The 229,841-nt window shown below is 71.1% G+C and carries 205 protein-coding genes, 1 tRNA gene and 4 pseudogenes (2 of these 210 running past the window's edge); 113 read left to right on the forward strand and 97 right to left on the reverse strand.

What is annotated here, in order from left to right:
• Positions 1–783 carry the 3' portion of a tryptophan synthase subunit beta gene (gene trpB / locus BLV39_RS13135; protein WP_090790616.1) on the forward strand. It extends 423 nt beyond the left edge of the window, so the window shows 783 of its 1,206 coding nt (coding positions 424–1,206); its start codon lies off the left edge, out of view; it ends in the stop codon at positions 781–783.
• A 75-nt stretch (positions 784–858) separates the two neighbouring features.
• Positions 859–1,662 (forward strand): tryptophan synthase subunit alpha, encoded by an 804-nt coding sequence (gene trpA / locus BLV39_RS13140; protein ID WP_090790617.1) that lies wholly within the window; start codon positions 859–861, stop codon positions 1,660–1,662.
• Here the strand turns inward: trpA and BLV39_RS13145 are convergent, their stop codons facing one another.
• The gene (locus BLV39_RS13145) at positions 1,663–2,160 is read right to left on the reverse strand and encodes an NUDIX hydrolase (RefSeq protein ID WP_090790619.1); all 498 of its coding nucleotides are present in this window, start codon (positions 2,158–2,160) and stop codon (positions 1,663–1,665) included.
• Positions 2,161–2,298: 138 nt separating this feature from the next.
• On the opposite strand from BLV39_RS13145, the gene lgt reads away from it, so the two are divergent.
• The 3 genes from lgt to BLV39_RS13160 all read left to right on the forward strand — a co-directional run bounded on the left by lgt (position 2,299) and on the right by BLV39_RS13160 (position 7,916).
• Positions 2,299–3,432, forward strand: a complete 1,134-nt coding sequence (lgt, locus tag BLV39_RS13150) for a prolipoprotein diacylglyceryl transferase (RefSeq protein WP_239083912.1) — start codon at positions 2,299–2,301, stop codon at positions 3,430–3,432.
• Positions 3,433–3,462: 30 nt separating this feature from the next.
• Positions 3,463–4,659, forward strand: a complete 1,197-nt coding sequence (locus BLV39_RS13155) for an FAD-dependent monooxygenase (RefSeq protein ID WP_090790621.1) — start codon at positions 3,463–3,465, stop codon at positions 4,657–4,659.
• A 104-nt stretch (positions 4,660–4,763) separates the two neighbouring features.
• Complete coding sequence (locus tag BLV39_RS13160) at positions 4,764–7,916, forward strand: AfsR/SARP family transcriptional regulator (protein ID WP_090790623.1); 3,153 nt, start codon at positions 4,764–4,766, stop codon at positions 7,914–7,916.
• Here the strand turns inward: BLV39_RS13160 and BLV39_RS13165 are convergent.
• Together BLV39_RS13165 and BLV39_RS13170 are read right to left on the reverse strand one after the other, a co-directional pair.
• Positions 7,885–10,233 (reverse strand): hypothetical protein, encoded by a 2,349-nt coding sequence (locus BLV39_RS13165; protein WP_090790625.1) that lies wholly within the window; start codon positions 10,231–10,233, stop codon positions 7,885–7,887. The two genes, BLV39_RS13160 and BLV39_RS13165, sit on opposite strands and share 32 nt — an antisense overlap.
• A 33-nt stretch (positions 10,234–10,266) precedes the next feature.
• The gene (locus BLV39_RS13170) at positions 10,267–11,106 is read right to left on the reverse strand and encodes a GNAT family N-acetyltransferase (protein ID WP_090790627.1); all 840 of its coding nucleotides are present in this window, start codon (positions 11,104–11,106) and stop codon (positions 10,267–10,269) included.
• Positions 11,107–11,255: 149 nt separating this feature from the next.
• Between BLV39_RS13170 and gltB the strand changes: the two genes are divergently transcribed.
• The 5 genes from gltB (at position 11,256) to BLV39_RS13195 (ending at position 20,370) form a co-directional block, all read left to right on the forward strand.
• Positions 11,256–15,812: a glutamate synthase large subunit gene (gene gltB / locus BLV39_RS13175; protein ID WP_090790629.1), complete on the forward strand. Its 4,557-nt coding sequence runs from the start codon at positions 11,256–11,258 to the stop codon at positions 15,810–15,812.
• A complete protein-coding gene (locus BLV39_RS13180) occupies positions 15,805–17,280 on the forward strand; it encodes a glutamate synthase subunit beta (protein WP_090790631.1) in 1,476 nt (491 codons plus the stop codon). Before gltB ends, BLV39_RS13180 begins: the two co-directional genes overlap by 8 nt.
• 253 nt (positions 17,281–17,533) lie before the next feature.
• Entirely contained in the window at positions 17,534–18,985 is a 1,452-nt protein-coding gene (pyk, locus tag BLV39_RS13185; protein ID WP_090790633.1) for a pyruvate kinase, read from the forward strand.
• Between the two features lie 8 nt (positions 18,986–18,993).
• On the forward strand, positions 18,994–19,866 hold the full coding sequence (locus BLV39_RS13190) for an acyl-CoA thioesterase (RefSeq protein WP_090791477.1): 873 nt from the start codon (positions 18,994–18,996) through the stop codon (positions 19,864–19,866).
• 36 nt (positions 19,867–19,902) lie between these two features.
• Positions 19,903–20,370: an RrF2 family transcriptional regulator gene (locus BLV39_RS13195; RefSeq protein WP_090790635.1), complete on the forward strand. Its 468-nt coding sequence runs from the start codon at positions 19,903–19,905 to the stop codon at positions 20,368–20,370.
• Between the two features lie 272 nt (positions 20,371–20,642).
• Here BLV39_RS13195 and BLV39_RS13200 read toward each other — a convergent pair whose 3' ends face one another.
• Both BLV39_RS13200 and BLV39_RS13205 read right to left on the reverse strand, forming a co-directional pair.
• Positions 20,643–22,076, reverse strand: coding sequence for a pyridoxal-dependent decarboxylase (locus BLV39_RS13200; RefSeq protein WP_239083911.1), 1,434 nt, complete (start codon positions 22,074–22,076; stop codon positions 20,643–20,645).
• Between the two features lie 12 nt (positions 22,077–22,088).
• Complete coding sequence (locus tag BLV39_RS13205) at positions 22,089–23,255, reverse strand: epoxide hydrolase family protein (protein ID WP_090790638.1); 1,167 nt, start codon at positions 23,253–23,255, stop codon at positions 22,089–22,091.
• Between the two features lie 29 nt (positions 23,256–23,284).
• Between BLV39_RS13205 and BLV39_RS13210 the strand changes: the two genes are divergently transcribed.
• The 7 genes from BLV39_RS13210 to BLV39_RS13240 all read left to right on the forward strand — a co-directional run bounded on the left by BLV39_RS13210 (position 23,285) and on the right by BLV39_RS13240 (position 33,499).
• Positions 23,285–23,767 carry a GNAT family N-acetyltransferase gene (locus BLV39_RS13210; protein ID WP_373315405.1) on the forward strand — a complete coding sequence of 161 codons (483 nt, stop codon included), beginning with the start codon at positions 23,285–23,287 and terminating at the stop codon, positions 23,765–23,767.
• Positions 23,764–24,495: an SDR family oxidoreductase gene (locus tag BLV39_RS13215; protein WP_204082904.1), complete on the forward strand. Its 732-nt coding sequence runs from the start codon at positions 23,764–23,766 to the stop codon at positions 24,493–24,495. The genes BLV39_RS13210 and BLV39_RS13215 overlap by 4 nt, the downstream gene beginning before the upstream one ends.
• Positions 24,496–24,720: 225 nt before the next feature.
• Positions 24,721–30,462 (forward strand): ThuA domain-containing protein, encoded by a 5,742-nt coding sequence (locus BLV39_RS13220; protein WP_239083910.1) that lies wholly within the window; start codon positions 24,721–24,723, stop codon positions 30,460–30,462.
• Positions 30,463–30,475: 13 nt separating this feature from the next.
• On the forward strand, positions 30,476–31,003 hold the full coding sequence (locus BLV39_RS13225; RefSeq protein ID WP_143049741.1) for a hypothetical protein: 528 nt from the start codon (positions 30,476–30,478) through the stop codon (positions 31,001–31,003).
• Positions 31,004–31,092: 89 nt separating this feature from the next.
• The gene (locus tag BLV39_RS13230; protein ID WP_090790646.1) at positions 31,093–31,437 is read left to right on the forward strand and encodes a hypothetical protein; all 345 of its coding nucleotides are present in this window, start codon (positions 31,093–31,095) and stop codon (positions 31,435–31,437) included.
• Positions 31,438–31,717: 280 nt separating this feature from the next.
• Positions 31,718–33,205 carry a vWA domain-containing protein gene (locus BLV39_RS13235; RefSeq protein WP_176984881.1) on the forward strand — a complete coding sequence of 496 codons (1,488 nt, stop codon included), beginning with the start codon at positions 31,718–31,720 and terminating at the stop codon, positions 33,203–33,205.
• Between the two features lie 69 nt (positions 33,206–33,274).
• Entirely contained in the window at positions 33,275–33,499 is a 225-nt protein-coding gene (locus BLV39_RS13240; protein ID WP_090790650.1) for a PaaI family thioesterase, read from the forward strand.
• A 19-nt stretch (positions 33,500–33,518) separates the two neighbouring features.
• Here BLV39_RS13240 and BLV39_RS13245 read toward each other — a convergent pair whose 3' ends face one another.
• Together BLV39_RS13245 and BLV39_RS13250 are read right to left on the reverse strand one after the other, a co-directional pair.
• Positions 33,519–34,673: a hypothetical protein gene (locus BLV39_RS13245; RefSeq protein WP_143049742.1), complete on the reverse strand. Its 1,155-nt coding sequence runs from the start codon at positions 34,671–34,673 to the stop codon at positions 33,519–33,521.
• 90 nt (positions 34,674–34,763) lie between these two features.
• Positions 34,764–35,576 (reverse strand): SDR family NAD(P)-dependent oxidoreductase, encoded by an 813-nt coding sequence (locus BLV39_RS13250; RefSeq protein ID WP_090790654.1) that lies wholly within the window; start codon positions 35,574–35,576, stop codon positions 34,764–34,766.
• A 320-nt stretch (positions 35,577–35,896) separates the two neighbouring features.
• On the opposite strand from BLV39_RS13250, the gene BLV39_RS13255 reads away from it, so the two are divergent.
• Positions 35,897–37,837 carry a S8 family serine peptidase gene (locus BLV39_RS13255; protein ID WP_090790656.1) on the forward strand — a complete coding sequence of 647 codons (1,941 nt, stop codon included), beginning with the start codon at positions 35,897–35,899 and terminating at the stop codon, positions 37,835–37,837.
• A 21-nt stretch (positions 37,838–37,858) separates the two neighbouring features.
• On the opposite strand, the gene BLV39_RS13260 is transcribed toward BLV39_RS13255, so the two are convergent.
• The 5 genes from BLV39_RS13260 to BLV39_RS13275 form a co-directional block, all read right to left on the reverse strand.
• Positions 37,859–38,797, reverse strand: a complete 939-nt coding sequence (locus tag BLV39_RS13260) for a hypothetical protein (RefSeq protein WP_090790658.1) — start codon at positions 38,795–38,797, stop codon at positions 37,859–37,861.
• A 76-nt stretch (positions 38,798–38,873) separates the two neighbouring features.
• Positions 38,874–39,887 carry an alpha,alpha-trehalose-phosphate synthase (UDP-forming) gene (locus BLV39_RS13265; RefSeq protein WP_244895841.1) on the reverse strand — a complete coding sequence of 338 codons (1,014 nt, stop codon included), beginning with the start codon at positions 39,885–39,887 and terminating at the stop codon, positions 38,874–38,876.
• A complete protein-coding gene (locus tag BLV39_RS42310) occupies positions 39,880–40,659 on the reverse strand; it encodes a trehalose-6-phosphate synthase (protein ID WP_143049743.1) in 780 nt (259 codons plus the stop codon). The genes BLV39_RS13265 and BLV39_RS42310 overlap by 8 nt, the downstream gene beginning before the upstream one ends.
• 895 nt (positions 40,660–41,554) lie before the next feature.
• A complete protein-coding gene (paaI, locus tag BLV39_RS13270) occupies positions 41,555–41,941 on the reverse strand; it encodes a hydroxyphenylacetyl-CoA thioesterase PaaI (protein WP_090790661.1) in 387 nt (128 codons plus the stop codon).
• Between the two features lie 408 nt (positions 41,942–42,349).
• On the reverse strand, positions 42,350–43,372 hold the full coding sequence (locus BLV39_RS13275; protein ID WP_239083909.1) for a LacI family DNA-binding transcriptional regulator: 1,023 nt from the start codon (positions 43,370–43,372) through the stop codon (positions 42,350–42,352).
• A 143-nt stretch (positions 43,373–43,515) separates the two neighbouring features.
• Between BLV39_RS13275 and BLV39_RS13280 the strand changes: the two genes are divergently transcribed.
• Genes BLV39_RS13280 through BLV39_RS13300 form a run of 5 tightly spaced genes read left to right on the forward strand, consistent with a single transcriptional unit; the run spans position 43,516 to position 51,977 of the window.
• Positions 43,516–44,793 carry an ABC transporter substrate-binding protein gene (locus tag BLV39_RS13280; protein ID WP_090790663.1) on the forward strand — a complete coding sequence of 426 codons (1,278 nt, stop codon included), beginning with the start codon at positions 43,516–43,518 and terminating at the stop codon, positions 44,791–44,793.
• Positions 44,790–45,671: a carbohydrate ABC transporter permease gene (locus tag BLV39_RS13285; protein WP_239083908.1), complete on the forward strand. Its 882-nt coding sequence runs from the start codon at positions 44,790–44,792 to the stop codon at positions 45,669–45,671. Before BLV39_RS13280 ends, BLV39_RS13285 begins: the two co-directional genes overlap by 4 nt.
• Positions 45,668–46,579, forward strand: a complete 912-nt coding sequence (locus BLV39_RS13290) for a carbohydrate ABC transporter permease (RefSeq protein ID WP_090790666.1) — start codon at positions 45,668–45,670, stop codon at positions 46,577–46,579. The genes BLV39_RS13285 and BLV39_RS13290 overlap by 4 nt, the downstream gene beginning before the upstream one ends.
• Entirely contained in the window at positions 46,576–49,191 is a 2,616-nt protein-coding gene (locus BLV39_RS13295; RefSeq protein ID WP_090790668.1) for a laminin G domain-containing protein, read from the forward strand. Before BLV39_RS13290 ends, BLV39_RS13295 begins: the two co-directional genes overlap by 4 nt.
• Before the next feature lie 11 nt (positions 49,192–49,202).
• Positions 49,203–51,977, forward strand: a complete 2,775-nt coding sequence (locus tag BLV39_RS13300) for a discoidin domain-containing protein (protein ID WP_090790670.1) — start codon at positions 49,203–49,205, stop codon at positions 51,975–51,977.
• Between the two features lie 16 nt (positions 51,978–51,993).
• Here the strand turns inward: BLV39_RS13300 and BLV39_RS13305 are convergent, their stop codons facing one another.
• From BLV39_RS13305 to BLV39_RS13320, 4 genes are all read right to left on the reverse strand, one after another.
• Positions 51,994–52,941 (reverse strand): NAD(+)/NADH kinase, encoded by a 948-nt coding sequence (locus BLV39_RS13305; protein WP_090790671.1) that lies wholly within the window; start codon positions 52,939–52,941, stop codon positions 51,994–51,996.
• Between the two features lie 9 nt (positions 52,942–52,950).
• Complete coding sequence (locus BLV39_RS13310) at positions 52,951–53,337, reverse strand: nuclear transport factor 2 family protein (RefSeq protein ID WP_090790674.1); 387 nt, start codon at positions 53,335–53,337, stop codon at positions 52,951–52,953.
• Positions 53,334–56,297: a glycine--tRNA ligase gene (locus tag BLV39_RS13315; RefSeq protein WP_090790675.1), complete on the reverse strand. Its 2,964-nt coding sequence runs from the start codon at positions 56,295–56,297 to the stop codon at positions 53,334–53,336. Before BLV39_RS13315 ends, BLV39_RS13310 begins: the two co-directional genes overlap by 4 nt.
• A gap of 93 nt (positions 56,298–56,390) precedes the next feature.
• Positions 56,391–56,466: transfer RNA gene (locus tag BLV39_RS13320), tRNA-Leu, on the reverse strand.
• A 109-nt stretch (positions 56,467–56,575) separates the two neighbouring features.
• Here BLV39_RS13320 and BLV39_RS13325 point away from each other — a divergent pair.
• From BLV39_RS13325 to BLV39_RS13360, 8 genes are all read left to right on the forward strand, one after another.
• On the forward strand, positions 56,576–57,208 hold the full coding sequence (locus BLV39_RS13325; RefSeq protein WP_090790678.1) for an ANTAR domain-containing response regulator: 633 nt from the start codon (positions 56,576–56,578) through the stop codon (positions 57,206–57,208).
• A gap of 92 nt (positions 57,209–57,300) precedes the next feature.
• Complete coding sequence (locus BLV39_RS13330) at positions 57,301–58,407, forward strand: hypothetical protein (RefSeq protein ID WP_143049744.1); 1,107 nt, start codon at positions 57,301–57,303, stop codon at positions 58,405–58,407.
• Between the two features lie 206 nt (positions 58,408–58,613).
• Positions 58,614–59,783: a branched-chain amino acid ABC transporter substrate-binding protein gene (locus tag BLV39_RS13335; RefSeq protein WP_090790681.1), complete on the forward strand. Its 1,170-nt coding sequence runs from the start codon at positions 58,614–58,616 to the stop codon at positions 59,781–59,783.
• Positions 59,784–59,925: 142 nt separating this feature from the next.
• A complete protein-coding gene (locus BLV39_RS13340; protein WP_090790683.1) occupies positions 59,926–60,876 on the forward strand; it encodes a branched-chain amino acid ABC transporter permease in 951 nt (316 codons plus the stop codon).
• On the forward strand, positions 60,873–62,066 hold the full coding sequence (locus BLV39_RS13345) for a branched-chain amino acid ABC transporter permease (protein WP_090790685.1): 1,194 nt from the start codon (positions 60,873–60,875) through the stop codon (positions 62,064–62,066). The genes BLV39_RS13340 and BLV39_RS13345 overlap by 4 nt, the downstream gene beginning before the upstream one ends.
• 112 nt (positions 62,067–62,178) lie before the next feature.
• Complete coding sequence (locus BLV39_RS13350; RefSeq protein WP_090791483.1) at positions 62,179–62,982, forward strand: ABC transporter ATP-binding protein; 804 nt, start codon at positions 62,179–62,181, stop codon at positions 62,980–62,982.
• The gene (locus BLV39_RS13355; protein WP_090790687.1) at positions 62,972–63,685 is read left to right on the forward strand and encodes an ABC transporter ATP-binding protein; all 714 of its coding nucleotides are present in this window, start codon (positions 62,972–62,974) and stop codon (positions 63,683–63,685) included. Before BLV39_RS13350 ends, BLV39_RS13355 begins: the two co-directional genes overlap by 11 nt.
• A gap of 283 nt (positions 63,686–63,968) precedes the next feature.
• Entirely contained in the window at positions 63,969–64,154 is a 186-nt protein-coding gene (locus BLV39_RS13360) for a DUF1737 domain-containing protein (protein ID WP_090790688.1), read from the forward strand.
• A gap of 460 nt (positions 64,155–64,614) precedes the next feature.
• Here the strand turns inward: BLV39_RS13360 and BLV39_RS13370 are convergent, their stop codons facing one another.
• Together BLV39_RS13370 and BLV39_RS13375 are read right to left on the reverse strand one after the other, a co-directional pair.
• Positions 64,615–66,996, reverse strand: a complete 2,382-nt coding sequence (locus BLV39_RS13370) for an ATP-binding cassette domain-containing protein (RefSeq protein WP_090790692.1) — start codon at positions 66,994–66,996, stop codon at positions 64,615–64,617.
• Between the two features lie 91 nt (positions 66,997–67,087).
• Complete coding sequence (locus BLV39_RS13375; protein WP_090790693.1) at positions 67,088–67,429, reverse strand: VOC family protein; 342 nt, start codon at positions 67,427–67,429, stop codon at positions 67,088–67,090.
• Between the two features lie 343 nt (positions 67,430–67,772).
• Between BLV39_RS13375 and polA the strand changes: the two genes are divergently transcribed.
• Positions 67,773–70,460: a DNA polymerase I gene (gene polA, locus BLV39_RS13380; protein ID WP_204082891.1), complete on the forward strand. Its 2,688-nt coding sequence runs from the start codon at positions 67,773–67,775 to the stop codon at positions 70,458–70,460.
• Between the two features lie 118 nt (positions 70,461–70,578).
• Complete coding sequence (locus BLV39_RS13385; RefSeq protein ID WP_204082890.1) at positions 70,579–70,980, forward strand: hypothetical protein; 402 nt, start codon at positions 70,579–70,581, stop codon at positions 70,978–70,980.
• Positions 70,981–71,017: 37 nt separating this feature from the next.
• Here the strand turns inward: BLV39_RS13385 and BLV39_RS13390 are convergent, their stop codons facing one another.
• The 5 genes from BLV39_RS13390 to BLV39_RS13405 all read right to left on the reverse strand — a co-directional run bounded on the left by BLV39_RS13390 (position 71,018) and on the right by BLV39_RS13405 (position 74,466).
• A complete protein-coding gene (locus BLV39_RS13390) occupies positions 71,018–71,659 on the reverse strand; it encodes a hypothetical protein (protein WP_090790699.1) in 642 nt (213 codons plus the stop codon).
• A 79-nt stretch (positions 71,660–71,738) separates the two neighbouring features.
• Positions 71,739–71,891, reverse strand: coding sequence for a DUF3140 domain-containing protein (locus BLV39_RS42320; RefSeq protein WP_204082889.1), 153 nt, complete (start codon positions 71,889–71,891; stop codon positions 71,739–71,741).
• Positions 71,884–72,087, reverse strand: coding sequence for a hypervirulence associated TUDOR domain-containing protein (locus BLV39_RS13395; protein ID WP_089253723.1), 204 nt, complete (start codon positions 72,085–72,087; stop codon positions 71,884–71,886). Before BLV39_RS13395 ends, BLV39_RS42320 begins: the two co-directional genes overlap by 8 nt.
• 35 nt (positions 72,088–72,122) lie before the next feature.
• Positions 72,123–73,619, reverse strand: a complete 1,497-nt coding sequence (locus tag BLV39_RS13400; protein ID WP_090790700.1) for an amino acid permease — start codon at positions 73,617–73,619, stop codon at positions 72,123–72,125.
• 43 nt (positions 73,620–73,662) lie between these two features.
• A complete protein-coding gene (locus tag BLV39_RS13405) occupies positions 73,663–74,466 on the reverse strand; it encodes a class I SAM-dependent methyltransferase (protein ID WP_239083900.1) in 804 nt (267 codons plus the stop codon).
• Positions 74,467–74,727: 261 nt separating this feature from the next.
• Here BLV39_RS13405 and rpsA point away from each other — a divergent pair, with 261 nt between their 5' ends.
• Together rpsA and coaE are read left to right on the forward strand one after the other, a co-directional pair.
• Positions 74,728–76,227 (forward strand): 30S ribosomal protein S1, encoded by a 1,500-nt coding sequence (gene rpsA / locus BLV39_RS13410; RefSeq protein ID WP_090790704.1) that lies wholly within the window; start codon positions 74,728–74,730, stop codon positions 76,225–76,227.
• Positions 76,228–76,411: 184 nt separating this feature from the next.
• Positions 76,412–77,584, forward strand: a complete 1,173-nt coding sequence (gene coaE / locus BLV39_RS13415; protein WP_090790706.1) for a dephospho-CoA kinase — start codon at positions 76,412–76,414, stop codon at positions 77,582–77,584.
• 3 nt (positions 77,585–77,587) lie between these two features.
• Here the strand turns inward: coaE and BLV39_RS13420 are convergent, their stop codons facing one another.
• On the reverse strand, positions 77,588–79,189 hold the full coding sequence (locus tag BLV39_RS13420) for a hypothetical protein (protein WP_090790708.1): 1,602 nt from the start codon (positions 79,187–79,189) through the stop codon (positions 77,588–77,590).
• A gap of 323 nt (positions 79,190–79,512) precedes the next feature.
• Here BLV39_RS13420 and uvrB point away from each other — a divergent pair, with 323 nt between their 5' ends.
• Together uvrB and BLV39_RS13430 are read left to right on the forward strand one after the other, a co-directional pair.
• A complete protein-coding gene (gene uvrB, locus BLV39_RS13425; RefSeq protein ID WP_090790710.1) occupies positions 79,513–81,648 on the forward strand; it encodes an excinuclease ABC subunit UvrB in 2,136 nt (711 codons plus the stop codon).
• Complete coding sequence (locus BLV39_RS13430; RefSeq protein ID WP_090790712.1) at positions 81,645–82,481, forward strand: helix-turn-helix domain-containing protein; 837 nt, start codon at positions 81,645–81,647, stop codon at positions 82,479–82,481. The genes uvrB and BLV39_RS13430 overlap by 4 nt, the downstream gene beginning before the upstream one ends.
• 312 nt (positions 82,482–82,793) lie before the next feature.
• On the opposite strand, the gene BLV39_RS13435 is transcribed toward BLV39_RS13430, so the two are convergent.
• Positions 82,794–83,555 carry an SDR family oxidoreductase gene (locus BLV39_RS13435; RefSeq protein ID WP_090790713.1) on the reverse strand — a complete coding sequence of 254 codons (762 nt, stop codon included), beginning with the start codon at positions 83,553–83,555 and terminating at the stop codon, positions 82,794–82,796.
• A 51-nt stretch (positions 83,556–83,606) separates the two neighbouring features.
• Here BLV39_RS13435 and BLV39_RS13440 point away from each other — a divergent pair, with 51 nt between their 5' ends.
• Positions 83,607–84,089 (forward strand): GNAT family N-acetyltransferase, encoded by a 483-nt coding sequence (locus BLV39_RS13440; protein WP_090790715.1) that lies wholly within the window; start codon positions 83,607–83,609, stop codon positions 84,087–84,089.
• Between the two features lie 371 nt (positions 84,090–84,460).
• On the opposite strand, the gene BLV39_RS13445 is transcribed toward BLV39_RS13440, so the two are convergent.
• The gene (locus BLV39_RS13445; protein ID WP_090790716.1) at positions 84,461–84,760 is read right to left on the reverse strand and encodes an antibiotic biosynthesis monooxygenase family protein; all 300 of its coding nucleotides are present in this window, start codon (positions 84,758–84,760) and stop codon (positions 84,461–84,463) included.
• Between the two features lie 251 nt (positions 84,761–85,011).
• On the opposite strand from BLV39_RS13445, the gene BLV39_RS13450 reads away from it, so the two are divergent.
• Complete coding sequence (locus BLV39_RS13450; protein WP_090790718.1) at positions 85,012–86,109, forward strand: TerC family protein; 1,098 nt, start codon at positions 85,012–85,014, stop codon at positions 86,107–86,109.
• A gap of 261 nt (positions 86,110–86,370) precedes the next feature.
• Here the strand turns inward: BLV39_RS13450 and BLV39_RS13455 are convergent, their stop codons facing one another.
• Both BLV39_RS13455 and BLV39_RS13460 read right to left on the reverse strand, forming a co-directional pair.
• Positions 86,371–87,261 carry a C40 family peptidase gene (locus BLV39_RS13455; protein ID WP_239083899.1) on the reverse strand — a complete coding sequence of 297 codons (891 nt, stop codon included), beginning with the start codon at positions 87,259–87,261 and terminating at the stop codon, positions 86,371–86,373.
• 235 nt (positions 87,262–87,496) lie between these two features.
• Positions 87,497–88,567 (reverse strand): mandelate racemase/muconate lactonizing enzyme family protein, encoded by a 1,071-nt coding sequence (locus BLV39_RS13460; RefSeq protein WP_090791485.1) that lies wholly within the window; start codon positions 88,565–88,567, stop codon positions 87,497–87,499.
• A 47-nt stretch (positions 88,568–88,614) separates the two neighbouring features.
• On the opposite strand from BLV39_RS13460, the gene BLV39_RS13465 reads away from it, so the two are divergent.
• On the forward strand, positions 88,615–89,409 hold the full coding sequence (locus BLV39_RS13465; protein ID WP_090790722.1) for a tyrosine-protein phosphatase: 795 nt from the start codon (positions 88,615–88,617) through the stop codon (positions 89,407–89,409).
• Here the strand turns inward: BLV39_RS13465 and BLV39_RS13470 are convergent.
• Positions 89,406–90,206, reverse strand: coding sequence for a serine hydrolase (locus BLV39_RS13470; RefSeq protein ID WP_090790724.1), 801 nt, complete (start codon positions 90,204–90,206; stop codon positions 89,406–89,408). The two genes, BLV39_RS13465 and BLV39_RS13470, sit on opposite strands and share 4 nt — an antisense overlap.
• A 72-nt stretch (positions 90,207–90,278) precedes the next feature.
• Between BLV39_RS13470 and BLV39_RS13475 the strand changes: the two genes are divergently transcribed.
• Positions 90,279–90,947, forward strand: coding sequence for a class I SAM-dependent methyltransferase (locus tag BLV39_RS13475; RefSeq protein WP_090790726.1), 669 nt, complete (start codon positions 90,279–90,281; stop codon positions 90,945–90,947).
• On the opposite strand, the gene BLV39_RS13480 is transcribed toward BLV39_RS13475, so the two are convergent.
• Positions 90,937–91,809: a lytic transglycosylase domain-containing protein gene (locus BLV39_RS13480; protein ID WP_090790728.1), complete on the reverse strand. Its 873-nt coding sequence runs from the start codon at positions 91,807–91,809 to the stop codon at positions 90,937–90,939. The genes BLV39_RS13475 and BLV39_RS13480 overlap by 11 nt on opposite strands.
• Positions 91,810–91,854: 45 nt before the next feature.
• On the reverse strand, positions 91,855–93,321 hold the full coding sequence (locus tag BLV39_RS13485) for a VTT domain-containing protein (RefSeq protein WP_090790730.1): 1,467 nt from the start codon (positions 93,319–93,321) through the stop codon (positions 91,855–91,857).
• Between the two features lie 129 nt (positions 93,322–93,450).
• Between BLV39_RS13485 and typA the strand changes: the two genes are divergently transcribed.
• Both typA and BLV39_RS13495 read left to right on the forward strand, forming a co-directional pair.
• On the forward strand, positions 93,451–95,319 hold the full coding sequence (gene typA, locus BLV39_RS13490; protein ID WP_090790732.1) for a translational GTPase TypA: 1,869 nt from the start codon (positions 93,451–93,453) through the stop codon (positions 95,317–95,319).
• A 105-nt stretch (positions 95,320–95,424) separates the two neighbouring features.
• Positions 95,425–96,633, forward strand: a complete 1,209-nt coding sequence (locus BLV39_RS13495) for an NAD(P)/FAD-dependent oxidoreductase (RefSeq protein ID WP_090790734.1) — start codon at positions 95,425–95,427, stop codon at positions 96,631–96,633.
• On the opposite strand, the gene BLV39_RS13500 is transcribed toward BLV39_RS13495, so the two are convergent.
• Both BLV39_RS13500 and BLV39_RS13505 read right to left on the reverse strand, forming a co-directional pair.
• Entirely contained in the window at positions 96,630–99,182 is a 2,553-nt protein-coding gene (locus tag BLV39_RS13500; protein WP_090790736.1) for a DUF4062 domain-containing protein, read from the reverse strand. The genes BLV39_RS13495 and BLV39_RS13500 overlap by 4 nt on opposite strands.
• The gene (locus tag BLV39_RS13505) at positions 99,179–99,403 is read right to left on the reverse strand and encodes a hypothetical protein (RefSeq protein WP_090790737.1); all 225 of its coding nucleotides are present in this window, start codon (positions 99,401–99,403) and stop codon (positions 99,179–99,181) included. The genes BLV39_RS13500 and BLV39_RS13505 overlap by 4 nt, the downstream gene beginning before the upstream one ends.
• A 186-nt stretch (positions 99,404–99,589) precedes the next feature.
• On the opposite strand from BLV39_RS13505, the gene BLV39_RS13510 reads away from it, so the two are divergent.
• Both BLV39_RS13510 and BLV39_RS13515 read left to right on the forward strand, forming a co-directional pair.
• Positions 99,590–100,366 carry a class I SAM-dependent methyltransferase gene (locus tag BLV39_RS13510; RefSeq protein WP_090790739.1) on the forward strand — a complete coding sequence of 259 codons (777 nt, stop codon included), beginning with the start codon at positions 99,590–99,592 and terminating at the stop codon, positions 100,364–100,366.
• Positions 100,363–101,172: an SAM-dependent methyltransferase gene (locus tag BLV39_RS13515; RefSeq protein ID WP_090790740.1), complete on the forward strand. Its 810-nt coding sequence runs from the start codon at positions 100,363–100,365 to the stop codon at positions 101,170–101,172. The genes BLV39_RS13510 and BLV39_RS13515 overlap by 4 nt, the downstream gene beginning before the upstream one ends.
• A 7-nt stretch (positions 101,173–101,179) precedes the next feature.
• Here BLV39_RS13515 and BLV39_RS13520 read toward each other — a convergent pair whose 3' ends face one another.
• The 7 genes from BLV39_RS13520 to BLV39_RS13550 all read right to left on the reverse strand — a co-directional run bounded on the left by BLV39_RS13520 (position 101,180) and on the right by BLV39_RS13550 (position 107,808).
• Entirely contained in the window at positions 101,180–102,097 is a 918-nt protein-coding gene (locus tag BLV39_RS13520; RefSeq protein ID WP_090790742.1) for a phosphatase PAP2 family protein, read from the reverse strand.
• 26 nt (positions 102,098–102,123) lie between these two features.
• Positions 102,124–103,755 carry a sodium:solute symporter family protein gene (locus tag BLV39_RS13525; RefSeq protein ID WP_090790743.1) on the reverse strand — a complete coding sequence of 544 codons (1,632 nt, stop codon included), beginning with the start codon at positions 103,753–103,755 and terminating at the stop codon, positions 102,124–102,126.
• On the reverse strand, positions 103,746–103,961 hold the full coding sequence (locus tag BLV39_RS13530) for a DUF3311 domain-containing protein (protein WP_090791487.1): 216 nt from the start codon (positions 103,959–103,961) through the stop codon (positions 103,746–103,748). The genes BLV39_RS13525 and BLV39_RS13530 overlap by 10 nt, the downstream gene beginning before the upstream one ends.
• Before the next feature lie 106 nt (positions 103,962–104,067).
• A complete protein-coding gene (locus tag BLV39_RS13535; protein ID WP_090790745.1) occupies positions 104,068–104,946 on the reverse strand; it encodes a LysR family transcriptional regulator in 879 nt (292 codons plus the stop codon).
• The gene (locus BLV39_RS13540) at positions 104,943–105,815 is read right to left on the reverse strand and encodes a LysR family transcriptional regulator (protein WP_090790747.1); all 873 of its coding nucleotides are present in this window, start codon (positions 105,813–105,815) and stop codon (positions 104,943–104,945) included. Before BLV39_RS13540 ends, BLV39_RS13535 begins: the two co-directional genes overlap by 4 nt.
• A gap of 92 nt (positions 105,816–105,907) precedes the next feature.
• Positions 105,908–107,137, reverse strand: coding sequence for a poly(ethylene terephthalate) hydrolase family protein (locus BLV39_RS13545; protein WP_143049745.1), 1,230 nt, complete (start codon positions 107,135–107,137; stop codon positions 105,908–105,910).
• Between the two features lie 266 nt (positions 107,138–107,403).
• Positions 107,404–107,808: a YccF domain-containing protein gene (locus BLV39_RS13550; protein WP_090790750.1), complete on the reverse strand. Its 405-nt coding sequence runs from the start codon at positions 107,806–107,808 to the stop codon at positions 107,404–107,406.
• Between the two features lie 83 nt (positions 107,809–107,891).
• Here BLV39_RS13550 and BLV39_RS13555 point away from each other — a divergent pair, with 83 nt between their 5' ends.
• The 4 genes from BLV39_RS13555 to BLV39_RS13570 all read left to right on the forward strand — a co-directional run bounded on the left by BLV39_RS13555 (position 107,892) and on the right by BLV39_RS13570 (position 111,610).
• Positions 107,892–108,272: a hypothetical protein gene (locus BLV39_RS13555; RefSeq protein WP_090791490.1), complete on the forward strand. Its 381-nt coding sequence runs from the start codon at positions 107,892–107,894 to the stop codon at positions 108,270–108,272.
• Positions 108,269–108,760: a DUF2716 domain-containing protein gene (locus BLV39_RS13560; protein WP_090790752.1), complete on the forward strand. Its 492-nt coding sequence runs from the start codon at positions 108,269–108,271 to the stop codon at positions 108,758–108,760. The genes BLV39_RS13555 and BLV39_RS13560 overlap by 4 nt, the downstream gene beginning before the upstream one ends.
• Before the next feature lie 109 nt (positions 108,761–108,869).
• Positions 108,870–111,095 (forward strand): hypothetical protein, encoded by a 2,226-nt coding sequence (locus tag BLV39_RS13565; RefSeq protein ID WP_143049746.1) that lies wholly within the window; start codon positions 108,870–108,872, stop codon positions 111,093–111,095.
• On the forward strand, positions 111,089–111,610 hold the full coding sequence (locus BLV39_RS13570; protein ID WP_143049747.1) for a hypothetical protein: 522 nt from the start codon (positions 111,089–111,091) through the stop codon (positions 111,608–111,610). Before BLV39_RS13565 ends, BLV39_RS13570 begins: the two co-directional genes overlap by 7 nt.
• On the opposite strand, the gene BLV39_RS13575 is transcribed toward BLV39_RS13570, so the two are convergent.
• Positions 111,603–112,343, reverse strand: coding sequence for a helix-turn-helix transcriptional regulator (locus BLV39_RS13575; RefSeq protein ID WP_143049748.1), 741 nt, complete (start codon positions 112,341–112,343; stop codon positions 111,603–111,605). The two genes, BLV39_RS13570 and BLV39_RS13575, sit on opposite strands and share 8 nt — an antisense overlap.
• A 272-nt stretch (positions 112,344–112,615) precedes the next feature.
• Here BLV39_RS13575 and BLV39_RS13580 point away from each other — a divergent pair, with 272 nt between their 5' ends.
• On the forward strand, positions 112,616–113,545 hold the full coding sequence (locus BLV39_RS13580) for a GNAT family N-acetyltransferase (RefSeq protein WP_090790759.1): 930 nt from the start codon (positions 112,616–112,618) through the stop codon (positions 113,543–113,545).
• Between the two features lie 91 nt (positions 113,546–113,636).
• On the opposite strand, the gene BLV39_RS13585 is transcribed toward BLV39_RS13580, so the two are convergent.
• From BLV39_RS13585 to BLV39_RS13595, 3 genes are read right to left on the reverse strand one after another with little or no spacing between them, the layout of a single operon-like run.
• Positions 113,637–113,969 carry a YnfA family protein gene (locus BLV39_RS13585; protein WP_090791493.1) on the reverse strand — a complete coding sequence of 111 codons (333 nt, stop codon included), beginning with the start codon at positions 113,967–113,969 and terminating at the stop codon, positions 113,637–113,639.
• Entirely contained in the window at positions 113,966–114,772 is an 807-nt protein-coding gene (locus tag BLV39_RS13590) for a siderophore-interacting protein (RefSeq protein ID WP_090790761.1), read from the reverse strand. Before BLV39_RS13590 ends, BLV39_RS13585 begins: the two co-directional genes overlap by 4 nt.
• A gap of 32 nt (positions 114,773–114,804) precedes the next feature.
• Positions 114,805–115,401, reverse strand: coding sequence for a CGNR zinc finger domain-containing protein (locus tag BLV39_RS13595; protein WP_090790763.1), 597 nt, complete (start codon positions 115,399–115,401; stop codon positions 114,805–114,807).
• Between the two features lie 80 nt (positions 115,402–115,481).
• On the opposite strand from BLV39_RS13595, the gene BLV39_RS13600 reads away from it, so the two are divergent.
• The 3 genes from BLV39_RS13600 to BLV39_RS13610 all read left to right on the forward strand — a co-directional run bounded on the left by BLV39_RS13600 (position 115,482) and on the right by BLV39_RS13610 (position 117,925).
• Positions 115,482–116,699, forward strand: coding sequence for an MFS transporter (locus BLV39_RS13600; RefSeq protein ID WP_090790764.1), 1,218 nt, complete (start codon positions 115,482–115,484; stop codon positions 116,697–116,699).
• Positions 116,700–116,709: 10 nt separating this feature from the next.
• Complete coding sequence (locus BLV39_RS13605) at positions 116,710–117,096, forward strand: DoxX family protein (protein ID WP_090790766.1); 387 nt, start codon at positions 116,710–116,712, stop codon at positions 117,094–117,096.
• Positions 117,097–117,178: 82 nt separating this feature from the next.
• Positions 117,179–117,925: an SDR family NAD(P)-dependent oxidoreductase gene (locus BLV39_RS13610; protein WP_176984883.1), complete on the forward strand. Its 747-nt coding sequence runs from the start codon at positions 117,179–117,181 to the stop codon at positions 117,923–117,925.
• Here BLV39_RS13610 and BLV39_RS13615 read toward each other — a convergent pair.
• The gene (locus tag BLV39_RS13615) at positions 117,922–118,464 is read right to left on the reverse strand and encodes a YciI family protein (RefSeq protein WP_090790768.1); all 543 of its coding nucleotides are present in this window, start codon (positions 118,462–118,464) and stop codon (positions 117,922–117,924) included. The genes BLV39_RS13610 and BLV39_RS13615 overlap by 4 nt on opposite strands.
• A gap of 97 nt (positions 118,465–118,561) precedes the next feature.
• On the opposite strand from BLV39_RS13615, the gene BLV39_RS13620 reads away from it, so the two are divergent.
• Both BLV39_RS13620 and BLV39_RS13625 read left to right on the forward strand, forming a co-directional pair.
• Complete coding sequence (locus tag BLV39_RS13620) at positions 118,562–119,014, forward strand: hypothetical protein (RefSeq protein WP_090790769.1); 453 nt, start codon at positions 118,562–118,564, stop codon at positions 119,012–119,014.
• A gap of 94 nt (positions 119,015–119,108) precedes the next feature.
• Positions 119,109–119,618, forward strand: a complete 510-nt coding sequence (locus BLV39_RS13625; RefSeq protein ID WP_143049749.1) for a hypothetical protein — start codon at positions 119,109–119,111, stop codon at positions 119,616–119,618.
• A gap of 31 nt (positions 119,619–119,649) precedes the next feature.
• Here the strand turns inward: BLV39_RS13625 and BLV39_RS13630 are convergent, their stop codons facing one another.
• Complete coding sequence (locus BLV39_RS13630; protein ID WP_090790772.1) at positions 119,650–120,306, reverse strand: MBL fold metallo-hydrolase; 657 nt, start codon at positions 120,304–120,306, stop codon at positions 119,650–119,652.
• A 10-nt stretch (positions 120,307–120,316) separates the two neighbouring features.
• Positions 120,317–121,015 (reverse strand): maleylpyruvate isomerase family mycothiol-dependent enzyme, encoded by a 699-nt coding sequence (locus tag BLV39_RS13635; protein ID WP_090790774.1) that lies wholly within the window; start codon positions 121,013–121,015, stop codon positions 120,317–120,319.
• Positions 121,016–121,124: 109 nt separating this feature from the next.
• Between BLV39_RS13635 and rsgA the strand changes: the two genes are divergently transcribed.
• Complete coding sequence (gene rsgA / locus BLV39_RS13640; RefSeq protein WP_090790776.1) at positions 121,125–122,186, forward strand: ribosome small subunit-dependent GTPase A; 1,062 nt, start codon at positions 121,125–121,127, stop codon at positions 122,184–122,186.
• Here the strand turns inward: rsgA and gsmA are convergent.
• The 3 genes from gsmA to BLV39_RS13655 form a co-directional block, all read right to left on the reverse strand.
• A complete protein-coding gene (gene gsmA / locus BLV39_RS13645; protein WP_090790778.1) occupies positions 122,177–123,277 on the reverse strand; it encodes a sporangiospore maturation cell wall hydrolase GsmA in 1,101 nt (366 codons plus the stop codon). The two genes, rsgA and gsmA, sit on opposite strands and share 10 nt — an antisense overlap.
• A gap of 144 nt (positions 123,278–123,421) precedes the next feature.
• Positions 123,422–125,083: a CocE/NonD family hydrolase gene (locus tag BLV39_RS13650; protein WP_090790780.1), complete on the reverse strand. Its 1,662-nt coding sequence runs from the start codon at positions 125,081–125,083 to the stop codon at positions 123,422–123,424.
• A 37-nt stretch (positions 125,084–125,120) separates the two neighbouring features.
• Positions 125,121–126,596: a PhoX family protein gene (locus tag BLV39_RS13655; protein WP_090790781.1), complete on the reverse strand. Its 1,476-nt coding sequence runs from the start codon at positions 126,594–126,596 to the stop codon at positions 125,121–125,123.
• 141 nt (positions 126,597–126,737) lie between these two features.
• Between BLV39_RS13655 and BLV39_RS13660 the strand changes: the two genes are divergently transcribed.
• The 3 genes from BLV39_RS13660 (at position 126,738) to BLV39_RS13670 (ending at position 128,266) form a co-directional block, all read left to right on the forward strand.
• Positions 126,738–126,947, forward strand: a complete 210-nt coding sequence (locus BLV39_RS13660; RefSeq protein ID WP_090790783.1) for a type II toxin-antitoxin system VapB family antitoxin — start codon at positions 126,738–126,740, stop codon at positions 126,945–126,947.
• Positions 126,944–127,369, forward strand: coding sequence for a PIN domain nuclease (locus tag BLV39_RS13665; protein WP_090790785.1), 426 nt, complete (start codon positions 126,944–126,946; stop codon positions 127,367–127,369). The genes BLV39_RS13660 and BLV39_RS13665 overlap by 4 nt, the downstream gene beginning before the upstream one ends.
• 312 nt (positions 127,370–127,681) lie before the next feature.
• Positions 127,682–128,266 (forward strand): excalibur calcium-binding domain-containing protein, encoded by a 585-nt coding sequence (locus BLV39_RS13670; protein WP_090790786.1) that lies wholly within the window; start codon positions 127,682–127,684, stop codon positions 128,264–128,266.
• Positions 128,267–128,283: 17 nt separating this feature from the next.
• Here BLV39_RS13670 and BLV39_RS13675 read toward each other — a convergent pair whose 3' ends face one another.
• Together BLV39_RS13675 and BLV39_RS13680 are read right to left on the reverse strand one after the other, a co-directional pair.
• On the reverse strand, positions 128,284–129,363 hold the full coding sequence (locus tag BLV39_RS13675) for an epoxide hydrolase family protein (RefSeq protein WP_090790788.1): 1,080 nt from the start codon (positions 129,361–129,363) through the stop codon (positions 128,284–128,286).
• The gene (locus BLV39_RS13680; RefSeq protein ID WP_090790790.1) at positions 129,364–130,155 is read right to left on the reverse strand and encodes a maleylpyruvate isomerase family mycothiol-dependent enzyme; all 792 of its coding nucleotides are present in this window, start codon (positions 130,153–130,155) and stop codon (positions 129,364–129,366) included. It lies immediately after the preceding gene.
• 117 nt (positions 130,156–130,272) lie between these two features.
• Between BLV39_RS13680 and BLV39_RS13685 the strand changes: the two genes are divergently transcribed.
• Positions 130,273–130,671: a VOC family protein gene (locus tag BLV39_RS13685; protein WP_090790792.1), complete on the forward strand. Its 399-nt coding sequence runs from the start codon at positions 130,273–130,275 to the stop codon at positions 130,669–130,671.
• Positions 130,672–130,684: 13 nt separating this feature from the next.
• Here BLV39_RS13685 and BLV39_RS13690 read toward each other — a convergent pair whose 3' ends face one another.
• Positions 130,685–131,782, reverse strand: a complete 1,098-nt coding sequence (locus BLV39_RS13690; RefSeq protein ID WP_090790794.1) for a glycosyltransferase — start codon at positions 131,780–131,782, stop codon at positions 130,685–130,687.
• A gap of 274 nt (positions 131,783–132,056) precedes the next feature.
• Between BLV39_RS13690 and BLV39_RS13695 the strand changes: the two genes are divergently transcribed.
• The 5 genes from BLV39_RS13695 to BLV39_RS13715 all read left to right on the forward strand — a co-directional run bounded on the left by BLV39_RS13695 (position 132,057) and on the right by BLV39_RS13715 (position 135,411).
• Complete coding sequence (locus BLV39_RS13695) at positions 132,057–132,614, forward strand: dihydrofolate reductase family protein (protein ID WP_090791498.1); 558 nt, start codon at positions 132,057–132,059, stop codon at positions 132,612–132,614.
• Positions 132,611–133,339, forward strand: coding sequence for a tyrosine-protein phosphatase (locus tag BLV39_RS13700; protein WP_090790795.1), 729 nt, complete (start codon positions 132,611–132,613; stop codon positions 133,337–133,339). The genes BLV39_RS13695 and BLV39_RS13700 overlap by 4 nt, the downstream gene beginning before the upstream one ends.
• Before the next feature lie 10 nt (positions 133,340–133,349).
• Complete coding sequence (locus BLV39_RS13705) at positions 133,350–133,772, forward strand: RpiB/LacA/LacB family sugar-phosphate isomerase (RefSeq protein ID WP_090791501.1); 423 nt, start codon at positions 133,350–133,352, stop codon at positions 133,770–133,772.
• Complete coding sequence (locus tag BLV39_RS13710) at positions 133,765–134,196, forward strand: GNAT family N-acetyltransferase (protein WP_090790797.1); 432 nt, start codon at positions 133,765–133,767, stop codon at positions 134,194–134,196. Before BLV39_RS13705 ends, BLV39_RS13710 begins: the two co-directional genes overlap by 8 nt.
• A 468-nt stretch (positions 134,197–134,664) precedes the next feature.
• Positions 134,665–135,411, forward strand: a complete 747-nt coding sequence (locus BLV39_RS13715) for a phosphotransferase family protein (RefSeq protein ID WP_090790799.1) — start codon at positions 134,665–134,667, stop codon at positions 135,409–135,411.
• A 4-nt stretch (positions 135,412–135,415) separates the two neighbouring features.
• Here the strand turns inward: BLV39_RS13715 and ptsP are convergent, their stop codons facing one another.
• From ptsP to BLV39_RS13765, 10 genes and pseudogenes are all read right to left on the reverse strand, one after another.
• On the reverse strand, positions 135,416–137,047 hold the full coding sequence (ptsP, locus tag BLV39_RS13720) for a phosphoenolpyruvate--protein phosphotransferase (RefSeq protein WP_090790800.1): 1,632 nt from the start codon (positions 137,045–137,047) through the stop codon (positions 135,416–135,418).
• On the reverse strand, positions 137,040–137,327 hold the full coding sequence (locus BLV39_RS13725) for an HPr family phosphocarrier protein (RefSeq protein WP_090790802.1): 288 nt from the start codon (positions 137,325–137,327) through the stop codon (positions 137,040–137,042). The genes ptsP and BLV39_RS13725 overlap by 8 nt, the downstream gene beginning before the upstream one ends.
• 14 nt (positions 137,328–137,341) lie before the next feature.
• Complete coding sequence (locus tag BLV39_RS13730; RefSeq protein WP_090790804.1) at positions 137,342–138,376, reverse strand: zinc-dependent dehydrogenase; 1,035 nt, start codon at positions 138,374–138,376, stop codon at positions 137,342–137,344.
• The gene (locus BLV39_RS13735) at positions 138,373–138,825 is read right to left on the reverse strand and encodes a PTS mannitol transporter subunit IIA (protein WP_090790806.1); all 453 of its coding nucleotides are present in this window, start codon (positions 138,823–138,825) and stop codon (positions 138,373–138,375) included. The genes BLV39_RS13730 and BLV39_RS13735 overlap by 4 nt, the downstream gene beginning before the upstream one ends.
• Positions 138,818–139,126, reverse strand: coding sequence for a PTS lactose transporter subunit IIB (locus BLV39_RS13740; RefSeq protein ID WP_090790808.1), 309 nt, complete (start codon positions 139,124–139,126; stop codon positions 138,818–138,820). Before BLV39_RS13740 ends, BLV39_RS13735 begins: the two co-directional genes overlap by 8 nt.
• Before the next feature lie 76 nt (positions 139,127–139,202).
• Positions 139,203–140,429, reverse strand: a complete 1,227-nt coding sequence (locus tag BLV39_RS13745) for a PTS transporter subunit EIIC (protein WP_090790810.1) — start codon at positions 140,427–140,429, stop codon at positions 139,203–139,205.
• A 483-nt stretch (positions 140,430–140,912) separates the two neighbouring features.
• Positions 140,913–141,705, reverse strand: a pseudogene (locus tag BLV39_RS45320) (1-phosphofructokinase family hexose kinase); the annotation flags it as partial.
• A complete protein-coding gene (locus tag BLV39_RS13755) occupies positions 141,702–142,463 on the reverse strand; it encodes a DeoR/GlpR family DNA-binding transcription regulator (protein WP_090790814.1) in 762 nt (253 codons plus the stop codon). The pseudogene BLV39_RS45320 and the gene BLV39_RS13755, both read right to left, overlap by 4 nt.
• Before the next feature lie 113 nt (positions 142,464–142,576).
• Entirely contained in the window at positions 142,577–143,395 is an 819-nt protein-coding gene (locus tag BLV39_RS13760; protein ID WP_090790815.1) for a helix-turn-helix transcriptional regulator, read from the reverse strand.
• A gap of 64 nt (positions 143,396–143,459) precedes the next feature.
• Positions 143,460–144,734 (reverse strand): GGDEF domain-containing phosphodiesterase, encoded by a 1,275-nt coding sequence (locus BLV39_RS13765; protein ID WP_176984884.1) that lies wholly within the window; start codon positions 144,732–144,734, stop codon positions 143,460–143,462.
• A 242-nt stretch (positions 144,735–144,976) separates the two neighbouring features.
• Here BLV39_RS13765 and uvrA point away from each other — a divergent pair.
• Positions 144,977–147,934 (forward strand): annotated as a pseudogene (uvrA, locus tag BLV39_RS13770) (excinuclease ABC subunit UvrA); the annotation flags it as partial.
• An 869-nt stretch (positions 147,935–148,803) separates the two neighbouring features.
• Here uvrA and BLV39_RS13775 read toward each other — a convergent pair.
• A complete protein-coding gene (locus tag BLV39_RS13775) occupies positions 148,804–149,724 on the reverse strand; it encodes an aminoglycoside phosphotransferase family protein (RefSeq protein ID WP_090790822.1) in 921 nt (306 codons plus the stop codon).
• A gap of 202 nt (positions 149,725–149,926) precedes the next feature.
• On the opposite strand from BLV39_RS13775, the gene BLV39_RS13780 reads away from it, so the two are divergent.
• From BLV39_RS13780 to BLV39_RS13825, 10 genes are all read left to right on the forward strand, one after another.
• Complete coding sequence (locus tag BLV39_RS13780) at positions 149,927–150,397, forward strand: Rieske (2Fe-2S) protein (RefSeq protein WP_090790824.1); 471 nt, start codon at positions 149,927–149,929, stop codon at positions 150,395–150,397.
• 80 nt (positions 150,398–150,477) lie between these two features.
• Complete coding sequence (gene uvrC, locus BLV39_RS13785; protein ID WP_090790826.1) at positions 150,478–152,502, forward strand: excinuclease ABC subunit UvrC; 2,025 nt, start codon at positions 150,478–150,480, stop codon at positions 152,500–152,502.
• A gap of 11 nt (positions 152,503–152,513) precedes the next feature.
• Positions 152,514–153,407: an RNase adapter RapZ gene (gene rapZ / locus BLV39_RS13790; RefSeq protein WP_176984885.1), complete on the forward strand. Its 894-nt coding sequence runs from the start codon at positions 152,514–152,516 to the stop codon at positions 153,405–153,407.
• Positions 153,407–154,360 (forward strand): gluconeogenesis factor YvcK family protein, encoded by a 954-nt coding sequence (locus BLV39_RS13795; protein ID WP_090790828.1) that lies wholly within the window; start codon positions 153,407–153,409, stop codon positions 154,358–154,360. The genes rapZ and BLV39_RS13795 overlap by 1 nt, the downstream gene beginning before the upstream one ends.
• Before the next feature lie 59 nt (positions 154,361–154,419).
• The gene (gene whiA, locus BLV39_RS13800; protein ID WP_090790830.1) at positions 154,420–155,400 is read left to right on the forward strand and encodes a DNA-binding protein WhiA; all 981 of its coding nucleotides are present in this window, start codon (positions 154,420–154,422) and stop codon (positions 155,398–155,400) included.
• A gap of 142 nt (positions 155,401–155,542) precedes the next feature.
• Complete coding sequence (gap, locus tag BLV39_RS13805; RefSeq protein WP_090791508.1) at positions 155,543–156,547, forward strand: type I glyceraldehyde-3-phosphate dehydrogenase; 1,005 nt, start codon at positions 155,543–155,545, stop codon at positions 156,545–156,547.
• A 5-nt stretch (positions 156,548–156,552) separates the two neighbouring features.
• Positions 156,553–157,749, forward strand: a complete 1,197-nt coding sequence (locus tag BLV39_RS13810) for a phosphoglycerate kinase (protein WP_090790831.1) — start codon at positions 156,553–156,555, stop codon at positions 157,747–157,749.
• Positions 157,749–158,540, forward strand: a complete 792-nt coding sequence (gene tpiA / locus BLV39_RS13815) for a triose-phosphate isomerase (RefSeq protein ID WP_090790832.1) — start codon at positions 157,749–157,751, stop codon at positions 158,538–158,540. Before BLV39_RS13810 ends, tpiA begins: the two co-directional genes overlap by 1 nt.
• A gap of 83 nt (positions 158,541–158,623) precedes the next feature.
• A complete protein-coding gene (gene secG, locus BLV39_RS13820) occupies positions 158,624–158,878 on the forward strand; it encodes a preprotein translocase subunit SecG (RefSeq protein ID WP_090790834.1) in 255 nt (84 codons plus the stop codon).
• Between the two features lie 159 nt (positions 158,879–159,037).
• Positions 159,038–159,382: an RNA polymerase-binding protein RbpA gene (locus BLV39_RS13825; protein ID WP_090790835.1), complete on the forward strand. Its 345-nt coding sequence runs from the start codon at positions 159,038–159,040 to the stop codon at positions 159,380–159,382.
• A gap of 4 nt (positions 159,383–159,386) precedes the next feature.
• Here BLV39_RS13825 and pgl read toward each other — a convergent pair whose 3' ends face one another.
• The 6 genes and pseudogenes from pgl to tkt form a co-directional block, all read right to left on the reverse strand.
• A complete protein-coding gene (gene pgl / locus BLV39_RS13830) occupies positions 159,387–160,160 on the reverse strand; it encodes a 6-phosphogluconolactonase (protein ID WP_090790837.1) in 774 nt (257 codons plus the stop codon).
• A gap of 164 nt (positions 160,161–160,324) precedes the next feature.
• A pseudogene (locus BLV39_RS13835) lies at positions 160,325–161,296 on the reverse strand (glucose-6-phosphate dehydrogenase assembly protein OpcA); the annotation flags it as partial.
• The gene (gene zwf, locus BLV39_RS13840; protein ID WP_090790841.1) at positions 161,293–162,807 is read right to left on the reverse strand and encodes a glucose-6-phosphate dehydrogenase; all 1,515 of its coding nucleotides are present in this window, start codon (positions 162,805–162,807) and stop codon (positions 161,293–161,295) included. The gene zwf and the pseudogene BLV39_RS13835, both read right to left, overlap by 4 nt.
• A gap of 60 nt (positions 162,808–162,867) precedes the next feature.
• Entirely contained in the window at positions 162,868–164,517 is a 1,650-nt protein-coding gene (locus BLV39_RS13845) for a glucose-6-phosphate isomerase (protein WP_090791511.1), read from the reverse strand.
• 130 nt (positions 164,518–164,647) lie between these two features.
• Positions 164,648–165,790, reverse strand: a complete 1,143-nt coding sequence (tal, locus tag BLV39_RS13850; RefSeq protein WP_090790843.1) for a transaldolase — start codon at positions 165,788–165,790, stop codon at positions 164,648–164,650.
• A 14-nt stretch (positions 165,791–165,804) separates the two neighbouring features.
• Positions 165,805–167,847 (reverse strand): transketolase, encoded by a 2,043-nt coding sequence (tkt, locus tag BLV39_RS13855; protein ID WP_239083906.1) that lies wholly within the window; start codon positions 167,845–167,847, stop codon positions 165,805–165,807.
• Positions 167,848–168,182: 335 nt separating this feature from the next.
• On the opposite strand from tkt, the gene BLV39_RS13860 reads away from it, so the two are divergent.
• Together BLV39_RS13860 and BLV39_RS13865 are read left to right on the forward strand one after the other, a co-directional pair.
• Positions 168,183–169,121, forward strand: a complete 939-nt coding sequence (locus tag BLV39_RS13860) for a heme o synthase (protein ID WP_373315403.1) — start codon at positions 168,183–168,185, stop codon at positions 169,119–169,121.
• A gap of 237 nt (positions 169,122–169,358) precedes the next feature.
• Positions 169,359–169,691: a hypothetical protein gene (locus tag BLV39_RS13865; RefSeq protein WP_090790846.1), complete on the forward strand. Its 333-nt coding sequence runs from the start codon at positions 169,359–169,361 to the stop codon at positions 169,689–169,691.
• Between the two features lie 786 nt (positions 169,692–170,477).
• Here BLV39_RS13865 and BLV39_RS13870 read toward each other — a convergent pair.
• Positions 170,478–171,515, reverse strand: a complete 1,038-nt coding sequence (locus BLV39_RS13870; protein WP_308442723.1) for a COX15/CtaA family protein — start codon at positions 171,513–171,515, stop codon at positions 170,478–170,480.
• 142 nt (positions 171,516–171,657) lie between these two features.
• Here BLV39_RS13870 and BLV39_RS13875 point away from each other — a divergent pair.
• The 8 genes and pseudogenes from BLV39_RS13875 to BLV39_RS13910 all read left to right on the forward strand — a co-directional run bounded on the left by BLV39_RS13875 (position 171,658) and on the right by BLV39_RS13910 (position 178,195).
• A pseudogene (locus tag BLV39_RS13875) lies at positions 171,658–172,388 on the forward strand (helix-turn-helix transcriptional regulator).
• Complete coding sequence (gene sufB / locus BLV39_RS13880) at positions 172,385–173,818, forward strand: Fe-S cluster assembly protein SufB (RefSeq protein ID WP_090790851.1); 1,434 nt, start codon at positions 172,385–172,387, stop codon at positions 173,816–173,818. Before BLV39_RS13875 ends, sufB begins: the two are co-directional and overlap by 4 nt.
• Positions 173,819–174,985, forward strand: a complete 1,167-nt coding sequence (gene sufD, locus BLV39_RS13885; protein ID WP_090790853.1) for a Fe-S cluster assembly protein SufD — start codon at positions 173,819–173,821, stop codon at positions 174,983–174,985.
• A 5-nt stretch (positions 174,986–174,990) separates the two neighbouring features.
• A complete protein-coding gene (locus BLV39_RS13890) occupies positions 174,991–175,317 on the forward strand; it encodes a non-heme iron oxygenase ferredoxin subunit (RefSeq protein WP_090791520.1) in 327 nt (108 codons plus the stop codon).
• The gene (sufC, locus tag BLV39_RS13895) at positions 175,314–176,087 is read left to right on the forward strand and encodes a Fe-S cluster assembly ATPase SufC (protein WP_090790854.1); all 774 of its coding nucleotides are present in this window, start codon (positions 175,314–175,316) and stop codon (positions 176,085–176,087) included. The genes BLV39_RS13890 and sufC overlap by 4 nt, the downstream gene beginning before the upstream one ends.
• 25 nt (positions 176,088–176,112) lie before the next feature.
• Positions 176,113–177,390 carry a cysteine desulfurase gene (locus BLV39_RS13900; protein WP_090790856.1) on the forward strand — a complete coding sequence of 426 codons (1,278 nt, stop codon included), beginning with the start codon at positions 176,113–176,115 and terminating at the stop codon, positions 177,388–177,390.
• Positions 177,390–177,848, forward strand: coding sequence for a Fe-S cluster assembly sulfur transfer protein SufU (gene sufU / locus BLV39_RS13905; RefSeq protein WP_090790858.1), 459 nt, complete (start codon positions 177,390–177,392; stop codon positions 177,846–177,848). Before BLV39_RS13900 ends, sufU begins: the two co-directional genes overlap by 1 nt.
• A complete protein-coding gene (locus BLV39_RS13910; RefSeq protein WP_090790859.1) occupies positions 177,845–178,195 on the forward strand; it encodes a metal-sulfur cluster assembly factor in 351 nt (116 codons plus the stop codon). Before sufU ends, BLV39_RS13910 begins: the two co-directional genes overlap by 4 nt.
• Position 178,196: 1 nt before the next feature.
• Here BLV39_RS13910 and BLV39_RS13915 read toward each other — a convergent pair whose 3' ends face one another.
• Genes BLV39_RS13915 through BLV39_RS13930 form a run of 4 tightly spaced genes read right to left on the reverse strand, consistent with a single transcriptional unit; the run spans position 178,197 to position 182,978 of the window.
• Positions 178,197–178,919 carry a hypothetical protein gene (locus tag BLV39_RS13915; RefSeq protein WP_090790861.1) on the reverse strand — a complete coding sequence of 241 codons (723 nt, stop codon included), beginning with the start codon at positions 178,917–178,919 and terminating at the stop codon, positions 178,197–178,199.
• A complete protein-coding gene (locus BLV39_RS13920) occupies positions 178,916–180,991 on the reverse strand; it encodes a transglutaminase TgpA family protein (protein WP_176984886.1) in 2,076 nt (691 codons plus the stop codon). The genes BLV39_RS13915 and BLV39_RS13920 overlap by 4 nt, the downstream gene beginning before the upstream one ends.
• Positions 180,988–182,037 (reverse strand): DUF58 domain-containing protein, encoded by a 1,050-nt coding sequence (locus BLV39_RS13925; protein WP_090790864.1) that lies wholly within the window; start codon positions 182,035–182,037, stop codon positions 180,988–180,990. The genes BLV39_RS13920 and BLV39_RS13925 overlap by 4 nt, the downstream gene beginning before the upstream one ends.
• Complete coding sequence (locus BLV39_RS13930; RefSeq protein ID WP_090790866.1) at positions 182,031–182,978, reverse strand: AAA family ATPase; 948 nt, start codon at positions 182,976–182,978, stop codon at positions 182,031–182,033. Before BLV39_RS13930 ends, BLV39_RS13925 begins: the two co-directional genes overlap by 7 nt.
• A gap of 186 nt (positions 182,979–183,164) precedes the next feature.
• On the opposite strand from BLV39_RS13930, the gene BLV39_RS13935 reads away from it, so the two are divergent.
• Entirely contained in the window at positions 183,165–185,225 is a 2,061-nt protein-coding gene (locus BLV39_RS13935; RefSeq protein ID WP_090790868.1) for a right-handed parallel beta-helix repeat-containing protein, read from the forward strand.
• Positions 185,216–187,966, forward strand: coding sequence for a toll/interleukin-1 receptor domain-containing protein (locus tag BLV39_RS13940; protein WP_090790870.1), 2,751 nt, complete (start codon positions 185,216–185,218; stop codon positions 187,964–187,966). The genes BLV39_RS13935 and BLV39_RS13940 overlap by 10 nt, the downstream gene beginning before the upstream one ends.
• Here the strand turns inward: BLV39_RS13940 and BLV39_RS13945 are convergent.
• Positions 187,963–188,688, reverse strand: a complete 726-nt coding sequence (locus BLV39_RS13945) for a TetR/AcrR family transcriptional regulator C-terminal domain-containing protein (RefSeq protein WP_090790871.1) — start codon at positions 188,686–188,688, stop codon at positions 187,963–187,965. The genes BLV39_RS13940 and BLV39_RS13945 overlap by 4 nt on opposite strands.
• Positions 188,689–188,766: 78 nt before the next feature.
• Here BLV39_RS13945 and BLV39_RS13950 point away from each other — a divergent pair, with 78 nt between their 5' ends.
• Positions 188,767–190,212, forward strand: coding sequence for an MFS transporter (locus tag BLV39_RS13950; protein WP_090790873.1), 1,446 nt, complete (start codon positions 188,767–188,769; stop codon positions 190,210–190,212).
• Between the two features lie 14 nt (positions 190,213–190,226).
• Here BLV39_RS13950 and BLV39_RS13955 read toward each other — a convergent pair whose 3' ends face one another.
• Together BLV39_RS13955 and BLV39_RS13960 are read right to left on the reverse strand one after the other, a co-directional pair.
• Positions 190,227–191,117, reverse strand: a complete 891-nt coding sequence (locus BLV39_RS13955) for a TIGR03086 family metal-binding protein (RefSeq protein WP_090790875.1) — start codon at positions 191,115–191,117, stop codon at positions 190,227–190,229.
• Positions 191,114–191,473 (reverse strand): cupin domain-containing protein, encoded by a 360-nt coding sequence (locus tag BLV39_RS13960; RefSeq protein ID WP_090790877.1) that lies wholly within the window; start codon positions 191,471–191,473, stop codon positions 191,114–191,116. Before BLV39_RS13960 ends, BLV39_RS13955 begins: the two co-directional genes overlap by 4 nt.
• A gap of 99 nt (positions 191,474–191,572) precedes the next feature.
• Here BLV39_RS13960 and BLV39_RS13965 point away from each other — a divergent pair, with 99 nt between their 5' ends.
• A complete protein-coding gene (locus tag BLV39_RS13965; RefSeq protein ID WP_090790879.1) occupies positions 191,573–194,680 on the forward strand; it encodes an ATP-binding protein in 3,108 nt (1,035 codons plus the stop codon).
• Positions 194,681–194,832: 152 nt separating this feature from the next.
• Positions 194,833–195,459: a LysE/ArgO family amino acid transporter gene (locus BLV39_RS13970; RefSeq protein WP_090790881.1), complete on the forward strand. Its 627-nt coding sequence runs from the start codon at positions 194,833–194,835 to the stop codon at positions 195,457–195,459.
• Here BLV39_RS13970 and BLV39_RS13975 read toward each other — a convergent pair.
• Positions 195,456–196,556 carry an NAD(P)/FAD-dependent oxidoreductase gene (locus BLV39_RS13975; RefSeq protein WP_090790882.1) on the reverse strand — a complete coding sequence of 367 codons (1,101 nt, stop codon included), beginning with the start codon at positions 196,554–196,556 and terminating at the stop codon, positions 195,456–195,458. The two genes, BLV39_RS13970 and BLV39_RS13975, sit on opposite strands and share 4 nt — an antisense overlap.
• 89 nt (positions 196,557–196,645) lie before the next feature.
• On the opposite strand from BLV39_RS13975, the gene BLV39_RS13980 reads away from it, so the two are divergent.
• On the forward strand, positions 196,646–197,008 hold the full coding sequence (locus BLV39_RS13980) for a winged helix-turn-helix transcriptional regulator (protein WP_090790884.1): 363 nt from the start codon (positions 196,646–196,648) through the stop codon (positions 197,006–197,008).
• On the opposite strand, the gene BLV39_RS13985 is transcribed toward BLV39_RS13980, so the two are convergent.
• Positions 197,005–197,661 carry a DNA alkylation repair protein gene (locus BLV39_RS13985; protein ID WP_090790887.1) on the reverse strand — a complete coding sequence of 219 codons (657 nt, stop codon included), beginning with the start codon at positions 197,659–197,661 and terminating at the stop codon, positions 197,005–197,007. The genes BLV39_RS13980 and BLV39_RS13985 overlap by 4 nt on opposite strands.
• A 32-nt stretch (positions 197,662–197,693) precedes the next feature.
• Between BLV39_RS13985 and BLV39_RS13990 the strand changes: the two genes are divergently transcribed.
• Positions 197,694–198,347, forward strand: a complete 654-nt coding sequence (locus BLV39_RS13990; RefSeq protein WP_090790889.1) for an acVLRF1 family peptidyl-tRNA hydrolase — start codon at positions 197,694–197,696, stop codon at positions 198,345–198,347.
• A 16-nt stretch (positions 198,348–198,363) separates the two neighbouring features.
• Positions 198,364–198,783, forward strand: a complete 420-nt coding sequence (locus tag BLV39_RS13995) for an Rv0361 family membrane protein (RefSeq protein WP_090790890.1) — start codon at positions 198,364–198,366, stop codon at positions 198,781–198,783.
• A gap of 6 nt (positions 198,784–198,789) precedes the next feature.
• On the opposite strand, the gene ypfJ is transcribed toward BLV39_RS13995, so the two are convergent.
• Entirely contained in the window at positions 198,790–199,701 is a 912-nt protein-coding gene (gene ypfJ, locus BLV39_RS14000) for a KPN_02809 family neutral zinc metallopeptidase (protein WP_090790892.1), read from the reverse strand.
• A 207-nt stretch (positions 199,702–199,908) separates the two neighbouring features.
• Here ypfJ and BLV39_RS14005 point away from each other — a divergent pair, with 207 nt between their 5' ends.
• Positions 199,909–201,513, forward strand: a complete 1,605-nt coding sequence (locus BLV39_RS14005) for an ABC-F family ATP-binding cassette domain-containing protein (protein ID WP_090790893.1) — start codon at positions 199,909–199,911, stop codon at positions 201,511–201,513.
• Positions 201,514–201,519: 6 nt separating this feature from the next.
• Here the strand turns inward: BLV39_RS14005 and BLV39_RS14010 are convergent, their stop codons facing one another.
• Complete coding sequence (locus tag BLV39_RS14010) at positions 201,520–202,833, reverse strand: hypothetical protein (protein WP_090790895.1); 1,314 nt, start codon at positions 202,831–202,833, stop codon at positions 201,520–201,522.
• Positions 202,834–202,972: 139 nt separating this feature from the next.
• Here BLV39_RS14010 and BLV39_RS14015 point away from each other — a divergent pair, with 139 nt between their 5' ends.
• The 3 genes from BLV39_RS14015 to BLV39_RS14025 all read left to right on the forward strand — a co-directional run bounded on the left by BLV39_RS14015 (position 202,973) and on the right by BLV39_RS14025 (position 206,041).
• The gene (locus tag BLV39_RS14015; RefSeq protein WP_085066491.1) at positions 202,973–203,200 is read left to right on the forward strand and encodes a helix-turn-helix domain-containing protein; all 228 of its coding nucleotides are present in this window, start codon (positions 202,973–202,975) and stop codon (positions 203,198–203,200) included.
• A gap of 46 nt (positions 203,201–203,246) precedes the next feature.
• The gene (locus BLV39_RS14020; RefSeq protein WP_090790897.1) at positions 203,247–203,999 is read left to right on the forward strand and encodes an enoyl-CoA hydratase/isomerase family protein; all 753 of its coding nucleotides are present in this window, start codon (positions 203,247–203,249) and stop codon (positions 203,997–203,999) included.
• Between the two features lie 107 nt (positions 204,000–204,106).
• Positions 204,107–206,041 (forward strand): ABC transporter ATP-binding protein, encoded by a 1,935-nt coding sequence (locus BLV39_RS14025; protein ID WP_090790899.1) that lies wholly within the window; start codon positions 204,107–204,109, stop codon positions 206,039–206,041.
• A gap of 1,238 nt (positions 206,042–207,279) precedes the next feature.
• Here the strand turns inward: BLV39_RS14025 and BLV39_RS14035 are convergent.
• The 3 genes from BLV39_RS14035 to BLV39_RS14050 form a co-directional block, all read right to left on the reverse strand.
• A complete protein-coding gene (locus BLV39_RS14035) occupies positions 207,280–207,750 on the reverse strand; it encodes a hemerythrin domain-containing protein (protein ID WP_090790902.1) in 471 nt (156 codons plus the stop codon).
• Positions 207,751–208,378: 628 nt separating this feature from the next.
• The gene (locus tag BLV39_RS14045) at positions 208,379–209,668 is read right to left on the reverse strand and encodes an MFS transporter (RefSeq protein ID WP_090790904.1); all 1,290 of its coding nucleotides are present in this window, start codon (positions 209,666–209,668) and stop codon (positions 208,379–208,381) included.
• Between the two features lie 5 nt (positions 209,669–209,673).
• Positions 209,674–210,894 (reverse strand): aminotransferase class V-fold PLP-dependent enzyme, encoded by a 1,221-nt coding sequence (locus BLV39_RS14050; RefSeq protein WP_239083897.1) that lies wholly within the window; start codon positions 210,892–210,894, stop codon positions 209,674–209,676.
• Between the two features lie 22 nt (positions 210,895–210,916).
• Between BLV39_RS14050 and BLV39_RS14055 the strand changes: the two genes are divergently transcribed.
• From BLV39_RS14055 to BLV39_RS14065, 3 genes are all read left to right on the forward strand, one after another.
• Positions 210,917–212,323 carry an aminotransferase-like domain-containing protein gene (locus BLV39_RS14055; RefSeq protein WP_090790908.1) on the forward strand — a complete coding sequence of 469 codons (1,407 nt, stop codon included), beginning with the start codon at positions 210,917–210,919 and terminating at the stop codon, positions 212,321–212,323.
• A gap of 169 nt (positions 212,324–212,492) precedes the next feature.
• Entirely contained in the window at positions 212,493–212,933 is a 441-nt protein-coding gene (locus BLV39_RS14060) for an HD domain-containing protein (protein ID WP_090791525.1), read from the forward strand.
• A gap of 128 nt (positions 212,934–213,061) precedes the next feature.
• The gene (locus BLV39_RS14065; RefSeq protein WP_090790910.1) at positions 213,062–213,757 is read left to right on the forward strand and encodes a DNA alkylation repair protein; all 696 of its coding nucleotides are present in this window, start codon (positions 213,062–213,064) and stop codon (positions 213,755–213,757) included.
• Here BLV39_RS14065 and BLV39_RS14070 read toward each other — a convergent pair.
• The gene (locus tag BLV39_RS14070; RefSeq protein WP_090790912.1) at positions 213,711–214,082 is read right to left on the reverse strand and encodes a nuclear transport factor 2 family protein; all 372 of its coding nucleotides are present in this window, start codon (positions 214,080–214,082) and stop codon (positions 213,711–213,713) included. The genes BLV39_RS14065 and BLV39_RS14070 overlap by 47 nt on opposite strands.
• Before the next feature lie 127 nt (positions 214,083–214,209).
• Between BLV39_RS14070 and BLV39_RS14075 the strand changes: the two genes are divergently transcribed.
• The gene (locus BLV39_RS14075; protein WP_090791529.1) at positions 214,210–214,995 is read left to right on the forward strand and encodes a helix-turn-helix domain-containing protein; all 786 of its coding nucleotides are present in this window, start codon (positions 214,210–214,212) and stop codon (positions 214,993–214,995) included.
• Here the strand turns inward: BLV39_RS14075 and BLV39_RS42975 are convergent.
• Together BLV39_RS42975 and BLV39_RS14085 are read right to left on the reverse strand one after the other, a co-directional pair.
• The gene (locus BLV39_RS42975) at positions 214,992–215,390 is read right to left on the reverse strand and encodes an alpha/beta fold hydrolase (protein WP_090790914.1); all 399 of its coding nucleotides are present in this window, start codon (positions 215,388–215,390) and stop codon (positions 214,992–214,994) included. The genes BLV39_RS14075 and BLV39_RS42975 overlap by 4 nt on opposite strands.
• Positions 215,321–215,824 (reverse strand): alpha/beta fold hydrolase, encoded by a 504-nt coding sequence (locus BLV39_RS14085; protein ID WP_090790915.1) that lies wholly within the window; start codon positions 215,822–215,824, stop codon positions 215,321–215,323. The genes BLV39_RS42975 and BLV39_RS14085 overlap by 70 nt, the downstream gene beginning before the upstream one ends.
• 52 nt (positions 215,825–215,876) lie before the next feature.
• On the opposite strand from BLV39_RS14085, the gene BLV39_RS14090 reads away from it, so the two are divergent.
• From BLV39_RS14090 to BLV39_RS14110, 5 genes are all read left to right on the forward strand, one after another.
• Entirely contained in the window at positions 215,877–216,407 is a 531-nt protein-coding gene (locus tag BLV39_RS14090) for a helix-turn-helix domain-containing protein (protein ID WP_090790917.1), read from the forward strand.
• Positions 216,408–216,448: 41 nt separating this feature from the next.
• Positions 216,449–217,210 (forward strand): SDR family oxidoreductase, encoded by a 762-nt coding sequence (locus BLV39_RS14095; protein WP_090790919.1) that lies wholly within the window; start codon positions 216,449–216,451, stop codon positions 217,208–217,210.
• Entirely contained in the window at positions 217,207–217,764 is a 558-nt protein-coding gene (gene mug / locus BLV39_RS14100; protein ID WP_090790921.1) for a G/U mismatch-specific DNA glycosylase, read from the forward strand. The genes BLV39_RS14095 and mug overlap by 4 nt, the downstream gene beginning before the upstream one ends.
• A gap of 67 nt (positions 217,765–217,831) precedes the next feature.
• Positions 217,832–218,062: an antitoxin gene (locus tag BLV39_RS14105; RefSeq protein ID WP_090791531.1), complete on the forward strand. Its 231-nt coding sequence runs from the start codon at positions 217,832–217,834 to the stop codon at positions 218,060–218,062.
• Positions 218,059–218,466, forward strand: coding sequence for a TA system VapC family ribonuclease toxin (locus BLV39_RS14110; protein ID WP_090790923.1), 408 nt, complete (start codon positions 218,059–218,061; stop codon positions 218,464–218,466). Before BLV39_RS14105 ends, BLV39_RS14110 begins: the two co-directional genes overlap by 4 nt.
• 31 nt (positions 218,467–218,497) lie before the next feature.
• Here BLV39_RS14110 and BLV39_RS14115 read toward each other — a convergent pair whose 3' ends face one another.
• The 9 genes from BLV39_RS14115 to BLV39_RS14155 all read right to left on the reverse strand — a co-directional run bounded on the left by BLV39_RS14115 (position 218,498) and on the right by BLV39_RS14155 (position 225,377).
• The gene (locus BLV39_RS14115) at positions 218,498–218,788 is read right to left on the reverse strand and encodes a hypothetical protein (RefSeq protein ID WP_090790925.1); all 291 of its coding nucleotides are present in this window, start codon (positions 218,786–218,788) and stop codon (positions 218,498–218,500) included.
• A 3-nt stretch (positions 218,789–218,791) separates the two neighbouring features.
• Positions 218,792–220,195, reverse strand: coding sequence for a DUF6297 family protein (locus BLV39_RS14120; RefSeq protein WP_090790927.1), 1,404 nt, complete (start codon positions 220,193–220,195; stop codon positions 218,792–218,794).
• Complete coding sequence (locus tag BLV39_RS14125; RefSeq protein ID WP_090790929.1) at positions 220,192–220,809, reverse strand: ABC transporter ATP-binding protein; 618 nt, start codon at positions 220,807–220,809, stop codon at positions 220,192–220,194. Before BLV39_RS14125 ends, BLV39_RS14120 begins: the two co-directional genes overlap by 4 nt.
• Positions 220,782–221,222 (reverse strand): SCO6045 C-terminal-like domain-containing protein, encoded by a 441-nt coding sequence (locus BLV39_RS14130; RefSeq protein WP_090790931.1) that lies wholly within the window; start codon positions 221,220–221,222, stop codon positions 220,782–220,784. The genes BLV39_RS14125 and BLV39_RS14130 overlap by 28 nt, the downstream gene beginning before the upstream one ends.
• Positions 221,219–222,034: an MbnB/TglH/ChrH family RiPP precursor modification enzyme gene (locus tag BLV39_RS14135; RefSeq protein ID WP_090790932.1), complete on the reverse strand. Its 816-nt coding sequence runs from the start codon at positions 222,032–222,034 to the stop codon at positions 221,219–221,221. Before BLV39_RS14135 ends, BLV39_RS14130 begins: the two co-directional genes overlap by 4 nt.
• Positions 222,031–222,912: a TIGR04222 domain-containing membrane protein gene (locus tag BLV39_RS14140; protein ID WP_143049751.1), complete on the reverse strand. Its 882-nt coding sequence runs from the start codon at positions 222,910–222,912 to the stop codon at positions 222,031–222,033. The genes BLV39_RS14135 and BLV39_RS14140 overlap by 4 nt, the downstream gene beginning before the upstream one ends.
• A complete protein-coding gene (locus BLV39_RS14145; protein WP_090790936.1) occupies positions 222,909–223,832 on the reverse strand; it encodes a TIGR04222 domain-containing membrane protein in 924 nt (307 codons plus the stop codon). The genes BLV39_RS14140 and BLV39_RS14145 overlap by 4 nt, the downstream gene beginning before the upstream one ends.
• A gap of 106 nt (positions 223,833–223,938) precedes the next feature.
• Positions 223,939–224,526, reverse strand: a complete 588-nt coding sequence (locus BLV39_RS14150) for a TetR/AcrR family transcriptional regulator (RefSeq protein WP_090790937.1) — start codon at positions 224,524–224,526, stop codon at positions 223,939–223,941.
• A 56-nt stretch (positions 224,527–224,582) separates the two neighbouring features.
• Entirely contained in the window at positions 224,583–225,377 is a 795-nt protein-coding gene (locus BLV39_RS14155; RefSeq protein WP_090790939.1) for a thioesterase family protein, read from the reverse strand.
• 29 nt (positions 225,378–225,406) lie between these two features.
• Here BLV39_RS14155 and BLV39_RS14160 point away from each other — a divergent pair, with 29 nt between their 5' ends.
• From BLV39_RS14160 to BLV39_RS14185, 6 genes are all read left to right on the forward strand, one after another.
• Positions 225,407–226,258: a carbon-nitrogen hydrolase family protein gene (locus BLV39_RS14160; RefSeq protein ID WP_090790941.1), complete on the forward strand. Its 852-nt coding sequence runs from the start codon at positions 225,407–225,409 to the stop codon at positions 226,256–226,258.
• 95 nt (positions 226,259–226,353) lie between these two features.
• Positions 226,354–226,770, forward strand: coding sequence for a GntR family transcriptional regulator (locus BLV39_RS14165; protein ID WP_239083896.1), 417 nt, complete (start codon positions 226,354–226,356; stop codon positions 226,768–226,770).
• Positions 226,767–227,645 (forward strand): ABC transporter ATP-binding protein, encoded by an 879-nt coding sequence (locus BLV39_RS14170; protein ID WP_090790942.1) that lies wholly within the window; start codon positions 226,767–226,769, stop codon positions 227,643–227,645. Before BLV39_RS14165 ends, BLV39_RS14170 begins: the two co-directional genes overlap by 4 nt.
• Positions 227,642–228,337 (forward strand): ABC transporter permease, encoded by a 696-nt coding sequence (locus tag BLV39_RS14175; protein WP_090790944.1) that lies wholly within the window; start codon positions 227,642–227,644, stop codon positions 228,335–228,337. Before BLV39_RS14170 ends, BLV39_RS14175 begins: the two co-directional genes overlap by 4 nt.
• A 122-nt stretch (positions 228,338–228,459) precedes the next feature.
• A complete protein-coding gene (locus tag BLV39_RS14180) occupies positions 228,460–229,104 on the forward strand; it encodes an HAD family hydrolase (protein ID WP_090790946.1) in 645 nt (214 codons plus the stop codon).
• Between the two features lie 176 nt (positions 229,105–229,280).
• Positions 229,281–229,841, forward strand: the 5' portion of a protein-coding gene (locus BLV39_RS14185; RefSeq protein WP_090790948.1) for a serine protein kinase RIO. The gene runs 369 nt beyond the window's last position; 561 of the gene's 930 nt are visible here — the first part of the coding sequence; its start codon is at positions 229,281–229,283; the stop codon falls past the right edge of the window.

Here is a 229,841-nt window from a genome sequence, read left to right on the forward strand (position 1 = left end):
GACACCGAGCGCCAGGCGCTCAACGTCGCCCGCATGCGGATGCTGGGCGCCACGGTCATCCCGGTGACCAACGGCTCCCGGACGCTGAAGGACGCGCTCAACGAGGCCCTGCGGGACTGGGTCGCCTCCGTCGACGAGACCCACTATCTGCTGGGTACGGCGGCCGGCCCGCACCCGTTCCCGGAGCTGGTCCGCGACTTCGTGGGCGGCATCGGCCGGGAGGCCCGCGCCCAGTCGCTGGAGCGGCTCGGCGGGCTGCCCGACGCGGTGGCCGCCTGCGTCGGCGGTGGGTCCAACGCGATCGGCATCTTCCACGCGTTCGTACCCGACGAGGGTGTCCGCCTGTACGGGTTCGAGGCGGGCGGCGACGGCGTGAAGACCGGCCGGACGGCCGCGTCGATCACCGCCGGCTCGAAGGGTGTGCTGCACGGCGCCCGCACGTACGTGCTCCAGGACGCCGACGGGCAGACGCTGGAGTCGCACTCGATCTCGGCCGGCCTGGACTACCCGGCCGTCGGGCCCGAGCACGCCTGGCTGCACGACACGGGCCGGGCGATCTACGAGCCGGTCGACGACTCCGAGGCGATGGCCGCCTTCCAGGTGCTCTGCCGCACCGAGGGGATCATCCCGGCGATCGAGAGCGCACACGCGCTGGCCGGTGCGCTGCGGATCATCCCCAAGCTGCGCGAGGAGCTCGGCCGGGAGCCGGTCGTCGTGGTCAACCTGTCCGGACGGGGCGACAAGGACGCGCACACCGCCGGCCAATACTTCGGGATCCTCTGATATGAGCGAGCGAAGCGAGCGCGGTCGGCTCAGCATCCTGTGGTCAGGCTCCGCCGAGCGAAGCGAGGTGGCGGCATGAGCATCGCGGTTGCATTTGAGAAGGCCCGGGCCGAGGGGCGGGCGGTGCTGGTCGGGTGCATGCCGGCCGGGTTCCCGACCGTCGACGGCAGCATCGCGGCGATGAAGGCGATGGTCGAGTCCGGCGTCGACGTCATCGAGCTGGAGATTCCTTACAGCGACCCGGTGATGGACGGCCCGGTGATCCAGAAGGCCAGCGACATCGCGCTGGCCAACGGGGTCCGGGTGGCCGACACGATGAAGATCGTCGAGGCCGTCGCCGCCACGGGCGCCCCGGTGGTCACGATGACCTATTGGAACCCCATCGAGCAGTACGGGGTCGACAGGTTCGCCCGCGACTACGCGGCGGCCGGCGGCACCGGGCTGATCACGCCGGACCTGATCCCGGACGAGGCGCACGACTGGCTGGCGGCATCCGACGCGCACGGGCTGGACCGCACGTTCCTGGTCTCGCCCTCGTCGACGGACGCCCGGCTGGCGATGACCCTGGCGCACTGCCGCGGCTTCGTCTACGCCACCGCGCTGATGGGCGTCACCGGCGCCCGCGAGCAGACCTCGACGGCGGCGCCGACCCTGGTCGCGCGGATCCGCGCGGTCAACCCGGACCTGCCGGTCGGGGTGGGTCTCGGCGTACGCGACGGCGCCCAGGCCGCCGAGGTCGGCTCCTTCGCCGACGGGGTGATCGTCGGCAGCGCGTTGATCCGTTGCGTGCTGGAAGCTCCCGACGAGGCGTCGGGCCTCGCGGCCCTGCGCTCGCTGTCGGCGGAGTTGGCAGCGGGTGTGCGGGCGGTGAAGCGCTAGCTAGCCGGCTAGGCCGACCACTACGTCCTGGCCGCGCACGTCGACCGTGTCGGCGGCGTCCGGATAGTCGGGCTCCGTGTCGCGGTCGACCCGGCACACCACGCCGGAGCGGCCGGCCACCGCGTCGGCGATCGCCATGCGGGTGGTCGGTGTCATCGGCTGTGGCAGGTCCTGCGGGTCGTGCCAACTGAGGCGACAGATCCGGCCGGGCGCGTTGACCAGCGCCTCGCCGTTCGCGTGGCACCGGAACACGTGCACCACGAGATCGGGCAGGCCCTGGCCGCACAGCTCGTACAGGCCGACCAGATCGATCATCTTGACATCCATGCCGGTCTCTTCGCGGATGTCGCGGACGGCTGCGTGGATCGGACTCTCGTTCTCACGGACCTTCCCGCCGGGCAGCCCCCACCGGCGGTGTCCCTGGCTCTGCTGGCAGAGCAGCACGCGGCCGGCGTCGTCGGTGACGATCGCTCCGACCGCGGATGTGAGGGAGTTCATACCCCATCAAGCTACGCCGCTGGCGGGTTAACGTCAGCCATCGTGCGGTCGTCGAGCGGGATGCGTGCGGTGTCCGGATAGATCCGAGACGAACCCGGGGTGCCGTCAGCACCATGCGCGACGGTACCGTGTTGTCCCGTGACCCTCGCCGCGATTCCGAGCCCCACTCACGCCGTGTGGCAGATCGGCCCGGTTCCGATCCGGGCATACGCCCTCTGCATCATCCTGGGCATCATCCTCGCCGCCGTCGTGACCGAGCACCGGCTCCGGGCTCGCGGCGCGCACAAGTGGGCGGTCCTCGACGTCGCGGTCTGGGCGGTGCCGTTCGGCATCATCGGTGCCCGGATCTACCACGTGATCACCTCGCCCGGCGCCTACTTCGGTGAGGGCGGTGACCCGCTCGAGGCGTTCATGGTCTGGAAGGGCGGCCTGGGCATCTGGGGCGCGGTGGCCGGCGGTGCCGTCGGTGCGCTGTTCGCCGCCCGGCAGCTAGGCATGCCGCTGACCGTGGTCGCCGACACGCTGGCGCCCGGCCTGCCGCTGGCGCAGGCCGTCGGCCGGCTCGGCAACTGGTTCAACAACGAGCTCTACGGCCGGCAGACGACGCTGCCGTGGGGCCTGCAGGTGCACGAGATGGACTCGGCCGGCCAGCCCACCCTGGTCGACGGCGAGCCGGTGCTGCGACCCGGCCTCTACCAGCCGACCTTCCTCTACGAGCTGGTCTGGAACGTGCTGGTCGCCGGCGTCGTGCTGTGGCTGGACCGCAAGTTCAAGTTCGGCAAGGGCCGGGCCTTCGCGGTGTACGTGATGGGCTACACGCTCGGCCGGTTCTTCGTCGAGATGCTCCGCGACGACACCGCCACGCACATCCTCGGCGTGCGGATCAACGTGTTCGTCGCCGCGCTCGTCTTCATCGGCGCGCTCGTCTACTTCCTGCGGGTCAGCGGCCCCCGCGAATACCTGGTCCCGATCGGCCTCGACGCGCCGGTCCCGGCGCAGCGCGACGGCGACATCTCCACCGTCGACGTCTCCGCGAAGCCGGCCGAGGCCGCCATCCCCAGCGCCTACCGGGTGGTCACCGAGGAGCAGTTCAAGGCCTACCAGGAGACCGGCGCCGTCCCCGACACGGACGAATCCGTCACCACCCCGGAGGGGGTCGACGCGGAGACGGACGACGAGTCCGACGCCGTCGGCACCGACCGCGCGGATGATGCTGGACACGACAGCGACACCACGGCCGCCGGCGCGGGCGGCCGCGCCGACGACCGCTGATCCGACCGACCACCCGGAGAGGCGGTACCGATGCGTACGGCCGTTGTGGTGGGCGCCGGAATCGGCGGCCTGGCGGCGGCCGGCGCGCTGGCCCGCGCCGGCTGGCAGGTCACCCTGTTGGAGCGGGCGGACCGGGTGCGGCCCGGCCGCACCGCCCTCGTGCTGTGGCCCAACGGCATCCGCGCGCTGCGGGCCCTGGGCCTCGGTGACGGCCTCGACGCGATCGGCACCCCGCTCGGCGAGACCGGTGTCCGCCGCCCCGACGGCCACTGGCTGGTGCAGCCGCGCCCGATGGCGGCCCACCGCGGGCCGGTCGTCGTGCACCGCGAGGACCTCCACGACGCGCTGATCGCCGGGCTCGGCGACCAGGTCGACATCCGCACGGGCATCCGGGTCGACGACGTGCGCACCGGCGGCACCGAGCGCCCCGCCGTGACCGCCGGCCGGCAGTCGTTCGCCGGCGATCTGGTGGTCGCGGCCGACGGCACCGACAGCGCCGTCCGCGCCCGGCTGGCGCCGGAGTCGGCCGTGGTCAGCTCCGGCTGCACCGCCTGGCGCGCGGTCATCCCGTGGTACCGCGCGCCGCAGGACATCGCCGGCCGGGTCGGCGGCGAGACCCTCGGCGCCGGCTACCGGTTCGTGGCCGCCTCACTCGGCGAGCGCGGCTCGTCCGGCGGGTCCACCCGGGGCGGCGTCTACTGGGTCGCCACCGCGGCCGGCGCGCCGCGACCAGAACCCCCGGCCACCCAGCTCGGCCTGCTCCGCCGGTGGTACGCGGGCTGGCCCGCGCCGATCGCCGACCTGCTCGACGCCACCGAGCCCGACGACCTCGTCCAGCAGGAGGTCCGCGAGCTGCGGCCGCTGCCCAAGGCATACGCGTACGCGTCCGGGCCGGGCGGCGTCGTGCTGCTCGGCGACGCCGCGCACGCCATGCCGCACCACCTCGGCCAGGGCGCCTGCCTCGCGTTCGAGGACGCCGCCACGCTCGCCGGCGCCGTCCGCGACGCGTCGACCGGCCTGCCGCTGCGCCGCGCCATCGAGGGCTACGACCGGGAGCGCCGGCCGCGCGCCGCGACGATGGTCCGGCAGACCCGGCGGATGTCCGCCGTCCTCCAGACCCGCGGCCGGCTCGCCCTGCGCGCCCGCGACGCGGCCCTCGGCCAGATCACGCCGCGGCTGCTCGGCAGCGCCGCGAGCACCGCCGCACAGTGGCGACCCCCCGCGTGACCGAGTGGTAAGCGGCCGAGCAACCCGATCGAGGGGGCCGAACGTGCCATGACCATCGGGCGGATTGGCGGGCAGACTACCGGCTACCGGACAGGGGGTCTTGCGTGGGCGACGACGGGTCAACGGCGGTCGACGGGCAGCGCCCGGTACGCGCCGAGGCCTGCCTGCTCGGTCCCGTGCGGCTGCTCGCCGACGGTGTCGAGGTGCCGTTGCGGCCGTCCGCCCGCGACCTGCTCGGCCTGCTCGCGCTCCGTCCAGGTGAGACGGTGCCGACCGACCAGATCGGCACAGCACTGTGGACGGTTCCCCGGCAGCGCGGTGCGGGCGCCGGCGACCGACTCACGGAGGCCACCGACGCGCTCGCCGCGGCGCTGACCGGCGCGGGCTGCCCACAGACGCTCGGCCGGATGCCGGACGGCCTGGTGCTCCGACTACCCGGCCGGGCCGTCGACGCCAGCCGGTTCGGCCACCTGTTGCGCCGGGCCCGCGAGCTGATGACCGACGGCGACCTGGCCGGCGCGTCCGCCCGGTTCGCCACCGGGCTCCGGCTCTGGCAGGTCGACTTCGACGGCGACCCGCTGGCGGGCAGCACCGTCAACCCGCTGGGCTGGGTCCAGGCCGAGCGCACCCGACTGGTCCAGATGCGGGCCGCCGCGACCGAGGACCGCTGGGAGTGCCTGCTGCGCCGGGTCGCCGCGGCGCTGACCGCGGCCGGTGCGCCGGCCGCCGACCCGGACGCGGTCGCCGCGGGCACGGCCGCCCTCGCCGCCGCGGGGGAGGCGGTCACCGAGCTCGAACGCGCCGTGGGCCGCCACCCGCTCCGTGAGCGCCTCTGGGAACTGCTGCTCACGGCCACCGCGTTCGCCGGCGGCCGGAGCGCGGCGGTGCGGGTCTACGACCGGGCGGTGCTGGCCATCGCCGACAACCTCGGCGTCGAGCCCGGCCGGCGGCTCGGCGAGATCGCCGCCCTGGTCCGCTCCGGTGGCCTGGCCACCTGGTGGGAGCAGCCCGAACCGTGCCCGCATCCGCCGCCGGCGACCACGCCGGCGCGCACCGGACTGCCCGTGCCCCTGACGCCGCTGATCGGCCGCGACCGGCTGGCCGCCCGGGTCGTCGGGCAGCTCGCCGACCACCGGCTGGTGACGCTGACCGGGCCGGGCGGCAGCGGCAAGACCCGGCTCGCCGTCGCGGTGGCCGCCGGCCACGCCCCGGTCTGGTTCGTCGACCTGAGCGTCGTCGAGGACCCGGCGCGGGTGGCGGTGGCCGTTGCCGGCGCGCTCGGTGTCCGCGACGAGCCGGGGCGGGCGATCGCGGACACCCTGGCCGACGCCCTCGGCGCCGGCGACGGGCTGCTGCTGCTCGACAACTGCGAACACGTCCTCGGCGGTGCCGCCGAGCTGGTCACCGTGCTCCTCGACCGCTGCCCGATGGTGCGCGTCCTGACCACGAGCCGGGTCGCGCTGCGGCTGCCCGCCGAGGTGACCGTGCCGGTGCCGCCGCTGCCCGGTCCGGCGCTCGACGGCGAGCACACGATCGCCGGGTTGGCCGCCCATCCGGCCAGCCGGCTGTTCCTGGAGCGCGCACGGGCCAGGTCCGGCCGCCCGGTGCCGGAGTCCGACGCCGGCGCGGTGGCCCAGCTCTGCGCCGAGCTCGACGGGCTGCCGCTGGCCATCGAGCTCGCCGCCGCGCGTACCCCCGTGTTGTCCGTGCCGGAGATCGTGGCCCGCCTGCGTGCCGACCACAGCGTGCTGCGCAGCCCGGACCCGACCGCACCGGCCCGGCACCGCACGGTCGCGGCCGCCGTCGAGTCCAGTGTGGACCAGCTCGACCCGGCCGCCCGGCGGCTGTTCGACCGGCTCGCCGTGTTCGCCGGCGGGTTCGACGCCGAGGCGGCCACCGCCGTCGCCGGCCCGACCGCCCCCGACGGCCTGGCCGCGTTGGTCGAAGCCTCGCTGGTCGAGCGGCAGCGGCCGGGCGGCGACGCCCGCTACCGGATGCTGGTGCCGATCCACCGGCACGCGCTGGCCCGGTTGCGCGGCGCGGGTGGCGAGAACGACGCCCGGCTGGCGCATGCCCGGCATTTCCTGACGCTGGCCGAGCGTGCCGACGGCGGGCTGCGGGGCTCGGCGCAGGGCTGGTGGCTGGGTCGCCTCCGGCGCGAGGCGGCCAACCTGCGCGCCGCGATGAGCTGGCTGGCCGGGCCGGGTGCGGCCGACGACCCGCACGGCGACCTGCGGCTGGCCGGCGCGCTGGCCAACTACTGCCGGCTGGAGGGCTACTACCGCGACGGCCGGAGGTGGCTGGTCGACGCGCTCGCCCGGCACCCGGACGCGCCCGCGGTGCTGCGCGCCCGCGCGCTGGCCGGCGCCGCGATGCTGGCCATGCTGCTCTGCGACTACCCGGCCGCGGCCGGCGACGCGGCGGCGGCCCGCAGCGCCTGCCGGGCCTCCGGCGACCCGCTCGGCGAGGCCAGGGTCGAGCTGACGCTGGGCTCGGTGGCACGGGAGCGAGCGGAATACAAGGCATCCGCGGCGCACCTCGACGCCGCCGCCCGGCTGTACGACGTGCACGGCGACACCTGGGGCATCGCCCAGTCGGCCATGCTGCGCGGCTTCACCGCCTGGCTGGCGACCGACCTCGACCGCGCGGAGGCGAAGCTGCGCGTGGCCCTCGACGGCTTCGAGCGGCTCGGCGACCCCGAGGCGGCGGCCACCGCGCTGATGAACCTCGGCGCGGTCGCCCTCTACCGGGGTGACGGCGACCGGGCGGCCTCGCTGCTCGACACCGCCCTCGACCGGTTCACCGCGCTGGGCTTCCCGGAAGGACTGGGCTGGGCGCACAACCTGCGTGGCCTCGTCGAGCTGCGTGCCGGCCGGACCGGCCTGGCCGTGTCCCACCTGATCCGCAGCCTGGCGACCCACCGCCAGGTCGGCGACCGCTGGCGCACGGCCAGCGTGCTGGAGGCGTTGGCCGAGGCGGCCCGGGTCGTCGGCGCGGCCGAGCGCGGCGCCGCGTTGCTCGGCGCCGCGGCGACGATCCGTACCGAGCTCGGCACCCCGGTGCCGGCCTGCGAGCTCTACGACCTGGCCGCGACGGCCGCCGGCCTGCGCACCCTGCTCGGCGCGGAGGCGTACGCGCAGGCGCACGGCGAGGGGCAGACGGCGAGCCTGGACACCCTGGTCAGCACGCCCGTGGAGGCGGCGGTGCCGGCGCTGCCCAGCGCCGCTACGGCAGGCCCGGCGGCAGAGCCCAGCTGAGCGCCGGGTCCGGGGTCAGGACCAGCCTGGCCGGCACCTCGGCGCGGGTGCCACAGGCCGGGCAGGTGCCGGCGAGCGTGCCCGCGAACCACTGCTCGATCGGCCCGTAGGAGTCGTCGTCGACGTGGCTCCAGCCGACGGCTCCCTCGACCGGGACGTCGCCGCCGCACGCGCCACACCGCGCGGCGCGCCCGGCCCGTTCCGGCCAGGCGCGGCCGGACACCGGGGTCGGGCGACCGGGCATGAGCGCGACGACTTGCCCGTCCGACATCCGGGCCACGAGCCCGGACGGCCATGGCCGATCGAGCGGGCGGCCGGGGTCGCGCAGGTCCGGGCCGAGCGGGTCGGTCCGGGCCGGTGGGTCGCCGGCCAGGACGGCCCGGGCGAGGTCGCGATGCCAGTCCGCCGCCCGGGTCGCGGCTATCAGCCCGAACAACTGCTCGAGGTCGGTGGCCTGACCGTACGGGAGGGCGGCCAAGCGGCGCAGGAGATCGTCGGCCGGGCCGCGGCGGACCGGGCCGGTCGGGCGGCCGTCGCGCAACCAGACCACCGCGCGGTCCAGGGCGTAGGGCCACGCGCGGCCGGGCACGAAACGGGGCCGGGGACCGTCGGGCCCCGGCGCGAACGACAACGGTGCCCGGTCGTCGTCGGTGAGCGCGCGCAGCCACGCCCGTGCGGCCCGGCGGGCGCGGTCGACGATGCGCCGTTCGACGGTCTCCGGCAGGTCGGGGTCCTCGGGTAGGGCATTGCCGGGCACCGCCGCCGCCAGTGCCGCGCGGTAGGCGGCCTCCTCGGCCGGACGCATCGCCAACCGCAGCAGCCTGGGCCAGGCGTCCGGGGGCAGCGTCTCCCGGACCTCCTCGACCAGGTCCTCGCCCGCGCGGACCAACTGGAGCAGCGGGCCTGGCGGGGGTGCGTCGACACCGGCCCGCACCAGGTCCGCGAGCAGGCGGTGGACGACCCCGGTGAGCGAGACGGCCCGCCGCGCCGCGACGATCGGCCCGCGTTCCGGGTCGATGGCGACCGCCGCCGGGTCGCGCCGGCCCTGCTCGGCCGCGGCGGCGAGACCGACCCGACGCGCCCAGTCGAGGTCGCGGGCCAGCGCGGCGCCGGCACAGTCCCAGGCGGCCCCGATCTTGATGGCGTGCGGGTCGGTGTGCCAGAGGTTCTCCTCGCCGTCGAGGGCCCTCCGGAGCAGGTCGTCGTGTCCTCCGGCGAGCCAGTGGCGGACCAGGTCGAGCGCGTCCGACTCGCCGTTGTCGTAGGCCGCGGCGACCACCGGCTCGAGGGCGGCCACCGCCCAGCGCAGCACCTCGCGGAGCAGCCGGTCGGTGTCGGCCGGGTCGGGGCCGGCGGGCGGGACGGGGCTCTCCGGTGCGGCCAGCGCCCGGTCCAGCGACCACCGCTCGCCGTCATTGAGGGGGTGGCGCCGCCAGCGGAGCAGCGGCTCGCGCAGCTCCGGGACGTGGGCGAGCAGCTTCTTGTGTGCCAGCAGGCCCGACAGCGCGGCGTCGTCAGGCTCGACCAGCATCCGCAGGCCGATCGCCGCGGCCACCTCGGGATCGTCCACGTCGGTCAGCGCCTGGGCGGCGTCCCGGCGCAGGTAGCCGGCGGGCTCGCCCAGGAAACCGACGAGGGCGACCCGGTTGTCCCGGTCGTGCCGGCGCCGTGCCAGGCAGGACAACAGCATCGCCCGGGCGGCCGGGTCCCGTTCGACGTCGGCCGCCGCGATGAAGGGCCCGCTGCCGACGTGTGGTGCGAACCGCAGCGCCCGCGCCGCCACGAGCCGGACCTCCGGCGCCGGGTCGTCGCGGAGGAGACGCAGGCACAGGTCCCGGTCGGGGCGTGGCCCGCGCAACCCCTCGACCCGAACCGCCGGATCCGGATCGACCAGGAGCGCGGACGTCAGCTCTTCCGGCCGATGGCCGGACAGCACCGCCCGGGCCGCGCGCAGCCTCAGCCGGCCCTCGGTGCTCGCGGCCAGCTCCCGGCGCAACGGCTCGTACGGGCCGCCGAGGTAGTAGAGCAGCGTGGCGACCCGGTCGTCGTCGTTGGCGAGGTCGGTGACGGCGGCCCGGACGCGCGGGTCGAGCTCGCTGCGGCGGCGCAGGATCCGGCCCAGCGCCTCGGCCGCCGCGTCGCCGACGTGCTCGTACACCTCGGCCATCCCGCCCTCGGTGCGCACCTCGCTGCTGTCGTGCAGCGCGAGGTCGAGCAGGTCCTCGAACAGCCCGACCTCGCCCGAGGTCGAGGCCCGCCGGACGGCGGCGAGCCGGGCCGCGTCGTCCGGGTCGTTCAGGCGCTCACGCAGCGACATGCCGCCACGATAGGCAGCGCTGTCGATGGCGCTCTAGAGCGCTGGGACCGCGGCGGGCTCGGCGATGCAGGCGGTGGCGATCCGGCGGAAGCCGACGCTCAGGTAGACCCGGGCCACGTCGTTGTCGCTGGCCGACAGGAACACCAGCCCGGCGCCCGAGTCGAGCGCGTGCCGGGCCAGCGTCAGGGTCAGCGCCGCGCCGAGGCCGCGACGGCGGAACGTGGGCAGGGTCGCCACGCCGGCGATCTCCACCACGTCGCCCGCGCGCATGCCGATGCCGCTGGCCACCGGCCCGGCGTCGGCGAGCTCGGCGACGGCGGTGAACCGGCGACCCTCGCGGATCGCCTGGCGCTCGCCCTCGACCGAGCCAGGGTCGGCCTCGACCCGGACGGCGTCGCGCTCGGCGGGGCCGCCCGCGCCCCGGTCCGTGCCCGGTGTGCCGAAGCCCACCTGCGCGACCGCGCGGGACAGCTCCAGGTCGGCCGCGAAGGCGTCCGACGCCGGGTCGAGCAGCCGCACCCCGGCCGCCGGCTGCGCGGGCAGCGCGGCGGGGTCGAGCACCATCAGCGGTGCCTCCAGCACGGCCAGCCCGGCCGAGCGCGCGACCGCGAGCAGATCGGGGGTCGTCTCGTGGACCCACTCGAACGCCTCGGGAAGGCCCAGGTCACGCTGCCGCTCGCGGGCGGCCATGATGTCGGCCGCCGACGGGGGGTCGCCGCCGTCGAGGCGGGGACGGGCGTAGAACGGCCAACCCGCACCCTCGCGGACGAACAGGACAAGACCGCCGAAGTCTTCAGCTCGCGCCGTGAACCGGGGCAACGCGTCGTAGAACGTCTCTAGGCGGTTCAGGAGGGCAGGATCGGGGGTGGTCATCGCGCGAGAGTACACATCTCAAATCCTGGGCGTGTGATCAATACGTCCTGGCGGATGAGGGCCGCTATTCACGTAAACTCGGAAGACCCAGCAGGGCCGACGTCGTCCCGAACCTGAAACAAGTGTGACTAGACGACCGTGGAGGCCCAGTGGCGTTCCCGCATCCCCAGGGTTTGTACGACCCGGAGAACGAGCGCGACTCCTGTGGTGTCGCGTTCGTAGCCGACCTCGCCGGCCGCCGTTCCCACGATGTCGTGGCGAAGGGGCTATCGGCGCTGGTCCGGCTCGACCACCGGGGCGCGCGGGGCGCGGAGCCCAACACCGGTGACGGCGCCGGCATCATGATCCAGGTGCCCGACGAGTTCCTCCGGGCAGACGTCGACTTCACCCTTCCGCCGGCCGGCTCGTACGCCACCGGCCTGGTGTTCCTGCCCACCGAGGACGCCGAGGCCGCCCAGGCGGTCACGGTGATCGAGAAGTACGCCATCGTCGAGGGCGCCGAGGTGCTCGGGTGGCGGGACGTGCCCGTCGAGCCCGACGGCCTGGGCGCGACCGCGGAGCTGGTCCGGCCGAGGATCCGCCAGGTGTTCCTGGCCGCGCACCGGCTGCACGACGGCCCCGACGGCCCCGCCGGCACCCCGGTCAGCGATCTCGACCTCGACCGGGTCGCCTTCTGCGTCCGCAAGCAGGCCGAGCGGGAGACCGCCGAGCGGGGCATACCGGCCTACTTCCCGAGCCTGTCCGCCCGCACCATGGTCTACAAGGGCATGCTCACGCCCGACCAGTTGCCCGCGTTCTTCCCGGACCTGACCAACCGCCGGGTACGCAGCGCGATCGCACTGGTCCACTCCCGGTTCTCGACGAACACGTTCCCGTCGTGGCCGCTGGCCCACCCGTACCGCTTCATCGCCCACAACGGCGAGATCAACACCATCCGGGGCAACAAGAACTGGATGAACGCCCGCGAGGCGCTGCTGTCCTCGCCGAAGCTGCCGGGCAACATCCGCCGGCTGTTCCCGGTCTGCACGCCGGCCGCCTCCGACTCGGCCAACTTCGACGAGGTGCTGGAGCTGCTGCACCTGGCCGGCCGGGACCTGCCGCACGCCGTGCTGATGATGATCCCGGAGGCGTGGGAGAACGACACCGCGATGGACCCGGCCCGCCGGGCGTTCTACCGCTTCCACGCCAGCCTGCTCGAGCCCTGGGACGGCCCCGCCAGCGTCGCGTTCACCGACGGCACGCTGGTCGGCGCCGTGCTCGACCGCAACGGCCTGCGCCCGGGCCGCTGGTGGCGCACCGAGGACGGGCTGGTCGTGCTCGGCAGCGAGGCCGGCGTCCTCGACCTCGACCCGACCACGGTGGTCGCCAAGGGCCGGCTCCAGCCGGGCCGGATGTTCCTGGTCGACACCGCCGAGGGCCGGATCGTCGAGGACGACGAGATCAAGGCCGAGCTCGCCGCCGCGCACCCGTACGACGACTGGCTGCACGCCGGCCTGATCGACCTGCAGGACCTGCCCGTCCGCGAGCACATCGTCTACACGCACGACTCGGTGCAGCGCCGGCAGCAGACCTTCGGCTACACCGAGGAAGAGCTCAAGATCCTGGTCGGGCCGATGGCCCGCAGCGGCGCCGAGCCGCTGGGCTCGATGGGCACCGACACCCCGATCGCGCCGTTGTCGACGCGGCCGAGGCTGCTCTACGACTACTTCCACCAGCTCTTCGCCCAGGTGACCAACCCGCCGCTGGACGCGATCCGCGAGGAGCTGGTCACCAGCCTCTCCTCGACCATCGGGCCCGAGGGCAACCTGCTCGAGCCGAACGCGGCGAGCTGCCGGCAGATCGTGCTGCCCCGGCCGGTGATCGACAACGACGAGCTGGCCAAGCTGCTGTCCGTCGACGACGACGGCGACCTGCCCGGCTTCAAGGCGGTCCGGGTCTCCGGCCTCTACCCGCTGCGCAACGGCGCCGCCGGCATCAAGGCCCGGCTGACCGAGATCTGCCGGCACGTCTCCGAGGCGATCGAAGACGGCGTGCGGATCCTGGTGCTCTCCGACCGGGACTCGACGGCCGGCCTGGCGCCGATCCCGTCGCTGCTGCTCACCGCCGCCGTGCACCAGCACCTGGTGCGCGAGCAGACCCGCACTCAGGTCGCGCTGGTGGTCGAGTCGGGCGACTGCCGCGAGGTGCACCACGCGGCACTGCTGATCGGCTACGGCGCCGCGGCGGTCAACCCTTATCTGGCCTTCGAGTCCGCCGAGGACCTGATCGCGACCGGTGCGCTGACCGGCGTGGCCCCGGCCGACGCGATCCGCAACTACGTCAAGGCGCTCAGCAAGGGCGTCCTGAAGATCATGTCCAAGATGGGCATCTCCACCGTCTCGTCGTACTGCGGAGCCCAGGTCTTCGAAGCGGTCGGCCTGGACGCCCGGGTGGTGCAGCGCTACTTCGCCGGCACGCCGGCCAAGATCGGTGGTGCTCGGCTGGCCGACATCCACACGGAGGTCGCCGCCCGGCACGCCCGCGCCTACCCGGCCAACGAGGCCGAGCGCAGCCACCGCAAGCTCGACGTGGGTGGCGAATACCAGTGGCGCCGCGAGGGCGAGCTGCACCTGTTCAACCCCGAGACGGTGTTCCTGCTCCAGCACGCGACCCGCAGCCGGCGGGAGGACATCTTCGCCCGCTACACGTCCACCGTGGACAAGCTGGCCGCCGAGGCGGGCTCGCTGCGCGGGCTGTTCCAACTCCGCACCGGCGACCGCCCGGCCGTGCCGATCGACGAGGTCGAGCCGGTCAGCGCGATCGTCCGGCGGTTCGCCACCGGCGCGATGTCCTACGGCTCGATCTCCGCCGAGGCGCACGAGACCCTGGCGATCGCGATGAACCGGCTGGGCGGCAAGTCCAACACCGGTGAGGGCGGCGAGGACGTCGAGCGGCTCTACGACCCGGAGCGCCGGTCGGCCGTCAAGCAGGTGGCCAGCGGACGGTTCGGGGTCACCAGCGAATACCTCGTCAACGCCGACGACATCCAGATCAAGATGGCGCAGGGTGCCAAGCCCGGCGAGGGTGGCCAGCTACCCGGCAACAAGGTGTGGCCGTGGATCGCGAAGACCCGGCACGCCACGCCGGGCGTCGGGCTGATCTCGCCGCCGCCGCACCACGACATCTACTCGATCGAAGACCTGGCGCAGCTCGTACACGACCTCAAGATGGTCAATCCCGCCGCCCGGGTGCACGTCAAGCTGGTCTCCGAGGTGGGCGTCGGCACGGTCGCGGCCGGCGTCGCGAAGCTCAAGGCCGACGTCATCCTGATCTCGGGACACGACGGGGGTACGGGCGCCAGCCCGCTCAACTCGCTCAAGCACGCGGGCACCCCGTGGGAGCTGGGGCTGGCCGAGACGCAGCAGACGCTGCTGCTCAACGGTCTCCGCGACCGGGTCACCGTGCAGGTCGACGGCCAGCTCAAGACCGGCCGGGACGTCATCGTCGCGGCGCTGCTCGGCGCCGAGGAGTTCGGCTTCGCCACCGCGCCGCTGATCGTCTCGGGTTGCGTGATGATGCGGGTCTGCCACCTCGACACCTGCCCGGTCGGCATCGCCACCCAGAACCCGAAGCTGCGCGAGAAGTTCACCGGCAAGCCGGAGTTCGTCCAGACGTTCTTCGAGTTCCTCGCCGAGGAGGTCCGCGGCTACCTGGCCGAGCTGGGCTTCCGCACCATCGACGAGGCGATCGGCCACGCCGAGCTGCTCGACCTGGTGCCGGCGATCGACCACTGGAAGGCCAACGGGCTCGACCTCTCGCCCGTGCTGCACGTGCCGGACCTCCCGGACGGCGCCGCCCGGCGCAAGATCCAGGAGCAGGACCACGGCCTGGCCAAGGCGCTCGACAACGAGCTGCTGAAGCTGGCCGAGCCGGCCCTGCACGACGGCACTCCGGTGCGCGCCACCGTCGCGGCCCGCAACGACCAGCGCAGCGTGGGCGCGATGCTGGGCGGTGCGGTCACCCGGCGGTTCGGCGGCGAAGGGCTGCCCGACGACACCATCGAGCTCGACCTGGTCGGCACCGGTGGCCAGTCGTTCGGCGCGTTCCTGCCGCGCGGCGTGACCATCCGCCTGCACGGCGACGCCAACGACTACGTCGCCAAGGGGCTCTCCGGCGGCCGGGTCGTCGTGCGCCCGCACCTCGACGCGCCGTTCGTGGCGGAGCAGCAGATCATCGCCGGCAACACGATCCTCTACGGCGCGACCGGCGGCGAGCTGTTCCTGCGCGGCCGGGTCGGCGAGCGGTTCGCGGTCCGCAACTCCGGCGCGACCACAGTGGTGGAGGGCGTCGGCGACCACGGCTGCGAGTACATGACCGGCGGCACCGTCGTGGTGCTCGGTTCGACCGGCCGCAACTTCGCCGCCGGCATGTCCGGTGGCACGGCCTACCTCTGGAAGGCCGACCCCGCTCGCGTCAACTCCGAGCTGGTCGAGCTGACCCCGCTCACCGACGACGAGCAGGTCACCGTGCAGGCCCTGGTGCAGCGGCACTTCGCGGAGACCGACTCGGCCGTCGCCGAAGACCTGCTCAAGCGCTGGCCGGAAGCGGCCCGCGAGTTCACCGCCGTCGTGCCGCGCGATTACAAGCGCGTCATGGCGGCGATCAGGGCCGCCGAGGCTGCCGGCCATGACGTCGACGAGGCGGTCATGGAGGTCGCACGTGCCTGATCCACAGGGTTTCCTGCACCACGAGCGGCGGCTCCCGGAGCGGCGGCCCGTGCCGGTGCGCATCCAGGACTGGCGCGAGGTCTACCCGTCCGCCGACGACGGGCTGATCCGCGAGCAGGCCAGCCGCTGCATGGACTGCGGCATCCCGTTCTGCCACCAGGGCTGCCCACTCGGCAACCGGATCCCGGACTGGAACGACCTGGTCCGCACCGGTCAGTGGGCCTCGGCCGCGGAGTCGTTGCACGCGACCAACAACTTCCCGGAGTTCACCGGGCGGCTGTGCCCCGCGCCGTGTGAGGCCTCCTGCGTGCTCAGCATCGCCGGCGGCGCGTCCGTGACCATCAAGCAGGTCGAGGTGGAGATCGCCAACCGGGCGTTCGACCTCGGCCTGGTCACGCCGCAGCCGGCCGGGCACGCGTCCGGCAAGCGGGTCGCGGTGGTCGGCTCCGGCCCCGCCGGCCTGGCCGCGGCGCAGCAGCTCGCCCGGGCCGGGCACGCGGTCACCGTGTTCGAGCGCGACGACCAGGTCGGCGGTCTGATGCGCTTCGGCATCCCCGACTTCAAGCTCGAGAAGTCCCACATCGACCGGCGGCTCGCGCAGCTCGAGGCCGAGGGCGTGGTCTTCGAGACCGGCGTCAACGTCGGCGTCGACGTGACCGCCGACCAGCTCCGCGCCGAGTTCGACGCGGTGCTGCTGGCCTGTGGCGCCCTGCTGAGCCGGGACACCCCGGCGACTCCGGGGCGCGGGCTGCGCGGCGTACACCTGGCCATGGAGCACCTCGTGCCCGCCAACCGGGTGGCCGCCGGGCTGCAGTCTCAGTCCCCTGTGGACGCCGCCGGCAAGCACGTCGTGATCATCGGTGGCGGCGACACCGCGGCCGACAGCCTCGGCGTCGCGCACCGGCAGGGCGCGGCGGCGGTCTACCAGCTCGACCTCTACCCCGAGCCACCCGCGATCCGTGACGAGGCGCGCGACCCGTGGCCCACGTGGCCCTGGATCCTGCGCAACTACCCGGCGCACGAGGAGGGCGGCGACCGCGACTTCGCCGTCGGCGTGCAGGAGTTCGTCCACGACGGCACCGGAGCCGTGCGCGCCGTGCGGATCGCCGAGGTCGAGGTGACCAAGGTGGACGGGCACCGGCGGATCCACGTGAAGCCGGGCAGCGAGCGGGAGCTGCCGGCCGACCTGGTGCTGCTGGCGATCGGCTTCGACGGCACCGAGCCGCAGCCGGTGCTGGACCAGCTCGGCGTCGAGCGCAACGGCCGTGGCGCCATCGACGCCCGCCCGGACTGGCAGACCGGCACCGACGGCGTGTTCGTGGCCGGCGACATGCACCGCGGCGCATCGCTGATCGTGTGGGCGATCGCCGAGGGCCGGGCGGCCGCGGCCGCGATCCACTCGTACCTCGGCGGCGAGGGCGAACTGCCCACCCCCGTCGATCCCGCGGCAGTCCCACTCGCGGCCTGACGAAGCAAGGGACCCTTGTTATCGCTTTCCGGATAGCAAGGGTCCCGTATTAACGGTGGTCAACGGACAGGTGTTAACAAGGGGCCCTTCCTATGCGAAATCCGTTAACAAGGGGCCCTTGCTTCGGGTTCCGGGCGGGCGCGAGTAGGCTCGCTCACGGCTCACTGGCGGGTGACAAGGCTGGTGGGCGGCAACTGTTCGGATTCCCGACAGAAGCCGGTTACGAGGACGATCCGGGAAAGAGACTAGCCTCATGGGCGTGACACGCCGCGCGAAGATTGTCTGCACTTTGGGCCCAGCCACCTCCTCGCCGGAGCGCATCCGTGGCCTTGTGGACGCCGGGATGGACGTGGCACGGCTCAACTTCAGCCACGGTGACCACGCCGACCACGAGGCGGTCTACAAGCTGGTCCGCGAGGCCGCCGACGCGGCCGGCCGGGCCGTCGCGATCCTGGCCGACCTGCAGGGCCCCAAGATCCGGCTCGGCCGGTTCGCGGACGGCCCGCACGACTGGCGCACCGGCGACTCCGTGGTGATCACCAGTGACGACATCATCGGCACGGCCGACCGCGTCTCCTGCACCTACAAGAAGCTGCCGCAGGAGGTCATGCCCGGTGACCGGCTGCTGATCGACGACGGCAAGGTCGCGGTCGAGGTCACCGAGGTCACCGGCAACGACATCCGCGTCCTGGTCATCGAGGGCGGCCCGGTCTCCAACAACAAGGGCGTCTCGCTGCCCAACGTCGCGGTGAGCGTGCCGGCCATGTCCGAGAAGGACACCGAAGACCTGCGCTTCGCGCTGCGCCTCGGCTGCGACCTGGTGGCGCTGTCGTTCGTCCGCTCGCCCGACGACGTCAAGCTGGTCCACGCGATCATGGACGAGGTCGGCGTGCGCCGCCCGGTGCTGGCCAAGGTGGAGAAGCCCGAGGCCGTCGAGCGGCTCGAAGAGATCGTGGACGCGTTCGACGGCATCATGGTCGCCCGCGGCGACCTGGGCGTGGAGCTTCCGCTCGACCAGGTTCCGCTGTGGCAGAAGCGGGCCGTGCAGATGTGCCGCGAAGACGCCAAGCCGGTCATCGTCGCCACCCAGATGCTCGACTCGATGATCGAGAACGCGCGCCCGACCCGCGCCGAGGCCTCCGACGTGGCCAACGCGGTGCTCGACGGCGCCGACGCCCTCATGCTCTCCGGCGAGACCAGCGTGGGTAAGTACCCCGTGCTCACGGTCAGCACGATGGCGAAGATCATCTCGACGACCGAGGCCGGCGGCCTGGCGATCCCGCGGCTGCAGCACGACCCGCGCACCCACGGCGGCGCGCTCACCATCGCGGCGTCCAACGTCGCGCGGGCCGTCGGCGCCAAGGCGCTGGTCGCGTTCTCGCAGACCGGCGACACCGTCCGCCGGCTCGCCCGCCTGCACTGCGAGCTCCCGCTGCTGGCCTTCACCCCGGTCTCCGAGGTGCGCGCCCAGCTCGCGCTGAGCTGGGGTGTGGAGACCTTCCACATGCCGTTCGTGCAGCACACCGACGACATGTTCCGCCAGGTCGACCAGGCGCTGCTCGGCCTCGGCCGCGCCGAGCCCGGCGACTACGTGGTCGTCGTCGCGGGCAGCCCGCCCGGCACGCCGGGCTCGACCAACACGCTGCGGGTGCACCTGATCGGTTCGCTGGTCGACCCGGCCAGCGTGCCGCGCCAGACCCCGTGACCTCAGCCATGCCCGAGGGAGGGCAGTCGGCGGTCGACTATCTCGTCCAGATGCTCGACCTCGAGCGGCGTGACGAGAGCACGTTCGTCGGCACCACGCCGGTGATCGGCCTGCAGCGCGTCTACGGCGGCCATGTCGCCGCCCAGGCGCTGGTGGCCGCCGGCCGCACCGTCGACCCGTCGCGCACGGTGCATTCGCTGCACGGCTACTTCGTGCGGCCGGGGGAGTCCGGCGCGCCGATCGAGTACCACGTCGAGAACATCCGCGACGGTCGGTCCTTCTCGGTGCGCCGCTCGGTCGCCGTGCAGAACGGGAAGACGATCTTCTTCATGTCGGCGTCGTTCCACCGGCAGGAGGAAGGCCTCGACCACCAGGCGCCGCTGCCCCTCGACGTGCCCGGCCCCGACGAGGTGCCGACCATGCGGGAGCGGCTGTCCGCGTACCCGGAGCGGCTCGGTATCTGGAAGTCCGTCCCGTGGTCGCTCGACGTCCGCTACGTCGGCGAGCCCGGCTGGGTCCCGCCCGGCGACCGGCGCGCGGACCCGCACCAGCGGGTGTGGATGCGGATCGACGGCAAGCTGCCGGACGACCCGCTGCTGCACGCCTGCGCGCTGACCTACGCGTCGGACATGACGCTGCTCGACTCCGTGCTGTCCGTGCACGGTGAGGTCTGGGGGCCGGGCGGGGTGATCGGGGCCAGCCTCGACCACGCGCTGTGGTTCCACCGCCCGTTCCGGGCCGACGAGTGGTTCCTCTACGACTGCTGGAGCCCGACCGCCTCCGGCGGCCGTGGCCTGGCCACCGGCCGGATGTTCACGGTCGACGGCGCCAACATCGCCACCGCGGTCCAGGAGGGTCTCCTCCGCCGCGTGGGTGCATGATCCTTTCGCGTCTACGTACCCGATAGGCTTAGTGGCATGCGACTGTCCGCACGGGTCGACTACGCACTACGCGCGATGGCTGAACTGGCCGCGGCCGCCGACCAGCACAGCGACGGACCGGTGCCGATGACCGCCGAGCAGGTGGCCAAGGCACAGGACATTCCGCCGAAGTTCCTGGAGAGCATCCTGCTCCAGACCCGCCGGGCCGGCCTGGTCCACGCCCAGCGTGGCCCTGAGGGTGGCTACTGGCTGGCCCGCCCGGCCCGGGAGATCACGCTGGGGCAGGTGATAAGGGCGATCGACGGTCCGCTGGCCAACGTCCGCGGCCAGCGCCCGGAGGATCTGGGCTACCAGGGCGCGGCGGCGGCACTCCAGGACGTGTGGATCGCGCTGCGGGCCAGCGAGCGCGAGATCCTCGACCTGGTGTCGATCTACGACGTGGCCACGGGCAAGCTTCCCGACCGCGTGCGTGACCTCACCGCGGATCCGGCCGCCTGGGCCTGAGCGCCCTTCGTGGTAAGGCCCACGACGGTCCGGAGGTCGCATCTCGGACCGCCGCGGGTACGGACATCGAACCATCTTCAGCCGCGCTCCGATCCGGAACGGACGCCTGCGACTGATCGACCCAGTTGCGCCGGACGTCCCCGGCGTCCCGTTTGCTCCGCACCCGGATACCCACCACCCCTGGTCGGGGGCGGTGCGTACAGGGGTGCAGAGCAAAGGCGCGCGGAACTGTCGCCTTTCGGCGCGGCTCTCGCGCGCGACGGCTTTCGCGTTCAGCGGACCAGGTCGTCGGCCGTCGTCGAGATGAGCGACCAGGCGTCGTCCAGGTGGAGTTCGGTGGTCTGCGGGGAGCCGACCGCGAGCCGCAGGACGTAGTCGCCGTTGACCCGCGTGTGGGTCAGATAGAAGCGGCCGGTCGCGTTGACCCGTGCCAGCAGCGCCTCCGAGGCGGCGTCGCCGGCCTTCAGGCGGAAGCAGACCAGCGAGAACGGGTGCGGTGCGGCGATCTCGAAGCGGTCGTCGGCGGCCACGTTGGCCGCGAAGCGCTGGGCCAGCGCGACTCCGGACCGGATGTGGTCGCGGAGTCCGGCGGCCCCGTACCAGCGCAGCACGAACCAGAGCTTGAGCGACCGGAAGCGGCGACCGAGCGGCACGCCCCAGTCGCGGTAGTCGATCACCGCGCCCGACTCGGTGGCCACGTTGCGCAGGTATTCCGGCATGACCGTCAGGGCGGCGACGAGGGCCTCGCGGTCGGCGACCCAGAACGCGTCGCAGTCGAAGCCGGTCAGCAGCCACTTGTGCGGGTCGAAGCAGTAGGAGTCCGCGTATTCCAGCCCCGCGTGGCTCCAGCGCAGCTCCGGGCAGACCGCCGCCGCGCCCGCGTAGGCCGCGTCGACGTGCAGCCACACCCCGAACTCCTGGCAGATCCGCCCGATCTCCGCCAGCGGGTCGACCGCTGTGGTCGAGGTGGTGCCGATCGTGGCCACGACGACCGCCGGCCGGGCACCGGCCGCCACGTCGGCGGCCAACGCGGCCCGCAGCGCCTCCGGCCGCATCGCCAGACTGGCGGGGTCGACCTCGATCTGCCGGACCCCCGCGTCGCCGATGCCGGCGATGCGGGCCGCCTTCTCGATCGACGAGTGACCCTGGGTCGAGGTGTAGACCGTGTAGCGGGTGTCACCGATCCCGGACGTGCGCCAGGCTCCGCCGCCGGCCCGGTGCAGGCCGGCCAATGTGGCGACCAGCGCCGCCGAGGAGGCCGAGTCCTGGATCACGCCGCCACCGGTCGAGGTGGACCGGAACCGCGCCGGCAGGTCGAGCAGCTCCGCCAGCCAGTCGAGCATGACCGTCTCGACCTCGGTCGCGGCCGGCCCGGTGGCCCAGAGCATCCCCTGCACACCGAGCCCGGCACCGACCAGGTCGCCGAGCACGCTCGGGCCCGAGGTGTTGGCCGGGAAGTACGCGAAGAAGCCCGGGTGCTGCCAGTGCGTCATGCCGGGCAGCACGACCTCGTCGAGGTCGGCCCGCAGGCCGGCGAAGCCGTCACCCTCGTCCGGCGGACCCGCCGGGAGGCGCGCGGCCACCGCACCGGGTGGGTCCGTCGGCCGCACCGGGAGCGAACCGACCGACTCCCAGTAGTCGGCCACCCAGTCGACCAGATCGTGCCCGTGCCGGCGGAACTCGTCGGCGGTCATGTGCCCTGCCATGCGTCGAGTCGATCAATCAGCACCCCCTTCGCGCAACACGGTCCCGAAGAACTCCGCTATGTCTCGCGCCACCAGGTCGGGCTCCTCGACCGCGGCGAAGTGCCCGCCGCGCGGGAACACCGTGCGCCGCCGCACGTCGTAGAGCCGCTCCGCCCAGGAAGGCGGCGGCACCCCCTCGGGCACGAACTCGTTGGCGAACACCGCCGTCGCGGTCGGCACGGTGACCCGGTCCGCGGGGCCAGGAGCGGACCCGTGCCAGCGGTTGTCGTAGTAGTCGCGGATCGACGTCGTGATCGAGCCCGTCGCCCAGTAGACGGTCAGCAGGGTGAGCAGGAAGTCGCGGCCGAGCCGGCCGTCGACGTCGCCGCCGGTGTCGCCCCAGGCCCGCCACTTCTCCACGATCCAGGCGGCCAGCCCGGCGGGGGAGTCGGTCAGCCCGTAGCCCAGCGTCTGCGGCCGGGTGCTCTGGATCGCCGTGTAGCCGCGCTCCGTGCTGTCCCAGGCCGCCAGATGGTCGACGTAGGCCTGCTCCGTGGGCGTCAGCGGCGCCGAACCGGGCCCGAGGTAGGGCCAGACCTCCGGAGTGGTCAGGTGGACGCCGGTGACCCGCTCCGTGGCCGTCAGCGCCATCCAGGTGGCGACCCCGGCGCCGAAGTCACCGCCCTGCGCGCCGTAGCGGGGATAGCCCAGCGCGGCCATCAGCCCGTGCCAGAGGCCCGCGACGTAGCGCGTGGTGACGCCGGTGTGCGCGGGACGCGCGGTGAAGCCGTAGCCGGGGAGGGAGGGCGCCACCACGTCGAACGCCGGGCCGTCGATGCCGTGCGCCGCCGGATCGGTCAGCCGGGACACGAGCGGCAGGAGCTCGACCCAGGCGCTCGGCCACCCGTGCGTCAGCACCAGCGGCAGGCCACCGCCCCCGGCCGCCCGCTGGTGCACGAAGTGAATCGGAACCCCGTCGACCACCTCGACGAACTGGGGATAGCTGTTGAGCCGGCGCTCCGCGGCCCGCCAGTCGAACCCGTCGGCCCAGAACGCGACCAGCTCGCGCAGGTAGGACAGGTCGGTGCCCTGCTCCCACGCCGCACCGGGCGCGGGGGACGGCCACCGGGTGGCCCGGAGCCGGGCACGCAGGTCGTCGAGCACCTCGTCGGGGACATCGACGAGAAAAGGCCGAGTCATGCCCGGGACGCTACTTCTAGGGTGTGACAATGCCGGTCGTCCTCACCCCGCTCGACGACGCGCTCATCGAGCGCCTCCTCGCCGTGGCCGTCGCGGACGCCACGCCGGAGGAGGTCATGCCCCCGGTCGACGGTCCGGCCGGCTGGACGCCGGCCCGGCAGGAGTTCTTCCGCGCGTTCCACCGCGAGCGGAGCCCCGGCCTCGCCGGCCCGCTGCGCACCGTGATGTACGCCGTCCACGCGGACGACGACCTGGTCGGCATGATCCGCCTGACCCTGGAGCACGACGAGGCCGAGACCGGCATGTGGCTGGCCCGCGCGGCCCGCGGCCGGGGGCTGGCCGCACCAGCCCTACTGGCACTCCTGGAGCAGGCCCAGCGAGCCGGCGCGCGTACCGTCAGCGCCGAAACGACGCCCGGCAACCGGGCTGCCCAGGCGACGCTGAGCCGCTGTGGCGCGGTGCTGGACCACCAGGGCGACAAGGTCTACGCACGGTTGGAGCTCGACGCGTGAAGGTCACCATCGTCACCGGCGGATCTCGCGGCATCGGTGCCGCCACCTGCCTGCGCCTCGCCGCGGCGGGGCATGCCGTCGCGGTCGGCTACCGCAGCGACGCCGACGCGGCCGCAGCGGTGGTCGACGAGATCGCCGCGAGCAGCGGGACCGCACGGGCGATCGCCGTCGAGACCGCCGACGCCGCCCAGGTCTCGAAGCTGTTCGCGGAGGCGGCCGAGGTGCTCGGCCCCGTCACCGGCCTGGTCAACAACGCCGGCGTCGGCAGCCGGATCGGCCGCTTCGTCGACCTCGACGACGAGGACCTGCGCCGCGTGGTCGAGGTCAACGTGGTCGGCGCCATCTTCTGCGCCCGTGAGGCCGCCCGGCGGATGACCTCCGGCGGCGCGATCGTCAACGTCTCCTCGGCGGCCGCGACGCTGGGCAGCCCGTTCGAGTACCCCCATTACGCGGCGAGCAAGGCCGCTCTGGACGCGTTGACGCTGGGATTGTCGAAAGAGCTCGGGCCTTCCGGAATTCGTGTCAACACGGTCCAGCCCGGCATTATCTACACGGATTTCCACGGCACTCAGAGCGGCGAGGCCGGCCGCCCGGACCGGCTCGGGCCGGGCTCTCCGCTGGGGCGGGCGGGCCAGCCCGACGAGGTCGCCGCGGCCATCGCGTGGCTGCTCAGCGACGACGCGTCCTATGTCACCGGTGCCACGATCAGAGTCGCGGGTGGACGGTAGTTACTAAAACGTTATATGCAAATACATCGCGCAAGACTTGTCTTTGCCTTGATCCACAAGAGTTAATCGTCTGGCAGCGATCATCCAACCTGGCTGCTCAGTCTTCGGCGAGCTGAGCGACCGGGCCAATTCCGCTTGCGGAGGAGTGCCTTCGTGTCCGTCCATCGCCGTTTGCTCAAAAACAGGTTCAGACCCCTGATCACCCTCGCATCCAGCCTCGCCCTCGTGCTCGGCGTGCTCGTGGCCGGCCCCGCGCCCGCCAACGCCGCCGCGGCAGCACCCGGCGACCCGTACAACGTCCTGGTCTTCTCCAAGACCGCCGGGTTCCGGCACGACGCGATCCCGGCGGGCATCGCCGCGATCCAGCAGCTGGGCGAGGACCACAACTTCTCGGTGACCGCCACCGAGGACGCGGCCGCGTTCACCGACGCCAACCTGGCCAACTTCGCCACCGTGGTCTGGCTCTCGACCACCGGCGACGTCCTCAACACCGACCAGCAGGCGGCCTTCGAGCGGTACGTCAGGGCCGGCGGCGGATACGTGGGTGTGCACGCGGCCTCCGACACCGAGTACGACTGGGCCTGGTACGGCCAGCTCGTCGGCGCGTACTTCTCGGCGCACCCGAGCAACCAGAACGCGACGATCAAGGTCGAGGACCCGGCGCACCCGTCCACCGCGGGCCTGCCGGCGGAGTGGAACCGCTTCGACGAGTGGTACAACTTCCGCACCAACCCGCGCGGCACCGTGCACGTGCTGGCCAGTCTCGACGAGACCAGCTACGCACCGGGCTCCGGCGCGATGGGTGCGGACCACCCGACCGCGTGGTGCCAGGACTTCGACGGCGGCCGCTCCTGGTACACCGGTAGCGGGCACACCCAGGAGTCGTACGTCGAGCCGAACTTCCTCAACCACCTGCTTGGCGGCATCGAGACCACTGCGGGCGTGGTCGACGCCGACTGCTCGGCCAGCAAGACGAGCAGCTTCGAGAAGGTCACGCTCGACAGCAACACGCAGAACCCGATGGAGCTCGACATCGCGCCCGACGGCCGGGTGTTCTACGCGGAGCGCGACGGGCGGCTGCAGGTCATCTCGCCGACGACGGGCCTGACCACGACGGCGGCGACGCTGGACGTGTTCACCGGCAACGAGGACGGCCTGATCGGCGTACGTCTGGACCCGGACTTCGCCACCAACAACTGGATCTACCTGTACTACGCGCCGGACGGCGGGGCGCCGCGCAACTACCTGTCGCGGTTCACGGTCTCCGGCAACACCGTCGACCTGGCCACCGAAGAGGTGATCCTGCAGGTCGACACCCAGCGCAACACGTGCTGCCACGCGGGCGGCAGCATGGTCTTCGACAGCGCCGGCAACATCTACCTGGCGACCGGAGACAACACCAACCCGTTCGAGTCCAACTCGTTCAACCCGATCGACGAGCGCGCGGGCCGGCAGGACTTCGACGCCCAGCGGTCGAGCGGCAACACCAACGACCTGCGCGGCAAGATCCTGCGGGTCCACCCCGAGGACGACGGCTCGTACACGATCCCCTCGGGCAACCTTTTCCCGGCCGGCACCGCGCTGACCCGGCCCGAGATCTTCGCGATGGGCTTCCGCAACCCGTTCCGGATCGGCATCGACCCGAAGACCGACACGCTGGTCGTCGGCGACTACGGTCCGGACGCCGGTGCCGCCGACCCCAACCGGGGTCCGGAGGGGACGGTCGAGTGGAACATCGTGAACCAGCCCGGCTTCTACGGCTGGCCCTACTGCCACGGCAACAACTACGCGTACAACGACTACACGTTCCCGAGCGGGCCGAGCGGGGCGAAGTTCAACTGCGCCGCGATCGTCAACAACTCGCCGAACAACACCGGTCTGCAGAACCTGCCGCCGGCGATCGCGCCCACCATCGACTACGACTACAGCGGCAACCCGCTGTTCCCGGAGATCGGTGGCGGCGGTGCGCCGATGGGCGGCCCGGTCTACCGGTACGACGCGGCCAGCACCTCTGACCGCAAGTGGCCCGCCTACTACGACGGCAAGGCCATCTTCGGTGAGTGGAACCAGAACAAGATGTACGCGTTCCAGCTCGCAGCGGACGCGCACAGCCTGGTCGACATCAACCAGTTGCTCACCGGGATGAGCTTCCTGCGTCCGATGGACTTCGAGTTCGGCACCGACGGCGCGCTCTACCTCATCGAGTGGGGTAGCGGCTTCGGCGGCAACAACGACAACTCGGGGATCTACCGGATCGACTACGTGGCGGGCGACCGTGCCCCGATCGCGGTCGCGTCGGGCACGCCGACCTCGGGTCCGTCACCGCTGACCGTCCAGTTCTCCAGCGCCGGGTCGCGTGACCCGGACGAGGAGGAGATCACCTACGCCTGGGCGTTCGGCGACGGCGCCACCTCGACCGAGGCCAACCCGAGTCACACGTACGCTGCCGCGGGCAACTACACCGCCCAGCTCACCGTGTCCGACCCGGGTGGACGCACCGCGGTGGCCAACGTGCCGATCACCGTGGGCAACACCGAGCCGACCGTGTCGATCTCGTTCCCGCCGGACGGTGGCTTCTTCAACTGGGGCGACCAGGTCGAGTACACGGTCACCGTGACCGACCCGGAGGACGGCGACATCGACTGTTCCCGGGTCAAGCTCCAGTACTACCTGGGTCACGACGAGCACGCCCACCCGCTGCAGAGCCAGCAGGGCTGCACGGGCAGCATCCAGACGTCGCTCGCCTCCGGGCACGGCGCTGACGCCAACGTGTTCGGCGTGTTCGAGGCGACCTACACCGACGACGGCGGTGCCGGCGGGTCCAACCCGCTGACCGGTCGCGACATCGAGCAGCTCCAGCCCAAGCGCAAGCAGGCGGAGTACTTCTCGGCGACCGGGCGGGCACCCGACGGCGTCGGCGGCGGCGACCCGGGCGTGCAGCGGGAGACCACCGGTGACACGCAGGGCGGCTTCCAGAACATCGGCTTCATCGAGGACGGTGACTACTGGACGTTCGACCCGGCCAACCTGACCGGCATCACCAGCCTGCGGTTCCGGGCTGCCTCGGCGGTCAACGGCGGCCGGATCGAGGTCCGGTCCGGTGCGGTCGACGGCGCCGTGGTCGGCACGGTCGACGTGCCCGGCACGGGTGGCTGGCAGTCCTACGTGGACGTCACCCTGGCGTTGGACAACCCACCGACCGCCAGCGGGCCGCTGTTCTTCATCGCCCGGAACCCGGCCGGCACCACCGGCCAGGGCTCGGTGTTCAACGTCAACTGGGTCGACTTCCTCGGCCGCGGCGTGACCGACAACGCGCCTCCGGTGGTCACCGCGTCCGCCAACCCGACGACCGGCACCACGCCGTTGGTCGTCGAGTTCAGCGGCAACGGGACCGACGAAGAGGGCGACAACCCGCTGACGTACGCCTGGGACTTCGGTGACGGCACGACGGCCGACACGGCCAACGCGTCGCACACCTACACCACGCCCGGCACGTTCACGGCGACCCTGACCGTGACCGACTCCCGCGGCGCGGCGGCGTACGCCACCGTCCCGATCCGGGTCGAGGCGCCGAACACGTCCTGCTTCGGGGCGCGCTCGGACAACTTCGACGGCACGGCGCTCGACCGTGACCGGTGGAGCACGATCGTCCGGGAGAACCAGACGTACTCGGTGGCCGGTGGGGCTCTGCGCCTGCCGACCCAGGCGGCTGACCTCTACGGCACCCGTGCCGACGCCGGCAACATCGTGCTCCAGCCGACACCGGCCGGTGCCTGGCAGGCCACCACCAAGGTGACCCTGCCGCTGACCGGCAACTACCAGCAGGCCGGCCTGATCCTCTACGGCGACGACGCCAACTGGGCCAAGCTCGACCTGCTGTTCGCCGACTACAAGCGGGTGGAGTTCATCCGCCAGACGGCCAGCGTGCCGCGCAACGAGGCGGCCGACAGCGTCCGGGCGGACACCGACTCGGCGTTCCTGCGGCTCACCTCCGACGGCACGAACCTCACCGCCGCCTTCTCCACTGACGGTGTGACGTTCACGCCGGCCGGTCGCTCGGCCGCGCTGGCCGGGATCAACAACCCGAAGATCGGCCTGTACGCGGTCAACGGTGGCCAGGCGTCCCCGGTGGTCAACGCCGAGTTCGACTGGTTCCAGATCACGCCGGACGAGGCCGGTGGCGAGGTCACGCCGTCCGACGAGTTCGACGGCGCGGCGCTCGACAAGTGCCGGTGGGACGCGGTCGTCCGCGAGGACGCCACGGCCTACCAGGTCGCCGGTGGCTCGTTGACCATCGACGTGCCGAACGGTGACATCTACACCGGCAACAACACCGGACCGACGAACTTCATCCTGCAGAACGCTCCGGCGGGCGACTGGACGATCGAGACCAAGGTCGACGGCAGCCAGCTCAACGAGCAGTACCAGCAGGGCGGACTGATCGTGTACGCCGATGACGACAACTATCTGAAGTTGGACTTCATCGCCGACAACACGGCGGGCCAGCCGGTCTCGCGACGGATCGAGTTCCGCAGCGAGATCGCCAGCGTGGTGCAGAACCCGCAGCCACAGGTCACCAACCTCACCACTGCGGTGTGGTTCCTGCGGCTGGCCAAGGTGGGCGACACCTACACGGCGTCGTACTCCGCGGACGGGACCACCTGGACCACGTTCCCGGAGGCGCTGACCAACGCGGCGGTCGCCGCGGACACCAAGGTCGGCGTGTTCAGCCTCGGCGCGGCACAGCAGGCGTCGAAGCCGGTGTCGTTCGACTACTTCCACCTGTCCTCCGGTCCCTCGGAGCCGGACGACACCACGGCGCCGGTGACCACCGCCGCTGTTTCGGGCACCGCGGTCGGTGGCTGGTACACCGGCCCGGCGACGGTCACGCTGACGGCGGCGGACGAGGCCGGCGGCAGCGGGGTGGCGAGCACCGAGTACCAGCTCGACGGTGCGACCACGTGGTCGCCGTACACGGCGCCGGTTGTCGTCTCTGGTGACGGGTCGCACGAGGTGCGGTTCCGCTCCACCGACACGGCGGGCAACGTGGAGGCGGGCAAGTCGGTCGCAGTGAAGATCGACTCCACGGCGCCGGTCACGGCGGCGACGTTCGCACCGGCGACCGACGACGGCTGGCACAACGGCGCCGTCCCGGTCACGCTGGCGGCGACCGATGCGGGTTCGGGGGTGTCCAAGGTCGAGTACGCGCTCGACGGCGGCGCCTGGACGCCGTACACGGCGCCGGTCGACGTCACCGGCAACGGCCAGCACGAGCTGCTCTACCGCGCGACCGACACGGCCGGCAACGTGGAGACGCTCAAGTCGGCGATCATCAAGATCGACGGCACGAAGCCGACGGTGATCATCGGCGGGCTGGCCGACGGCCAGCTCTACGGTGACAGCCAGGACGTCCGCGTGACGTACCAGGCGGTCGACCCCACCTCCGGCCTCAAGAGCGTCGTCGGCACCCTGGACGGCGCGGCGTACCCGGCCAACAAGCTGCAGGCCATGTTCGAGCTCTCGCTCGGCCTGCACGAGCTGACCGTGACCGCGACGGACAAGGCCGGCAACGTCACCGCGACGTCGGTCCGGTTCTACGTGGCCACGTCGTTCCGCGACATGCAGTTCCTGCTGGACCGCTTCAAGGCGACCAGTTGGCTGACGCAGAAGGCACACAAGCAGCTCGGAGCCAAGCTCCAGGCGGCGCGTGACGCCGAGGCGAAGGGCAACGACACCAAGGCGATCAAGCAGTTGCGCGAGCTCATCACCCTGGCCAACGACACCAAGCTGGTGCCGAACGCCGAGGTGCGCGACGTCGTGATCCGCGACGCCAACGCGATGATCGTCCGCCTCGGCGGCGAAGCCAGCGCGGCGGCGAAGGCGGCCAACGGAGGCAAGCCGCTGAAGGGCACCGGCCGAGTGCCGGGCGACCCGGCGCGGCAGGTCGCCGGCGGACCGCTGAAGTAAAGGGAGTACCGGGATGAGCGTCATTCGGTTTGTGGCGGCCTTGTTCGCCGCAGCACTGCTGGCGCTCGTCCCGGGCCTACCCGCCTACGCACACGACGGACCCGTCACGCTCGACGTCGCCAGCGACGGCGCGGGGGGCGTGACGGTCCGGGCGATCTACACGAAGGACAAGCACCCGGTCGAGCAGGCGGTGGGACTGGTGCTGAACGCGACCGGCGAAGGCGGCCGGTCGGTGGGACCGATCCAGCTCAACCCGTCAGCCGAAGGGCGCGGCTTCTACACCTCCGGACCGGTGCTGACGCCGGGTGAGTGGGCGGTCTCGGTGACGGCGCCGGACCCGCACCCGGGCAAAGCCCAGGTCAAGATCGAGGCCAAGGTCGCACAACAGATGCCCCCGGCGGCTGCGGCCGACCTCGACGCCGGGACGAGCCTGGCGGACCGCCTCAGCTGGCTCTGGTGGCTCGGCGGCGCTGTCCTGGTGATTTTCGTGCTGGGCGCCATCGCCCAGAACCGCACCACCCGCTCGAAGAACCCCACCTGAACGATCCCGTTCATCCGCCTGACGGTGGACTTTGCCGGCAGAGGGCGACATGGCATTCTGCCCACTGTGGTGGGATCGGTGCGCCGAGCATGACTCTGTGGTGGGTTGCCGCGATCCTCGGTGGGCTGGGCGGCGCCGTGGCGGACGGCTCACGACTCGCCTCCACCATGCTCTCGTCTCGGAAGTGGCCGTGGTCCCGCCGCGAGCAACGGATGCCGATCGTGGTCGCCCTCGTCGTGCGGACCGGCATCGCCGCGATCCTCGCCGGTGTGGTCTCCGCCCAGCAGGCGGTCGGCTGGTCCGACCAGCCGCTGATCCTGTTCCTGCTCGGCCTGGCCGCCCCGACGGTCGTGCAGGGCGGAGCAAAGATCGGGCGGGTCGCGTTCAAGGCCATCGCCGGCGAGGTCGTCGGAGGTGGCGGTGGCGTCGCCTGAGGCCGGGTTCGGGCGACGCCTTCTCGATGCTCTCGCCGGCGACTGGGGTGAAGACTGTTCGCGACTCGCGACAACCGCGCGTCCCGCATTCTGGCGGCGCCTCGTGGACGCGCTCGCAGGCGACTGGTCCGGCGTCGCTCCCGCACCGGTGGCGGCGACGCACAGGCAGGCCGCCGCCATGACCGTTGTCGGAGATCCGACGGTTGAGGGAGAACGGCCGATCCCATGGCGACCCGTACGTCCGAGGCCACTGCTGGTCGTCCTGCGATTCGCGTCGGTCGTGGTCGCTGTCGCTCTGCTGATCCTCGCTGTGGACGCGGGCGCGGGGTTGGTTCGCCGGGACACCGGTCGGAACGACGCGCTTCCCGGCCTGACGGTCGACGAAGGCGCCTCGGTGCCGGCGTCGCCGGGTGAGGTGTTCACCGGCCTGAGCGGCAGGGTCGCCGCTCGCTACGTCATTCTCGTCGACACCTCGCAGTCGATGGCTGAGTCCGGCCGCTACGACGCCGCGCTGGACGCACTTCGAAAGCTCGTGTCCGGGCTCGCCGCGACGGACGACATAGCGTTGATCGCCTTTGGTGAGGCCGCAAGGGTCGTCTACAGCGGACCGGCGGGCCGTACCCCGGCAGAGGTCGTCGACCTGTTGCCGGCCAACCCAGGGGACTCTCGCACCGACATCGGCCAGGCACTCGACAGGGCAGTGTCCGCGTTGGCGTCGCCGCCGGTAGCCGCCGTCAACGCCGTGGTCCTGCTGACCGACGGTGGGCACGAACCGGCGGCGGGCAGCCCGTACCCGTTTTCCGCGGGGACGGCGTGGACCAGGTTGCGTGACCGGGCTGCCGCCATTCCCGACGTCGTGGCCATGGGCCTGCCACTGGCTCCCGGCGCGGTGGCCGGCGCGAATCTGCTCGAAACCGTCTTCCCAGGCGCGGTCATCGCGGCGCCCGAATCGACCACCACCCTCACGGACCGCATCGAGGCCGAGGCCGTCGCCGTGCTGGCCCGCAAGGCCGGCATGATCGCGGCCTCGGTGACCGTCGTGTGGCCCGACAAGCTGCGTCTGCGGCCGGGTGCGCAAACCGTCGAGGTGACGGTCGACGCCAGCGCCTCGCAGGTGCCCGTGACGTTGTCGAACCTCGCCCTACGCACCGACTGTCCCGACGTCACGGCTGCGCTGCCGACCGCCGCGCTCACGCTCGACCCCGGGCAGGCGCGGCCGCTCGCCGTCGAGGTGCGGTGGAATCCATCGATGGACGATCGCTTGACACCGGTGCGGCTTCGCTGTGGTGTGGCCCTTGACGGCACGGTCGGGTCGCCGTGGTCGGCCGTCCTCGCCCAGAGCCTGGACAGCCCGCTCAAGCTCGACGTCCGCGGCGCCCGCACCGAGGTGACCGTGGCCGGTGTGCTCGGGGCGCCGTCGGTAATTGGCTCGGCCGTGACGCTCGCTCTGCTCGCGCTGGTCGGTTGGTGGTGGTGGCGTCGCTTGCCGGTGCTCCGCGGCACCCTTGTGGTCTCCACCGACGGCCAGCACAACCGCGCCGCGGTGCCGCTGCGTGGGCGGCGCACCCGCGTCACCCTGAACGACGGACCGACATCGCGGCAGATCCTCGCCCGGCCTGCGGCGGACGGGCGGCGGCTGGTGCTGTCGATCGACCGGACGACCAGAATCTTGGATCGCCATGTGCCAACTCGGGTGAGCGGCGTCAGCGTCGAATGGGACGCCACCGAGGGGCCGGCGACGGAAGATGCGCCGGATACGAGGCCGTAGCCCATCTGCGCCGAAGCGGGCTAGCATCGAGTTCCGGGTCCCGGGCTTGGCTGGCGCGCGGGCGCTCTCGTGGTGTTACTCAGCAATGGAGTGAGATCGATCCGAGTCCGTCGGCCCGTCGCGGCGTCGGCCGAGATCGCGTTCGTCTCGGCCGCCAGGGAAGGCGAGCGCCTGACCGCGACCGCCGTCGAGCGGCACCGCGCGGGCAAGTCCGGAATCTACGACGTCACAGTCCGCTGCGGCGACCGCCTGCTGGCCGAGTTCCGCGGCCTGAGCCGCACGCTCTCAGGTTGATTCTCACGGAGACGACGGTTCACAGGTAACCCGGAACTGACGTTCTCCGATGGATCGACCACGTCTCCCCTTCCAGCCCCGTACACGTCATGTCCAGATCGAATAGATTCGCCTTCAGTCCCATCCATGCCCCTAGATGCAGCCGCAACTTGAGCGTGTCGCCGGGGTTGGTTCGGCCGCGGCGGACCGTCCCACCCAGTCGACCGTCGCGGCCCACAAATGCCACCGTGCCGTGCAGGTTGGAGACATGCGCCTCGATCGAGGCCAAGGGCCAGAGTGAGTCAAGACGCAGGACGAGTACGTGCCCGGCACCCTCCCGCTCCAAGCTGACTGAGAAGTCAGGGTGTCCAGCGGTCAGGAGGTCATCCGGAATCGCGACGTGCGCCTGAAGATCCCATCTCTCGCCGTTCCGCCCGCGACTCTTGATCGCCACCAGGATCTCGTCGGAATGTGCACTCACCACCTTCACCGGCCAGCGCGCCATCGACCCGGGCGACAGGTCATGCCATCTGGCGATGGATCCGTCGGCCGACGTCGAACCGCCTGCCGCCAGAAACCGCACGCCGTGTCCACGCTGGATCGACAACTCGACGAAGGCCAGCGCTTCCAGCGACTTGAGCTTGAGCGTCAGATGGTGCGGGAGCGGGTACGAAGGCTCCAGCTCGACCACCACCACGGGCTTCCGGCGGGCGAGCTCAGGGAAGACGGGCACGTCGAGCACGAGGACCCACTGGTCCTGCCCGGCCTCGCCCTCGCACACCACTTCGAGTTTGACGTCGGTCGGCGGCGGATCGCCTACCGCGACCCAGCGCTGGATTGACTCGCCGGGCCGCAGCGCACGAGCCGTGACCTCACCCTCGGGAAGATCCAACAGCTCGACACCGACGTTGCCGACCAATCGCTCTCTGACAACGGATACGGGCTTCTGCGAGTGCAGATGCAGCCGGAGCGCGTGTCCGGACGCACTGACGAACTCGACGACACCGGTGATCGTCGGGGTTCGCTCGGTCACCCACCGCCGACGCTCGATCTCGAGGGCGCTGGTCGCAGCCCCGGCCTGTTCGACGGCGGCGTCGGCCTGGAGTTTCGCCGCTTTGACCTGACGGTAGGCGAAGACCCCGGTGACCACCGACACCGCAAGCGCGGACGACGAAACGATCGTTGAACCGTCCATCACCAAATGGTGCATTCCCTGCGGGCAGGTGGCCATAGTCCGGCGAGTCGCTCCGGTTGTCGGCCCCGGGCTGCGCGACGCAGGCGGCTCCTACTCGGCCCAGTTGCCGAGGCTCAGTGGGCCGGTGAGCGCGCCACCGTCGACCGGCAGCACCACTCCGGTGATCCAGGACGCGTCGTCCGACGCGAGGAACGCGACGGCCGCCGCGATGTCCTCCGGCTCGCCGACCCGACCCGCCGGGTAGCGGCCGGCCAATCTGTCCAGTGTCGCCAACCCGTCCGGCCCGGACCTGGTCCAGGCCGCCGTGCGGACGGTGCCCGGCGCGACCAGGTTGAACCGGACCCCCCGCGAGGACGAGCCTTGGCGCTGGAGCTCCCGACGCGAATACAGGGTGGCCAGGTTCTGGTTGAGGCTGACCAGTCCGGCCTTGGCCGAGGAGTAGACGACGTCTCCGAAGGCGGCCAGCCCGTTCACCGAGCCGATGCTGACCACGCAGCCGCCCGCGGGTGAGGCGAGCAGGTGGGGCAGCGCTGCCTGGATGCAGCTGACCGCGCCGTGCAGGGTCGGCCCGACCTGGTCCTGCCACGCCGCTTCGTCGATGTCCTCGAACGGTGTGGCCGCAGAGACGCCGACATTGTTGACGAGTACGTCCAACCGTCCGTGACGAGCGACGACGGCGGCGACCGTAGCAGCCACGGCCACGCGATCGGTCACGTCGCACACCATCGGCAGCGCCTCGCCGCCCGCGGCCGCCAACTCACTCGCGGACGCGACGACCGCGTCCGCGTCGAGGTCGGCGAGGGCCACCGCGGCACCCTCGTCGACGAGCCGGGCGGCGATCGCCCGGCCGATGCCCCGCGCCGCTCCGGTCACCAACGCCACGCGCCCATCGAACCGTCGCATGCCCGTGATCCTCGATGGTGATCGCCGTCGGCGCCACCCGGGTCCCGATGGCAGCCGGCCGATCCCGGCCCACACGCGGGACAGGCACGGGTCGTCGGCGGAGTCGGTGGGCCGACCACCTTCGCGGCGGCCTGTAGGTCGGGCGAGGCTGTGCACACCGTGGCCCGTCCCATAAACAGTTTTGACGTTACGAGTCGTCGACGGCTGTTAACGGCACTGCCGGTGCGGGGCCGCCGCTTCTAGGTTCGGCGGCACCCCTTCGTGGTCGGTGTCGTCCGGACCCGGCCGCGAAATGGGTATCTCTTGGGAGGAGAGAAGCCTTGCGCCACAAACTGACCCCCCTCGGCGTCGCCGGCCTCGTCGTGGCCGCCGCCGTGCTGGGTTTCGGCGGCCCGGCCAGCGCCGATCCCAGCTCACCCCTCCGGTACGCCGACAGCCCGAACGCTGTTGCCGGCCGCTACATCGTCGTCCTCAAGGACACCGCGGCCGACGTCGGTGGCAGGGCCCGTGACCTCAGCGCCCGCTTCGGCGGGCAGACAAGGCACCTCTACACGGCCGGCTTCCGCGGCTTCGCCACGGCGATGTCCGAGCAGCAGGCGCTCAAGCTGGCCGCCGACCCGGCCGTCGCGTCGGTCGAGGCGGTGCAGCGCATCGGTGTGCTGGACACGCAGAACAACCCGCCCAACTGGGGTGACGACCGGATCGACCAGGCGAGCCTGCCGCTGAACCAGGCGTACACCTATCCGGCCAACCCGGGTCAGGGTGCGACGGTCTACGTGCTGGACACCGGTCTCAACGCCAGCCACGTCGACTTCACCGGGCGCGTCAAGCAGGGCACCGACATGGTCGACAGCGACAGCAACCCCGCTGACTGCCATGGCCACGGTACGCACGTGGCCGGCACCGCTGTCGGCACCAGCTACGGTGTGGCCAAGAAGGCGAGCGTGGTGGCCGTACGCGTGCTGAACTGCCAGGGCAGCGGCACCAACGACGACCTGATCGCCGGTATCAACTGGGTGCGCACCAACGCGCAGAAGCCGGCGGTCGTCAACTACAGCATCGGGTGCCAGAGCCGGTGCAGCAGCCAGGCGATGGACAGCGCGGTGTCGAGCCTGATCTCGTCCGGCGTGCAGTTCGTCCAGGCGGCGGGCAACTCCTCCGACGACGCCTGCTACTACAGCCCGCAGGCGGTCGCGGCGGCGGTCACGGTCGGCAACACCGCGAGCTCCGACGCCCGCAACAGCAGCAGCAACTACGGCACGTGCCTGGACATCTTCGCGCCGGGTACGAGCATCGTGTCGGCCTCGTACTCCAGCAACACCGGCAGCGCGACGATGACCGGCACCTCGATGGCCTCGCCGCACACGGCCGGCGCGGCGGCCGTCTACCTTGGACTCAACCCCAGTGCGACACCCGCTCAGGTACGGGACGCGCTCGTCAACAACGCCACCACCGGCAAGGTGACGAGCCCCGGGACCGGGTCGCCGAACCGGCTGCTCTACACGGGCTTCATGAACGGTGGGACCAACCCGAACAACCCGTCGGTCACGAACCCGGGCAACCAGAGTACGGCCGTCGGTGCGTCCGTGAACCTCCAGTTGCAGGCGTCCGGCGGCACCACGCCGTACACGTGGAGCGCTTCTGGTCTGCCCGCGGGTCTGTCCATCGGCTCCTCGACGGGGCTGATCACGGGTAGCCCGACCACGGCCGGCACGTCCAACGTGACCGTGACGGTGCGGGACAACGCGGCGCGGACCGCGACGGCCACGTTCACCTGGACGGTGACCTCCGGTGGTGGCGGTTGCACGCCGGCGCAGGTGGTCGGCAACTCCAGCCTGGAGAGCGGCACGACGCCGTGGTCGTCCAACTCGGGCGTGATCGGTGCTTGGTCTTCTTATGGGTACCCGGGTCGCACCGGCACCCGTAGCGCCTGGCTCGGCGGTCAGGGTCAGAGTCACACGGACTACATCTCGCAGTCGGTGACGATCCCGGCGTCCTGCACGAGCGCCGTGCTGCGGTACTGGACGCGGATCACGACGGCCGAGAACGACGGTCAGGTCTGGGACCGGCTGACGGTGACGCTGGGCAGCACGACGGTCGCCTCCGCGACCAACCTGAACGCCTACTCGTCCTATGTGGAGAAGGTGGTCGACGTCAGCCAGTTCCGCGGGCAGACGGTGACCCTGCGATTCAACGGGGTCGAGGACCAGTCGCTGCAGACAAGCTTCGTCATCGACGACGTGACGCTCAGCGTGTCCTGAGGGTGTGTGCTGGGAGTGGGATCACTCCCACTCCCAGCGCATGCCGACGATGCCGGGCGGGACGTCCGCGGCCACGAGATGAGCGCCGTGCGTCGACCCGATCCAGACTTCGCGTACGCCCTGGTCGGGCGCGTGCAGCCCACGACGCTCGAAGCGATGGCAACGAGCCGGCACGGCGTCGTGGTCGAACTGCACCTGGAGCACGTACTCGCCGACGGGCGTGGAGAAACCGTGGTAGTAGTTGTCGGTGGCGACGGTGGAGTTGCTCCCGAACTCGTACTCGATGAACGCGGTGTCGCCCTGAGCCAGCATCCGGTCAAAGATTATTTCGGTCGCCAGGAGCCCGGTCCCGGGGTCGGACCGCACCCGCCCGATGCGACAGTTCCGCCGCGGATGCACGCTGACGGGCGCGCCCGGGTCGTCGGTGTGAAAGATCCCGACGGTCCGGGAGACGCGGTCGATGTTGGCCCGGAGCACCTGCCGGCAAACAAGCCCACGCTCCTGCCTGTCAGGCCCGACCAGGTAGAGGTCGTGCATGCTGACGCGGCTGAGCTCGTGGTACATCCAACGATCGAGCTCACTCATGATTTTGGAGACGCTGGCCCCGTTCTCGAAGAGCCGGTCGATGTCGATGGTGCCTGGGGCTTGGTTGAGCCAACGGCCTCTGGGGCGGCGGGGACCGAGTTGGGCGATCAGTGACTCGGCGGGCAGGTTCAGGATCTCTTCCATGAGCCGCACGGCCCGCATGGACTCGGGCCGCTCGGGCCGGCTGCGACCCCGTCGCCAGTAGCTGAGGGTCGCGAGGCTGACGCTGACGCCGGCGGCGGACAGTCGCGTCTGGATCTCCTCGGGCCGAATACCCCGATCCTCGATGGCCAGATGCAGAGCAGCGGAGAACGGCCCGGTCCGCAGCGCATGCGCCAGGTCCCGGCCGACGGTCTGGGATCGAGCCTTTTCCATGGCTGAGTATCACCAGCACCAGGGTGTGGCCGCTAGTCATGCGCAGAGGCCAGCGCCGGCGACTCACGCGGGGAGGTCACAGCGTGGGTCCCAGGCCCCGGCCCGTGGTGGCGTCCGACCGCTGGATCCGCTGAGGGGGCACGTCGGCTCTATGGAGGAGTTTCAAGAACGAGTTGGCCCACGTCGGCAGGTCGTGACTTCGTAAATGCGATCGCATCGCATCCATGCGGCGTCGTTGTTCGGCCGCGCTCATGGAAAGCGCAACCAGCACGGCCTGTTTCAGTTCGTCGGCGTCGTTTGGATTGACGATAAGAGCCTCAGCCAGTTCCGCCGCTGAGCCAGCGAACTCACTCAAGATCAGCACTCCGCTGTTATCGAGCCGGCTGGCTACGTACTCCTTGGCGACCAGATTCATTCCGTCCCGCAGCGGTGTTACGAGCATGATGTCTGCTGCGGCGTACAGGGCGACTAGTTCCTCCACCCCTGGCAGCTGATTCGTATAGTGCACGACAGGGCTGCCCGCACGTCCGTACACGCCATTGAGGTGGCCTGCCAGGCGTTCCACCCGTTGGCGCAGCCTCGCGTACTGGCCGACCTGCTCGCGGGTCACCGTTCCAACTTGGATGAATATCGCGTCCTCTGGTCGGATCTTGCCCTCCTCCAGGAGCTCGCCGTATGCACTCAAGCGTTGCTCGATGCCTTTCGTGTAGTCCAAGCGATCGACACTGAGCAGGATTTTGCGGCGTCCGCCAAGCTCCCCGCGGATCTGTTCTGTCCGGCGACGGACGCCTTCGCGACGTACCAGCCGCTCCACGTCGTCGACGTCGACTGATATCGGGAAACTGTCCGCGACTACTTGGCGACCGTCTACGAGTACGACGTTCCCACTCCTTTGAAGCCGGAGCCGCTGCCGCACCAGTTGTAAGAAGTTCTGTGTCGACAGACTTTGTTGGAATCCCACGACATCCGCCCCGAGTATTCCTCGGAGGATGTCATCTCTGCATGGAAGTTGCGCGAACACCTCGGGCGCTGGTAGTGGGATGTGGAGGAAGAAGCCGATCCGCAGATCGGGACGACGGTGTCTAACCATCTCGGGGAGCAACTGAAGGTGATAGTCGTGTATCCAGACCGTCGCATTGGGGCGCGGCGAGATCAACAACCTTGTCGGCAAACTTCTGGTTCAATCTTCGATTGAGATCACGCCATTCCGTGCGGAACTCCGGTTGCTCGATCGAGTAGTGGTACAGCGGCCAGATGCTTGAGCTGCAGTAACCCTCGTAATGTCGGGTGACGTCCGACGGGGCGGCCTGGACGGTTTCGACAGCCAAACCCTGAGGAAAGGGCGGCGAAGGGTCAGCGGTCTCGTCCGGTGTTAGGCCAAGCCATGCGCCGTTCAGGTTCATAACCAGTCTGCTGAGGATCGGTGCGGATCCGAATATCTTCCACTCGGGCTGGCTGGCAACACCAACCGTCGTCGTCCGTGTCGCGAGAGGCAATCGGTAGCTCACCATCAGGAACGGATATGACGGTGGCGTCGTTGTTGGCGACGAACTCGCCTGTGTCGCGCCGTTCTGTTGACGGTCGTGCGGGCCCGATTCGGCCGAGCGGGCGGCCGTCCAGAGCGTATGGAAGCGCCCGACATCGCCTCCCAGTTGTAACACGATCAGCCTGAGCGTCGGCCACTTCGGCACCTGGGGTCCCTTGAAGACATTGTGGACGGTCGTGTAGCTCGGGCCGTGTACCCCAGTCCCACGCGCGATCTGCCGTAGACCCGGCTCACCGGCCTGGAGGTGCAGCTCGTGTAACTGGTCGAACAGCTCGCGGACCGGTCCGGACGCCGTCGGTTCTCGCTTCAATGCCAACTGTTGCCTCCACGTGCCAGCCGTGGCGTTCAATTTTGTCAAGAGTCAACGCGTGATCACCAGTGGTTGCGCTCGGCAAGATCCGCTTGTGTCCGATGTGGTTCATCTTTGGGGTGCCTCGTCATGCGAACCGACTTTGAACGCTTGGAGGTCAACAATTAGCGCAAGCATTCAACTAGGGAGGCCCGGATGACTAACATGACGCCGTGGTGGATATGGTTGGTTCCTGCTGCCAAGCCGCTCGCAAGCTTCGTGCTGTGTCTTCTGTTTTCGCGCTTGCACCAGCACACGCGGCGTTGTTGGCCAACGCCCGACGATTACTTTGCGCCTCGCGGCGGGCCACGACGTCCGTCAGTCGCATTAGTCCGCGCGGCGGCCTCGGCTCGTTCTATGCGAAGAGCAACACCGCACGGCCTTGCATCCAGCGCAGACACACCGAGAGCAAAGTCGAGTCGAAGGCGTCGTGTCATCAGGAAGTCTTGGGCAGCAACGGGCTGCCCACAGCGGCCTGAATGTCCCGGGGGCCGCGGCGCCACGAGGTAATGCCTGGTCTACGGGGCATCGGCAGGGCGGCTCGGGTGGTAGGCCAGGCGCGTGGGCAGCTCAACAGATCGGGTGGGCGGCGTGCCCTGCTGACGTCGCCCATTGTTCGCGCGAAGGTGCCTTGCCCGAACACGACCTCGTCTTCTATCTAGCGGGGCAGGCGAGCTGAGGCTCAGGCAGCCACCCGAATGACCTGCGCCCTGACGTCGGGTCCCTTCGTCAGTCGACGCCGTCAGAACGAGAGAGTCCGGCTCAGGCCGTGTCACTCGGCCACCAGGCGTTCACCGATTTGTAGGCCGGACTTGCCCCGCGCAGTGGCGTTCGACCACGGTCGACCGTGCCCACCCCGCGGTCACGCGGAGAGGGTGCGGCTCAGGCCGCGGAACTCGGCCACCAGGCGGTCGCTGCAGCGGACCGTGACGTCGTAGATGCCGGACTTGCCCGCGCGGTGCCGCTCGACGGCGGTCGCGGTCAGGCGTTCGCCCTCGCGCGCTGCCGAGACGAAGAAGATGTCGGCCGACGCCGCGACCGTGACCGCGCCCGGGTAGTTGCACGCGCCGGCGAAGGCCGAGTCGGCCAGCAGGAACACAAAACCGCCGTGGGCGATTCCGTGGCCGTTGACCATCAGGTCCGTCACCGTCATCTCCAGCACGGCGCGGCCGGGCTCGAGCTTCACGACCGACATCCCGAGCGACTGCGAAGCCCTGTCCCGGGCGAACATCTCGGCGGCACCGTCCATGCCCGCACCCTATGCGCATTCAGGCATCAAGGACAGCGCGGATAACGTTATCGCCAATTCGGCCCGCAGGCCGATCTCATGCCGGCAGGCAGGTCGTCCGAACCCAGGCGATGAACTCAAGCGAGAGCCGGCCAGCCTCATGCCGGCGGGGAGTTTGCCAAGTCGGCCCGCAGGCCGGTCTCATGCCGGCGGGGCAGGTCGCCCGAACCGGGGCGATGAGTTCGAGCGGGAGCCGGCCAGCCTCATGCCGGAGGGGAGTTCGCCCGAGCTCCGCTCCTCCCGGGCCGGCGGCCGGGGTCAGAGGCCCGCGCCGTCAGTTCAGCCAGCCGGTCTCGAGCCAAGGCCAGCGCCAATGCGAGCACGTCCGCGACGAACCAGTCGCGGACGGCCGCGGGCACGCTTGAGGGCTCACACCGGAGGCGGCAGCTCGCCCGAGCCCCGGGCGATGAGCTCGACCGGGATCGTCACCGTCTGGACCGGGCGGCCTGGGTCCGCGGCCCGCGCCGTCAGCAGGTCGATCGCCGTCCGACCGATCTCCGCGCTGTTCTGCGCGACCACCGTCAACGCCGGCCGCAGGATGTCCGCCAGCGTGAAGTCGTCGAACCCGACCAGTGCCAACCGCCCCGCATCAGCACCGAGATACCGCAACGCCTCGATCGTCGTCGCCACGTTTCCGGTGATCAGCGCCGTCGCAGGCGAGGGCCCGGACAACACAGAAGCCAGAGCCGAAGCCACCCGCGACGAGGTCACCACCCCCGGGTGGACCATCCCCGACAGCGGCCCACCGCTGGCCGCCACGCAGGCCCGGAACGCCGCTGCCCGCTCGCGACCAGTGAAGATCCGCTCGTCGTCCCCGATGTAGGCGATCCGCCGGTGACCATGAACGGAAAGCTGCCGGTACGCCATCCCTATCCCGGCGGCATTGTCCGACAGCACGGCATCGGCCTCGACCCCACCGCACGGGCGGTCGACCGCCACCAGCGGCAGACCGCCGGCGAGCTCGGCCGACAGGTAGTCGTGTGACGTCCCGATCGGCTCGATGACGATCCCGTCGACGCGGCGGCCGCACATCGACATGACGGCTTCGCGCTCGCGGGCCTCGTCATCTTCCGTCGACATCGCCAGTACGGCCAGGCCGTGGGAACGCGACGCCATGTCGACCGCGGACAGCACCGGGTGTGCGTCTGCCAGGTTGCGTACCGCTGCCCCGATCGTGCCGCTCGTCCCGCGCCGTAGCTGCTGGGCGCGCTCGTCCGGTGCGTAGTCAAGCGCGGAGATGGCCGCCTGGACCCGGCTGACCAGATGCGCACCGACCGTGGGATCGGAGTTGACCACCCTGGACACGGTGCGCAGCGCTACACCGGCCTCGCGGGCCACGTCCCGCATGGTCGGGCGTTTCCGCCTCACCCCGCCGCCCAGCCGATCGGTCATCGCCTGATCCTCCTCTTCGGACGCTCCTGCCGAGCATCCCCATCACACTCTTGACACCGGAGTGAAACTTCCTATGCTTCGGGATAACGTTATCCCACACTGATCAACTTGACTAGCCCAACCCCTGTCCCCAGGAGGACCCCTTGATACGGAAGCCGCTGCTCGCGGCAGGCGTCGCCGGTCTCCTCGCCCTCACCGCGGCCTGTGGAAGCGGCGACGGCGGAGGGAAGGAAAGCGGCGAGACCGCGCTGACCTACCTTGTCTTCGAGACCCCGAGCCTCGACGCGAAGTTCTGGGACGACTCGATCACCGCCGCCACCACGCAGACCCCCGGCGTGAAAATCAACAAGATCGTCGCACCGAGCACCGACCGCGACGGGTACGCCAAACAGCTCCAGCAGTCGGGCCAGTTCCCCGACCTGCTGCAGTCGATCACGCCGTCCAACTTCGTCGGCGCCGGCCTCCTCAAGCCGTACGACAAGACCTGGATCGACGCCAACTTCCTGCTGCCCTCGGCCAACTCGCTCAAGGGCGAGGTCTACATCCCGCCGACCAACTCGCAGATCGTCCCGCAGGTCTACTACAACAAGAAGCTCTTCACCGACGCCGGCATCACCACAGCACCGAAGAACTGGCAGGAGTTCCTCGACGCCTGCGCCAAGCTCAAGGCCAAGGGCATCAACCCGATCGAGCTAGGCGGCGCCGACCCGTTCGCGGCGTCGATGCCGCTCGTCGGCATCATCTCCGCCGACATCCTCGGCAAGAACAAGAACTGGCTCCAGGACCGCTACGCCGACAAGGTGAAGTTCGCCGACGCCGACATGGTCACCGCCGTGAACAAGTACCGCACCCTCGTCACCAGCGGCTACTTCGACAAGGGCGCCCTCGGCGTCAAGTACGCGGACTCCATCACCCGCTTCACCACAGGCAAGTCCGCGATGTATCCCATGGGCAGCTGGTTCCTGGGCTCCGTACCCAAGGACACCGCCGACAACTTCGGCTCGTTCCCCTGGCCGACCGACAGTGGCGACGTCGTCGTGCCGTTCGTCGGCGGCGGCTCCATGGCCATCTCCGCCAAGGCCAAGGACACCGCGCTCGCCGAGAAGTTCGGCCAGGCCTGGTCGCTCAACCCGGCCAACCTCAAGGCGCTCATCGAGACCGACGGCGCGTTCCCGATGATCAAGGGTAAGACCCTCGAGGACTACAACGTCACGGTCACGAAGGTCTTCGAGGAGTCGTACGCCTACGTCGGCCAGGACAACAACAAGGTCAGCGCGATCGGCTGGGCGACCAACGACGACGCGCTCCCGGCCGGGCTCAACGACGCCTTCTACGCCGCCGCACAGGCCCTGTTCACCAAGGACGACGTGGCCGGCGAGCTCAAGAAGCTCGACGAGGCATGGAAGACCGCCGCACAGTGAGGAAAAGGAATTCCGGCGAGCGGGGCCTGGCCCTGCTCGCCGCCCTCGCTCTCGGGCTCTACCTGGTCTTCCTCGTGCTGCCGTTGCTGCTGAGCCTGCGCAGCAGCTTCACCAACGAGAACCCGCTGAAGGCACAGAACGACTTCATCGGGCTGGCCAACTACACCGAGATGGCCGGCGACGACCAGCTCCGGGCCAGCCTGACGTTCACGCTGATCCTCGCGTTCGGCGTGACCATCGCCGCCAACGCGCTCGGCGTCGGCTTCGCGCTGCTGCTCAACCGGACGAGCCTGAGCTACCGCGTCATGCGTACCGTCGCGTTCCTGCCCCAGGTCCTCTCGGGTGTGATCGTGGCCTTCGTCTGGCAGACGATCCTGACCCAGAACGGCCTGCTGAACACCGCACTCGTCAACCTGCGGATCCTCGACGAGCCGTACCCCTGGCTCGGCAGCCCGCACGCCGCCCTGTTCTCCATCGGCCTCGTCGTGACCTGGGTGATGAGCGGCTTCACCACGGTCGTCTACCTGGCTGCCCTCCAGAGCATCCCGCTCGAGCTCCACGACATGGCGAGCCTCGACGGCGTCCGCGGCACGCAACGGTTCCGCAAGATCACCTGGCCGATGCTCGCACCGGGCACCACGATCAGCGTCACCATCTCGCTGATCACCGTGCTGAAGCTCTACGACATCATTACCGTGCTCACCGGCGGCGGCCCGGCCAACTCCACCCAGTCGACCGCCCTCTACATCGTCAAGCTGGCGTTCACCAGCGACCGGGTCGGCTACGCCAGCGCCGTCGCGATGCTCCTGCTCGGGATCTCCGCGCTGGTCGCCCTCACCGTGACCGGCGCCCTGCGCCGCCGGGAGGTCTCCCTATGACAACCATTTCCAGGGATACGCGCGACCGCCCGACCGCAGGCGGAAGGAGCACGCTGACACCCCCGCCGCACACCCGGCCCCGTCGGCGGCTCAGCACCAGGCTGAGAGTCGCAGTCGCGGCCGCCGTCACGCTGGTCTTCGTCGCGCCGATCTACCTGATGCTGGTCAACGCGTTCAAGCCGCAGGAGAAGATCCTCGCCAACCCGCTCGCGCCGCCCTGGCCGCCGACGCTCGACAACCTCACCAAGGCGCTGACCCGGCCGGACAACCTGATCCCGCTCGGCCTGCGCAACTCGCTGATCGTCGCGGTGATCTCGGTGGCGCTGATCGTCCCGCTCGGCTCCGCGTTCAGCTTCTACATCTCCCGGAAGAGCGGAAAGACAAAGGCGGTCATCCTGCTCGTGCTGTCCGCCGGTCTGATGATCCCGCCGCAGGTGATCCTGTTGCCGACCATCCGGATCCTCACCTGGGTCGGCCTCGACCACAGCTACCCGGGCCTGATCCTGGCGAACCTCGGCGGCGGCTACCTGTCGTTCGCGGTCTTCGTCTACGTCGGCTTCATGCGCTCGGTGCCCGACGAGATCATCCAGGCGGCCCGCCTCGACGGCGCCGGCGGCCTGCGGATCTGGTGGCAGATCGTCATGCCGCTGGTCCGCCCGGCCACCGCCACCGTGGTCATCTTCCTGACGCTGTGGATCTGGAACGACTTCCTCAACCCGCTGTTCATCCTCGGCCCGCTCCAGGGCCAGACCATCACGACCGGCCTCTACCTGACGATCGGACAGTACTCAGTGGACTACGGCCAACTCTTCGGCATCATGTTCCTGGCCGGCGTCCTGCCGGTGATCGGCTATCTCACGGTGCAGAAGCAGTTCGTCGCCGGCCTGACCTCGGGCTCGGCCAAGTGACCGGGGTTCCCGCGCTCGACGACGTCGCGGGGGAGTGGGTCGCCGCCGGCGACCTGGGCCACCTGCCGTCGCTGCGCAACCAGCGCGGCCAGGCGCACGTCAACCACGACCTCACGAGCGTCTCCTGGCTGGCCGCACCGCCGTTCGCGCTGGGCTACCACACCGGTGTGTTGCGGGTCGACGGCGTCGTGCCGGGCGTCCAGCACTACCGCTGGAAGCCCTGGGGCACCCGGCGCACCTACCGCGACGCGCACGTGTCGGTGGCCACGGACACGAGCCTCGGCTACGACGCGGACCGGCTGCTCTGGCGGGTCGAGGTGACCAACACCCGGGCGGAGCCGGCCACCGTCGAGCTGAGCCAGGACCTGTTCGCGCCGGTCGGACACAGCGAGACCGGGTGGGGCTGGCTGCACACGGTGCCCTGGAACGCCTCCGGCGAGCACGACTACCACGCGCTGGAGCGGATCCGGGACACCACCCGACCGGGCGCGCAGGGTGCGCCGTACCTGCTCGGGCCCGGCCCCCGCCGGCTGCGGCTCGGCCGCCCGCGGCCGCCGGGCATCCAGCGGGACGAGGACAGCGCGCCGATGCTGCTGGAGTACGAGCTGCCCCGGCACGTCAGCGCGGACTGGGTCTACCCGCACACGAGCTCCGTCCGCGGCACCGTGCGCGGCCTGACCACCAGCACCGGCCTCACCTTCGCCGGCCCGGCGGTGCTCGACGACGGCGTCGAACTGGCGCTGGACGCGTTCGAGCTGGTCCCGGGCACCGAACTGGAGCTCGAGTTCCGCACCACCGACCCGGACCACGACGGCGTGCTGCTGACCCACGGCAACCACCCCGACTCGCTGCAGCTCGGCGTCTCCGGCGGCCGGCTCTGGCTGGGCATCTGCGGCGAACGCGAGACCGCACAACGCCCGCTCGTAGCCGGCCGCTGGCACCGCGTCCGCGTCACCGTCGACGCGCACCAGGCCCGCCTCGTCCTCGACGGCGCCGAGGTGGCCCGCACCGGCCACTGGACCCGTCCGAGCCGTTGGCGGTCCACGGTGGACCGGGACAGCGTCACGGTCGTCGACACCAGGTCGAGCGCCCGCGCCACCTACACCTTCGCCGTACCCCCGGACGAGCTGTCACCGCACGGTGCCGGCGCCCGCGCGACCTGGCGGCTCGCGCTCGCAGCCGGCGAGACGGCCGTGGTCGGCTTCGCCCTCGCCTGGGGCACCGAAGCCACTGCGCCGGCCGCCACCGGGCTGGACCAGGAGCTTTCGGACACGGCCGACGCGTGGCGCCGCCTCTGGGCGCACGCCTTCACCCCCGGCAACCCCGACTTCAGCGGCCACCTGCCCACCCTGCGCACGGACCACGACGACCTCGCCCGCGCGTACTACATGGGCGCGCTGCTCGTGCTCTACATGCGCAACATCCGGGTCGGCCGCACCGGGCCGGTGTTCCTCACCGGCGGCCCGCGGCTCGGCGCCACCACGACGTTCTTCTGGGACCACACCGAGTGGAGCCGGATGTACGCCATGCTCGACCCGGCCGGCCTGCGCGCGTGGCTGCTGGCGGGGCTCGCCGGCCCGTACCACGAGTCCTTCGGGTACGACGTGCGCGGCGGCGGACCGCTCGGCAACTACTACATCTCCAACGAGTACGCGCTGTTCCGGCTGATCGAGCACTACGTGGGCGTGACCGGCGACGTGGCGTTCCTGTCCGAGTCGGCCGGCGGGCGGACGGTGCTCGAGCACGTCGAGCGCCTCGCCTACGGGGTCGCCGGCCGGCTCGGCACCAAAGAGGGGCTCGCCGACTTCGGCCCCGACGCGTGGCGGGTACTGGAGTGCGTGCCCAACTACGTCGACGCCATGGCCTCGTTCAACGCGGCCTACGTCGGCATGCTCCGGTCGTACGCGGCCCTGCTGCGCTTCCTCGGAGGCCGGGACGCCGACGCCGAGCGCGCAGACGCCGACGCCGGTGGGCTCGCCAAAGCGGTGCTCGACCTCTACGCGGGCGACGGCCGCTGGGCGATCCTGCACCCGGACGGCCGCGACACCATCGGGCACGTCCTGGACTTCGGCCTGGTCGCGGCGGAGCTGGCCGGCGACCTGACCGCGGACCAGCGCGCCGAGATGGTCACGTTCGTGGTCGACAAGCTGCTGGCCGGCCCGTGGCTGCGGGCGCTGGCGGCCGACGACCCGATCGCGCCGTTCTCCGACCGGCCGGACCACGGTGCCGGCGGGGCGTTCGGCGCCTGGCCCGGCGTCACCGCGTACGGGCTGGCCAAGCTCGGCCGCCCGGACCTCGCGGCCGGCGTGCTCGGCCGGACACCACGGGCCGCCTCCGGTGGCCTGTGGGGACAGGCGATGGAGATCTTGACAGGAGACGCCGAGCCGCGCGTGCGCGTGGCCGGCCGCGGCGTCGCCAACCGGGACTCCATCGCGGGGGCGGCCATCGCCGAGGCGGTCATCGCCGGCCTCTTCGGCGTGGAGCCCGGCTACACCGCACTGCGTTGCTCCACCCCCCGTTCCGATCAGGTCACCGCACCCGTAGGCACGCTGGAGAACCTCAACCTGCGTCCGGCTCCCGAGCCGGTGGGAACGGTGGCCCCACCGCACTAGGAGGACACCCCGTGCCAACCCGACCGTCCCGCCGGGTACTCGCCGGAGCCGTCATCGCCTCGGTCGTCGCCGCCGGGCTGAGCGTCACCGCCAGCCCGGCCGGCGCCGCGGCACCCACCCCCGCCCAACAGTGGGCGGCGGTCCAGTCGCTGCTCGCGAACATCAAGGGCCGTTGGACCGACCAGTCCTATGTGAACTCCATCGTCAACGGCATGCCCAGCACCGCCCTGCTCGGCAACGGTGACATCGGCGTCACCTCGTCCGGCAGCACCGGCGTCAAGACGTTCCTGGTGTCGAAGGGCAACTTCTGGCGCGGCAACCCCGGCCCGGCGGTCGCGCCGGTCGGCGGGGTGACGCTGACCGCGGTCGGCGGGGGCGGCGGCTCGACCAACCTCGCCCTCGGCGCCACCGCCACCGCGACCAGCTCGCACCCGTCGTTCCCGCCGTCGCGGGCCGTCAGCGGCCAGTGGGGCTCCGGCTACGAGGGCTGGGTCTCCGCCGTCGGTAAGCCACAGACCCTGACCCTCGACCTCGGCAGCAGCAAGACGTTCACCCGCTACCTCGTCCGGCACGACAGCGCCGCCCGGCCGAACGAGACGGCCAACAACACGAAGAACTTCCAGGTGCTGACCTCGACCGACAACCAGAACTGGTCGGCCTGGGACACGGTCACCGACAACACGGCCGCGGTCACCGACCGCACGCCCGGGTCGCGTACCGCCCGCTGGGTCCGGCTCGTGGCCAGCGAGCCGACCCAGGGCACGACGGCCGACTCGCAGCAGAACCCGCGGGCCCGGATCGGGCAGTTCGAGCTGTACGGCGCGGGCGGCGGGCCGGGCGGCCCCGGCGGCACGTTCGTCGAGGAGCAGAACATCCTCAACGGCGAGGTCGACACCACCATGAGCCTCGGCGGGCAGCCGGTGGTGCTCAAGACCTGGGTCGCGGCCAACGACAACCTGCTGGTCACCCAGGTCCGCGGGACCGGCAGCACCGCGGTCCGCCTGGAGGCGCAGACCTGGTCGGGCGCGACCTCGCCGATGGGCGGTTTCACCCAGACCGCCGGCGTCTCCGGCAGCACCACCTGGGCCGCCCGCGCCACGCCGACCGGGTCGCGCTGGGTGTCCCGCGCGGCGCTGGCCAGCCGGCTGGTCGGTGCCACCCCGTCGACGCCGACCGCCGCGGGCAACACCGCCCGGTTCCAGTTCGACCTGGCTCCCGGGCAGACGCTGCGGCTGGTGACGGCGGTCGCGGGCGGCGGTGCCAACAACGCCGACCCGGCCCCGGGCGCGCGGTCGCTGGCCGAGGCGCAGACCGGCACCGCGCTCGACGGGCTCTACACCGGGCATCTCGACTGGTGGAAGCAGTACTGGCTGCGGTCCTACGTGGACCTCGACGACGACGTGCTGGAGCGGTTCTACTACGCGGCTCAATATTTCCTGGGGTCGGCCAGCCGCAACGGCAAGACCGCACCCGGGCTGTACGGGCTGTGGACCACCAAGGACGACCCGTACTTCTCCGGCGACTACCACCTCAACTACAACTTCGTCGCCAACTTCTACGGTGCGTACTCGTCGAACCGGGCCGACCTGGCCATGCCGATGATCGACGCCGTCATCTCGTACCTGCCCGAGGCCCGCCGTCGCTCCACCCAGGAGCTCCAGCAGGTCAAGTCCGACTACGTGACACCGAGGTTCGGCACGGGTGGCATCGCCGGCGGCGTGCTGTTCCCGGTCGGGATCAGCCCGTTCGGCGGCACCCCGGACGGCAACTACTGGCAGCAGGTGAGCAACTCGCTGTTCAACGTGGTCGAGTTCATCGCCTACTGGGACTACACCCGGGACCGCACGTACCTGCAGGCGAAGGCGTACCCCTTCATGAAGGAGGTCGCGACGTTCTTCAGCCGATGGATGGAGTACGACGCGGCGACCGGCCGCTACACCACCTGGGGCGGCCCGCACGAGGGCACCTGGGCGCGCAACCCGAGCCTCGACGTCGGCATACTGCGGTATCTCCTGACGTCGCTGCTCGCCGCCAGCACCGAGTTGGGCCTCGACGCGGGTTCCCGTCCGCTCTGGCAGCAGATGCTCAACGGTCTGCCGCCGATAGCCACGACGACCTACAACGGCAAGTCCGTGTACGCGTTGGGCGACCCGGGCACGGTCTCCGACGGCCGGGCCATCCGCCCGGGCGACAACACGGTCAACCTGGAGTTCATCCACCCGGGCGAGGGCCTCGGCCTGAGCTCGTCGGCGGCCGACCGGCAGAGAGCGATCGACACGCTGGACGCGATGAACTCCTGGGGCCAGGACAACAGCTTCCCGAAGGTGTTCACCCAGGCGGCCCGGGTCGGCTATCCCGCGCAGAGCCTGATCGACAAGCTGAAGGCCCAGATCACCGCCAAGTCGGACCCGAACCTGCGGATCCGGGACCAGTGGCACGGCCTGGAGAAGTCCGGCGCCACCGAGGCGGTCAACAACCTGCTGCTCCAGAGCGACGACGGCGTCGTCCGGGTCTTCCCGGTCTGGCCGGTGTCGAAGAACGCCAGCTTCGTCAACCTCCGCGAGAAGGACGCGTTCCTGGTCTCCAGCGCACTGTCCGGCGGCCGGGTGTCCTATGTCGACGTCACCAGCGAGGCGGGTCGGCAGCTCCGCCTGCGCAACCCGTGGCCGGGCAGCCCGGTCGTGGTCACCCGCGTCGGCGGCGGCACGGTCACCCCGACCGTCAGCGGCGACGTCATCTCGTTCGCCACGCAGGCGGGAGCGACCTACACGGTCACCTCGCCGTAGACCCCTGGGTAGGGGATCACCGCCGGTCCGGCTCCTCGCCGGGCCGGCGGTCCTGCGGTGCCTCCTCGACGGCCGCGGCCACGTTGCGGCGCAGTTCGAGGGGGATCAGCTCGAGGAGTTGGTCCGGGCGCAGCGGCAGGTCGAGCAGGCTGAGGCGCACGCGGCTGCGGTTCGCGTAGTCCCGGGGGGACAGGCGGACGACCTGCGCCGCGTCGGGCCGCAGCGCGACGGTCAGGGCGTCACCCTCGGCGAGCGGCACCGCGCCCGTGCCGTCGGGGTCGACCGTGAGCATGCCGGTGGCGTGGAACGAGACGCGGTCGTCGCCGCCTAGCACCACCGGGCGGCTGATGCCCGACATCGGCGCGACCGGGGTGACCACCATCGCGTGCGACGACGGTGAGAGCACCGGCCCTCCGGCGGAGTAGTTGTAGGCCGTCGAGCCGGTGGGTGTGGCGAGGATGACCGCGTCGGCGCGGTAGTAGCCGTAGTGCACCTCGTTGACCGTCAGGTCGACGTCGGTCGTGCGCCCCGGACCGGTCCGGCCGAGGACGATCTCGTTGAAGGCGCACCTGGTCGCCGCGCCGATGTGCACCTCGAGGCCGGCGTGCTGCTCGATCGTGTACTCGCCGGCGGCCAGGCGGCTCAGGGCGGCCGGCAGGCCCGACGGGGTGACCTCGACGAGGAACCCGAGGTTGCCGTGGTTGACGCCGAGGATCGGCACGGGCCGCTCGACCATCAGGCGCATGGCGCCGAGCATCGTGCCGTCGCCGCCGAGCGCGACGATGCCGTCGACCCCGTCGGGGAACTCCGCGTCGGGGATGAGGTCGACCCCGTCCGGGACCCGCGAGCGGTCGGACTCGCGTGCGGCGACCCGCACCGCGTCGTCGCGCGCGGAGCTGACGATCAGGCGCAGCGACTGGTCGATCGGTTTCGTGGGGTGAAGCACCAGGCCGACGGTGATCACCTGTCCACCTTATTGCCGGAAGTAGTCCCGCAGGTGGCTGATCAGCCCATCCCGGACCCGGAAGATCTGCACCAGCGACATCGACGTGTCCGACATCAGGGTCGTGTCGATCTCGGCGACGAAGACGTCCGGGTCGGCGGTGGCGTGCAGCGTGAACGACGTGCGGATCGGGTCCACCGGGTCGTCGTCCGCCGCCGGCATGCGCGCGTACGCCGTCGCCATGCCGGCCCGGATGGCCGCGCGCCCGGCCAGCCGCCGCGGGAACGGGTCGCCCGGACCGGCGAGCGGCGCCTCGTAGACGCCGTCCTCGGTGAACAGCGCGGCGAGCGCGTCAGGATCCCGGCTCAGCGCGCCCGCGTACACGTACCGCTGGAAGATCTCTTCTCGGGTGCTCACATCCGGAGATGGTCCCAGTCCAGGAGGCCCGCGCCAAGGTCACGGACGGTGGCCAGCAGGCCGAGGCGGGCGCGGCGCAGGTCAGGCTCCTCCGCCATCACGTACACTTCGTCGAAGAAGGTGTTGACCGGCTCGGTGACCCGGCCGGCGGCCGCGAGGAAGTCGGCCAGGTCCGGCCCCGGCACCTCGATGCCGCGGACCACCTCGTCGAGCCTGCGCTCGGCCGGCTCCACCAGGGCGGACGCGTCGTACTCGGCGGGAGTACCGGCCGGCACGATCCGGCGCGCCCGCTGGATCGCCTCGACCAGGGCCCGGAACCGCTCGTCCTTGACGAGCTCGTCGAGCTGGTGCAACAGGCGGTCGGCCAGGGCCGGGCGGTCCGCGTGCGGCAGGACGGCGCGTACCCGGTCGACCGGGTGGCCCTCCTCGACCAGCACCTGCTCCAGCCGGCGGGTCAGGAACTCGGCCGTGTCGGCCAGCACCTGGTCGGACACCTCGACCGGCTGCTGCGCGGCCGCCGAGGCCAGCGCATCGGTCAGGCTCGTCGGCACCAGGCCGGTGCGGTGCACGGCGAGCAGGCCCAGCACTGCCCGGCGGACGGCGAACGGGTCGCTGCTGCCGGTGGGCAGGCCGACGGTGGCCGCGAGGCCCGCGACCAGGTCCAGCCGGTCGGCCAGGGACAGCACGGCGCCGGGTACGTGCGCGGGCACGGCGTCACCGGTGTTGCGGGGAAGCTCGCTCTCGAAGATCGCCTGGGCGACCGCGGCGGGCTCACCGGCGTGGGTGGCGTAGTCACGCGCCATCACGCCGGCCAGGCTGGTCATCTCGGTGACGAGCTGCGCACCCAGGTCGAACTTCACCAGCTCCGCGGCGCGGCCGAGGGTGTCGCGGTCGTGGCCGCCCAAGCCGATGCCGGACGCGAGGGTACGGGCCAGTGTGCTGATCCGGGTCGCCCGGTCGGCCATCGAGCCGAGCTTGTCGGTGAACGTCAGCCGCTCCAGTCGGTCGCGCATGGCGTCCAGCGCGGTGTCCCGGTCGGCGCGGTAGAAGAAGGCGGCGTCCTCGTAGCGGGCCCGCAGCACCGCCTCGTTGCCGGCGCGCACGAGGTCCTCGTCGACGGCGCCGTTGGCCACCGCGACGAAGCAGGGCAGCAGGTCGCCGTCGGCGTCGCGGACCGGCAGGTAACGCTGGTGCTTGCGCATCACCGTGGCCAGCACCGCCTCCGGCAGCCGCAGGTAGCTCTCGTCGAACCGGCCGAGCAGCGCGTTCGGCTGCTCGACGAGGTAGCTGATCTGGTCGATCAGTGCCCGCTCGCCCTCCACGTCGACCTGCCCGCCGGCCGCGGCGGCCAGCCGCTGCGCGGAGGCGACGATCTCGGCCCGGCGCTCGTCGGGGTCGGCCACGATGCCGTGCGCGCGGAGCGTGTCGAGGTGCATCTCGGCGCTGTTCACGGTGACGACCGGTGCCTCGGCCGTGCGGTGCACCCGGGTCTGCCGGCCGGAGGCCAGCGACGACACCGCGAACGGCACGACCTCGTCGCCGCGCAGCGCGAGCAGCCAGCGGATCGGGCGGGTGAACGAGAGCGCCGGGTCGTTCCAGCGCATGTTCTTGGCCGAGCGCAGCGCGGTGACCACCTTGGCCAGCACGTCGGCCAGCACCTCGGCGGCCGGGCGCCCGGTCTCGTGCTTCACGACCGTCACGTGCGGCACGCCGTTGACGTCCTGCTGCTGCAGGTCAGCCACGTCGACGCCCTGGCCACGGGCGAAGCCGCGCACCGCCTGGGTGGGCTCGCCGGCGGCGTCGTACGCGGCGGAGACCCGCGGCCCGCGGACCGTGCGGACGTGGTCCTGCTCGCGGTCGGCGACCGCCTCGACGAGCGCGACGATCCGGCGCGGCGTGGCCAGCACCCGGACGTCGCCGTGCGCCAGGCGGGTGGCGGCCAGTCGCTCGGTCAGCTCGCGGCGCACCTGCTCACGGACCGCCCGGGCCTCGGCCGGCGGCATCTCCTCGGTGCCGATCTCGAAGACGAGCTGCCGCTCGCCGGGGCTCTCTTCCTGCGCTGCCGGCGGGACGGCCGCTTCGAGCGGGGTCACGACGCCGAGCGGGTGGTCGAGCTCCTCGCGGCGGGCCATCCAGAGCTTGGCGACCTCGCCGGCCATCCGGCGCATCCTGCCGAACTCGGCGGCGCGGTCGGAGGTGGAGACGGCGCCGCGGGCGTCGAGGACGTTGAACGCGTGCGAGCTCTTCAGTACATAGGCGTGCGCCGGCACCGGCAGCCCCGCGTCGAGCATCCGCTGCGCCTCGGCGGCGTACAGCTCCAGGAGCTCCCGGTTGGCCGCCACGTCGGCGTCGTCGAGGTAGTAGCGGGACATCTCGTACTCACCCTGGCCGAAGACCTCGCCGTAGCTGACGCCGGGCGCGTAGGTGATGTCCTTGAAGTGGCGGACACCCTGGAGCGCCATGATGATGCGCTCCATGCCGTACGTGATCTCCACCGACGGCGGGTCCAGGTTGACGCCGCCGGCCTGCTGGAAGTAGGTGAACTGGGTGATCTCCAGGCCGTCGAGCCAGACCTCCCAGCCCAGGCCCCACGCGCCGAGCGCCGGCGAGGCCCAGTTGTCCTCGACGAACCGCACGTCGTGCGCGGCCACGTCGATGCCCAGGGCGGCCAGGCTGCCCAGGTAGAGCTCCTGCGAGTTGCCCGGGTCGGGCTTGAGGATCACCTGGAGCTGGGTGTGCGTCTGCAGGCGGTTGGGGTTCTCGCCGTAGCGCGAGTCGTCCGGGCGCACCGACGGCTCGACGTAGACCACCCGCCACGGCTCCGGGCCGAGCACCCGCAGGAACGTCGCGGGGTTGAGCGTGCCGGCACCGACCTCGGTGTTCATCGGCTGGACCGTCAGGCAACCCTGGTCCACCCAGTAAGCGGTGAGCCGGGCCAGGGCATCCTGCATGGTGAGCATCGATGACTCCTTGATGGGGATTTGTCCCGAGTCTACGCAGCGACCGCGTTTGCCCCTTGCGGGGCGGGCGACCAGCGGGACGCCTGGGGCGAGTGGTGCCCCCGGTCGGATTCGAACCGACACTGTCGGAGGTTTGAGCTCCGTGCCTCTGCCATTGGGCTACGGGGACCGCGGACCTAAGGCACCGCGAGGATGAAGCGCACTCAGCCTACCTACTACGCTAAGGAGCGCGACACCGGACAGGCCGGTCGCGGATTGCACACCTGGGGAGAGGCTTCGTGGGCGAGTCGTCGGAGACTGCCGAACGTCGGCGCGTGCTCATCGCCGAGGACGAGGCCCTGATCCGGCTCGACCTGTCGGAGATGCTCACCGAAGAGGGTTACGACGTCGTCGGCGAGGCCGCCGATGGCGAGACCGCGGTGCGGCTGGCCGAAGAGCTCAAGCCCGATCTGGTCATTCTCGACATCAAGATGCCGATCATGGACGGCCTCGCCGCCGCCGAGCGGATCGCCGCCGGCCGGATCGCGCCGGTCGTCATCCTGACGGCGTTCAGCCAGCGCGACCTGGTCGAGCGGGCGCGCGCCGCGGGCGCGATGGCCTACCTGGTCAAGCCGTTCCAGAAGAGCGACCTGGTGCCGGCGATAGAGATCGCGCTGTCCCGCTATTCGGAGATGGCCTCGCTCGAGTCGGAGGTCGCGGGCCTCGCGGACCGGCTGGAGACGCGAAAGAGCGTCGAGCGGGCCAAGGGCGCGCTGATGACGACGTACGGGATGACCGAGCCGCAGGCGTTCAAGTGGATCCAGCGCACCGCGATGGACCACCGGATGACCATGCGCGAGGTCGCCGACCGGATCGTCGCCGAGGGTGCCGGAGGCGCGGCGGCCCCCGAGCCTCCGACCGACGCGGGCTAGCCCGCGGCATGCGCACACCGGCCAGGTTCGCGCTCGCGTTGCTTCTTCTTGTCCTGGCCGCGTGCGACCAGGCACAGCCGGCCCCTACGCCTGTGGTCAATCCACAGTGGAAGTCCGTCGAGCTGCCCCTGCCGCCCGGCCCCGCCGGCCGGGTGCTGGCCCGCGACGTGACCCGGTGCGGTGACCGGTGGTACGTCGGCGGCGGCGTCGGCACTCCGGCGGGTGACACCCGGCCCGCGCTCTGGTCGACCACCGACCCGGCCGGCGCGACCGGGTGGGCGCCGGTGCCCCTGGACACCGCCAGCGACTACTACGCGATCCGCAGCGTGCTCTACGCGCTCGGCTGCCAGGACGGTCGGGTCGCCGCGATCGGCGCGAAGAGCGGTGGCGCGCACGGCAACCCGCGGGTGCGCACCTTCTACTCCCGCGCCGACGGCACGCTCGTCGCGGTGCCGTCCCGGGACTTCGAGCTCTACGGCGGCGGCAGGCAGGTCAGCGTCAACCGGATCGCGGCCGGGCCGGGCGGGTGGCTGATCGCGGGCAACCGGGCCGGCGGCGCGACGGTGTGGACCTCGCCGGACGCCACCGCCTTCACCATTCACGAAGACCTGCCGACGCTGGCCAACTCGCCGGACCTGAGCACGTTCGCGTCCGACCTCGCCCGGCTGCCGGCCGGTTGGTTGGTGGTGGGCGGCGGGCGGCTCGCCGGGCGAATTGACCGTGATCCCTATGTTTGGACCTCGGCCGATGCGAATGTCTGGAACCGCGTCCCACTACCTGGAACACCGGACGACGAGACGGCGCAACGGGTGGCGCGTACCGCCGACGGCCTTGTTGCTTTGGGCGTCGCCGGCACGGCGTTCGCGGCCTGGCACGGCGACGCGGCCGGCGCGACCGGTGCCTGGTCCGGTGCGACGCGGTTCGGTGCGACAGGAACGGGCGCCGTGGCGGCCGTCGACGGCGTCGCCGTGCTGGAAACGGCTTCCCGCCTGGTGGTTTCGACCGTCGGCGCCGACGGCCATCGGTTGTGGACAGCGGATCTCGCCGGTAAGGGATGGCAGAGCATGACCACCCCTGTCCAGGTCGGACCCGGCGGAAACACAGCCGTAACAGTCGGGGGAGCGGGCGACACCATGCTGTTGCTGACCGACGACGGCACAGCCGGTGGCCTGTGGGCCAGCCAATTTCCGCGAGCGTGACCTCGGCGGACGACCGTCGACTGTGACACCCACAGGGCCAATTCCGACACCCTAAGTAACGGTTGCGTCAACGCGCCTAGCGAGGCCTTACGTTGGTCGCTGTAGTGGGATAACGTCCCGCCCCAGACCGGGTGAACGGTCCGGTTCGTCGTTGCAACCTCCCGGCCCGCGACGGCGGGCTGATGGACGGAGAGAGGGCTTCAGCCTTGAGGCAGATTTTTGTACGCGCTATCGGCGGGGTCGCGCTTGCGGCACTCGTCATGGGCGGCGCGGCCGCATGTAAGCAGGACGAGGGCGGTTCCGGCAGCGACACGGCCGGCGCCAAGGTGTGCGACCTAAAGATCGGCTTCTTCGGCGCGCTCTCGGGCGCTGACGCCGGTCTCGTGACGCCGGGCCAGCAGGCCGCCAAGATGGCAATCAACCAGTACAACGCCGAGCACGCCGACTGCAAGGTGTCGCTCCAGGAGTACGACTCGCAGGGCAAGCCCGAGCTCGCCGGTGGTCTTGCCACCAGCGCCGTCAACGACGCCAAGGTCGTCGGGATGGTCGGCCCGGCGTTCTCCGGTGAGTCCGAGACCGCGAACCCGACCTTCCAGCAGGCCGGCCTTCCCGTGATCAGCCAGTCGGCCACCCGGCCGAGCCTGTCCGAGCAGGGTTGGAAGATCTTCCACCGCGGCGTCGGCAACGACTTCTCGCAGGGTCCGGCGGCGGCTGCCTACATCAAGGGCCTCAACCCGGCCAAGGTCTTCGTCGTCGACGACCAGTCGGCCTACGGCGCGGGTCTCGCGGACGAGGTCAAGAAGGCCCTCGGCCCGCTGGTCACCGCCTCCGACAAGGCGACGGACAACCAGCAGGACTTCAGCGCGATCGTCACCAAGGTGACCGGGAGCGGCGCCACCGCGCTGTTCTACGGTGGTTACACCGAGGAGGCGAGCCCGTTCCTCAAGCAGCTTCGGGCCGGTGGCTACAAGGGCACCTTCGTCGGCGGCGACGGCATCTACGACGCCAACATGCTGTCCGTGACCGGCAACGCCGACGTCGAGGGTGCGGTCGCGACCTGCCCGTGCGCCCCGGCCACCGAGGCCAAGGGCACCTTCGTCGCGGACTTCCAGAAGGAGTACAACGCCGCTCCGGGTGTGTACGCCGACGTTGCCTACGACCTCACCAAGATCTTCCTCGAGGCCATCGGCGAGGGTAAGTCCACCCGCGCCGACATCCAGGCCTTCCTGACCAGCTACAGCAAGGCCGGCGCGGCCACTGGTGTCACCTACAAGTGGACCGACAAGGGCGAGCTCGACCCCGCCCAGGTCCGCGTGTGGGCCTACGTGGCCAAGAACGGCCAGTGGGCGCCTGACAAGGAGATCCCGAAGGCCTGATCGTGGTAAAGCCGGCCCGATACCTCTCGGGCCGGCTTCTCCATCAGGCACGACGGTCGCGTAAAACCCCATGCCGGTGCGGCCGGGCCTCAACAAGCCCGGCCGCTCCTGCCTTGACTGAGGGATCTCCCGGGAGAACCTGTTGCAATTCAACGATCTGATAAATGGTTTCCCGGTGCTGACGGTCACCGGGCTGACCCAGGGCGCGATCTACGCACTGATCGCCCTCGGATACACGCTCGTCTACGGCGTCCTGCGCCTGATCAACTTCGCGCACTCGGACGTCTTCATGATCGGCACCTTCGGTGCCATCTGGACCTGGTCGGCGTTCGGCTTCGACGCCAACTCTCCCCGGCCTTCCGTCGGTGAGGCCCTCGGTTTGATCGCCTTGGCGATCGTGGTGGCCGCGCTCCTGTGTGGATTCTTCGCGATGCTCGTCGAAGTGACCGCGTACAGACCACTGCGGGCGCGCAACGCTCCACCCCTGGCCTTCCTGATCACCGCCATCGGCGCGTCGTTCGTGCTCTCCGAGGGCATGGGCGCGTTCACCAACCGCCGCCAGTTCGGCGTGCCGGCGATGCTGCCGACCGAGCCGGTCGTCAGCCTCGGTGGGTGGTCGCTCACCCCGCTGCAGATCTCGACGCTCGCGGTGGCTGTCATCGCGATGGTCGCGCTCGACTGGTTCGTCCAGCGCACCCGGTTCGGCCGGGGCATCCGGGCGGTGGCGCAGGACTCCAACACCGCCGCGCTGATGGGTGTCAACAAGAACCGCGTGATCCTGCTGGTCTTCCTCATCGGCGGCCTGATGGCCGGTGTAGCCGCGGTGATGTCCGACATGAAGGCGGCCAGCACCCGGTTCAACGTCGGCTTCCTGATCGGCCTCAAGGCATTCGCGGCCGCCGTGCTCGGTGGCATCGGCAACCTGCGTGGCGCCGCTCTCGGCGGCATCCTCCTCGGCCTGGTGGAGAACTACGGCTCGGCGGTGTTCGGCACGAACTTCCGTGACTTCATCGGATTCCTCGTGCTGATCCTGCTTCTGATGTTCCGCCCGACCGGACTGTTGGGCGAGTCGCTCGGGAGGGCACGCGCATGACCGACGTCCGTACCCGGTGGCGCGACTTCCGCCACGGCGTGAGCCAGCGTTGGGACCGACTGCCGAAGGCCAGCCGGATCGGCATAATCCTGGTCTTCGTGGTGTTCCTCTACGCCCTGCCCAACAAGGGCTTCTACGAATACCTGGGCCTGCCGGTCGGTGAGTACATCCCGCTCTACACCACGCGCAACGACATGGCGACGGTGCTGTTCCAGTGCGGCTACTACATCCTGCTCGCGCTCGGCCTCAACATCGTGGTCGGCTACGCCGGCCTGCTCGACCTCGGCTTCTTCGGCTTCTTCGCCGTGGGTGCCTACACGGTCGCGACGCTCACGTCGCCGCAGAGCAAGATCTTCACGGAGTACAACTGGCTGGAGAGCCCGTGGCCGTGGTTGGCCGCGCTCCCGTTGGCGATCGCCCTGTCGTTCGCGGCGGGGGTGATCCTGGGTTTCCCAGTTCTTAGATTGCGCGGTGACTACTTAGCGATCGTGACGCTCGGCTTCGCCGAGATGATCCGCATCGTCGCGCAGCAGAACGACTGGATCTTCAACGGTGACCGGGGCATCCCGAACATCGGCCGCCCGCCCGGCACCAACTCCGACGGGTCGGCGATCTTCCAGTTCGACGCCAAGCCGTACTACTGGCTGATCCTCACCGTGATCATCGGAATGGTCTTCCTGATCCGGAACCTCGTGCGCAGCCGGGTCGGTCGGGCCTGGATCGCGATCCGCGAGGACGAGGACGCGGCCGAGCTCATGGGCGTGCCCACGTACAAGTTCAAGATCTGGGCGTTCGCGATGGGCGCCGGCATCGGCGGCTTCTCGGGTGCGCTGTGGGCCGGTCAGATCGGCTTCGTCAACGCGTCGACGTTCAAGCTGGAGCAGTCGATCCTGGTGCTCGCCGCGGTGCTGCTCGGCGGCGCCGGCAACATCTTCGGCGCGATCCTGGGTGGCTTCCTGGTCATCTACGTGCCCGAGTGGCTGCGGTCGGTCGGCGACGTGTTCGGCCTGCCGGAGCAGGTCCGGATCGCCGGCGAGCCGTACGACATCAGCGCGACGAACCTGCGTTATCTGTTCTTCGGCATCATCCTGATCGTGGTCATGATCTTCCGACCACAGGGATTGTGGGCCAACCGGCGGCGTGCCGCCGAGCTCAAGGATCGCGAGAAGGAGGCGATGGTCGGTGCCTGAGACGCCTCCCGAGCCGCAGGACGCTCCCGAGCGCGACGCCACCAGCGAGCGCGACGCGGCGCCTGACGCCCGTACCACGGTGGGTGTGCCCCCTTCGGCGCCCACCGGGTCGGTGACGTCGTCGCCTTCGCCTTCTGTGGACGGCCGCAAGGCTTTGCTCGAGGTCGACAACGTGACGCTCCGCTTCGGTGGCGTCGTCGCCCTCGACAAGGTCAACTTCAATCTGTACGAGGGCGAGATCCTCGGTCTGATCGGCCCCAACGGTGCCGGCAAGACCACCTGCTTCAACGCCATGACCGGCGTCTACACCCCGACCTCGGGCGAGATCCGGTTCCAGGGCCAGAAGCTGAGCGGCCGCGCCCGCTACAAGATCACCAAGATGGGCATCGCCCGGACGTTCCAGAACATCCGGCTGTTCCCTGAGATGACCGCCCTGGAGAACGTCATGGTCGGTGCCGACGCGCACCACAAGACCAGCGTGCCCAGCGCACTGCTGCGCCTGCCCCGCTACTGGCAGGAAGAGCGCAGCGGCCGGGAGCGGTCCCGCGAGCTGCTCGACTTCGTCGGCATCAGCCGGCACGAGGAAGCGGCCCGCAACCTCTCCTACGGCGAACAGCGCCGGCTCGAGATCGCCCGCGCGCTGGCGACCAAGCCGACGATGCTCTGCCTCGACGAGCCGGCGGCCGGTTTCAACCCGGCCGAGAAGGACTCGCTGCTCCAGCTCATCCGCGACATCCGCGACACCGGCGTGACCGTGCTGCTCATCGAGCACGACATGCGCCTGGTCATGGGCGTCACCGACCGGATCGTGGTGCTCGAGTTCGGCAAGAAGATCGCCGAGGGTTCGCCGGCCGAGGTCCGCGAGGATCCGAAGGTGATCGCGGCTTACCTGGGGGTGCCCGCAGATGCTGCTTGAGATCGACAACATCACGCTGCTGTACGGGCGGATCCAGGCGCTCCACGGCATCTCCGTCAACGTCGCGCAGGGCGAGATCGTGGCCCTGATCGGCGCGAACGGCGCCGGCAAGACCACCACGATGCGCGCGGTCTCGGGGCTGCGCGCGGTCTCCAGCGGCCGAGTCCGCTTCGACGGCGTCGACATCACCCGGATGCGCGCTGACCTGCGGGTCATCCAGGGGATCTGTCAGTCACCGGAAGGCCGGGGTGTCTTCCCCGGTATGTCGGTGAAGGACAACCTGGAGATGGGCGCCTACACCCGCCGCGACACCGCGAACATCGCCAAGGACATGGAACACGTCCTGGAGCTGTTCCCGCGGTTGCGCGAGCGGTTCAAGCAGGCCGGCGGCACCCTCTCCGGAGGCGAGCAGCAGATGCTGGCGGTAGGGCGCGCCCTGATGAGCCGCCCGAAGCTGCTGCTGCTGGACGAGCCGTCGATGGGTCTGGCACCGATGCTGATCCAGCAGATCTTCGAGATCATCACGGAGATCAACGAGCGCGACGGCACGACCATCCTCCTGGTCGAGCAGAACGCCCAGCAGGCGCTGTCCCGCGCCCACCGGGCGTACGTGCTGGAGACGGGCAAGATCGTGAAGGAAGGCTCCGGCCGGGACCTCCTGGACGACCCCGCGGTCAAGGACGCCTACCTCGGCGTCGCCTGAGCAGTTCAAGGTCGAGGCCCGGTCCCGCTACGGCGGGGCCGGGCCTCACCCGTTGGCTGGCGTTTCCCCTGAGTCGGGCACCCTCCTGGGGCCGCTCTTGCCGCTACGAATGCCAGGTCCGCGGTGCACGCGGGCGGCGACCTCGCACGCGCTCCGCTGTCCCGGAGTGATCATGGCCGCCGTCGATCGACGGATCCTCGGGCCACCAAGCAGATGATCTTGGCGAGGTTCTGGAGTAGCGTCTGAGTGGATCTTCACCAGGCGCGACGCGGGAGGTAAAGGTATGGCGGAGGGCCCACCGAACGGTTTGCCGCGATATCGCGTGCTAACCGGACCCGACGACGAGAGATTCTGCCGCCGCGTCAGCGAGGTGCTCGACCTAGGCTTCCGGCTCCACGGCAGCCCGACCGTAACGTTCAACGGCGAAAACGTCATCGTTGCTCAAGCCCTGGTCTGGCTGGACGCCTAGCCAAGCGTGGCGGCGCTCCGGTCCGGTCCGGCAGGGCCGCAGGAATCGCGCCGAAGAAACCTCCACGCGTTGGGCGGCTGAGTTTTGCGCCTGGGCGCACGCTCGGCAGGCGGACGCCAACCAGTGACTGAACCTTGCAGCAACTCGGCAGCGCGCACCTGGCGGGGCAACCTCCACTCCGGCGCGCAATCTCCCGCGACCGCCGGCCGCGGCGAGCGCGCCCAGACGCTGCCTGGCCCAACCCACGACGCGGGCCTAACCCGCGGCGCGGGCCTAACCCACGACGCGGGCCTAACCCGCGGCGCGGGCCTAACCCACGACGCGGGCCTAACCCACGACGCGGGCCCAACCCACGACGCGGGCTAAGCCACGACGTGGGACCTGATTGCCGACGTGGGTCTGGGCGGGAAGCCTTTCAGGCGGGCGCGGACAGATCGGTGTGGTCGCCGGCGGCGGCGGTTCAGCCGCCGATGTAGGCCGCCAGGTGTTCGCCGGTCAGGGTTGAGCGGTCGGCTACCAGGTCGGCGGGCGTGCCCTCGAAGACGACCAGGCCGCCGTCGTGGCCGGCTCCTGGGCCTAGGTCGATGAGCCAGTCCGCGTGAGCCATCACGGCCTGGTGGTGTTCGATGACGATGACCGACTTGCCGGCGTCTACCAGGCGGTCCAGTAGGCCGAGGAGTTGCTCCACGTCGGCCAGGTGTAGGCCCGTGGTTGGCTCGTCGAGGATGTAGACCCCGCCCTTTTCGCCCATGTGGGTGGCTAGTTTCAGGCGTTGGCGTTCTCCGCCCGAGAGGGTGGTCAGGGGTTGGCCCAGGCGTAGGTAGCCGAGGCCTACGTCGGCCAGGCGGTCCAGGATCTTGTGGGCCGCGGGGGTGTTCGCCTCGCCTGCCGAGAAGAACTCTTCCGCCTCTGTCACCGACATCGCCAGGACCTCGCTGATGTCGCGGCCGCCCAGGTGGTATTCGAGGACCGAGGCCTGGAAGCGTTTGCCTTCGCATTCCTCGCAGGTCGACTCGACCGTGGCCATGACGCCTAGGTCTGTGTAGATCACGCCGGCGCCGTTGCAGGTGGGGCAGGCGCCTTCCGAGTTGGCGCTGAACAGGGCCGGTTTGACGCCGTTGGCCTTCGCGAAGGCCTTGCGGATCGGCTCCAGCAGGCCCGTGTAGGTGGCCGGGTTGCTGCGGCGTGAGCCGCGGATGCCGGTCTGGTCGATCGTGACCACGCCATCGCCGCCGGAGACCGAGCCGTGGATCAGGGAGCTCTTGCCCGAGCCCGCCACGCCCGTCACCACGACCAGGACGCCCAGCGGGATGTCGACCGAGACGTCGCGGAGGTTGTGGGTGTTCGCGCCGCGTACGGGCAGCGTTCCGGAGGGCTTGCGCACCGTTGGCTTCACCGAAGCTCGGTCGTCGAGGTGGCGGCCGGTCAGTGTGTCCGACTTGCGCAGGCCTTCGAGCGAGCCTTCGAAGACGACCTCGCCGCCGAAGCTGCCGGCGCCCGGGCCCAGGTCGACCACGTGGTCGGCGATCGCGATCGTCTCGGGCTTGTGCTCGACGACCAGCACCGTGTTGCCCTTGTCGCGCAGGCGCAGGAGCAGGTCGTTCATCCGCGCGATGTCGTGGGGGTGCAGGCCGATGGTGGGCTCGTCGAAGACGTAGGTGACGTCGGTCAGCGCGGAGCCCAGGTGGCGGATCATCTTGGTGCGTTGGGCCTCGCCGCCGGACAGGGTGCCGGCCGGGCGGTCCAGCGAGAGGTAGCCCAGGCCGATCTCGGCGAACGAGTCGAGGAGGTGCTGGAGGCCGGTGAGTAGCGGCGCCACCGATGGCTCGTCCAGGTCGCGGATCCAGTCGGCCAGGTCGCTGATCTGCATCGCGCAGACGTCGGCGATGTTCTTTCCCTTGATCTTCGACGATCGGGCCTCGGGGGCCAGCCGGGTGCCGTCGCAGTCGGGGCAGGTCTGGAACGTGACCGCCCGCTCCACGAACGCGCGTAGGTGCGGCTGGAGGGCGTCGACGTCCTTCGACAGGATCGACTTCTGGACCTTCGGGATCAGCCCCTCGTACGTCAGGTTGATGCCCTCGACCTTGATCTTGGTCGGCTCCTTGTGCAGGAGGTCGTGCAGCTCGCGCTTGTTGTATTTGGCGATCGGCTTGTCAGGGTCGAAGAAGCCCGAGCCCCGGAAGATCCGGCCGTACCAGCCCTCCATGCTGTAGCCCGGCACCGTGAGCGCGCCCTCGTTGAGCGACAGGCTGGCGTCGTAGAGCGCGGTCAGGTCGAAGTCGGTGACCGAGCCCATGCCCTCGCAGCGCGGGCACATGCCGCCGAGCCGGTTGAAGGTCGCCTTCTCCGCCTTGGTCTTGCCGCCGCGCTCGACGGTGATCGCGCCGCTGGCCCGCACCGACGGGACATTGAAGGAGTATGCGTTGGGCGAGCCGATGTGTGGCGTGCCGAGCCGGCTGAACAGGATGCGCAGCATCGCGTTGGCGTCGGTGGCGGTGCCGACCGTGGAGCGGGGGTTGGCACCCATCCGCTCCTGGTCGACGATGATCGCGGTGGTCAGGCCGTCGAGCAGGTCGACCTCGGGCCGCGACAGGTTGGGCATGAAGCCCTGGACGAACGCGCTGTAGGTCTCGTTGATCATCCGCTGCGACTCGGCGGCGATCGTGCTGAACACGAGCGAGCTCTTGCCCGAGCCGGAGACCCCGGTGAACACCGTGAGCCGGCGCTTCGGGATCTCGATGGTCACGTCCTTGAGGTTGTTCTCGCGCGCACCCTGCACGCGGATCAGGTCGTGGCTGTCGGCGACGTGCGACCGGGTCTGCGACCTCGAGGCCGTGCTCATCGTGTCTCCATCCTCATCAGGCGGTGTCGTGGGCTCGGGCAGGTCAGTCAAGGTACCCGTGGGGTACGACACCCCACGGGGCACCAAGTCGTCAGCTGTCCTGCAACAGACCGAGCACGTTGCCGTCCGGGTCGGTGAAGGTGGCCACCAGGCGACCGCCGCCGACGTCGCGTGCGGCCTCGTTCACGGTCGCGCCCGCGGCGGTCACCTCGGCCAGCTTCGCCTCGATGTCGGCCACGTGCCAGTAGGCGACGGGACCGGCCGTGGTGCGGCCCGGCACCAGGCCGATGTGCTGGCCCTCGACGTCGTAGCCGACGTAGTACGGCGCGTCCGCCTGCGGCTCGATGCCGAGCAGGGCGGTGTAGACCTCTTTGGCCTTGGCCAGGTCGGAGACGGGGTGCAGCACGGTCTTGATCCCCTGTGTGGAACTCATTCGTCACTCCTGAAGTCGTCGTTCGGTTCGACCTCGACGCTAACCGTGACACCCTGGCCAGGGCTTCTCGAATCCTGACCGGTACGCCGGCGGGCCGCGAACGGGTGAGGTCCAGCCTTCGGTCGTGTGTCGCGGACCTGGCAGCGAAGCGAAGCGAGCGGTCCCCGGCGGGAGCGACGGTCCGGACCATCGCGGACCCGGGAGAATCTGATCTTGATCGGGCTCTTGATCTGGCTCGCCGGACGGGTTCGTTATCGACAGGGTTTGGTGATCCGGACAACCGGGGCCAAACTGCTCGGGTCCGGTCGGCATCTTGTCGGACCCGGCGACTAGCATCGCTCGGGTGAGCGACCAGCCCCGGATCCTGCTGCTTGATGGCCACTCGTTGGCCTACCGTGCGTTTCACGCCCTGCCGGTGGAGAACTTCTCCACCGCGACCGGGCAGTCGACGAACGCGGTGTTCGGGTTCACGTCGATGCTGATCAACATGCTGCGCGACGAGAAGCCGACGCACATCATCGTGTCCTTCGACGTGTCGCGGCAGTCGTTCCGCACCGAGCGTTACGCCGAATACAAGGCCGGGCGCGCTGAGACGCCCAAGCCGTTCCAGGGGCAGGTCAGCCTGGTCAAAGAGGTGCTCGCGGCGCTGCGCATCCCGGTGGTGGAGAAGCCGGGCTACGAGGCCGACGACGTGATCGGCACGTTGACCACGCAGGCGCGTGCGGCGGGCATGGAGGTGATCATCTCGTCCGGCGACCGTGACGCGTTCCAGTTGGTCGACGAGCATGTCACCGTTCTCTACCCCGTGCGCGGCGTGTCCGAGGTGTGGCGGATGAACCCCGAGGCGGTCGAGGCCAAATACTTCGTGCCGCCGACGCGCTACCGGGACAAGGCCGCCCTGGTCGGCGAGACCAGCGACAACCTGCCGGGCGTGCCCGGGGTGGGCGACAAGACCGCCGCCAAATGGATCAAGGAGTACGGCGGGATCGACGGCGTGATCGCCAACGCCGACAAGATCAAGGGCAAGGCGGGCGAGAGCCTGCGCGCCAACCTGTCCAACGTGATCCGCAACTACGAGCTCAACGCGCTGGTCTGCGACCTCGAGCTGCCGATGGGTCCCGAAGACGCGCGCTGGCACGGTTGGGACCGCGAGGCCGTCCACGAGATCTTCGACGCTCTCGAGTTCCGGGTGCTGCGCGAGCGCCTGTACCAATACCTCGACGCGGTCGAGCCCGAGGCCGAAGCCGGCTTCGACCTGTTCGGGGAGATCCTCGCGGCGGGTGGCGTCGCTCCCTGGCTGACCGAGCACGTGCGGCCCGGCGTGCCGACCGGCGTGGCCGTCGCGGGGCGGTTCGGCCGGGGCACCGGCGAGCTGACCGGCATCGCCTTGGCCACCGCCGACGGACCGGCCGCCTGGTTCGACCCGACCCAGCTCGAGCCGGCCGACGAGCAGGCGGTCGCGGCCTGGCTCGACTCCGCAGAGCACCCCAAGGTGCTGCACGACAGCAAGCCGGCCCGACTCTCGTTCTCCGCCCGCGGCTGGGGGTTGCAGGGCGTCGCCCGCGACACGGCGATCGCGGCCTACCTGGCCCGTCCCGATCAGCGCACCTACGACCTGGCCGACCTGGCGCTGCGCTATCTGCACCGCGAGCTACGCGTCGACGTCCCCGAGACCGGCCAGCTCACCCTCGACGGCCTGGGCGACGACGAGGGCGTCGTCGAGCAGAACCTGATGCTGCACGCCCGCGCGACCCTCGACCTGGCCGACGCGATCGACGCCGAGCTGTCCCGCGACGGCGAGCTCTCGATCCGCCTGATGGCCGACGTCGAGCTGCCGCTGTCGGAGGTGCTGGCCCGCATGGAGCAGGTCGGCATCGCGGCCGACACCGAATACCTCACCGACATCGAGGCGCACTTCGCGGCCGAGGTGAAGGCGTCGGCACAGGCGGCCTACGCGGTGCACGGCCGGGAGTTCAACCTGGGCTCGCCCAAGCAGCTCCAGGAGATCCTGTTCACCGAGCGCGAGCTGCCCAAGACCCGGCGGATCAAGTCCGGCTACACGACCGACGCCGACGCCTTGCAGGGCCTGTTCGCGCAGACCGGCGACCCTTTGCTGGAGCACCTGCTGCGGCACCGTGACGTCGCCAAGCTCAAGTCCACGGTGGACGGACTGCTCAAGTCGGTGTCCGACGACGGCCGCATCCACACCACCTACTTCCAGACCGTCGCGGCCACGGGTCGGCTCTCGTCGACCGACCCCAACCTCCAGAACATCCCGATCCGCACCGAAGAGGGCCGGCGGATCAGGCGGGCCTTCGTCGTCGGCGAGGGCTACGAGACGCTGCTGACGGCCGACTACAGCCAGATCGAAATGCGGATCATGGCCGACCTGTCCAAGGACCAGGCGCTGATCGACGCCTTCAACTCAGGCGCCGACTTCCACGCGGCGACGGCCTCCTCGGTCTTCGCGATGCCCCTCGCCGACGTCACCGCCGACCACCGGCGCAAGATCAAGGCGATGAACTACGGCCTGGCGTACGGGCTGAGCGTCTACGGCCTCTCCCAGCAGCTAGGCATCGCCGCCGAAGAGGCCCGCGGCCTCATGGACGAGTACTTCGACCGTTTCGGCGGAGTCCGCGACTACCTGCGGGCGATCGTCGACCGGGCCCGCCAGGACGGCTACACCGAAACCATCCTCGGCCGCCGCCGCTACCTACCGGACCTGATCAGCGACAACCGCCAACGCCGCGAGATGGCCGAACGGATGGCGCTCAACGCCCCGATCCAAGGCTCGGCCGCCGACATCATCAAGGTCGCGATGCTCCGCGTCGACGAGGCCATCAAGGAAGCCGGCCTACGGTCGCGGATGCTGCTCCAGGTCCACGACGAGCTCGTCTTCGAGGTCGCGGAGGGGGAGCGGGAGCAGCTCGAAGCCCTGGTCCGCGGCGCGATGGGCGGGGCATATCCGCTCGCGGTGCCGCTGGAGGTGTCGGTCGGCCTGGGCCGCGACTGGAACAGCGCCGACCACTAGCAGCGCAACGCCGGGCGCGAGTCGCTGATGCGGCGACTTCGGCGTCTCGACCGCCGGGCGGCGGGGTCGGGGGTCGGGGTCTCTTCTCTGCGGTCGACGGGAGCGGGTGGGCGGCAAGGTGCTTCGGCTGATCGGTTACTGGGACGGGCCGGAAGCTCGGGACGAGGGGTGGCCTGACGTCCGCGGCTTCGTCGACCCGACGCTCGAAGCGGCGGAGCGGGAGATGCTGGTGGCCTACCTCAGGTCCGGCACGCACTTCGTCGCCTGCGCTGGGTTCTCCCTCTGCCGCTTCTGCGGCGCCAGCAACGGCAGCTCAGAACAGACTGACGGCGAGCACTTCGTCTGGCCTGAAGGGCTGGCGCACTACGTGGAGGCGCACGGAGTCGGCCTGCCACAAGAGGTGCGCGCGGTCGCGGCACGTGGGCCGGCGGCCCCCTTGGACGCGGCTGGGCTCGAGCTCATGGAGAGCGAAGACCTGGACGGGGACGAAGCATGGTGGCGCGGCCACGTCAGGACTTGAGGGGGTCGTAGCCCACCACCGCTACGACGTCGCCGACTCAGCGTTGGCCGCGTACCCACTCGTCCAGGTCCAAGGGCGCCGAGATCGCGAGGTGGCGGTCGATGGTCTCGATCAAGGCCGGCACGCGGGCGCCGAGCCCTGCGTCCTCCGCCCAGGTGGTGAGCGTCGCGAGGAAACCGACGAGGTCCGCCTGAACCGCGTGGAGTTGGGCTGACACCGCCGCGCGTGCGAGGTCGACATGCAGGCCGGCCCGCGGTCCCTGGTCGCGCTTCGCCACGGAGTCCTGCCAGACCCGAACCAGATCACCGATGAACTCGACCTCCGGGCTCGGGTCATGGCCGAGCCACGACGGTGGGCGGCCCGCGTCGACCAGCAACCACTCGCGCCAATCATTCAGGTCGTTGCAGCAACCCGGTTCGACCATCGCTCCGGTCTCACTGTCGTGCAGCCGGACCCCGCCCAGAATCAGGAGCGTCTCCGCCGACACCACCAGGTCCACGATCTCGTCGCGTCCGGCGGAGGGCGGCACGTCCAGGCCATCCGCGGCGGCGGCCAGGAACAGACCGACCTCAGCCTCGGTGCGGTCGCCGTCGACCACCAGCCACGACGGCGGAGCCGCCGCAGCCACCGGCCAGGGCAAGGCCGCCTCAAGAGTGGGTACCGCGATGACCGCCTGCATTCTGATCACAGCGGAAGTCGAACACGATCGGACGCCTGACGTCAGTACTTGAGTGCCGAGTGGCGCATCGCGTAGCCGACTACCTTGCGCAGGTGGGCTTCAGAGCCACGATGCGCCGGCCCGACTCGCCGCCGCTCGACGGTTTCTGGCCGGACGTGCGTGAGTTGTCCGTGGCCAGCCAGCGCTCCAGCTCACCGGCGGCCGACCCGAAGTCGGCCACCTCGTCACTCACGGCGCAGCGCTTCCTCGGTGTGCACCGCGTCCCGGCCCGTCTTGTCGCTGCGGACCCGGTACTGCGGCTCCTCGGCCGACGCGTCCACGGTGCGGCCGGCCGCCGACCGCCTTGACGTGATCCGCTCCTCGACCGTTCCGCGTACCCGCTGGCCGTGGCTCTGCCAGCTCACCTTGTCGCCCTTGTGGAGTCCCATGAGAAGCGCATACCCGGTTGAAAACGGACAAAACTTTAGGCGTGGTCGTGCGGGCGTGAGATCGGAGCCGGCGTCTCGGCGGCCTCCGCCGCGCGGCGGCGACCGGCGGCGTGCATCCCGTACGCGAAATAGAGCACGAAGCCGATCGCCATCCAGATGACGAACCTGATCCACGTGTCGACCGGCAGGTTGATCATCAGCCACAGGCAGGCCACCACGGCGAGGATCGGGATGAACGGGACCCATGGTGTACGGAAGGAGCGTGGCAGATCCGGTCGGGTCCGGCGCAGGACGATCACACCGAGCGCCACCACCACGAACGCGAACAGGGTGCCGATCGACGTGAGCTCAGACAGCTTGGCCAGCGGCACGAAGCCCGCCATCAGCATCACCACGACGCCCGTGCCGATGGTGATCAGCCAAGGGGTGCCGAACCGCGGGTGCACCCGGGCCAGCGACGGCGGCAGCAGGTTGTCGCGCGACATCGCGAACAGCACCCGGGACTGGCCGAGCAGCAGCACCAGGATCACCGTGGTGATGCCGCAGATCGCGCCCAGCGAGATCACTTTGGACGCCCACTCCACACCGACGTCGCTGAAGGCCTTGGCCAGTGGCGCTCCGGTGTCCAATGACGAGTATTTTGCCATTCCGGTCACTACGAACGCGACGGCCATATAGAGCACAGCGCAGATGCCGAGTGACCACAGGATTCCGCGGGGCATGTCGCGCTGCGGGTTGCGGGTCTCCTCGGCGGTGGTCGCGACCACGTCGAAGCCGATGTACGCGAAGAAGACGATCGACGCCGCCGCCACGATGCCGAAGAAGCCGAACTGTTGCGGCACGATGCCGAGCAGCGCCTGCAACAAGGGCTCCTCACCACCGGACGCCCCCTGCGTGGGCTGCGCCGGCGGCACGAATGGCGTCAGGTTCGAGGACTTGATGTAGAACAGCCCGAGGCCGATCACGAACAGCACCACCGCGATCTTGATCGCGACCAGCAGGCCGGTGACCCGTCCGGACAGCTTCGTGCCGACCACGCCGACGACGGTCAGCAGCGCCACGATGGCCATCGCGCCCCAGTCGGGTGCGGCCGTGTCGCCGGCGAGCCAGGGCGGCAGGTCGAACAGCGTCTGCAGGTACGCGCTCCAGCCGCGCGCCACCACCGCCGCGCCCAGGCCCAGCTCCAGCACCAGGTCCCAGCCGATGATCCAGGCCACGAGCTCGCCGAGGGTGGCATAGCCGAAGGTGTACGCGCTGCCGGCCACCGGCACCGTCGAGGCGAACTCCGCGTAACAGAGTGCGGCGAGCGCGCAGACGACCGCGGCGAGCAGGAACGAGATGATGATGGCCGGGCCGGCGTTGCGGGCCGCCTGTTGGCCGGTGAGCACGAAGATTCCCGTACCCACGATCACCCCGACCCCGAAGACCGTCAGGTCGAGCGCGCTGAGCTCGCGCTTGAGCTTGTGACCTGGCTCGTCGGTCTCCGCAATGGACCGCTCGATGCTCTTGGTGCGCAAGACGGAGAAGGCCATGAATGCGATTCTCATCCCGCGGGCCGGGAACCGCAGCGCGAAGCTAGGGCCTTCCCGCCACGAAGATCGCCGTGCCGGGGAAGAGTCGGCCGCGCAACGGGCTCCACTGGCCCCAGATCGCCTCGTGCCCTTCGGGCCACTCCGGCTCGATCAGATCCTCGAGGACGAAGCCGGCGGCGACGAGCTCCCGGATCCGGTCGCCGAGCGTACGGTGCTGCTCGACGTAGGTCGGTACACCGGCCGGGGTGGTCTCCACATACGGCCGGCGGTCGAAGTAGGAGTGCACCGCCACCAGCCCGCCCTCGCCCGGGTCGTCCAGGAAGATCCACCGCATCGGGTGGGTCACCGCGAACACCCACCGCCCACCCGGGCGCACCACGCGAAACACCTCGCGCATCAGTGCCTCCGAGTCGGCCACGAACGGCACCGCGCCGAAGGCGGTGAAGGCGATATCGAACGATTCATCGCGGAACGGCAGCGCCAGCGCGTCGGCCTGGACCAGCGGCAGGCGTACGCCGGATGCTGTGTTCCCGGTCACAGCGTGCCGCAGCATGCCGGCGGACAGATCGGTCGCGACCACCATGGCACCCGCCGCGGCCAGCCAGCGCGAGGCGGCCGCGGCACCCGCGCCGACCTCGATGATCCGCCGACCGGCGACGGGCCCCAGCAGATGTGCGTCCGACTCCCGCAACCCCTCGGGGCACCAGCGGAACTCGACCTCGCCCAGGAAGATGCCGTGCTCAGCCTGGTAGGCGTCGGCATCCTTGTCCCACCAGCCACGACTGGCTCGCCGCGCCTCGGCGTCGGTCACCGCGCGCCGGCCCACTCCGGGATCGTCGTCAGACACGGTGACCACCCCATCACGCGGTACGTCGACGGCGCGGCTTGGGGAGGGCTTGCACGCTGTGGTAATGCGCACGGTAAGCTAGTCGATGCGCACGCGGATTGTGTGCCTCGGCAGGGAGCAGGCGTCCGCGGTCCACGGACACCATCAATGATCTTGGGCGATCGTTGCGGTGTGCCTTACGACCAATTCGCTGGCGCACACAGGTCATTAGCTACCCGCACCGCAGCTGTGACACACCATCCGACCGGAGCAACCGCCCACATGACGAGCAGCATCGAGACCACCTCGAGCGCAAACAAGGTCACCATCGACGATATCGGTTCTGAGGAAGCTTTCCTCGCCGCGATCGACGAGACCATCAAGTACTTCAACGACGGCGACATTGTCGAAGGCACCGTCGTCAAGGTCGATCGGGACGAGGTCCTGCTCGACATCGGCTACAAGACCGAGGGCGTGATCCCCTCTCGTGAGTTGTCGATCAAGCACGACGTCGACCCCGCCGAGGTGGTGTCGGTCGGTGACCACATCGAGGCCCTCGTTCTCCAGAAGGAGGACAAGGAAGGTCGTCTGATCCTCTCGAAGAAGCGCGCGCAGTACGAGCGTGCGTGGGGCACCATCGAGAAGATCAAGGAAGAGGACGGGGTCGTTCGCGGCTCGGTCATCGAGGTGGTCAAGGGTGGTCTGATCCTCGACATCGGTCTGCGGGGCTTCCTGCCCGCGTCCCTCGTCGAGATGCGGCGGGTCCGGGACCTGCAGCCGTATGTGGGCCGCGAGCTCGAGGCGAAGATCATAGAGCTCGACAAGAACCGCAACAACGTGGTTCTGTCGCGCCGCGCCTGGCTCGAGCAGACGCAGTCCGAGGTGCGCACCGAGTTCCTCAACAAGCTCCAGAAGGGCCAGGTCCGCAAGGGCGTGGTCTCGTCGATCGTCAACTTCGGCGCGTTCGTCGACCTGGGCGGCGTCGACGGTCTGGTGCACGTCTCCGAGCTGTCCTGGAAGCACATCGACCACCCGTCCGAGGTTGTCGAGGTGGGCCAGGAGGTCGAGGTCGAGGTTCTCGACGTCGACCTGGACCGGGAGCGGGTTTCCCTGTCGCTGAAGGCGACGCAGGAAGACCCGTGGCGTCAGTTCGCTCGCACCCACGCGATCCAGCAGATCGTGCCGGGCAAGGTCACCAAGCTGGTGCCGTTCGGTGCGTTCGTCCGGGTCGACGACGGCATCGAGGGTCTGGTGCACATCTCCGAGCTGGCCGAGCGCCACGTGGAGATCCCGGAGCAGGTTGTCCAGGTCGGCTCCGATGTCATGGTCAAGGTCATCGACATCGACCTCGAGCGTCGGCGGATCTCGCTGTCGCTCAAGCAGGCCAACGAGGGCTTTGTCGAGGGCGAGGAGCACTTCGACCCGACCCTCTACGGCATGGCTGCGACGTACGACAACGAGGGCAACTACATCTACCCCGACGGCTTCGACCCGGAGACGGGTGAGTGGCTCGAGGGCTTCGACAAGCAGCGCGAGACCTGGGAGACGCAGTACGCCGAGGCTCGTCTGCGGTGGGAGGCGCACACCAAGCAGGTTGTGTCGTCCCGCGCCGCCGACGCCGAGGCCGCCGCGGCTCCGCCGGCTCCGGCCGGTCAGGGTGGCGCGACGTCGTCCTCCTCGTCGTCCTCTTCGTCGCCGGCTCGTGCGGCTGAGGAGCCCGCGGGCACGCTGGCCACGGACGAGGCGCTCGCCGCGCTTCGCGAGAAGCTGGCCGGTAAGTAAGAGTTGACGGGTCCCCCCTGTCCGCGGAAAGCGCGGACCGGGGGGACTCTTCCTTTATGCCTGCTCCGGGGGCCGAGCCCCCGGACACCCCACGGCGGTGGTCTCGCGCCGCTGGCGCCGTTTGCGGCGGTCGGCCGTCCCGCGCCGGCTTTGGCTGGCCGTTGTTCTTGTTAGCCTGGCGGGCGTGTTGCAGGTGGGGTTGACCGGCGGGATCGGTGCCGGGAAGAGCGCGGCGGCTTCGCGGTTCGCGGCGGCCGGTGCTTTGGTGATCGACTCTGATCGGCTGGCGCGCGAGGTGGTCGAGCCGGGCACGGCCGGGCTGGCCGAGGTGGTCGCGGCGTTCGGGCCGGACGTGCTCTCCGCCGACGGCGCGCTCGACCGGGCGGCGCTCGGCCGGGTGGTGTTCGGCGATCCCACCGCCCGCAAGCGGCTCGAAGGCATCCTGCACCCGCTGATCCGGGCACGCAGCGCGGAGCTCGCCGCCGCGGCTCCGCCGGACACGATCATCGTCAACGACGTGCCGCTGCTGGTCGAAGGTGGACTCGGTGCCTCGTACCACCTGGTCGTGGTCGTCGACGCCACGCCGGAGGTGCGGATCGAGCGGCTGGTGCGCGACCGGGGGATGACCGCGGCGGACGCGGCGGCCCGGATCGCGGCGCAGATCGACGACACCGCCCGGCGCGCGGCCGCCGACGTGGTGCTCGACAACAGCGGCGCGCCGGAGGCGTTGGCTGCCGCGGTCGACGCACTGTGGACCGACCGCCTGGTGGATTTCGAGGCGAACGTGCGCGCCGGCCGCTGGGCCGACAAGGACCCGCTGGCGACGTTGGTCGACTACGACCCGACCTGGCCGCAGCAGTACGAGCGGCTGGCGGCCCGGATCCTGCGCCGCGTCGGTGGCGCGCACCGGATCGACCACATCGGCTCGACCGCCGTGCCCGGGCTGCCCGCCAAGGACGTCGTCGACATCATGCTGACCGTCGACTCGCTGGCCGAGGCCGACGCGCTCGCAGAACCACTGACCCGGGCCGGCTTTCCGCGCAAACCGGGCGTCTACCAGGACCGGCCGAAGCCGCCGGACGCCGGGCCGTGGGAGAAGCGGATGCACGCCAACGCCGACCCGGGCCGGCGGGTCAACCTGCATGTCCGGGTGGCGGGTTCGCCGGGCTGGCGCACTGCGCTGCTGCTGCGCGACCACCTGCGCGCCGACTCCGCCGACCGCGACGCGTACGCCGCGGTCAAGCGGGCCAACGCGGGCCGGCCGATCGACGACTACCTCGACGCCAAGGAGCCGTTCTTCGACGAGCTCTACGTCCGGGCCGACGCGTGGGCGGCCCGGACGCACTGGCGCCCCTAGGTTCTAGCCGAGCTGCCCGGTGGGCAGCGTCGGCACCGTGCCGTCGATGAAGTCGATCTGGCCGTAGGTGCCGGCCCGGGTACGCGCCTCCAGCCGCTGGATCGCGCCGGTCTTGTCGAGCCAGTAGCGCATCCGGGCCTGGCCGCGGCCGATGTTGCCCTGCTCGGCCGGCTTGGCGATCTCGAACACGGTCACCTTGACCCCGTCGACGGTGTCCTTGCGCAGGAACGAGGCGTGCTCCTCGAAGAAGCTCGCACTGTCCTGGGTCGGCGCGGCCACCGCGAGCGCCTCGCCGAGCAGCAGGTCGATGTCGAGGCCGCCGCGGGCGTCGGCGCGCTGCGCCCAGGCCTGGAACGTCCAGCCGGTGTCCGGTGCGGGCACCGGCGGCTCCTCGATCGCCTTGCCGGTCTTCGTCTGGAACGCCACCCCGGCCGTGTCGGCCCGCAGGAACGCCACGTCGGTGGGCTTGCGGACGTCGTGCACCGCCACGTACGCGACCGTGTTGTTCCAGTCCAGCCAGCCGCTGCCGCGCAGGTTGGCGACGGGCAGGGTGGGCACGTCGACGGTGAACTTCGCGCCGTTCCGGTCGTGGTTGCGCTGGCGCATCTTGGCCAGCAGGGCGGCCTCGGTCTTGCTGGGCGCACGCGGCGTGATCGTGCGCCCGCCGAACGACGCGACGGCGTTGACCTCGGTGCGGTTCGTGCGGTCGAGGTCGACCCGCGCCGAGATGTTGCCCGGCAGGAGCGCCTCGAACCGGCGGAGCTTGGCGGTCGGGTCGAGCCAGTAGCGCAGGGCGCCGCCGAGCTCGTCGAGGGCGGTCGGCGGGGCGGTGCGTGACGGGGTCGGGCTGACGGTGGCGCTGGGGCTCGGGCTTCCGGACGCCGTCGTCTTCGCTGGTGCCTTGGCCGACGGGGTGGCGGTGGGCAGCGGCTGCGGCGGGACCGCGGGGCCGAGCAGCACGTCGACCGTCGTACCCCCGATGCGGTCCGTGCCCGTCCATCGTGCGTCGCTCTTGGCCAGCAGGTCGGCGTGGTCCGGCTTCGGGTTGGCGACCACGAACACCAGCGACAGGAACGTGTCCAGCGGCGTCGCGGACTTCCCCGAGGGCGTCCAACTGCGGAGTTGCCAGCCGTCGGCGGGCGGATCGGCCGGCGGCTCGGCGACCGGCGGCGCCGGCTTCGTGGCGTCGCTCGGTCGTGGTGCCTCGGCCTCCGCGGCCGCTTCGGCCGGCGTCGCGGGCCGGGTCGCCACCACGCCGGGTACGGCCTGGAGCAGCCCACGCTGGTCGCCCGCTCCGGGACCACCGACCCGCAGGTACGCCAGTGCGCGCTTCCAGTCGACCCAGCCGGCGACCCGGACCTGGGTGTCGCCCTCGCCCCAGATCGCGTTGACGCCGGAGCGCTCGTCCCGGTAGTTGGTGACCCGCATCTCGGACAGCCGCTGTGCCTCGGCCGCGGACAGCGGTCGCGACTGTGTGGCCGCGTTGTTCGGTGCGCAGGACACCAGGCCACCGATCAGACCGGCGAGCGATCCGAGGGAGACGCAGACGAGGGCGACCAGCGCGACGATGCGCCGGCGCTCCGCGGGACGACGAGAAAGGGTCACGCGTGGTTGAACGGCGGATGCGTGGCTGAGGTGACGTGCGGGGGAAGGGTGCACGTAAGGGCGCTCGCGGCGGCCGGTCTGCGCATCGCGCGCGACCGCGTCGGGTGCGCACGCCGACTGATGTAGTCGGGGCTGCAACCACAGCGCCGGGGACGATCGGCCGGTGTGGAGGCCCGATCATGCACCCGGTCGGCCGCCGCGAGCGGCCTACGCTCAAACGGTAACGCGGTGACCTATCCCACACAATGGCAATATCGAAGCCGATCACGCACGCAACGTCCCGTCCCGGGAAGATGTCGTACCCCCGACGTAGTTTTAGAGGCATGACCCTGGACATCCCCCGCACCGACCGGCGGTTCGAGGTCGTCAGCGACTACAAGCCCGCGGGCGACCAGCCGGCGGCCATTGACGAGCTTGAGCGGCGGGTGCGCGCGGGTGACCGGCATTCGGTGCTCCTCGGCGCCACCGGCACCGGCAAGAGCGCGACGACCGCGTGGCTGATCGAGCGGCTGCAGCGGCCCGCCCTGGTGCTCGCGCCCAACAAGACACTCTGTGCACAGCTCGCCAAGGAGTTCCGCGAGCTGCTGCCCAACAACGCCGTCGAATACTTCGTCTCTTATTACGACTACTACCAGCCCGAGGCCTACATCCCGCAGACCGACACCTACATCGAGAAGGACTCGTCGGTCAACGAGGAGGTCGAGCGGCTCCGGCACTCGTCGACGATGTCGCTGCTCACGCGGCGCGACGTGGTGGTGGTCGCCACCGTCTCGGCGATCTACGGCCTGGGCACCCCGTCGGAATACCTCGACCAGGCGGTCCGGCTCAAGCGCGGTGCCGAGATCGACCGTGACAAGGTGCTGCGCCGGCTGGTCGACATCCAATACACGCGCAACGACATGTCGTTCACCCGTGGCACGTTCCGGGTCCGCGGCGACACGTTGGAGATCATCCCGGCCTACGAGGAGCTGGCCGTCCGGGTCGAGCTGTGGGGCGACGAGATCGAGAAGCTCTACTACCTGCACCCGCTGACCGGTGAAGTGATCCGCGAGGTCGACGACCTGTTCATCTTCCCGGCGTCGCACTACGCGGCCGGCGCCGAGCGGATGGAGCGCGCGATCGGGCGCATCGAGGTCGAGCTGGCCGAGCGCCTGGCGGAGTTGGAGGGGCAGAACAAGCTCCTCGAAGCGCAGCGGCTACGGATGCGCACGACCTACGACGTCGAGATGATGCGTCAGGTCGGGTTCTGCAACGGCATCGAGAACTACTCGATGCACATCGACGGGCGCGACCACGGCGACCCGCCGTTCTGCCTGCTCGACTACTTCCCCGACGACTTCGTCACGGTGATCGACGAGTCGCACGTGACGGTCCCGCAGATCGGCGCGATGTACGAGGGCGACGCGTCCCGCAAGCGGCTGCTGGTCGAGCACGGCTTCCGGCTGCCCAGCGCGGCCGACAACCGGCCGTTGCGGTTCGACGAGGTGCTCGACCGGGTCGGGCAGATGGTGTTCCTCTCGGCGACGCCTGGCCCGTGGGAGATGCGCGAGTCGGGCGGCGAGTTCGTCGAGCAGGTCATCCGGCCGACCGGCCTGATCGACCCCGAGGTCGTCGTCAAGCCGACCAAGGGCCAGATCGACGACCTGATGCACGAGATCAGGCTGCGCACGGAGCGCGACGAGCGGGTGCTGGTCACCACGCTGACCAAGAAGATGTCCGAGGACCTGACCGACTACCTGCTGGAGCACGGCATCCGGGTGCGCTACCTGCACTCCGAGGTCGACACGCTGCGCCGGGTCGAGCTGCTGCGCGAGCTGCGCAAGGGCGACTACGACGTGCTGGTCGGCATCAACCTGCTGCGCGAGGGCCTCGACCTGCCCGAGGTGTCCCTGGTGTCGATCCTCGACGCCGACAAGGAGGGCTTCCTGCGCAGCGGCCGGTCACTGATCCAGACCATCGGCCGGGCCGCGCGAAACGTCTCCGGCCAGGTCCACATGTACGCCGACAAGATGACCCCCTCGATGGCCCAGGCGATCGACGAGACCAACCGCCGGCGGGCCAAGCAGGTGGCGCACAACGAGGCCAACGGCATCTCGCCCGAGCCGCTCCGCAAGAAGATCCACGACATCCTCGACGACATCTACCGCGAGGCCGAAGACACCGAGGGCGCCCTCGGCGGCCACGGCCCCGGCGGCGCCATCGTCGGCGGTGGTGGGCGCCAGATGTCCCGCGGCAAGGGCCCCGTGCCGGAGACCCGCTCCAAGGGCAAGGCAGCGGCGGCCCGGCCGTCCCGCGAGGGCATGGCCCGGCACGACCTGGCCCAGCTCATCCAGCAGCTCAACGACCAGATGCTGGCCGCGGCGCGCGACCTCCAGTTCGAGCTGGCGGCCCGCATCCGCGACGAGGTGCACGAGCTCAAGAAGGAGCTACGCGGCATGGACGTGGCCGGAGTCAAATGATCGGCTACACCGTCGGAGCGCCCACGGGCGCGCTCCGACGGACCGTCGGCCCCTACGTCGGCTACGCCGAGTGGGCCGCGGGTCCGCTCGCCCGCCGCGAGGTCGCCGTCTCCCGCTGCGTCCTGGTGCTCGGCTGGGGTGCGTCGTTGGACGTCCGCGACCCGCGCGGCCCGTCCGGCGGCGCGACCGGCGTGGCGTCCTTCGCGGCCGGGCTGTCCGACTGCTACGTCGACACGGTCACCGCGCCGGGCACCGCGTCGGGCGTGCAGGTGATGCTCGACCCGCTGGTCGCGGCCCGCATCCTGGGGCGGCCGTTGGGCGAGGTCGCCAATCGGGTGGTCGCGGTCGACTCCCTGGACGGCCCGGGGCTGCGCGACTTCCGCGCGCTGCCCGCGCGACTCGGGGCGGCGGCCGGCTGGGACGAGCGGTTCGCGCTGCTCGACCGGGCGTTCGGCGCCCGGCTGGCGGACACCCCTGAGCCGGACCGCCGACTGGCCGGCGCGTGGCATTCGCTGCGCCGCAGCCGCGGCGCGATCCCGGTCGACGCGCTTGCCGCATCCGTCGGTTGGAGCCGACGCCACCTTGGTGCCGTCTTTCGGCGAGAGCTTGGGCTGCCACCCAAGGTGTTGGGGCGGCTGGTCCGCTTCGAGCGCGCGTATCGGCTCGCGGGGCGCGCGGCGGACGAGGGGTGGGCTTCGGTCGCTGCGGACGCGGGCTACTACGACCAGGCGCACTTGATCCGCGACTTCCGCACGTTCACCGGCTCGACCCCGGCGCGGTTGGCCACGTCGCCGGCCGACAGCCCGGCGCTCCTGACGGCAGCCGAGGCCTGACGGCTCCGCGCCGCCGCTGAACGGCGTGCGCGCCTCGCGGCTTCGTGGCCGTTGGGTCGTGCTGTCCGCGGCCCAGCGGTCAGTCGTGGGGTTCGTGCCTGCCGAGGCGATATCTGTGGTGGTGGCGCGGTGAGGCTGGTCTGTGGCGCGGCCCGGCGGTGGCGCGGTGAGGCTGGCTTGCGGCGTGGCCATGCGGTGGCGCGGTGAGGCTGCGGCGTGGCCCGGCGGTCCGCGGTGCGTGACTGCCGGGGTGAACCTGGTGCGGCGCCGCGGCGGGACCGGCCTGCGGCATCGCTCGACGGTCGCGGTTTGTCAGCCGTAGCGGTTGAAGCCGCCCTCCGAGTCGATCACCTGGCCGGTGACCCACGACGCGTCCGGTGAACAGAGCCAGCCGACCAGCCGGGCGGCGTCGTCCGGCGCGCCCCACCTGCCGCCGGGGAAGAGATGGGCCGCGGCGGCCTGGTCGTCGGGCGTGGCCCAACCGGTGTCGGTCGGCCCGGGGTTCAGACAGTTGATGGTGATGCCGCGATGCATCAGCGTGGTCCCGAGCTGCTGGGTCAGGTTCTCCACGGCGGCCTTGCTGACCGCGTAGGGGAGCTCTCCGATCATCGGACCCAGCCGCTGACCGCTGGAGAACAACACGACCCGGCCGGAGCCGCCGTGGTGTGCGGCCGCGTATGCCTCGATCAGCAGCATCGTCGCCCGGACGTTGACGATCAGGTGTCGGTCGATCTCGTCGGGGTCCAACTCGCCGAAGGTGTTGCTGGTCGAGTAGGTGTGCACCGCGACGAGCGTGTCCACCCGGCCGAACCGGTCGACCGCCGCCCGGACCAGCGCGGCCGGGGCGGCGGGGTCGGTCAGGTCGACGGGGGAGTAGTGGTGCGGCCCGCCCGTCAGCTCGGCCAGGATGGCTGGAACGCCGTCGGGGTCGCCGCCGTAGGGCTGGTCGGCGTCGTAGGACGGCAGCCCGCTCAACAGAAGCCGATGCCCGTCGCCCGCCAGCCGTCGGGCGACCGCCGCGCCGATCCCGGCCCGTCTGCTGACCCCGGTCACGAGCGCTACGCGATCCGTCATCGGGCGACTAAAGCACATGTCGATCTCCGAACGCGCGCCTAATATGACGCGATGCCCGATCTCCAACGGCTCAACGCCGGTCACGCCGCCGCTCTGCTCCGGTTCGAGCGGGAGAACCGGGCCTACTTCGTGCGCTTCATCTCTGACCGCGGCGACGCGTACTTCACCGACTTCGCCGCCCGCCACGCCGACCTGCTCGCCGCACAGACGGCCGGCCTCGACCACTTCCACCTGCTGATCGACGACGACGGCGAGACGGTGCTCGGCCGCTTCAACCTGGTCGACGTCGCTGACGGCAGTGCGGAGCTCGGCTTTCGGGTCGCTGAGCACGCGGCCGGTCGCGGTGTCGCGACCGACGCGGTGCGCCAGGTGTGCGACCTGGCCCGGGACAGCTACGGGCTGCGCCGGCTGGTCGCATCGGCAGCGTTGGACAACCCCGGTTCCCTGACGGTTCTCCGCCGCAACGGCTTCACCCCGGTCGGCGAGGTCGTCCTGCCCGGCCGCCCAGGCCTTCGCCACATCCGCGACCTCTGACCTGCCGCGCCGCAGCGCTGACCAACCACGGCGTCGCGCTGCCGCAGGAACCCATCGCTGCGAGGCTCCGACGGGTCCTAGGGCCCTTTCGTACGCCGACCGACTCCTCCAAGCCCAGGTCGCCGCGGAGACTGGCACTGCCGCAAAGGCTGGCACTAGGGCGGGAGGATTGGCCAACTGTGGAGACTGGCCTATCGCGAGGGTTGGCCTACCGCGAAGGCTGGCCCACCGCCAAGGCTGGCCCACCGCGGAGACTTGACCACGCGGTTTGTGCAGGGTCGCGGGCTTCGACCCGGCCAGGCTTCGCGGTGCAAGCACGCCAAACGTCGCCGACGACCCGCCCAGGTCGCCGGCGATACCTGACCCCGACCTCAGGCGTCCGTCGGCACGTCCGTGAAGTGTTCGACGAGCGGGGGACCGGCGAAGTACTGGCCGATCAGGCCGCGCCATTCGTTGAAGCGCTCCGAAGCGCGGAAGTTCTCCAGGTGGGCCTCGACGCTGTCCCATTCGACGAGCAGCACGAAGCGCGACGGTGACTCCACGCCTCGGGTCATGCGGATGGAGCGGAAGCCGGGCGTACCCCGGACGATCGGGTGGGCCTTCCGATAGGCGGCGGCGAACGCCTCCTCCTCGCCCGGCCTGATGTCGATGAGCGCAACCTCGAGGATCATGGCCGGAAGCTTCCCACGACCCAACGGAGACACCCGAAACATCCTAGGACGGCGTACACGCAGTGTTATGTCGCACCAGATCACAGGTGAGTCGCGATGGTCGATGTGTCAAAACCGGGTCCGATGGGGGAGAATGGCGCTCGAGGAGGGGAGTATTCCCCCGCAGGCGTTGTCGTCAGCACGGCAGTCGCCCAGCGTGAGCTGGGCGTCGACCCGGCAACGTCGGTCGCCCGGCCTACCCAGGCCAGGCGATGGAAGAGACCTCCCGACAGTCACGACCCAGCACCTCGCCAGACGGCGATGTGGGCTGCCTGCCGGAGGTCTATTTGAACGCGTCGTCTTTACACGTAACCCCGCTCGTCTGGGCCGTCACCCTCGTGGTGATGGTCGCGGTCTTGTTGGCCGACCTTTTGATCATCGGTCGACGGCCACATGAGCCGAGCATCAAAGAGTCGACGATCTGGGTTTCGATCTACGTCGGCCTCGCCCTGCTGTTCGGGCTGGGGCTGTGGTTCACATCGGGCGCCACCTTCGCCGGCGAGTTCTATGCCGGTTGGCTGACCGAGTACAGCCTCAGCGTCGACAACCTGTTCGTCTTCGTGATCATCATGTCGCGGTTCGCCGTGCCCAGACATCTGCAACAGGAAGTGCTGCTGGTCGGCATCATCCTGGCGCTGGTGATGCGTGGCGGGTTCATCGCCGCCGGGTCTGCGCTGATCAGCCAGTTCTCGTGGGTGTTCTACATCTTCGGCGCGTTCCTGGTCTACACGGCCATCAACTTCGCGCGCCAGGGTGAGCCTGAAGAAGAAGATTTCAAGGAAAACATCGTCATCCGGTGGGTACGGCGTGCCGTCCCGTTCTCCCGCGACTTTGACGGTGCCAAGCTCACCACCCGGGACAGCATGGGCAAGCGTCTGTTCACGCCGATGCTGGTAGTGATGATCGCGATCGGCACGACGGACCTGATCTTCGCGCTGGACTCCATCCCCGCGATCTTCGGCGTGACCAAGGAGCCCTACCTGGTCTTCACCGCCAACGTCTTCGCGCTGATGGGCCTCCGGCAGTTGTACTTCCTGCTCGGCGGCCTGCTCGACCGGTTGGTCTACCTCAACATCGGCCTGGCCTTCGTGCTCGGTTTCATCGGCGTGAAGCTGGTCCTGGAGGCCTTGGCCGACAACAACCTGCCGTTCATCAACGGCGGCGAGCACATCAGTTGGGCACCGCACATCCCGATCTGGCTGTCCCTGACAGTCATCCTGGGCACGCTGCTGATAGCGACGGTGGCGAGCCTGGCCAAATCGGCCCGGGACAAACGCAAAGGACGCGAGCTGACCAGCGTCGGCAGCTAATGCGTAGTGACGGCCCCCGCCAACGGCGGGGGCCGTCTCGCATGCCGGGGGGCGGAATGCTGAAAACGCCGCTCCCGGCGTTGGCCGGGGCGGCGTCCTCAGGTGTCGGTGTGCAGGTCGCCTCTCGGCGAGTGGCGCGACGCGGCTCCAGCCTGACGGTATTCCGCGACGGCAATTTAGGTGAGGCCCGGGGACACTGAACACACCGACACTGATCACAACCACCGACCCGGCGAGACCATTCCCCGGCGGCGGGGGAACTCAGCCGACTACCCGGTGCGCCGCCACGAGGGTCGCCTCACGTGCCTCTGGCAGTGGCTCCTCCACCACCCGCCGCTGCGTGTAGCAGGCGTGCAGCATTCGCCGGGAGCCGGTCACGATGCCCACGTGGTGGATGCGGCGGCCGGGGCGGGCGAAGAAGTACAGGTCACCGGGGCGCTCCGAGCCCAGCGGCACCGAGCGGGTCGCGTCGGCCTGGTCGGCGGCGTCGCGGGGGAGCACCACCCCACAACGGCGCCAGGACAGGTGCACCAGACCGGAACAGTCGATGCCGTACGCGGAGAGGCCGCCCCAGACATAGGGCACGCCGCGCAGTCTGGAGGCCACCTCGAGCGCTGCGGCGGGCTGGCCGAGAGTGGTCACGTCGGCGGCCGCCACCCACATCAGTCCGTCGCCGGCGCCTACCGGCCACCAGCCGTCGACGAGCTCGCCCAGCGGCATCAGCCGAGTGCCGATCATGACGTTGGCCAGCACCACCGGGCCGCCGGGCGTGGCGCGTAGGTCGGTCGAGGTCGCGTCGACGACAAGGGTGGTGTCGTCGCCCGCGGGGGTGTCACCGGAGCCCGCCTGGCTGAGCTGCTCCGCCGGGATCCATCCCGGGTAGCCGCGCCGGTCGCGTGCGCCGGGCTGCTGGAGCGCGACCACCCGGACCCAGCCGTCGTCGCGTACCTCGTCGACGCGGACCCGCTCACCCAGCAGAAGCTGGCTCAGCACACCGTCGCCGATCTGCTGCTCGGCCGACATCGACGCCACCCAGGAGGGGATGTCGGCGGTGCGCCCGAGCGCGCGGCTGTCAATCGGACGAACCGCGTCCGGTGTGGACCACAGTGTCGCGACGGCCACTCGCACCATCGCGTCGCTGCCTGCCCGCACCTCTCGCTGCCTGTCCGGTCGCACTCGCCCGCCCCCCGTCCGCACCGCCGACGGGGTCCCCACCCCTGTCAGCCAGGCTACGAAAGTCTTCGCCATCACTCAATCGCCTGCTGCAACTCTCCTTCATTCTGCCCACATGGCCGACCCCGTTCGCCCGACTGGACAGTCGTTCCAGCTCATGAGACCGAAACACGTTTCGGTGACAACCAGCCAGGCGGCCCGGTGCAACGCGAGGTCAGGGCAAGCTCATCCCCAGCCCCGGCGCGTCCGGAAGGATCACGGCGCCCGGCTCGTAGGTCAGCCCGCCCACTACCGGCGAGCTCGCCAGCCACCAGGCGGCGTCCAGGTCGGCGACGGCGGTGGTCCCGTAGGCCGCGACCAGGCTCGCGGCCGCGCCCACCCCGACCGGGCTCTCCATCATCGTGCCGACGATCGTGCCCATGTCGTGCGCCTCGGCCAGCGAGAGCAGGGTGCGGGCCGGGCCGAGCCCGCCGCACTTGGCCAGCTTGACGTTGACCATGTCCGCGGCCCGGTGGCGGATCACGGTGACCAGGTCGCGGATCCCGTACACCGACTCGTCGGCGAGGATCGGCACGTCCACCCGATCCGTGACCCAGCGCAGGCCCTCGATGTCGCGGTGGTGCACCGGCTGCTCGACGAGCTCCAGGTCGGCGCCAAGATCCTGGGCGGCGCGGATGATCCGGACCGCCTCCTTGGCGCCCCAGCCCTGGTTGGCGTCGAGCCGGATCCGCACTCCGGAGCCGGCCGCGGCCCGCACGTCGCGGATCCGGGCCAGGTCCGTCGCCGGGTCGGCGCCGACCTTGACCTTGAGCACCGTGAAACCCTCGGAGACCCGCGCCCGTGCGGCGTCGGCGACGCCGATCTCGTCGGCCGCGGTCAGCGTCACGTCGGTCGGCACCCGCAGGGCCGTGCCTCCGAGCAACCGCGCCAGGGGTACGCCGAGGCGGCGCGCGGCCAGGTCGTGCAGCGCGACGTCGACGGCCGCCTTGGCCGCCTCGTTGCCCGCGACGGCTCCGGCGGTCACCCGGGTGAGCGCGACGAGGTCGTCCGGGTCCCGACCGACCATCAGCGGCCGCAGGATGGACGCGACGCACGCCTCCGAGCCGGCCAGCGACGCCCCGGTCACCTGCCAGACCTGCGGCGCCTCGCCGAAGCCGGACAGGCCGTCGTGGTCGACGATCTCGACGATCAGCGTCTCCACCGACGTCGCCCGGCGCAGCGCCGTGACGAACGGCGTGTGCAGGGGGGCACGTACCCGATGGGTTCTGACATCCTCGATCGTCACGTAGGGCACCCTATCCGGAGGGGCTGAGAGTGACGGAAGGATCGTCCATGGCGGTGGAATGGTCGTTGTCGGGTGCGCCGAACGCCCGTGACCTCGGTGGATACGTCGGGGCGGGTGGGCGCCTGGTCCGGTCCGGCGCCCTGATCCGGGCCAGCGGGCTGGGCCGGCTGGTCGACGAGGACCTGCCGACGCTGGGCAAGCTGGACCTGTCGTGCGTGGTCGACCTGCGCAGCGCGCACGAGATCGAGGTGGCACCGCCGGACCGGCTGGCCGGCGAGACGCGGGTCGTGCACATCCCGGTCCACGACCCCAGGCACCCGGTCTTCACGTACGTCTCGGCGGTGATGCTCGGTCATGACCTGTCCGCGTACGAGGCCCTGGCCCGCGAGGGCACCACCGGCGCGATGGAGGCGATCTACCGCTGGTTCGTCTCCGACCCGACCGCGATCGAGGCGTTTACCCGCGCCGTGCGGACCGTCGCCGAGTCGGACAACCTGCCCCTGCTGTTCCACTGCAGCGCGGGCAAGGACCGCACGGGCTGGCTGGCCGTGATCCTGCTGACCGCCCTCGGCGTCGACGCCGCGACGATCCGCGCGGACTACCTGCGCACCAACGACCTGGCCGACGGCGTCAACGAATCGATCATGGGTGCGATGCTCGTCCGCCGCCCTGGCCTGGACCTCGACGCGATCCGCCCCGTCCTGGAAGCGCGCGAGAACTACCTCGATGCCGCGTACGACGAGGTCGCCCGCCGGCACGGCGACATGGACACCTACCTGCGCGACGCCCTCGGCATCGACGACGCCCTCAAGGCCGAGCTGCGGGAACGCCTGCTCGACTAGCGCGCTCGCCAGGCGGCGGCCGACACCGCGGCGACCAGGGCGCAGGCCTCCTCGTCGGGCAGGGTCGTCGTGGTGCAGACCACCACCGTGTACGGGGGAGCGTCTCCCGGGAAGACCATGCCGGCCCCGTGCCGTACGCCGGTGATCCAGCCGTTCTTGTGTGCCACCCGGGTGCCTTCCGGCAGGCCGGCGACCAGGTCGTCGCGGTGCTCGTTGGCCTCCAGCAGCGCGAGCACCTCGCGCCGGGCCCCGGGCGGGACCAGGTCGCCGGCCACCACCGCGCCGAACAGCGCCGCCAGGTCGCCGGCGGTGACCCGGTTGTCGATGCCGGCGAGCCGGGCCGCCGCGTCCTCGATGCCGCGGGCGGTGACGCTGTGGGTGGCGCCGGCCAGCCGCCACACCTCGTTCACCGCCGGCAGGCCGACGGCGCCGACGCAGAGGTTGGTGGCCAGGTTGCCGGACCGGACGATCATCTGGCGGGCCAGGGCGCGCAGGGTGCTGGTGCCGCCCAGTAGCGCCCACGTGGCGGTGTCGCTGTCCTCGGCCGGGTCGTTGGCAAAGGGCTCCGCGCCCGGCAGCGCCGACTCGTGTCTGTTGTGGACAACCACCGGCGCGTCGAGGTCGAGCCCCGCACGGTGCAGGGCGACCAGCACGCCCACCTTCATCGTGCTCGCGGCGTAGTGCGTCGCATCGGCCAGCCGTGCGTAGACCGGCGGCCCGCCGACCGGCCCGACCCAGGCGGCGGCGGTGCCCGGCGCGGCGGCCAGCGCCTCGTCGACCTCGTCCCAGCTCTTCATCGGGTCCGACGATAGTGTGCGCTCTCCGCGAACATCGGCCCACCCGCCCGGCCACGGGGTTAGCGTGCCGGGATGACGGCCCCTCCCGCGTACGACGCCCACGCCGACTGGTACGAGGACTACACCGCCATCGCCTCGTCCTATATGGACCGGGTGCGCGTGCATCTCGCCGACCTGCTCGGTCCGGGCTCCGGGAGCTGCCTCGACCTCTGCTGCGGCGGGGGTGCGCACGCCGCGACGATCCGTGGGCTCGGCTGGACGCCGGTCGGAGTCGACCTGTCCCAGGGACAGCTCCGCTGGGCGAAGGGACGGCTCCCGGCCGTGGCCGGGGACGCGACCCGGCTGCCGCTGCGCGACGGGAGCGTGCCGGCCGTCGCCTGCGTGCTGGCCCACACGGACCTGCCCGACTACGCGGCGGTGCTGCGTGAGGCGGCCCGGGTGCTGGTGCCCGGCGGCCGGCTGGTGCACGTCGGGGTGCACCCCTGTTTCGTGGGTGCGTTCGCGGACCGCTCCGACGCCGACCTGATCACGATCAACACGCGTTACGCCGAGACGGCGCGCACCTTCGACGCCTGGGCGCCGCACGGCGTGCGGGCCCGGGTCGGCGCCTGGCACGTGCCGCTGGCCGACCTGCTCAACGCCGTCGTCGACGCCGGGCTGCGGATCGACCGGGTGGCCGAGTCGAGCCCGAACGGGATCGCCGACACCTTCGCGTTCCGGGCCGTGCGGGTCAGAAGCTGAGGCACTCGCAGTTGGTCATCAGCGAGCGGACGTTGTCGACGTAACGCGGGTTGGGGATCACCAGGCCGTCGGGGGTGTCGACCGCTCCCGGCCCGAAGTTGTAGGCGGCGATCACCGCGTTGAGCAGGCACAGGTCCGAGTGGCTGGCACAGTCGGCGGCGTCGACCGAGTAGTCGCTCTCGAAGTAGGCGTCGCCGAAGTATTTGATCAGCCAGGCCAGGTAGTTGGCGCCGAGCTGGGCGTTGTCGCGGTAGGCCTTGATGTCGTAGCTCTTGTCGAACCGCTGGTTGACGAAGGCAGCGGTGTCCGCCATGACCTGCATCAGGCCGATGCCGCCGTCGCAGGCGATGATGTTGGACTGCCAGCCGCTCTCCTGCCAGGCGGTGGCCTTCACCAGGTTGAGCGGCACCTTGATGCTCGGCGCGCTGGTCGGCCAGTAGGTGATCGCCGCGGCGTCGGTCAGCGCGATCTTGACGTTGGCCTGGCTGGCCCGGGCACCCTCGTAGCGGGGCCGGGTGCAGCCTGCCTGGTTCGGCGGCGGCTTCGGCGGGAGCTTCTCCGTCGTCGGGCGGCGGGGCGGGCTCTTCTTGGTGCCGGTGGGCCGGGGGCGTGGCGACGGCGGGACCTTCGTGGGCAGCGCGGCGGGCGCGGCACCGAGGCCCGTGGCGGACTTCGGCTCGGCGTCCTCGGCGTAGTCGTCCCAGGTGTTGGCGCCCTCGTCGGTCGTGGTCGTCGACGCCGCGTTCTCGACACCGCCGCCGGTCTTCTTCGCCGGGCCGTCACCCTGCGCACCGCAACCGGTCGCCACCAGCGCCAGAGCCACCGCACAGACCGCGATCGAAAGACGACGTGACCGTCGCATCGCACCTCCCCGTGACGGGGGGACGCTATCAGCCGGAGTGGCTTCCTACCGCCCCGGTTGCGCGGCCTGGGGTGCGGGGGCCAGCCCGCCACCGTCGGTTTCGGACAGCACAGGCGCCTCCTCGGCGACCGGACCCTCAACGTACGCCGCCGGCTCCTCGGTCGTCCCGTCGTCGCGGCTGGCGAAGGCCACCATGAAGAAGACGGTCCACATCACGCCGAGCAGCACCGAGGTGGCCGTCTCGCTGGCCACGCTCCAACCGAGATAGAGGCGGGCGCCGCTGAGGCTCGCGATCGCCGCGGCGGCCACCGTCCAGAGCGCCACGCGCAGCGGCCAGTGCCGGCGCCGGGACAGCAGCCAGGCCAGCGTGCAGAAGCCGGCGGTGATCACCGCGTTCTGGCTCGGGAACAGGCCCGACACCGAGGAACTGGCCGGGGTCAGGTCGCCGGCCCGGGTCAGGTCGGAGATCACCGCGAGCAGCACCAGCGGCACGAACGCGCCGGCCGTGGTGACGACGGTGACCAGGTCACTGCGCAGGGACCGGTGTCGCCAGGCCAGCACGACCGCGACGAGCGCGACCACCAGGATCAGCCAGGAGCCGCGCAGGATGCCGAGGGTCTCGCGGGCGGCGTCGACGGCCGGATCGGTGCGGCGCAGCGCGAACCAGCCGGCGATGTTGTCGTCGACCACGCTCAGGCCACTCTGGTCGACGGCCCACTTCATCACGAACGCGAGCCCGAAGCCGATGCCGAAGAGCAGGGCGACCCCGGCGACCAGGTTGGCCAGCAGCGCCCAGCCCCGGCCGAGCCGCATCGTGAGCAGGAAGAACAGCACCCCGAAGCGCTGGTTGACCCAGCGCAGCGGCGGCAGCGCGCCGGCCCTGGCGACCAGCGCCCGGAAGGGGTCGGGGTTGCGGCCGAGCCAGCGGCCGGCCAGGACGATCACGACGATCGTCAGGAGCAGGATCACCACGGCGCCGGTGGCCTTGCCCAGGTATTCGGAGACCGTCTCGTATGACTCGCCGGCCACGTAGCCGACCAGCACCGACGCGCTGGCGAAGAGCAGGACGCCAGGCGCGTTCCAGGAAACGAACCGGCGGTACGGCATGCCGGCGGCACCGGCGAGCCGGGGCACCAGCGTGCGGCCGAACGCTACGAACCTGGCACCTAGGACGCCGCGCCCGCCGAGGCGGTGCAGCATGCCCTCGGCCTTGGCCCAGCGCTCGGCACCGACCCGCTCGCCCCAGCGCCCCTCGCGCAGCCGGGTGCCGTAGCGCCGTCCGGCCCGGAAGGCCAGCGAGTCACCGAGCAGCCCCGCGACCACCATCAGCCCCAGCGTCACCCGCAGGTCGAGCGTGCCCGTGAAAGATAGAAATCCGACGAGCAGCAGCGTCGCCTCGGCTGGGAACACCAGCCCGAGCAGCACTGCGGTCTCGCCCGCGATCAATGTGAAGGCGATCACGTAGATGACGACTGGCGGCAGATCCGCCAGCCGTGTCAGTAGATCGACCATTGCGTCCCCCGGCCCACCGGTCCAGCATGCCAGCGCGGGATGTCGGAAAATAGCGGATAACCAGAGATCCGGGCCACCTCCGGGATACCCCGACGGGGTCGCCTCGCGCGCACCCGGGAGGATGGAGGCATGCCGACCCGTTCCGATCTCCGCAACGTCGCCATCGTGGCCCACGTCGACCACGGCAAGACAACTCTTGTCGACGCGATGCTGCGCCAGGGCGGCCAGTTCCATGCCCGCAACGAGCTCACCACCGACCGCATGATGGACTCGATGGATCTTGAGCGCGAGAAGGGCATCACCATTCTCGCCAAGAACACCGCCATCACGTACGCGCCCGCGGACGGCGAACCGGTGGTCATCAACATCATCGACACCCCTGGCCACGCCGACTTCGGCGGCGAGGTCGAGCGCGGCCTGACCATGGTCGACGGCGTCGTCCTGCTGGTGGACGCCAGCGAGGGCCCGCTGCCCCAGACCCGGTTCGTGCTGCGCAAGGCGCTCAAGGCCCGCCTGCCGATCATCCTGGTGATCAACAAGGTGGACCGGCCGGACGCCCGCATCAAAGAGGTCGTCGACGACACGTACGAGCTGTTCCTCGACCTCGACGCCGACGACAGCCAGATCGACTTCCCGATCGTGTACGCCTGCGCCCGCGACGGCATCGCCTCGCTGGGCCAGCCCGTCGACGGCACGGTGCCGACCGACAGCGACTCGCTGGAGCCGCTCTTCCAGACCCTGCTGGACACCATCCCGGCACCGTCGTACGAGGAGGGCGCGCCCCTCCAGGCGCACGTGACCAACCTCGACGCGTCGCCGTTCCTCGGCCGCCTGGCCCTGTGCCGGGTCCGCGAGGGCACGATCCGCAAGGGTCAGACGGTCACCTGGTGCAAGATCGACGGCACCACCGAGCGGGTCCGGATCTCCGAGCTGCTGATGACCGAGGGCCTGGAGCGCAAGCCGGCCGAGTCCGCCGGCCCCGGCGACATCATGGCCGTCGCGGGCATCCCGGAGATCATGATCGGCGAGACCCTGGCCGACGCCGACGACCCCCGCCCGCTGCCGCTGATCACCGTCGACGAGCCGGCGATCTCCATGACCATCGGCACCAACACCTCGCCGCTGGTCGGCCGGGTCAAGGGCGCCAAGGTCACGGCCCGGATGGTCAAGGACCGCCTCGACCGTGAGCTGATCGGCAACGTCTCGCTGCGCGTGCTGCCCACCGACCGCCCCGACGCGTGGGAGGTCCAGGGCCGAGGCGAGCTGGCGCTGGCGATCCTGGTCGAGCAGATGCGCCGCGAGAGCTACGAGCTCACCGTCGGCAAGCCGCAGGTGGTCACCCGGGAGATCGACGGCAAGACCTGCGAGCCGGTCGAGCGGCTGACCATCGACGCCCCGGAGGAATACCTGGGTGCGATCACTCAGCTCCTGGCGACCCGCAAGGGCCGGATGGAGCAGTTGGTCAACCACGGCACAGGCTGGATCCGGATGGAGTGGCTGGTCCCGGCCCGCGGCCTGATCGGCTTCCGCACGGAGTTCCTCACCGACACCCGCGGCACGGGCATCCTGCACCACGTGTTCGAGAGCTACGAGCCGTGGTTCGGGGAGCTGCGTACCCGGGGCAACGGATCCCTGGTCGCGGACCGGTCCGGTGCGGTGACCGGGTTCGCGATGATCAACATCCAGGAGCGCGGCTCGCTGTTCGTCGAGCCGGGCACCGAGGTGTACGAGGGCATGATCGTCGGCGAGAACTCCCGCGCGGACGACATGGACGTCAACATCACCAAGGAGAAGAAGCTCACCAACATGCGGGCGTCCACCTCGGACGAGACCGAGAAGGTCATCCCGCCGCGGAAGCTCTCCCTGGAGCAGGCCCTCGAGTTCTGCCGCGAGGACGAGTGCGTCGAGGTCACCCCGACCTCCGTGCGCATCCGCAAGGTCGTTCTGGACCAGACCATCCGTGGCCGGGCCGCCGCCCGCCGCAAGCACGCCGGCTGACCGTTCGCTGCAGAGGGGCCGCCTGGTCGATGTTCGACCGTGCGGCCCCTTCACAGTGGAGGGTGATCGTTCCATCATGGCTCGGGGAACCGAGTAAGGGGCGAGATGGCGGATCTGTCGTACGACGTCATTGTGGTGGGTGCGCGCTGCGCGGGGTCGCCGTTGGCGATGCTGCTGGCCCGGCAGGGCCACCGGGTGCTGCTGGTGGACCGCGCGACCTTCCCCAGCGACACGGTGTCCACGCACGTCATCCACCCGCCGGGCGTGGCCGCGCTGCGTCGGTGGGGGCTGCTCGACGAGGTCGTGGCGACCGGTTGCCCGCCCGTGGGCCGCTACTCGTTCGACTTCGGGCCGATCGCGTTGGCCGGGGCGCCGGGCGATGAGGGCTCGCCCTACGCGTACGCGCCGCGCCGCCAACTCCTCGACAAGATCCTGGTGGATGCCGCGGTGGCCGCCGGCGTCGAGGTCCGCGAGGGGTTCACCGTCGACGAGGTGCTGGTCGACGACGGCCAGGTGACCGGGATCCGGGGCCACGACCACGGCGGTGCGTCCGTTGTGGAGCGTGCCCGCGTGGTGGTCGGCGCCGACGGCCGCAACTCGGTGGTCGCCAAGACGATGGCGCCGGCGGTCTACGAGGACCGGCCCGCGCTGACCGTCGGCTACTACTCCTACTGGAGCAACCTGCCCACCGACACGTTCGAGGCCTACAGCCGGCCGGGCCGCGGTTGGGCCGTGTGCCCCACGAACGACGACCTGACGCTGGTCATCGGTGGCTGGCCCCACGCGGAGCTCGCCGACCACCGCAACGACGTCGAGGCCGAGCTGATGGCCACGTTCGAGACCTCGCCCGCGTTCGCCGAGCGGATCCGTGACGCCAAGCGCGAGGAGCGGATCGTCGGCACGTCGGTGCCGAACTACTTCCGGCTGCCGTACGGCCCGGGTTGGGCCCTGGTCGGCGACGCCGGCTACAGCCGCGACTTCATCACCGCGCAGGGCATCACCGACGCGTTCCTGGACGCCGAGGGCCTGGCCGTGGCACTGGAGGCGGCGCTGGCCGGCACGGAGGCCTACGACTCGGCGCTGGCCGGCTACCACTCCGCCCGGGACACCCGCGCGATGCCGGTCTATCAGATGACGCTGCAGATCGCCTCGTTGCAGCCGCCGGACGAGCAGATGGTCCAGCTCGTGTCGGCGATGGCCGGCAACCAGGACGCGATGGACGCCTTCGCCCGCCTCAACTCCGGTGTCACCTCACCCGTGGAGTTCTTCGCACCGGAGAACATCGGCAAGCTCGTCGGCCACCCCGGGCCTTAACCGGAGGCGAGCTCGAGCACGTCGTCCAGGGCGAGGCTGGCGCCCCGAGCGGTCAACCGGCGGTACGGCTCGTCGCCCAGGCGGCTCCGCAGGCGCTCGGCGGTCTCGGCGTGGGCTTCCTGGTCGATGCCCCAGACGTCGCTGCCCAGCGTGCCGCGTACGCCCAGGCCGGCACCGAACAGCGTCGCGGCCCGGTCGGTGTCGCCGGAACGCTCGGCTACCGCGGCGAGGGCGTCCAGTGCCCGCGGGATGGTTTCGCGGCTGCCGAACGTCACGGCCCGCCGCAGCGCGTCGCCGAGCTCCTTTCCGGCCACCGCGAGGTCGCCCTGGCGCAGGTGTGCCCACCCGAGTGCGACCAGGCCGTTGCTGACCAGCACGTCGTCCTCCAGCTCGAGCGCGCGCCGCCCGCTCTCCTCGAGCGGGGGGATCGCGTCGGCCTCGTGGCGCATGGTCACCCGTGCCGAGCCCAGCGCGCACAGCGCGAACATCAGCCACCATGGCTCGGCCAGCCGGCGGAAGGTGTCGACGGCAGCGGAGAGCTGGCGCTCGCCGCCGTCCGGGTCGGTCGGAACGCGCATGAGGCCCAACGCGACCGACGCCGTCGCCGCCTCGCGTTCGGCGCCCTGTGCGACGAATCGCTCGCGCGCCGGCGGCAACACCTCGGAGGCCCGGTCGTAGTCGGCGCGCAGGAACGCCATCATGCCGAGCACCAGTTGGGCGTACGCGCGGGTGTCGCCGGTGAGGGACGACGCCAGAGCCCGGTCCATCGCGTCCTCGACGTCGCTGGCGAGCCCCTGGGTGAACAGCACCGGCCAGATCGCCAGACCCATCCGTACCGTCGAGTCGGTGTCGTCGGTGGAGAGGAACCACTCCAGCGCCGCGCGGAAGTTGTCGTGGTCGGCGACGCACTGCTGCACGAGGGGCCGGATCCGGGGATGGTCGGCGACCGCCGCACCGACGTCGAGGGTCTGCTGCCGGAAGTACTCGGCGTGCCGCTGGCGCAGTTGGTCGGCCTCGCCCGCGTCCGTCAGGCGGCCGGTCGCGAACTCCCGGACGACCTGGAGCATGGCGAACCGGGGCTCGCCGTGGATCGAGTGGTCGGGCCGCAGCAACGCCTTGTCCACAAGGGACGAGATGCCGTCGAAGACGGGCGCGTCGAGGTCGGCGCCGCAGATCGTCTCCGCGGCCTCCAGCCGAAAGCTCCCCGCGAACACCCCGAGGCGGGTGAACAGAAGCTGGTCGGCCCGGTCGAGCAGGTCGTAGCTCCAGGCGATGGTGGAGTGCAGCGTGCGCTGCCGCGAGGGCAGGTCACGGGCTCCGGGCGCGAACATGTCGAAGCTGCGGTCGAGGCGCGCCAGCAGGTCGTCGAGCTCCAGCATCCTGGTCCGCGGCGCGGCCAGCTCGATGGCGAGCGGGAGGCCGTCGAGGCGCCGGCAGATGTCGGAGATCGTGCGCACCTCGGCGTCGTCCAGGCGTAGGTGCGCGCCGGCAGCGGCAGCCCGGTCGGCGAACAGCTCGACCGCCTCGGAGTGCTTCGCGTGGTCGGTGCTGTCGGACCAGTCGGGCACGCCGAGGGACGGCACCTCGAAAACGTGCTCACCGCTGAGGTGCAACGGCTCCCGGCTGGTCACCAGCACGGTCAGGCGGGAAGTGCGGGTGACCAGCTCGGCGATCACGGGAGCCACGTCGACGACGTGTTCGAAGCTGTCGAGCAGGAGCAGGATCCGGTGCGCGTCCACGGAGCCGACGAGCGCGTCGACCAGAGACAGGCCGGGTGTCTCGGGGACGCCGAGGGCGGCGGCGATCGCCGGTGGCACCTGCGGTGCCGAGGAGAGCTGGTCGAGGTCGACCGTCGCGACGGACTCGAACTCCGGCGCGACCGACGCCGCGAGCTCCACGGCCAGCCGGGTCTTGCCGATGCCTCCGGGCCCGACCAGCGTGACCAGTCGGGTCCGCGGGTCGGTCGACAGCGCCCGCAGGGTGTCCAGCTCCCGTCGGCGCCCGACGAACGTGTTCGTGGCCCGCAGGCGGCGCAGGTCGTCGTCCGGGACCCGATCGGCGGGCGCGGCCGGCTCGGCGGGACTCGTGGCGCCGAACCGCTCGCTCAGGAGCAGCGCGAGGTCGCCACCGATGAGCGCGACCAGTTCCTTGGGGTGGCGGAACGTGCGGTAGGAGACACCGCTGCCGGCCACCCGCTTCAGCAGCTCGGCCAGTCTGGGCTCGCGGTTGGGCGCCGGTCGTTGCACGTACACCAGTTGGGGTTTGCCGTTCGCGGAGAGGAACTCGTCCTCGAGCCCGGACACGGTGCGCCCCGGCTCGATGGTGCCGTAGCTCTCGCCGTAGACGGCCACGAACACATCGCTCTGCGACAGGTAGGCCAGGTAGAGGTCCCGGGGCGGGTAGGGGCGGGCGCCCAGCTCGAACATCACCGGGGTGAGGTGGAGCTGCTCGATGGCGCGGCGCGCGGCGACGCGTGCGTCCGCCAGCTCGTTCATCGTGGAGCTGACAAAGACCCGAAGCCGCTGGTCGGGCGTGCGGATCTCGGTCATCGTGGGCCGCCTCCAACTTTCGAGCCTAATCGCCGTCGGTCCCGGGCGTCCCGGATCAGCGTCAGGACGATGACGAGCAGGCCGAGCAGGGCGACGATGGCGTTCGCACCGGTGACGTACGCGGCTTCCCAGGCGGTGGCGTGTTGCAGGTGCGCCAGGTGGAAGAAGAAGTGCGGTATGGCGAAGACCGAGAACGCCGCGGCCGCCGGGATGGTGAACACGCTCGGGAAAGACCTGGTTCCAGAACCCGACGAGCAACTCGTCGAGGAAAAGGATGGCCAGCGCGATCCGGATCAGTGTGGTCACCACCGCGTCCCTTCTCGGCGCGGCCGAAACGCCGCAAATCACTCTAAGCGCGACGGGAAAAGGTGGAGCGCCGGGACGGGCGCCGTGTCACGATGCTCCGCATGTCCGCACGCGCGCTGAGCTTCGGGACCGTCGCGGAGGCCTATGAGCGGTTCCGGCCCGGCTATCCCGACGCGCTCCACGACCTGGTCCTGGCCTACGCGGGCCAGCCGCTCCGGACCGCCCTCGAGATCGGCGCCGGGACGGGCAAGGCGACCAGGCTGTTCGCGGCCCACGGGATCGCGGTCACCGCGACCGAGCCGGACGAGGCCATGCTCGCCGAGCTGTCCCGCCACGTGCCGGCCACCGTCACCCCCGTGCGGGCCGCGTTCGAGGACCTGCAACCGGGTGAGAGCTATGACCTGGTCTACGCGGCGGCCGCACTCCACTGGACGAACCCGGAGGGGCGGCCCGAGAAGGTGGCCGCGCTGCTGAAGCCCGGCGGCGTCTTCAGCTCGTTCGGCGGGCCGTTCCAACTCACCGACCCCGCCGTCGCGGAAGCCGTGCACGCGGCCCGGGCGCCGTTCCTGGAGACCGACGAGATCCCGTCGCCGGACGGGACACCGCCCGAGCACGAGATGCAGTGGCCGGGCACCGAGCTCCGGGCCTCAGCACTCTTCACCGACGTCCGGCAGTGCATTGTGGAGCGCCGCCTGACCGTGAGCGCGCGCGACTACGTCGGCCATCTTTCGACCGTGTCGGCCTATCTGGAGCTGCCGGCCGCGGTGCGGGAACAGGTCTTCGACCAGATCCTGCGGGTCCTGCCCGAAACGGTGGAGCTGACCGCCGACATCTGGGTCCATCTCGCACGCCGGAGTTCGCATAACATGGCGCGATGACCGACGAGGCGTTGGCGCACCTGCACTCGGACCGGCCGCATCCGGCACGGGTCTACGACTATCTGCTGGGCGGCAAGGACAACTTCGAAGCCGACCGGGCCGCCGCCGCGCAGGGTCTGCGGGCCAACCCCCACAGCCGGATCCCACCCCGGGAGAACCGCGCCTTCCTGCGCCGGGTCGTGCGCCATCTCGCGGCCGAGGCCGGCATCCGGCAGTTCCTCGACATCGGCACCGGCATCCCGACCTCGCCGAACGTGCACGAGGTCGCCCAGTCCGTGACGCCGGAGGCCCGGGTCGTCTACGTCGACAACGACCCGATGGTGCTCGTGCACGCCCGCGCGCTGCTGACCAGCGGCTCGCGGGGTCGCACCGAATACCTCGACGCGGACCTGCGGGACGTCGACGCCCTGCTCGCCTCGCCGGCGTTGCGCGCGACCATCGACCTGGACCAGCCGGTCGGCCTGCTGCTCATCGCGATCATGCACTTCGTCGGTGACGACGACGACCCGTACGGCGTCGTGCAGCGGCTCCTCGACGCGTTGCCCTCGGGCAGCTACCTGGCGTTGTCCCACCTCACCGGCGACTTCGACCCGGGCGCCTGGGAAGGCGTGGCGGCGGTCTACCGGCGCAGCGGCGTGACGATGCAGGTGCGGTCGAAGCCGGACATCGAGCGGTTCTTCACCGGCCTCGACGTCGTCGACCCGGGTGTGCGGGTGCTGCCCGCCTGGCGCCCGGACGCCGACGCGGGCGAGCCGCCGACCGACACCCAGGTGTCCGTCTACGGCGGGCTCGCCCGAAAGCCGTAAGGCGAGGCTAGGCCGGCGGAGCGGCGGCCGCCTCGTGGGTGACCGCGGCCGGCACGGCCTGGGGCACGACCCGGTGTGCGGTCGCCAGCACCGAGGCCACCACGAGGCTGGCCGTGCCCGCGATGCCCAGCGCCCCGCCGCCGTACGCGGCCAGCAACCGGCTCCGGCTCAGGTCGTCGATCGGCGTCGCGCGCACCTGGTCGGTCAGCGCCAGGGCACCGGCGGCGCCGGCCAGCAGCACGAGGCCGCCAAGGGCGAGGACCAGCAGGGCGATCCGGTTCCCGGGACCGTAGACGACGTCGCCGTGCTGGCGCTGCGCCACCACGATGAACAGGCTCGCCACGCAGGACCAGACGCCGACGACCAGCAACGCGGCCACCACGTCGCTGGGCCGGTGCCAGCCGGCCGACAGCGTCGCGACCCCGACGGCGGCGGCCACCAGGGCGCCGAGCACCGCGCCGACCCCGCGCAGCCGGGCCGGCAGCACCAGCAGGAGCCCGACAGCCACGGCCGCGGCGATCGTCGTGTGCCCGCTCGGCAGGCTGTTGCCGGCCGCCGCCCGCTCCACGTCGACGCCGAGCTCCGGGCGCAGGAGGAGTCGTTTGAGCACCTGGGTCGTCACGTTCGCGCCGACGATGAGCAGGATCGTGCCGGCGGCCAGCGCGACCCGCCGCCGGATCAGGGCGATGAAGCCGACGGAGGCCGTGGCGGCGAGCAGCGACACCACCGACACGGTGTTGAGAATCGTGTCGACCACGCCGCCGATCCGGGCCTGCCCGATCCAGTTGCCGCCCAGCGCCACGCTGTCCAGCAGTTGTCCGTGTTCCGAGAGAACGAAGAACCGGACGACCGCCACCAGCGCGGCGACCTCGGCGGCCGCCAGCACCAGGAACCAGAGGCCAAGCCCGATCGGCCACCTACGCATGCGCAGCAACCTAGCCCACGCGCGGTTCAGGGCGATCGGGACCCGGCAGTACGGGCGTGGGCGCCGACGGGTCGGGCCGGCAGCCCGTCGAGGATCTCGTCGAGGCGCTTGATCATCGGGTCGTCGGCGTCGGCGACGTAGTCGGCCGGTGTCGTCCGGTCGCGGCCCGGCGGGATGCGCAGCAGCCGCAGGAGCAATGTCAGCACAGTCGTGACGAGCAGGTTGACCGCCAGCGCGACGACTCCGACGTAGACGGTCATGCCCGTGTCGCCGACCGGCATGCTCGAGCCGCCGAAGTGCGCCTTGACCACCACGCCGCCGGCGCCGATCTGCTGGATGTCCCAGAGCAGCGCCAAGCTGGTGACCAACCCCGTGACGAGGCCCGCGACCAGGGCCCGCCAGTCGAACCAGCCCGTCGCGAGCCCGATGAACACCGCCGGGATGGTCTGCAGGATGATCACCCCGCCGATGAGCTGGAGGTCGACGGCGTACGACGGTTGCATGACCAGGATGACGGCGAGCGCGCCGAACTTGACGACCAGCGACGCCCAGCGGCTCACCCGGGCCTCCTCGGGCGGTGTCGCGGCCGGACGCAGGTACGTCCGGTAGATCGAACGGGTGAACGCGTTGGCGGCCGAGATGGACATGACCGCCGCCGGGATGAGGGCCGCCACCCCGAGCGCCGCGTACGCGATCCCGGCCGACCAACCCGGGAAGAGCTTCTGGAACATCTGCGGCATGACCGTGTTGAGGTCGCCGTCCAGCGGCCTGATCCCCTCGGTCAGCGCGAAGAAGCCGAGCAGCGCCATCAGCCCGAGGACGAGACAGTAGATCGGGGAGGCGGCGATGTTGCGTCGTACCGTCGAACGGTCCTTGGCCGAGAGCATGCCGGTCACGGCGTGGGGGTACGCGAAGACCGACAGCGCCGAGCCCAGCACCAAGGTGACGAAGCCGAGCTGGCCCGTCGGGTTCAGGATCAGCCCGTCGTTCGGCGACGGTGTCGTCGCGAAGTAGCCGCCCGCCTTCCGGAAGATCTCGCCCCAGCCGCTGGACATGGTCACGACCAGCAGCGCGGAGAGCACGACCCAGGCCAGCAGGATGTCCTTGGCGATGGACAGCAGCGCGGGTGCCCGCAGGCCGGACCGGAAGGTGCTCAGCGAGACCATCGCGACGGCGATGAGCAGTGGCCATTCGCCGCTCACGCCGACCGTGCTGAACACGGCCTTCAGCGCCAGCAGTTGGACGGCCACGTACGGCATCGTCGCGATGATGCCGGTCAGCGCGACGAGCGCGCCCAGGCTGGTCGAGCCGAACCGGGCGCGGGCGAACTCGCCGGGGGTCAGCAGCCCGTGCCGGTGGGCCACGGACCAGATCCGGGCCGTGAAGATGAAGGCCAGGGGCGTCGTGATGATCGCGAACGGGACGGCGAAGAAGCCGATCGCGCCCACGCCGTACGTCAGCGCCGGCACCGCGACGAAGGTGTAGGCGGAGTACATGGTGCCGCCGAGCAGGAACCAGCTCACCCAGTTGCCGAACGCCCGGCCGCCGACGCCCCACTCCTCCAGGCTGTGGATGTCGTCCGGCCGGCGCCAACGGGCCGCCGCGAAGCCGAGCAGCAGCATGGCGCCCAGCAGTGTCAGGAAGACCGTTACTGCCATTCGTGCCGCCGCTCGCGGGTGGCCATGTGCACCACGGTGATGAGGACCATCGCGAGGACCGCGCACATGAGCTGGTACCAGTAGAAGAAGGGCAGGCCCCACACCGTCGGTTCGATCCGGTTGTACAGCGGCGTTAGCAACGGAGCCACCGCCGGCGGAACCAACAGCAGGTACCAGATCCGGTTCGCGCGAGCGCGTCGCGCCATCGGCTCCTCCTCGATGTCAACCGACGGGACGCGCTCGATCACAAACGGTGCGCACTGAGAAAGCAAAGACCAAATTCCACTGTCCCCATAGGCGCATCACATAGATCTATGCGGGTGCGCTCATCCGGTCGACCAGGAGACGGGCGGCCGGTGCCAACGCGCCCTTGCGGAACAGCAGGCCGTAGGTGATGTCGATCGGCGGATCGAGGCGTCGGACCACCGCACCGCACGCCGCCGCGTCCCGCGCGTAGCGGTCGGACACGAAGGCCGCGCCGGCTCCGGCCAGCACGAGCGGCACGATCGCCTCGCGGTGGGCGCTGCGCACCGCGGGGCGCATGACCACCTGGTGCGCGGCCAGGGTGGCGCGGATCGTCGCCCGGGCGGCGGTGAACTCCCGCAGGGTGTCCACGAGGGCCATGCCGGTGAGGGCGGCCAGCGGCAGCGGGTCGGGCAGGTTCCCCTCGGCCGGCGGCAGGATGAGGCTGACGTCGCGCGTGCCGAGCACGTGGCCGTGCAGGTCCGTGTGGCGCACCGGCAGGTAGGTCAGGCCGACGTCGCAGTGCCCGTCGACGAGGAGCCGGACGATGTCGTCCTCGTCCCTGGCCGCGAACAGCCGGACGGACAGGTCCGGACGGGCCTGCCGCAGGTCGCGCAGCACCTCGGTCAGCTCCACGGCGAGCATGTCGTGCACGGCGAGGTTGAGGACACCGACGGCCGGCACGTCCGGATCGTGTACGGCGGCCCGGGCGGCGGCCACGTCGTCGAGTACCTGTCGGGCGGGTTCGAGCAGCGCCTTGCCATCGGTGGTGAGGGTGAGCCCGCGGTGTCGCCGGTCGAACAGGACCACGCCGAGCTCGCGTTCCAGCGCGCGGATGGACTGGGACAACGACGGCTGCGCGATGTGCAGGGCCGCCGCGGCTCCGCTCACGCTGCCGTGCTCGACGACGGCCACGAAGTAGGCCAGGCGACGGAGGTCCACGCTCACCCGCGCACGTGGTCGACGAAGGCCTCGGCGATGGCGGTGAGCTCGGCGGGCCGGTGCACGAGGCCGTACGCCAGGTGCAGCGGCGGGTCGACGACCCGCACGACGGCCCCGCGTGCGGCGATGGCGGCCGCGGCCGCGTCGGGCAGGAACGCGGCGCCCACCCCGGCGAGCACCAGCGCCGCCGACAGGTCGCGCTGACCGTTCTCCACCACGACCCGGGGCCGGACGCCGCGCGTGTGCAGGGCCGCCTTGATCAGCCGCCGCTGACTGGAGCCGGGCGGCACACCGATGAGCGGCCCGTCGTCCAGGACGCTGAGCGGCACCCGTCGGTCGGGCAGCCGCGTACCCGGTGGGAAGGCCAGGACGAACGCGTGGCGACCGAGCTCGACCGTGTGGAGCTCGTCGACCGGCCCCGACAGATAGGCCAGGCCGAGCTCACTCGCTCCAGTGCGGACTCTGGTCAACACCGTGTCGTCGTCGCCCGCCAACCGGTCGGGCACCCGGTCGATGTGCACGAGGACGTCCGGATGCGCGGCGACGAAGGATCCGACGAGCTCCGCACCGGGATGGGTGGCCAGCGGCGCACCGGCGACGAGTTGGAGCACCGGCTGCTTGTGGCCGCCCACCGAGGCGCCCAGCCGCGCGATGTCGTGCATGAGCTGTCGGGCCGGGCCGACGAACCGGCTGCCCGCGCCGGAGGGCACGACACCCTGCGAGCCCCGGCGGAACAGGGTTACACCGAGCTCGCGTTCCAGGGCCTTGACCGACTGCGACACCGTCGGCTGCGCGAGACCGAGTGCGGCGGCGGCGCGACCGAATCCGCCGTGCTCGACCACCGCCAGGAAGTTGCGCACCTGACGCGGATCCATGGCGACCAGTGTTACGCCGGTGTGTCCCCGCACGGAAGGGCCGACCGGGTGCCGCCCCGCCGTCGCACGGCGGTGGCGGGGCGGCGGGTCGGTCACAGTCCCTTGAACCGGACGTCGCCGAGGCCGCAGAAGGTGCAGTCGGCGCTCAGGAAGTCGGTCGTTCGGCGGAAGGTCTCGCCGGCCAGGTGCCACCGCAGCCAGGCGGTGATGACGTGCTGGCCATTGCGGGTGGCCAGGATGTGGTCCGTGTCGTCGAGGACCGAGAACCACACGGGTACGTCGGTGTTGGTGTAGTCGCGTTCCAGGTTCGCCGTGGCGAAGTCCTCGTCACCGCCGATGTAGAGGGCCGGGTTGCGCAGGTTGTCCGGGCCGTTGCCGTCGAACGAGCCGCCGGCCACGTGGATGGTGGTCGTCAGGCGTGGCTCGTCGGCCACGTCGAACGTGCCGATCGACCCTCGGGAATGCCCGCCGAAGGCCACCGCGGACGTGTCGAGGTCCTGGTACAGCGGGCTGCTCTGGCTGGCGTTCTGGTCCTCCAGCCAGTCCAGGGCAGCGACCATGTAGGCGCCGCTGCTCGACGAGACCTCGCTGTAGACGACGAAACCGTGCGACGCCCACTGGCGCAGCATGTCGGAGTATTCGGCGGGACCGGACCCGGCGCCCGGACCCCAGACGAGGATCGGGTGGTCGACACCGTTCTGGCCGGCGTTCGTCGGATACACCAGCCACCCGTCGTCGTCCGGCCCGGCGGTCTGGTCGACGGTCACCGCGTACGGCCCGGGCCGGGTGACGTCGGTGACCCGCGGCAGCGAACCGCCGCCGGGCGGGTCCGGGTCGTCACCGTCCTGGGCGACGACGAGCACGTTGTCGACGGTCAGGGTCTCCAGGACGCTGCTGGCGGTGAGCGAGAAGCGCAGGCGCAGGTTCCGTCCGTCAACCGCCGAGGGCAGGTCGAACGACGCGGCACCCGTCGCGGTCCGTGCGGACTCCAACGTGGTGAACGAGCCGCCGTCGAGGGAGTAGGCCGCGGTGAACGACTCACCAAGATCCAGACCGGAGGCCGCCCGGGTGTACGAGACTGTCACGTCGCCGTACCCGGTCAGGTCGATGGCCCTGGAGGTGATGGCCGACGACGATCCGCGCAGCCGGGCGCCGTAGCTGCCGGTCGTGACGGAGCCGGACGCGGTGAAGGTGCCGAGCCCGCCGGAGAAGGCTTCGCTGTAGACCGTGGTCGCCGCCGCGGCCGGGGTCGCGAGGACCCCGGCCGCGGCCACCGTCGCCACGGTGAGCACCGCCGCCCTGAATATTCGGGTCCGAGACATGTCGAGGATCCCTTCCGCCACCGATGAGATTCGTAGCCATCGATTCAAGCGGGATTCTCGAAGGTGCGGATCGGCGAAATCACCGGTCAGCCGAAGACGTCGATCGTGTGCATCTCATCGGCACTCGCGGTCGCGATTCGAGGTCGAGTCGGCCCTCGAAGGCGTAGACCTCGTCGCCGGGAGGTGCTGCGCTCCGGGGCATACGTGCTTTGGCATGTACGCACGCGTCCGAACATGTACGACCCGAACGGACACCACCCCGTCGCCTACCGCGTGCTGGCGTACGCGGGTGCGTGGTCGAGGTCGACGATGTCGCGGCCCAGGGGCCAGAACGCGACCGGGACGAGCTTGAAGTTGGCGATGCCGAACGGAATCCCGATGATCGTGACGCACTGCGCGACACCGGCGACGATGTGGGTGAGCGCCAGCCACCAGCCGGCGACGACGACCCACACGATGTTCGCGAGACCGGTGGCCACGCCGGCCTCGGGCTTGCTGACGACCGTGCGCCCGAAGGGCCACAACGAGTACGCGGCGAGCCGCAGCGCCGCGACCCCGAACGGGATCGTGATGACCAGCGCGAAACAGATGAGCGCGGCGACGCCGTACCCGATGGCGAGCAGAAACCCACTCCCGAAGATGAACCAGAGGACATTGAGGATCAACCGCATACCCTCAGCATGACCGACGCCCGCCACGTGACGACGTCAGCCGGGGTGGTCGCGGTGGGGCGGCGTACGTCATGATCGGCGCCATGTCTGAGCATGAGCTCGCTGGGGTGTGGCGTCGGGTCGTCCGGGGTGACAGCAAGTCGTGGGTCGTGTTCGCGCACGGAACGTGTGTCGTGCTGCCGGCACCCGGCGCGGCGGACGACCTGGCCCAGCGGGCGACGGACATCCTCCGGGAGTACGGACCCGTGCACGCCGGCTCGCCAGCGGGCGACTTCGGCACCATCACCTTGGATCCGGGGCCGGGCTGGGTTGTCTGGGGCCACCACAACGACGTGCTCACCTACGTCGGTCCGGACGAGGTCACCGACGGCACCGACCTGGTCGTGGGTCTGCACGGCCGCAGCAAGCGCGACCGCGACGGCCACGACCTCGCCGTCGTCCACGTGGAGGACAAGCGCGGGTGACCACCGGCTACAGCGAACTACGCGCCGACCACGACGCCATCTGGGGCCGGTTCTACGCCGACTTCGGCTTCCGGCCCCACACGAAGCGGTTTCCCGGGATCACGGAACCGGCGCCGTCGGTCACCTGGTCGTTCGCGGCGCTCGACGACGATCCCGGCTACTCGCGGTTGGATCGGTTTACCGACATCCTGCATGCCGCGTTGACGACTTTGGCCGGCGATGGTTCGGTGCTGTTCCTCGACTGGCAGCACACCGGCTACCGCGTCTGGCCGGGCCGCGCCGGGTTCGACTTCGACCGACCGGGATGGCTGCCGTCGCCGTTCCCCGACGGCGACTACTCCATCTACCTGGCTGAGGACTTCCGGTACGGCACGTTCGGCCATCCCTGGGAGGCGTCGCTCTGCGTCTTCGGCGCCGAGCTGCTCCAACTGATCGAGGCCGACCTGGACGAGGTTCTAGGCCCGCCGATCCGCCGCCGGGCGCATTAGGCCGGGTACGCGCATCCGCGTATCGCTAAGGCCGTAACCGCTCCGCACAGTTATGCCCACCGATCCCGCTGTGGGTTCGGCGTGCGAGGGGGGATGGTGCGTGAGACGCATGCGCAGAAGGGTGCGGTCGCTGTTGGCGGTCGCGCTGACGACGGTCGTGGGGGCGGCCGTCCTGGTTGCCCTGCCGGTCACACCGGCGGCGGCCAGCTACGGCTCGACCGTGACCGTGACGGCCAACGAGATGCACACGACGGAGTGTCTCGACCGGGTCTGGCTGGTCATCTGTGACACGCCGGAGCTGTTCGGCGTCGCGGTGATCACGCAGGACAACGGGCAGCAGGTGCGGTGTGAGATGGCGCTTCCTGCCGCCGGCGGGACCGACATCACCACGCCCAACACGGTCTGCAATGGACGGACGATCACCGGGGACTTCCGGGTCAACTTCGAGCTCTGGGAGGACGACTCCACCGAGGGTGGCAGTCGCGAACAGGCGGACCTCAACCCCGGCACCGCGAAGGACTGGGCTACGCAGAGCCTGATCGGTGGCCGCAACAACACCCATTCCTGGGCGACCAGCGGCGGTCCCTCCCGGGCCATCTTCACGGTCAGCGTGACGGCCCGGCCGACCACCATCACGCTGAACTCGCCGCCCACCGCGGGTGTGCCGCGCGACTTCGATCCGCGGCTCGGCGAGACCCTGACGATCAGCGGCTACCTGTCGGTGCCGTCGGCATTGCGGTTCGTCATCACCCCGCTGGCGACGGGCTCGGGGTTCGTGCACTACGAGGCGAACTTCTACGGCGGCAGCTTCAACATCACCTGGGACGGCCGCATGTCGGACGGGACCTACGCTGCCGTCGGTGCCTACGACATAACGGTCGTGGACCCGATGGACGCGAGCACGGCCCAGGTCGGTCATGCCCGGGTGATTCAGCGGGCCGGTGTCGGCTTCACCAACATGGCCAGCCAGCCGGCGTCGGGCTGGCAGTACCGCAGTGGGCCGATCGTGGTCAACGCGGTCGCGTCCGTCACCGGCACCTTCCGCATGGTGGTGTTCCGCGCCGGCGTGGAGGTCTTCCGCACCGGCGACCAGCGCAAGGCCGCCGGCCCGATCGGGTTCGCCTGGAACGGCCGCCATGCCGACGGAAGCTGGGCACTGCCCGGCTCGTACGTCTACACCTTGCAGGGCAACGCCGACGACGGGCGGCCCTTCCCACCGACCTCGCTCACGACGAACGCGGTCAACCCACCACCGGGCTTCGAGGTGTACGCGCTGGCCGAGCCGGGCGTACCCGCGGTCAACCCGCAGGCCGTGCCCGGCACCTCCATCCGCGCCAAGGTGGTGGCGGGCGACCACAACCCGCGGCCGGCGGGCCGGATCACCGTGGAGATGAGCCCGGCGGGCTGGATCTCGCGGCCTGTCGCCCTGGCACCCCGGGTGGTCAAGACCTGCGTGCAGACCGACGAGTGCCAGGCGGTCATCCCGTCCGACATCCTCGCCGGCGACGCCGTGGCCTACCGGATCACGGCGACCGAGGCCGAGGGCGTGCCGGACATGGCGACCGCGACGGCCGACTGGCGGATCACCGACCTGAACCCGCCCGAGCCGTCGCAAGGCCCCGAGGTGACCCTGGTGCCGCTGTGGCGGGCCAGCGTGCCCGCAGCGGTCAACAAGGACGGAAAGCTCACCACCAGACCCCTGAACCAGACCCTCGACGTGGCGTACGCGCCCGGCACGGGATACGACACCTCGACGTTGGCGGGCGCGCGGCAGTTCGGCAACGCCGTCGACGACAACGCGTGGCAGTTGCTCGGCGTACGCGGGCGGATCTTCCCGAGCTCGGTCGCCACGCACTGGTCGCAGGTGGGGATCTGGGTGCAGAACATCCCGGTGGAGGTGAAGGTCGACCCGGACTCCGGCGCGCTGTGCGCACGTGGGCCGTTCAGCCCCGTGAGCTTCGCCGAGGCGAACGGGATCCTGCACACGGTCAACTGCCGTGACAACGCGACCGGCAACATCTTCACGGCCGACTCGCCGATCGTCGGCTGGCACGAGTTCCACCACGACGCGTACCACGAGGGCGACGAGTACTGCTGCGACGGCGGCTACTCGTTCGGCGCGGGCATCAACACCTACGCCTCCCTCGCCGAATGCCAGCGCAACGGCTCCGACGCGAGCACCTGCAACGAGATCAGCGACTCCACCGGCCGGACCGGTTGGTGGCGCAGCGACGGACCGCTGTCCGACGTGATGATCAGCAACACCATCGAACGCGCCGACGACCTGCGGGCGGCCGAGGCGGCCTTCGCGAAGTGTGGGAGGGCCCAATGCTGAGCCGACGTACCCGATTGCTCGCCGTCGTGGTGCTGGCCGCGTCGGTGCTGGGGGCCGGTGCCATCGCGGCACAGGGCGCGCCGCCGCAGGCCGCTCCGGTCCAACCGGCGCCGTCGGTCGATTACACCGACCCGACCAAGGGAGCGCACGTACGGCTCGGGCTGCGCGTCTCGGAGTCGTCGGTGACGCCGACGATTTTGGAGATCGACCGGGGCTTCACCTCGTCGCTGCGCGGCTCGACCGCGCCGTTCTCGTTGCGCCTGCGGGACAGCGCCGGTGCCGTGCTCGACACCCTCACGATGGACGACCCGCTCGCCGTGCGGACGTACGACTCGAAGCAGAACGCGCACCGGATGCTGCGGCTCGAGGAGGCGGAGGTCGTGGTCGACCTGCCGTACATCGACACCACGGCGACCGTCGACGTGGTTCTCGGGCGCAAGCGGATCGGGACGGTCGACGTGGGCACGCTGATCCAGGCGTGCCAGGGCAAGCAACTGCCCTGCGCGTTCATGTAGGACGCCGGCCGGGCACCTCCAGGATGCCGAGCTCGACCGCCCTCATCACGGTGGCGACCGGCCCGGAGGTGCCCAGCTTGCGGTGCACGTTCTCCAGGTGCTTGCGTACCGTGCCGGCCGCCAGCCCCAACCGGCGCGCGGTGGCCGGCACGGTCAGCCCGTCCGCGATACACCGGACGACCTCCACCTCGCGGCCGGTCAGCGGCGACCGACCCGGCGCCGGGTTCCGGCGGTGCAGGGCGATCAGCGCCGGCTGGATGCGTTCGAGCAGGTCCATCTCGCGGGCGTCGAAGACCCGGTCCCGGTTGAACTGGTACCAGCTCAGCAACGGCGGTGACCCCACCACGAGCGCGACGGTGTGCGCCCCGATGCCCTGCGGGGCATGGATCTCGCGGTAGAGCGCGTGCTGCCGCCATTGCCGTTCGGAGAGCACATCGGTGACCTGCAAGGGCGGCCCAGGGTACGGGCGTGAGCCGCGCACGGTGGCCGCGAACAGCGGGTGGGCCGTGAGCTGGTCATGCATCCGACGGAGCACCGCCCGCTCGACGGGCCGGTCGGTGGCGAGGTCGGGCAGGCGCAGGGTGGCCAGGTCGAGCTCGGCGTAGGTGGCCAGGTCGGTGCCGAGCCGGTGGCCGATCGCGGCGATGGCGGCGTCGGCGAGCGGGCGGCCGCGCAAGGCACTGACGTCGGCCGCGACGGCGCGTACCCACGACTGGTCGTTGTGAAGGGTCACGGCCGGACGATAGGAACTGTGGCCCGCGCGGCCCGTCACGGATTGGACAGCGGTCGGCTTTGTGTCACAAGATCGGTCACGGGACCACAATCGGGTTGCGGTCCCGCCGCCCTGTCCGGTAGACCTGTGCCCCGAACGGCCCCGCGCGGGGCCACGGAAGACGAAGGGAGGAACGAGCAGATGAACGCCACCATCGTGCCCGGGCCTTCGTTCGCGTCGCCTTCGCGCTGACGCGACACAGGACGGGCACACCTCAAGCAAGGAATGTGCCCATGACATCGCTGACTCTCCGCCCGATCACCGGGCCGGACGAGCTGCCCCTGTTCTGCCAACTCCGCTACCAGCTCGACAAAGAGCTCGACCGTGATCTCGCCGACGGACGCCGCCGGCCCGAATGGCTGTGGGTCGCGCTGCGGGACGACCGCGTCGTCGCCCGGCTCGGCTGGTGGACGTTCCGCGCCGGGGAAGACCCGTACGTGCTCGACTTCTTCGACTTCGACGAGTCGCCCGGTAGCGTCGAGGTCGCCCTGGAGCTGTTCGCGGCCGCCACCGCCGCCGTGTTCGGCCCGGGCGCGACAATGCCGCAGTACATCCGGTTCACGCCGCCGGACTGGCACGACGACCCGGTCGCCAACCGGGTGGTCACCGACCGGATCACCGCCCTCGAGAGCACCGGCGCCCGGATGCTCGTCGAGCGGCTCCGGCTCGAATGGCTGCCGTCCGCCGGCGTCCCCGCGGCCAAGGGCGAGCTGGCCTTCCGGGTCCCCACGGGTCGCGACGAGCTCGTCGGGCTGATGACCGACGTGCTCGAGGGGACGCTCGACGCGCACAGCCAGGCGGAGCTCACCCGGATGAAGCCCGCCGAGCAGGCCAACCAGCAATATGACGAGGAGCTGCTCGGCTACTCGACACCGCGCGAGTGGTGGCGGGTCGGCGTGCGCGACGACGGGACGCCGGTCGGGTTCGTGATCCCGGCCCGCAACTCCTACAACCCGATCATCGCCTACATCGGGGTCGTGCCGGCCCACCGTGGCAAGGGCTACATCGACGAACTGCTCGCCGAAGGCACCCGCGTGCTGGCGGGCGAGGACGTGCCCCGGATCCGGGCGGCGACGGACGTCGGAAACGTCCCGATGGCGAAGGCGTTCGCTCGGGCCGGCTACCGGGTCTTCGAACGCCAGGTCGACATGACCTGGGAGTGACGCGCTAGAGATCGGCGGTCGCCGCGGACGCCTGCTGGGCCTCGATGCCCGTCAGGCGTTCGCGGAGCGCCCCGGTTTTCTCCACGCGGTGCTACACCCGCGGTGCGTACATGATTACCGCGACGCCGGCCAGGCAGAGGAGGGCGCCGGCCACGTCGTAGCGGTCCGGGCGGAACTTGTCGACGACCACGCCCCAGGCGAGTGAGCCGGCCACGAAGACACCGCCGTATGCGGCCAGGACGCGGCCGAAGTGCGCGTCGGGTTGGAAGGTGGCCACGAAGCCGTACAGGCCGAGCGCGGCGACGCCGGCGCCGACCCAGAGCAGCCCACGATGCTCGCGTACGCCCTGCCACACCAGCCAGGCGCCGCCGATCTCGGCGAGGGCGGCGGCGACGTAGAGGGCGATGGACCGGAGGGTCGTCAGTCGATTTTTCCGATCGGCTCGCGCTTCTCGGCCTGGAACACGTCTTCGGTGCGACCGCGGGCCCAGTAGCCGGAGATGGAGAGCGCCTCGCGCGGCACCGCCCGGGTGCGCAGGACCGCGCGGATCGCCTTGACGGACTCGCGTTCGCCGTGGACGAAGACCTGGACCCCGCTCGGATCGGGCCACGGGCCGCTGTCGACGGCGCGCGCGAGGAAGCCCGCGTCGTCGAGGTCGGGGTTGACCAGCCAGTTCACGGCGACACCGGAGGGGCACTTCAGGTCGAGGATGTCGGCCGGGGCGGCGATCTCCAGGTAGGCGGCACCGTTGGCGTCGGCCGGCAGTGACTCCAGGGCCGCCGCGATCGCGGGCAACGCGGAGAGGTCGCCGGCGAACAGGTGCCAGGCGGTCGCCGGGTCAGGCGTGTACGCCCCGCCCGGGCCGGACAGGACGAGCACGTCGCCCGGGACCGCCTTCATGGCCCACGGCGCCGCTATGCCCGTGTCACCGTGCGTCACGAAGTCGATCGCCAGCCGTTGGGCGGCCCGGTCGACCCAACGCACCGTGTAGGTGCGGGTCACCGGCCGCTGTTCCCGTGGCAGCGTCGCGAGGTCGTACGGCGGACGCAGGCCCAGGGCAGGGTCGGCGAACAGCAGCTTCACGTACGCGTCGGTGTGCCCGTTGCCGCCGAAATCAGCCAGGGACTCGCCGGAGAGGACCACCCGCACCAGGTGCGGGCCGACCTGTTCGGTCGACTCCACCGCGAGCACGTGCTGCGTGCGGCCTTGCCGTGTAGGCGTCGTCATGCGGAACCTTCCGTCGAGTCGCTTAGGCCACCCTAACCCCTGCCCGCCCGGGTGCGGCGCACCGCTACGTACCGTCGCATCTTCTCGGTGGTGCCGCAGTCTTCCATGCTGCACCACCGGCGACTGCGGTTCTTGCTCTCGTCGACGAACAGGAAGCGACAGCCGCCGCAGCCCTTGACCCGGTCACGCGGGCCCGTGGTGAGCAGGTCGACCGCCGCGTGCACCACCGGCCACAGTGGCCGGACGAGCGAGTGGTCGTCGTGCCAGGTCCAGCCGAAGGCCTGCGCGGGATCGAGGCGGGCATGGGCGATCGCGTCGGCCTCGTCGTCGCGGAGCCGGATCAGCGCCTCCGTGCTCGGGGTGCCGCCGGAGGCCAGCGACCGGAACAGGTCGTCGAGGTAGTCGCGCGTCCGCAGCGCGCGGTCGAGGGCGGCCTGGGCGCCTTCCTGCGATATCCGAGCCGCTTCCGTCGAGGACAGGACCCCCGCGTAGACGGCCCAGGCGATCAGGTCGGGATACGCCGTGAGCACGTCGTCGTCCGGTGGGCCGGTGGGTGGCCCACTGCGGGTGTTGACGAAGTCCAGGGCGATGTTGCCGCCCACCAGACGCATCCGCTCGACTGTTTCCATCAAAACGGACTTTACCAGTAGCGCCGCGTCGAACGTGCCCGTTAGTCTGTTTCCGTCATAACGTCTTTTGGGGGTAACTCATGGGCCACAGACGCGCGGTGGGAGCCCTGGTCGGGCTGGCCGGCGGCACGTTCCTCTACACCACCGCCGAGGCGCTGCCGATCGGCCTGTTGCTGCCGATGGCCGAGGACCTCGGCGTCCCGCCGACGCGGGTGGGCGCGCTGGTCACCGCGTACGCCGCCGTGGTCGTCGTCGCCTCGATCCCCCTGACCGCGCTCGCCCGACGGATCCCGCGGCGGCGCCTGCTGTCGGCGCTCCTGGCGGGCTTCGTGATCAGCACCGTGACCACGGTGTTCGCGAGCAGCTTCGCGCTGCTCCTCACGGCACGGATGGCCACGGCCGCGACCCACGCGCTGTTCTGGGCCGTCGTGGTGCCGGCGGCGGCCGAGCTGTTCCGGCCCGGCCTGCGCGGGCGGGTGGTCGCGGTCGTGTTCGCCGGCGGCAACATCGCCCTGGTGCTCGGCGTCCCCGCGGGCACCTGGCTGGGCGAGCGTGCCGGCTGGCGGGCGTCGTTCCTGGCGGTGGCCGGGCTCGGGGCGATCGTGCTGGTCACGGTGGCGATGCTGCTGCCGTCGACCCGGCCCGACGAGGGGCACGCGGCCCGGGGCGCGACACCCGACGCCCGGCGGTTCGCTCTGCTGGTCGGGGTCGCCGTCCTGACGACAGCGGGCGCCATCGCCGCGTACACCTATGTCGCCCTGTTCGTCACCGAGGTCAGCGGCCTGGCCGCCGCGTCCCTCGGCGCCGTCCTGCTGGTCCGCGGCGTCGCCAGCGTGCTCGGGATCCTCGCCTTCGGCGGGTTCGTCGACCGCCGACCCTGGCCGGCGCTGGTGGCCACCGTCGCGCTGCAGGCGGCGGCGCTGATCGGGCTCTACGCGCTGGGCGGGTGGCCGGCCGCCGCCGTCGTCCTGCTCGCGCTGTCCGGGCTCGCGTTCGCGGCGTTCACGGCCGCGCTCGGCGGGCTCGTGCTGCGGGTGGCGCCCGGGCGGTCCGACCTCGCCGCGGCCACCCTCTCCGCCGCCGTCAACGTCGGCATCACCGCCGGCGCGTGGCTCGGCGGCCTCGTGCTGCCCAGCCACGGCGTGCGGAGCACGGTGCTGATCGGCGCGCTGCTCGGCACCGTCGCGCTGGCACTCGCGCTCGCCGAGCGTCTTCTCCCACCGGCGGGCACAGTGACCCGGGTCATGTCACGGGAAAGCGTCGACGCGTGTCTCCATGCCGAGAAACGGACGACATGAGGAGCACATCATGAACCAGACACTGTGGATCGCGGCCGGGCTGCTCGCCGCGGTCGCCCTGGTCGGCGGCATCAGCAAGACGTTCGTACCCAAGGCGAAGCTGGCCGCGGCACCCGGCGGCAGATGGACCAGGAACTTCAGCGTGGGCTTCGTCAAGACCCTCGGCGTGGTCGAGATCCTGGCCGCGGCCGGCCTGATCCTGCCCGCGGTGGTCGGCATCGCGCCGGTGCTGGTCCCGGTGACCGCCACCTGCTGGGTCCTGCTCATGGTCGGCGCGATGATCACGCACCTGCGGGACGACGGCCACCGCCGTTTCGCGTTGCTGAACCTGGCCTATCTCGCCCTCGCGGCGTTCATCGCCTGGGGTCGCTTCGGCCCGGAGTCCTTCCCGGCCTGACCAGGTGTACGCAGATCCGCGTACATCCGACGCCGCTCCCGGGCAGACGACGAGGCTGCCCGGCACGCGGAGGCTGGGGCGTATGAACCTTTCGAATCACGTGGCCCTGGTGACCGGCAGCTCGCGCGGAATCGGCGCGGCGATCGCGGAGACCTTCGCCGCGGCGGGCGCCGACGTCGTGCTGCACGGCCGGTCGGCGAGCGCGCTGGCCTCCGTGCGGGAGCGGATCGGTGGTGCCGCCCTGGTCGTGACCGGTGACGTCACCGTGGCCGCGGACCTCGACCGGATGCACGACCAGATCATCGAACGGCACGGTCGCGTCGACGTCCTGGTCGCCAACGCCGGCAACACCACCAGCCGGCCGGCGCCGATCGAGGACATCACCGAGGAGAGTTGGCGCGCCGACATCGACCGGAACCTGACCGGCACCTTCCTGACGGTGCGCCGGTTCCTGCCGGGCATGAAGCAGCGCCGGTCCGGCACCATCATCACGCTGTCGTCGGCGGCGGGACGCAAACCCAGCGAGCGCACGATCGTGGCGTACGCCGTGGCCAAGGCGGGGGTCCAGCTCTTCACCCAGGACCTGGCCGCGCAGGTCGGACCGTTCGGCATCCGGGCCAACTGCATCGCACCGGAGACCATCCTGACCGAGACCAACCAGGGCTGGATCCCGGCGGAGACGCAACGCGCGCTGGCGGAGGCCCACCCGCTGCGCCGCCTGGGCACGCCGGCCGACGTCGCCGCCACCGCGCTGTTCCTGGCCTCGGAGCAGTCGAGCTGGATCACCGGCGTCATCGTCGACGTCGCCGGCGGCGCCGTGCTGGTCTAGCGGCGCCCGCCGAAGGTCCAGTTGTGCACCTCGACGTCGGCGTACCGGTCCGCCGTGAGGATGGTGCGTGCGGTCTGCGCGTCCGCGGCCCGGACCAGCGCCGCCGTGCCGAGCCAGGCGGTGCCGTCGTCGGAGAGCAGCGGCCCGTACGCGATGAGGTCATCGTGTCGGGGCTCCAGGTCCACGGGCTCGCCGGCACCGAAGCCGATCACCAGGTAGCAGTTGTCCTCCGTCGGCCCGCCCGGGAAGTCCCACATCGTGCGCCCCAACGCGTTGCTCCACCGGCGCAGCAGCACGTCCCGGTAGACGCCGGCCTGGTAGTTCGGCTCGTCGAAGGCGAACGCCCGGGCGGCCGCGGGGTCGGGCAGGTCGAGGATGTGCACGCTGCCGGTGGCGGTCTCGCCGTCGTCCGTCAGGGTCGGGCCGCGCGCGATCAGCTCCGCCGCGTATCCGTCCATGTAGGACCAGTGCGTCTCGGTCAGCTCGTGGCGCAACGGCATCGAGCCGGGACGGTCACGGTGGTAGCAGAGGAACTCCATGCCCACGATCCTCACATCCCGGCAAGCGCCATGATCACCGGCCCAGGAGGGGGATAATTGGCGCGTAGGGGACACCTTGACCAGCGGAGGTGGAGCCATGTCGGTCGACACGGAACACCAGGCGCATCTCGCGACCCACGAGCACATCCACGGCATCGACTGCGGCCACCAGGCGTTCGAACACGTGGGCCACATCGACTACCTGCACGACGGCCACCGCCACCACTCGCACGATGGCCACTACGACGAGTGCACGGCCGAAGAGCACACGAGCACCGAAGGCCACCAGCACCAGCACGGCCAGAGCTGCGGCCACATCGGCCTGAAGCACGACGGGCACGTCGACTACCTGCACGACGGCCACGCGCACACCAAGCACGGCGACCACTACGACGAGTGCTCCGTCAAGGACCACGTCGAAGCGGAAGCGCACACCCACGTACACGGCGACGGCTGCGGGCACCCGTCGGTCGCGCACGGCGACCACGTCGACTACCTGCACGAGGACCACCGGCACGCGGCCCACGAGGGCCACTACGACGAACACTGACCGTCACGGAGTGGCGTATAAAACGAACGCTCGTTCTTCGATATAACCGGTTTGAGCTCCCACGGGGGGACCTCAACGTCATCGAGGAGCGAACGTGAAAGCTGCGACCCGACACCGGGTGTTGGGCATCACCGGACTGGCCGCCGCGGCGCTGCTGACCTTCGGCAGTCTCGCCCAGGCCGAGCCGGAGGCGGCGTCCGTCATCAACGCCTGCGTCAACCGGAAGACCGGTGACGTGCGCATTCCGGACCCGCCTCGGGAGGGCGGCGGCCACGGCTGCGATCGGTGGGAGCAGCGGGTGAGCTGGAACGTCAGAGGCCCCCAGGGCCCTCCCGGTCAGGTGGGGACTCCCGGCGTCATCGCGGACACGGCCCCGATCCCGGCGAACACGTCCGACGAGTCGATCCTCGCGTTCTGCCCGGACGGGACCGCGTTGAGCGGCGGCGGGTTCGAGATCGACCAGGGCGCTCTGTCCATCGTGGCCAGCGCGCCCGTGGTGGGTCCGCAGGGCGGCCTCGTGGCCTGGCGGGCGAGCTTCACCAATCCGACCGACACTGTCGGTCAGGGCACTGTCTGGGCGGTCTGTTTCAGGCCGGCGAGCTGAGCGGTGGGGCGCCCACCGGCGCCCCACCCAGTTACCAGCCTCGGGCGCGCCACTCCGGCACCGACGGGCGCTCGGCGCCCAAGGTGGAGTCCTTGCCGTGGCCCGGGTAGAACCACGTCTCGTCCGGCAGCGCGCCGAACAGCTTGGTCTCGATGTCGCCGATCAGCGACGCGAACGCCTCCGGGTCGTCGTGCGTGTTGCCCACGCCACCCGGGAAGAGGCTGTCGCCGGTGAACAGGTGCGGCGTGCCCTTCGGGTCGCGGTAGACCAGCGCGATCGACCCCGGCGTGTGGCCGACCAGGTGGATGACCTCGAGCTCGCAGTCGCCGATCGGGATCCGGTCGCCGTCGACCACCGGCGAGGTGCTGATGGGCAGCCCCTCGGCGTCGTCGGGGTGGGCCAGCGCGCGGGCGCCGGTCGCCGCGACGACCTCCTCCAGCGCCACCCAGTGGTCCATGTGCTGGTGCGTGGTGACCACTGTGGACAGTGCGCGATCGCCGACCAGCTCCAGCAACCGCGGCGCCTCGTTGGCGGCGTCGATCAGCAGCAGGTCTTCATTGGACAGACACTCCAGCAGGTACGCGTTGTTGTCCATCGGGCCGACCGAGAGCTTGGTGATGCGCAGGCCGGGCAGGTTCCGGACGTCCGGCGCACCGCCGGTCTCGACGTTTCCGCTGTACGAAGACATGGCGGGATCCTTACATCCAGAAGGGCGGGGTGGGCAGTGGACCGTCGGGCGTGACGGAAAGGCCGGCGCCGGTGGAGCGGCCGGTGAGCCAGGCGGCGAGCGCGCACGCGGAACCTGACACGACCGGGCCGCCGTTGCCCACCTCGAGCGGGTGGCCGGTGTCGGTGGGCCGCAGCACCAGCGGGGTCGCGTCGGCCAGGCCGCTGACCACCTCGTGCAGCAGGCGGTGGCCGAAGGCGTCCGGCCAGTCGTCGTGGCCGTAGCCGGCGGCCAGGTCGACGTGGTGCACCTCGACCTCGCGCAGCCGGCGCCAGACGCTGAAGACGGTGGCCTGCGGCTGGCCGGGCACGTCCAGGATGGTCGACCACTGCTCCGGGGTGAGCGCGTCGGCCGCCTCGGCGTACGCCAGGGTCGAGTCCCGCAGGTCGGCGAGGTGCACCGCGGCCGGCCGGTCGGCGTCGCGCTCGATGTCGCTCGCGCGCTGGCCAGGCTGGTACTGCGGGGTGACGACGCCGGTGCGCGCCCAGATCAGCAGGTTGCGCAGGCCGTCCGCGTTGCGCGCGACGTGCGCCAGCACGTGTCCCCGGGTCCAACCGGGCAGGGCGGAGGGTGCCGCGACGGCCGCGTCGTCGAACCCGGCGGCCGTCGTGATCAAACGCTCGGTCGCCCGGTCGACCTCGGCCATCAGTGCCAGCGGGTCCGTGCTCACAGCAGCCCCTTTCGCCTCGCACCACAAACCCTAGCCGGGTGCGGGTCAGAATTCGGTTTCGGCCCCACCGGGCGCGGCCTACCGTCGATGCCAACGACGAAAGGCACCCATGACCTTTGAGCTCGCGTCCCTCGGTTGGGACGCCGCGTACTCCGCCGGCCTGCCGGCGTTCGACGCCGACGTGGTGCCGGGCCGGGTGGCCCGGGTCGACCGCGGCGTCTGCACCGTGCTGTGCGCCGACGGCCCGGTGCGCGCCAGCCTGGCCGGCGCGGTGCTGGCCGCCGCGTCCCGCGACCCCGCACGGTTGCCCTGTGCGGGCGACTGGGTGCTGGTGCGCGTCTGGCCCGACGACCGGGTCACCATCGAGGCGGTGCTGCCCCGGCGCACGGCGATCATCCGGCGCACCGCCGACAAGGACTCGTCCGGCCAGGTGCTGGCGGCCAACCTCGACGTCGCCGCCGTGGTCGAGCCGCTGGACCCCATGCCCGACGTCGGCCGCATCGAGCGGCTGCTGGCGCTCGCCTGGGACTCCGGCGCGCGCCCGTTGGTCCTGCTCACGAAGTGCGACGCCGTGCCCGACCCGGCCGCGGTGGCCGACGACCTGGCCCGGTCAGCGCCGGGCGTCGAGGTGCTGACGGTCAGCGCCCGGGAAGGCACGGGTCTCGACCAGGTGCGCCCGCTGGTCGCGGCCGGCCGCACGCTCGGCCTGCTCGGTCCGTCCGGCGCCGGCAAGTCCACGCTGGTCAACGCCCTGGCCGGGGCTGCCGTGATGGGCACAAGAGCCGTCCGTGAGAGCGACGGTAAGGGCCGCCACATGACGACCTACCGCGCCCTGATTCCGATACCCGGTGGCGGCGCCGTGCTCGACACCCCCGGCATGCGCCAGGTCGGCCTGCTGGACGGCGCCGAGGGTCTGGGCCAGGCGTTCGCCGACGTGGCCGAGATCATCGCGGCCTGCCGGTTCGCCGACTGCACCCACCAGGCCGAGCCCAACTGCGCGGTCCGCGCGGCGCTGGAGTCCGGCGAGCTCAGCCCCCGCCGGTGGGAGAGCTGGGAGCGGCTCAGTCGGGAGCTCGCCTACGAGACCCGCCGCCGCGAGTCCCGCAAGGCGGCCGTGGAGCGGGCCCGGCTCAAACAACACCGGGTCCGCGACACGAGCCGTCACATCTGAGCCTTCTTCGCGGGGTCGTACTTGTAGAGGTTGTACGCCGTCATGATCTCGATCAGGTCGTTCGCGTACGAAGGAGACGTCGCGTAGCCGGCCTTGTGGATCTCCTTGGCGAACTGGTTCGGGTTGTTGCTGTACTTGAACGCGGGCTTGTAGCGGTCGTTCACGGTCAGGAAGTACCCGTGGTCGGCGAACGACGCGGTCGCGTTGCGGTACGCCCGGAAGGACGCCGAGGTGTCGTAGCAGCTATCGCCCTCGCACTCCTGCGTCGCGTACGACCGGCAGCCCAGCGCGATCGTCCCGGGGTTGCCGAAGCACTTGATGCCGAAGTAGCTGTGGTCGCGCCGGGTCAGGTAGGAGCGGCCCCAGCCGGACTCGAGGATCGACTGCGCGATGGTCACCGACGCCGGCACCTTGTACTTCTGGAAGCCCAGGCGGGCCGGCTCGGCGACGCGGGCGAGGAACTGCGCCGCGCCCGAAGCCGGCACCGTGGGCGGCGACTGGCCGCACCAGGGCAGGTTCGGCATGCCCTTGCTGTACGCGACCAGCGCGTCCGACACGTACCGGCCATCGGTCAGCCGGTTCCAGGCGTAGGTGGTCCGAACGTGCCCGGTCACCTTCTGGCCCCACACCTGGCAGTTGATCGCCAGCCCGGTGCCGTTGGTCAGGGTGCCGACCCGGGTGCTGCTCGTGGTGGCGCCGGCGCGCACGTTGACCGAGCCGCCGCCGCTGCTGACCGTGGCGACGCTGGCACCCTTCGGGGTGCACCAGGGGAGCCAGGGCCGTGACGGCGACCAGCGCAGGTAGCCGTCGGATACGTAGTGTCCGTTGGACAGCCGGTCCCAGTACGGCGTCGCGCGCTGTGTGCCCTTGACCTGTTCGCCGAACTCCTGGCAGACCGCGGTCACCTTGCTGCCGTCGGCGACCGAGCCGGCACGGGCGTCCGCCGTGGACGGTCCACTGCGGAGGTTGAGCGGCCCGCCGGCGACGACGGTGGCGGTCGGTGCGGCGGCGGCGACGCCGGGCAGCAGGGCGACCGCGGCCGCACTGGCCAGCACACCGGCGGCCAGCGCACGCATCAGAGCAGACTTCATCGTCGGTTCCCCCTTCCGACCTGACCGGTGGCGATCCACGCCGCCATCGGTCAATTCAGGCTATTTGCCGGAAATGGGAACGGTGGGAAAAGAGAGGAATTCGCGAAAGATCGTCGCTTATATCCGATTTGCGGCCGGGACCAATCAGGGAGCGACCGTGAACCGCAGCGCTGACGGCCGGGTCTCGTCGTGGAACACCCAGCGCTGCCCGCCGCGCAGCGCCACCGCGCTGCCCAGGGGTTCGCCGGTGCCCGGGTTGCGCGCCCAGCGCGGATGCGACCCGCCCGCCACCTGCACCCGCAGCCGGTGCCCGGGCTCGAACCGGTACGCGGTCGGGAACATCGGCACCCGCACCTCGGTCACGCCGTCGGCGTCCCGCCGGAACCGACCCGGCACCACCCGGACCAGCCCGTCGCACACGTTCCAGGACCGGCCCCGCGGGTCCACGTCGCAGAGTCGCACGAAGACGTCGAAGAACTCCGGCTCGCCGTGCGTGTAGATGGTCGCCGCGACCTCGCCGACCAGGTCCAGCGGCGCCTCGATCGGCTCGCCGGTGAAGACCAGCACGTCGGCGCGGCTCTCCACGAGCCGGTTGTCGACCCGGCCGGCCTTGTTGGCGGCCAGCACCGCACCGCCGACGGACGGCGTCGGGTCGGCGGGGTCGTAGTAGAAGCGGGACGGCTCACCGGTGCCCGGCACCGCGCCGAGGCCGCCGTCCGGGTGCAGGAAGAGCTCCCCGGTGCGGCCGGCCGGCGGCCACTCGGGCACGTCGCGCCACCCCGCGTTGCCCACGTGCAGCCGTACCCTGGCGGTCTGGGCGTCGGCCGGCGTGGTGCGCAGGGCTGCCGCGGCGGCGGCTCCGCGCGGCATCCGCTCGCACAGGAACGCCAGCCCCTCGCGCATCCAGGCGCCGAGCAGCCCCGGACTGCCGTGGGTCCACGGACCGATCATCAGGTACGGGTCGGCGCCCGCGGCCTTCAGCGCCGCGTAGTCGCGAAGCTGCGAGGTCAGGAAGATGTCGTGCCAGCCGGTGATCATCGCGATCGGCGCGCGCACGTCGCCCACGGTGGAGTCGAACCGACGGTCCGCCCAGTACGCCGCGTCCGGCTCGACCTCGCGCAGCCACTCCTGGAAGAACGGCACCTGCGCGCCCACCGCGACCAGGTCGGCGGTGTCCAGCGGCAGGGTCGCGAGCCCCCGCAGCAGCTTGGGCTGGCCGCGCTTGAGCTCGCGCTGCCGGGTGAGGAACGGCTGCCCCTCGGCGCTGAGCAGCTCGGCCCAGGTCAGCGCGGTGTCGAGGGAGAAGGCCTCACCGGCGTACGTAGAGTCGCGGGCCGACGAGGTCGTGCAGACCAGCACCATCGCGCGTAGCTCGTCACCGACGTAGGGCGCCACCGCCCACTGGGCGAAGCCCTGGTAGCTGGAGCCGAACATCGCCAGGTGCCCGTTGTACCAGGGCTGCCGGCGCAGCCAGTCGACCGTGTCGATGCCGTCGTCGCGTTCGTGCAGCATCGGCTCGAAACTGCCGCCGGACCCGTACGTGCCGCGACAGGACTGGATCACGGTGTGCAGCCCGCGCTCGGCGATCAGCCGGCCGAGCAGGGTGACCACGCCACTGCGCCCGTACGGCGTGCGGATCAGCACGGTGCCGGCGTCCGGCACGTCCGTCGCGTAGTGGTCGGTCACCAGCGCGACACCGTCGCGGGCGCGCACCCGCTGATGTCGGTGGGCGGTGACCCTGCCGGGCACGGCCGGCGGCAGCCGGAGAGCACGGGCGGCGGCGAAGGTCGCGACCTGGGCGAGCACGATCCCACCGTACCCAGCCGCCGCCCGTTTTTGCTCCTCAGACGCCGATCCGGCGCCAGTCTCCCCAGATCGCGAACGTCATCCCGGCGCCGGCCTGGATGTTGACGAACAGCGTCTCGCCGTCGGGGCTGAACGTGGAGCCCGCGAACTCGTCGTTGGTCCGGGGCGCCCCGGAGCTCGACGTGAGCCGGTTGAGCGCGATGTCGAACAGCTCGCCGTCGCGGCCGAGTCCGCGCAGGTAGTTGTCGTTGGTGTTGTCCTCACAGACCACCAGCGTGCCGCGCGGGCTGGTGGTGACGTTGTCGGGGAAGTCCAGGGTGTCCGGACCCGGTGACCGGTAGACGGCCCGCAACACCTCGTGCTTCGGGTAGTACGCCCAGATCTGCCCATGGCCGTTGCCGTAGCCGCCGGTCGCGTGCGGCCCGAGCTCCGTCTCCGCCTCGCCGCCACCCTGGGTGGAGGTGAAGTAGATGACGCCGTCGTCGTACACGGCGCCCTCGAGTCTCGAGAAGTAGGCCGCGCCCTGCTCCCAACCCTGTTTGGGTACGTGGATGGTCGCGTCGTCGTTGGTCGTCGGCGCGGTCTCCCCGGGCGTGTAGGGGAAGGTCGGCGAGGGATCGTCGATGTCGACCCATTTCACGTCGTACGTGGCCCCGCGCCGCTGGTCGGCCTCCAGGTGGATGTTGGGGCGCTTGCGAACGGCCAGCATCTGCAACCGGCCGCGGTTGTCGAGATGCCCGAGCCGCATCGGATCCCGGCGCGGCTTGTAACGGAAGAACCCGGACGGGAACTCGAAGCTGTCCTCGGTCAGGTAGAGGTAGCCCGAGTGCGGGTCGTAGGCGACCGCCTCGTGGGTGAACCGCCCGGCCGCGGTGATCGGCTCGCCCGTGGCCTCGCCGCGGACGGGCACCTCGAAGACGTACCCGTGCGGCTTGGTCAACGGCACGTTGGACGCGTTGGTGAAGTCCGGGCCGACATCCGGCCCGTTGACGGTCTCCTCGCAGGTCACCCAGCTACCCCACGGCATCCGCCCGCCGGAGCAGTTCATCATCGTGCCGTTCACGCTGGTGTACGCGCGGCGCACCTCGCCGTGCGGGGAGACGTGGACGGTCGTGGTGCCGCCGCGGGCCATGGGGTCGTAGGGCGTACGCGGCCCGAAGGCCGGTCCGGGATTGTTGACCTCGTGGTTGCGGATGAGGACGATGTCGTCCCTGCTCTTGTCGCGGAAGGCGCCCATGCCGTCGTGCCGCCCGGGGAGCGCGGTGCCGTCGTCGAGGGTGATGGGTGACTCGGTGTCGTGGAAGGAGCGGTAACGGAAGCCGGCCGGCACGTGCAGCCGCACCTTGCCGTCACGCAGGTCGGCGATGTCGTCGACAAGAGGCGCCTTGGGGGGCTTGGGGTGGGCCGAGGCGGCATCGCGGTTGACGAACCCGAGGAACGGCCCACCGAGCGCGACACCGCCGGCCGCGGCCGCGGCACCCCGCAACAACGTGCGACGATCGAGATCAGACATCGAGGACTCCTTTGTCGGAATCCATCGATCCTCACGAGGCCAGGCCACCTGCGCAACCGCTGGTTGGCCCGGGGTTAACCTGCCGTCCATCTCTTCACGTATATACTTTCTGCGATTCCGTATATACGAGGGTGGTGTGCCGTGACCAAGGTGCTCATCGACGTCGACGACGAAGCGCTCGCCGAAGCTTCGGAGCTGCTCGGCACCAAGACCAAGAAGGACACGGTCAACACTGCCCTGCGGGAGACCGCCAACCACCTCCGGCGGGCCAAGGCGCTGGCTCGGCTCGCCGAGCTCGGCGAGGCGGGAGCGTTCGACGACCTGCTCGACAAGTCCACCTATCGCGGATGATGCCGGCGCGGTTCCTGATCGACACCAGCGCGGTGGTCCGACTGCTGCGCGACAGCGACCTGCGGCAGCGATGGCAGCCGCAGATAACCGCCGGGGTGCTCGGCATCTGCCCGCTCACCGAGATGGAGCTGCTCTACAGCGCCCGCTCCAAGGCCGACCGCGAAGAGCTCGTGGAACTGCTCGGCGTGACCTTCGTGTGGATCGCGATGCCGGAGCGGGTCTTCCTGCGGGCGGCCGAGGTGCAGTCCGCCATGACCGCGCGCGGCACGCACCGTTCGGCCGGGGTCGTCGACCTGCTGCTGGCCGCGACGGCCGAGCTCAACGGGTTGGCGCTGGTGCACTACGACCACGACTTCGACGAGGTCATCTCCGTCACCGGCCAGTCCGCGGTCTGGATCGCCACGCCGGGCTCGATCGCCTGACTCACAGCCAGGTTGATGCGATCCCCGCAGGCTCCGCGCTTCCGGGTTAATCCACACGGTCAGCGGTTGTCGCCGTCCGTTCGGTTTCCGGGTTGTTGGGAGATTCCTCCCTTTTAATCCGATTTCATTGGAACCGCAGCCAGGCCCTTATGGAATCGAGACGCTCGGCCGCGTCGATCCCACTGCGATCCCAGATCCGGAGCACTCAGCGTGACCTATCAGCCGCCGCAACCCCCGCCGGGTCACGGTCCTGTCTTCCCGACTCCGCCCGGTGGCGGCCCCTACTACGGGCCGCCAATCAAGCCGACGAGCATGCGGCACAACAAGACGCCGTGGCTCATCGGAGGCGTTTTGCTTCTTGCTTTGTGCTGCGGCGGGTTCGGCGTCGCCGCGCTCAGTTCGGACGACAATCCGGTAAGCCAGCAACCTGCCGCTGCTGAGCCCGCCGCGTCGGCCAAGGCGGCCGAAGACGTTGTCGCCACGAGCCGTGCTCCATTTGGCACCTGCGCTGAGGCGGAGAGCGCTGGTGCGCTTCCACTCCGCGTCGGCGATCCTGGGTACTCCCGGGCACTCGACCTCGATGAGGACGGGCAGGCATGCGTTGCCGCGACGCAGGCGCCGGCGCTGCCGCCGGTGAAGCCGGCCAAACCCGCCCCGAAGCCTGCGCCGACCATCGAGGACGGAATTTGGACGGTGGGTGAGGACATCCCGGCAGGCACCTACAAGGTGACGGAGCCGATCTCCGGCTCGTGCTATTGGGCGATCTTGAAGTCGGGTACCAACGGATCGGACATCATCGAGAACGACCTGCCGTCGGGTGGTCTGCCACGGGTGACGATCAACAGAGGGCAGGACTTCAAGACCAACGGCTGCGGCACCTGGAAGAAGGTCGGTTAGCCGCTTAGCCCGCCCCGTCAGAGCCAGGCTTTCAGCTCTTCGACGAACAGGGCCGGCTGTTCCCAGGCGCCGAAGTGGCCGCCGCGGGGTGGTTCGCCCCAGTGGACGATGTTCGGGAAGCGGCGTTCGGCCCAGCGGCGGGACGGGCGCGGCACCTCCTTCGGGAAGACGGTGCAGGCGGTCGGGACGCGTACCGTGTCGGTGGTTTCGGTGGTGAACCACCGTGAGACCTCGGCGATGCTCTCCCGGTAGAGGCGGGCCGAGGAGGCGGCGGTGCCGGTCAGCCAGTACAGCGTGATGTTGTCGAGGATCTGGTCGTCGGTGAGCACCGCGGACAGGTCGCCGTCGTGGTCGGACCAGGTCCAGATCTTCTCGACGATCCAGGCACAGAGGCCGGCGGGGGAGTCCACGAGGGAGTAGCCGAGGGTTTGCGGTCGGGTGGCGTGCACCATGGAGTAGCCGTCGCCTTCCCGTTTTCGCAGGTCCTCGAGTGCTTTCGCCTCGGCGGGCGTCAAATCCGTGCGGATCGGAGCCACCAGCGGGGGTACGAGGTGGATGCCGAGCAGGCGGTCCGGCGCTTGCATCGCCAGGCTGGTCGAGATGCTGGTGCCCCAGTCGCTTCCCGCCGCGATGAACCGGGGGTAGCCGAGCGCGGTCATCAGGTCCGCCCAGGCCCGCGCGATCCGGTGGATGCCCCAGCCCTGCTCCGTGGGCGTGCCGCTGAAGCCGTATCCGGGCAGCGACGGCACCACCACGTCGAAGCCGGCTGCGGTCAAGGGCTCGAGCACGGCCTCGTACTCGAAGAATGATCCTGGCCAGCCGTGGGTGAGCAGCAGTGGCAGTCCGCCGCCCTTGTGCACGTGCAGCGCGTGGATGTCGAGGCGGTCGACGGTGATCTTGACCTGCGGGATCTGGTTGATCCGGTCCTCGGTCGCGCGCCAGTCGTAGCCATCCGCCCAGTAGGCGGTCAGGTCTCGCAGGTGGGCCAGGGGAACGCCCTGGGCCCAGGCGTCTTCGTCCGGCGGGGCCGGCTCCGGCCATCGGGTGGCGCGGAGCCGGCGGCGCAGGTCGTCGAGAGCTGCCTGGGATTGGCGCACTCAGAAGCCGGGGAACACCCGGCGCAGGTCGTCGAGGCTCAGGGGGCCGTCGAGCTTGACCGACGCCGGCGTGAACTCGGGCTTGAGTCGGCCGGTGACCAGCCGCAGCCAGGTCTCCGCGGGCAGGCGCAGGGTGCCGTCGGGGTCGGCCGGTGCCGCGGCGAGCGCGATCTCCGGGCCGAGAGTGAGCCCGAACGTCTCGGGTACGTCGGTGATCTCGACCGCCAGCGTCGCGGTCTTGCCGTCGAGCTGCTCCGGCTTGGCGAGCCAGCCGAACATGTGCGCGGCCTGGCCGAGCAGCAGCGACGCGGCGGCGGCGTCGACCGTGGCCGCGGTCTCGAAGGCGACCGCGACGTCCCAGGCGTGCAGCGCGAACTCGTTCAACCGCATGGTCCCCGCCGCGGCGACGTCGACCGGTGCCGGCATCCAGGCGTACGTGATCCGGACCGACTCGCGCTCCTCGGCGTCGAGCGCCTCGAAGCGCCTGACCAGCGCCTCGTTGGCGGTGACGACCCAGTCGGCACGCTCCTGCCGGGTCGCGTTGTCCCACTTGGCCCAGACGCCCTTGTTGAAATCGCCGTCCGGCGGGGTGCTGCCGGCGATGCCGGACTCGAGAATCGCCAGGTTGATCTCCGCACCGCTGCCCAGGTGGCTGAGCACCTGGGAGACGTCCCAGTCGCTGGCGCCGGAGGGCTTGGCGAGGTCGTCTGCGGTGAAAGCGGCGACCTTGGCGGTGAGGTCGTCGTGGCCGGCACGTAGCACCGCGATGACGCGGTCGGCTTGGGATGCCATCGAAGGTTTGCTCCAAACGCGAGGGGGTTCGCACCGAGACTATGCCGCTTCGCTTCGGCGGAAACTGTCAGAGGTCGCCGATAGCGTTTGTCGCGACACCGATGAGAGGGGCACGGAATGCTTCGGGGATTCGCGACGATCAACTACTGGACCGACGACCTGGCCGCGGCCAGCGCCTGGTACGCGAAGGTGCTCGGCGTCGAGCCTTACTTCGAGGTGCCGGGCGGCTACATCGAGTTCCGCTTCGGCGACTACCAACAGGAGCTGGGCCTGGTCAACCGCGCATACGCGCCGGAGGGCACCTCGACCACGTCCGGTGGCGTGGTCACCTACTGGCACACCGACGACATCGAGGCCGAGGTGGCCCGACTGGTCGAGCTCGGAGCGACCCTCCGTGAGGCACCCCGCGACCGCGGCAAGGGCTTCATCACCGCCACGGTCACGGACCCCTTCGACAACATCCTGGGAATCATGTACAACCCCCACTACCGAGACGTCCTAGCCGAGCGCGACTGATCAGGGCCGAGGGTCAGGCGAACTTGGCGAAGACCGTGGCCGCGATCTCGGTCGGTGCGGGCATTGCCGCGATCTCCGTGGCCACCTCGGCCGAGGCGGCGCGCAGCGACGGGTCCTCGACCAGGCGGCGCACGGCATCGGCGTCGATCCGCTTCATCGGCACCGCGAGGCCGGCGCCTCGGGCAGCGACCAGGTGGGCGTTGTGCGCCCGGTCGCCGGGGCCGGGGGTGACGAGCTGGGGCACGCCGGCGGCCAACGCGGCGAAGATGGTGCCGGCGCCGCCGTGGTGCACGATCGCGCTGGCCGTCTCCAGGGCCTCCGGGAGCGGGGCCCAGCCGATCGCGCGGACGTTGGGCGGCAGGGTCCGGCCGGCCAGCCGGTCCGCGGCGCGGATCAGCACGAACTCGGCGTCGACGGACGGCGCGAGTCGGACGATCCGGTCCAGCACCGCGGTCGAGCCCGGGCCGACGATGGTGCTGTGGCTCACCAGGATCCGGGGACGGCTCGCTGGTTCGCGCAGGGACGACGGGAGGGTGGCGCCGCCGCCGTACCCGACCGGTCGCATGGGCTGCCCGCTGGCGCCGGGCACCAAGCTGTCGGGGCTGATCCGAAGCACCGCGCCGCTGGCCGGCACGTCGATCCGTGGCCGCATCTTCGCGGTGGTCACCGTCAGGAGCAGCGCGTCGTCGAAGAGCGTGTTGCCGTGCAGCACCGTGGGCACGTCGTGCCGCGCGGCGGCCACCGCGCCGGCGCCGGCCAGGGGTTCGTGGACGACCACGTCCGGGCGCCAGCGGCCGACCAGTTCGGTGGTCGCGCCGAGGAAGCGGTCGTTGACCGCGCCGAAGATGTGCCCGACGGCGTCCGTGCCGGCCCGGCCCGCGAGCTCGCGCACCAACAACCTCGGGCGGCTCAGCATGGTGCCGAGGGCGATCCGGCCGAAGTTGAACGGGCCGACCACGTCCTCCACCGGGAAACCGGCCGGTGGCCGGGCCGCGGCATCGCCACCGGAGGCGACGAGCACGTCGTTCCCCGCGGCACGCAGCGCCTCGGCGAGCGGGATCATCGGATAGAGGTGGCCGATCAGCGGGGCTGCGACGAACAGGATCCGCACGGGTGGTCCTCATCTCTTCGGCCTTGCCGCGTCCAGAACCGACCCTAGCCCGCGATGTCACCGGCCGTTGGCGTCGGGCGCCGCACAGCGACGTAAGGGGTACGCCACCAGCGCGCCCGACCACCTCGGCGACGGCGACGCCGCACGCCGGCCTTCGACCGTCGCCCTGCCGGGCGACCGGCCGGTGAAGAGCAGCACCAGCGGCGGCCAATATCACCAGGCCAGCGGCGTACAGAGCCCAGTGACCCACGCCCCCGCTGGTAGGTTCAGGTTCATGGCCAGGGTGATCTTCGGTATGACCGTGTCGGTCGACGGCTACGTCGAGGACGCCGACGGCAGCGCCGGTGCGCTCTATCCGGACCTGGCGGAGCTGCGGCCGACCCACTACATGACCGAGATGATCGACGAGACCGGTGCTGTCCTGATGGGGCGGCGGACGTTCGCGATGGGCGACCCCGACGGCTACGCCGGCACGTACGAGTTCCAGGTCCCGATCTTCGTCCTCACCCACGAGCCGCCAGCCAACCACCCGCGTGAGGGCGGCGGGCTGACCTTCACGTTCGTCACCGACGGCGTCGAGGCGGCGGTCGCGGCGGCCAAGACGGCGGCCGGTGAGCGCGACGTCACCGTCGTCGGCGGCGTCGACCTGGGCCACCAGCTACTCACCCGCGGCCTCGTCGACGAGCTTCGGCTCGACGTGATGCCGGTGTTCCTCGGCGGCGGGCGGCGGCTGTTCGAGCCCGACGCCGACCTGGCCGCGCTGGGCCTGCGTACGACCCGGGTGGTCGAGGTCGGCATGCGTACCTCCCTGCGGTTCTCGGTGTCCCGGTGAGACACGTCGCCTTCGACCGGCTGCACAACTTTCGCGACGTCGGCGGGTACTCCACATCGGAGGGCCGCACCGTGCGCTGGGGCCGGCTCTACCGGTCCGACGGGCTGGGCAAGCTCGCCGGCGCCGACTGGGTGAAATTCCAGACGCTGGGCGTACGCACCGTGATCGACCTGCGCCACCCGGAGGAGGTCGCCCGCCGTGGCCGGGTGCCCGGGTACGACGGGCTCGCCTACTACAACCTCTCCATCGAGCACCGCCCGTGCCGGCAGGCGACCGTCGCGCCCGAGGTCGAGCCCGTCCGGTTCCTCGCCGACCGCAACGCCGAGGTGCTGGCCGACGGCGTCGTCGAGATCGGGCAGGCGTTGGACGTGATCGCCGCCGCCGGGAGCGCCCCTGTGGTCATCCACTGCGCGGCCGGCAAGGACCGCACCGGGCTGCTCGCCGCGCTCGTGCTCAGCCTGGTCGGCGTCGGCGACGACGACATCATCGCCGACTACGCGCTGACCGAGCTCGCGGCCGCGAAGTTCATCAAAGACTGGGAGGCCAACCCGGCCAACCCGGCGATCACCTGGCCCGGCTACGGCCTGGCGCCCGCCGACGCGATGCGGCTGACGCTGAAGGAGCTGGCGGCGGCCTACGGATCGGTGCACGACTATGCCCGCGAGCACCTCGGCGTCGACGACGCCCTGCTGGCCGGCCTGAGGGCGACACTGCTCGACCCGTAGGGTGGGCGTCATGCGGGTGGCGTACGGAGCGGACGACGCGAACGAGACCACACGTGCCGTCCAACAGGCCCTCGCCGACCGGGCCGTCGAGGTCGTCGACGTGACCGGCGACCAGCAGTGGCCGGACATCGGCGCCGCGGTCGGCCAAGCGGTCGCCGGCGGAACCGCCGACCTCGGCGTGGTGCTGTGCTGGACTGGCACGGGCACGGCGATCGCCGCCAACAAGGTCACCGGCGTACGGGCGGCGTTGGCCTGGGACCCCTGGATCGCCTCCGGCGCTCGCAAGTGGAACGACGCGAACGTGCTGGCGATGAGCCTCAAGCGGCTCGCACCGGACGTCGCCGTCGAAGTGCTGGCCGCGTTCCTCGACACGCCCGGCCCCGACCCCGACGAGGCCGCCAACATCGCCCGGCTAGGTGCCCTGGATGACTGAGCTGCGCCGGGCGACGCCCACAGACCTCGCCGCGATCCTGGCCGACCTGCCCGCGTACTGGGGCGACCGCGACGTCCGCCACCTCCACCACCCGATGTTCGTCCGCGAGTTCGGCGACACCGCGTTCGTGTCCGGCGACGTCGACGGCTACCTGTTCGGCTTCGTCGCACCGGCACACGTCGGCTACATCCACGCGGTCGCGGTGCACGAGCGCAGCCGCGGCAGCGGCCTCGGGCGCCACCTGCACGCCGCGTTCGCCGCCGCCGCCCGAGCCCGAGGCGCCACCCGCCTCAAAGCGATCACCGGCGCGGCCAACGCCGACTCGATCGGCTTCCACGAACGCATCGGCTTCACCGCCTGCCTCATCCCCGACTACAGCGGCCCCGGCCAAGACAGGGTTGTCCTCACCCGCGACCTGCTCTAAACCGAAACGGGCTCCGAACAGACCGAAGCGGTCCCGGGTCCGTCGGGGGCGCGACCGTCGCTCCCGCCGGGGACCGCTCCGCTTCGCTCCGCTGCCAGGCCCGCCGTGGGCGCGGCCAGCGAAAAGACCAAGGACCAGCGGGACGCAGAAGCACACCGGACGTCATCAGGCGGAAGTTCTCCTGCGTCGCGTATGTGCCGGCGAAGCCCTCCCGGCCTCCGCCGCCCCGTCCGGGCCGTCTTCAGGTGCGGCGGCCCATCGCGCTGGCGATCTCCCGGTCGGCGGGCAGACCGGCTTCAGGTGGGGCGGCCCATCGCGTGGGCGATCTCCCTGTCGGCGCGCCGACCGGCAATCTGCGGTGGCAACTGCCGCGCAGGCGGGCCGCAGAGGGACGCCATCCGCGTGCCGAGGTCAGCCATGCGATAAACCTGGCGACGTCGCCGATCGTCCCCGGGATACTGGGCGCTCATGGATGAGGTCGAAGTCGTCGTCGCCCATTACGAGCGTGCGACTCTGCGCGTCGGTGACGTGTTCCTGAAAGTGGACACCGATCAGGCGCGCATCGACGTCGAGGTCGAGGCGATGTCCCTCGTGCCGGTACCGACTCCAAAGATCCTGTGGCGCAAGCCCCCGGTGCTCGCGATCGCCGCCGTCCCGGGGACGACGCTCGGCCGCCTCCGCGGGCCGTCGACCGGGTCGCCGGCGGCGTGGGCCGCGGCAGGCGCCGCCATCCGGAAGCTCCACGAGGCGCCCCTGCCGCCCATGCCGGGCAGGGCCGGCCGGAGCATCGCCGCGCTGGTGGCCGAACTCGACGACGAGTGCGAGTCGCTCGTAAAGAACGGTGTCCTGCCCGCTGACCTGGTCACCCGCAATCGCCAGGTCGCCGAGGGCGCGCTGCGGCCGTGGACTCCGGCGTTCACGCACGGCGACCTGCAGATCGCGCACGTCTTCCTCGACGGCGACAAGGTCACCGGCATCATCGACTGGTCCGAGGCGGGCCAGGGTGACGCCCTGTACGACCTCGCCACCTTCACGCTCGGACACGAGGAGCACCTCGACGACGTACTCGCGGGCTATGGCACCGACGTCGACCTCGACGTCATCCACGCGTGGTCGTCGTTGCGAAGCCTGCTGGCAGTGCGCTCACTGATCGACCACGGCTTCGACCCCTTCACGCCGGGCTGCGAGGTCGACGTGCTGAGATCCCGGATGTAGCAGTTCAGATCGCGACCGCGCGGGCGGCGGCCGGATCCTCGGTGGCGAGGACCGCGGTGGCAAGCCGTTCGCAGTCCGCTTTCGTGTGGGCGGCCAACGCGTCCCGTACCGCCGGGATCGCCCGGGCTGGCACCGACAGGCTGCTGATGCCCAGACCGGCGAACACCGGCGCCAGTCCCGGATCGGCCGCCGCCTCGCCGCAGATGCCGACGGGCTTGCCGGCGGCACGGCCGGCGCGGGCGCACGCGGCGATCAGGTCCAGCAGCGCGGGCTGCCACGGGTCCAGCAGCTCGGCGAGGTCGCCGCACATCCGGTCGGCCGCGAACGCGTACTGGCTGAGGTCGTTGGTCCCGATCGACACGAAGTCGACCTCGCGCAGCAGCGCTCGTATCCGCAGGGCCGCGGCCGGGATCTCGACCATCACACCGGCCGACGCCAGGCCGGCCGCACGCGCCCGGGTCACGAAATCCCGGGCTTCGGCCGGCGTCGCGATCATCGGTGCCATCACCCAGGCCGTGGCCCCGGTCCGGGCGGCCGCCGCCGCGATCGCCGCGAGTTGGCCGTCCAACAAGGCCGGATCGCGGCGGGCCAGGCGCACGCCGCGGACACCCAACGCCGGATTCGGTTCGCCGGCCTGGTCGAGGAACGGCAGCGGCTTGTCGGCACCGGCGTCCAGGGTGCGCACGACCACCTTGCGCCCGCCGAGGGCGTCGAACACGGCCGCGTACGCCTCGACCTGCTCGTCATGTCCGGGCATCTTCTCGCGGTCGAGGTAGAGCAACTCGGTGCGGAAGAGCCCGACACCCTCGGCACCGGCCACCGGGTCGGCCGCCGAACCCACGTTGGCCAGCAGCTCGACCGCCCAGCCGTCGGCCGTCCGGCCGGGACCCGTCGACGCGGCGGCCCGGGCCCGGCGTTCCTGCTCCCGCCGCCGGGTGTCGGCGACCGTGGCCTCGTCGACGCCGACCCGCACCGCACCGGCGGCGCCGTCGACCGCGACCACCATCCCGTCGCGGAGACCGGCCGCCCCGCCACAGCGGACCACGGCCGGGATGCCCAGCGAGCGGGCCAGGATCGCGGTGTGGCTGGTCGGTCCGCCGGCCTCGGTGACCAGCGCCAGCACCTGCTCCGGATCGAGGCCGGCCGTGTCGGCGGGCGCGAGGTCGGTCGCCACGAGGACGAACGGGTACCCGGGCGACGGGATGCCCGGCATCGGCGCGCCGCTCGACACGGCCACCGCCCGATCGCGGAGGTCGTCGAGGTCGGCCACCCGCTCGGCCAGGTAGCCGCCGGCCTCCAGGAAAGCCTGCCGGTGCACGGCGAACGCGGCGTCGATCGCGTGCGGCGCGTCGGAGCCGGCCCGGATCGCGTCGGCCACCGCCTCGTCCAGCACCGGGTCCTCGGCCATCATCACCTGGGCGCGGAGGATCTCGGCGGCGGTGGCGTCGCGCGTGGCGTCGGCCCGCCGGCCTAGCTCGGCCGCGACCGCGGCCAGCGCCGCGGCCGCGCCGGCCAGTTCGGCCTCGACGTCGGAGACGCTGTGCGGTGCGGGCAGCTTCGGGGCCGTGCCGGCCCGGCAGACGGGACCCGCGGCGAAACCGGGGGAGACACCGATGCCGCGCAGCGGCTCAGCCATGAGAAGCGCTCTCGTCCGCGTCCAGGTCGCGGGCCAGCAACGCGGCCAGGTCGTCCAGGACGGCGTCGGCGCCGTCGCCCTCGGCCGAGATGGTCACGGCGGTGCCGCACTTGGCGCCGAGAGACAGGACCGAGAGCATGCTGTTGGCGGGTACGGGTTTGCGGCCCTCGACATTGATCTTCACCGGCAGGGGAGCGGAGCCGGCGGCGGCGACGAACAGGGCCGCCGGGCGGGCGTGCAGGCCGGTACGCGAGCCGACGGTCACGGTGCGGGACGGCATCTTGGGAAACCCCCTCAGGGCTCGATGGTGACCTTGATGGCTGCGCCGCGCGCGACGATGTCGAACGCGTCCAGCGCCGCCGTGACGGGCAGGCGGTGGGTGATCAGATCGGCGACCGGCACCGCGCCGGACGCGATCAGGTCGAGCGCCTGCCGGTTGTGCGCCGGGCTGGAGCCGTTGGCGCCGACGATGGTCAGCTCCTGGTAGTGCACGAGGTTGCTGTCCACCCGGATCGCCGGGTCGTCCTTGGGCAGCCCGCCGAAGAAGCTGATCCGCGCCTGCCGTGCGCAGAGCGCGAACGCCTGCTCCTGCGCCGCCTTGGACGCGGCGGCGGTGATCACGACGTCGGCGCCGCGGCCGTCGGTCAGCTTGCGCACCTCGTCGACCACGTCGGTGTCGGCGCCACAGATCGCGGCGTCGGGGCGCACCCGGTCGGCGGACATCTCGAGGCGCTCCCGATTCAGGTCGACCAGGAACACCCGCGCGGCTCCTTTGGCCCGGGCCAGCCGCACGTGCAGGCAGCCGATCGGGCCGGCGCCCATCACCACGACGTCGTCACCCTCGCCGACCCGGGCCAGCGTCTGTCCGTTGAGGACACACGCCAGGGGTTCGGCGACGGACGCTTCCGCGTACCCGATGCCGTCGGGGATCCGGTTGAGGCCGTCGACGGCGAGGACCTTGGCGGGTACGAGCATGAACTCCGCGAAACCGCCGTCGTAGTGGTAGCCCATCGACTCCTGGTTGGGGCAGACCGTCATCCGACCGCGCCGGCACTCGCCGCACTGCCCACAGGGAATCGCCGCGATCACCTGCACTCGGTCGCCGGGGCGCCAGCCGGTGTCGCCACCGTCGACCACCTCTCCGGCGATCTCGTGCCCCATCACCCGCGGCGGCCGGATGTGGTGGTGCCCGAACTTGAAGATCTTGACGTCGGTGCCGCAGGTGGAGCAGTTGTGCACGCGGATCAGCACGTCGCCGCCGGTGCGGGTGGGCTCCGGGGCGTCCTCGATGCGTACGTCGCCGGGCGCGTGGAAGCGCACGACCTTCATGCGGTCTCCTCGATCGGGGTCAACAGGTCGTAGACCGTGGCCTGGTCGGTGGCCGCACGCAGCGCCGCGGCCCGGTCGGGGTCGAGCAGGATCTGGGCGAGCTCGCCGAGCACCTCGACGTGCCCGTCGCCGCGGGCCGCGATCGCGACGCACACGGTGACCGGCTGGCCGCCCCAGTCGACGCCGTCCGGAAAGCGCAGCACGGCCAGCGCGTCGCGCAGCACGGTCTCCTTGCCGGCGAGGGTGCCGTGCGGGATCGCCACACCTTCACCGACGTACGTGGAGACCGACTGTTCGCGGTCCAGCATGGCGGCCACGTACGCGGGAGCCACCGCGCCGACCTCGACCAGCACCTCGCCGCAGCGGCGGATGGCCGCGTCCCGGTCGGTGGCCGTCTCGGCGAGCCGGATGGCGGCCGGTTCGAGCAGCGCGCCGAGGCCCTCAGCCATCGAGCTCGCCGCCGGTCTCGACGGCCTTCACCAGCCGGGCAACCGCCGGGTCGCCGATGAACACCTGCACCGGCACGATCACCTTGTCGGGTGCGCTGCCCCGGGCCCGGGCGACCAGGCCGGCGTGGCAGACCACGACGTCGGCGTCGGCCGGGATCGAGTTGACCGGGGTGTGCTCGACGGTGACCCGGTGCTTCTTGAGCTGGCGCCGGAGCTGGCTGGCGAGCATGACGCTGCTGCCCATGCCGGCGTCGCAGGCCACGACGACCTTCTGGATGTCGCTGCCCTTGATGTTGGCCATGACGTACGCCTCTCGGGGGATGAAGGAAGGGACCCTTGTTATCGCTTTTCGCATAGGAAGGGTCCCTTCCTAACGGTCAGGGGGTGCGTTGCTCGGGGACGGTGCCGGCGACCGCGGGCTCGCGGGTCGGTTCCGGCTGGGTGCCGGGCTGCGGGTCGGCATCCGGGGGTACGGCCGCGGCGTCGCCGTCGGCGACCGTCGGGTCCTCTTTGGGCTCGAGGCGGCCGAAGCCGAGCAGTGCCGCGGCGACCGCGAACGTCACGCTGGCGGCGATCACGACACCGAGCAGCATGGGTACGTAACCGCCGCGCGGCGTCACCGCGAAGTAGGCGAAGATGCTGCCCGGCGACGGCGTCGCGGTGAGCCCGGCACCAGTGATCATGAAGGTGCCGACGCCGGCCGCGCCACCAGCGATCATGGCGATGATCAGGCGGGGCTTCATCAGCACGTACGGGAAGTAGATCTCGTGAATGCCGCCGAGGAACTGGATGATCATGGCGGCCGGCGTCGTGGCACGCAGGTTGCGCGGGCCGAAGAAGAAGAACGCGAGCAGCAGGCCGAGGCCGGGCCCCGGGTTCGACTCGATCATGAACAGCACGGACTTGCCGGTCTCGGCGGCCTCGGCCACCCCGAGCGGACCGAACACGCCATGGTTGATGGCGTTGTTGAGGAACAGCACCTTGGCCGGCTCGACGAGCACGGAAGCCAGCGGCAGCAGGTTGCGGTCGACCAGCCAGTTGACGGCGTCGCCGGCCCCGTTGGTGACGGCCCGCATGACCGGGCCGATCGCCCAGGCGCCGAGCAGCGCCATCCCGCCGCCGATGATGCCGGCGGAGAAGTTGTTGACCAGCATCTCGAAGCCCGGCCGGATCCGGTCCTCGACCAACGCGTCGAACTGCTTGAGCAGCCAGGCGGTGGCCGGACCGATGATCATCGCGCCGAGGAACATCGGCGAGGCGTTCTCGAGCTCGGTGCCCATCACGGCGCCGGCACCGACCGCGACGCCGACGGTGGCGACGGCACCGACCACGGCACCGCGCTGCCCGTGCACCAGCCGGCCACCGGTGTAGCCGATCAGGATGGGCAACAGGAAGAAGATCATGGGGTTGACCAGCTGACCGAAGTCGTCGTTCGGTATCCAGCCGGTGGGGATGAACAGCGCGGTGATCAGGCCCCAGGCGATGAACGCGCCGATGTTCGGCATGATCATCGCGGCCAGATTGCCGCCGAACCGCTGCACGGTGGCACGGAATCCGGTGCCCTGCACCGCCGGCGTGTAGCCGGTTTCCTCGGTCGTTGTCACCGAACGCTCCCTTCGGGGGTGGGGGAGGGGTCCGTCAGCCTCGCGAAGCCAGGCTCCGGACGAGATCGGAATCGGGATGGATCACAACGGCGTCCCGCCGCAGATCAGCGGGACGTGGCATGCGACTGCCGGGCAGACTGACCGCCGCCGCACCCCAGGCCAGCCCTTCAGCCAAGGCGGCCACAAGATCAGGCCGCCGCGCGCCGCCTCGGTCGTCGCCGCCCGCGACCTGGTCGGCGGGAAGAGAGCCGAGGCGCTCGAAGCCGCCACCGGCGGTGGATCCGGCGCCAGCGCCGTCCGCTGTTGCGGCAACGCTGGCTTCCGCGGTGGTTGGGCCTGCACCGGCGTTGCCGGTTGTTGCGGCAACGCCAGCCCTTGCGGTGGTCGGGTCCGGACTGGCGTTGTCGGTTGTTGCGGCAACGCCGTGACCGGTGCGTGAGCCCGCACCGGTGTTGGCGGTCGTTGCGGCAACGGCGGCGTCCGAGGCGCTGAGGGCGGCCAGGAAGCCCGCCAGCAGCGCGTCGCCGGCGCCGACCGTGCTGCGGGGTGCCGGCACCACCGACGCTCCGCTGACGACGGTGTCGGCGGTGACGAGGATGGCGCCCTCGGCGCCGAGGCTGGCTAGGACCGCGCCCGCGCCCCAGGCGCGTACCCGATCGGCTGCCTCGACCACGTCGGACCGGCCCGCGAGCGGGTGGCCGACCACTTCGGACAGTTCTTCGCGGTTGGGCTTGACCAGATGGGCGCCGGCCTCGGCCGCGGACCGCAACGCCGGCCCACTCGTGTCGACCGCGAGCCGTACCCCGGCCGCGACGATCCGCCGGCACAGCCGGCCGAACGCCTCCGGGGTGACGCCCGGCGGCAGGCTGCCGCAGACCACCACCCAGCCGGCGCTCCCGGCCGCGGCCAGCGCCTGGCCCGTGACGGCGTCGAACTCGACCGCCGACAGCGTCGGGCCGGGCTCGTTGACCTTGGTCACCGTGCCGTCGGGTTCGGCGAGGGTGATGTTGGAGCGGGTGTGGCCGCCGATCGGGACGGCGACCAGGTCGACGCCCTCTTCGGCGAGCAGGCGGACCAACTGCGCGCCCTCGTCGCCGCCGCACGGCAGGACCGCGCGTGACGCGACTCCGTTGGCTAGCAGTGCGCGGGAGACGTTGACACCCTTGCCGCCCGGGTCGAGGCGGCCTGAGCGGGCCCGGATGACATCGCCCCGGGCCAGGGAGTCGATCTCGATCGCCCGGTCCAGGCTCGGGTTGAGGGTGACGGTGACGATCATGCGCGGACCACGCGGACGCCGGTCGCCTCGACGTCGCCCGCCAGTTCGTTGTCGAGGCCGCTGTCGGTGATCAGCACGTCGAGGTCCGTGAGCGCGCCGAACCGGGCCAGGTAGTCGTTGCCGACCTTGGTGTGGTCGGCGAGCAGCACCACCCGGCGGGCCGCGGCGATCATCGCCCGCTTGACCGTCGCCTCGGCCGGGTCGGGGGTGGTCAGGCCGCGTTCGACCGAGCAGCCGTTGGTGCCCATGAACGCGACGTCGACGTACATGTCGGCGAGCGGGCGCAGGGCCCAGTCGTCGACGGTGGCCAGGGTCTTGCCGCGGACCCGGCCACCCAGCAACAACACGGTGAGGTTGGCCCGGGTGCCGAGCACGGTGGCCAGCACGGGCGAGTTGACCACGACGGAGAGCTCGCGGTCGGTGGGCAACGCGTGGGCCAGCCTGGCGGTCGTGCTGCCGGCGTCGAGGATGACGGAGCCCTCGTCCGGAAGCTCGGCCAGGGCCGCCTTCGCGATGCGTTCCTTCTCGGTGATCAGCACGGAGTCGCGGGCGGCGAGGGCCGGCTCGAAGCCGATCCGCTCGACGGGGATCGCACCGCCGTGCACCCGGCGGAGCACGCCGGCCCGCTCCAGGACGGTCAGGTCGCGGCGGACGGTCTCCGCGGTGACCTGAAGACCCTCGGCCAGCGCGGTCACGTCGACCCGCCCCTGAGCACGGGCGAGCCGCAGGATCTCCTCTTGCCGCTCCTCCGCGTACATGTTGCTTTGCCTCCGTATCACTTTGTTTTGTTTCTGTTTACGCTTGAGTCTGTGGGAAGTCAAGACATGGAAATGCCCCGAACCGTGGGGTACGGCCGGGGCAGGGGAGCGGACTAGGAGGCGGCGAGCGACCCGAGCAACGACAGGGAGCGGGCCGACTCGGTGCCCGGTTCGGCGTGGTAGATGCCGAGCATCAGGCCGTCGGTGCCGGCGATCGTCAGCTTCTCCGCGAACAGGTCGAGGTCACCGACCTCGGGATGGTGCATCAGGCTGAGCCGGGCCTCGGGCCGGCGCACGTCGTGCCGGGCCCACAGCTCGCGGAACTCCTGACTCTTCAGGGACAGCTCGCCGACCAATGCGGCCAGTCGCGGATCGTCGCCGTGCCCGGTCGCGTCGGCGCGCAGCCCGGCGACCACGTGGGCGACCGCCTCGGGCCAGTCCCGGTGGAAGGTGCGCGCGGCCGGGTCGAGGAACACCTGGCGCAGCCGGTTGACGCCGGGAACGAGGTTCGGCGACAGCGCGACCGCCATCCGGTTGGCGGCCAGCACGTCGAGCCAGCGGGTCTGCACGAACGCGGGAACGGTCTGCGCGTCGAGGAAGTACCGGATGCTCTCGGGGATGGCGGTCGCCGCGGGGCGGCCGGGGGCGCGCGAGGCCGGTTGGCTGAGACTGATCATGTATGCGGTGGCGTCCGCGTCGAGCCCGAGCACCCGGGCGAGGGCGTCGAGCACCTGCACGGACGGGTGCCGGTCACGGCCCTGCTCCAGGCGCAGGTAGTAGTCGGAGCTGATCCCGGCCAGCATCGCCACCTCTTCGCGGCGCAGCCCGGGCACCCGACGGACGCCGACGCCAGGGCGCAGACCGACCTCGGCGGGCGTGATCCGCTCCCGGTGCGCCCGCAGGAAGTCGCCGAGGGCGTTGCTGGTCTCCACGCCATCGACGATAGGCGCGCGCGGGACGCCGTGCGTGGTCCCCGTACTACCAGGGAACCGCAGGTCAGTTGGGCGAGACGAGCGGGGTGCCCGGCCAGCGCAGTGCGCGCGAGGCCGGCGCCGGACGACCGAGATGGAAGCCTTGCGCGTACGGCATCCCGAGCGCGGCGAGCGTGCGTACCTCCAGAGCGCTCTCCACCCCCTCGGCGATGATGTCGGTGACTCCCGCACCGGCGGCGAGCAGGCGCACCGCCCGTACCACCGTCGGGTCGGGAAGTCCCGGCTCCTCGTCGTGGAGCAGCTCCCGGGAGATCTTGATGCCGTCGATCGGCAGGCGGCGGACGCTGGCCAGCGAGGAGAAGCCGGTGCCGAAGTCGTCGACCAGGATCCGGATGCCGGCCCTGCGCAGCTCGATGAGCTGGGCGCGGGAGCGGGCCGACGCCAGCAGCGCCGACTCGGTGACCTCGATGCGCAGCTCGTCGGCGGGGATGCCCTCCTCGTCGAGTGCGCGCAGCACCTGACCGGCGAAGGCCTCGTCCTCGAGCTGCACCACGCTCACGTTGACCGAGAGCCAGGTGTTGCGGTAGCTGCCGTAGCGGCGCTTGTCGCGCAGTGCCCGGCGGAGCACCCGCAGCCCGATGTCGCTGATCAGGCCGTTGCGCTCGGCGGCGGCGATGAAAGCGTCGGGGGACACCCAGCCGCGCTCCTGGTCGGGCCACCGGGCCAGCGCCTCGTGCCCGACGATCCGGCCACCGTCGAGCGCGACCACGGGCTGGTAGTGCACGGTGAGGCGGTCGGCCTCGACGGCACGCCGGAGGTCTATGTCGAGGGACACGCGCTGGAGAGCGTCGGCGTCCATCGGGCTGCCGCAGACGGTGACGGCGCCCGGCGCGCGCCGGCCGGCGTCCTCCAGGGCCAGGCTGGCCCGGGAGAGCACGGTCTCGCCGTCGTCGCCCGGGCGGGCCACGGCAGCACCGGCGCTGAGCTGCCCGTACACCGTCGGGGTCCAGCCGCTGCCCTGCGCGACCAGCTCGTGCATGCGCTTTTCCAGCCCGTCGGGGTTGTCCAGCGCGAGCAGCATGTTGCCGTCCGGCAGCACCGACAACAGGTCGCCCGGCTCCAGGCGGGACCTGATCCGGGAGCCGATCCGTTCGAGCAGCTCGGTGGCCGCGGAGGAGCCCAGGGTGGTGCGGATCTCGCGGTAGTCGTAGATCGCGAACCGGGCGACCGCGTACCCGGTGCCGCGCTCGCGGGCAAGCGTGGCAAGGTGATTACACAGAGTAGTCGATTCGACCGTTGTCGGCGGAATAGGCACGCGCGTCGTCAGGTCCGCTGTCACATTTCCCCCTGAGCACGTGGGGTCGCCCCAGCCGACGGCCCTGCGCACTGTGATTACCGGACGCCCTACGGTACGTGATGGGTCGGGCAAATCGGGTACCCAAAATGACCGAAATCACCGGCCCCTGACATCTCCCCTGATTGGGGGAATGCCTGGGTCAGGAAAAGTGTCATACCCCGCGGCTAAAGTTGCCACGGCAGAGATTCTGCAGGTCTTCCATCATGTCAGGAGTGGGCTGGGCTGTGGCCGACCGACTGATCGTGCGCGGCGCGCGGGAGCACAACCTGCGCGACGTCAACCTGGATTTGCCCCGCGACGCCATGATCGTGTTCACCGGGCTGTCCGGGTCCGGCAAGTCGAGCCTCGCGTTCGACACGATCTTCGCAGAAGGTCAGCGACGTTACGTAGAGTCACTATCCTCGTACGCTCGGCAGTTCCTCGGCCAGATGGACAAGCCTGACGTCGACTTCATCGAGGGCCTCAGCCCGGCCGTCTCGATCGACCAGAAGTCGACCTCGCGCAACCCGCGCTCGACGGTCGGCACCATCACCGAGGTCTACGACTACCTCCGCCTGCTCTACGCCCGGGTCGGCGAGCCGCACTGTCCCGTCTGTGGTGAGCCGATCTCGCGGCAGAGCCCGCAGCAGATCGTCGACCGCGTGCTCGCGATGCCCGACGGCACCCGCTTCCAGGTTCTCGCGCCGGTGGTCCGGGGCCGCAAGGGTGAATACGTCGACCTGTTCGCCGAGCTTCAGTCCAAGGGCTTCGCGCGGGCCCGGGTCGACGGTGTGGTGCACCCGTTGACCGAGCCGCCCAAGCTCAAGAAGCAGGAGAAGCACACCATCGAGGTGGTCGTCGACCGGCTCGCGGTGAAGGCGTCCGCCAAGCAGCGGATGACCGACTCGATCGAGACCGCGCTGCGGTTGGCCGCCGGTGTCGTCCTGCTCGAGTTCGTCGACGAGCCCGACGACTCGCCGGCCCGCGAGCGGATCTTCTCCGAGCACCTGGCCTGCCCCAACGACCACCCGCTGGCGATCGAGGACCTCGAGCCCCGGGTGTTCTCGTTCAACTCGCCCTATGGCGCCTGCCCGGAGTGCACCGGCATCGGCACCAAGAAGGAGGTCGACCCCGAGCTGGTGATTCCCGACCCCGAGCGCACCCTGCGCGAGGGCGCGGTGCAGCCGTGGTCGACCAACCAGACACTCGAATACTTCCTGCGGCTGCTCCAGGCACTGGGCGACGCCGAGCACTTCGACCTCGACACGCCGTGGCGCGCGCTGTCCAACCGCGCGCAGAAGACGATCCTCTACGGCTCGAACGACCAGGTGCACGTCCGCTACCGCAACAAATACGGTCGCGAGCGCTCCTACTACACCGGCTTCGAGGGCGCGATCCAGTGGATCGAGCGCCGGCACGGTGACACCGAGTCCGAGTGGTCGCGCGACAAATACGAGGGCTACATGCGCGACGTGCCGTGCTCGGTGTGCGGCGGCGCGCGGCTCAAGCCCGAGGTGCTCGCGGTCACCATCGACGGCCGCAACATCGCCGAGGTCACCGGCATGTCCGTCGGCGACACCGCCGAGCTGCTCGGTGCGATGGTGCTCAACGACCGCCAGAAGCTGATCGCCGAGCGGGTGCTCAAGGAGATCAACGCCCGGCTGCGGTTCCTGGTCGACGTGGGTCTCGACTACCTCTCGCTCGACCGCCCGGCCGGCACCCTGTCCGGCGGCGAGGCGCAGCGCATCCGGCTGGCCACCCAGATCGGCTCCGGCCTGGTCGGCGTGCTCTACGTGCTCGACGAGCCGTCGATCGGCCTGCACCAGCGCGACAACCACCGGCTGATCGAGACGCTGGTCCGGCTGCGCCGGCTGGGCAACACGCTGATCGTCGTCGAGCACGACGAAGACACCATCCGCACGGCCGACTGGGTCGTCGACATCGGCCCGGGCGCCGGCGAGCACGGCGGCGAGATCGTCCACAGTGGCTCCTTCGACGACCTGCTGAAGAACGAGGAATCGGTCACCGGCGCCTACCTGTCCGGCCGCCGGCAGATCCCGACCCCGATGATCCGCCGACCGGCCACGGCCGGCCGTGAGCTGGTCGTGGTCGGCGCCCGCGAGCACAACCTCAAGAACCTGACGGTGCCGTTCCCGCTCGGCCAGTTCATCGCGGTCACCGGCGTCAGCGGTTCGGGCAAGTCCACGCTGGTCAACGACATCCTCTACACGGTGCTGGCCAACCAGCTCAACGGCGCGCGCCTCGTGCCGGGCCGCCACCTGCGGGTCACCGGCCTCGACGACCTCGACAAGGTGGTCGGCGTCGACCAGTCGCCGATCGGCCGCACGCCACGGTCCAACCCCGCGACCTACACGGGCGTCTTCGACAACATCCGCAAGCTGTTCGCCGAGACCTCCGAGGCAAAGGTCCGCGGCTACGGCCCGGGCCGCTTCTCCTTCAACGTCAAGGGCGGCCGCTGCGAAAACTGCGCGGGCGACGGCACGATCAAGATCGAGATGAACTTCCTCCCGGACGTGTACGTGCCCTGCGAGGTCTGCAAGGGCGCCCGCTACAACCGCGAGACGCTCGAGGTGCACTACAAGGGCCGCACGATCTCCGAGGTCCTGGAGATGCCGATCGAGGAGGCGTCAACCTTCTTCGAGGCCATCCCGGCGATCCACCGCCACCTCAAGACCCTGGTCGACGTCGGCCTGGGCTACGTCCGCCTGGGCCAACCGGCCCCCACCCTGTCGGGCGGCGAGGCCCAGCGAGTCAAGCTCGCGTCGGAGCTCCAGAAGCGCTCGACCGGCCGCACGGTCTACGTCCTGGACGAGCCCACCACGGGCCTGCACTTCGAAGACATCCGCAAGCTGCTCAAGGTCCTGGAAAGCCTGGTCGAAAAGGGCAACACGGTCATCGTCATCGAGCACAACCTCGACGTCATCAAGACCGCCGACTGGATCATCGACATGGGCCCGTCGGGCGGCCACCGAGGCGGGTTGCTGCTCGCCGCGGGCACGCCCGAGGAGATCGCCGAGGTCCCGGAGAGCGCGACGGGCCAGTTCCTGCGCCACACGCTGGAGCTCACCGGCCCGGCCAAGGGCTCAGAAAAGGCAACCGCCCGAGCAGCCAAGGCCAACGGCGCCAACGGCAAGTCGGGCACGGCCGCAGCCGCCAACGGCAAGGCCGACCCCGCCGAGGCGAGCAACGGCAAGTCGGGCAACGGCAAGGCGGGCAACGGCAAGGCCACGGCAGGCAACGGCCGGGCCGCGGCGGCGACCGCGAGCACGGGTCGTGCCGCGACCGCGGACCCGAAGCCGGCAACCGCGGCCAAGGCCACCGCGGCGAAGGCGACCAAGGCCACCACCGCCAAGGCCACGACGGCCAAGACCACCGCCGCAAAGGCGGCCAAGGCCACAGGCACCACCCGAGCCAAGGCAACGCCAGCGGCGGAGGAGAAGCCAGTGAAGAAGGCCGCGCCCCGCGCCCGGACAGCCTCGAAGGCCACCACGCGCACTCGCGGCTAAAGGTCCGCCGCCGGTCTGCGGCCCGCGCCGTGTGTCCGCGGCCCGCGTTGTGTGTCCGCGGCCCGCGTTGTGTGTCTGCGGCCCGCGTTGTGTGTCTGCGGCCCGCGTTGTGTGTCTGCGGCCCGCGTTGTGTGTCTGCGGCCCGCGCCGCGTGGCTCTGTGCCGCGCGGCGCGTGTCTGCGGCCCGCGCCGTGTGTCCCCGGCCTACGTCGGGTGTCCGGGATCTGTGTTCGCGCGTCCGTCGCGCGCGCTGCGGGTCCGGGGTCTGTGTTCGCGCGCCCGCTGCCCGAGCCGCGCGTCAGGCCGTGTCCTGCGAATCATCACGTCTGCGCGGTCGCGCTTGCTGGCGTGTTGCCGTCCGGGTGTGTCATCCGTCCGGCGGTGGCGTCTCCCGGAAGCCCACATGCTTTTCCACGTACGTACATGAAAGAACATGTCGGCTCTTCGAACACACCTGTATCCCCGCTCGAACACGACATGGCACATCGCCGCCGCGACCTCGGACGACGTCGGTGGCGGGTCGCTGACGCCTCGCGTCCGCGTGGTTACAGGTTTGCGAGGATCCGGGCCTCTCGCATGATGGCCGCGCCGCCCTCGATGTTGCCGTGGTGTGCTGCCCAGAGGGCTGTTTCCACGCGACGGGCCACCGACCATCGCACGATGCGGTCCGCCTCCAGGGCGAGCTCGTCCGCCAACACGCCGCAGCGGGCCCACAGCGTCCGCGTTGGGTCAGCCGTGGCGAACGGGTCGGAGATCTGTTCCAGCATCGGCCACGGGTCGTACGCCGGATCGCCAACCATCGGCTTCGGGTCGATCGCGACCCAGGTGCCGCCGCGCGCGGCGAGCACGTTGCCCGGGTTGAAGTCGCCGTGCAGCAGTACCCGGCGGTCCGCCGACGCCGGCAGTTCGCGGAGCAGGCGCGCGCCCTCGGCTACCAGGCCTGGGTCGTAGCCGGGCCGGAGCCGGTCCATTCGCTCCTCGACCAGGTCCGCCCACTCGGCGGTCACCGTGGCCAGTTCCTCGATCTCCTCGATCGGCGGCGACAACGGTGCCGACCACAGCGACCGCAACACCCCGCACCCGGCAGACAGCCGCTCTTCGGCCGGGCCACCGGCGGAAGCCAGTTGGTCGCCTGGCAGGCACCGCTCCAACACGAGGGCGTGCCGCTGTGGGTCCGACGCGATCAGGCGGACGGCGCCACGGCCGTTCCAGCGTCGCAGGGCGGCGGGCTCGCCGAGCATCTCCCGGTGCGGCCAGCCGATCTTGACGATCACCGGGGTGCCGTCGGGCAGCGAGGCCGGCGCCACCCAACTGCACGAGCCGCCGTGCAACGGCGGCGACAACCGCAGGTCGAACTCGGTGCGGACCTCCTCGACCAGCGCCGGCAGCGACGCCAACCACGGCTGGGCCGAGGCCAGCCCGCCCAGTTGACGGACCACGGGCAACGTCGGCCGCACAAGCGACATCACGCCAGCCAACCAGACGACCGACGCGACGTGTATCTCTATCTCGGCGGCCTCTCAGCAGCTCACAAGCTTGAATCAGTATCGTGCGCCGAACGAATTGTCCTGACCCGCGCGTGATGAACCGGGGACCGCCGACCTGCGTATGGGTTGGCGGGGAAGTCAAACATTCAACTGACCGTGCGGCCGAGGAGAGGCATAGCGGATGAGTAGGGAAGAGGCGGTGACGAGCCGGCGCACGCTGCTGGCCGGCGTCGGAGCGGTGGGGGCCGTGTCCGTGCTGGCGGCATGTGGCAGCGACGACCCGGCCGGGACCGGGGCGGCCAACAACGGTGCCGACCCGGAGCCCACGGACCAGGCCGAGGAGCCGGGCGGCGACACCGGCGGCGGCGAGGTCGTGGGCAAGGTGAGTGACGTGCCGGTCGGTGGCGGCGCGATCTTCGCAGCGACGGAGATGGTGGTGACCCAGCCGACCGCGGGGCAGTTCCGCGGTTTCCGCGCGGTCTGCACCCACCAGGGTTGCCCGATCGCCAGCGTCGACAGTGGCACGATCAACTGCAGTTGCCACGGCAGCAAGTTCGCGTTGGACAGCGGCGAGCCGCGTAACGGGCCGGCCACCCGGCCGCTGACCGCCCGCGAGGTCACGGTCAAGGGCGACGACATCGTCCTGGCCTAGCCCACGGCCGCAGCAAGGGTCGGCGGGTCGGTCACCAAGATCAAACGATCTTGTCGTAGGCGAGCGTTACGCTTGCCGCCGTGGCTGACCCGTCGACCTACCGGCCCCCATCGGGCTCGATTCCGGACCTTCCGGGCGTCTACCGGTTCCGGGACGCGACCAACCGGGTCATCTACGTCGGCAAGGCCAAGAGCCTGCGCAGCCGACTCAACTCCTACTTCGCCGATCCGTTCGGGTTGCACCAGCGCACCCGCCAGATGGTCACCACGGCGACCTCGGTCGACTGGATCACCGTCGGCACCGAGGTCGAGGCGCTCCAGCAGGAATACACCTGGATCAAGGAATACGACCCGCGGTTCAACGTCCGTTACCGCGACGACAAGTCGTACCCCTATCTGGCCGTCACGCTCGACGAGGAATATCCCCGGCTGCAGGTGATGCGCGGCGCCAAGCGCAAGGGTGTCCGCTACTTCGGTCCCTATTCGCACGCCTGGGCCATCCGCGAGACGCTCGACCTGCTGCTCCGGGTCTTCCCGGCCCGCACCTGCTCCAAGGGCGTCTTCAAGCGGGCCGGCCAGATCGGCCGTCCCTGCCTGCTGGGCTACATCGGCAAGTGCTCGGCGCCGTGCGTCGGCTCCGTGTCCGCCGCCGAGCACCGGCAGATCGTCGACGACTTCGTCGACTTCATGGCGGGCAAGACCGACACGTTGGTACGCCGGCTGGAGCGCGACATGCTCGAGGCCAGCGAGCAGCTCGAGTTCGAGCGGGCCGCCCGCCTCCGCGACGACGTCGCCGCCTTGCGCCGGGCGATGGAGAAGCAGACCGTCGTGCTCGGTGACGGCACCGACGCCGACGTGGTCGCCTTCGCCGAAGACCCGCTGGAGGCGGCCGTCCAGGTCTTCCACGTCCGCGGCGGGCGGGTCCGCGGCCAGCGTGGCTGGGTCGTGGAAAAGACGGAGGACCTGAGCACCGGCGACCTGGTGCACCACTTCTGCTCGCAGGTCTACGGCGGCGAGCAGGGCGAGTCCGACCTGCCACGCGAGCTGCTGGTGCCGGCGGTCCCGGCCGACGCCGACGCGCTCTCCGACTGGCTCAGCCAGCACCGGGGCAGCCGGGTGACGATGCGTGTCCCCCAGCGGGGCGACAAGAAGGCCCTGCTCGAGACCGTCGCCCGCAACGCGCAGGAGGCGCTGACCCGCCACAAGCTCAAGCGCAGCGCCGACCTGACCACCCGCAGCCAGGCGCTGGAGGAGATCGCCGAGGCGCTCGGCATGGAGACCGCGCCGCTGCGCATCGAGTGTTACGACATCTCCCAGATCCAGGGCACCGACGTGGTGGCCAGCATGGTCGTCTTCGAGGACGGGTTAGCTCGCAAGAGTGAATATCGGCACTTCGTGATCAGGGGAGCGACCGACGACCTGTCCGCGATCTCCGAGGTGCTGCGCCGCCGGTTCGCCCGTTACCTCGACGCCCGGGCCGAGACCGGCGAGCTCGGCGACGAGATGGAGATCGATCCCGACCGGCCGGGCATCGACCCGCGCACGGGCAAGCCGCGCCGGTTCGCGTACCCGCCGCAGCTTGTGGTGGTCGATGGCGGCGAGCCGCAGGTGCAGGCGTCCGCCGCGGTCCTGCGCGACCTGGGCATCGACGACATCGCGCTGTGCGGGCTGGCCAAGCGGCTCGAAGAGGTGTGGGTGCCCGACGACCAGTTCCCGGTCATCATGCCGCGCACGTCCGAGGGCCTCTACCTGCTGCAACGCGTCCGCGACGAGGCGCACCGGTTCGCCATCACGTTCCACCGGCAGCGCCGCTCCAAGCGGATGACCGCGTCGCAGCTCGACAGCATCCCGGGGCTCGGCGAGATCCGGCGCAAGACGCTGCTGCGGCACTTCGGCTCGGTCAAGCGGCTGACCGCCGCCTCGGTCGACGAGATCTCGTCGGTGCCGGGCATCGGCCGGGTCACCGCCGAGGCGATCAAGGCCGCGCTCGGCGGCGAGCCACCCACACCGGCCGAACACCCCGAAAACCCACCAGACACAGGGGCGCCGCAGGCGGCGCCCGGGACGGAAGAGGGCGATGAGTCCGATGTTTACCGCGATGCCTAGGATTTCGCGTCGTGGGTGAGCGGGAGAACGACGAGCTGGACCGGTCCGACACCACGCTCGTGATCGTTACCGGCGTCTCGGGCGGCGGCCGGAGCACGGTCGCGCGCGCGTTGGAGAACGTCGGCTTCTACGTCGTCGACAACCTGCCCCAGGCGCTCATGCTGGAGATGGCCGAGCTGGCCTACGCGGCCGGCAGCCCGGCCCGGCTCACCGCCATGGTGCTCGACGTGCGCAGCCGCGCGTTCTCCGCGGACCTGACCGGCGCGGTGCACGCGCTGAAGGAACGTGGCTTCAACCCGCACGTGGTGTTCCTGGACGCCGCCGACGACGTGCTGATCCGGCGCTTCGAGAGCGTCCGGCGCTCGCACCCGCTCCAGGGCGACGGCCGGCTGGCCGACGGCATCGCGGCCGAGCGCAAGCTGCTCGAAGAGGCCCGCGAGCAGGCCGACGTGATCATCGACACCAGCCACCTCAACGTCAACCAGCTTCGTCGCCGGGTCGAGGAGATGTTCGGCGGCGAGGACGCGCGCCGGCTCCGGGTGACCGTGCTCAGCTTCGGCTTCAAATACGGCCTGCCGCCCGACGCCGACTTCGTGCTCGACGCCCGCTTCCTGCCCAACCCGTTCTGGGTGCCGGAGCTGCGTGACCTGACCGGCCGCGACGAGGCGGTCAGCGGCTACGTGCTCGGCCAGCACGGTGCGGTGCCGTTCGTCGACACGTACTCCCGGCTGATCGTCGGCACCGCGCCCGGCTTCGAGCGCGAGGGCAAGCGCTACCTGACCGTCGCCGTCGGCTGCACGGGTGGCAAGCACCGCAGTGTCGCGATCGCCGAGGAGCTGGCCACCCGGCTGCGCGAGTCCCGGGTGTCGGCCTCCGCGCAGCACCGTGACCTGGGGCGCGAGTGATGCGCGTCGTCGCGTTCGGAGGCGGCCACGGCCTGTCCGCCTCGCTGCGCGCGCTGCGCGGCCAGGGCCGCGACCTCGACATCACGGCGGTCGTGACGGTCGCCGACGACGGCGGGTCCAGCGGCCGGCTGCGCGCCGAGCGGTCCGCCCTGCCGCCCGGCGACCTGCGCCAGGCGCTGGCCGCGTTGGCCGCCGAACGGCCCGACACGCAGCAGACCGCCGAGCTCTTCCAGCACCGGTTCGCGCCCGACGGGCGCGACCACAGCTCGCTCGACGGCCACACTGTCGGAAATCTGGTACTCGTCGGGCTGATGGAACAGCTCGGCGACCCGGTGTCCGCTTTGGATCACGCGGCCCGGATGGTCGACGCCTCCGGCCGGGTGCTGCCGATGGCGGTCAAGGCGGTGGGCATCGAGGCCGACATCCGGGGTGCCGATCCCCGTCGGCCGGGGATGCTGCTCACCGTCGTGGGGCAGCACGCGGTGGCGGTCGCGCCCGGTCACGTCGAGGCGGTCCGGCTCACACCGGCCGACCCTCCGGCGTGTCCCGAGGCGGTGGCGGCGGTCGAGGCCGCAGACTGGCTGATCTTCGGGCCGGGCAGTTGGTACACCAGCGTGATCCCGCACCTGCTGGTGCCCGAGCTGGCCGCCGCGATCGTGGCCAGCCCGGCGCGCCGATTGGTGACACTCAACCTGGCCGCCGAACCCGAAACCTGGGGGCTGTCGGCTGCTGATCACCTGGCGGCGTTGCGCTGGTACCTGCCCGCGCTGAAAGTCGACACGGTTCTCGCCGACGGGACCGCTGTCGGTGACCCCGAACCCGTCCGTCGTGCGGCAGAATCGCTGGGTGCGCGGCTGGTGCTCGCCCCGGTGGCGGTCGCCGACGGGAGTCCCAGACACGATCCCGCGGCCCTGGGGAAGGCCCTGGTGCCTGTCCTGGGCGCCAGTCGTTAAGCACGTGAGAACCCACCGGCTTCGGGCCGGAGAACCGGCACGCGAGGTGACGATTAGTTATGGCGATGACCGCCGCGGTCAAGGACGAGCTGAGCAGGGTCGACGTGCCCAAACCGTGTTGTCGGCGGGCCGAGATGGCCGCGCTGCTGCGGTTCGCCGGCGGTCTGCATATCGTCTCGGGCCGGGTGGTGGTCGAGGCCGAGCTCGACACCGGGGCGGTCGCCCGCCGGCTGCGCCGGGAGATCGCCGAGGTCTACGGCTACCCGAGTGAGATCCACGTGCTGGCCTCCGGCGGCCTGCGCAAGGCCAGCCACTACATCGTGCGGGTGGTGAAGGACGGCGAGATCCTGGCCCGCCAGACCGGCCTGCTCGACGTCCGCGGCCGTCCGGTCCGTGGCCTGCCGCAGCACGTCGTCTCCGGCAACGTCTGCTGCTCGGTGGCGGCGTGGCGGGGCGCGTTCATGGCGCACGGCTCGCTGACCGAGCCCGGCCGCTCCAGCGCGCTGGAGATCACCTGCCCGGGCCCGGAGTCGGCGCTGGCGCTGGTCGGTGCCGCCCGGCGGATGGGCATCACCGCCAAGGCCCGCGAGGTCCGCGGCGTCGACCGGGTCGTGGTCAAGGACGGCGACGCGATCTCCGCGCTGCTCACCCGGATCGGCGCGCACAGCAGCGTGCTGGCCTGGGAGGAGCGCCGGGTCCGGCGCGAGGTGCGGGCGACCGCCAACCGGCTGGCCAACTTCGACGACGCCAACCTGCGCCGCTCGGCGCGGGCGGCGGTGGCGGCGGCGGCCCGGGTCACCCGGGCGCTGGAGATCCTCGCCGACGACGCGCCCAACCACCTGACCTCGGCCGGCAAGCTGCGCCTCGACCACCGCCAGGCCTCCCTGGAGGAGCTGGGCGCGCTGGCCGATCCGCCGTTGACCAAGGACGCGATCGCCGGCCGGATCCGGCGCCTGCTGGCGCTCGCCGACAAGCGGGCCCGCGATCTGGGCATTCCGGACACCGAGGCCGCTGTGACGCCCGACATGCTGGTGGTCTGAGCGCGACCTGCCGTAACACCCAACAGGTAGCTCAGATAGGGTCGTCAGGTACGGCGACGGGGCCGGCAACCGGTTCTAACACCGGCCGGCGTACGCGATGATCGCGGCGGCCGGCAATCTCATCATCAAGGAGATGAAACCTGTGACCATCCGGGTTGGCATCAACGGCTTCGGCCGCATCGGCCGCAACTTCTTCCGGGCCGTCCTCGCCTCCGGGGCGGACGTCCAGCTTGTCGGCGCCAACGATCTCACCGACAACGCGACCCTCGCCCACCTGCTGAAGTACGACTCGATCCTGGGTCGGCTCCCGTACGAGGTGAAGGCGACCTCCGACGAGATCTCGGTCGGCAGCCACACGTTCAAGGTGTTCGCCGAGCGCGACCCGGGCAAGCTGCCCTGGGGCGACCTGGGCGCCGACGTCGTGATCGAGTCGACCGGCCTGTTCACCGACGGCACCAAGGCCCGTGCGCACGTCGACGGCGGTGCCAAGAAGGTCATCATCTCCGCGCCGGCGAAGCACGAGGACTTCACGGTGGTCATGGGTGTCAACGACAACCTGTACGACCCCGCGAAGCACACGATCATCTCGAACGCCTCGTGCACCACGAACTGCCTCGCACCGATGGCGAAGGTGCTCAACGACACCTTCACGATCCAGCACGGCCTGATGACCACGATCCACGCGTACACGCAGGACCAGAACCTTCAGGACGGCCCGCACAAGGACCTCCGCCGGGCCCGCGCCGCCGCGCTGAACATCGTGCCGACCTCGACCGGTGCCGCCAAGGCGATCGGCCTCGTGCTGCCGGAGCTCAAGGGCAAGCTCGACGGCTACGCGCTGCGGGTGCCGATCCCGACCGGCTCGGCCACCGACCTGACCGTCAACGTGGGTCGCGAGACCACGGTCGAAGAGGTCAACAACGCGATGAAGGAAGCCGCCGCGGGTGCGCTCAACGGCTACCTGACCTACACCGAGGACGAGATCGTCTCGACCGACATCGTCACCGACCCGTCGTCGTGCATCTTCGACTCGGGCCTGACCAAGGTGATCGGCAACCAGGTCAAGGTCGTCGGCTGGTACGACAACGAGTGGGGCTACTCGAACCGCCTGGTGGACCTGGTCAAGCTCGTCGGGACCTCGCTCTGAGCATCATGAAGACGCTTGACGATCTCCTCGCGGAGGGAGTCGCGGGTCGGCGCGTCCTGGTACGCGCCGACCTGAACGTCCCCTTCCAGAAGAACGACCCCGGTGTGATCGCCGATGACGGCCGCATCCGGGCAGTCCTGCCGACCGTCAAGGCGCTCCGCGACGCGGGCGCCTCGGTGATCGTGATGTCCCATCTGGGCCGCCCGAAGGGCGCGCCCGACCCGAAGTACACGCTGGCGCCGGTCGCGCAGCGGTTCGGTGAACTGCTCGAGGGCGAGATCCACTTCGCCACCGACACCGTCGGCCCGGACGCGACGGAGAAGGTGGCGGCTCTCGGTGGCGGCCAGGTGCTGCTGCTCGAGAACCTGCGCTTCAACGCCGGCGAGACCAGCAAGGACGACGCCGAGCGGGGCGCGTTCGCCGACCAGCTCGCCGCGTTCGCCGAGGCGTACGTCGACGACGCGTTCGGTGCCGTGCACCGCAAGCACGCCAGCGTCTTCGACGTGCCGGCCCGGCTCCCGCACTTCGCGGGTGGCCTGGTGCTGCGCGAGGTCGAGGTGCTGGCCCGGCTGACGGAGAGCCCCGAGCGGCCGTACGCGGTGGTGCTCGGTGGCGCGAAGGTCTCCGACAAGCTCGCCGTCATCGAGGCGCTGCTCCCCAAGGTCGACAGGCTCCTGGTCGGCGGCGGCATGTGCTTCACGTTCCTCAAGGCGCAGGGCCACGAGATCGGCAAGTCGCTGCTCGAGGAAGACATGCTCGACACCTGCCGCGACCTGCTGGCCCGCGGCGGCGACAAGATAGTGCTGCCGACCGACGTGGTGGCCGCGACCGGCTTCTCGGCCGACGCCGACCACGACGTGGTGCCCGCTGACGCGATCCCGGCCGACCGGCTCGGGCTCGACATCGGCCCCGACAGCGTCGCCGCGTTCGCCGGTGCGCTCGCGGACGCCCACACCGTGTTCTGGAACGGCCCGATGGGCGTGTTCGAGCTGGCGCCGTTCGCGGCGGGCACCCGGGGCGTGGCCGAGGCGATCATGAAGGTCGACGGCCTGACCGTCGTCGGCGGTGGCGACTCCGCGGCCGCGGTGCGCGCGCTCGGCCTCGACGAGGACGCGTTCGGCCACATCTCGACCGGCGGGGGAGCCTCGCTGGAATACCTGGAGGGCAAGCGCCTTCCCGGCATCGCCGCTCTGGAGTCCTGATGGCGCCGCAGTCGCGCCGGCCGTTGATGGCCGGCAACTGGAAGATGAACCTCAACCACCTCGAGGCCATCGGGCTCGTGCAGAAGCTGGCCTTCAGCCTCAACGAGCAGCAGCTCACCGACGTCGAGACAGTGGTGATCCCGCCGTTCACCGACCTGCGCAGCGTGCAGACCCTGGTCGACGGCGACAAGCTGCTGATCGGGTACGGCGCGCAGGACCTCTCGCCGCACAAGGGTGGCGCCTACACGGGCGACATCTCGGGTCCGCTGCTGGCCAAGCTCGGCTGCTCGTACGTCGTGGTCGGGCACTCCGAGCGCCGGCAGTACCACCACGAGGACGACCAGGTGGTCAACTCGAAGGTGCAGGCGGCGCTGGCCAACGAGCTCACGCCGATCTTCTGCATCGGTGAGGGCCTTGAGGTCCGCGAGGCCGGCGAGCAGGTGGCGCACTGCGTCGCCCAGCTCGACGCCGGGCTCGACGGGCTCAAGGCCGAGCAGGTGCGCAAGGTCGTGATCGCGTACGAGCCGGTCTGGGCGATCGGCACCGGCAAGACCGCGACCCCGGAGGACGCCCAGGAGGTCTGCGGGGCGCTCCGGACGCGGCTCGCCGAGCGGTTCGACTCCGAGACGGCAGACGTGACCCGCATCCTGTACGGCGGCTCGGTCAAGGCCAACAACGTGGCCGCGATCATGGCCCAGCCGGACGTGGACGGCGCTCTGGTCGGCGGTGCGAGCATCGACGCCGAGGAGTTCGTGCAGATCGTCCGGTTCCCGGAGCACATCAAGAAGTAGAGGCATGGTGGCCGGGTCCGCACTCCGCGAACCCGGCCGCTATCCTTGCGGAGTCGCGCCCACCGAAGGGAAAGACCACCACCATGCCGATCGCATTCGCCTACACGTTGATCGTGTTGCTGATCATCACGAGCGTGCTGCTGACGATGCTGGTCCTGTTGCACCGCGGCAAGGGTGGCGGCCTGTCCAGCATGTTCGGCGGCGGCGTCAGCACCAACCTCGCCGGCTCGTCCATCGCCGAGAAAAACCTGGACCGATACACCATCCTGGTGGGGATCGTCTGGTTCGCGTGCATCGTGGGTCTGGGCCTCTGGCTCAAACTCGCCGTCGCGGGATAGCACCGATCCCGACCAAATAGTCGTAAACTCGTGCGCGGTTCGGACCTGTTCCGAACCGCGCACGAATGTTTTCACAGCTCACGTTTGTTCCGCTTCACCGCGTCCGCGACGCCGCATTCCCCGCGGCCGACCCCCGCACGACGACAGGAGCGACATACCGTGCCCAGCGGCAGCGCAATCCGTGGCACCCGGGTCGGTTCCGGCCCGATCCGCCCAAGCGAGCGGTGCGAGCCAGCACCGCGGCGCCCGGTGACCTACTGGTGCGCCAACGACCACACCGTGGAGATCTCCCTGGCGGCCGAGGTCGCGCCGCCGGCGACGTGGGACTGCCCCCGCTGCGGGCAGCCCGCCGGCCTGGACGCCGCGAACCCGCCCGGCCGACAGCGCCCAGAGCCCTACAAGACCCACCTGGCGTACGTGAAGGAACGGCGCAGCGACGCGGACGGCGCGGCCATCCTCGCCGAGGCGCTGGCCAACCTACGCCAGCGCCGCGGCGGCCTCTGAAGACCTAGCTCCTAACGCTGCGGAAGGTCCGGCGGACCTGGGTCGCGGCGGCGCTGTCGAGTTGCCAGATCGTGCGGTTGACGCCGTGCACTCCGGCTGCCGGTAGCTGCACCGGGCCTGCCCCGGTCAGCGCCATGCCGACCGCGCCGGCCTTGTCGGGGCCGGCGGCTACCAGCCACACCTGGTCGGCGGTGTTGAGCGTGGGCAGGGTCAGGGTGGTGCGCACCGGCGGTGGCTTCGGGCTGCCCCGCACCGCGCTCACCGGGCGCGTCTCGTAGGCCACCGGGTGCTCCGGGAACACCGACGCGACGTGGCCGTCCTCGCCGACGCCGAGCATCAGCACGTCGAAGTGGGGGAGCGGAGCGGTGCCGGGGCGGGCCGCCCGGGCCAACTCCTGGGCATAGCGCGCCGCGGCCGCCTCCGGGTCGTTGCCGTCCGGGCCGTCCGAGGGCGGCATCGCGTGCACCCGGGCCGCCGGCACCCGCAGCGCGTCGAGGAGCTGCTCGCGCGCCTGGGTCTCGTTGCGGTCCGGGTGACCGGCCGGCAGGAACCGCTCGTCGCCCCACCAGAAGTCGACGCGGGTCCAGTCGACCGCGTCGCTGGCCGGGAAGTCGCGGACCGCGCGGTGCACCGCGCCGGCGATCCGGCCGCCGGTCAGCACCCAGGACGCCGCGCCGCGCTCGGCCTGGGCGTCGATCAGGGTGACCACCAGCCGCGCTGCCACGGAGTGGGCCAGCACGTCGGGGTCGGAGTGGACGATGACGCTGGTCTCGCTCATCCGTCGGTGCCCTGCTCGGCGGGGGCCGACGGCGTGGTGGGCGCCGAGCCCTGTGCGGTGCCGGCGCCGGCCGAGGCCGGGCGGACCCGGTCGCCGGTGCGCGGCGGCATGTCCTCCACCTGGGTGGGCGGGCCGCCGCCGACGATGCCAGGGCCGAGGCCGGGAGCGTGGCCGGCGGTCATCGGGTCCTTCCAGACGTGCACGCGGTGGGCCGGGCGGGTGTCGAGGCCGGTCTCGCCGGTCATCGCGCTCAGCGCCGCGGCGTAGACCTGGTCGGGGTCGAGCCGGCGCAGCTCCTCGGCCAGTTCCTCGCCGAGCGGCCGCCGGACCAGCGGCAGCAGCCGGTCCGCCTGGTCGGTCCGCATGAAGGTGGCGACGTCCTGCTCGCGGGAGAGGGAGAGCTCGTTGTTGTTGGCGGCGACCAGGCAGACCGAGTGCATGATCCGGTAGCTCTCGGTGTCTTCCCAGCGCGGCTTGATGTCGAGTCGGGCGGACAGCCAGCCGGACATCAACGCAGCGGTCGGGTCCTTCTTCGGCGCCTCGATCCGGGCGCCGACGACCCGCTGTTCGGTGGTGTCGAAGGCCGACGCGACCAGCGTGCGCCACGGCGTGATCCGGGTCCAGGCGAGGTCGGTGTCGCCGGGCGCGTAGTCGCGGGCCCGCTGGCGCAGGGCGGCGACCGGGTCCGGCGTCTGCGCGACGTCGGTGATCCGGCGGTCGGCGACCACGCCGAGGAAGTCGTTGGCGATCTTCTCCGGCGGCTCGCCGTGCCACCAGGTGACCACCGGCACGTCCGGCACGAGCAGCGGCATGACCACCGACTCGGCGTGCAGCGCGAGCCGGCCGTACATCCGCATCACCACGGCCTCGCACGGGCCGAGCCGGCCGCCGACGACCACCTCGGCGTCGAGCCGGTTGCTGGGTCGCTCGACGTCGGCGCGGACCACGATCAGCAGGCGGCACGGGTGCATCGAGGCGGCGATGGTGGCAGCCGCCTCGGCCTCGCGTACCCGCTTCTCGTCGACGACGACGATCAGGGTCAGCGCCATGCCGCTGGCCACCCCGCCGGCCGAGCGCCGCTCGGTGGCGAGCGCCTTGACGACCTCGTTGCCGGTGGTGTCCCAGAGTCCGATCATGCCCGCCTCCAGTGCCGGCCGTCGCGGCGCAGCAGTTCGTCGGCCGCGTGCGGGCCCCATTCGCCGGCCCGGTAGGGCTCGGGCGTCGTGCCGGCCCAGGCGTCCTCCAGCGGGTCGATCACCCGCCAGCTCTGCTCGACCTCGGCCGCGTCGGGGAACAGCGTCCGGTCACCGACGAGGACGTCGAGCACCAGTCGCTCGTACGCCTCCGGGCTGGACTCCGTGAACGCGGCGCCGTACTCGAAGTCCATCGCGATGTCGCGTACCTCCATGGTGGTGCCTGGCACCTTGGAGCCGAACTTCAGCACCACGCCCTCGTCCGGCTGCACCCGGACGACAAGCTGGTTGGCGCCGAGCATCTCGATGTCGTGCGGGTTGAACGGCAGGTGTGGCGCCTTCTTGAAGATGATCGCCAGCTCGGTGACCCGCCGGGGGAGCCGCTTGCCGCAGCGCAGGTAGAACGGCACCCCGGCCCAGCGGCGGTTCTGCACGCCGAGCTTCACCGCCACGTACGTCTCGGTGGCGGAGTCGGACGGCACGTCCTTCTCCTCGAGGTAGCCGACCGCCCGCTCGCCGCCGACCCAGCCCGGCAGGTATTGCCCGCGGACCGTCTCGTCGCGTACGTCGCCCGGCACCTTGATCGCCCGGAGCACCTTGAGCTTCTCGGTGCTGATCTCCGCCGCGTCGAAGCTGGTCGGCTCTTCCATCGCGACCAGCGTCATCAACTGGAGCAGGTGGTTCTGGAGCACGTCGCGGGCAGCGCCGGCGGCGTCGTAGAAGCCCGCCCGCGTGCCGATGCCGACGTCCTCGGCCATTGTTATCTGCACGGAGTCGACGTACTTGCTGTTCCACAGCGGCTCGAACAGGTTGTTGGCGAACCGCAGGGCCAGGATGTTCTGGACCGTCTCCTTGCCCAGGTAGTGGTCGATCCGGAAGACGTCGCCGCGGGTGAACACGTCGTCGACCAGGCCGTTGAGCGCCTTGGCCGAGGCCAGGTCGTTGCCGAACGGCTTCTCCACCACGACCCGGCGCCACCCGCCGGACTTGCCGTTGTCGGCCATCCCCGTGCGGGCGAGCTGCTTGAGCACTATCGGGAAGGCCGGTGGCGGGATCGCGAAGTAGAACGCCGCGTTGCCGGCGATGCCGTGCGAGTCGCGCAGCTCGTCGAGGGTCTCCGCGAGCTGGTCGAACGCCTCGTCGTCGTCGAACGCGCCGGGCACGAACTTGATGCTGCCGGCGAGCCGGGCCCACACCTCCTCACGCCAGGGGGTGCGGGCCCCTTTCTTGACCGCGTTCATCGCCACGGTCTCGAAGTCGCCATCGCCCCAGTCGCGCCGGGCGAACCCGAGCACCACGAAGCCCGGTGGCAGCAGCCCCCGGTTGGCCAGGTCGTAGATGGCCGGCAACAGCTTCTTGCGAGACAGGTCGCCGGTCACGCCGAAGATCACCAGAGCACAGGGCTCCGGGATTCTCGGCAGTCGGCGATCCTGTGGATCACGCAGCGGGTTCACTCACAACACCTCGGGTTTTCCGGCCGACCGGAGGTCCAGGCTTCGGCCATGGCGCAGCTCCTAGTGTGAATCCTTGCTGGCGGGGAGCCCCGCCAACGCGCGCAGCAGCTCGTCGAGGCCGGCCGCGCGGTCGGTCAGGTGCAGCCGCACGAGGGGCCGGCCGCGGTCGGTCATCGCCTTGCGGTCACCGGCCGCCTGCGCGGCCTGCAGGTCGCCGAACGTGTACGGCTTCCCGGAGATCGCCAGGTCGTCGGCGACCGCGCCGGTGATCTGGAGGAACGAGCCGACCTGCGGACCGCCCTTGTGGTACTGGCCGGTCGAGTGCAGGTAGCGGGGCCCCCAACCGAAGGTCACCGGTTGGCCGGCGGCGGTGGCCAACAGCGCCCGGGCCTGCTCGGCCCGGGCGTCGCCGAACCGGTCCAGGAACGCCAGCACGGCCAGGTAGCCGTGCGGGTCGATGCCCTCGACCAGCGCGCCGAGCACGGCCGCGAGGCTGTCGCCGCTGCCGCCGTGCACCTCGATCGCGCCCTCGGTGAACGACGGCGACTCGTCCGGCAGGCCCTCGGCGAGGATCCGGGTCGTGTTGCTCTTCGACTCGGTCACGTTGGGCTGGTTGAACGGGTCGATGCCGATCAGCCGGCCGGCGATCGCCGTGGCGAACTCCCAGGCCAGGAACTGGGCGCCGAGCGGGCCGTTGACGGCCAGGTCGGGCCGGACGCCGCCGCCGGGCACGCCGAACGGCGACTGCGCGCCGCCCACCGTGACCGTGACCACGTCGGTGCCGTGCGCGCCGGGGCTGTCCGGCGTCTCGATCACCACCGGCAGGATGCCCTTGCCGTCCTTGCCGGTCGACTCGGCGATGAGCTGCTCGGCCCAGTCGCCGAGACCGACGATGCCGGTGCCGTCGGAGACCAGCGCAACCTTGTCGTGACCCGCGACGGCTGCGGCACCGAGCGCGGCGCCCAGCGCGAGGCCGGGGTTGCCGCTCTCCTCGGGCAGCGCCGCGAGCAGGTCCTCGGCCTGGTCGAACAGCTCGGCGACGTCGACACCGGCCAGCGCCGAGGGCACGACGCCGAACGCGGTCAGCGCCGAGTAGCGGCCGCCGACCTCGGAGTCGGCCAGGAACACCTGCGCGCCCATCTCCCGGCCGGTGGTCTCCAGCGGCGAGCCCGGGTCCGTGACCACCACGAAGTGCCGGCCGGCCTCGGCCTCGGACATGCCGAAGTCGAGGAACGCCTGCCAGTACGCCCGCCGGTGGCTGTCGGTCTCGACCGTGCCGCCGGACTTGCTCGACACCACCACGAGCGTGCGCTCCAGCCGGTCGGCCAAAGCCGCCCGGATCTGCGCGGGGTCGGTGGTGTCCAGGACGGTCAGCGCGACGCCGAGGGTGCGCGTGATCACCTCCGGCGCGAGCGACGAGCCACCCATGCCGGCCAGCACCACGTGGTCGAGGTCGGCCAGTTCGGTGCGGAGCTCGGCCAGCCGCGGCAGCAGCTCCCGGCTGCGGCGGAAGGTGTCGACCCAGCCCAGCCGGATCTTCGCCTCGGCCTCCGCGTCGGGACCCCAGAGCGCGGCGTCCTTGGCGACCAGCTTGGCCGGCACGTCGGCGCCGACGAGCGAGGCGCGGGCGGCCGCCGCATCCGCGCTGCCGGCGCCGTAGACGGCGATGCCGGCGGCGGCGACGACACCGTCGGCGAATGCCGGACCGATGTCGTCGCCCTTCTCCGGAACCCCGTCGGACCCGAATCCGAAGGTGCTCACACCCGAGCCCCGCTCCGTGAGGCTCGGCCGCGACCCGGGGCGCTGAGCCGAATGGTTCGCTCGCTCCGCTCGTTCACGTCTAGCCCTTCGCCGCGTCGGTCGGCTTCGCCGACCCGGACGATGCCGCCTTCAACGACGCGTCGACGCCGTCGATGAGCTCCTGCCAGCTCGCCGAGAACTTCTCGACGCCCTCGCGCTCCAACGTGAGGAACACGTCGTCGAGGTCGATGCCCACCCGGGCCAGGTCGGCCATGACCTGCTTGGCGTCGCCGTAGTTGTTGGTGATGGTGTCGGCCTGGGTCTCGCCGTGGTCGGCCCAGGCGTGGATCAGCGGCTCCGGCATGGTGTTGACGATGCCCGGTGCGATCAGGTCGACGACGTAGAGCACGTCCAGGTAGTCCGGGTTCTTCGTGGACGTCGAGGCCCACAGCGGCCGCTGCGGCTTGGCGCCCGCGTCGGCCAGCTTCTGCCACCGCGCACCGCCGAACACCTCGGAGTAGCGCTCGTAGGCCAGCCGCGCGTTGGCGACCGCACCCTTGCCGCGCAGCGCCTTGGCCTCGTCGGAGCCGATCTTCTCCAGCCGCTTGTCGATCTCGGTGTCGAAGCGGGAGACGAAGAACGACGCCACGGACGCCAGGTTGGTCAGGTCATGGCCGTTGGCCTTGGCCTGCTCCATGCCGTCCAGGTACGCGTCCATCACCTGGCTGTAGCGGTCGAGCGAGAAGATCAGCGTGACGTTGACGCTGATGCCGGCGGCCAGCGCCGCGGTGATCGCCGGCAGGCCCTCCTCGGTCGCCGGGATCTTGATGAAGGCGTTGGGGCGGTCGATCAACCACCAGAGGCCCTTGGCCTCGGCGATCGTCTTGGCAGTCTCGCGGGCGAGCCGCGGGTCGACCTCGAGCGAGACGCGGCCGTCGACGCCACCGGAGGCGTCGTACGCGGGCCGCAGCACGTCGCAGGCCCAGCGCACGTCGTACGCGGTGAGCATGCGGACGGCCTCTTCCGTGGAGACGCCCCGGGTGGCCAGGTCGCGAACCTGTCCGTCGTAGGCGTCGGCGTCGGAGAGCGCCTTCGCGAAGATCGTCGGGTTGGTCGTCACGCCCACGACGTGCTGTTCGCGGCGCAACTGGTCAAGGGTGCCGGTGCTCAGCCGGACGCGGGACAGGTCGTCGAGCCAGATGGCGACGCCCGCGGCGGCAAGTTCGGCCAGGCGGTCGGTCATGATGCTTCGCTCCCTCAGTTGCCCGTGGTGGTGCCGGTGATGGCGCCGACCCTCGCGAGCGAGGCGTGTGCCTTCGCGACGACGTTGTCGGCGGTGAACCCGAACTGCTCGAAGAGCACGGTGTGCGGCGCGCTGGCGCCGTAGTGCTCGATGCTGACGCTCTCGCCGGAGTCGCCGACGAGGTCGCGCCAGGACATGGCGATGCCGGCCTCGACGCTGACCCGGGCCTTGACCGCGTTCGGCAGGACGGTCTGCCGGTAGGCCTCGTCCTGCGCCCGGAACCACTCCTGGCAGGGCATCGAGACGACCCGCGTCGGGGTGCCGGCGGCCTCCAACCGCTCCTGGGCGGTCAGGCAGAGCTGCACCTCGGAGCCGGTGCCCATGAGGATCACCTCGGGCTGGCCGTTGGACGCCTCGGACAGGATGTAGCCGCCCCGGGCGACGCCGTCGGCCGGCGCGTACCGGTCGCGGTCGATGGTCGGCAGCGCCTGACGGGTCAGCGCGAGCGCGGTCGGCCGGTCGATGTGCTCCATCGCCATCCGCCAGGCCCACGCGGTCTCGTTGGCGTCCGCCGGACGGACCACGTCGAGGCCCGGGATGGCCCGCAGCGCGGTCAGGTGCTCGATCGGCTGGTGCGTCGGGCCGTCCTCGCCGAGACCGATCGAGTCGTGCGTCCAGACGTAGGTGACCGGCAGCTTCATCAGCGCCGCGAGCCGCACCGACGGTCGCATGTAGTCGCTGAACACCAGGAACGTGCCACCGTACGGGCGGGTCGCGCCGTGCAGCACGATGCCGTTGAGGATCGCGCCCATGCCGTGCTCGCGGATGCCGAAGTGCAGGGTCCGGCCGTACTCGTCGCCCGGGAACTCCTTGGTGGCGTGCTCCGCGGGGACGAACGACGGCTCGCCCTTCATGGTGGTGTTGTTGCTCTCGGCCAGGTCGGCCGAGCCACCCCAGAGCTCCGGCAGCACCGGCGCCAGCGCCTCCAGGATCTTGCCCGAGGCCGCCCGCGTCGCGATGCCCTTAGCGTCGGCCGGCCACACCGGCAGCGCGTCGGTCCAGCCCGCCGGCAGAGCGCGGGAGGTCAACCGGTCGAACAGCGCGCGGCTGTCGGCGTTGTCGGCCGACCAGACGGCGAAGGCCTTGTCCCATTCCGCATGCGCGGCCTGGCCGCGGGCGACCGCCTCGCGGGTGTGCTCGAGCACCTCGGCGGAGACCTCGAAGCTCTGGGCCGGGTCGAAGCCGAGGACCTTCTTGGTCGCGGCGACCTCGTCGGCGCCCAGCGCCGAGCCATGGATCTTGCCGGTGTTCTGCTTGTTCGGCGCGGGCCAACCGATGATCGTGCGGAGCGCGATGAACGACGGACGGTCGGTGACGGCCTTCGCGGCCTCGATCGCCCGCCAGAGCGCCTCCGGGTCCTCGCGGTAGTCACCCTCGTCGGCGTGCCCGCTGCGGAAGTCGACGGTCTGGACGTGCCAGCCGTACGCGGCGTAGCGCGCGGCGACGTCTTCGCTCTTGGCGATCCGGGTGTCGTCCTCGATGGAGATCTCGTTGTCGTCCCAGATCGCGACCAGGTTGCCCAGCCGCTGGTGCCCGGCGAGCGAGCTCACCTCGTGGCTGATGCCCTCTTCGATGTCACCGTCGGAGACGATCGTGTAGACGAAGTGGTCGAACAGCGGGCTCTCGGAGTCGAAGAGGCCCTTCTCCCGGCGGGCGGCCATGGCCATGCCCACCGCGTTGCCGATGCCCTGGCCCAGGGGGCCGGTGGTCGTCTCGACACCCTTGGTGTGCCCGTGCTCCGGGTGGCCCGGGGTCAGCGAGCCCCACTGGCGCAGCGCCATCAGGTCTTCCAGCCCCAGGCCGTAGCCGGTGAGGTAGAGCTGGATGTAGAGCGTCAGGCTGCTGTGGCCGGCGGACAGCACGAAGCGGTCACGGCCGGGCCAGTGTGGGTCGGTCGGGTCGTGCCGCATGACCTTGTTGAACAGCAGGTATGCGGCCGGGGCAAGGCTCATGGCGGTGCCCGGGTGACCGTTGCCGGCCTTCTCGACCGCGTCCATCGCGAGGACGCGGACCGTGTCGACCGCCTTGCGGTCCAGCTCGGACCAGGCGATTGAGGTTTGCTCTGACTTGCTGGCAGGCACGATGTATGCGCTCCTCGGCGAGTGTTTCCGATCCCTCACCTCTGACCCTAGCGACCCGTGCTAAACACGTGCCGCCGGATCTCGCCCTGCGGCACGTGTTGTGGGCGGACAGACACTCCCCGGGTGGTTCTCGCCGCACCGCGTCGGGTCGCCGATCAGGCCAGATACGCGCCGCGTACGCTGTCGATCGGCCTGTTGACCGTCGCCGGTCGCGGCTTGACGACGAAGCGCCGAGGAAGGTGGACACGGCCTTGAGCATGGTCACGGAGCGCCCGTCGCCGACCCTGGTGCCGGGCCCGGTCCCAGTGCCCGCCCGGCGCGACCCGCGTGCCGTCCTCCGTGCCTACGTGGCGTTGACCAAGCCCCGGATCATCGAGCTGCTGCTGGTCACCACTGTGCCCGCGATGATGCTCGCGGCGGGTGGCATCCCGCCGGTCGGGACGATGGTCGTGGTGCTGGTCGGCGGCACGCTCGCCGCGGGGGCGGCCAACGCCCTCAACTGCTACATCGACCGCGACATCGACCAGCTGATGCGCCGCACGAAGCGGCGCCCGCTGCCCACGCACACCCTGGACCCGCGCAGCGTGCTGGTGTTCGGGCTGGTGCTGGCGGTGGTCTCGGTGGGTCTGATGGCCGGGTTCACCAACTGGCTCGCGGCCGCGCTGACCGCCGCGGCGATCGCCTATTACGACCTCGTCTACACGCTCTGGCTCAAGCGGACGACGCCGCAGAACACGTTCTGGGGTGGCGCCTGCGGTGCCGCTCCGGTGCTGATCGGCTGGGCGGCCGTGACCGGCGGGCTGTCGCCGCTGGCCTGGGCGCTGTTCGCGGTCGTGTTCTTCTGGCAGATGCCCCACTTCTACGCGTTGGCCATCAAGTACAAGGACGACTACGCGCGGGCCGGCATCCCGATGCTGCCGGTGGTCCGCTCGGCCGCCCGGGTCAACCGCGAGATCGTGCTGTTCACCTGGCTCACCGTGGCCGCCTCGGTGGCCGCCTGGCCGCTCGGCCTGGGCCCGCTGTACGGAGTCACGGCCATCGTCAGCGGAGTGTTCTTCCTCCTCGAGTCGTACCGGCTGGTGGGTCGGTCCAAGCGGGGCGAGCCGCTCAAGCCGATGCGGCTGTTCCACTGGTCGATCACGTATCTGACGATCGTGTCGGTCGCCGTCGCAGTCGACGCACTGCTCTGACAGCCGCCTGCCCGATATGGGTGGTTGTGGGCGTGAATCGCGGAAAAAGGCCTGTATGCGCGGCGCCCACGGACGAGGGACGGCAGTTGTCCGAGATGTCATCCGAATTTAACCGGATATGTCTCGCTTTGGTCGTTCAAATTTCCTGTGGCCCCTCTTAAATCAACCGATGACAGGGGTCACAAAACACGATCGGATGGCACGCGGATTCCGGTAGGCGTGCTTACGCTCTCGGGCATGGCAGATGGTTCCGATACGACGCTGACGACCGAACAGCCCGACGCACCGACCCCTGAGGGTCTGGTGCACGGGATCCGGTCGTTCGCCGCCGGACACGGCGGCGCCAGGGCGGTCATCGAATACGTCGGCAAGCGTGGCGCCCGGATTGTCCTCGTCGGCGAGGACGGCACCTGGGCGGACCAGTTCGCGGATGGCACTGACGTGGCCCGTGCGGCGTGTGAGAGCGCGGGGGTCGCGATCGAGAACGAGTGGGAGCGGGAGCTCATGGACCAGATGCGGCCGAGCAACGACCTGTGGCGGTCGATGGCCCGGCGCACGCTCTCGCGCTGACCAAGCGCGATCCCGCACCACCACCACAAAGAAAGCGGCGACTTGCCCACCACATCAACGCACGAGCAGGCGGCGGCCCGGGAGACATCCCGGGTCGCTCTTGTTACCTGCGACCGAATTCCTGACCTCGAGGACGACGATCGCCTGGCGCTCGCACCGCTGTCCGAGCGGGCGGTCACCGCCGAGCCGGTCGTCTGGGACGACCCGGCGGTCGACTGGGCGGCCTACGACCTGGTCGTGCTCCGCTCCACCTGGGACTACGCGTCCCGCCGTGACGAGTTCGTCGCCTGGGCGGGCCGGGTCGCCGGCCTCGCCAACCCGGCGGACGTCGTCGTCTGGAACACCGACAAGCGCTATCTCCGCGAGCTCGCGGCGGCCGGGGTGCCGATCATCCCGACCGACTGGGTTGAGCCCGGAGCGGCCGGCTGGTCGGGCGCGTGGGTCGACGTGATCCTCAAGCCAGCCATCGGCGCCGGCAGCGTCGACGCCGGCCGCTACCGGCTCGACGACCCGGTGGAACGGCAGGCGTTCGACGCCCATCTGGCGCGGCTCACCGGCGCCGGGCGCACCGCGCTGGTCCAGCCCTACCTCGGCGCGGTCGAGACGGCGGGGGAGACCGCCCTGGTCTTCCTGCAAAGCCCGGACGGGCTGCGGTTCAGCCACGCCGCGACCAAGGGCGCGCTGCTCGCCGGTCCGGACGAGGGCGTAGACGGGCTCTACCGGGAAGAGACGATCACGCCGCGGACGGCCACCGCCGCCGAGCTGGCCGTCGCGGAGCGCGCGTTGTCAGCGATCCCCGGCGGCGTTGACCGGCTGCTCTACGCGCGGGTCGACCTGATCCCCGCCGACGACGGCACCCCGGTCCTGATCGAGCTGGAGCTCACCGAGCCCTCGCTGTTCCTCGGCACCGCCGGCGGCGCCAAGGAGCGCTTCGCCGACGCCGTCGCCGCCGCTGTTCGCGCGGGTTGACCACAGCACGCTCAGCGTCGCCAGCCAGACCAGGCAGGCGCCGAACATGTGCAGGCCGACCAGGATCTCCGGCAGCCCGTTGAAGTACTGCACGAAGCCGATCACGCCCTGGCTCAGCTCGATCGCGAGCAGGACCAGGGCGGCCCGGGCGGTGCGCCGGGCGCCGGTCGCGCGGGCGGCGAACCACACCGCCAGGGTGAGGCCGAGCAGCAGGAAGACGACGTCCGCGTGCACCTGGGAGATGGTCTCCGGGTCGACGCCGGTGCGGTGCGCGTCGGCGTCGCCGGCGTGCGGTCCGGAGCCGGTCACGATCACGCCCAGCGCGACCACGGCGAACGAGACGACGGTCAGCACCCAGGTGAGCTGCCGGAGCGGGCCGGGCACCACCGTGCGGCGCGGGCCGGGACCGTCGACGGTGCGGCGCCAGAGCGCGTACGCCGCCACCAGCACGCCGATCGAGGCCAGGAAGTGCAGCCCGACCACCCACGGGTTGAGGTTGGTGAGCACGGTGATCCCGCCCACCACACCCTGCGCGGGGATGCCCAGGAACACACCCAGCGCCAGCCGGTTCAGGCCGCGGCTGCCGGGCGTGCGCTCGCGCCGGTGGTGCACGAACGCGGCGATCAGGGTGGCCAGGGCGACCGCGCCGACCACCCAGCCGAGCATCCGGTTGCTGAACTCGATCACCCCGTGGATGCCCATCTCGCCGTTGGGCACGTACGAGGCGTCGGTGCACCGCGGCCAGGTCGGGCAGCCGAGCCCGGAACCGGTCAGCCGGACGGCCCCGCCGGTGACGACGATGGCGACGTTCGCGATGATGTTGGCCAGCGCCAGACGGCGAAGCAGGGGGATCACCCGCGAGATCCTACGTACCGTAGGAGAGAGATCGGCCGTCGCCCCCGCGCCGCCATCCCGAGACGGTGATGTCGATCACTGGCGTGCCGGTTTGCTCCCGGCGGTGGAAATACGTAACGTTGTGGTAGTGAAATACGTCGCGATGCTGCCTCCGCAGGCGGAGACGACCGGTTCCCGGTCCGTCCCCGCTGATCGGCGCACCCGCGACCGCGTGCTGGCGCTGCTGCTGGAGCGGGGCACCGCCACCGCCGCCGAGCTCGGCGACGCACTCCAGCTCAGCCCCGCCGCCATCCGCAAGCACCTCGACGCGCTGTTGACCGACGGCGACGTGGTCAGCCGGCAGCGCCCGGTGCGGGCCGGCCGGGGCCGGGGGCGGCCGGCCAAGGTCTTCACCCTCACCGACGCGGCCCGGCTGCGCTGCGGCCGGCACACCTACGACAACATGGCCACCGCCGCGATGCGGTGGATCGCCGTGCACGGTGGTGAGGGCGCGGTCGACGCGTTCGCCGCCGACCAGGTGTCCGCGCTGGAGAGTCGTTGCCGCGAGGCCATGGAAGGCGCCGGCGACAACCCCATCGCGCGCGCGGAGGCACTCGCCGAGGCGCTGACCGCCGAGGGCTACGCTGCCAACGCTTCTACGATCGCCACGGGTGGGCAGCTGTGCCAGCACCACTGCCCCGTGGCGCACGTGGCTGCCGAGTTTCCCGAGCTGTGCGAGGCCGAGACGGCGGTCATTTCCCGCCTGGTCGGCACCCACGTCCAGCGACTAGCCACCATCGCACACGGTGACGGGGTATGCACAACGCATATCCCGGCCCAGCAAGCTGGCCAACACAGCCAGAGCCGACAGGAACTGTGAGGACAGATAAATGACCGAGCAGATCGTCCAGCCCGTAGTTACCCAGGAGGAGCACCTCGCCGCCCTGGCCAACTACCAGTACGGGTGGGCCGACTCCGACACCGCCGGCGCCACGGCGCAGCGCGGGCTCAACGAGGCGGTGGTGCGTGACATCTCCGCCAAGAAGAACGAGCCCGAGTGGATGCTCGACCTGCGCCTCAAGGGTCTGCGGCTGTTCGGCCGCAAGCCGATGCCCGACTGGGGTGCCGATCTCGGCGGGATCGACTTCGACAACATCAAGTACTTCGTCCGATCGACGGAGAAGCAGGCGGCGAGCTGGGACGACCTGCCCGCCGACATCAAGAACACCTACGACCGGCTGGGCATCCCGGAGGCCGAGAAGCAGCGGCTCGTCTCCGGTGTCGCGGCGCAGTACGAGTCCGAGGTGGTCTATCACAAGATCCGTGAGGACCTCGAGGAGCAGGGCGTCATCTTCCTCGACACCGACACGGGCCTGCGCGAGCACCCGGAGCTCTTCAAGGAGTACTTCGGCTCCGTGATCCCGGTCGGCGACAACAAGTTCGCCGCGCTCAACACCTCGGTGTGGTCGGGTGGCTCGTTCATCTACGTGCCGCCGGGCGTGCAGGTGGATATCCCGTTGCAGGCCTACTTCCGGATCAACACGGAGAACATGGGCCAGTTCGAGCGGACGCTGATCATCGTCGACGAGGGTGCCTACGTGCACTACGTCGAGGGCTGCACCGCGCCGATCTACTCGTCCGACTCGCTGCACAGCGCGGTCGTCGAGATCATCGTGAAGAAGGGCGCGCGCTGCCGTTACACGACCATCCAGAACTGGTCGAACAACGTCTACAACCTGGTCACCAAGCGCGCCGTGGCGCACGAGGGTGCGACCATGGAGTGGATCGACGGCAACATCGGGTCCAAGGTCACCATGAAATACCCGGCCGTCTGGATGGTCGGCGAGCACGCCAAGGGCGAGGTGCTCTCGGTCGCGATGGCCGGCGAGGGCCAGCACCAGGACGCCGGCGCCAAGATGGTGCACGCCGCGCCGCACACCAGCAGCACGATCATCTCCAAGTCGATCGCGCGGGGCGGTGGCCGCACCTCCTACCGCGGCCTGGTGCAGGTGCTGGAGGGCTCTTCGCACTCCAGGAGCACCGTCAAGTGCGACGCGCTCCTGGTCGACACGATCTCCCGTTCCGACACGTACCCCTACGTGGACATCCGCGAGGACGACGTGTCGATGGGTCACGAGGCGACCGTGTCCAAGGTCAGCGAGGACCAGCTCTTCTACCTGATGAGCCGGGGCATGACCGAGGACGAGGCGATGGCGATGATCGTCCGCGGCTTCATCGAGCCGATCGCCAAGGAACTCCCGATGGAATACGCCCTGGAGCTCAACCGGCTCATCGAACTTCAGATGGAAGGGGCCGTCGGCTAAATGCCTACGGAAACCGAGGTGGCGGTAACGCCGCCCAAGACGTCGAGCGTGCCCAAGACCAAGGCGCAGAGCCTGCGGTCGGGCGATGTCGCCGACTTCCCGGCCCTCACGGGGCTCGAGGAGGAGTGGCGGTTCACGCCGCTGAAGCGGATGCGCGGTCTCGCGACCGGCACCCCGGCGGCGGAGACCACCCTGCGCTACGAGCACGACGGCCTGCCGGCCGGCGTGACCGTGTCGGAACTGGCCAAGGGCGACGAGCGGATCGGCCGCGTGCTGGTCCCGTTCGACCGGGTCAGCGCGCTGGGCTACGGCGGCGCCGCCGGCGCGACGCTGATCGCGGTCGCGCCCGAGGCCGAGCCGGCCGAGCCGGCGACGGTCCGGGTGATCGGCGGCGGCGCGGGTGTCGCGTACGCGCACACCGTGGTCGAGGTGGGCCGCTTCGCCAAGGCGACGCTGGTCGTCGAGCAGGTCGGTTCGACCACGCTCGCCGACAACGTCGAGGTCGACGTCGCCGACGGGGCCCAGCTCACGCTGATCACCGTGGCCGACTGGGCGTCCGACGCGGTGCAGGCCCAGCACATCAAGTTCCGGCTCGGGCGGGACGCCCGGGTCACCCATGTGCAGGTCAGCCTCGGCGGCGACCTGATCCGCCAGTTCACCAGCGTGGAATACGCGGGTCGCGGCGGCGACGCGGAGCTCTACGGGCTCTACTTCGCCGACGGTGACCAGCACCTGGAGCACCGCCAGTTGGTCGACCACAGCATCCCGGACTGCCGCAGCTACGTCGGCTACCGCGGCGCGCTCCAGGGCGACGGCGCGCACACCGTGTGGGTCGGCGACGTGCTGATCCAGACGGCGGCGACCGGCACCGACACGTACGAGATCAACCGCAACCTGGTGCTCAGCGACGGCGCCCGGGCCGACTCCGTCCCGAACCTGGAGATCGAGACCGGCGAGATCGTCGGTGCCGGACACGCCAGCGCGACCGGTCGGTTCGACGACGAGCAGCTCTTCTACCTGATGGCCCGGGGCATCCCCGAGCACGAGGCGCGCAGGCTGGTCGTCCGCGGCTTCTTCGCCGAGCTGCTCCAGAAGATCCCGGTCGAGTCGCTCCGCGACCGCCTCGGCGACGCCATCGAGGCCCGCTTGGCGAAGGGCGACCAGTGAGCTTCATCCGCCTGTGCTCCGTCGAAGACGTGCCGAAGGGCACGGCGATCAAGGCCGTCACCGACGACCTCGAGCTCGCCGTCGTCCACGGTGAGGACGACAACTTCTACGCCGTCTACGACGAGTGCTCGCACGCCGCCGTCGCCCTCTCCGAGGGCGAGGTCGACGGGCGCACGCTGGAGTGCTGGCTGCACGGGTCGCGTTTCGACCTGCGCACCGGCGAGCCGACCGGGCTGCCGGCGACCGAACCTGTTCCCGTCTATCCAGTCGAAGTCCGTGACGGCGAGGTCTACGTCTCCCTCACGCCGAGCAATGGAGTTATGCCCGCATGAGCAACCTGGAGATCCGCGGCCTGAAGGTCTCGGTCAAGCTGCCCGACGGCCAGCTCAAGCCGATCCTGGCGGGCGTCGACCTCACGGTTCGCGCCGGGGAGACCCACGCGATCATGGGCCCCAACGGCTCGGGCAAGTCGACGCTGGCCTACTCGATCGCCGGCCACCCGAAGTACCAGATCACCGGCGGCTCGGTGACGCTGGACGGCGCCGACGTGCTGTCGATGACCGTCGACGAGCGTGCCCGCGCCGGCCTGTTCCTCGCGATGCAGTACCCGGTCGAGGTCCCCGGCGTCTCGGTGGCCAACTTCCTGCGCACCGCGAAGACCGCCATCGACGGCGAGGCGCCCAAGCTGCGCACCTGGGCCGGCGAGCTGCGCGGCGCGATGGAGCGGCTGCAGATGGACCCGGCGTTCGCCCAGCGCAACGTCAACGAGGGCTTCTCCGGCGGTGAGAAGAAGCGGCACGAGATCGTCCAGCTCGAACTGCTCAAGCCGAAGATCGCGATCCTCGACGAGACCGACTCCGGCCTCGACATCGACGCGCTGCGCGTGGTCAGCGAGGGCGTCAACCGGATCGGCGCGACCGGCGAGACCGGCCTGCTGCTGATCACCCACTACACCCGCATCCTGCGCTACATCACCCCCGACTACGTGCACGTCTTCGCCCGGGGCCGGATCGTCGAAGAGGGCGGCCCGGAGCTGGCGGAGAAGCTCGAAGCCGAGGGTTACGAGCGCTACCTGGCGGAAACCGGTCCGGCCACGGCCTGATCGACGCACGAAGGGCTGCCCAGTCATGACGTCTCTCGCGATCCCGTCGACGTTCGACGTCGCCGCGCTGCGCGCCGACTTCCCGATCCTCGGTCGGGAGGTCAACGGCCACCCGCTGGTCTATCTGGACAGCGCCAACACGTCCCAGAAACCTCGCCAGGTGCTCGATGTCATGCGGACGCACCACGAGCGGCACAACGGCAACGTGTCCCGCTCGGTGCACACGCTGGGCACCGAGGCGACGCTCGCCTACGAGGGCGCGCGCGAGAAGGTGGCCGCGTTCATCAACGCGCCGGCCGCGTCCGAGGTGGTGTTCGGCAAGAACTCCACCGAGGCGATCAACCTGCTCGCGTACGCCTTCTCGAACGCCTCGGCGACCGCGGACAGTGATCCCCGGTTCCGCCTCGGCCCCGGCGACGAAGTGGTGATCTCCGAGATGGAGCATCACTCCAACATCGTCCCGTGGCAGCTTCTGTGCGAGCGCACCGGCGCGACTCTGCGCTGGTTCCGGGTCACCGACGACGGCCGGCTCGACGAGTCGGAGCTCGACGACCTGGTCAACGAGCGCACCAAGCTGGTCTCGATCGTGCACATGTCCAACATCCTGGGCACGATCAACGACCCGGCCAGGATCGTCGCGCGGGCGCACGAGGTCGGCGCGCTGGTGCTGCTCGACGGCTCGCAGTCGGTGCCGCACTTCCCGGTCGACGTGCAGGCGCTCGGCGTCGACTTCATCGCGTTCACCGGGCACAAAATGCTCGGGCCGACCGGCATCGGCGTGCTCTGGGGCCGGGCCGGCCTGCTCGACGCGATGCCGCCGGTGCTCGGTGGCGGGTCGATGATCGAGACCGTGACGATGGAGAAGTCGACGTTCGCGCCGGCTCCGGCCAGGTTCGAGGCCGGCACGCCGCCGATCGTCGAGGCGGTCGGGCTGGGCGCGGCGATCGACTATCTCAACGACATCGGCATGGCCGCGGTGCAGGCCCACGAGCACGAGATCACCGCGTACGCCCTGGAGGCGCTCGCCACGGTGCCGACACTGCGGATCTTCGGGCCCACCACCCCCGAGGGGCGTGGCGGCACGATCTCGTTCGCGCTGGAGGGCATCCACCCGCACGACGTCGGCCAGGTGCTCGACGACGAGGGTGTGGAGGTGCGGGTCGGCCACCACTGCGCGCGGCCGGTCTGCGTGCGCTACGGAGTGCCCGCGACCACCCGCGCGTCGTTCTACGTCTACACGACGACCGAGGAGGTCGACGCGCTCGTGCGGGGCCTCGATCGGGTGCGAAAGGTGTTCGGCTGATGCAGTTCGACCAGCTATACCAGGAGATCATCCTGGAGCACTACAAGCGGCCGCACGGTCGCGGGCTCCGGGAGCCGTTCGGCGGCGAGGCGCACCACGTCAACCCGACCTGCGGTGACGAGGTGACGATCCGGGTCGCCGTGGCCGGCGACAAGCTGACGGACGTCTCGTACGAGGGGATGGGCTGCTCGATCAGCCAGGCCTCGGCGAGTGTCCTGCACGACCTGCTGGCCACGCTGCCGGTCGACGAGGCACTCAAGGTGCACGACGCGTTCGTCGAGCTGATGCAGGGCCGCGGCCAGGTCGAGCCGGACGAGGAATTGTTGGGTGACGGCGTGGCGTTCTCCGGAGTGGCACGTTATCCGGCGCGCGTGAAGTGCGCGCTGCTGCCCTGGATGGCGTTCAAGGACGCGGCGGTTCGCGCCGGCGTCACAGTGGGACCCGAGGTGAAGGCATGAGTGAAGAGACTGTGACCCCTGCTAAGGCGTCGGTCGACGTGGTCGAAGAGGCGATGAAGGACGTCGTCGACCCGGAGCTCGGGATCAACGTCGTCGACCTCGGCCTGGTGTACGGCGTACACATCGACGACGAGAACGTCGCCACCCTGGACATGACGCTGACGTCGGCGGCCTGCCCGCTGACCGACGTGATCGAGGACCAGACCCGGGCGGCCCTGACCACCGGCCCCGGCGGCGGCGTGGTCAGCGACTTCCGGATCAACTGGGTCTGGCTGCCGCCGTGGGGCCCAGACAAGATCACCGACGAGGGCCGCGACCAGCTCCGGTCGCTCGGCTTCAACGTCTGAGTCAACCGCTCACCGCACCCTCCCGCGCCGCTGGCACGGGAGGGTTCGCGTAGGTGGCGTCGAACGTCCCGTCGACGATCTGCGCGGCGTTCGGCACACGGGCCAACCGCCCGAAGCCGAGCACGTACGCCCGCATGCGCGACTGGAGCTTGGCCAGGTCGGCACGGCAGGCGGCGGCCTCCGGCCAGCCGGTGTCGCCGTCATGGGTCGCTTCCCAGGCCGCGAGCAGCGGGTGCCACCGCGTCAGGAACGGGCGTAGCTCGCTGTTGAGCATCGCGATGGCCAGGTGCTCGACGGTCGGGTCGCTGCCGGTGCGCCGCGAGGGCTGGGTCTCCTTCAGGATCTCCCGGGTCAGCTCGAACACCCCGTGGATCGAGCTGAGGGCCTCGCGCAGGTGACCGACGCCGGGATCGAGCCGCTGCGTGGCGACCCGCGTGACGGTCTCGACGAAGAGCTTCCACGCCACCTGCTCGCTCTCGCGGGTGACGGTGAAGTTCAGCTCGCTGAACTGCGGCACGGTGATCTTGACGTCGGTGAGCCGGACCGTCTGGTTGAGACTGTGCACGACCAGCGCGGCCACGAGCCCGGCGAACCCTCCGGCGACGACGAACAACCCGGCGCCCGTCAATTGGCTGCCCAGGTAGACGCCGAGGCCGCCCAACGCACCACCGAGGGCGCCCAGCAGCACCCGGGCCCAGCGCGTTTGCAGCCAACCAGCGATCACGTGGCCTCCCTCAGGTCCGCTCTATTCCATCGTGGACGCCGACCCGACGCAACGGCCCGTACGGTCCACAGCCGCGCTGGTGCGAGCCGTCGGACCGACCGGCGCACCGGATGGTCGAGCCTTTCGACCCGGGGTCTGATCCGGTCGGCGAGGACCCAGGCCGCCTCGGCGATGTCGGCGCCGACCGGCTCGCCCGCGAATCCGGCGTGGTCGGCGAGCACGGCGAGCGCCGCCACGTCCGCCGCCGCTCCCGGGCAGACCTTGGCGGCGTGGTCGGCCAACTGGCCGTTGGTCCGCACCGCGATCCCCGGCGTGCGGCCGCGCAGCGCTTCCAGCACGTCCCACCAGGCGTTCACGGCCCGGGTCCGCGGGTCCGCCGCCCGTCGTCGGCTGCGGCGGCGCAGCGGTGGCGCCGCCAGCACGGTGACCAGGTAGGCGGCCACCGCCAGCAGGACGACCGCCAACAGGTACGAGGCGGGCAGGCCGGCTCCGGTCGCCCCGCCGGTCTCGCCGCCACCGGTGTCGTCGGGCGAGGACGCGGCGCTGGCCGACGGCCGCGCGTCCGGTGCGGCGGTGGCGCTCGGTGTCGGCGCGGGGCTCGGCCGGACGGACTTCGTCACCGCCGGGGCCGGTGCCGCAGCCGCGCCAGGCTGGGGCGCCGGCTCGTAGCCCCGCCAGCCCTCGGGCAGGAGCACCTCCGGCCAGACCCGGACGTCGCGCCCGCGGACCACCAGCGCCGGGCCTTCGCGAGTGCCGGGCGCGAAGCCCACGACGATCCGGCTCGGCCGGCCCAGCCGGCGGGCGACCAGCGCGAAGGCGACGGCATACTGCTCGGCCCCACCCACCGCCGTGCCCGACAGCAGCCGGTCGACGTGGCCGTACGAGTGCCCGCCCGGCGCGGCGGGGTCGGTGCGGCCGTGGCGGCGCAGCCGCGTCTCGAGCGCGTCGAGCGGCGCGGACTCACCGGTCACCTCGCCCGCCAGCGCCACGACGGACGCCGGTACCGGCGCCGGCAGCGCCGTCTCCCCAGGGCTGACCCGATCCGACGCCCGACCGGAGGACACCGCGTAGTGCCGTCCTGGTCGGAGCCGTTCGGTGGAGAGCAACGTCCCGGTTTCCTCGTCGACCGCGTCGACGCCGTCGTGCAGCCGGACGGGCACGTCCGCGGCCGGCAGGAAGTAGCCGTCCAACTCGTCGATCACGAAGTTCTGGCGCACCGGCACGCCGGTCACGGTCCCGGCACCGGTGCCCAGTCCCGCCGGGACGAACCGCGGTCGTGACATCGTCCAGTCCTGGCCGTCGAACCGGTCAAGGACCGCCAGCCGCCATGGCCGAGGACTGCTCGTCTCCACCGTGAAGAGGCGCGCGTCGGGTCTGGCACGGTAGCCCGGCACCCGGTCGAGCGGGTTCAGGTCGGCCCGGACGCTGATCGGCACCGCGAGCCGGTCGCGCGGGTCGTACGGGTCGCCGCCGAGCCGTTGGCCGGCCGTGATCCCGGCACCGGCGACGACCGCGACCACGGCGGCGACCGCCGGCACGACACGCGGCGTGCGCCGCCGGCGGACGACAGCCAGCGTCGCGATCGCGGCGACGAGCCCGAGCACCGGCGCGACCGCCGTCCGGGTGACGACGGGCGCGACGAAAGCGGACGCGGCGACCAGGGTCAGCACGGCCGGCACGCCGGGTGCCAGGGCGGAGCGGGTGCGCAGCGCGAGGTGGGTGCCGGCGGCCGCTGTCAGCCACGTCGCGGCCGCCACGACGAGCACGAGATCGGGCCGGGGCTGTGCGGGCAGGGTGATGTTCAACAGTCGGCGCGGCCCGTCGACCAACGCGTCGGCCAGGGCGGCCGGCGCCTGACCGTGGACGAGCGCCAGCAGCAGCGGCGCCACGACGTGGGCCACCGCCAGCAGGCGGGGTCCGAATCGGGCCGCCACGGTCAGCAGGACGACCGGCACGACGCTGGCCAGGACGACCGGGGCGACCAGGACCGGCCAGTCGAAGCCTGCCGCGAACGCCCAGCCCGCGGACGCCGAGGCGACGGCGACAGCCACGGCGCTGACGGACCGGTTCACCGGATGCTTCCGGCCGCGACCGGCCATCCGGCCGCGGCCTCCTCCAGCGACGCGGGGGCCAACTCCGCTCCGAACCGCACGACGAGCGGCCGGCGTCCGGTCAGCCCGGCGGCGACCAGCGCGTCGCCGACCGGCCCGTGGCCGGTGATCAACGTGACCGGCCCGGCCGAGGCGCGACCACGGGCCGGGGTCCGCTCCGGAGCGCCCGGCGCGACGTCGGTGAGGGTGTCGAGCAGGCGCAGGCGGTCAGCACCGGTGGCCGCACCGGTCAGCCGCAGGCCCGACGTGGTGGACAGGTTGGTCGGCAGGCCGGCGTCCACGGCTGCCAGGAGGATCGACGTGGCCAGGTCGACCGCGTCCTCGAAGGCGGCGCCGGTGCGAAAGGCGTCGGGGCGGGTGTCGAGCACGACCGTCACCGTCGCGACCTCGACTTCGGCGTGCTCGCGCACCAGCAGCACGGCGAGGTCGGAGCGCGCGCTGGCGAGCCAGTGGATGCGGCGCGGGTCGTCGCCGATGACGTACTCGCGGAGGCCGACCATCAGCGAGCCGTCGTGGGACCGTCGCCGGCCGGACCGCGATCCGGTCGCCGACCCGCGGCACCAGGAGACGTCGACCGGGACGATCCGCGGGCGGACCCGGACGGTGGTCCCGGTGCCGACGGCACGCCGCCGCTCGTACAGGCCGAAGGGGTCGCCGTCGACCGTTTCGAGCGGGCCGATGGCGACCGTCCCGCGCTGGTGCACGGGCACGACCAGGTCACCGGTGAACGGATGACGGGCGTCGCCGACCGGCAGCAGCGCGTCCTGAAGCGGCTTGCGGGTCGGCTCGACAACGATGTGGACGGTGCCGCCACGGTGGAGCTCGGCGGGCTCAACCCGGACCCACGCGGCCACCTGTGCCCGGCCGAGCAGCGTGAGTGCACCGGCGGCCAGCGCGAACAGGCCGGCCGCCGCGATCGCCAGCGATCCGGGGTAGCGCAGCGGCACGGCCAACCCGGCCAGCGCCAGCGTGCCGACCGCGACCTGCCGGCCGACCGGGGTCAGCACGGGATGCCGGCGCGGGCCGTTATCCGGGGAACCGTGATGGTGCCCAGCACGCGGCGCACGAGGTCCTCGACGTCGACCCCGGCCACCTCCGCGCGGGGGGTGCGCACCAGCCGGTGGGCCAGCACGGGCACGGCCAGGTCGTACACGTCGTCGGCCACGACGTAGCCCCGCCCGAATACCGCCGCGCGCACCCGGGCCAACCGCACCAGCGCCTTGCTGGCTCGCGGGCTGGCGCCGAGCTCCAACTCCGGGAGCCGGCGCGTGGCCGCGACAATCTCCACGACGTACGCGAGCAGGGCGTCGTCGACGTAGACATCGCGCGCGAAGGCCGCGACGGCCTCGATCGTGGCGGGATCAGCGGCGGGCCGGGCCGGCGCGGCCGCGGTGTCGCTCCGCAACATCGTGAGCTCGTCCTGCGGCGCCGGGTAGCCCAGGCTCAGCCGGACCGCGAAACGGTCGAGCTGGGCCTCCGGAAGCGGGAACGTGCCGGCCATCTCGACCGGGTTCTGCGTGGCGATGACCATGAAGGGCCGCGGCACGTCCCGGTCCCGGCCGTCGACCGTCACCTGGCGTTCCTCCATGACCTGGAGCAGCGCCGACTGGGTCTTCGGCGAAGCACGGTTCACCTCGTCGCACAGGACGACGTTGGCGAAGATGGGACCCGGGCGGAACTCCTCGCCGGCGTCGCGGCGGTAGACCATCGTGCCGAGGATGTCGGTGGGCAGCAGGTCGGGGGTGAACTGGATCCGGTTCATCGTGGCGCCGAACGCCTCCGCCAGCGCCCGGGCGAGCGACGTCTTGCCCACGCCTGGCACGTCCTCGATGAGCAGGTGTCCCTGCGCGAGCAGGCAGAGGACGGCGGCCTGGACGGCGGAGGTCTTGCCGACGATGGTGCACTCGACGCGGGCGACGAGGGCGGCGAACAGCTCAGGCAGGGACATGGGGCTCTCTGGCGGAGTGCGGGCGGTGGCCCGGCAAGGATGGCGCGCGTTGGCCTCGCGCGGGGGTGGGACGGCAGGAACCAACCGTTCGACCTAACCCGGGCGGTCGCATAGGGCACCTGAACGGCGTACCCGCTGGTCCCGTCGGTTCCGTGTCGTCAGACCGCCGGTCTACGGTCACCCGTCGTGCGCAAGCTTCGGGCCCGGGTGTGCGCGGCCGCCGTGATGGTCGCCGTCGTCGCCGTGCCACTCGCGGGACGGGCGGACCCGTCGACCGAGCTTCCGCACGTCTCGGCCTCGGCCTGGCTGCCCAGCATCGGCACCGGAACGCTGGTGCGGACGAACGCCACGCGCGGCGAACCGGACGCCGAGCTGAAGCTGCCCGCCGACGCGCTCGTCGTGCAGGGCGCGGGACACGTCGTCCTCTTCGACCGCGCCGCGGGCACGGCGACCCCGGTCGACACCGCTCTCCTGCGGTACGGCGCGGCCGTCCCGTTCGGCGAGCCGCTCGGCGAGGCGGTGGTCGACGGGCGGGGGACGATCTGGTTCGCCGTCCTGGGTCGGGGCGCCGTCGTGCCGATGCGCGCCGGCGTGGCGGGGCCGGCGGTCACCGTCACCCGCGGCGGCGACACCCTCCCGCTGGTCGTCGTCGCCGGCCGGGCGATGGCCGTGGACGCGACCACGCAAAGCCTCGTCGGTCTGGACGGCGCGGCCGCCGCACCGCTTCCGGCCGAACTGGCCGGCAGACCGTTCCACGCCGGGGGATCCACCGACCAGCGGGTGGCTGCCTTCGTGACCGGGTCGCGCCTGGTGGTGTCCTGGTTGGACACCCGGACGACCGAGGTGGTCGACCTGCCGGCGCGCCGACCTGGCAGGCCGGTGGTCGCCGGTCACCGGGTGATCGTTCCCGACGGCGGCCGCCTCCTGGTGCACGACCTCGACACCGGGGCGACGGAGGCGGTCACCGTGGCCGACCGACCGGCCACCCTCGACGTCTTCGCGCAGGACGGCCTGGTGTGGGCGAACGCGCCGGACGGCCCCGAGGCGATGGTGTGGGTCGACGACGCCTGGCGGCGGATCCGCAAGTACGGCACACGATCCGCCTCGACGAAGGCACCGCGCCCCCGGCCGACGCCGTCGACCACTGTGCGACCCGAGCCGTCACCGTCGGAACGCGAGACGCCGGGTCCGTCGGTCGGCGGCCCGCAGGCCGGCCCGAGCCCGGGCGGGGGAGGGCCGCGTCCGTCCCCGGCGGCCGGCGGCCTCCGCTGCGGCGGCGTGTTGACCGCGGACGGTGCGCTCGACCGCGACCTGCGGTGCTCGGGCACCGCCGGGATCACGATCGCGGCCGACGGCGTCACCCTGGACCTACGGGGGCACACGCTCAGCTTCGCCGGGCCGCCGCCGGCCGGTGCCGAACCGATCGGCGTGGCCGCCCGTGCGGTGCGGGACGTCCAGATCCGCAACGGCGTCGTGACGGGGTTCCTCCGGCAGGTGGAGCTGCGCGACTCACGCGACGTGACACTGACCGACGTGCGCCTGAAGGGCAACCGGGGCCTGCGTGCGGTCGCCGTCTCCGGGCTCCGGCTCAGCGGGGTCAGCATCGGGCCGGAGGGCAGGAACAGCCATGCGTTGACCGTCACGGAGTCGACGGTCGACGTCCAGGAGTCCTCGATCGTCGGCGACAACAGCGGCTGCTTCCTGAGCACCTGCCGTTTCGTGGGCGGCAACCTCAGCGTGGACCTGTTCGAGGCGACCGGGCCGTTGACCATGCGCGGCACCACGGTCTGGTGCAAGGTCTGTCACGTCCACGACGGCGGCACCGCGGTCATCCGCGACGGCGAGATCCGCCGGCTGAACATGCCCGGCGGGCTGCCCCGGATCGTCGGCAACCGGATCACCGGGCCGCTTCGCCTGGGTCTGAACCCGGACTCGCCGTACCCGAACGGTGGTCCGGCGGTCGAGCGCAACGACATCGTCGGCTCCGCGCTCGTGGTCGACGCGCAGTCAGCAGGCCGGATGAGGGGCATGCGGATCGTCGGCAACACCGTCTCGGGGGCGCCCGGCCAGAACTTCTACTCGTCGGGGGAGGGGATCCGGATCGACGTGCCCGAGGGCAGCGACATCCTGGTCGCGGGCAATACGGTCCGGAACAGCCGGGGGTACGGCATCTCGGCGCCGCAGGGCGTCCTGGACGGTGGCGGCAACACCTCGGACACCGGCTGCGTGGGCGTGCGATGCGGCTGAGCGGCACTCCGCGCGACGACGCGTTCCTCTCCTACAGCCACCGCGAGGACAAGCAGGTCGTCACGCTCCTCCAGTCGGCGCTGCACCGGTTCGCCCAACCCTGGTGGCGCCGGCGGGTCCGGCGCATCTTCCGGGACGTCACCGACCTCGGTGCACACCCGGAGCTCCTGCCGGCCCTCCACAAGCGACTCGCCAACGCGGATTGGCTGATCGTCTGCGCGTCACCCGCCGCCGCTGCCTCGTACTGGGTGGGTGAGGAGATCACGTGGTGGCGGACGCACCGCTCGACCGGGCGCATCCTGCTGGTCCGGTGTTCCGGGGAGCTCGCCTGGGACCGCCGGGCGCGGGACTTCGACTGGGAGCGCAGCGACGCCGTTCCCCGGGCTTTGGCCGGAGCCTTCCAGCACGAGCCGCGGTGGGTCGACCTCTCCGACCTCGTCGGGCGCCGGATCGGGGCGCGGGACCCGCGGCTGCGGGACGCGGCGGCCGATCTGCTGTCCACCATCCACGACCGGCCGAAGTCGGACCTCGTCGGAGAGGACAGGCGCCGTCATCGGCAGGCGATGCGCGCGGTGGCGGCCGCGGCCACGGTGTTCGTGCTGCTGCTCGGCGTGCTGACCCTGGCCGAGCTTCGCTCCGCGCGGCGGGCGGAGGACACCCGCGCCGGCAAGCTGGCCGAGGCGGCGCTGGCCCTGGTCGACCAGGACGTCACGCTGGCCAACCTCCTGGCCGTCGAGGCCTACCGCCTGCGTCCCGAGCCGGCTCAGCGCGCCGCCCTGCTCCAGGTCAACGCGGCCAGCCCCCAACTCGTGGCGACCCACCACACCGCCAGCGAGATCACCGCCGTGACCTCGTCCGCGACGGCGATGGCCGCCGGCACGGACTCGGGCGTCGTGCACGTCTGGCCGATCGGGGCCGGCACACCCGCTCGCGTCGCGACCGGACTCGGCCGGTTGGACCAGGTGGCGCTCAGCCGTGATGCCTCGACCGTCGCGGCGGCTGCCGGGACCGAGGTGGTGGTCTGGCGTGCGGACTGGGCCGCACCGCGCCGGCTCCCGCTCGACGGCGCCGACCATCTCGCGTCGGTGGCGGTGTCGCCGTCCGGCGATCGCACGGTGGTGAGCTGGGCCCGGCCGCAAACGCCCCAACACGCTCCCGGGATCGGCGTGGTGGACGTGGTCGACACGGCGACCGGCCGAGTGCTCCTTCGGCGGGAGCATCCGGAGTGGCTCCTCGACGTGACGATGCCCGACGACCGCACGGTCCGCGGCGTCCGCTGGGAGGCTTCGGATCGCGTCGCCCTCGACCTGGACCTGCGCACGCTCGACCCGAACGGGCACCGCGGGGTTCAACCGATGAGGGCCAGGACGTTGTTCCGTCCCTCGGCCGACGGCTCCATGTGGGTCGCCAACGGCTTCGGCCACTTCACCGTGCTGCCGGCGTTCGGCGGCGGCGAGGATCGTGGAACGCGTGCGAAACCGCCCAGCCGCCAGGCGGGCACGTTCACCGTCACGAACGACGGCCATCGCATCGCCACCATCCACTCAGGACATGTCTACGTGTTGGCTGCGCGCGACAGTCCGGGAGAATACCCCGACACGACGGAGCTGTCGGGCTTCCGGAACACCAGCCTCGTGCGCTTCTTCGACGCGCACCGGTTGGTCTCCGCGGGCGGCCGCACGGTGGCGTTCTGGGATCTCCGGCAGGTCTCGCGCCTCGCGGCCGTCACCGGAACCTCGCTGCGCGACCTGGCACGGTTCAAACAGAGCCCCGTGGTGCTGCCCACCGGGGACGGCCGTTTCGCGGTGGTCGCCGACGAGCTCGGCCGCAGCGCGTACGTCGTCGACCTGTCCGACGGCCACCAACGGGACGCGGCTCCGAAGGACGTCGGCCGGCCACTCTGGACGGACCCGGCCGCCGAACGGGTGCTCACCGCCACGGACAAGGCAGTTCTGGAGTGGCTGCCACGACATGGACGGCTCCGCACCCTCGACTGGCTCCCACCGGGGCAGGCGGAGCCGCCGCAGGCAATCGCGGCGCGTCCGTCGGACTCGAGCTTCGTCGCCGTCTACCGGGACGGTGCCGTGTGGGCGCACGAGGGTGGCGACGGCCGGCCGCTGCGGTCGATCAGGCCGGCCGCCACCGGTTCACCGCCGAGTGCGGCGGTCAGCGCAGACGGGTCCCGCGTCGGTCTTGTCGGGGTCGGGTCGCCCGCCGTGACCGTCGACACGGACAGCGGTGAGGTGCGGGAGCTGGACCTCCACGAGGCGGTCGGGGTGGCGCCGGCCGGGCCGGACGGTCTGATCTTCACCGGCGTGGACGGCAGCGTCGAGAGTGTCGGCAGCGACGGCCGGGCGACGGTGGCCGGTCCCGCCGAGCCGGGTGGCACCTGGGAGCTCAGCGAGGACGGAACGGTCGCCGCGCGGCTCCGCGCCGACGGCCGGATCCTGGTGCGCGACCTGCCGTCCGGTGAGCGCCTCGGCGACCTGGCGATGCCCATGCCCGCCTCGGGAATCGCGATGGACCTGAGCCCGTACAACTCGGTCCGGATGCGTTTTCGGCCCGGCCACCGCGACCTCCTGACGGTCGCCTCCGGTGCGTCGTTGACCAGGTGGGACCTGGACGTCGCGAGCTGGCGACGCATCGCCTGCGAGCTCGCCGGACGGGACCTCGGCGCGGACGAGTGGCGTCGCGCGGCCGGACCGGACGGCGTGCCGGAGGACCTGCGTTGCGCGCGTTAGACGTACGTCTCCAGACTGCGGATGAGCATGTCCAGGCCGAAAGCGAAGCGTTCGTCACTGTCGGCCTGCATCAGCGCGTCGACGTGGGTCGTCAACGACGGGAACTGGTCCCGCGGCAGCGTCTTGTAGTACTCGTGGATCTCCGACAGGCGCGCGTAGAACCGCTCGCTCGCCTCGGGTGAGTCGAGCTTGTAGCGCGAGACGATCAGCGCGCCCTCGTACGAGTCGGCCGCGATGTAGAGGGACAGCCGGTCGGTGGCCAGCGCGGCCACCTTCGGCGGCACCCCGCCGGCAAGCATGATCGCGAGCATGCACTCACCGACCCGCAGGGCGTGGTAGCCCACCGGGATGTTGCCGAGGCTCAGCCGCGCGATGTCGCGGTGCTGGGCGTGTGCCCGCTGGATCTCGAACGCCAGCTCCCGGATCTGGTCCTGCCAGCGCGCCGGGTCCGGCTCCGGCAGCCGTACCTCGCTGAGCACCCGCTCTCGGATCAGGTCGAGCAGCTCCTCCTTGTTGGCGACGTGCGCGTAGAGCGACGCCGCGCCCGTGTCGAGCTCGTCGGCGACCCGCCGCATGCTCACGGCGTCGAGCCCGTCGGCGTCGAGCACCTTCAGCGCCGCGTCGACGATCTTGTCGGCGGTCAGCGGCTCGCGGCTCGGCGTCGTGGCTCGGCGGGGCTTCTTCCAGGGAGGCGGTGGGAGGAGCTCGGTCACGTCGAACATCGTACTTGACGCGAACAGTGTTCGAGCGTAGAACAGTGTTCGTCCGTGTTCGAACACCGTTCGTCAGGAGTCGCGCCGATGTCTGTCGCCGCCACCACCGCCGTTGCCGAGACCGCCACCGACCCACCCGCGTACCGATGGCGCTGGGTCGCCCTGTTCGCGATCCTGACCGCCGAGGTCATGGACCTGCTCGACGCCCTGGTCACGACCATCGCGGGCCCGACGATCCGGGCCGACCTCGGCGCGCCCGAGAGCACCATCCAGTGGCTCGCCGCCGGCTACACGCTGGCCATGGCGGTCGGCCTGGTCACCGGCGGCCGCCTCGGCGACCTCTACGGCCGACGGCGGATGTTCCTGGTCGGCACCGGCGGCTTCGTCGCCGCCTCGCTGCTCTGCGCCGTCGCGCAGGGCGAGGGGACGCTGGTCACCGCCCGCGTGCTCCAGGGCCTGTTCGGCGCCGTCCTGCTGCCGCAGGGCCTCGGCCTGATCAAGGAGATGTTCCCGCCGAGCCAGGTCGGTGCCGCCTTCGGCCTGTTCGGGCCGGTGATGGGCCTGTCCGCGGTCGGCGGCCCGATCCTCGCGGGCTGGCTGGTCGACGCCGACCTGTTCGGCCTCGGCTGGCGCATGATCTTCCTGGTCAACCTGCCGATCGGCCTGCTCGGCCTGCTGCTCGCCATGCGCTTCCTGCCGAAGTCCCGGGACGCCGCCGCACCCCGCCTCGACCTGGGCGGCGTCGGCCTCGTCTCGGCCGCGATGTTCCTGCTGGTCTTCCCGATCGTCCAGGGCCGCGAGCTGGGCTGGCCGGCCTGGACCTTCGCCTCGATGGCTCTCGCGCTAGGTGTCTTCGGCCTGTTCGGCTGGTACGAGCTCCGCCGCCAGCGCCGCGGCCTGGACCCGCTGGTGATCCCGACCCTGTTCCGCAAGCGGGCGTTCACCGGCGGCCTGATCGCCGGCACCGCCTACTTCGCCGGCATGCTGGGCTTCTCGCTGACGCTGAGCCTCTACCTGCAGCTCGGCCTCGGCTTCACCCCGCTGCGCACGGGCCTGACCACCGTGCCGCAGGCGATCGGCGTGGTCGCCGGCTTCGGCCTGTCAGCCGTCGGGGGTTTCGCCCGCAAGCACGGCCGGGTCGCGTTGCAGGGCGGCGTCGCGGTGATGGCGCTGGCGGTGCTCGCCTTCCTCGCCACGGTGCACTTCTCGACGGAGGTGTCGTCCTGGCGGCTGGCGCCGGCCCTCGCCTTGTTCGGGATCGGCATGGGCCTGGCGATGGCGCCGTTCTTCGACATCATCCTGGCCGGTGTCTCACCCCGGGAGAGCGGCTCGGCCTCGGGCGCCCTCAACGCGGCCCAACAGTTCGCGGGCGCGCTCGGCGTGGCCACCCTCGGCACGCTGTTCTTCAACCGCGCCGCCGGCCCGTCCGGCGTGCCCGGGGCCATCGAGGCGGTGCTGTGGGCGGTGGTCGGGCTGTTGGCGCTGACCTTCGCCCTGAGCTTCCTCCTGCCCCGGGTCGCGCGGCCGGAATAGCGGTGGCGTCTCGCTCAGCCTTTGACGTAGGCAAGCTTCTCGGCGACGAGCCCGCCCGAGACGCGGAACAGGTCCACGCCGCGAACGTGGCCGGCGGGCCAGTCGTAACGCCAGCGCACGATGACCCGGTCGCCGGCCGCGATGCGCTCCTCGGTGGTGAAGCGGTGCTCGCCGGCCTCGGCGAAGAACCGCTGCCACGCCGCCCGGACCGCGTCGGCGCCGGTGTGCCGCTCGCCGACGGGAGGGGCGGTGGACTCGAACACGCAGTCGCCGGTCATGGTGGCCATGACGGCGTCGACGTCCTGGGTGTCGAAGGCCGCGCCGAACCGTTCGGTGGCGGCGAGCGCCTCGCTGCGGCCGAACATGGCGAGCAGACGGTCCTGGGGCTCGGCGTCGGCGGCCAGCGGTGGGCGCGGGCCGATCATTCCGTGGGCTCGGTACGCCTCCTCCACAGGCGCGAACCAGTCGGTGACGGCGGCGACGAGATCGCTGTCGAGGCGCAGGTTCGTGCCCGCGGCGGTGGCCACGTCCCACGCGTGCACGAGGTGGTCGGCGGCGAGCTGGCGCAGGTATTCGTCGACCGGGGTCGGGCCGGCCGACAGTGCCACGGGCGTGTCGTCGGCGGCTTCGACGAGGGCCTTGCCGGCGGCGTCCGCGGCGGCGGACCACGCGGCGAGCGGTGCGTCACCGAGCAGATCTCCGTCGAGTGCGGTGCCGACGTCGGCGATGGTCCGGCCGGCGAGCAGCTCGGCCGCCCACAGATCCTCGCCGGCCACGTGGTTGACCAGTGCCCGCAGGTCCCAGCCGGCGCACACAGTGGCGGCCGCGTGTCGGTCGGCCGGTACCGCTCGCAGGGCGGCGTCGAAGATGGACACTGCCTGCGCGTACAGCTCGCGGGCGTTCATTTCGCGTATCCGCTCGCGCCGAACCAGTCCACCACCACGACCGCCTCGTCACCGACCACCCAGGCGTCGTGCCCGGCCGGCAGCGAGGTCACGTCGCCCGGTTGTGCGTCGAAGGTGGTGCCGTCCGCCATCGCCACCCGCAGTACCCCCGCGACGTGGTACTGGAAGTGGGGCGCCTGACACAGCGTCGTGCCCGCGATCGGCTTGACGTCGTTGGACCAGCGCCAGCCGGGATCGAGCACGAGACGGCCGATGTCGGCCCCGCCGACGCTCAGCAGCTCGAGTCGTCCGTTGGTGAACGATCGGGTCTCGTCGGGTTTGGCGAACGTACGATGCTCGGTGGTCTGCTCGGCCATCGGGGCCCTCCTGAGGTGCGGTGATGATTGCGTGGACCTGACGTTAGGAGGGCGCGCTTGCAGCATCCTGGCGGTTATCTAGCGGGCGATCAGGCGCCCGTGGAGCTGCGGCTGATGGGGCGGTTCTCGGTCGTTCGCGACGGCCGGGAGGTCAGCGACGCGGTGTTCCAGGGCCGGAAGGTCCGCACCCTGCTGCGTGTCCTGGCCACTCGGCAGGGCCGGTTCGTGCCCAACGACGTGCTCGCCGAGGCGGTGTGGACGCAACGGCCGCCGGCCAGCCCGGCCGCCAACTTGCAGGTGCTGGTGAACCGGGCCCGGCGTGCGATCGGCCGGGCCGAGCTGATCCGCACCGGGCCGGGCGGTTACACCCTGGCCGGACCGCCGGAGTGCACAGTCGACACTGAGGTGCTCCTCGCCGCGGTCGTGGCCGCCGGGCGTCTGGCGGGGTCCGCGGCGCTGACGGCCTACCAGGCGGCGCTCGCGGGGGTGGCTGAGCCGCTGGCCGAGGAGGCGTACTCCGACTGGTCGCAGCCGTATCGCTCACAGGTGTTCCAGGCCCGCCAACTCGCCTGGGAACGCGCCGCGTCCCTCGCCGTCGATCTGGGCGAACCGGCCCTGGCCGTGCGGTACGCGGCAGAGGCGGCCGCCGCCGAACCCTTGCGCGAGGCGGCCGCGCTGGCTCTCGTGCGGGCCTTGACCGCCGCCGGCGACCGGGCGGCCGCACTGGAGGAGTTCGAGCGGTACCGGCGCGCCATCGTCGACGAGCTCGGTCTCGAGCCTTCGCCGGCAGCGACCGAGTTGCAGCGCATGGTGCTGGCGACCGGGGACACCCGCCACGCCTCGGGCCCGGTGGGTTTCGGGCTCCTGCGCTTCGTCGGGCGGGACGATGTGGTCCGTGAGGTCCTGGCGGGCCTGACCGGCGGCGTGGTGCAGGTCGCCGGGCGGTCCGGGACCGGGAAGTCCCGGGTGCTGGAGGCGGTCGGTGCGGCGGTGCCAGCGATCGACGTGGCCGCGTACTGGGCCGAACGCGACGAGCCGTACTCGCTCGCGCGGACGCTGCTGCGCCGTTTGTTTGCCTCGTCTTCGCCGGCGCTGCCCGGCCGGCTCGGCTCGGCGCTGGCCCAACTGTTGCCGGAGCTCGACGAGCCGGCCACCGACTTCGATCCTGAGACGCGAAACGCCCTGGTGGCCGAGGCGGCCCGGCGGCTGCTGGCCGCCGCGCCGCAGCGGGTCGTCGTTGTCGACGATCTGCAGTGGGCCGACCCGAGCAGTCTCCGTCTGCTCGGTTCCCTCGCCGGACGGCGTGGTGGGCCGGCGTTCGTGGTGACGTATCGGCCCGACGAGCTGAGCCCCGAGACGACGCGACTGCTGCGCCGACTGCCCGGGCCGCCGGCGATCAGCCTCGGCGGGCTCACCGGGTCCGCACTGGCCGAGCTGGTCGACGATCCCGGTGTGGTCGCGGCACTTGCCGCCGACACCGACCGCACGCCGATGGCGGTGGGCGAGGTGCTCCGTGTCCTGCACGCGGAGGGCCTCGTCCGGATGGATCCCGGCTCCGATCGCTGGCGGACGGCTGCCTCGGCCGTGCGCGGCACCGCTACGCCGCTCGCGGCCGAGCGGGCCCGGCAGGTCGGCCGGGCCGGGCAGCGCCGTGCCATCGCGGACCGGGTGGCTGCCCACGACGGGCCGACGGCCACCGCGCTGAGCCTGCTCTCCCTGCTGGGCCGGGAGGCCTCCGCCCGGACCGTGGGTGCGGCTGCCGAGCTGAGCGAGCCGGTGACCCTCGGCGCGCTCGACGAGCTCGCCGCCGCCGGCCTCGCCCGCCTCGGCGAGCACGGCTGGCGGACCGCGCACGACATGGTCGGTGAGGTCGTCGTGGCAGGCCTGAGCGACGGCACCCGGGCACAGTTGCACGCCCGGCTCGCCGGCGTGCTCGATCGCGAGGGTGGGGACGCCGCCGAGCAGGCCCGGCACTGGCGTGGCGCCGGGGACGGCGCACGGGCGGCCGATGCGTACGCCCGCGCCGCCGCGCACGCCCTCGACCAGGTGGCCGACGCCGAGGCCGAACGCCTCGCCGGTGCCGGTCTCGCCAACTGTGACCCCGACCATCCGGTCCGCGTGCGCCTGCTGGAGGCCCGAGCCCAGGCCCGCCGCCGGCACGGCGACATCGCCACCGCCCGCGACGACCTCCGCGCCGCGCTTGCCGCCTGCCCCGGCGGACCGCGCCGGGCCACCCTGCTGGCCCAGCTCGCCACCCTCGACTCCGGCGCCGACGACCTGCGCCGGGCGGCCGAGCTCGTCGAGCTCGCTCTCGTCGAAGCCGGCGACGACGATCCCGCCCGTGCGGCCGCGCTGGAGGTCGCGTCCGTCATCGACATGAACCTCGACCGCCCGGCCCGCGCCAGGACCCGTGCCGCCGAGGCTCTCGCCCGCTACACCCGTGCCGGCGACTCACGTGGCGCCGCCCGCATCCTCGATGCCCAGGCCATGGCCCAGTTCCTGCACGGCGACATCGCGGCGGGCGTCGACGAGCTCGACCGGGCCGCTCACCTGTTCGAGAGTTCCGGCGACCTCATGCACGCGGTCACGCCCCGTTCGACCTGCGGGCACGGTCGGGTCCTGCTGGACCGCGCGGCCGAAGGCATCGCCGACACCGAGCGCGCCCTCGACGTGGCTCGCACCCTCGGACATCCGGAAGGTGAGACCTACGCACTGTGGCACCGCGCGGAGGCTCTGGCCGCGCTCGGCCGGTCCGCGCAGGCCCTCACGGACGGCCGTGAGGCGCTGGCCATCGCTTCGCGGCTGCAGCACCGCGGCTGGACGGCCACGGCCTGGCGGGCGATCGGCATCGCCCACCAGAGCGCCGGTGACCTGCCCGCCGCGTTGAAGGCGTTCCGTGAGTCCCTTGGCCTGTCGGCCAACCTGGATCTGTTCGGCTGCTGGGCGGCGGCACGGGCTGCGATCGTCTGCGTCGGGCTCGGCCGACTCGAAGAGGCGGCGCCTTTGGTCTCGCGGGCGCTCGCGGCCGGGCCGGCGCTCGGTCAGCACGAGGCGCGGTGGGCGGCGGCGGCGCTCGCGGTGGCCAGGGGTGAGGAGCGCGCGGCCGTGGTGGTCCGGGAGGCGTCGCAGGCAGCCGAGGCGGCCCACGCCCGGATCTACCTGCCCCGACTGGTCGAGCTCGCCGACAGGGTCAAGGCGCCAGGCTGAGCCTGAAAAAACCGGGTGCGACTGTGCCAGGGCGTATCCCATGATGTGCGGGTGATCGCACTCACCAGGACCCAGGTTTCTGTCGCGACGGCCCTCGTCGGTCGCCGACAGCAGCGTGGCTCCGGGTCGGTGTCGATCGCGGCTGATTCGCGATGACCGACGCGTTTCTCGCCGGCCTGCTGGCCGGCTACGGTGTCGCGATCCCGGTCGGTGCGATCGCCATTCTGATCATCGGGCTGACCGCCCGCACGTCGTTCCGGGTCGGTGCCTCGGCCGCGCTGGGTGTGGCCACCGCCGATGGGCTCTACGCCTTGGTCGCGGTGCTCGGCGGTGCCGCCCTCGCGGGTGTCATCGAGCCGATCGCCACGCCGCTGCGCTGGATCGCCTTCGTCGTGCTGCTGGTGCTGGCCGCGCACACCGCGGTGGTGGCGGTGCGCCATCACCGCGATCCGGCGCGGGCGGCCAGGTCAGGTGCCGGCCTGGGTACGCCCTGGCGGGCGTACGGCGGCATTCTCGCCCTGACTTTGCTCAACCCGATGACCATCGTCTACTTCGCGGCGCTGGTGCTGGCCCGGCAGGCCGGCGACGAGCTCACCGCGGGCGGCGAGGTGGTGTTCGTGCTGGCCGCGTTCATCGCCTCGGCGAGCTGGCAGTTGCTGATCGCCTCGGGTGGCAGCCTGGTCGGCCGGCTGCTGACCGGGCCGCGAGGGCGGCTCTACACCGCCCTCGCGTCCAGCCTGCTCATTGTCGTGCTGGCCGTCGTGCTGGTGGTCGGTTAGCGGGCCGGCGCGTCGAAGTGCTGCGCGTACATGTCGACCAGCATCGCGCCGCCCTTGATCGCCGACGCCTCCTCGGCACCGCCAACGCCGGTGGGTAGCTGGGTGGCCCCGCCCTCGGGACCGAGCGGCACGACGATCATGGCCGGGCCCGCCTCGTACGTCGCCAGCTCGCCGTCGCCGGTGATGGCGGACCGGATGTTCGCGGCGACCACAGCGGCCTGGTACGTGGCGGCGCCGGCGGTGTCGCGGTCGGCGGTGCTGATGTCGCCGAGGGCGTACACGCCGCCTCCGCCCTTGACCCGCAGGTGCGGGTCGACCGGGAGGTAGCCGCGCTCGTCGCGGGCCGCGGCCAGGTCGCCACGCAGGTAGTCGGTCGCCGGGCGGACGCCGAACGCGCGGAACCAGATGTCGGCCTCGACCGTCTCGCCGCTCTCGGTGCTCACCGCGATCGGCGTCGCGGTGGCCGGCGGGCCGTCCGGCAGGGCGGTCAACGGGCTGCCCAGCACCAGCCGGACGCCGAGCTTGTCGAGCTGGCGCTTGAGCTCCTCGCGCAGCTCCTGCTCGAACGGGCCGTGCAGGATGTCCGCGTTGACGTCGACGACGGTGACGTCCTTGTCGGGGAAGAACGACTTGATCTCACCGGCCAGCTCCAGCCCGGACGGGCCGGCGCCGACGATCAGGGCCCGGCGGGCGCCGAGCAGCTCGTCGTGTGCCGCTTGCAGCCGGTCCTTGGCGCTCTGCTCGTCCGTGCCGCCGGCCTTGGCGGGGAACGGGTACTGCGACCCGGTCGCCAGGACCAGGTAGTCGGGGGTCAGCTCGGCGCCGGACTCCAGGGTGACGGTGCGGCCGTCGACCGCGACGGCCCGGTCGCGTACGAAGTGGCCGTGGTGCAGGAGCCGGTTGAGGGGCATAAAGATTCGGTCGATCCAGGACGGGTCGACCAGGGCACGCCAGGACGCGACGTTGTGGTGGAACGCGCCCGACGGGTCGACGAGCGTGACGTCAGCGACGTCGTCCAGCGCCTTCGCGGTGTTCAAGCCGCCGTAGCCGCCGCCGAGGACGACGACGGAAGGGCGCTTGACCTCGGTGTTCGTCACCAGTGTTACCTCCGTGAAAAGGCTAGCGACACTTTCTCCGCTAGCTGCTTCGGAAATACTAGCGACCCTTAGCGAGCTAGCATGGTCTGGTGACCGATAGCGCGGTAAGTCACACAGACGAGCTTCACCAGCGGTGCTTCCGCGGTGACGCCGCCCTGGCGCGCGCCTTCGGGGTCCTCGGCAAGCGCTGGTCCGGCCTGGTGATCGGCAGCCTGAGCCTGGGGCCGACGGGCTTCCGGGAGCTCGCCCGGTCGGTCGGCGGCGTCAGCGACTCGGTGTTGTCCGACCGGTTGGCCGAGTTGTGCGAGCTGGGGCTCGTGGCGCGCGACGTCGAGCCGGGGCCACCGGTCACCGTCACCTACTCGCTGACCGAAGTGGGCACGGGGCTGCTCCCGGCGCTCGGGCTGATCGCCGACTGGGCGGACAAATATCTGCCCGAAGCGCCCTGCTAGAGATTCTTCAGCGCCTCGCGCCGGGACAGCCCGGACAGCGGCGTCGCCGCGACGAATCCTCGTACCGCCTCCGGGTCGGTCTTCGCGTACTCCCGCAACGCCCAGCCGATCGCCTTGCGTACGAAGAAGTCGGTGTGCGCTTTTTGCCGCACGCAATAGTCGAACAGCCGCTCCGCGTCGGTGTCGCCCTTGTAGAAGAGCTGGTGGAGCAGCGCGGTGCGGATCACCCAGAGGTCGTCGTCCTCGATCCAGGTGTCCATCACCGCGCCGTGCCCGCGCACCAGCGGCCCGACCACCCGAGCGGCCAACACGTCGACCGTGTCCCACCACGGCTTTGTGGTGATCAGCCGGCGCACCGCCGGAAGGGCGTCCGGCCCCAGCACCGCCACGTGCCGGCGCAGGTAGTCGCACGCGAAGTACTGGTACTCCCGCTCCGGACGTTCCCAGCAGGCGTCGGCCAGCGCGAGCAGGTCATCCCGCCCGGGCTTGGCGGCGCCGGCGGTCGCCTGCCGGGCCAGCGCGCGCTGCCGCGGCGACATGATGCCCAGGAAGTCGAACTGATCGCGCATGTAGGCCCGCATCGCGGTGGCCCGGTCGGGGTCGCGGTCGGCCTCGAACAGCGTGGTCAGGCGGGCCAGCACCGGCTCGGTCATCCGGACATTGTCGCGTGCCGTACCGTCGCGGAATGACCACCAGCCGCCCGGCCGCGGGTGGCGGGCGCTGGGTCGACGTCGACCCCGACCGCCTGACCCGCTGGGTCGAGGGTTTCCGCGAGCGACACGGCGCGTACGCCCAGCGGCCCACGTACGACGGTCTGCTGCTCGCCGCGTTCGACGGCGCCACCGCGGAGCTGTACCCGCCGCCCGGCGCCCCGCTCGCCGACGACCTGGCCGACTTCGTCGAGGCCGCCCGGTCGCCCCGCCAGCTTGGCCTGCTGCTGGCCCGCAAGGCCGCGGTCGCGATCGGGGTCGCCGAGGGGGCCAAGCTGGTGACGTCCAAGGTGGACAGCTCGTACGTGCAGAGCCGCACCGCCGCGGGTGGCTGGTCGCAGCAGCGGTTCGCCCGCCGGCGCGACAACCAGGCCAAGGCCGCCGCCAAGGACGCCGCGGACCTGGCCGTCCGGCTGCTGCTGCCGGTGACCGCGGGGCTGGCCGCACTCGTCTGCGGTGGGGACCGGCGCACGGTGGACACGATTCTCACCGACCCGCGACTGGCGCCGCTGCTGCCGCTGCGCGCGGAGCGGCTGCTCGACGTCGCCGACCCTCGGCACGCCGTCCTCGTCGACGCGGTGGCCGCGGCCCGCGCGGTATCGATCCTGGTACGCGATCCCGAGAGCTAGGCGGTACCCTCCCGCCATGGTTTCGGAGGAGGCCCGGCGGGCCGGCATTCTCACGGCCGTGCTGCTGGTCGCCGGCCTCGTGGTCGGTGGCTTCTTTCTCTTCCGCGGTCACCGCGCGCCCGAGCAGGGTGCCCGGCTGGCCGCCGACTCGTTCCTGACTCGGCTCGCGGCCGGCAACATCGGCGGTGCCTACGACCAGCTCTGCAACGAGACCCGCGAACGGGTCGAGCGGGAGGACTTCGTCGCCGGCATCGGCGGTCGGCCGGCGGTGTCGAGCTACCGGATCGACGGGGTCGCGGCGACCGGGCCCAGCGACGCCACTGTCAGCGCGGAGCTGCTGGACCCGGTCGGCGCGAGCACGCCGTACGAGCTGCGGGTCACCGACGACCGGGGCACCTGGCGGGTATGTGGCAACCCGCTCGACGCCGCCGGCTGACGGGGTTTACGACCCGAACGTGTTGCAGGCCTTCGGGTCGCCGGTGTCGTAGCCGGTCCGGAACCACTGCTGCCGCTGCGCCGAGGTGCCGTGGGTGAACGCGTCGGGGTTGACGCCCTGGCCGGACTGCTTCTGGAGGGTGTCGTCACCGATCGCCGCCGCCGTGTCCAGGCCTTCCTTGATGTCCTGGTCAGTGATGCTCTTGAAGATCGGGTCGCCGTCGGCGTCGGCCGTCTGGGTCGCGTTCTTCGCCCACGCGCCGGCGTAGCAGTCGGCCTGTAGCTCCAGCTTCACCGACAGCTCGTTGGCGTTGTCGGGGTCGCGCTCCTGCTGCCGGCGCATGTCGGCCTCGGTGCCGATCAGGGACTGCACGTGGTGCCCGTACTCGTGGGCCAGCACGTACGGCTGGGCGAACTCGCCCTTGGCGCCGAGCTGGTCGGCGAGCACCTGGTAGAAGGTGAGGTCGATGAAGACCTTGTGGTCGGCGGGGCAGTAGAACGGGCCGACGCCCGAGTCCGCGGCGCCGCACCCGGTCTGCACGGCCTGGTCGAAGAAGACCGTGGGCGCCGGCTTGTACTGCTCGCCGAAGCTCTCCGGCAGCCGCTTGGCCCACCACGACTGGATCGAGTTGACGTAGAGCGCGTTGCGGCAGTCGAGCTGCTTGAGCTTGTCGGCCGCGTCACACTTCTGCTGGATAGCGCCGTTGTCGGCCGGGGCGTCCTCGCCCGTGATCGCGTTCACACCGAAGCCGCCGCCGACCAGCACGGCGATCACGGTGACGATCAGACCGACGATGCCGCCACCGCTGCTCGGGATGGGTATCGGGAAGCCGCGGCCCCCGCCACCACCACCACCTCCACCGCCGCGCCGGTCCTCGATCTGGCTGGTGTCGACGTCGGCGCGCTCGTTGAGTTCCATCACCCATCCAATCGACGCATGTAGACGGGCCGGGATGTACCCGATGATCTTCACCGCTAATCCGGTGGGGGTTCTTCAGGGGCAGCCGGTACACTTCACCTCGTGCTGCTCTGCGAAGACTGACCAGCCCCGGCGCCGACGGGAAACCTCCCCGATCGGCGCTTTCGTGTGCCCCAAGTCAGCCTTCCTTACAGAGAGAGCTTTCTGATGATCACTGTCACCGGGCTGGAACTGCGCGCCGGAGCGCGGATCCTGCTGTCCGACACCACCCTGCGGGTGCAGCCCGGCGACCGGATCGGCCTGGTCGGCCGCAACGGCGCCGGCAAGACCACCACGCTCAAGGTGTTGGCCGGCGAAGGCGCGCCCTACTCCGGCGAGGTCGAGCGCACCAGCGTCGTCGGCTACCTGCCGCAGGACCCGCGCACCGGCGACCTCGAGGTCACCGCCCGCGACCGGGTGCTGTCCGCGCGGGGCCTGGACGCCCTGCTCTCCGAGATGCAGGTCGTCGAGGCCAAGCTCGCCGACGACCCGAGCGACGCCCTGGTCCGCCGCTACGGCTCGCTCGAGGAGCGGTTCGCCTCGCTCGGCGGGTACGCGGCCGAGGCCGAGGCCGCCCGGATCTGCGCCAACCTCGGACTGCCCGACCGCGTGCTGGCCCAGACCATCGGCACCCTCTCCGGTGGCCAGCGCCGCCGGATCGAGCTCGCCCGCATCCTGTTCCGCGACGCGGGTGAGGAGGGCGCCGGCATCCTGCTGCTCGACGAGCCCACCAACCACCTCGACGCCGACTCGATCGTCTGGCTCCGCAGTTACATGGCGGCGCACAAGGGCGGCCTCATCGTGATCAGCCACGATGTCTCGCTGCTCGACGCGGTGGTCAACAAGGTCTGGTACCTGGACGCGAACCGGTCCGTCGTCGACACGTACAACGTCGGTTGGAAGACCTATCTCGAACAGCGCGAGACCGACGAGCGGCGCCGCCGTCGGGAACGGGCCAACGCCGAGAAGAAGGCCGGTGCCCTGAAGGCGCAGGCCGACAAGATGCGCGCCAAGGCGACCAAGGCGACCGCCGCGCAGAACATGGCGAAGCGGGCCGAGAAGCTGCTCTCCGGTCTCGAGGACCAGCGGGTCAGCGACCGGGTGGCCAAGGTGCGCTTCCCGGAGCCGGCGCCGTGCGGGCGTACCCCCTTGACCGCTGCTGGCCTGTCGAAGTCCTACGGCTCGCTGGAGATCTTCACCGACGTCGACGTGGCCGTCGACAAGGGTTCCCGGGTCGCCATCCTCGGCCTCAACGGTGCCGGCAAGACGACCCTGCTGCGGATGCTGGCCGGGGTCCTGACGCCCGACACCGGCGAGGTCGTGGCGGGGCACGGGCTGCGGCTGGGCTATTACGCGCAGGAGCACGAGACGCTCGACGTCGACCGCACCGTGCTCGAGCACATGCGCTCGGCGGCGGCCGACCAGACCGACGGCGACCTGCGCCGGATCCTGGGCGCGTTCCTGTTCAGCGGCGACGACGTGAGCAAGCCGGCGGGCGTGCTGTCCGGCGGCGAGAAGACCCGGCTGGCCCTGGCCACGCTGGTCTGCTCGGGCGCCAACGTGCTGCTGCTCGACGAGCCGACGAACAACCTCGACCCGATCAGCCGCGAGCAGGTGCTCGACGCGATCGCCCGCTACCCAGGAGCGATCGTGCTGGTCACGCACGACCCGGGAGCCGTGCTGGCGCTCAAGCCCGACCGCGCGATCCTGCTGCCGGACGGCGACGAGGACGCCTGGAGCGACGACCTGCTGGAGCTCGTCGAGCTCGCCTGAGGCTGGCTAGATCAAGATCGTTTTTATGACGATGGCGGTGACCGCGCCGGCGGCGACCAGCAACAGCGGGGTCGGCACGGTCTCGCCGCCCTGGTGGCGGGGTGCCACCGCGGCCATCGTCAGCCAGGGGAAGAACGGCAGCCACGAGGTCTCGGCTCCGCCCCGGGCCAGGCCGTTGATCAAGGTGAACAGCACACCGATGCCGGCCGCGACCAGGAACGGCCAGCCTGGCGTATTGCGCGACTTGCGCAAACTGGCATAGAGCGCCGGTCCGGCCGCCAGCAGCAGCACGACCAGGCTGATCCCACTCCACCAGAGCACGGACCGGTGCGGTTCGACGCGTACGGCGAAATCGTGCCGGGCGTCCATCAGCCCGTCGACCCAGTTGAAGCCGAGCCGTTCGGCGGTGACCACGGGGATCAGCGCACCCAGGCCGGTGAACAGGTTGAGCGCCGCCCGCCGCCGGGCGAAGTAGAGGAACGCCGCGGCCAGGCCCAGCCAGGGCGCGCCGTACGCGAACAGTGCGGCGACCCCGAGTAGCAGCCCGGTCACGCTGGCCCAGATGCCGGCGCGGATGCCGGTGCGGCGCGCGTCCGAGGCGTGCACGCCGGCCGCGATCATGGCCGCGCCGAGGACCGCGACGACGCCCTCGACCCCGCCGGCCAACCAGACCGCGTACGGGGCGAGGACGAGCACCGGCAGGTAACGGCGGGCCGCCAGATCGCCGCAAACACCGCGGACGGCGAACAGCACCAGGGGCACGACGGCCACACCGGCGGCGGTCAGCAGGAGGCCAAGTCCGATACGGTCCGTGATACCGATGCGCATCAACGCCCATAGCAGAAGGATCGGCCCCGGTGGATGGCCCCGGGCGACCACGGAAGGGATCATCCCTTCGGTGGTGTAACCCCGCAGATAGTGAAGAGGATGGTCACCCACTCGGGTGGCGTCGGCCAGGTAGTCATCGGGGACCATCAATGGGTCGGTGAGTCCGTCGCGGCCGTTCACGAAGGCCAGCGACAGTGTCCAGAGCACCGCCACCAGCCACCCGGAAAGCAGCACGAGCGGCCAATTCATGCGCTCCCACCACCCCCGGTAGGCCGCTGCCACGACCCCGACGGCGACCGTCGGCGCAAGCACGCTGGCCAGCGAGATCGTCAGCGCGTACGAGCCGAGGAAGGGTGCTCCGGCAGTGCCGAGCCGTGCGCCGAAACGCACCGCGAGCCACGTCGCGAGGGCGCCGACAGCGGCCAGAACGAGCCAGCCGAAGAGGTCGGTTCGCTCGTCCCGATGGGCGGCTCGAGCCTCCTCAGGCGTCACGGGCCATCACGGTATCGGGTTGCCGACAGTACCGTGCGTGTCGGTTGGCGAAGAGTTGATATCTAGCGCATGATCGTCCGAGGCGGTCTAATAGGTGGGACCGCATGAAACCGCACAGTCTGGGACGTGAGGAATCAACATGGCAGCCACCGGCACAGCCACCAGCACTGAGAAGGGTCGCCGGATCGTCGGGGCCGAGCGGCAGACGCTGGCCAAGGACCTGGTCAAGCGGTACACCTCCGGTGAGAGCATCCGCGCACTCGCGGCCTCGACCGGTCGTTCCTACGGTTTCGTCCACCGGGTCCTGACGGAATCGGGCGTCCAGCTTCGCCAGCGGGGCGGAGCACGCCGCCGCAAGAAGGCCTGACCCCCATCCCTCCCGGTTTCCCGCCGGTCGTGGATCGTTGCCCGCGATGACCACCAGCGGGGTAGAGCTCAACCACGCCGGGCCGGTCGCGACCGTGACGTTGCGCCGGCCCGACGTGCTCAACGCACAGACGCCGGCCACCTGGGCCGCCTTGCGCGAGATCGGCCGCGATTTGCCGGGCGACGTGCGCGTCGTCGTGGTGCGGGGCGAGGGGCGGGCGTTCTCCTCCGGCCTCGACGTCACCTCCGGCGCTCCTGCCTTCATCGCCGAGCTCACGTCGCTGCCGCCTGTTGAGGCCGCTTCCCGGATCCAGCCGGCCCAGGAGGGCTTCACCTGGCTCCATCGGCCCGACATCATCTCGGTGGCCGCGGTGCAGGGGCACGCGATCGGGGCGGGGTTCCAGCTCGCGCTCGCCTGTGACCTGCGGGTGCTGGCCGACGACGCGCGGCTGACGATGGCGGAGATAACGCTCGGGCTGATCCCCGATCTCGCGGGCTCGAAGCGGCTCGTGGAGCTTGTCGGATATGCGCGGGCCCTGGAAATCTGCCTGACGGCTCGGCGGATCGGGGCCGACGAGGCGTTGCGGCTCGGTCTCGCCACCGTGGTCGTACCCCGTGCGGATCTCGACTCGGCGGTGTCCGACCTGGTCGCCGCGGTGCTCGCGGCGCCCCGCGACGCCGTCGTCGAGATGAAGGCGCTGCTGTTTGGTGCTGCTGGGCGGTCCTGGCCGGAGCAGCTCGCGGCCGAGCGTGAGGCGCAGGTGCGGCGGCTGCGGGATCTGGCCGGGCTGGGGGAGTGAAGGCTCCTCGGGAAGATCCGGATTGCTCCCAATGTTGTCGTACCCGTCGGGGAGACTGACCCCGTCAACCGACAGCTAGGGGGCACGGGGTGACTCCGCCAGGCGGAATGAACGCGTGGACGATGCTCCGCGCCGAGCGCGACCGCGACTCGATCGCGACACACAAGCTCGCCCGGGGCACCTGGCGGCGGATCATGCGATTCGCCCGGCCATATCGCCTCGACATGTCGGTCTTCCTGGTCACGGTGGTGATCGGCGCGGCCATCGGTGTCGCGACGCCGATCCTGGCCGGCCGGGTGATCAACACGATCACCCGCGGTGGCTCGGGCGCGGCGGCCGAGATCGTCCGGATCGCGGTACTGATCGCCATCCTGGCGGTCGTCGACGCGCTGCTCTCGCTCGCCCAACGGTGGTATTCGGCGCGCATCGGCGAGGGCATCATCCTCGACCTGCGCACCCGGGTCTACGACCACGTCCAACGGATGCCCCTGGCCTTCTTCACCCGCACCCAGACCGGCGCGCTGGTCAGCCGGCTCAACAACGACGTGCTGGGCGCGCAGCGCGCGTTCACCTCCACGCTCTCCGGCGTGGTCAGCAACACGATCCAGCTGGTGCTCACCGCGGTCGTGATGTTCACCCTCTCCTGGCAGATCACTCTGCTGTCGCTCGCGCTGCTTCCGATGTTCATCATCCCGGCCCGCCGGGTCGGGCGAAAGCTGGCCGCGATCACGAAGGAGTCATACAACCTCGACGCCAAGATGAACGCCACTATGACCGAGCGGTTCGGCGTCTCCGGCGCGCTGCTGGTCAAGCTGTTCGGCCGGCCCGAGCTCGAGGCGCGGCGGTTCGGCGACCGGGCCGCGCGGGTGCGCGACATCGGCATCCAGCAGGCGATGTTCTCCCGCACGTTCTTCGTCGCGATGCTGCTGGTGGCCTCGCTGGCGCAGGCGCTGACCTACGGCCTGGGCGGCTACTACGCGGTGACCGGAGCCGTCAGCGCCGGCACGGTGGTCACCCTCGCGCTGCTGCTGACCCGGCTCTACGGCCCGCTGACCGCGCTGTCCAACGTCCGGGTCGACGTGATGGGCGCGCTGGTGTCCTTCGACCGGGTCTTCGAGGTGCTCGACCTGACGCCCGCGATCACCGAGAAGCCCGACGCGGTCACCATCCCGCGCAACGCCGGCTCGGTCGAGTTCCGCGACGTGAGCTTCCGCTACCCGTCGGCGGCCGAGGTCTCGCTGGCCTCCCTCGAAGACGTCTCGGTCCTCGACCGCACGGTCTCCGCGCCGGTGCTGCACGGCATCTCGTTCCAGGTCGAGCCCGGGCAGATGATCGCCCTGGTCGGCCCGTCCGGTGCGGGCAAGTCGACGACGTCGATGCTGGTCTCCCGGGTCTACGACGCCACCGGCGGCTCCGTCCGGGTCGGCGGCGTCGACGTCCGCGACGCGACCCTCGACTCGCTCCGCGACTCGATCGGCGTGGTCACGCAAGACGCCCACCTGTTTCACGAGACGATCGCCGAGAACCTGCGCTACGCCAAACCGGACGCCACCGACGACGACATCTGGGCGGCCCTGGCGGGCGCGCAGATCGCCGACCTGGTCCGCGACCTACCCGACGGCCTGGAGACGATGGTCGGCGAACGCGGCTACCGCTTCTCGGGCGGCGAGAAACAACGCATCGCCATCGCCCGCCTGCTGCTCAAGGCCCCCTCGGTGGTCATCCTCGACGAGGCCACGGCCCACCTCGACTCGGAGTCAGAGGCCGCGGTCCAACGCGCCCTGTCGACGGCCCTCGCGGGCCGCACGGCCCTGGTCATCGCCCACCGCCTCTCCACGGTCCGCGAAGCAGACCAGATCCTGGTCCTCAACCACGGCCACATCGTCGAACGCGGCCGCCACGAAGACCTGGTCGCCGCGGACGGCCTTTACGCGGAGCTCTACCGCACACAGTTCGCGGTAGCCGACTCCCCAACCCCCTACACCGACGACGACCCGGAAGTCATCGTCACGGTCCCGGACACCGCCGCAGCCCGCGACTAACCACGCCCTGCCACCAGGCCTGCCACCCACCCGGCGGCGTCGCCTGAGAGACCTGGCTCAGCCCCGAACCCGGGGCGTGTTCCCGTGGCGGGATACACGCCACAACTGCGTACCGTCCGGACGGTTGTCCCTGGTCGCGGACGTGTACGTCAGCGACTGACCGCGCCGTAGGGGTCGCCGGATGGGCAACAGGTGTGAGGACCTGCGCATGTGGGCGGCGTGAGGCGTGGATCATGGCAGGCAGCCTCGGCGGGGTACCAGATCCGCCTGGACAGGGAGCGTCACCGTTTCGGTTGGCGCGCAGGGATGCACGCGATCTACGGAGTGTCCAATGTGACCGGCTCGGAGGAGATGGCTAGAGCGGTCGAGGAGCTGACCGCAGGTGGACGTTCCCGGCCACGAAGGTTGCCGACATCGAGCTCGTCCGGCGATGGGCAGAACGCAACGAAGAGGAGTGATCCACGACCCGCGATGTCCGAGGTCGTGCCGAAATTCTGACCCGATACGTGCTCAGGGTCGCTCGGTGGCGAAGTCGGTAGCCTCTTGCCGGTGAGATTCGCTGCTGGACCACCGAGTCGCTGGCTTGTCGAGCTGCGCTCTGGTGGAGTCATCGAACTGGCGGCTGACGCTTACACCGCATCCGGGGGAGACCTGGTTTTCTCAATCTTGGTAGACGCGACGGTTCAGGAGCAGGCCGACGTCCAGGTGATCGGGCGAGCGCCCGCTGATCCGGAGCGCGTGATGGTTGTTGTGGCACGCATTCGAGAACGGGACGTTGCTGCTGTGGAAGGCGGAGAACCCTGGCGTTCGGGGGCGGGGTAGCGGCGTGCAGCGCCGGCCTCGGCGATGTCATCCCACAGGCCCTTGCCGAGGCCACCCCTCGATGCGTGGATTCCCAGCCCTACGCTCGGCTGGTTGAGGATCGCGCGGTGCGCAGGTTCGAGCCCCACCTCGAAGCGCCGAGACGCGCCCCCAGACGCCGTTGGGGGTTGCCCTGTGGGTGGGTGGTGTGGGGACCTGCGCACGTGAAAGGCGTGAGGTGTGGATCAGGGCCGGCAGCATCAGGGGGCCTTTGGCCGCTGGAGAGCCGCATCCATTTCTGTCGATGAGTGCGCTGTCGATGGGGTGAACTTGATCTGGTGGACCTCGTCCTGTCCTGCCCCCGGCGGTCTCGGGCGGGTTGATCTCCGCGGCTGAGGAGGAGCGGCCGGGCCCGCCGGTTCGCGGGCCCGGGTTGCTCACAGCGGGCCGAGGACCTCCTCGGGTGACGCATCCAGCGAGAGCGTCTCGAGCACGGTGAGCAGCTGACGTTCCTCGTAACGGAAATGGCTCTCCATAATGGCTGCGACGCCATCGAGGTGACGATCCAACTCCGTGACCGGTGCGGACCGATCGAGCGCGGCCTGCAGGCCGCCGAGCAGGTGGGCGATCATCGAGTGGTCCTGGGTGAGCTGGCGGAGCACGGGTGCGAGCTTCGGGTGGGCCGCTTTGATCGCAGGGAAGAGGGTGTGGTCCTCGCCCCGATGGTGCCCGTCAAGGGCGGCGCAGAACCCATGGCAGTACAGGAGCAGGTCACGGGTGGCCGCCTCGCCGGAGCGGCCTTCGGAAATCGCCGTGCGGGTGAGGTCGAGCGCTTCGCGCAGGCGTGTGTGCACCTGGCGAAGCTCATGGCTCCAGGCGATGAGCCTGGTCGTCTCGCGCTCAGTCACGCGAAGACGAAGGATGCGACGTCAATATCGTCGGTCTCCCTCGGTCGGGCGCCTCCATGCCTGACACGGTCTGCCATCGGCACGCGACGCTACCCGAAAGCTTAGTTCATCGAGATCAGTTGACGGACAGGCGAAGATCGCCGTGGTCGGGCCGCGCACGCTTCTGCCGCGATTCCCTTGCCTGTCATGGCAGAGCCGGTGCTGAGCGGACCTCGTCGGCGTCGGAAGAGCGGGCACGGCTACTGCCTCGGCTGCTGCCCTCGCGCTAGCCCGGCAGATCAAGGCCCACTCCCGCAGTGTCGAGTCATCCTGACCATCTACGAGATGAAACGCCTCGGAGGTCCGCATCGTCCGCGCCGTGCGCCGGGCCAGAGCACGGTGGTACGGGCAACCGAGCGCCTGCGCTACGGCGCGGAACTCACCGCCCTGGCCGACCGCCTCACCGCTCACGGCCTGATCCTGGAAATGCTCGCCGGACCCCTGCCCGGCCTCTACGACCCCCACGGGCCCGGCCGGATCCTTTCTCCGCGATGGCCGAGGGCAAGGTGGATGAAGCAAGAACCGGTTGCCAGTCTGGTGGGCGTCGCCTACCTCGGCCGTCGACGCCCACCAGGCAGAGAACGTTGTGCTACCGCGCCGCAGCCGTGGGGAGGACGCGCAGCCGGCTGACCGGTGAAGCGACGAGCGCGATCACTACCGCTGCCGAGGCGGTGGACGCGGCTGCCAACGCGGATCTGGCGCCGATGGCCCCTGCGAGAAAGCCTGCGGTGAGTCCGCCGAGCGCTCCGCCGCCGAACAGCAGGGTTCGGAAGACCGCGGTCATCCGAGCCATCATCGGCTGCGGGGTGAGTGCCTGGCGAAGGCTCACGATGATGACGCCGGCCACGCCGAGTCCTAGGTAGGTGGTGAAGAAGGACAGGGTGAACATCGCCGTCATCACTGGGCGGGGACCGGCGGCCGCGACGATCATTGCCGGCCCGAGCAGCAGGGCGGACTGGGCGATGAGGTAGACCCGGCCGATGGGGAAACGGTCTATCAGCTTCCGGGAGATGACCGCCCCGAGCAGGCCTCCGACCGATGCCGTTGCGAAGATGCCGCCGAGGGTGGTCGAGCTCAGGTGCACGTCCCGCGTGCCGTACAGCAGGAACATCGTCCAGATCGTGATCATCGAGAAGTTGCAGCAGAACCCGATGATCGCCAGCCACCGCAGGATGCGGTCGTGCAGCACCCAACGCAGACCATCGCGTAACTCGGTTCCGAGGTGGCGGTCCTGCGCCGCCCGCGTCGGTCGGGGCTCGGGGGTGCGGATCAGCAGGAGCGACACGACCGAGACCAGGAAGGAGCAGGCGTTGGCGATCAGTGCCATGGGTGCGGTCAGGATGCCGATCAGGACACCGGCGAGGCCGGGCCCGGCCACGTCCGCTACGGACGAGCTGACGCCCATCTTGGCGCTGGCCTCGACGTAGTGCCTGGGGTCGCGGATAAGGGTGGGCACATAGGACATCCAGCTCACGTCGAAGAGCACGGAGGCGACGCCGATCGCGCTCGCGATGACCAGCAGCGCTGTCAGGTTCAATGCGTGCGTCGAGTGGAGGATCGGCACCATCGCCAGCAGCGCCAGCCGGGTCAGGTTGGCGGCGAGCATCACGTTGCGTCGGCGGGCGCGGTCAACCCAGACTCCGAACACCAATGCCAGGCCGATGTACGGGGCCAGTTGCAGGAAGCGCAGGATGCCGACCTGCTCATCGGTGGCGCTGAAGGCGTGGATCGCCATCAGGGGTAGGGCGAGGTTGGTGACCTGCGTGCCGAGTAGCGACACGGTCTCGCCGAGCCAGAACGTGAGGAAGTCGCGGTTGCGCCACAGGCTTGCCAGAGCCGTGGCGGGTGGAGCCTGGCTGGTGGTGTCTACAGTCGACATTTCCCTTACCTGCCGGCCGAAGGACTGGCGGCGAGCGCCGCGACCGCGCCGGCGACCGCATCCACCTCGTCCTCGGTGTTGTAGTAGTGCGGTGACAGGCGCATGGCCCAGGTGATGTCCTTGTCGGCGAAGTCGAACTGGGCGAACTCCCGGAAACTGAGCGCCGAGTTGATCCGGCGATGGTCCATGGCCTGTTTGAACGGTTGTGGCGACCATCCGGCGACGTCGAAGGTGACCAGCGCGGCAGGGCGTGGGCCGCGGTCGAGCACGCGTACGCCGGGGATCTGGGCCAGTTGCTCGCGCAACCGGGTGGCCAACTCGGGCGTACGCCGGGAGATCGGCTCGATGCCGACCGCGAGGGCGTAGCGGGTGGCGACGGCGCTGCCGATGACGGCGGCGTAGGGGAACTCCCAGTCCTCGAAGCGCGCGGCGGTGTCGACCGGCCGGTAGGTGTCCGGCCCGGTCCAACGGGCGCCGTACATGTCGATGAACAGCGGCTCGTACCCGGCCCGCAGGACGCGGTCGCTGACGTAGAGGAAGCCGGTGCCGCGCGGCCCGCGCAGGAATTTTCGGCAGGTCGCGGTGAGGAAGTCGCAGCCGATCTCGTCGACGTTGATCGGGTACTGGCCGACTGACTGGCAGGCATCGACCAGATACATCAGGTCGAGCTCACGGCAGTGGCGGCCGATCTCCGCGACGGGCTGGACCAGACCGGAGTTCGTGGGGATCTGTGTAGCGGCGACCAGCCGCGGCCGCCGCGCGCGCATGAGCGCGGCCATCGCGTCGACGTCCACGCCGCTGCCGTCGGGATGATCGGCGGCGTGCACGATCTCGATCCCGAATCGCTTGCGCAGTGACAGGAAGGCGATCTGGTTGGAGATGAAGTCGTTGCGGGTGGTGAGGATGACGTCGCCGGGCTCGAACGGGATGGATGACAGCGCCCGTGTGTAGGCGTCGGTGGCGCTGGCGGCGAACGCGATGTTGCCCGGTCCGGAACCGATCAGGTCCGCGACCGCGGCGTAGAAGTCGCCGACCTGGACAGCCCTGGCGTCGGAGGCCTCGTAGCCGCCGACGCGCGCCTCCAGGTCCAAGTGCTCGACGATCGCCCGGTGCACCGGGCGGGCCAGCAGACCGCAGCCGGCGTTGTTGAAGTGGATGACCGTCTCGCAGCCGGGAGTATCTGCCCGCAGCGCCGGGACGTCGAGGAGCGGTTCTCCGATCGACACGAAAGCGCTATTGTTGTCTCTCATGTCAGAGAGTAGCACTATCGCGTTTCTCGTCACGAGCCTGCGGGCGGAGATCGCGCGCCTCGCTCCTGGTGATCGGCTGCCGAGCAGCCGCGATTTGGTGCGCCGTCACGCGGCGAGCCCGGTGTCGGTCGCTCGCGCCGTCGCCGTGCTGGCGGCCGAAGGCGCCGTAGTGACCCGACCGGGCAGCGGAACGTTCGTCGCCGCCCGAAGGTCCCAGGCGTTCGGGGCGCCTCCGGACACCTCTTGGCAAGCCGTGGCGCTCGCCGACCGCAGCATCGACGCCCACACCGTCACAGATCTGCTCCGCGCACCGCCTGCCGACGCGATCACGATGGCCGGCGGCTATCTGCACCGCTCGCTGCAGCCGACCAAGGCACTTGGCGACGCCCTCGCCCGGGCGGCGCGGCGGCCCGACGCGTGGGACCGGGCGCCGACGGCTGGGCTGGAGACGCTGCGGGCCTTGTTCGCGTCGTTCACGGGCAGCGATGTCGACACTGACGACGTGCTCATCACCAGCGGCGGGCAGGACGCCCTGTCGATGGCGTTCCGCGCGATCGCCGCGCCGGGCAGCCCGATCCTGGTCGAATCGCCCACCTACCAGGGCGCCCTCGCGGCCGCCCGCGCCGCGGGCCTGCGGCCCGTCCCTGTCCCGGTCGACGATGACGGCATCCGCCCGGACCTGCTCGCAGACGCGTTCGCCACCAGCGGCGCCCGGCTTCTGTACATCCAGCCGACCTTCCACAACCCGACCGGCGCAGTGCTTTCCGCGCAACGCCGCCCGCAGATCCTCGACATCGCCCGTGCCGCCGGCGCATTCGTCCTCGAAGACGACTTCGCCCGCCTGCTCGGCCACGGCGGCGCGGTGGCCCGTCCGCTGGTCGCCGACGACCGCGACGGCACCGTGGTCTACCTGACGTCACTGACCAAGCCCGCGTCACCGAGCCTACGGATCGGCGCCCTGATCGCCCGGGGCCCGGTGATGGCCCGGTTACGCGCCATCCGGCTCGTCGACGACTTCTTCATCTCACGCCCGATGCAGGAAGCCGCCATCGAACTGCTCAGTGCCCCGGCCTGGGATCGCCACCTGCGCAGCCTGGCCACGGCGCTGCGCGAGCGCTGCACGGCACTCACCGCCGGCCTGGCCCGTCATACGCCTGAATGGACAGTCATGCGCATCCCCGCGGGCGGCCTGCACCTGTGGGTCCGCCTTCCCTCGAACGCCCTTCACCACATAACCGACGCCGCGCGAACACACGGGGTGGCCGTCAGCCCCGGTAACGGCTACTTCGCAGCCGAACCACCCAGCGCGTACATGCGAGTGGGGTTCGCAGCCGCGGCGGATCTCGCCCAACTCGCAGAGGGCACCCGTCGGCTGGGCGAGGTAGCCCGGAGCGTGTCGGCCTAGCCGACGGAGGGGCAGTTCATTTCGGCCCGGCTCTCGGCATCGCTGCTAACAAGCCGTGCTCGGGCGGGAGGAGCCACGGCAGCCAGCGCCGCACGGTTGACGGCGGCCCGTTCCCCACCCAGGACTGCGCGACCCGCGAATTGGACGAGACAACGAGAGGAGCGGCGTGGTGCCGACGGTTGAGGAGACGGACGCGTTTGCGGCCCGCTGCCATGAGGGCCAGGTCGACAAGGCCGGGCGTCCGTACATCGACCACCCGCGGACCATCGCCGCGGCCCTGGTCGAGCACGGCGACGACGCGGTCATGGCCGGGCTGCTCCACGATGTGGTTGAGGACTGCGCCGTCACGTTGGACGAACTGCGGGGGAGGGGCTACTCGGAGCGGGTCGTGTCCGCTGTCGACTCGGTGTCACATCGAGACGGCGAGACGTACCTGGACGGGATCCGACGGGCTGCTGTTGACCCCCTGGGCCGGCTCGTGAAGCTGGCCGACAACGCCACGAACAGCGACGAAGCCAGGTTGGCCGTGCTGGACGACGAGACCGCCGACAGACTGCGGCGGAAGTACGCGCGGGCACGAGAGATCCTGCTCGCTGCCGAGCCGTCGTGAACGGCCACGCCTGACGGTCACCACCCTGGGCCAGGGCTGTCCGGGACTAGCACGAGCCGGAAGCCACCATCGGCCAGACCTCGAGCCAGGCCATCGACAGGATTCGGCCGAGGCGCGAAGGTGTGCGTATGACCGGATCGCAGCTCACCGCCGCGGGTTTCGCGGAGCAGGTCGAAGCGCTTCGTCCGCCGGCCGGCAAGGACAGCGTCCGGATGGGGGACGTGTTCGCGCTGGCCAAGCGGTTCGGTGACCTGCCCGTCGCCGAGCTCGACCGGCTGTTGGACTCCGACGTCCATCTGGTGCGGGTCGGCGCGCTGCGGGTCATGGGCAATCAGGCCGTCCACAAGAAGGCCCCGGAGGCGCTCCGCGCGGAGCTTTACGCGCTCTACCTGCGCCGGACCGACCGGATCAACACCTGGGACCTGGTCGACCTCAGCGCCCATCAGGTCGTCGGCGGCTATCTGCTCGACAAGCCCCGGGACGTGCTCTACCGGCTTGCCGGTTCCGAGCACTGGTGGGAACGCCGGATCGCGATGATGGCCACCCTCGGGCTCGTGCGGGCCGGTGAGGTCGACGACACGTACGCCCTGGCCGAGATCCTGGTCGACGACTCTCACGAGTTCGTGCGCACCGTGGTCGGCGGGATGCTGCGCGAGGCCGGCAAGCATGACCGGGCCCGGCTGCTGGCCTTCCTCGACCGCCACGCCGCCACCGCGCCGCGCGTGGTGCTGCGGTTCGCGATCGAGCATCTCGAACCGCAGCAGCGCGCCCACTACCTCAGCCAGCGGCAGGGACCCGGTCCAGGAAGCCCAGCACCTGGGTGAGCTGCCCGTCGTCGCCGGTGGTCGCCACGTCGAAGCCCGCGATCGGCGCCGAGCCTTCCGCCGGGCCGAGCTCCCACGTGAAGCGGGCCTGGTTGTGGTGGCCGTCGACCGGGCCGGCCAGCCGGAACGTCATGCCCGGGAACTGACTCTGCACCGCCGCGACGGTCGCGTCGATCGCGGCCCGGCCCTCGGCCACGGCCAGCGGGTCGACGTAGCGGCCCTCGGGGGCCCACAGGTCGTCGATGTCGCGGCGCCGCTTGGTCGGGTCGGTCTCGTTCCAGACCGCGATGTAGCGCTCAGCCAGCTCGTCGTACGTCGTTGGCATCTCAATCTCCTCTTCGTCGGTGCCGTTCTGGAGAAGATGTTGGCCGGGGCGGCGGTGCGGTGTCGATTACCTCCGAGGTAATGGTCCCGGTGCCGGTCGGGTCGTTAGCGTCGGTGGTGTGACCACCATGACGAGGCCGAAGCGACCAGTCGGAGAGCTGCTCCGCGACTGGCGCCGCAGCCGCCGCTTGAGCCAGCTCGACCTGTCGATCGAGACGGGGATCTCGGCCCGGCACCTGAGCTTCGTGGAGACCGGGCGCTCCCGACCGAGTCCCGAGATGATCCTGCGGCTGGCCGAGCAACTCGACATCCCGCTGGCGGAGCGCAACACGATCCTGCTCGCCGGCGGTCACGCGCCCGCGTACCCCCGGCATGAGCTCGACGACCCGGAACTCGCTCCGGTGCGGGCCGCGGTGCGGCAGATCCTCGACGGGCACAGTCCGTACCCGGCGGCGCTCGTCGATCAGCACTGGCACCTGGTCGAGGCCAACCCGGCGATCGCCCTGTTCACCGCCGGCGCGGCGCCGCACCTGCTGGCCCCGCCGGTCAACGTGTTGCGGCTCGGCCTCCACCCCGACGGGATGGCGCCGCGGATCTTGAACCTGCCGGAGTGGCGCGCCCACCTGCTCGTGCGGCTGCGCCAGCAGGCGATGGCGACCAACGACGACGCTCTGCACGGGCTGATCGAGGAGCTGCGCGGTTATCCGGGCGGCCACGCGGCACCGGCCGGCGACGCGGTCCCGAGCGTCGTGGTCCCGCTGCGCTACAGGCACGACAACACCGACCTGTCCTTCTTCAGCACCACCACGCTGTTCGGCACCCCGCTGGACGTCACCGTGGCCGGGCTGGCCATCGAGGCCTTCTTCCCGGCCGACCCCGCGACCGCCGAGGCCCTCCGCGCCCTGGTGGGTTAGCCGCGCAGGGTGGCGACGGCGTCGGCGAGCGCTTCAGGGTGCTGGACCTGCAGGAAGCCGTGCGACGCGCCGGGCACGACGCGGTGCTCGCCGCGTGGCACGGCCGCGGCCATCGCGCGGTGCATGGCGTCGATGCCCTCGTGGGCGCGGGTCACCAGGTCCGCGTCGGCGAACCGCTCCCAGACCGGGTTGCGGGCACCGGCGGTCAGCACGATCAGGGGTACGTCCGGCAGTGCGCCGCCGGCCCGCAGCTCGGCGTAGATCTCGGTGTCGAAGTTGCGGGTCTCCTCGATCGCGGTCCGCCAGTGGCCGAGGTGGTAGTCGATCAGCGCCTCCCGCTCGTCCTCCGGCCACGCGGCATAGAGCTGGGCGTACTGGCCCCGGGCGGCTGCCACCTGCTCGTCGGTGAGCTCCGGCAGGTCGGTGGTCTGCCGCTTGATCTCGGCATCCATCTCCTTCGCCTCGGCGGAAGGAAGTCGAAGATGTCCTCGTGGCCGGGGTCGATCAGCAGCAGGCCGGCGACCTCGGTGGGGAAGAGCTGCGCGTAGCGGCGGGCGTAGAAGGCGCCCAGCGAGTGACCGGCCAGGATCACCGGGCCGGTCACGCCCGCAGTTGTCAGGGCGGCGCGTAGCTCCTCGGCGACGGCGGTGGCGCTGCGGGGGAGCGCGGTCGGCTCGCTCCAGCCGGTGCCGGCCCGGTCGTAGATCACCGCCGGTGCGGTCAGCCGCTGCGCCGCGCGGAAGTCGCGGCCGACGAGCCCGGCGCCGGGCAGGAAGACCACGGTCGGCCCGGAGCCGTCGGGATCGTGGTCCAGCCAGAGGTTGGTCATGCGCTTATGTTCGCACGATTGCGAACAGTGTCAAGTGTGAGACAATTCGCGGATGGACACCGTCGAGTTGCTCGTGCACCCGGTCCGGCTGCGGATCGTGCACGCCCTCTCCGGTGGGCGGGAGGTGACCACCGCGCAGCTCGTGGCGCGGATGCCCGACGTCTCCAAGGCGACCGTCTACCGCCACGTCGCGGTGCTCGCCGACGCCGGCATCATCGAGGTCGCGGGCGAGCACCGGGTACGCGGCTTCGTCGAGCGCAGCTACCGGCTCCACCGGGAGCGGGCCACGATCCCGGCCGACCGGGCAGCCTCGGCGACCCCCGCCGAGCTGCGACAGGCGTTCGCCGCCGCGATGGCCACGCTGATCGCGGAGTTCGACGGCTACCTCGACTCCGCCGACGCCGACCCGGCCGGCGACCTGGTCGGCTTCCGGCAGCACGCGATCTGGCTGTCCGACGACGAACGGGCGGACCTGGTCGAGGCGATGCGGGCGGCCCTGGTCTCCCGCATCGGCAACCCGCCGGCCGAGGGCCGCCGCCCCCACCTGCTCAGCCCGATCCTGTTCCCGATCACCGGCGAATAGCCCGCGTTGTGGCCCGGGGGCGCGTGCGGCAGGATCCTGGCATGGACCTTGGGCTGGCCGACCGCGTGTACGTCCTGACCGGCGGCACCCGTGGCCTGGGCCTCGCCACCGCGCAGTGCCTGGTGGCCGACGGCGCCCGGGTGGTCGTCTGCTCCCGCCACCCGGACCACGTCGACGAGGCGATCGCGGAGCTCGGCGGACCCGACAGGGCGCGCGGCCTGGTGGCCGACCTGGCCCACGACGACTGCCCGGACCGGCTGGTCGCCCTGGCCCACGACGCGTTCGGCCGGCTCGACGGTGCCCTGATCTCCGTCGGTGGCCCGCCCGCCGGCACCGCCCTCGGCGCCTCCGACGACCAGTGGCGCGACTCGTTCGAGACGGTCTTCCTGGGCGCGGTACGCACGGCCCGGGTGATCGCCGCCGCGTTGGGACCCGGTGGCGCGATCGCCCTGGTGCTGTCCTCCTCCGCCCGCACCCCGATCACCAACCTCGGCATCTCCAACGGCTTCCGCCCGGGCCTGGTCGGGGTGGCAAAGGACATGGCCGACGAGCTCGGCCCGCGCGGCGTACGCGTGATCAGCCTGCTGCCCGGTCGTTTCCTGACCGACCGCACCCGCGCCAACTACGGCGACCCCGACGACCCGACCCGCGCGCGCGAAGGCGCCGGCGACGACGTGCCCCTGCGCCGGATCGGCGACGCCGCCGAGTTCGGCCGGGCCGCCGCGTTCGTGCTGTCCCCGGCAGCGTCCTATGTGACCGGTTCGTCGATCGCCATCGACGGCGGCCTGATCCGCGCTCTGTGAAGCCCCACCGACCCACCAAGGCCGACCTGGCCGCCGCGGCGGATCTGATCCTGCCCGACGTGATCGCCCCCGACCTGCGGGTGCTGTTCTGCGGCATCAACCCGGGCTTGTACTCGGCCGCGACCGGCCACCACTTCGCCCGCCCGGGCAACCGGTTCTGGCCGGCGCTGCACCGCTCGGGCTTCACCGACCACCAGCTCGATCCGGCCGAGCAACTGTCCCTTCTGGACAACGGCCTCGGCATCACGAACCTGGTCGACCGCGCCAGCGCCCGCGCCGCCGAGCTCACGCCCGCCGAACTCGCCGCCGGGGGAGTGGCGCTCGTGGCCAAGGCCGAACGCTGGCGGCCGCACTGGATCGCGATCCTCGGCGTGACCGCCTACCGCGCGGCCTTCCGTCGCCCGAAGGCGACGCTCGGCCCGCAGGAGGACCCGGCAGGCCCGTCCCGCGTCTGGGTCCTGCCCAACCCGAGCGGCCTGAACGCCCACTTCCAGATCGCCGACCTAGCCAAAGAGTTTGCCCACCTCCGCACTGCCAGCGACCAGAGAAATTGACACCAACCAATTAGCCAACCAAAATCCAACATCATTGCATCATGATGCAATGATGTATTCTTCGCTCATGCGCACGACTCTTGACCTGCCGGACGACCTACATCAGCTGGCGCTGTCGATCGCGCGGGACACGCATCGAACACTGAGTGAAACCGTCGCCGATCTCATGCGTCGGGGCCTCAACCAGGGGGAGCCGCAGGAAGTTTCGCGCAGCGCGGTTACCGGCCTCCCGGTGATCCGGCTGGGCAGCCCAGTTACCACCGACGACGTTCGCGCCTTGGAGGATCCAGACACATGACCGCGTTGCTGGACACCAATGTGCTGATTGCGCTGGTGGTGACCGATCACGTCCACCACCAGATGGCGGAGTCCTGGTTCACCGCGAGCGAGGATGCCTTTGCTACGTGCCCCATCACGCAAGGGGGCTTAATGCGGCTCTTCATCCGGCAAGGTGCCGCCACCTCAGCCGCAGGCGGATTGCTGGCGGCCCTCACCGCCCATCCGCGTCATGAGTTCTGGCCCGACGATTCACCGTTCGAAGCCGTGTCGATGCGTGGGGTGATCGGGCATCGACAGGTCACTGACGCCTACCTCGCGCACCAGGCGCGTACTCGTGGCGGCCGTCTCGCGACGTTCGATCAGGGACTCGCCAAGCTTCATCACGACATCGCGGATCTGTTGCCCACCAGCCCGCAGCGCTGATCGCTAAGCCTTCCGTCGACAGACCCGCCGGTCAGTCCGCGCTGGGGCGGGACAGGCGTTCGCGGACCAGTTGGCCGAAGAGGCCGGCGGGCTGGCCGCACGACGTACACGTGAAGGTTTCGTCCAGCCGCCCTGTGCCGCACTGGTCGCAGCGGCCGTGGTCGCGCGGGTCGCGGTAGGACCGCAGCGCCTCGACCAGGGCGTGGGCGGCCGCCGGGCTCAACGACACGGTCACCGGGGACGGGGAGCCCGGGTCGGGCGCGAGCGCGTCGATCCGCGCGGCGAACTCCTCGACAGCGGAACGCACCTCATCGGGAACCACGGCTCACCTCACCAGGATTTGGGCGGCTACCAGCACGAAGAGCACGTCGGGGCCGCGGACGACCTGCCGGATCAGGTCGACCGGGATGTTGCCCATCGGGGTCTCGCCCACCGAACCGCCGTAGACCATCGGGCCTCGGGTCGCCGCGCGGTAGACCGTGGCGGTTACCCCGACCACGAGCAGCACGGCTAGCCAGGGCGGTCCGGCGCCGACCGCCGGCACCGTCGCGAGCCACCACAGGGTTGCGGCCAGCGCGGGTACGACGAGATGGATGAGCTTCAGCTCGGCGTCGCTGCCGCCCAGTGCCCGCCGCAGGCCGGCCGAGCGGGAGATGCCGCGCAGGCCGCCGGCGAACCGGTCCGCGGCCAGATAGGCGGCGATCACCTGCACCGCGCCGGCGACCGCGGGCAGCGCGACCGCGACGGCGTACACGGCGAGCACCAGCACCGCCCACCAGGCGAGCGAGGCGCGGGTGCGGCCCACCCGGCGGAGGTCCGCCTGCAAGAGCACCCACCAGCGTGGCCCAGGCCAGAAGCGGCGGCTGCGCACCCGGCCGACCGCGCGCCACCGCTGGTTCTCCACCACGGCGGCGAGCATCGACGGGTCGAGCAGCAGGATCGCGGACGACGCCGCCGAGGCGAAGCGCGCGCCGGTGGACAGCGAGGCCCGGTCGATCCGGGGCAGGGCCCGCACCGCCAGCACCAGCAGCACCACGGCCGGGAGTACGCCGGCGAGCGCGACCGCGGGAAGGATGGACGTCCCGGGTGCCGCGGGCGCCCGATTCCACAGCCCGTGTGCCAGCACCACCCCCAGGACCAGCAGGCCGCCGAAGCCGGACAGCACCCTCGCGGGCCAACGGCGACCGACAACCGCCTGCGCGGCGACCGTGCCCGCCGCGAACGTGGTGCCCCAGGCGAGCCCCGCCAGCGCGGCCCACACGTAACCACCGGACCGGCCAACAGCGGCGGAGGCCGCGCCGAGCACCGCGGCACCCAATGAACCCGCCAGCGCCAGCCCGGCGAACCGCGGCGCCAGCAGCGCCCGCCGGGACAGCGGCGTGCTGGCCAGCCAGCTCTGCACGGCCGGGCCGACCTGGAGCGGGCCGACCGTGGTCAGGCCCTGCCAGACGAAACCGGCCAGGGCGATCCCGGCGCCGACGCCGATCCAGTAGCGGGCGCCCGGGTCGGACGGCGCGGCCGCCACCTGGCGGTGCAGGAAGTCGCCGGCCGAGTCGACGGCGGCCCAGCCGTAGATCGCGATCAGGAAGGCGATCATGTAGAGGTCGGTGAGCAGGTCGCCGATCGACCGGTCGCGGTGCTTGCGGCGGGCTCGGCGCAGCCGCGCCTTCAGCTCGCCGGATCGTGGTGGCGCCGCTCCGGGCGGGGGCACCAGGGCGGTCGTCGTCACCCGCTGATGCCGATCCGGACGTCGGCGACCGCGTCGATCAACTCCGCGTCGTGGGACGCCATCAGCACCGCCGTGCCGGCCGCCTTCTCCCGCAGCAGACGGTCGGTCAGCCAGGCCCGGCCGGCGACGTCGAGGCGCTGCTCCGGCTCGTCCAGGATCAGCACCTTTCGCGGCCTGACCAGGCAGGACGCCAGGGCCAGCCGGCGCCGCTGGCCGCTCGACAGGGTGATCGGAAGCTGGTCGCGGGCGCCTTCCAGGCCGAGCTCACCGAGCACCTCGTCGACCGGGTCGCCGCCGTCGCCGTGCGCGTACGCGAGCAGGGCCAGGTGCTCGTAGACCGACAGGTCCGGGAAGAAGTCGATGTCGTCCAGCGCCGCCGCCATGATCGAACGAGCCCACGCGTCGGTCTCGTAGATCCGCTTGGAGCCGATCCGCACCACGCCCTCGTCCGGGCGGTCGGCGCCGATCACGCAGCGCAGCAGTGTCGTCTTGCCGGAGCCGTTGGCGCCCAGCACGACGCCCACCTGACCAGGCTTGACGACGAAGCTGAGCGCGTCGAGCACGACGAGGTTGCCGAAGCGGCGGGTCAGGCCTTCGACCGTAAGCGCGTCCACAGCCGTCCACTCTCCCAGAGTGGATCAAATCGCCGGCGCCGGGCCCATCCGGACAGCCGGCCGCGGGGGATCGGGGCGCTCTGGCCGTCGTACCGCCAGGCCGCTTCCCGGGCCGCTAGCTCGGCGGCGGCCGTGCCGGTGAGCGGGGCCAGCGATCGGGCCAGGTCCCACCCGTCACGCAGCGAGCCGTTGGTGGGCCGCCGCTCCGCCCAGGTGGTGAACACCACCCGCCACCGGTCGTCGTGCGCGGCCGCGAGCATCGGCCACGCCCGCGCGACGTCGCCGGCCCGCTTGCGCAGCAGCGCGTCCCGGGCCACGCCGACGAGCCGGGCGTCGAATCCCGGGGGTACGGGTGCCCCCGAGGTCAGAGTGGCGACCAGCGCCGCCTGGCGGGCCGCGAGGTCGCCGGTCACGTGACCGCCGGATAGCCGGACGCGGCCGCGATCGCGTCGAGCTCGGCCCGCAGGGTGTCGGCGGCCGGGTACGCGCCGTCGCGCTCCAGCAGCAGCGCCGGTGGCCGCCGCCGGGCGCACAGCTCGGCGACCAGGGCCAACACCGGTTCGGGCACGGCGTGGGTGTGCGTGTCGTGGTAGATGCCGCCGGCCTCGGCGCCCCCGGCGACGTGGCAGTAGGCGATCCGGTCGAGCGGCAGCGCGTCGAGCAGGGCGAGCGGGTCCGTGCCCCGGTTGCGGGCGTTGGCGTAGACGTTGGCGATGTCGAGCAGCAGCAACGCCCCGGTGCGGTCCAGGATCTCGGTCAGGAACTGCGCCTCGGTCAGCTCGTCGTCGGGCCAGTCGAAGATCGCCGCGATCGGCTCCAGGGCGATGGTGACGGGCAGTTCGGCCAGTGTACGCCTGACGTTGGCGACCACCGCGTCGACGGCCTCGCGGGTGCGGGGCAACGGCAGGAGGTGCCCGGCCTCGACCCCGCCCGCGCGTACGAACGCGATGTGCTCGCTGACCAGCGGAGCCTCGAGCCGCTCGGCGACCGAGGCCAGGTGGGTGACCCGGGCCGGGTCGACCGGCTCGGCGCCTCCGAGGGAGAGCTTGACCCCGTGCGGCACCACCGCGACGCCCCTGGCCCGCAGGTCCGCCAGGCCCTGCGGCACCGGCCCGTGGTCGTGCACCGACTCGGCGACCACCTCGACGAACCGCAGGCCGGGCAGCTCGGCGACGAACCCGGAGATCTCCGGCCGCCAGCCGATCCCCACGCCGTAGTCGGTCACGAGCCACCACCTCCGCCGCCGCAACCCCCGCCACCACCGCTGCTGGAACCGGACCCGTAATCGCCGCAGCTCGCGGTGCCGAAGCCGACGGCCCCGATTGGTCCGATCGCCGTCTCGAGCCCTATCCGGCTCACCCCCTTGTCGGCGGCGAGCTTCGGGTCCACCTGGGACAGCGACCGCTTACCGAACAGCGCGATGCCCATCGCCGCGGCCGACGCGTCGTACGTCCGGTAGCTCGGCGAGTTCAGGGGCTCCAGGTGGTGGTGCCGCGACCGCAGTTCATCCAGCGTCCGCCGACCGGCACGGGTCGACGTCGGCGCCCGGTTGAGGCTCCAGACGAGCCAGTAGACCAGGGCCAGGCTGATCACGACCACCCAGGCGAACGGCCGGCCGGCGTCATGCGCGCGCGAGATGTGCACGGCACCGACCACGAGGACGGGAAGGACCAGCAGCGCGGCGAGCCGGTAGAGCCGGCGCCGGCGGGTGGACGGCAGCAGCCCGGTGCTCTCCAGGCCGCGGCGGAGCTCGACGAGCGCCCGGGCCACCCACGCGTGCCCGATCAGGTCCCGGACGCGCCGATGCATGCCGGCGGCGTCGTAGAGCGCGTTGTCCAGCGGCGTCGAACCGATGGGCAGCGGGCTGGCCTGGGCCAACGAGCCGTCCGGTCGGGTGCCGATCGCGCCGGCCCGGCGCAGGCCGCCCAGCGCGGCGAACATCGCCAGCTTGGGCCCGCCGTTGAGGTACGCGGCCTCCTGCGGGCCGATCCGCTCGTGGTGCGCCTCGCTGAGCGGACCGCGCGAGATCCAGTGACGGGCGAGGGCAGTGGACCCGATCGCGACGACCCCCAACGCCAGGTAGAGCGCGATGAACGAGGTCATCCGCCGCACCCGCCTCCGCCACCGCAGCCGCCGCCACCCCCGCAGGAACTGCCACCGGAGCTGCCGCTGCCACAGGAGCTGCTGGAACCGCAGGACGAGCCGACGTCACTCGACGGTCCGCCGCTGGTCGCCCGGTTGATGTCGGCCTCGGCGGCGAACGCCGGGTCGAGCAGGAACAGCGTGGACGCGCCGAACAGCGCGACACCCATCGCCGCCGCGCCCGCGCCGTAGGTCGCGTAGCTCGGTGCTTGCCCGGGTGCCAGGTGGTGGTGCGTGCCACGCAGGCCGGTCAGCGCCCGCTTGCCCGCCTTGGTGCGTTGCGGCGCGCGGGTCAGGCTGACCAGCATCCAGATCGCGGAGAGGACGACGAGCAGGATCAGGAACCCGACCGGACGGTCGTTGCTGAGGCCGTCGGAGATCCGCGCGACACCGAGCAGGACCACCGGCAACAGCACCAGGGCGGCCAGCCGGGACGCCCGGCGCTGCCCTCGGGACGGGAGCAGCCCACCCCGTTCGAGGCTGCCCCGGATGTCTTCGAGCGCGCTCGACACCCACGGGTCGCTGGTCAACTGTCGGGTGCGCAGCCGCTTGCCGGCCGCGTTGTAGACCGCGGTGTCCAGCGGCGACGACCCCGCCGGCAGCGGGCCCGTCGGTAGCAGCGTGCGGTCGGGATTGGCCCCGATCGCACCGCCACGACGCAGGCCACCCAGCGCGGTGTACGCGGCCAGCAGCGCCCCGCCGTTGAGGAAGGCGGCCTGTTCCGGAAGAAGGCTCGGGAAGCCGGGGCCGGAGGGCCCGCGGGAGAGCGCGGAGCGGATGATCGCGGTGGCGATGATCGCGGCCACCACCAGCGCCAGGTAGATGCCGAGGAAGGTGGGGCCGGCGATCCCCCAGGTGTCGCCGGAAGCTGCCAGTGTCATCGCGGGCTCCCCGTGTCTCGCCGGACCTTGTGTGCCCATTGTGGAGTCACCGCGCCACTGCGCATAAGGCCACGCGCGGGCGGTTGAGGTAACGGCGAGGTAACTGCTAGTCGATCGAGCGGGTGGCGCGGCGGACCGCCTCTTCGACCAGGTCGAGCACCCGGCCGAGGTCGCCGGCCGGGCGGCCCATCGCCAGGTGCAGGACCAGGCCGTCGTACGCGAGCTCCAGGAACTGGGCCAGGACGTCGAGCTCGACGTCGTCGCGGAGCACACCGGCGGCGCGCTGCCGGGCCAGCCGGTCGCGGGTGGCCTCGGCGATGGCCGCCGAGTGCACCGCCCAGCGCTTGGCGAACTCCGGGTCGGTGCGCAGCCGGCGGGAGACCTCGAGCTGGCTGCCGAGCCAGCCGGTGGTGTCCGGCGAGGCGGCCTGGTCGAGCAGGTCGCGCATCACCTGAACGAGGCCGTTGCGGGCGACGGTCTCGACCATCGCGGCCGCGTCGTCCTCGGCCACGGCGAGGAACAGCGAGTCCTTGTCACGGAAATGGTGGAAGATCGCACCCCGGGACAGCCCGGTTTCCTCTTCGAGGCGGCGAACCGTGGCACCCTCGTAGCCGTAGCGCGCGAAAGCCGCACGCGCCGCGGCCAGGATCTCCTGGCGGCGGGCGTCGAGCTGGTTCTGGCTCACGCGGGGCACGTGTCGATCGTGTCAGGTGACCCTCGGTCTTGCAATCCGTACGTACGGCTTGCGTGTCACGGGCGTGGCCCGACCAGCAGCGCCTGGGCACCCTGGCCCAGCGCGCCACCGTCGTCGTAGAGCAGTGTGGTGGCCAGCCCGGTGCCGCCCTCGGACAGGGTGGTGCGGGCCCGCACGCAGATCCACTCGCCGAGCGGCGGCCGGTGCAGGTGCAGGGTCAGGTCGGTGTTGATGAACCACCAGGTCGCCATGTCGAGCACCCGGCTGAGCCCGTTGCCGGAGTCGGCGATCGCGACCAGCCGTTGCATGGGCGACATCACCTCGCCGGCGACCAGCGGCACCCGGGGCCGCGCCCAGACCAGCGCCGGCCCGGGCTTCTCGAAGTGCCCGGAGATGAACCGCCACTCGACCGCACCGAGATAGCCGGTCTGCCAGGCCGGGTCACCGAAGATGCTCGCCGCGGCCGGCCGCATCGGCGCCGGCTCGGCGCGCGGCTGGGCCGGTCGGGGCAGGTCGAGCGGCGTCCGGCGGATCCGCCAGCCGCGCGCGGTGAGCACGGTCCGGCCGCCGGCCGCGGCGGACGCCTCGACCAGCTCGACCGACCGGCCGGGACGGACGACGGCGGCGGTGACGGTCAGCTCCTCGACCGGCACCGCACCGAGGATCTCGACCGTCAGCCGGGCCAGGTGCGGCTCACCGGTCACGGTGCTGGGCAGCCCCTCGATGGCGCGGGCCAGCAGCGCCGACGGCGGGCCGGCGTGCTGCAGGCCGGCACCCCAGGGTCCCTGGGTGCGTGCGGTCGACTCGAACCGGGACGGGTCGCCGGTCGGGCGGTAGAAGGCGTCCTCCACAAGAACGATTCTCGTCGTACGATGCCGCCGTGGACACCCCGCCGGCGACTCCGTTGACGGTCGCCGCGGTCCAGGCGACGCCGGTGCCGGGCGAGCTCGCCCACAACGCCTCGGTCGGTGCGCGCCTCGTGGGGCAGGCTGCCGACGCCGGCGCCCGGCTGGTCGTCCTGCCGGAGCTCTTCCTCTGCGCGTACCACCCGCCGACCCTGCACGCCGATCCGCGCGCGACCGACCTGCCGGCCGCCGCCACCGGGGAGATCGACGACGGCCGGCTCGACGCGTTGCGCGGTGCCGCGCGGGACCACGGGGTCGTTGTCGTCGTCGGCGCCTCGGTGCGCCACGCGGACGGCCGCCGGGCGTGCTCGGCCCTGGTCGTCGACGGTGCCGGCGATGCCGTCGCCGCGTACGACAAGCAGCTTCTCTGGGGTCCGGAGGAGAACGCCCTGTTCACCCCGGGCACGACGGGCGCCACGCTGCTGGTCGACGGCTGGCGGCTGGGCCTGGGCATCTGTTACGACGGCTGTTTCCCCGAGCACGGCCGGGCGGCCGCCGACGACGGCGCGCACGGCTACCTCGCGCCGAGCGGCTACGTGGTCGGCTCGGCGCACCGGCGCGACGTCTACTACGCCGCCCGCGCCCTGGACAACACGATGTACGTCGTGTTCGCCAACTCCGTGGGCGGCGATGCCGACTGGTCGTTCAACGGCGGCGCGGCCGTCTACGACCCGGAGGGCCGGCCCGTGGTGCGGGCCGCCGACGAGGGCGAGGCGGTCGTCGTCGCGACCCTCGACCCGACCGAGCTGGCCCGGGTGCGGGCCGCTCACACGATGCTGCGTGACCGCCGTGAGCTGGGCGGACGCCGCATCCTCACGGCCCGCTGAGGGCTTCTTTCACCAACCTGTGACCGGCACCACTTGACATCCTGGGTTCGTCGGTTGCATGGTTAGTTACATGAGTAACGAACCGACGAGCCAGGTTGCTGAGAGTCCTCAGCCGGCGCGAGGCTGCCGCCTCGCACCGCCTTCCGGTCACGATGGATGACGACCGGCCGATCTTCGTCCAGATCGCGGAGCTGATCGAGAACTCGGTCATCGACGGGACGCTCGCGGAGGAGACCCAGGTGCCGTCCACCAATGAGCTGGCGGCGTTCCACCGGATCAATCCGGCGACCGCCGCCAAGGGAATCAACCGCCTGGTCGATGACGGAATCCTTTACAAACGCCGGGGGATCGGAATGTTCGTGGCAACGGGGGCCCGCGAAACGCTCCGGGAGCGTCGCCGGCTCGACTTCGCGGCGCAGTACGTGCGCCCGCTCGTCGACGAGGCCCGCAAGTTGGGCATCGGCACCGAAGAGCTCAAGAAACTGATCGAGACCTGGGAGGAACAGCGATGAGTGTCGTGGCGGCAAACGGCCTGACGAAGCGGTACCGGGACGTGACCGCACTCGACAACGTCAGCTTCACGCTCGAGGAGAACGCGATCTACGGCCTGCTCGGCCGCAACGGCGCCGGCAAGACGACGCTGATGCAGTTGATCACCGGCCAGACCAGCGCCACCTCGGGCTCGCTGGAGCTCTTCGGCGAGCACCCGTACGAGAACGAACGTGCGCTCATGAAGGTCGTGTTCATCAAGGAGAGCCAGAAGTACCCGACGGCGTACAAGGTGAAGCACGTGCTCAGCCTGGCCCGTCACCTGTTCCCCAACTGGGACGACGACTTCGCCCAGTCCCTTGTGGACGATTTCAACCTGCCGCGCGGTCGGGACGTGCGCAAGCTGTCCCGGGGCATGACGTCCGCGCTGGGCGTGACCATCGGGCTGGCGGCGCGGGCACCGCTGACCTTCTTCGACGAGCCGTACCTGGGCCTCGACGCCGTCGCCCGCCAGCTCTTCTACGACCGGTTGCTGGCGGACTACTCCGAGCACCCGCGCACCGTCGTGCTGTCCACGCACCTCATCGACGAGGTCGCCGACCTCATCGAGCACGTGCTGCTGCTCGACCGGGGCAAGTTGGTGCTCGACGCCGACACCGACGAACTGCGCGGCGAGGTGATGGACGCGACCGGCCCGGTCGAGGCGGTCGACGACTTCTCCACGGGCCGTGAGGTGCTCCATCGGGAGCAGCTCGGTGGCGTGGTCCGGGTGACGCTGCGCGGCTCGTTCGACAACGCCGAGCGGATGCGGGCCAAGAAGCTGGCCATCGACCTGGAGCCGGTGTCGCTCCAGCAGGCGGTCGTGCGCCTGACCATGGAAAGGAAGACCGACCGATGAACCGCATCCTCGACGTCGCGCGGTTGCACACCGTCGCCTGGGTGAACCAGCTCCTCTGGCCGTGGGGCATCATGGCCGCCTCGCTGGTGGTCAACATCCTGATCTTCGCCTCGATCGACGAGGCCGCGCCGGGCAAGACGAGCACCGGCGGCCTGTCCAGCCTTTACATCGTCTCGGCGATCGTGGCGGGTGTCTCGATCAGCCAGGTGTTCCCCTTCGCGCTGGGGATGGGCGTCACGCGGCGCACCTTCTACCTGGCCACCGTGCTGGTCAACCTGGTGCAGGCACTCGTCTACGGCGTGCTGCTCTACCTGCTCAACCTGATCGAGGGCGGCACCAACGGGTTCGGCATCGGTCTGCACTTCTTCCGCATCCCGTACATCGACGTCTCCAATGGACTGTTGCAGATCCTGGTCTATGCGGTCCCGTTCCTGTTCCTGAACTTCCTCTGCATCTTCGCGGCGGTCTGGTACGTGCGGTTCGGCACCAACGGCCTGTTCGCCACCGCCGCCGTCACGATCGTGGTGTTCGGCCTGCTCGGCGCGCTGATCACCTGGCAAGGCTGGTGGGGCGACGTCTGGCACTGGCTGAGCACCCAGCACCAGGCCAGCCTGCTGGTGGGATGGCCCGCCCTGGTGGCCGCGCTGGCCGCGCTCGGGGGAATGGCGGCGATCCGGAGGGCCAACGCCTGAACGCCCGCCCACCAGTCGATCGCCGGTCCGCAGCGCGCGGGCCGGCGATCGTCCTTCGCGGCCCAAGATTGTTTACATTGCTGGGGTTTTGAGAGCACGGCCTCGTCCCGTACTGTGCGCGAGTGCCCCTCATGTTCCTCGACCTGGACAACACCGTTCTGGACCGGACCGGCGCGTTCCGCGGCTGGGCCGTGAACTTCCTGGACGGGATCGGGGCACCGTCACCTGACCTCGACTGGCTGATGTCCGTCGACGCCGACGGGCTGACCGACCGCTGGGACGTCGCCGACCAGATCCGCGACCGCTACCGGCTGACCGCCTCCTCGGTGGACCTGGTCGACGAGATGCGCGAGGGCGTGGTCGCCAACAGCCGGCTCGACCCGCTGGTCGCCTGCGCGCTGCGGATCGCCGACGACGCCGGCTGGGTGCCGGTGCTGGTGACCAACGGAGCCACCCGACAGGAAGACACCACGATCCGGCGTACGGGCCTCGACCGCTACGTGGCCGACTGGGTGATCTCCGAGGAGGTCGGGGTCAGCAAACCCAACCCTCGGATCTTCACCCTTGCCGCGGAACGGGTACGCATGCGGATCAGCGGCGCCTGGGTGGTCGGCGACAGCCCGGAGACCGACATCGGTGCGGCCGCCGAGATGGGCCTGCCCAGCGTCTGGCTGCACCGCGGCCGCCGCTGGATGGAGTCGCGCTTCGAGCCGACCGCGACGGCCGGCGGGTTCCTGCCCGCGATGGCCGCCGTCCTCGCCGGATAAATCACTTGCGCGCCCGCCGTGGTGCCGGAAGACTCGCGAACTAGTTGGAGACCAGACCTGACCGCGCCTGACCCGCGCTGCCCGGTCGTCGAGATGGAAGGGGTGAGTTCTGTGGCTGTCGTTGTCGCGACCTTCTCGCTGCCCTCTTCTTCCTTCTCGATCCAGGAGTTCCTCCGTTGCGTGAGCACGAGTTCGAGCCGGCGCCGCAAGGCCGTCCCGGCAAACGTCGTTTCGACGACGACGATCCGCAGTTCCTGAAGCGCGCGCGTCACCGGACGCCCGTCGCCTTCGACACCAACGCCGACACTGACACCCCGGAGACCGGCAACGCCTGGTCGACGTGGGACGACGCCGTGCACGGCCCGTTGCCCCGCCCTGACTGGGTCGTGACCGAGCTGGCCGCGACCGACGTCGAGCTGGGCATCCTCAAGACCGGCAAGGAAGCGGACGTCTTCCTGGTCCGGCGCGGCATCCCGGACACCGACCGAAGCTGCCTGCTCGCGGCCAAGCGCTACCGGGAGCCGGAACACCGGATGTTCCACCGCGACGCCGGCTATCTCGAAGGGCGCCGGATGCGGCGCTCCCGGGAGAACCGCGCGATGGCCGGGCGGACCTCCTTCGGCCGGCAGCTCATCGCCGGCCAGTGGGCGGCAGCCGAGTTCGACGCGCTGTCGCGCCTCTGGGAGGTAGCCACCTCGTACGGCGCGATCTCCGTGCCGTACCCGATCCAACTCCGC

The organism is Asanoa ishikariensis (genome assembly GCF_900107455.1).
GTDB classification, from domain to species: Bacteria; Actinomycetota; Actinomycetes; order Mycobacteriales; family Micromonosporaceae; genus Asanoa; species Asanoa ishikariensis.

Bases quoted from the DNA above. Each gene is read 5' to 3' on its own strand.
- trpA (WP_090790617.1), top strand. From the start codon at position 859: ATGAGCATCGCGGTTGCATTTGAGAAGGCCCGGGCCGAGGGGCGGGCG.
- BLV39_RS13145 (WP_090790619.1), bottom strand. From the start codon at position 2,160: ATGAACTCCCTCACATCCGCGGTCGGAGCGATCGTCACCGACGACGCC.
- BLV39_RS13155 (WP_090790621.1), top strand. From the start codon at position 3,463: ATGCGTACGGCCGTTGTGGTGGGCGCCGGAATCGGCGGCCTGGCGGCG.
- BLV39_RS13165 (WP_090790625.1), bottom strand. From the start codon at position 10,233: ATGTCGCTGCGTGAGCGCCTGAACGACCCGGACGACGCGGCCCGGCTC.
- BLV39_RS13170 (WP_090790627.1), bottom strand. From the start codon at position 11,106: ATGACCACCCCCGATCCTGCCCTCCTGAACCGCCTAGAGACGTTCTAC.
- pyk (WP_090790633.1), top strand. From the start codon at position 17,534: ATGGGCGTGACACGCCGCGCGAAGATTGTCTGCACTTTGGGCCCAGCC.
- BLV39_RS13190 (WP_090791477.1), top strand. From the start codon at position 18,994: ATGCCCGAGGGAGGGCAGTCGGCGGTCGACTATCTCGTCCAGATGCTC.
- BLV39_RS13195 (WP_090790635.1), top strand. From the start codon at position 19,903: ATGCGACTGTCCGCACGGGTCGACTACGCACTACGCGCGATGGCTGAA.
- BLV39_RS13200 (WP_239083911.1), bottom strand. From the start codon at position 22,076: ATGGCAGGGCACATGACCGCCGACGAGTTCCGCCGGCACGGGCACGAT.
- BLV39_RS13205 (WP_090790638.1), bottom strand. From the start codon at position 23,255: ATGACTCGGCCTTTTCTCGTCGATGTCCCCGACGAGGTGCTCGACGAC.
- BLV39_RS13210 (WP_373315405.1), top strand. From the start codon at position 23,285: ATGCCGGTCGTCCTCACCCCGCTCGACGACGCGCTCATCGAGCGCCTC.
- BLV39_RS13225 (WP_143049741.1), top strand. From the start codon at position 30,476: ATGAGCGTCATTCGGTTTGTGGCGGCCTTGTTCGCCGCAGCACTGCTG.
- BLV39_RS13230 (WP_090790646.1), top strand. From the start codon at position 31,093: ATGACTCTGTGGTGGGTTGCCGCGATCCTCGGTGGGCTGGGCGGCGCC.
- BLV39_RS13245 (WP_143049742.1), bottom strand. From the start codon at position 34,673: ATGGACGGTTCAACGATCGTTTCGTCGTCCGCGCTTGCGGTGTCGGTG.
- BLV39_RS13250 (WP_090790654.1), bottom strand. From the start codon at position 35,576: ATGCGACGGTTCGATGGGCGCGTGGCGTTGGTGACCGGAGCGGCGCGG.
- BLV39_RS13260 (WP_090790658.1), bottom strand. From the start codon at position 38,797: ATGGAAAAGGCTCGATCCCAGACCGTCGGCCGGGACCTGGCGCATGCG.
- BLV39_RS13265 (WP_244895841.1), bottom strand. From the start codon at position 39,887: ATGGTTAGACACCGTCGTCCCGATCTGCGGATCGGCTTCTTCCTCCAC.
- paaI (WP_090790661.1), bottom strand. From the start codon at position 41,941: ATGGACGGTGCCGCCGAGATGTTCGCCCGGGACAGGGCTTCGCAGTCG.
- BLV39_RS13275 (WP_239083909.1), bottom strand. From the start codon at position 43,372: ATGACCGATCGGCTGGGCGGCGGGGTGAGGCGGAAACGCCCGACCATG.
- BLV39_RS13290 (WP_090790666.1), top strand. From the start codon at position 45,668: ATGACAACCATTTCCAGGGATACGCGCGACCGCCCGACCGCAGGCGGA.
- BLV39_RS13315 (WP_090790675.1), bottom strand. From the start codon at position 56,297: ATGCTCACCATGCAGGATGCCCTGGCCCGGCTCACCGCTTACTGGGTG.
- BLV39_RS13345 (WP_090790685.1), top strand. From the start codon at position 60,873: ATGACCGACGTCCGTACCCGGTGGCGCGACTTCCGCCACGGCGTGAGC.
- BLV39_RS13355 (WP_090790687.1), top strand. From the start codon at position 62,972: ATGCTGCTTGAGATCGACAACATCACGCTGCTGTACGGGCGGATCCAG.
- BLV39_RS13360 (WP_090790688.1), top strand. From the start codon at position 63,969: ATGGCGGAGGGCCCACCGAACGGTTTGCCGCGATATCGCGTGCTAACC.
- BLV39_RS13370 (WP_090790692.1), bottom strand. From the start codon at position 66,996: ATGAGCACGGCCTCGAGGTCGCAGACCCGGTCGCACGTCGCCGACAGC.
- BLV39_RS13375 (WP_090790693.1), bottom strand. From the start codon at position 67,429: ATGAGTTCCACACAGGGGATCAAGACCGTGCTGCACCCCGTCTCCGAC.
- BLV39_RS13390 (WP_090790699.1), bottom strand. From the start codon at position 71,659: ATGCAGGCGGTCATCGCGGTACCCACTCTTGAGGCGGCCTTGCCCTGG.
- BLV39_RS13395 (WP_089253723.1), bottom strand. From the start codon at position 72,087: ATGGGACTCCACAAGGGCGACAAGGTGAGCTGGCAGAGCCACGGCCAG.
- BLV39_RS13400 (WP_090790700.1), bottom strand. From the start codon at position 73,619: ATGGCCTTCTCCGTCTTGCGCACCAAGAGCATCGAGCGGTCCATTGCG.
- rpsA (WP_090790704.1), top strand. From the start codon at position 74,728: ATGACGAGCAGCATCGAGACCACCTCGAGCGCAAACAAGGTCACCATC.
- uvrB (WP_090790710.1), top strand. From the start codon at position 79,513: ATGACCCTGGACATCCCCCGCACCGACCGGCGGTTCGAGGTCGTCAGC.
- BLV39_RS13430 (WP_090790712.1), top strand. From the start codon at position 81,645: ATGATCGGCTACACCGTCGGAGCGCCCACGGGCGCGCTCCGACGGACC.
- BLV39_RS13435 (WP_090790713.1), bottom strand. From the start codon at position 83,555: ATGACGGATCGCGTAGCGCTCGTGACCGGGGTCAGCAGACGGGCCGGG.
- BLV39_RS13440 (WP_090790715.1), top strand. From the start codon at position 83,607: ATGCCCGATCTCCAACGGCTCAACGCCGGTCACGCCGCCGCTCTGCTC.
- BLV39_RS13445 (WP_090790716.1), bottom strand. From the start codon at position 84,760: ATGATCCTCGAGGTTGCGCTCATCGACATCAGGCCGGGCGAGGAGGAG.
- BLV39_RS13450 (WP_090790718.1), top strand. From the start codon at position 85,012: ATGGAAGAGACCTCCCGACAGTCACGACCCAGCACCTCGCCAGACGGC.
- BLV39_RS13465 (WP_090790722.1), top strand. From the start codon at position 88,615: ATGGCGGTGGAATGGTCGTTGTCGGGTGCGCCGAACGCCCGTGACCTC.
- BLV39_RS13470 (WP_090790724.1), bottom strand. From the start codon at position 90,206: ATGAAGAGCTGGGACGAGGTCGACGAGGCGCTGGCCGCCGCGCCGGGC.
- BLV39_RS13475 (WP_090790726.1), top strand. From the start codon at position 90,279: ATGACGGCCCCTCCCGCGTACGACGCCCACGCCGACTGGTACGAGGAC.
- BLV39_RS13480 (WP_090790728.1), bottom strand. From the start codon at position 91,809: ATGCGACGGTCACGTCGTCTTTCGATCGCGGTCTGTGCGGTGGCTCTG.
- BLV39_RS13485 (WP_090790730.1), bottom strand. From the start codon at position 93,321: ATGGTCGATCTACTGACACGGCTGGCGGATCTGCCGCCAGTCGTCATC.
- typA (WP_090790732.1), top strand. From the start codon at position 93,451: ATGCCGACCCGTTCCGATCTCCGCAACGTCGCCATCGTGGCCCACGTC.
- BLV39_RS13495 (WP_090790734.1), top strand. From the start codon at position 95,425: ATGGCGGATCTGTCGTACGACGTCATTGTGGTGGGTGCGCGCTGCGCG.
- BLV39_RS13500 (WP_090790736.1), bottom strand. From the start codon at position 99,182: ATGACCGAGATCCGCACGCCCGACCAGCGGCTTCGGGTCTTTGTCAGC.
- BLV39_RS13510 (WP_090790739.1), top strand. From the start codon at position 99,590: ATGTCCGCACGCGCGCTGAGCTTCGGGACCGTCGCGGAGGCCTATGAG.
- BLV39_RS13515 (WP_090790740.1), top strand. From the start codon at position 100,363: ATGACCGACGAGGCGTTGGCGCACCTGCACTCGGACCGGCCGCATCCG.
- BLV39_RS13520 (WP_090790742.1), bottom strand. From the start codon at position 102,097: ATGCGTAGGTGGCCGATCGGGCTTGGCCTCTGGTTCCTGGTGCTGGCG.
- BLV39_RS13525 (WP_090790743.1), bottom strand. From the start codon at position 103,755: ATGGCAGTAACGGTCTTCCTGACACTGCTGGGCGCCATGCTGCTGCTC.
- BLV39_RS13530 (WP_090791487.1), bottom strand. From the start codon at position 103,961: ATGGCGCGACGCGCTCGCGCGAACCGGATCTGGTACCTGCTGTTGGTT.
- BLV39_RS13540 (WP_090790747.1), bottom strand. From the start codon at position 105,815: ATGGATCCGCGTCAGGTGCGCAACTTCCTGGCGGTGGTCGAGCACGGC.
- BLV39_RS13545 (WP_143049745.1), bottom strand. From the start codon at position 107,137: ATGTCTCGGACCCGAATATTCAGGGCGGCGGTGCTCACCGTGGCGACG.
- BLV39_RS13550 (WP_090790750.1), bottom strand. From the start codon at position 107,808: ATGCGGTTGATCCTCAATGTCCTCTGGTTCATCTTCGGGAGTGGGTTT.
- BLV39_RS13555 (WP_090791490.1), top strand. From the start codon at position 107,892: ATGTCTGAGCATGAGCTCGCTGGGGTGTGGCGTCGGGTCGTCCGGGGT.
- BLV39_RS13565 (WP_143049746.1), top strand. From the start codon at position 108,870: ATGCGCAGAAGGGTGCGGTCGCTGTTGGCGGTCGCGCTGACGACGGTC.
- BLV39_RS13570 (WP_143049747.1), top strand. From the start codon at position 111,089: ATGCTGAGCCGACGTACCCGATTGCTCGCCGTCGTGGTGCTGGCCGCG.
- BLV39_RS13580 (WP_090790759.1), top strand. From the start codon at position 112,616: ATGACATCGCTGACTCTCCGCCCGATCACCGGGCCGGACGAGCTGCCC.
- BLV39_RS13590 (WP_090790761.1), bottom strand. From the start codon at position 114,772: ATGACGACGCCTACACGGCAAGGCCGCACGCAGCACGTGCTCGCGGTG.
- BLV39_RS13595 (WP_090790763.1), bottom strand. From the start codon at position 115,401: ATGGAAACAGTCGAGCGGATGCGTCTGGTGGGCGGCAACATCGCCCTG.
- BLV39_RS13600 (WP_090790764.1), top strand. From the start codon at position 115,482: ATGGGCCACAGACGCGCGGTGGGAGCCCTGGTCGGGCTGGCCGGCGGC.
- BLV39_RS13605 (WP_090790766.1), top strand. From the start codon at position 116,710: ATGAACCAGACACTGTGGATCGCGGCCGGGCTGCTCGCCGCGGTCGCC.
- BLV39_RS13610 (WP_176984883.1), top strand. From the start codon at position 117,179: ATGAACCTTTCGAATCACGTGGCCCTGGTGACCGGCAGCTCGCGCGGA.
- BLV39_RS13615 (WP_090790768.1), bottom strand. From the start codon at position 118,464: ATGGAGTTCCTCTGCTACCACCGTGACCGTCCCGGCTCGATGCCGTTG.
- BLV39_RS13620 (WP_090790769.1), top strand. From the start codon at position 118,562: ATGTCGGTCGACACGGAACACCAGGCGCATCTCGCGACCCACGAGCAC.
- BLV39_RS13630 (WP_090790772.1), bottom strand. From the start codon at position 120,306: ATGTCTTCGTACAGCGGAAACGTCGAGACCGGCGGTGCGCCGGACGTC.
- rsgA (WP_090790776.1), top strand. From the start codon at position 121,125: ATGACCTTTGAGCTCGCGTCCCTCGGTTGGGACGCCGCGTACTCCGCC.
- gsmA (WP_090790778.1), bottom strand. From the start codon at position 123,277: ATGAAGTCTGCTCTGATGCGTGCGCTGGCCGCCGGTGTGCTGGCCAGT.
- BLV39_RS13655 (WP_090790781.1), bottom strand. From the start codon at position 126,596: ATGTCTGATCTCGATCGTCGCACGTTGTTGCGGGGTGCCGCGGCCGCG.
- BLV39_RS13665 (WP_090790785.1), top strand. From the start codon at position 126,944: ATGATGCCGGCGCGGTTCCTGATCGACACCAGCGCGGTGGTCCGACTG.
- BLV39_RS13670 (WP_090790786.1), top strand. From the start codon at position 127,682: ATGCGGCACAACAAGACGCCGTGGCTCATCGGAGGCGTTTTGCTTCTT.
- BLV39_RS13680 (WP_090790790.1), bottom strand. From the start codon at position 130,155: ATGGCATCCCAAGCCGACCGCGTCATCGCGGTGCTACGTGCCGGCCAC.
- BLV39_RS13685 (WP_090790792.1), top strand. From the start codon at position 130,273: ATGCTTCGGGGATTCGCGACGATCAACTACTGGACCGACGACCTGGCC.
- BLV39_RS13695 (WP_090791498.1), top strand. From the start codon at position 132,057: ATGGCCAGGGTGATCTTCGGTATGACCGTGTCGGTCGACGGCTACGTC.
- BLV39_RS13705 (WP_090791501.1), top strand. From the start codon at position 133,350: ATGCGGGTGGCGTACGGAGCGGACGACGCGAACGAGACCACACGTGCC.
- BLV39_RS13710 (WP_090790797.1), top strand. From the start codon at position 133,765: ATGACTGAGCTGCGCCGGGCGACGCCCACAGACCTCGCCGCGATCCTG.
- BLV39_RS13715 (WP_090790799.1), top strand. From the start codon at position 134,665: ATGGATGAGGTCGAAGTCGTCGTCGCCCATTACGAGCGTGCGACTCTG.
- ptsP (WP_090790800.1), bottom strand. From the start codon at position 137,047: ATGGCTGAGCCGCTGCGCGGCATCGGTGTCTCCCCCGGTTTCGCCGCG.
- BLV39_RS13725 (WP_090790802.1), bottom strand. From the start codon at position 137,327: ATGCCGTCCCGCACCGTGACCGTCGGCTCGCGTACCGGCCTGCACGCC.
- BLV39_RS13730 (WP_090790804.1), bottom strand. From the start codon at position 138,376: ATGAAGGTCGTGCGCTTCCACGCGCCCGGCGACGTACGCATCGAGGAC.
- BLV39_RS13735 (WP_090790806.1), bottom strand. From the start codon at position 138,825: ATGGCTGAGGGCCTCGGCGCGCTGCTCGAACCGGCCGCCATCCGGCTC.
- BLV39_RS13740 (WP_090790808.1), bottom strand. From the start codon at position 139,126: ATGGCCAACATCAAGGGCAGCGACATCCAGAAGGTCGTCGTGGCCTGC.
- BLV39_RS13755 (WP_090790814.1), bottom strand. From the start codon at position 142,463: ATGTACGCGGAGGAGCGGCAAGAGGAGATCCTGCGGCTCGCCCGTGCT.
- BLV39_RS13775 (WP_090790822.1), bottom strand. From the start codon at position 149,724: ATGTCGCTTGTGCGGCCGACGTTGCCCGTGGTCCGTCAACTGGGCGGG.
- BLV39_RS13780 (WP_090790824.1), top strand. From the start codon at position 149,927: ATGAGTAGGGAAGAGGCGGTGACGAGCCGGCGCACGCTGCTGGCCGGC.
- BLV39_RS13795 (WP_090790828.1), top strand. From the start codon at position 153,407: ATGCGCGTCGTCGCGTTCGGAGGCGGCCACGGCCTGTCCGCCTCGCTG.
- whiA (WP_090790830.1), top strand. From the start codon at position 154,420: ATGGCGATGACCGCCGCGGTCAAGGACGAGCTGAGCAGGGTCGACGTG.
- BLV39_RS13810 (WP_090790831.1), top strand. From the start codon at position 156,553: ATGAAGACGCTTGACGATCTCCTCGCGGAGGGAGTCGCGGGTCGGCGC.
- tpiA (WP_090790832.1), top strand. From the start codon at position 157,749: ATGGCGCCGCAGTCGCGCCGGCCGTTGATGGCCGGCAACTGGAAGATG.
- secG (WP_090790834.1), top strand. From the start codon at position 158,624: ATGCCGATCGCATTCGCCTACACGTTGATCGTGTTGCTGATCATCACG.
- pgl (WP_090790837.1), bottom strand. From the start codon at position 160,160: ATGAGCGAGACCAGCGTCATCGTCCACTCCGACCCCGACGTGCTGGCC.
- tal (WP_090790843.1), bottom strand. From the start codon at position 165,790: ATGACCGACCGCCTGGCCGAACTTGCCGCCGCGGGCGTCGCCATCTGG.
- tkt (WP_239083906.1), bottom strand. From the start codon at position 167,847: ATGGACGCGGTCGAGAAGGCCGGCAACGGTCACCCGGGCACCGCCATG.
- BLV39_RS13865 (WP_090790846.1), top strand. From the start codon at position 169,359: ATGGCAGATGGTTCCGATACGACGCTGACGACCGAACAGCCCGACGCA.
- sufB (WP_090790851.1), top strand. From the start codon at position 172,385: ATGACCGAGCAGATCGTCCAGCCCGTAGTTACCCAGGAGGAGCACCTC.
- sufD (WP_090790853.1), top strand. From the start codon at position 173,819: ATGCCTACGGAAACCGAGGTGGCGGTAACGCCGCCCAAGACGTCGAGC.
- sufC (WP_090790854.1), top strand. From the start codon at position 175,314: ATGAGCAACCTGGAGATCCGCGGCCTGAAGGTCTCGGTCAAGCTGCCC.
- BLV39_RS13900 (WP_090790856.1), top strand. From the start codon at position 176,113: ATGACGTCTCTCGCGATCCCGTCGACGTTCGACGTCGCCGCGCTGCGC.
- sufU (WP_090790858.1), top strand. From the start codon at position 177,390: ATGCAGTTCGACCAGCTATACCAGGAGATCATCCTGGAGCACTACAAG.
- BLV39_RS13910 (WP_090790859.1), top strand. From the start codon at position 177,845: ATGAGTGAAGAGACTGTGACCCCTGCTAAGGCGTCGGTCGACGTGGTC.
- BLV39_RS13930 (WP_090790866.1), bottom strand. From the start codon at position 182,978: ATGTCCCTGCCTGAGCTGTTCGCCGCCCTCGTCGCCCGCGTCGAGTGC.
- BLV39_RS13940 (WP_090790870.1), top strand. From the start codon at position 185,216: ATGCGGCTGAGCGGCACTCCGCGCGACGACGCGTTCCTCTCCTACAGC.
- BLV39_RS13945 (WP_090790871.1), bottom strand. From the start codon at position 188,688: ATGTTCGACGTGACCGAGCTCCTCCCACCGCCTCCCTGGAAGAAGCCC.
- BLV39_RS13950 (WP_090790873.1), top strand. From the start codon at position 188,767: ATGTCTGTCGCCGCCACCACCGCCGTTGCCGAGACCGCCACCGACCCA.
- BLV39_RS13955 (WP_090790875.1), bottom strand. From the start codon at position 191,117: ATGAACGCCCGCGAGCTGTACGCGCAGGCAGTGTCCATCTTCGACGCC.
- BLV39_RS13960 (WP_090790877.1), bottom strand. From the start codon at position 191,473: ATGGCCGAGCAGACCACCGAGCATCGTACGTTCGCCAAACCCGACGAG.
- BLV39_RS13970 (WP_090790881.1), top strand. From the start codon at position 194,833: ATGACCGACGCGTTTCTCGCCGGCCTGCTGGCCGGCTACGGTGTCGCG.
- BLV39_RS13985 (WP_090790887.1), bottom strand. From the start codon at position 197,661: ATGACCGAGCCGGTGCTGGCCCGCCTGACCACGCTGTTCGAGGCCGAC.
- BLV39_RS13990 (WP_090790889.1), top strand. From the start codon at position 197,694: ATGACCACCAGCCGCCCGGCCGCGGGTGGCGGGCGCTGGGTCGACGTC.
- BLV39_RS13995 (WP_090790890.1), top strand. From the start codon at position 198,364: ATGGTTTCGGAGGAGGCCCGGCGGGCCGGCATTCTCACGGCCGTGCTG.
- ypfJ (WP_090790892.1), bottom strand. From the start codon at position 199,701: ATGGAACTCAACGAGCGCGCCGACGTCGACACCAGCCAGATCGAGGAC.
- BLV39_RS14005 (WP_090790893.1), top strand. From the start codon at position 199,909: ATGATCACTGTCACCGGGCTGGAACTGCGCGCCGGAGCGCGGATCCTG.
- BLV39_RS14015 (WP_085066491.1), top strand. From the start codon at position 202,973: ATGGCAGCCACCGGCACAGCCACCAGCACTGAGAAGGGTCGCCGGATC.
- BLV39_RS14020 (WP_090790897.1), top strand. From the start codon at position 203,247: ATGACCACCAGCGGGGTAGAGCTCAACCACGCCGGGCCGGTCGCGACC.
- BLV39_RS14025 (WP_090790899.1), top strand. From the start codon at position 204,107: ATGAACGCGTGGACGATGCTCCGCGCCGAGCGCGACCGCGACTCGATC.
- BLV39_RS14045 (WP_090790904.1), bottom strand. From the start codon at position 209,668: ATGTCGACTGTAGACACCACCAGCCAGGCTCCACCCGCCACGGCTCTG.
- BLV39_RS14055 (WP_090790908.1), top strand. From the start codon at position 210,917: ATGTCAGAGAGTAGCACTATCGCGTTTCTCGTCACGAGCCTGCGGGCG.
- BLV39_RS14065 (WP_090790910.1), top strand. From the start codon at position 213,062: ATGACCGGATCGCAGCTCACCGCCGCGGGTTTCGCGGAGCAGGTCGAA.
- BLV39_RS14070 (WP_090790912.1), bottom strand. From the start codon at position 214,082: ATGCCAACGACGTACGACGAGCTGGCTGAGCGCTACATCGCGGTCTGG.
- BLV39_RS14075 (WP_090791529.1), top strand. From the start codon at position 214,210: ATGACGAGGCCGAAGCGACCAGTCGGAGAGCTGCTCCGCGACTGGCGC.
- BLV39_RS14085 (WP_090790915.1), bottom strand. From the start codon at position 215,824: ATGACCAACCTCTGGCTGGACCACGATCCCGACGGCTCCGGGCCGACC.
- BLV39_RS14090 (WP_090790917.1), top strand. From the start codon at position 215,877: ATGGACACCGTCGAGTTGCTCGTGCACCCGGTCCGGCTGCGGATCGTG.
- BLV39_RS14095 (WP_090790919.1), top strand. From the start codon at position 216,449: ATGGACCTTGGGCTGGCCGACCGCGTGTACGTCCTGACCGGCGGCACC.
- BLV39_RS14105 (WP_090791531.1), top strand. From the start codon at position 217,832: ATGCGCACGACTCTTGACCTGCCGGACGACCTACATCAGCTGGCGCTG.
- BLV39_RS14110 (WP_090790923.1), top strand. From the start codon at position 218,059: ATGACCGCGTTGCTGGACACCAATGTGCTGATTGCGCTGGTGGTGACC.
- BLV39_RS14140 (WP_143049751.1), bottom strand. From the start codon at position 222,912: ATGACCTCGTTCATCGCGCTCTACCTGGCGTTGGGGGTCGTCGCGATC.
- BLV39_RS14145 (WP_090790936.1), bottom strand. From the start codon at position 223,832: ATGACACTGGCAGCTTCCGGCGACACCTGGGGGATCGCCGGCCCCACC.
- BLV39_RS14170 (WP_090790942.1), top strand. From the start codon at position 226,767: ATGAGTGTCGTGGCGGCAAACGGCCTGACGAAGCGGTACCGGGACGTG.
- BLV39_RS14175 (WP_090790944.1), top strand. From the start codon at position 227,642: ATGAACCGCATCCTCGACGTCGCGCGGTTGCACACCGTCGCCTGGGTG.